This window comes from Propionispora sp. 2/2-37 (genome assembly GCF_001298735.1).
In the GTDB taxonomy this organism is placed as follows: Bacteria; Bacillota; Negativicutes; order Propionisporales; family Propionisporaceae; genus Propionispora.
In genome coordinates this window covers 1-230,686 of the sequence record NZ_CYSP01000006.1, presented here as the reverse complement: position 1 = coordinate 230,686, position 230,686 = coordinate 1, and the positions used below count along the sequence as shown (strand labels likewise).

Sequence of the window (230,686 nt, the reverse complement as noted above, 5' to 3'; positions counted from 1 at the left end):
GATCATATTCCTTTGCTCCTGCGTTACAGCCGTCATTCCCCGGAAAAAGATGGCCGCAGCATCAGGTGCCATTTGTTCCATAAGACGCTGTATTTCTTGTTGCAGCATAGACGGCAGGGATTTGAGCAAAGACTCATTGTTTTTTAATGTACTGCCCAATTGTTTTAAAAGCTCGCCGATGGCCCCATTGCCCATCAAGTCTACTTTCAGACTTTTGGTTTCCTGCGTTACCTGTTGTTCACCTTTCGGCTGCAGAGCATCCGTTGGCACTTGCTCTGTCGCTTCCGGAACCGCCTGAGCTTGTCCGGGCAATATATTGTTGATTTTCATAACTATCCTCCCCATGACTTAATGGGTTCAAAACTTTTCCTGTGAATCGGACAAGGACCATATTTTTGTAAGGCTTGAATATGTTCCCTGGTAGCATACCCTTTATGTTTGGCAAACCCATATACCGGATATAATTCATCCATTTCATTCATAATCCGGTCCCGTTCCACCTTTGCGATAATCGAAGCAGCTGCAATGGATGCGCTGGCTGCATCTCCGCCTACGATAGAAAGGGACGGGACTTTCAGCTTCGGCAACGGAACCGCATCAATTAATACTGCCTGCGGCGTAGTCTCCAATTCTTCAAGCACACGATACATGGCGGAAACCGTCGCCTGATAAATATTGAGTTGATCAATAACCTCCCGGTCCATGACGCAATAATGCACAGCAATAGCAATTTCCTTTATTTCTTTATACAGAACCTCTCGCTGTCGGGCTGATAACTGCTTCGAATCATTCAAATGCGGTAAGAAACAATCATGTGGCAGTATCACCGCACCCACTACTACCGGACCGGCTAACGGTCCCCGGCCTGCCTCATCAACACCAGCAATCACCGTAAAACCTTTTTGCCGGTAATTTTCTTCATAACGATACATTTGCAGTAGACGTTTTTTTTCAGCCAGCAGTTCCTGCTGCCGTTTATGCCACTTTGCCACCAATTTAATTATCGAAATCCGCTTATCCGACCTTAAGTCGTCAATCAGTTTAGCCGGAGCATCCATATTATCAAGCAATGCCGCTACCTGTGCTACTGTCATATCAGCCGTTCGCAAATCAATCCCCGCCTATAAATATATTTATTTGTGCTATATTCTTGATTCTGCCGGGAAATCCTTTCAAAATAACAACAAAAAAGCAAAGGTTCCGGAAGTCATCCGGCCTTCGCTTTTTGTATCTAAAACTTTAATTACGTTTTACTGCTGTTTTCTATTCCGCGGTCCAACGTAAAACGCCCTAATTTCCCACCGCGGAATTCATTGAGAATAATTTTTCTGGCCTTATCGTAATCGACAATACCACCAGCACGCAGGCAACCACGCTTAGCGCCAATTAATCCAAGCAATTCCTCATTCTCTTCGGGCAACGGCTCATTCAGCTTATAGCGCTCTACGATCCTTTCACTGTAATGCTCCCGCAACAGGCATAAAAATTTAGACATTACTTGTTCTAAATCATACACCTCGTCATTAATAGCGCCTGTAATCGCCAATTTCAAAGCAACCTCAGAGTCTTCGATTTTGGGCCAGAGAACGCCCGGGGTATCTAAAAGCTCCAGATTTTTAGATATCTTTATCCACTGCTTACCCCGGGTGACACCAGGTTTATCCGCAGTACGAACGGTAGCCGCTCCCAGCAAACGATTGATCAGCGAAGATTTGCCCACATTAGGTATGCCTAAAATCATCGCCCGCACCGCACGCGGCCGGATTCCCTTAGCGGCAAGCCTGGTAATCGTATCACTGGCAGCTTGTTCCACCTTACCAATTAATGCCTTGGTCCCTTTGCCTGTTATAGCCTCCAGCGCAACCACCTGTAATCCCTGGTCACGGAAAACTCCGCTCCAATATTCGTTCCATTCCGCTTCAGCCAAATCCGCCTTATTTAAAGCCACAATGCGCGGCTTGTTTTCAATAATCTCCTTAATTACCGGATTGGCACTGCTTACCGGAATACGGGCGTCTAATAATTCGATGACTACATCCACTAATTTCAAATGCTCACGGATCATCCGCTGAGCTTTGGCCATATGCCCTGGAAACCAATTAATATGTATATTATCCATATGCCATTCATCCCAATCATGCTCGATATCAATTTAAATTCAAAAAGCCGTTGCCAACATAGTTTAGTATCGCCATCGGTACGGAAAAATAACCCGATGCAAACTATCCCAGTCTCGAACGGCTTACCGTTTTCCCTGCATAGCCTATCTTTCTAAGGAAGAGTTTTCAATTGAGCGAACGGCCAAAAGACCATAACGGCCTTTCCCTTAATAAGCTCCAAAGGTACAAAGCCTACATCGCTAAAACGGCTATCCTCAGAATTATTGCGGTTGTCGCCCATAACGAAAACCGTCCCTTCCGGTATAGTGGCTAATGGATACGATCCATTGGTTTTTTCTAAAATATACGGCTCATTTAATAATTGTCCGTTGCGGAACACGCGTCCGTCCTTTATTTCAATTGTATCTCCGGCAACACCGATTACTCGTTTAATAAAATCACGACTGGGATCCTCCGGGTAGCGAAATACCAAAATTTCACCACGTTCCGGTAATTTAAACCGATAGATAAACTTATTGACAACCAGGCGCTCACCATTTACCAGCGTAGGCCGCATGGAAGGCCCCTCAACCATATACAATTCAACAATGAAATACCGAATAAAAAACGCCAGTACAACGGCAATCAGTATCGAGATTACCCAGTCTTTTACTTCTTTTCGAAATGTCGTATTACTCAACATGCTTTCCTCCTGCCGGATAACAACAGTTTATATCATACAAGGCGTAAACCGCCTCCATCAGAAAGTGAGAAAAGGGACTGTCATCAGTCCCTGCTTACCATTAGCGTCTTTCTTTAATACGGGCAGCCTTACCGGTAAGATTACGCAAATAATAAAGTTTTGCCCGGCGCACAATCCCTCTGCGCACGACTTCAATTTTTTCCAGACGAGGAGAATGTACCGGAAAAGTACGTTCTACGCCGACGCCGTAAGACATACGTCTTACCGTAAACGTCTCGCGGATACCGCCGCCCTGTCGTGCAATTACAACACCTTCAAAAACCTGAATACGTTCGCGATTACCCTCGACAACCTTTACGTGAGCCCGCACTGTATCCCCCGGCTTGAAAGCAGGAATGTCCTTACGAAGTTGCTCTTGTTCTAAAGCCTGAATAATATTCATTTTTATGTCCCCCTTATACTAGACGTTCGTACCGCTTATGGCAGAGGACCGCCCGTTTTACACGTGAGCAATTATATCATATTCTTTATAGAGATTCAAGTAATATTATTAACAGCCGGTATGGATTATAACCGCAGCAAGCACCCCCGTTATGAAGCCCACCAGGCCTCACCTAATAACCGGTCTAAAATAATGGCTGCCGCCGCCCGGACCGGCAGATGGTTATAATCGCCTGGCCCATAAATCGGCTCTAGAATATAATCAAACTTTTCCATAACCGATTTTTCCATTCCCCAGCCGGTACCAAACAATAATAAACAGGGCCGCTCATCCCGGTTGATCAAATTTCTTAGACCTTGATAGGATATCATGTTTGAAAACTGCCGCGCATCCGTAGTAACGATCAACGGAGCCACGCCTTCGCTGTCGGTGATGACGTGAACAGCCTCATCTATGGAAGGTATGGTTGTCAAAATCTGAAAAGCCTCGCAACGATCCGGGTTATACTGACTACCATACCCGGTTTGCCAATAATTGATGATATCTTTTACCATGGCAACCTGACTCTGTATCGGATGGATAATAAAATAACGCTTTATGTTATAAGTACGGGCCGTACGTGCGATATCGTGTACATCAAAATTTGTAATTGCCGTTGTGATAACATCACCATTTTTGTTATAAATAGGATAATGAACTAGCCCAAAATAAACAGCTGCCATTTTAGCCTCCCGAACGCTCTTGCCGGATCTCCTCCAACAGAATTTTATCTTCCGCAGTTAGGGGAAAATGTTTCAGCAGTTCCGGCCGGCGCTCCCAGGTATTCTTTAAAGACTCTTTACGCCGCCATCTTGCTATTTTGGCATGATCACCGGATATCAAAACTTCCGGGACCTGCCAGCCGCGAAATTCCCTTGGCCTGGTATATTGCGGATGTTCCAGAAGACCGCTGTAAAAAGAATCCTGTTCTGCCCCCTCACTAGCCCCCAAAACACCGGGCAACATTCTTGCCACGGCATCCACAACCACCATTGCCGGCAATTCTCCACCGGTCAAAACATAGTCTCCGATAGAGATAACTTCGTCAGCCAGATATTGCCGCACTCGTTCATCAAACCCTTCATAGTGACCACAGATAAAAATGAGCTGGTCATACCTTGCCAATTCCTTGGCTTTTTCCTGCGTAAAAACCGTTCCCCCGGGGCAGAACAAAATAATACGGCGACTATCTTTTTCCTGCCGGGAAAGAATATCTTCTACTGCAAGAAAAATCGGCTCAGGTTTCATAACCATTCCTGCTCCCCCACCAAAAGGATAGTCATCAACAATTTGGTGTTTATCGAAAGCAAATTGCCTGGGATTTGTCACTCCAATAGACAACAATCCGGCATCCTGCGCTCTTTTTATGATACTATGGCCAAACGGACCGGTAAACATATCAGGAAATAAAGAAACAATATCAATCTGCATGATTTACTCCGTTTCCCATTCCGGCAATCTTACAATCATTTTTCCACCCGGAATGTCAATTTCCCTGACTACCTTTTTTAGTGCCGGAATTAATATAGGACGTTGGCCCTTTTGTTCGGCTACATACACATCATTACTGCCCGTCTCCAGGATATCGGTAACATCTCCCAGGTACTCCGCCGCTTCATTATATACCCTTAAACCAATAATCTGAAAATGGTAATAGTGTCCTTCCGGAAGAACAACCAGTTCATCCGTAGTTACTTGTATCAATTTTCCCCGCAGCGGTTCGGCATCATTCATGCTTTCAATGCCGCGGAATTTGAGCAAAATAAATTTCTTATGATATTTCATGCCGGTGACAGAAAAGCAGCGACCATCATCCAGCCTGACTTTAGCCAGTTTTTCAAAGCGATCAGGAAAATCAGTCAGCGGCAGTACACGCACGTCACCCCGCACACCGTGCGGGGCAACGATTTTACCTATTGAAATCAATTTTTCACTCATCGATCATCTTCCCTAGCTGCGAAAAGCAATAATCTTTCCGTCTTCCAAAAGAATTTCGGTCCCCATGATTTTGTGCAAATCATCGCCAACCTGTACCGTAACAATGCGTTCCAAATTGCCCTGCACGATTTCAGCCCCAAGTTCCAGTTGTGCCGTTTCTTTCAGTCTTTCCAGCATATGATTTTTAAATTCCAAGCGTTTTTGCTTTTCGGCATCAATTTGCTGGCGAATAGCATTCAAACCTTGAACATCATGTTTTGCCTGCTCGGTCATAACCCGTTTCGCGTGAAATTCGATCTGCTGCAGTTCCATGTCCGCTTTTTTAATATTATCTTGTATTTCTGCTGCCAACTGTTTCTTCAGCGTTTCAGTAACTTTTGCCTTAATTGTCACAGGACATTTCAAGCTCATGTTTTCCATCTTGTTAGTCCACCTTTTCTGAGTTTATTGTAAAAGGCTCATCTGCCAAACTTAAATTGACATCTGAACCTTTTACAAAAACTGAATTTTAAAATTCTAAACAATGTCCACCGTTACTTTTTTATTTTCGCGGGTGGCAGCAGCTTTTACAACGGTCCGTAACGCCTTGGCTATACGTCCTTGTTTACCAATTATCTTTCCCATGTCTTCCGGGGCTACGCGCAATTCATAAACAGTGCCGTTAGCTTCAGCTAGTTCCGTCACATCCACCTGTTCCGGATTTTTCACTAAGGCTTTGGCGATAACTTCTATCAGGTCTTTCATAGTTATCACGCTTCTTTCTTAGCACGCTTTATTTCATCCCATTTTTTCATAATGCCAACTTGTTTGAATAAAGTTTTTACTGTGTCAGTAGGTTGCGCACCTTTTTGCAGCCAGTCAATTGCCTTTTCTTCATCAAGTTTAATCACTGCCGGTTCAACCGTGGAATCATAATGGCCAAGAGTTTCAATAGAACGGCCATCGCGCGGCGAACGGGAATCAGCTACAACGACACGATAAAACGGGCTCTTTTTAGCTCCCATACGTTTAAGACGGATCTTCACTGCCATACATCAATCACCTCCTTTATAGAATATACCAAAATATCAACCTGCCTTAACGCATAAACGGCAGTTTAAATCCCAGCCCTTTTTTGCCGCCCTTTTGCATTTCCTGAAACCGCTTCATCATTTTTCTGGCTTCCGCAAATTGTTTCAACAGCCTGTTGACATCCTGCACCCGTGTACCGCTTCCCATTGCAATCCGTTTACGGCGGCTGCCATTAATGATATCTGGTGATCGGCGTTCCTTCTTGGTCATCGAACGGATAATGGCTTCAACATGTTTTATTTCTTTTTCATCAAAATCCAAGCCCTGCATTTTTTTTAAATTTCCCATGCCAGGCAGCATGCTCAAAATTTGTTCAAACGAACCAAGTTTACGAACCTGCTGTAGCTGATCCAAAAAATCATCCAGCGTAAAGTCTTCTTTACGCAGTTTCTTCTCCATCGCTTTGGCTTGCTCCAGGTCAATGGCACTCTGAGCCTTTTCAATCAGGCTCATCACATCGCCCATACCCAGAATACGAGAAGCCATACGATCAGGATGAAAAGGCTCCAGCGCATCCAGTTTTTCACCCATGCCGGCAAATTTAATCGGACACCCGGTAACAGCCTTGACCGACAAGGCAGCCCCACCACGAGCATCGCCGTCCAGCTTGGTTAAAATAACACCATCGACACCCAGTTCGTTGTTAAATGACTCCGCCACGGTAACCGCATCCTGGCCGGTCATGGCATCAACAACCAGTAATATTTCATGCGGTTTAACCGCCTGTTTGATGTTTTTCAGTTCCTGCATCAGTTCTTCATTAATATGAAGCCGCCCAGCCGTATCAATAATTACGATATCCCGTGTATGGGACAATGCATACTCCACTGATTGCCTGGCAATATCCACCGGACTGGTATTGGGTTCTGCTGCATACACCGATATTTCTAATTGTTCACCCAGCACCTGCAATTGTTTGATTGCCGCCGGACGATAAATATCGGCAGCTACTAATAACGGACGTTTACTTTGTTTTTTTGCCAGTAAGTTAGCCAGCTTTCCTGCCGTTGTCGTCTTACCAGCTCCCTGCAGTCCGACCAGCATAACAATGGTCGGCGGACGGGAAGAAATAGCGATACGGCTTTGGGTCCCACCCATCAGTTCAGTTAACTCGTCATTAACAATCTTTATCACATATTGAACCGGCGTAAGGCTTTCCATGACTTCCTGCCCCACGGCCCGTTCTTTAATTTTCGCAATGAAATCTTTAACTACTTTAAAATTTACGTCAGCCTCGAGCAAGGCCATACGCACTTCGCGCATAGCTTCGTTAACATCAGTCTCCGTTAACTTTCCCCGTCCGCGCAGTTTTTTAAAAGTTTGCTGTAATTTATCGGCTAACCCTTCAAAAACCATGCTATGCCTCCTTATTATAATCTAACAGGAGCTGTAATATCTTGCGTGCCTCACTAATTTGCCCCAGGCCATATACTTCATCGGGCAGGCTGTCTAACAATTCATAGGCCTGTCGTACGGCCTGCTGTTCATGGAGAAAGCGCTCCAGGAGCTTTAACTTAGCTTCATATTCATCCAGCAATTGTTCAGCACGTCTTAAAAGATCATGCACAGCCTGACGGGTTACCCCCATCTGTTCGGCTATTTCTCCCAGGGATAAATCGCTTAAATAATGCATTTCCAAACACTGCTGCTGCTTTTCAGTTAACAAAGCGCCATAGAAATCAAACAAGAGTCCGATGCGTAACACTTTATCAAGCATGTTCAATCCCTCTGCATTTTCTTACTTATATAAGTATACAGATACCACAAATCATTGTCAAGCAAAAAACCTTGTCAGCACTATAAACAATCTTTCTTCAGAATGATAAACCACAGAGATCCCTATCACGATTCCGCAAACAAAGCCTGAGCAAAATCAACAGGATCAAAGGGGCGTAAATCATTTATCCCTTCACCAATCCCAATCCAGCGAACCGGAACCGCAAGTTCCGATTTAATGGCAATCACGACCCCGCCCTTGGCTGTACCATCCAGCTTGGTCAGCACCAAACCTGAAACAGCAGCCGCCTCGCTGAATAATTTGGCCTGATTCACGGCATTTTGCCCGGTTGTAGCATCCAATACCAGCAAGGTTTGATGCGGTGCACCCGGCAGTTCCCGCTGAATGACCCGGTGTATTTTTTTCAACTCCTCCATCAGGTTGGATTTGGTGTGCAATCGTCCGGCCGTATCAATAATCAGCACATCGATTTTTCTGGCCCTGGCTGATTGTACGGCGTCGAAAGCTACGGCTGCCGGATCTGACCCTTCCGTATGTTTGATAACATCGGCGCCAATCCGCCCACCCCAGATTTCCAGCTGTTCAATAGCCGCGGCACGAAAGGTATCCCCCGCCGCCAGCATGACCGATTTCCCCTGTTCGCGGTAATAATTGCCCAGTTTGCCAATCGTGGTGGTTTTTCCCACACCGTTAACGCCGACAACCATAATCACCAGTGGTGGCTGCACTGCGGCTTCCGCCACTTCTCCGGCTGCCAAGATATCACCTATTTTTTCCTGCAAGAACGGTTTTAACTGCTCCGGCGACTGAATTTGTTTACTTTTGATTCCGGTACGGACATCGGCAAGTAATTGTGAAGTCGTTTTCACACCGACATCACTGGTTAGTAATACCGCCTCCAGATCATCGAGAAGCTCGTCATCAATATCGGCATAACCAATAACCAGCTGTTCAATTTTTCCGGTAAACCCCCTCCGGGTTTTTTCCAAACCTGCTTTCAATTTATCAAAAAAGCCCATAATGTCATTCCACCTAGTTTTGTATTCTGTTTACTGTCTTTCCGGATCACCCTGCCACGTCAGAAAATTTTACTGATACCAGACGTGATACACCGGATTCTTCCATCGTAACGCCATGAATAATATCAGCGGCTTCCATGGTTCCTTTACGGTGAGTCACCACAATAAATTGAGTATTACGCGCATAATCCTTCAAAAAACTGCTGAATCGTCCCAAGTTGGCCTCATCCAACGGCGCATCAATTTCATCAACCATAGTGAATGGTGCCGGCCGGTAGGCTAAAAATGCAAACAATAGGGCAATAACCGTGAGCGCCCGTTCTCCCCCGGATAAAAGAGCAAGGTTTTGCTGTTTCTTCCCGGGCGGCTGTACAAAAATGTCGATTCCTGTTTCCAGAAGATTGTCCGGCTCCATTAAAGCCAGATGAGCCTTTCCCCCGCCAAACAGACGTTGGAAGGTCTCGCCAAAATGTTCATTGATCTGCCGGAATGCGGTATTAAATTGTTTGGACATGGTTTTATCAATATCGGCAATAATTGTAGCAAGATATTCTTTTGCCACTTGCAAATCCTGTGACTGTTTCTGTAAAAATTCGTATCGTTCCTGTATCCTGGTATATTCTTCAATGGCAGCAAAATTCACCGGACCTAAGGCCGTTATTTCTTGCTCGAGATCTTGGATTTTGACAGCAAATTCGGCAGCCGGTCCTGGCCGGCACACTGATTTTGCTTCCTCCAGCGACATCTTCCCCTGTTCTTCCAGTTGTTTATGACAGTGCTCAAACTCATATTTGTATTTTGTTGCCATCAACTGTATTTCATGCAGCTTACCTTGAACTTCATTAAGCTGTTTCCTCATATCCCGTACTGTCTTTTCTTGTTTCTGCAGTTCGGCTAACACAGTAAGCTTGTCTGTTTGCCGTGCAGCCCTGACTTCGGTCTGTTCTATCCTTTGCCGTGCTTTATCGGCCCGCGCCGCTTTAATATTTTCCAATTCTTGAGTATAATCGGAGATTTGTGTCCGGATAGCCTCAACTTCTTCTGCCAGTTGATGAATCTTCCGGTGCTGAAGCTCCTGATCGGTTTCCGCCTGACTGCAAGTGATCTGTAGCGTATTTATTTCCTGCTGCAGCCCGGTCATAGCAATTTTAACATCGGTAACCGCATTATTCATGGTTTCCCTAGTCTCATGCAATTGTTTTAACTGCTGCTGCCAGTCCGCTACTTGCTGCTTATGCTCAAAATCGCGATTTTCCAGCATAGTGATTCGTTCAGTACATTCTATTAATCGATTTCCCAACGCTTTTTTCTCTTCATCGGAGGATTTCATATCTGTCTTAAGCGCCTCCATGGCCAAACGCAAACGTTCCTGTTCTCCGTGCAGATTATCGGCATAAACTGCCAGTTCCGCCAGCCGTACTTCACAGGCCTGCCGTTTCTCCCGCATAGCGGTTACCTTACCTGTATTTTGCTCCAATGCAGCGTTGGCGGCGGCTAATTGGGCTTGGGTGTCGGCTAACGCTTGTCTGATCTTCTGAATTTCCTGTTCCAGCCTTTCGATCTCATTGCCACGGCTCAAAAAACTATTTTCCCTGCGTTGTGTGCTCCCTCCGGTTAACGAGCCCCCCGGATTAACCTGCTGTCCATCCAAAGTGACCATTTTAATGCGAAAAGCACATTCTCTGGCAATACGCAATGCTGCATCAATATCCTCAGCAAGTACAGTACGCCCCAGTAAAAATTCAACGACTTTACGGTATTCATCTGAACATGTTACGATTTCGGCAGCAAAGCCTAATCCGCCTGTTTGCTTTGCTGCCTGGATCTCATAGTCGCGCGGACGGCTAGGTTGAATAGTACTCAATGGCAAAAAAGTAGCCCGTCCCAGTTTTTGTGTTTTTAGAAATTCAATGGCTTGTTTCGCTGTTGTCTCATCCTGGGTGACAATGTGCTGCAGAGCGCCCCCAAGAGCGGTTTCAACTGCCGTTATATACTGCTGGGGCACATGGATAATCTGTGCTACAGCACCGCAAAGCCCTGCTTTCCATGGTGCTTCCGCATAAAGGATGCTTTTAATGCCGCGCCCAAAACCTTCAAATTCCCGTTGCATGTTAATAAGAATTTTATGTCTGGAAACGGCCTCTTGCAATTTACTGTGATTCTGTTTATCCTGGCTCATCAATCTGCTAATGGTTTCTTCCAGCTCCAACCGTTCCCGGTTAAGCTGCCCGGCCTCCGTGTGCCAATCGTCTAACCGGGTTTTGATTTCTTCTACTTCTGTTTGATTTTTTTCCGCTTGCTGTTTCACTTGGATAGATTGGATATCATAGTTTTCCAGTTCACGTGCAAAATCACTCTGATAAGTCAGTAATCTGGCCATATCCCGTTCAATGCTGCTTTTTTGGTTACGCTGCCCGGCTAATTCCTGCAAATGGTCCAATGTCTTTTCCTTACCGACTTCTAGTTCGGTTTCCAGCCGCTGGATCTTGTCCAATATGTTCTGGTACTCAGCTTTTTTACGCACTAATTCCGTATCCAAAATAAGCGCCTGCTTTTCCTTTTCCTGCAACAAAGTCCTTGTATGCAGCAGTTTTGCTTCCAATTCCTGCTTTTGTTCTGTAATCTGCAATAATTCTTGGCGAATCCGCTCATCATTTAGTTTTCCCTGATTAATCCTTTCGTCCAACAGAGCCATTTTCCCGTCCAACCGCTCTAATTCGGTCTGGTTTTGCTGAACGATGGCTTCGGCAGAACTGATAGCTTGATCCAGCGAAGCCAGTTGCCCGGTCAGCCGCTCAATTTCTGTTTCGCCCAAAGCCAGTTGAGCACTAAGCCCCACTTCTTCCTCCTGCAACGTCAATTCCTGCAGTGTAGCACTTTCCACCATTTTCTCAGCCTGAGTCAGTTTGTCCACCAGCACGGTAATACGGCAGATCGTAAGCTCACTATACAATTCATTATACCGTGTTGTCTTGGCAGCACTTTCTGCGAGCGGACCCAATTGAGTTTCAATTTCGGCAATAATATCCTGCAGCCGTACAAGATTTTGCTCCGTGTCTGTCAGTTTGCGCAAGGCTTCTTTTTTCCGGTTCTTATACTTCGTTATCCCGGCTGCATCTTCAAAAATCATGCGCCGCTCTTCCGGTTTGCTATTTAATATCTCATCCACCTTGTTTTGTCCGATAACCGGCATGGCTTCACGCCCCAGGCCGGTATCGGCAAGCAGATCATGAATATCCTTTAAACGGCAATGCGCTTTATTGATAAAATATTCACTTTCTCCGGAACGGAAAACCCGGCGGGTAATTGTAACTTCATTAAAATCCAGCGGTAATATTCCATTCGTATTATCAAAAACCAGCGATACTTCGGCCACCCCCAGCGGGCGTCGTGCGGTACTGCCGGAAAAAATAATATCTTCCGCTTTGGCTCCCCGCAAATTCCGAATATTCTGCTCACCTAAAACCCAGCGAATGGCATCCGATATATTGCTCTTTCCACTGCCGTTAGGTCCAACTACTACAGTAATTCCCGGCCCAAAGTCCACTTCCGTTTTATCGGCAAACGATTTAAATCCATATGCTTCCAGCTTACGCAATAGCAACGATCTTCACCACACATTATCATAACTTGTCCTCTATACTACTTTATCTATGAGAAATTTTACCATGCCTTGCAGATACCTGACAACCATAACTACTAAAAACCTGTCTGCAGATAGTGCAAACAGGTTTTTTCAGCATTTTACCGTGGTTCAACGATAAAACGGATAGCAGTGCGTTCTTCCCCCTCAATCGAAATTTCAGCAAAAGCAGGAATGGTTACCAGATCGATTCCATTGGGAGCCACAAAACCTCTGGATATAGCAATGGCCTTGATGGCTTGGTTAACTGCCCCTGCGCCCACGGCTTGCACCTCGGCGGAATGTTTTTCTCTAAGTACGGCAGCCAGAGCACCTGCTACTGATTTAGGATTTGATTGTGCGGATACTTTAAGGATTTCCATAAATATACCCTCCCTGTAATAGTATCGGGGCGTTCTGTAACGTATTGCCAGGTGATACACTTTAAGATATTCAATCTCTTTCCTAAAAATTCCTTTTTTATCATTAAATACAATAGAGCATGCTCTTATTAATACAATAAGACAGTCCCTCATATTGGATGAAGAGTTCGCCGGTTTTTTCTCCATCTGGAAATAACGAAATCTCCTGACAGGCATACTCAGACTTCCATTGCATCAAATTATGATTGCGATTCCCCCGTACTTTTGAATGGTCCTTGGGATGATGACAAATTACAATCTGTTTGTTGGTAAGTTCATTGCCGACGGCAAATTTTTGAAACATAAGCTGGAAGAGATAGGAATCTACCATTTCGCCAAAGGCCGGATGATAAGGGCCGGACAGCACCGTATCCCGGCTGGATAATTCTTCACTGGCCTGCAGGCCAACGCGAATGACCGGAATCTGATTTTGCTCACATATAAGTTTGACAAAAGCTGCGCGTTTTATCGCCTCCGCCAAAGTCAAGGGAATATACTGTTTGCGTTGATATAATACAGCCAGATGGGTATCGGCAATAACCAGGGTAGGATAGATCCTAACCATAGCAGGCTGCAGCCGCAGCAGCCTGCCGGCTGTCCGGGTCAAGCTGCGCCAGTCCTCTCCCGGTAATCCCAGCATAAGCTGCAAGCCACATTGTAAATCGGCGGCGTCAAGCAGGGCAACGGCTTTTTCAATATCCTGATAGGTGTGCCCCCGCGCTGCCTTTTGCAGAATGGAATCTTCCAGGGACTGTGCCCCCAGTTCCACTATGCTTACACCAAAAGCACATAACTGTTCTACTATGCTTCGGTCAATTGCATCCGGACGGGTCGATAAGCGTATGGTGTGAATGCGGCCCTTTTGCAATGCCTTAAAGGCCGGGTTTAGCAATTGACGTTGGTATTCAAGCGGCAGTGCGGTGAAACTGCCTCCATAAAAAGCCAGCTCAATATGCCGTGGCCGGTCAATCCTAAGGATATGCTCATTGATGATCTGCTCAACGTCCTCCCCGCTTATCTCTGTCGTTACCACTCCGCCGGTAATTTTCTTTTGATTGCAAAATATGCACCGGTGCCTGCAGCCATAATGGGGAATAAAAACAGGAATAATATAGTGCTTCATGCGGATCTTCCTTCTCTGCAAATTACATTTCGTGAATCTTACAGCTAAGCAAGGGCGGCCCTCCGGCCGCCCTTTATTCTTGTTTATCATGGATGATATTGAGTTTTACCAATGCCTCTTTAGCCGCAAACTGCTCTGCTTCTTTCTTACTCTTACCCGTACCATTGCCCAACATTTGCTCATTAACACAGACCGCCACCTGGAAAACTTTATCATGATCAGGTCCCTGCTCCCCAATAATCTCATAGACAATCTTGCTGTCATTATGCTTCTGAACGGCCTCCTGCAACAGGGTTTTATAATCCTTACTATATTGTCCCTGCTCAACCAACGTTAATTCATCCTGCAACTGCCGCAACACAAATCGGGAAACTTCAGCAAAACCTCCGTCGAGATAAACCGCACCGATAATAGCTTCAAATGAGTCGGCTAAAATAGAAATACGCTCACGCCCGCCGGAGCTCAGCTCGCCCTTGCCCAGCAGGAGATATCTGCCAATCGACAGCCTGGCCGCATGGCGGGCCAGTGTAGGCTCGCAAACGATAACCGCTCTGGCCTTGGTCAACTCACCCTCAGTCAGTTGAGGAAAACGGTTGAATAAAAACTGGCTAATCACTAAATCCAGTACAGCATCGCCTAAAAATTCCAGCCGTTCATTGTGCATGACACCCGCATGCTTATTTTCATTGGCAAAAGACGTATGGATAAGCGCTTGATTTAACAAGGAAATCTCATTAAAGTGGACCCCTAATGTACCGCTTAATGCAGCCAATGCCTGCATACGGCCTTTATCCAACATACTTTTCATGGATTTATGCCTGATACTTTTTAAGCAATATAGTGGCATTATGCCCGCCAAACCCAAACGAGTTTGATAAGGCTACATTCACAACACGGGAGCGTGCTTCATTAGGGACATAATCCAAATCCAGTTCCGGATCAGGAGTATCATAATTAATGGTTGGCGGAATAATATCATCTGCTATTGTCAGCGCCGTCGCAATGCACTCAATACCACCGGCCGCTCCCAACAGATGCCCGGTCATCGATTTAATGGAGCTTACCGCCATGTCATAAGCATGTTTTCCAAACAATGATTTAATTGCCAACGTTTCATTTTTATCGTTAAGCGGTGTAGATGTGCCGTGGGCATTAATATAATCGGCTTCTTCCGGTTTCAAGCCTGCATCCCTTAAGGCCATTTCCATGCATTTTGCCTGTTGAACTCCTTCCGGAGCAGGAGCGGTAATATGATAGGCATCCGCATTATAACCATAACCGGCTATTTCCGCGTAAATATGCGCGCCTCGGCTCAGCGCATGTTCCAGGGATTCCAAGACGACAATACCGGCACCCTCTCCCATAACAAAACCGTCACGATCCTTCTCAAACGGGCGGGAGGCTTTTTCCGGTTCATCATTCCGTGTAGACATGGCCTTCATCGAACAAAAACCAGCTACCGCGGCCGGTGATATGGCTGCTTCCGTCCCGCCAGCGACCATAACATCGGCATCGCCGCGCTGGATAATTCTAAAAGCATCGCCAACCGCGTTAGTCCCAGTTGCACAGGCAGTGACCACACAGCTGTTAGGTCCCTGCAACCCAAAGGTAATAGACGTCTGTCCGGCAACCATATTTCCGATCATCATCGGTACAAAAAACGGGCTGACCCGGTTGGGCCCTTTTTCAAACAAAATCTTATACTGCTCATGCAATGTCTCAATGCCGCCGATGCCGGTGCCGATTAATGTGCCAACCCGGGTACGGTCCTCAGCTTCCAGATCGATTTTTGCATCTTCAAAAGCCAGTTTAGTTGCCGCAATGGCAAACTGTGTGGCACGATCCATACGTTTGGCTTCTTTTTTATCAATATAGTTAACCGGATCAAAATCTTTCACTTCTCCGGCAATTTGTGTAGAGTATTCAGTCGGATCAAAGCGGGAGATTCGGCCAATACCACATTTACCGGCCAATATAGCATTCCAGAATTCCTCTTTGCCGATACCTACCGGTGATATAGCCCCTAATCCCGTAATTACGACTCGCTTTTTCAAATCCTTCACCTCACTATATTCTCTTCTCACGACTTAATCCAGTTCTGCTACTTCTGCAAGCAGTCTGTTAAAAATTTCTTTAACAGAAAGTATTTCCTCTATTCGATGAATGTACTCGCCAGTAAACACCAGTCCATTTTCCACGTCACCCTGCTGGGCACGAATCAAAGCTTTAATAATACAAAAACTTTTCGAACAGTGCTTAAGGCAGGCATCACAAGTAACGGGAAGAGGCGCAGTACCTTCAATTATTTTCTTTGCAAAAGAATTATTTATCGCTTGCCCGGGCAATCCCACAGGACTCTTAATTAAAACAACATCTTCATGTTTGGCTTTTAGATAAAACTCTTTCAGTGCCGGAGCGGCATTAGATTCCTCACTTGCCGCAAATCGGGTCCCCATTTGTACCCCATCGGCTCCCAGCTTTATAACTTCCACTATATCTTTCCCGCTAATGACGCCACCGGCACCAATAACAGGGATTTTGACTGCTTTTTTTATATCCGGTAATAACACCCGCATCGACTGATTTGTACCAAGATGTCCACCTGCTTCTTTCCCTTCAACCACAACAGCAGCAGCACCTAATCTTTCAGCCAGTCTAGCCGCTTTTACCGATGAAACCATAGCAACAATCGGCGTTCCTGATTCCTTTCCAAAACCGAAAACATCACGTGAAAAACCCGCACCCGCAACAACTAAGTCAATTCCCTCGTCAATGGCAGTCTTTACAATCTGGGCAAACTGCCGCGCAGCAACCATAATATTGATACCAATAATTCCTTTAGTAAGTGACCGGGCTGTACGAATTTCCTGACGCAGTTCGTCAAAACTCATACCTGAAGCAGCAATAAGACCTACACCGCCAGCCTCCGCCACAGCAGCAGCCAACCGTGAAGTCGATATCCGAATTGCCATCCCACCTTGAATAATAGGTACCTTTGCAACCAAGTTGCCAATTTTTAGCTCTGGAAGTTTCAAAGCAATAACTCCTCCATTCACGCATTACCTTTAAGAAAGTCCCGCGAACTGTTTCACGGGACTTCCATTTTGAACAGGTAATACTTTTAACCTTGCTTCTCCTGTTCTATGTACCCCACAGCATCTTTTACTGTTTTGATTTTCTCAGCTATTTCATCAGGAATTTCAACATTAAATTCCTCTTCAAAAGCCATAATCAATTCAACAATGTCCAAAGAATCTGCACCCAAATCATCAATAAAAGTGGAATCCATAGCAACGTCAGCTTCATCAACACCCAGTTGTTCAACCACGATTTCTTTTACTTTATCGAAAGTTGTCATGATAAATTCACCTCCTTCCAAAATTATATACAAGAAGAATAAAAAATACACATCTGTTACATTACCATGCCGCCGTCAACATGTAAAGTTTGACCGGTAATATAATTGGCCGAATCAGAGACTAGGTACAAAACTGCGGAGGCAACATCCTCCGGACTCCCCAATCGTCCTAAGGGGATCCGGCCTGCCAAGCCCTCTTTTACCTGCTCTGATAAAACAGCAGTCATATCCGTGGCGATAAATCCCGGCGCAACAGCGTTGACAGTAATTCCACGCGAAGCCAGTTCTCTAGCCATAGACTTAGTGAAACCCAGGACACCGGCTTTTGCAGCCGCATAATTTGCTTGTCCGGTATTACCTATCAGTCCGACAACAGAACTCATATTAACTATTTTGCCGCTACGCTGTTTCATCATAACACGCGAAATTACTTTTGTACAATTAAAAATTCCCTTCAAATTGGTATTTATAACAGCATCCCAGTCTTCTTCCTTCATTCGCATAAGTAAATTATCCTTGGTGATACCAGCATTGTTTACCAGAATATCAATGCGGCCAAACCGTTCCGTAGTCTGTTCAACCAGCTTTTCAACATCGTTCATTCGGGAAACATCGGCCTGTACAACCAGCGCCTCACCGCCTTGTGCAACAACCTGTTCCTCTACTTCCCGAGCTGCCTTCTCATTGCCAGCGTAATTAATGACAATTTTAGCCCCGGCTCCCGCCAGTGTCAAAGCCACAGCACGACCGATACCACGGGAAGCTCCGGTAATAATTGCCACTTTATGATCTAAAAGCATTTTAACGAACCTCCCTGAAATAATCAAGGGTTTTTTCTAAAGAGGCAAGGTCTTCTATATTTAAGTTAGTGACCTCTTTGGCGATTTTTTTAGTAAATCCTGTCAGTACCTTGCCCGGACCGGCTTCTACAAACTCCGTCGCACCAAAAGCCACCATCTGAGCCACGCAATCTTCCCACTTCACAGGACTTGCCGCCTGTTTAACCAGTAATTCTTTAATCCGATTGCCCTGCGTGACAATCTGTCCGTCAACATTGGCAACAAGAGGGACGAACGCATCCCGCACAGTGACTTTATCCAGTTCTGCCGCCAATTTTTCTGCTGCCGGCTGCATCAATGTACTATGGAACGGAGCGCTTACCGGCAGCATAACTGCACGTTTTGCCCCTTTTTCTTTTAACTGCTCGGCGGCTTTTTCCACTGCCCCCACTGTACCGGCAATAACAATCTGCCCGGGACAATTAAAGTTAACTGCCTGGACGGCTCCCCCAGCCTCTTGAATCCGGCTGCAAACTTCAACTACCGACGCACGGTCAAGGCCTAATATGGCCGCCATTGCACCTTTTCCCAGAGGAACGGCTTCCTGCATATACTGCCCGCGTTTGCGGACCAATCTTACGGCATCGCTAAACGACAGCGAACCGGCCGCCACCAGTGCTGAATACTCACCCAGACTATGACCGGCAACAATATCAGCTTGAAGGCCATGCTCTTTTAGAACCTCATAACAAGCCACACTAACCGTCAAAATGGCAGGTTGTGTATTAAAGGTTTTGCGCAATTCCTCCTCCGGTCCGTCGAAGCACATTCCGGTTATGGAAAACCCTAACGCCTCATCAGCTGCTGTAAAAACCTTTTTAGCAGCATCAAAACGATTGTAAAGTTCCTGCCCCATGCCAACGGTTTGCGATCCCTGACCGGGAAATACAAATGCAATTTTACCCATCAATGCTTCCCCCCGTCCTATGCCTGTGTAAAGGCTTGCACAGCAGCTACCACTTTGGGTATCTCACTGACAATTTCATCAATAATGGCTGCAACCGGTTTTACCTCACGCACCATACCGGCAATTTGTCCAATCATGACAGATCCCCGTTCCACATCACCATCACGTACGGCCGCTCTTAGCTTTCCTGCACCCAAATTTTCCAACTCTTCCGGTAAAGCCCCGCCTCTTTCCAATTCAAGATATTCCCGCGTAAGCTTATTAGAAATAACCCGGACCGGGTGTCCTGTCGATACTCCTGTAACAACCGTAGAGCGTTCTTTCGCTTTTACGACAGCCTGTTTGTAATTCTCATGTGCCGTACATTCCGTTGAAACGACAAATCTTGTACCGATTTGCACTCCCTGCGCCCCTAGGGCTAATGCAGCAACCACGCCACGGGCATCACCAATACCGCCAGCAGCAATAACCGGAATTTGAATGGCGTCGACAATTTGCGGCACCAAAGCCATTGTCGTAACTTCCCCAATATGACCGCCGCTTTCCATGCCTTCAGCGATAACAGCATCCACACCGGTCCGTTCCAGCCTTTTGGCCAGGGCTACCGATGCCACAACCGGAATCACCTTGCTGCCGATTTCTTTTAAGGCTGGAATATATTCTCCGGGATTGCCCGCACCGGTTGTTATCACCGGCACACGTTCTTCAAGCACCACATTCATAACTTCTTTAACAAAGGGTGACATGAGCATAATATTAACACCAAAAGGTTTACTTGTTAGCGACTTCGCTTTAACAATTTCTGCACGCAGGGCGTCCGGCGGCATATGTCCGGCTCCAATAACCCCCAAGCCGCCGGCGTTGGATACCGCAGCGGCCAATTCGGCAGTTGCGACCCACGCCATACCGCCTTGTAAAATTGGATATTTAATGTTTAATAATTGGCAAAGTTTACTGTTAAACAATAGTATTTTCCTCCTTACACCATTTTATAACACAGGAGCCCCAGGTTAATCCTGCACCAAAACCAACAAGTACCACTATGTCATTATGTTGTATTCGACCTTTTTCCAGTGCTTCCTCCAAGGCTAACGGAATAGAGGCAGCAGATGTATTACCGTATTTATCAACATTCACCATTACCTTATCCATAGGCAGCTTGAGGCGTTTGGCAGCAGACTGGATAATCCGTATATTAGCCTGATGCGGTATCAGGCAGTCAATGCTATGATAATCCATACCGGCATTGTCTAATGCCTTAACAGCCGCTTCCCCCATGACCTTGATGGCAAATTTAAATACCTCATTTCCATTCATGCTCAAATAATGCAGCCGCCCGGCCACAGTCTGTTCCGTTGCCGGAATACGCGAACCGCCTGCCGGCACTTTTAAATGATCGCCCCCCGAACCATCGGCACCAAGATCAATGCCCAAAATGCCGTAACCGCTCCTGACTTCACTTAATACAACAGCTCCGGCTCCGTCACCAAACAGCACGCAGGTATTGCGGTCTGTCCAGTCAACTATTTTCGACAGTGTTTCCGCACCGATGACCAGTACCTTTTTATATAATCCTGATTTGATAAACTGACTGCCGGTCGCCACGCCATAGACAAAGCCCGTGCACCCCGCAGCCAAATCAAATGCAGCGGCATTTACAGCTTGCAATCTGTCTTGCACTAAACACGCCACAGAAGGAAAAAACATATCCGGAGTAGCCGTAGCCACAATAATAAGATCCAATTCATCAGCCGAAACATGGGCATTTACCAAAGCTTTCTGTGCAGCATATACCGCCAGATCGGATGTGGCCACTTCAGGTTCAACAATATGTCTCTTTTTGATTCCGGTACGCTCAACAATCCAGTTATCTGATGTATCCACCATGTTCTCCAAATCATGATTGGTAAGGATTCTATCCGGAACGTAAGTTCCGATACCGATAATACCTACCGATACGCCTTGTTCACTCATTGGCGCTGCCCCCTTCCTTCGCAATGTTCTCACTGATATGTTCAACCACTTTTTGCTCGGAAAATTCGCGAGCAACGCGTATCGCATTTTTTATGGCCTTTGCCTTGGAACTTCCGTGACAAATAATAAAGCCCCCATTTACTCCTAACAGCGGAGCCCCGCCATACTCAGCGTAATCCAATTTTTTCTTTAATTTTTTAACTCTGGGCAAAATCAACAATGCAGCCAGCTTGGCCATCCAGCCGCTGCTGGCGATGGTTTCTTTGATTAAGGTTGTAAAGAAACTAACTAAACCTTCGCCGGTCTTTAACACTACATTACCCACAAATCCATCGCAAACCACTACGTCCACCATGCCGTTAAAAATGTCTCTTCCTTCGACATTGCCAATAAAATGAATGGTTTGCAATTGTTTTAAAAGAGGAAAAGTCGCTAAAACCTGCTCATTGCCCTTACTGTCTTCTTCGCCAATATTCAGCAGACCTACCCGCGGCTGACTGACTCCCAAAACATATTCTGCATAGATGGACCCCATAATCGCACTTTGCACCAGATTTTTCGGTTTACTGTCAACATTGGCACCGGAATCCAGCAGTATAGTAGTACCTACCAAATTGGGGATATGCGTGGCAATACTCGGCCGTTCAATTCCCTTAATCCGTCCCAGGCCAAACAACGCCGAGGCTACCGCCGCTCCGGTACTTCCTGCCGAAACAACAGCATCACAGATTCCTTCTTTAACCAGTCTTGTGGCCACTACTACCGAAGCATCTTTCTTTTTCCGCACCGCTGCCCCTGGATGTTCATGCATTTCAATCACTTCTGAGGCATGCTGAATGCTAATCCCGATACTTTGCCAATCGCCGTATGTATTTAAAACCTGAGCAATTTGCTCCTGGTCACCTACCAAAACTACCTCACATTGATACTCCTCTGCAGCCGCTATTGCTCCCAAAACTATTTCTCGAGGTGCATAATCGCTACCCATGGCATCAACGGCAATCCTCATCAGAAATCTCCCTTCATATCCCCAATCACGTGTTCTTGATTCTCTAAAGAAACTATAATAAATTTCGCACGAAAAACTTCCTGTTTGTTGTTTCTAGTTTTAACCCATACAAAGTATTTATTTCCTCTTTTTTTCATAACTTCAGCTTTAGCAATTAGTTTTTCACCGATATGAATAGGCACTTTATATTTTATGTTGGCAACCCCGGTGACAGCCACCGGAGCATCAATAACCGCCAAAGCCAGCGAATTGGCCTGCGAAAACACATAATGCCCACGAGCTACCTTGGTTTTTTCAAAAACCATATCCGACGTTATCTTTAATATTGAAATTCCGGCACGCCCCAACTCAAGATCAATCAGTTCTCCTACAATTTCACCGCTGTCCAATGTCTTTAACTTGCTTTGTACGTTTTCGGCCATTTGTTTCGTCCGTTCACGGACCTCCGGTATGCCAAGTTCCAAACGATCCAGTCTAATAGTAGGTATGCTGACACCCAAAAGACCGGCAAGCTCCTCATCGGTCAAAAACGGGCTGGCTTCCAATTTTTCCTGTAATAATCCCTGCCTGATTTTTTTGTGGATACGTGCCATACCATCACCTGATTTTATCAGTAAGTAATAATACCAATTACTATCAACCATTATAGCCACTAACTAATGAAATTGCAAGCAAAAAAAATAATGGGCAAGATAAATCAACTACTTTATCTTACCCATTTTCAGCCTTTTATTCTGCTACCTGCACAACTACCTTACCATTATAATGACCGCATTCCGGACATACATGATGAGGCATTTTCTTTTCATGACATTGAGGGCATTCAACTAAGCCAGGAACAGTAAGTTTCCAATTAGCGCGGCGCTTGTCACGGCGTGCTTTAGACATTTTACGCTTTGGTACTGCCATTTATTACACCTCCTTAATAAAACTAACAGCATCCAGCCCCATATAAAATGACCCCTATGGGTTATTTTTGAGCAATTGTTGCAATTTTGCTAAACGAGGATCAATTTCAGTCCGGTCGCACATACATGCCGCAACATTTAAGTTCGTGCCACATTTAGGGCATAACCCGCGGCAATCCGGTGAACATACTGTTTGCAGCGGTTCGGCCAATGCAATGTTGTCCTCTACTAAACCGTTTAGCTCAATTTCATCGCCCTGATAGGTGGATACTTCCGCTAATTCATCCGTTGCTTGCATTGCGGACTCCTGAAATTCCTCTTGGAAAACTATGTCCAGCGGAAACTGGAATTCTGCCAGGCAGCGGTCACAAAAGCTAACCGCATCCGCATGGATTATCCCCGCAACTTCCAAAACGCGTCCTTTATTAACTACGTCTCCTGTAACGGTCACCTCACTAATCATGGTAAAACTCAACTGCTCCAGTTGAAGGCTGTTTACAGGAAGAGTAAATACAAATGGTTGCCGGCTGCCAATCTCCTTTTTTGCCTGAGAAATGTTAATTTTCATTGATTTTCCACCTCAACCTTCATTAATTATAGCGATACCCATATGGTTTGTCAAGGAAGGAAAATCATAAAGAAGGAAAACGGCAGCAAGGCTGCCGTAGGCAAATTTTGCAGGTTATATCCGGTCCCTGCCGCTCACACAAATTTCTTTTGTGTCACGGGCAATAACCAGTTCTTCATTGGTCGGTATAATAAATACTTTTACTTTGGAATCTTCGGTGCTGATTTCCCGTAGTTGACTGCGGACATTATTTTTCTCATCATCCAGTTTCACACCTAAATAACTTAGATTCTTACAAACGTCTGCACGGGTTTCTTTAGATTTTTCCCCTAAACCGGCGGTAAATACAATTACATCGACCCCGTTCATTGCCGCCGCATAAGCACCAATATCTTTAATTACTTTATAGGCAAAAATATCGAGAGCCAGTTGTGCCCGCTGATTGCCTTCCTTCCATGCTGCCACTTCTATATCGCGGAAATCACTGGATACACCTGATATGCCGAGAACACCGGACTTTTTATTGATATAGGTGTCAATCTCATCGGCATTCATTCCTGTTTTTTTCATTAAATAAGGAATAATTGCCGGGTCCAGGTCACCGCTGCGCGTTCCCATGACCAAACCTTCCAGCGGAGTAAAGCCCATACTGGTATCTATACTTTGTCCGTATTCAATGGCAGCAATACTAGATCCATTGCCCAAATGACAGGTAATAATCTTCAATTCTTTAATATCGCGACCGAGAACTTCCGCAACGCGGCCTGATACAAAACGATGCGAGGTTCCATGGAATCCATAACGGCGGACGCCATATTTTTCATATGCCTCATATGGCAAACCATAGATATAGGCTTTGGGAGGCATCGTCTGATGAAAAGCAGTATCAAAAACGCCTACCTGCGGCACTTGAGGCATTAACTCTTCACAGGCATTAATACCTGAAATATTCGGCGGATTATGGAGCGGGGCCATTTCCGAACATTCCTCCAGTGCCTGCATGACTTCCGGAGTAATCCGTACGGATCCGGCAAATTTTTCGGCACCATGCACTACACGGTGCCCAACAGCATAAATTTCCTGCATGGTTTTGATAACACCATAATCCTTATGAGTCAAGGCATCCACTACCAGTTTAATAGCAGCAGTATGATTATCCACTTCTGCAGTAATCTTCACCTTTTCCCTTCCCTCCGGCTCGTGCGTCAAAACCGATCCGGCAAGACCGATCCTCTCGATCAACCCCTTAGCTAAAACCGATTCGTCTGTCATATCAAACAATTGATATTTAAGCGACGAACTACCGCAATTAATAACTAAAATTTTCACAAACATCCTCCTTAACATGATATCATTATTTTCTATTCAAATTGGACAATTGTTCATCCAAATCCGCAAAACTAAAAGCTACTGTAAGCATGGGTAATTACTTCTACGTCAATCGAGATTTACCTGCTAAAATTCTCTATTATACGCTAATTTGCATGTAAATCCGATCTATATGCTATAATAAAAGGTATTGATTAGGCAAACGGAGGCGAAATATATTGCAAGCAGTCGGTATTATTGCGGAATATAATCCCTTTCACAGCGGCCATCAGTGGCACATAGGCAAAGCAAAAGAAATATCCGGATGCCCATTTGCCATTGTAGTCATGAGCGGTAATTTCGTACAGCGCGGCGAACCCGCCATTTTTGATAAATGGCTTCGAGCCGAAATGGCGGTATCGTCCGGAGCCGACCTTGTCATCGAATTGCCTGTCGTTTTCAGTCTGCGTAGCGCCCAATACTTCGCCGCCGGTGGAATTAGACTGTTAAAATCGCTGGGGCTTGTCAGTCACGTTTCATTCGGCACCGAAACGGATGATTTGCCAAGGCTGAAACATCTGGCGGAAATAATCGACAGACCACAAACCGGCCATTTGCTGCGAAAGCTGCTAAAGAATGGGACTACCTATGCAGCCGCATTGAGCCGTGCATTGCAGCTAGTGCAAAATGGCACTCCCTACGAACTTAAATCTCCCAATGATATACTGGCTGTTGAATACCTCCGCTCCCTACGGCATTTTGCTCCCGACATGATTCCCTGTCCAGTCAAGAGGCAATATGCCCAATACCACGATACCAAAATTCATTCCCCCTTCGCCAGTGCAACCGCAGTTCGTCTGGCCATTCTGGAACAGCCCCAAAATCCGGACGCCAATCTGAAAACCGTTCTGCCAAAATCCAGCCAGATGCTGATCCACCGGGCAGTAACAGAAGGAAAAGGTCCGGTGACGCTCGCCGGCTTTGACTCTATATTACTGGCCAAATTACGTCTATTCTCACTAACCCAACTGGAAGAATTGCCGGATATCACAGAGGGACTCCATAACAAAATCGCTGAATGTGCTTTGCATGCCCTTTCTCTTGATGATTTATTGCATCAATTAAAAAGCAGGCGTTATCCCCGCAGCCGGCTGCAGCGGATTTTAATGCACGCGCTAATCGGCACAAATAAACAGCTGCTGTCTGATTTTGATACCACTGGCCCGCTGTACGCCCGGATACTAGCCTTCAATCACAATGGCCGGCAGATGTTAAAATCGCTGTCTTCCTGCACTGCTATTCCACTCGTCACCAAAACAACTCATTTTTTAAACAGCAAACAGCGGTCCAGAGGTCCATTAAGTCCATTGCAAAACATGCTGGCAATCGACACCTATGCCAGTGATATCTACCCGCTGGCAATGCCTAATCGTAAGTGGTGGTTTGGCGGTCGTGACTTTTGTGTATCCCCGGTCTATCTCCCTGATTAGTCAATAGTTTTTTTATTTCGGGAAGTACTGTTTCCGCAGCCGCTTGCCCGATTTGAAAACACTCTTCAATAGACTCAAACGAACTGGGTGAAATGTGGGAAACATCCGGACGTATCAATACATCACAATGCAGCTGCCGGTGTTTGCTCAATTCACGTTCCATAATATCAATGGACTGAATGATGACATCAAACATGTTGGTTATGCCGGATACCGTGGCTGCATGCGCAAGATCGACCCCGATAACAACATCGGCTCCCATTTTTCGGACAATATCAATCGGCGTAGGATTGAGTACAGCACCATCGACCAGCATCATATCTTCAAACTGATACGGAACAAAAATTCCCGGGACGGAAATACTGGCCCGGACGGCTTTTGCCAGATCGCCTTCCGTAAAGATCACTTCTTTGCCTTGATTAATTTCTGTTGCTACAACCGCCAGCGGTATTTTCAAATCGGCAAATGTCTTTTTTTGTGTTAACAGCCTCATGATATTAAGTATTTTATCCCCGGATACAATTCCCATTTTGGGAACGATAAAATCCAGCCAGTAATTTCTTTTCAAACGACGGGCCAGCTTTACTATATTCTCAGGTTGTTGTCCGGCACAGTATAACGCGCCGATCATACTGCCTATACTACAGCCCGCAATATAATCAACCGGGATATGCTCTCTTTCCAATACGTGAAGCACTCCTGCATGGGCCAAGCCGCGCAAGCCACCCGCCCCCAACGCCAATCCTATTTTCGGACGCATAGTTATCCTCCTCCTGCTATTTTCATATCGATGTGTGATATTCCCCCTACCTTCTCAATATATATTACAAAGACCCAGACGGTAGAGGAGGAGATTATTGATTATGAAAATTCGAAGCAACAAACGCTATAGTTCCCGTCTTTTTACCTATCTTATGGCATTTTGTGCAGTATTTATAACCTTGTATATGGTTCAATATCCTAAAGATGCATTTGATTCCGCTATCATGGGGCTCAATTTATGGTGGAATGTAGTGTTTCCTGCGCTACTGCCTTTTTTTATCCTATCGGAAATTCTAATGGGACTGGGAGTTGTACATTTTATCGGAGTATTACTTGAACCCCTTATGCGCCCCATCTTTAACGTCCCGGGAGTAGGCGCTTTTGCCTTGTCGATGGGTCTGGCCTCCGGTTATCCGATGGATGCTGTGATTACCTGCAAATTCCGCAAAAGCAATCTTTGCAACGCCGTAGAAGCCGAACGCTTATTGTCATTCACCAACACAGCCGACCCTTTATTTATGTTTGGAGCAGTGGCTGTTGGCATGTTTGGCATGCCGGAATTAGGGATTATTTTTGCTCTGGCACATTATCTCTCCAGCTTTCTGGTGGGCATCATTTTCCGTTTTCACGGAATGAGCCGTGATGTAGCACAAAATCCGTCAACATCAAATAACGGCAATATTTTGTTCCGGGCGTTTCGTGCTCTTAATCAGGCTAGACAGGAAGATAAGCGTCAAATCGGTCAGCTTTTGGGTGATGCCGTAAAAACCTCTATGAACACAGCTTTGCTGATTGGCGGCTTTATTATACTATTTTCTGTTTTTTTGAGAATGCTGTCAATTATTGGTATAACCGACATCTTAACCACAATATTTGCCGGCTTATTACAGTTATTAAACCTAAGCCCCAATCTGGCAAATTCAATGGTAAGCGGTCTGTTTGAAATCGATTTGGGTACACTGGCAGCCAGCCAGGCCGATGTTCCTCTTTGGCAAAAAGCGATTATGACCAGCGCTATCATCGCCTGGAGCGGCCTATCCGTCCATGGACAGGTGGCTAGTATTGTCATTGAGTCGGGAATCCGCATGGGGCCGTATATGATTGCCAGATTGCTGCATGCTTTTCTTGCCGGAATCCTAACATTATTTTTTATGGGTCATATGGAAACGGTAAGCCGTCTGTTTATCGCATCGGTTTTCTTTATCCCTTCCAATAATTATACCCTGCAGTTTTGGCTGGCTCGCCTGGAACAGGTCTCTTATCAGTTATTATTTTTTTTAATGATATTAATTGCTTTTTCCTTCCTGGTCCATATGCTGCGTGAACTATATTTTTACGCAAAAAAATAAGGAGCTGCTGCTCCCTATCCGGCTTTGGACTGATCATTTTTTGATTGTTGCAGTTCACTATGACCCTGACGGATTACTTCCAATGCTTTAGTCAAATTGGACTCCAAATGTCCAAAAACCTGATCGGCATAAGTAATCGCATCCCCCTGCAGTTCCCGCGCTCCCTTGCGTGCCTGGAGAATGATTTCATTGGCCTGCTCCTGAGCTTGTTTGGTAATTGCATTGTCGTCCGTTAATTTGGCAATGTAGTTTTTAGCCTGATCAACAATATGCTGGGCTTCTCTCTGCGCTTCGTCCAAAATCCGCTGCCGTTCTTTAACAATACGGCCAGCCTCCGCAATTTCTCCCGGCAACATCTCCCGTAATTCATCCAGCAACCGTGCCAGTTCATCTTCTTCCAATACACGCTTGTTCGTAAAAGGCACGCGCGAGGCATCCAATAGCAGTGTTTCCAGTTCATCCAATATTTGCTCAATACTCATGTATCCATCTCCCACCTAAAAATACTCTTAGATTTGGGCCATTCGCCTGACAATTTCCTTCTCAACGGATTCAGGTACCATACCGGCAATAGGACCGCCAAATTTAGCCAGTTCTTTAATACCGCTGGAACTTACAAAAGAATACTCACTACTGGTCATCATAAAAACAGTTTCGATCACCGGATCGACTTTTTTTATTAAAAGCGCTCGCTGAAACTCATATTCAAAATCGCTCAATGCCCGCAATCCACGGACAATAACATTACTGTCCTGCTGACGCACATAAACATTTAGCAGACCTGAAAACGAATCAATCCGGATATTGGGGATATGACCGGTAGCTGCCGCCAGCAATTTCACCCTTTCTTCCATAGTGAACAGAGGCTTTTTGTTGGGATTATGAAAAACTGCCACAATCAACTCGTCAAATAACCGGCTGGCTCTCTCGAAAATATCAATATGACCGTTGGTTACCGGATCAAAACTTCCCGGACAAACGGCAATCCGCCTTTCAAAATTCCTGCAAGTCATGTTCCAGACGTCCTCCACCTATCGTGCCGCATTGGTTTTGAAAATAAAATCTCATCTATTAGGCAACTCCTTATTCATTAGAAAACTGATTAGGGTTTCCCCATAGCGTTCACAGCGTGCTACACGAAGCGACAACCAGTTATCGCTGTCAGGCAGCTGCTCATGCCTTGAATGTTCAAGGACCAAAATACCTGCCGGAGCCAGTATATTTCCACCGTCTATTCTTTGAGCCGCCCCGACTGCCAGCCCCCTGTTATAAGGAGGATCGCAAAAAACCACATCGAACATACGCCGGTCTTGAATTACTTTCTCTAAGGCTTTATATACATCTCTACGGTATATTTCAGTCCGGTCAGACAATTTTGTTTGCCGGGCATTCTCCCTAATGGCTGTAACGCTATGAATACTGTAATCTACAAAAACAGCACTTTGAGCGCCCCGGCTAAGCGACTCCAGCCCCAGATTCCCGGTACCGGCGAATAAATCCAATACCCTGGCATCAATTACCGCCGAACCTAGGATGTTAAAGACAGACTCTTTCACCCGGTCAGCAGTTGGACGGGTATCCATCCCTCTTGGAGCCTTTAATCTGGTGCCTCTGGCACTCCCGGTAATAATTCGCATACCCATACCTCTACATTTTATATTTTAACACACTTTACCTTGAAATGCTCGAATATACTACAAATTATGTCATAAAAATAATGAAAATGCAAAAAGATCATGAACCGATTGATACCTTTTGTTCATGATCCCGTAACGAACTCAATTATTTACAAGTAACCAGCATGACTTCTCCACCGGTATTACTAATATTTTTCTCGATTTGCTCCACTTTCGCGTCGTTGTTTGTAATAACGAGCGCTGTAATCAGAGATTTCCCCTGACTTTCTAAAAATTCCCGGTCGAAACCAATCAGGCGCTCTCCTATGCATACCATCTCCCCCGTACCGACATAACTGACAAACCCTTCACCGCCAAGGTCTACCGTATCCAGCCCAATATGAATCAGCAGTTCTAAATCCCCCCGACATCTCATCGCTATCGCATGCTTGGTTTGTGCCAATAACACGATCTGACCATCACAGGGAGCAACAATTTCATCGTTTATCGGATCTATTGCAATCCCGTCCCCCATCATTTTCTGTGAAAAAACATCGTCAGGAACATCAGAAATATCCATAATCCGTCCCTTTGCCGGCGCAAATAAGGCTACTTTTTGTTTCTTTTTTCCTAATAAATTAAACATCGTATCTCCCATCCGTCCAACGTTATATCCGCATTGCCATTCGCCGATAGGTATGTCTTCTGCCTCTTATTGTAATCGAATACGTCATTACATTTTCCGGAACAGCAACCCCCGTATAGCCGCTGTCACCCAGATGATGCATATCGGCACCTGCCATTTTGCAATGCAAAGCAATATTTTTTATCGTATATTCATCAGCGCCCTCTTGAGAAGTACCAATACTGGTCATAACCATGGCACCCAGCTTATGCGCCTGGAGACAAACAGAATGTACAAACTCTATGGTAATACCCGGAACAGTTCCTGGTGCCGGTACCATAATAACATCGGCTCCGGCCTCGATAAAGCGGATTACCTCCTGCCCGGAAAGAATGCGTTCAGACATTTCGCTTTGTATTCCGGCTCCATGCATTTTACCGGCAATAAGCACCATGTCCCCGCCTAATTCGTTGCGTATCTCCCTGACAGAGCGGACAATCTGTTCATTGGTTACACCAGTATCAGGGTTACCTGTCAAAGTGATAAAATCAGCACCCTGCTGCCAGGCTAACCGGGCAGTCTCTCGTGAAGCTACTCTTCCCGGCGGCACTGCATCCATAACTTCCTGCTGAAACGCAGTTACATCAATTGCTTCCAGATTAATACCAATATTTCTGCCCGTCAAGCGTTTTAACGCCCGAATGACGCTTTCACCTTCCAGTGGCGTTACGCCGAAGACTGTCGGATTAAATACATCATATAAATTTAACAGCAATAAATCCGCGCCAAATCCGGCGACCAACTCAGCATTCGTCACATCATAGCATAACGGCATAACCGGGCAAAGGACTTCACAAACAATAGTCCTTCCTTCAGCCGTCCGGATGCTCTGCAACAGTTCCCGCCCTTTTATCCTGGCAAGCTCACTCGGTCGCAAATCCAGCAAGCGTCCTGCCATAGCACATACCTCCTTTATGTCGAGCATCGCACCGCCCGTCATGAGGCCAAGAGCCAAATAATGCATTTTCTGGCAAACTATCAGGCAGAAAATCAGCCGCACCAGCTTCAACAATCACGGTTACATCCGGATGCAACTGTAAAACCGAAGCCGGGATATTAGGAGTAATCTCTCCGCAGAGAGCCTGATATACGGCTTGCGCCTTATTATTGCCGTTGGCTAAAAGCAAAATCCGCCTAGCCTGCATAATGTTTTTAATTCCCATGCTGACGGCATGTCTTGGCACTTCCTGTACGGTACTGAAAAATCTTGAATTAGCTTTAATTGTCTCCTGATTGAGCCGTACCTGATGCGTACCGGCATCAAATTTTACGCCCGGCTCGTTAAAGCCAATATGACCGTTTTGCCCTATACCTAATACTTGCAAATCAATACCGCCGCATTGTTGAATCCGTTGGTCGTACTCCCGGCATTCTTCTTCAATGTCCGCTGCCATCCCATTGGGGATATGAATATTATCCGGCCTGATATCAATAAAATTAAATAGATGATTGTACATATAATAATAGTAACTGTTTTCATCCGTCTTTCTCAGCCCCACATATTCATCCAGATTGAAGGTGGTAACTCGTGAAAAACTCACCCCTGCTTCACGGCAAAGGTCAATCAGATACCGATACATTAACAACGGTGTACTTCCTGTGGCCAAACCTAAAACACTGTCCGGTTTGGCAGCTACCTGTTCTGCAACAAATCTCGCTGCCTGCCTGCTCATATCTTCATAATCTTTCACAACAAATACACGCACACCATTACCCCCGATATACGAAATTGCCACGCACTATCGTGGCAGAAACATTAATCTTCTCATCAAACATCACAAGATCGGCATCTTTCCCTACAGCAATACTGCCTTTAAAGCTGTCGACGCCGATCCTCCGGGCTGGATTAACCGTAGCCGTTTTAATACTTTCAACCAGACTTAAACCCGTATTGGTCATAAAATTATACACCGCTTTATTAAGCGTCAGGGTACTGCCGGCTATAACACCACTGGCTAATCTGGCCTCATGATTTTTCACGGTTACCATTTGCCCGCCCAGATCGTAGTCCCCCTCACCAAGCAGGCTGGCCCGCATTGCGTCTGTTATCAATATAATCCCATGAATACCCTTGCTGGCTAGCAGTATTCTCTGAATAACCGGATGTACATGAAGATTATCGGCAATTAATTCGCAGGTTATCTGTCGATTATCCAAAGCTGCTCCTAAAATCCCTGGTTTACGGTGATTCAGCGGCGGCATGGCATTACAAATGTGGGCAATATGGGATGCACCGGCTGCTATGGCCGCATTTGCTTCCTCATAGGTTGCCGCACTATGCCCTATGGCAGCTACAATCTGGTGCTCCCTGCATTTAGCGATAAACGTTTCACTTTCCCCCAGTTCCGGAGCCAAGGTAATAATCTTAAGGACATCCAAAAACGGCTGCAGCATCGTAAAATCAGGATTTAATATATACGTTGCATCCTGTGCTCCCTTATAAGCGGAGTTTATAAAAGGGCCTTCCAGGTGACACCCCAGAACCTGAGCACCGGACCGCGGATAGTTGTTCATAAAATAACGGATCGACCTAAGGGCACTTTTTATTCTATCAAAGTGCATCGTCATCGTTGTCGGTAAGAACGAGGTGACACCGGTTTTGACCAAATTTTGACTGATCTTTTCGATACCTTCCGGATCCTTATCCATTGTGTCTATCCCCGAGCAGCCGTGTATATGGATATCAATAAATCCCGGGGCTAAGAATTTGCCACGGGCATCAATTTTTTCAACACCGTTTTCAAAGGCAAGTTCTCTTTCCGGTAAAATGTTAATGATTTTATCATCAAATAAGACTGCATAGCGGTCCAATAAAACATTTTCCATTATCACCCTGGCATTAACAATTGCTTTCATCTTTATCCCTCACCGCTTTTTTTAAAAAACCTCCGTTTTGGTCCAATACGGTTCGTGCCTCAACAGCGTCAATTCCCAGCAGCAGCATTAAAATGGCCACTTTTGTACTTCCACCGGCCTTTTCCAAAGCTGCCACAACTTCCTGTTCTTCCTTTGCAGTAGCTATTTTAACAATATCAAGCACTCGTCTGCGCAACTTATTATTGATGGGAATCACATCCACCATCAGATTCCCATAGGTTTTCCCCAGCTTAATCATCGAACCGGAGGAAAGCATGTTGAGGATCATCTTCTGTGCCGTACCCGCTTTTAGACGGGTCGACCCCATAATCACTTCCGGACCAACATCCACCGATATGCACAAATCGGTTATATTCTCTAAATTTCCTCCCGGTGAACAACATAAACCGATTGTTCTTGCCCCCACCTGTTTCGCATATTGTACCGCCGATAAAACATAAGGAGTATTTCCACTGGCACTAATCGCTACAACAATATCGCTGGAAGAAAGGCTTCGTTGTTTCAGATCGGTTACAGCAAGTTCCTGGTCATCTTCGGTTTCCTCACGCCATCCGCTTAACGCCTCTAACCCTCCGGAAATAATACCAATGACAGTTTCATCCTGCACTCCAAAAGTCGGAGGGCATTCTGTCGCATCCAAAATGCCTATTTTCCCGCCACTTCCTGATCCGATATAAATCAAACGCCCATTCAAGCGCAGCGTTTCGCCGATCAAGTCAATAGCCTCGGCAATTCTATCCAGACATTTTTCTACCGCAACAGCAACTTTTTTATCTTCATTATTGAACATTCTCACCATATCAACCGTGGAAACTTCATCAATATATATTGTATCTTTATTTCGCTCCTTCATATTGCCTCCTGTACGGCTGTACATTGTTTTCTGAACAGGCAGGGTTTACCGTCTAACTCCAGCGCCAATAGAATAAACTGACGGTAAACCGCGCTCTAGCCTGTTGAATAATAAGGATCAACCGATTTACTTGAGCAGTTTTTTCATTTCTTCTGCGATAAGTTCTGCCTGCGTACCGACAACGACTTGAACACTGTCACCGCGTTTAACAATACCGCGAACTCCCAGCTCTTTCAGCCTTTTTTCATCTATAATACTGGCATTTTTCATATCCAAGCGTAAACGAGTAATACAGGAATCCAAGGCTGCTACATTTTCCTTGCCGCCAAGAATTTCCAGCATTTGCACGGAAAAATTGCTGATATTAACGCCGGCTATTGCCACATTATCTGCTTCATCTTCATATCTGCCGGGTGTAGGAATATCAAAATGACGGATTGCCCAGACAAAGGTTACATAGTATATCGCCGCAAATGCCAACCCCAGTGGAATGAGCATTCCGGGATTTGTAGCCAGTTTCCAGTTTAACAAATAGTCAATTAAACCTGCCGAAAAACCAAACCCGTGCAAAATTCCGAAAGAATAGGAAACCGCCATGGCCAGGCCCGTCAAAATGGCATGAAATAAATACAAACCCGGAGCTAAAAACATAAACATAAATTCAATCGGTTCTGTTATCCCGGTCAGAAACGCTGTAAAAGCAACGGAAAAAAGCATACCGGCTATCTTGGTCCGATTCTCCGGTTTGGCTGTTGTATAGATAGCAAAAGCTACTGCCGGCAAAGCAAACATAAAGATAATATAAAAACCGGCCATAAAGTTCCCGGCAGTAGGATCACCGGCAAAGAAACGATTTAAATCACCTGTAACCACTTTTCCGGCACTATCGGTATAATTGCCGAATACGAACCATATAAAGCTATTAAGGATATGATGACAGCCGAAAGGTATTAATAATCGATTGAAAAAGCCAAAGATAAATACACCGACAGCGCCTGCACCAATAATCCACTCACCAACAGCATGAATGATACTCTGAATAGGAGCCCAGACAACGCCAAAGATACCCGCCAGGACCACGGATGCCGCTGCCGTAGCAATGGGTACAAACCGTCTCCCGCCAAAGAAACCTAAAAACTCCGGTAGTTTAATATTGTAGTAGCGATTATAAATAGCTCCTGCAACCAAACCACTGATAATACCGGCTAACACACTCATGTTCAGATCGGCGTTAATTGTTTTCAATCCATTCGTAAGAACAAAATATCCCACCGCTCCGGCTAAACCCGCCGCGCCGCCACTATCATGCGAAAACCCCACGGCAATCCCAATGGCAAACAACAATGCCAGGTTGTCAAAAATAGCGGCGCCGGCCTTCATAATAAAAGGAATATCCAAAACATCCGGCGCACCAAACCGCAACAATAGCGCCGCAGCCGGCAATACCGCCACCGGCAGCATCAAAGCCTTGCCTATTTTTTGTACACTTTTAAACCAATTACCCATCCTTTCAACCCCCTATGTATTTTTACACGTCCCCGACGTGCCGATCAACGATTTAAAGTAATCTCAAACTTATAGCGATCACTCCGGTAAATGGCTTTGGTTACTTCCATAGGTATATTTCCTTTTAAATACGTTCTGCGCGAAAGCAGAAAAGCTAATTTATTTTTTTTCATCTCCAACAAGTTACTTTCATATTCATTAGCCAGGACTGGTTCAATCGTCTGGTAAGCATGTTCTATCTGTAAACCATAGCTACCGGCAAGCAAATCATAAAGCGAATGATTCTCCAGCATTCCGGCAGTTAAGCTTTCACATAAATAGACAGGTATATAGGCTGTTTCCAAGGCATAAGGGTCTTCCTGCACGTAACGAAGTCTCGTGATTTCAAATACAGACTGACCTTCCGTCAATTTTAAGTTATTCTGTAATTTTTTAGTAACATCTTTTTTTTCAAACGAAATTAATTTTGTACGAACTGTCAATCCCCGGCGCTGCATATCTTCCGTCAAGCCAAACAGCCCGGACAGTGTATATTTTTCTTTATGAGCCGCCACGAAAGTGCCTTTCCCTTGCTCCCGGTATAAAACTCCCTGATTTACTAAACTTATAATCGCTTTATTCACCGTCATACGGCTGACGGCGTGATACTCACATAATTCTCTTTCGGGTGGTATGGGATCATTTGGCTGCAACTCTTCATTTTCAATCAATTCCACAATAATATCTTTTAGTTGGTAATACAGTGGTATGGGTGAGTTTTTATCTACTTTTTTCATGATTGCCTCCCAGCAGCTGTTCAATATACAACATATCAACATGTTGTATATACCAATTATAACATACTCCTTTCCTTATTCAAGTACTTTATTATAAGCTGGACTCCAAAATATATCGTCTAAATCCATTTGTTTTATCGGTGGTTTGGAGCACCCGCGATTCCACAACTATCACACCAGCTCCTATATTGAGCCTGCCAAATCCATTATGAACATTTTAAAAGGCAGTAGTCTGGCTACTGCCCTGGAATATTCTTCGTAAAATTTTACTCCTTGCATTCATCAAAGCACACGACGTGCACCTAAATATCTGGATTGGTAATAATCGCTGTACAGCGATGTGCGTATCACCCGCCCGGCACCCGAACTGGCATGGATGAACTGACCATTGCCAATATAAATTCCGACATGCGAAGGGCCTGGTTCATATGTACTAAAAAACACCAAATCACCCATCTGTAAATCAGACCTGTCAATCCAAACTCCCACTTTGAATTGTTCATCCGCCATCCGAGGTATGCTGACCCCCTGCTGCCCAAAAACGTAAAAGACGAAGCCGGAACAATCAAAACCGCTGGGCGAACGTCCCGCCCAAACGTAAGGTACACCGTAATACTGCTGGGCTAAAGCAGCAATACGCCAGCCGTTATTACTGTGAATCCCTTGCCCACGGCTGGCGTCACTGAACTTGAAATTGCGTAAAGCCAGCCAAGTTTCCCTGCCAACAATTCCATCCGGCACCAAACCATAGTTCAACTGAAAATTGATAACGGCACTCCGCAGTTCAGAACCAAAGGTACTGTCCAAATCCCCCTGGTAATACCCCATTTCCTGCAACTTTACCTGAAGCAGGTAAACGTCGTTTCCCGTACTCCCCTGTTTAAGAAGTACCTGAGCCGAAACTGCCGGAACCACACCGGCCAGGAATACTAGAATAAAAAAATAAATTTTCAAGATTTTTTTTGTCTTATCCATAATGCCCCCTTTTATTATGTTTTGCTAATATTTTTTCTCCATTTATTTTCAAAATCCTTCCATTTTTCGTATATTATGCATTTTTCTTCATCTTATTTTATTCTTTTCATCCTTATGTTGACAGGTAGCCTATAGTTGTGTATAATTTATAAATGTGAGTACGGGGCGTAGCGCAGTTTGGTAGCGCGCTTGGTTCGGGACCAAGAGGCCGCAGGTTCAAGTCCTGTCGCCCCGACCATGTAAATTTAGTATCTTCCTGATGTTGATGAGGTTATAATGACCATAACATGAGTTAGCTTCTAACATTCTTCTAACGGATAACTAGAAATTATATATAATAACACATTAAACAAAACTCTTACCTTAATGGTAAGAGTTTTGTTTTTTCTTTACTATAACAAAAACTCTCCGTCCGGCCACGACCGAAACGGGGAGTTTTTATGCTGATTGCTAGCTTTCTTTTTAGATTTCTTAATCTTGTCAATTTTAGCCATACTTGCCTCTAACATGGCCATAAGATCAACAATCTGATTACCTTTCCCTATTCATATTGGTAAAGCTTTTTTATCAGGCCCATTATTTATGTATACTCTTATAAAATCTCATGTTCATTGGCGCTTCAGATCACTGCTCCTCTATTCTCATTAAACCAATGACGTGTCTTATTACAGAAATTACATACTGACAGCATAACAGGTACTTCGACTAATACGCCTACAACTGTTACAAGAGTAGCCCCAGATTTTAGTCCAAACAACGAAATACTAACTGCCACAGCTAATTCAAAAAAATTACTAGCACCGATTAATGCACCTGGCGCAGCAATGTTATGCGGTACTTTAAAATATTTGGCGAGAAAATATGCTAATGATGAGTTAAAATACACCTGTATGGTTATAGGAATAGCCACTAAAATAATGTTTCCCCAATTGGCTAAAATCACTTCACCCTGAAATGCGAAAATGATAATCAAAGTTGCAAGAAGCGCAATGATTGTAACTGGCTTTAATGGAGCAAGAAACTTCGTATTAAACCACTCCTCGCCTTTGAGGGAAAGAAGTAACTTTCTTGTAAGATATCCAGCTCCAAGCGGTATTACGATATATAGAAGTACGGACATGAGTAATACGTCTTTTGGAACTACGATATTTGATACTCCTAATAAAAGCATTACAATGGGTGCGAATAAAACTAGCATAAGCAAATCGTTAATAGCGACTTGGACCAAAGTATATGCCGGGTCACCATCTGTCAGGTAACTCCATACGAATACCATAGCTGTACAAGGTGCAGCGGCTAGAAGAATCACTCCTGCCATATATTCATTTGCCAAATCTTGACCGATAACAGGTAAGAACAGGTTTTTGAAAAACAGCCAGCCTAGCAATGCCATACTAAACGGTTTTACAATCCAATTTACAAATAAGGTAATTAAAAGTCCTTTTGGTTTCTCACCAACCTTTACTATTGCTGAAAAGTCGATCTTTAACATCATGGGGTAAATCATCAGCCAGATTAGTACTGCAATGGATAGATTAACATGACTGACTTCCATCTGGCTAAGGGCATTGATAGCAGAAGGAAAGAGCTTTCCTAGGGAAATTCCCACAACGATGCAAAGAGCTACCCAAATACTTAAATATCTTTCAAAAAAATCCAGCCTTTTTTCTGACATTAAATCAAGCCTCCTATTGGTTATCAAAAGTATCTTCAATCCATTTTTTTATCTCTTCTCTTACGGCAGCAACCCCTTTTAAGATTTTATCTTCAGATCCCGTAAACTTTGACGGATCAGAGAAGCTCTTATGGATGCGTTTTTTCGCATGGGGAAAATACGGGCAAGCCTCCTTGGCATTGTCGCAAACCGTAACAACGTAATCAAATTCGTCCTCAAGAAACTCTTGTAAATGTTTAGATCGATGACTACTAAGATCAATCCCGATCTCAGCCATTGATTTAAAAACATAGGGATTTACTCTTGTAACCTCAGTTCCGGCACTATAAGACCATATCGATCTCCATATAAAGCTCTTAACAATCCTTCCGCCATTTGTGAACGGGCAGAGTTATGCGTACAGAGAAATAAAACCATTTTCTTTTTCATGAAAAATTGCCTCCTAAGATTGCTACTCTTACAAATTAAAGCTATTTACGATTTTGTGAGCAAGGATGTTGCCGTTCATTTTTCCCTAACTGATGATCCATACGCCTAAAAAAACTGCTTACTAATTCAAAGACTTCCGGAGCAAGACTATAATAGATCCACTTTCCATCTCTTACATCTGTTACTAGCCCTGCGTGTTTAAGTATTTTTAGATGGTGAGAAATAACGGGCTGTGTCTTATCGAAAGCCTCTAATATATCGCAAACACACAGCTCTTTACCTAGAAGCATTTCAATTATTTTAAGACGGGTTTCATCTCCAAAAGCTTTAAAAATAACTGATAAAGAGTTCATGATATAACCTCGTTTCTATCTGATAAATGTATTTATAATATACTCTTTGATACTGTCTCTTACAGTTCGGACTTGAGCAAGAATTTCTTCTTCAGACCCTGTAAACTCCAAAGGATCAGGAAAACTCTGTTCATAGGTTCTAGCGCCATAGTAGAAAGAGCAAAGTTCCTTTGATTTATCACATAAAGTTACAACGTGGTTAAAATTAATATCTCGGTATTCCTGAATGAATTTTGAGCGATGATTTGATAAACTGATACCGATTTCTTCCATAGCTTTAACTACGTAGGGATTAATAGACGTCGGTTCTGTTCCCGCACTAAAAACTTCGTATTTGTTCCCGCGTAAGTCACGTAACAAACCTTCTGTCATTTGAGAACGGGCGGCATTATGGGTACAAAGAAAAAGTACTTTTTCTTTCAATGGATGCATTATCTTTCCCCTCTTATATATATATTTATATATGTCTATATATTACAGTCATTATCCTAGCGTATCAAGTGTTCTCATATTAAAAGTTTGTTAACCTTTAGGTAGTACATCGCAAAAAAGAAAGGTAGTGGAAACTTCCCATAGCCACGCCGTGCTAATTCCATGGTACGGCAAGGAAGCGATATCTTGGATTTAATTAAGTGATGTCGAATTAGAGTCAAGCAAAATAAAATAAGCCCGGCAGCAGAAGCTTCCGGATCACCTGGAAATAGCATCTGATCAACACGGAAGCACTTCTTAAATTATAAGCAAAACTCCCCGCCCGGCCTAAACCAAAATGGGGAGTTATATTCTATAAGCTACTCATGATTTTTTCGTTAGCTTCATCCATTGCTTGACTTAAAGCTTTAGTAATTGGATCTTTATAACCTACATCACCAAATACAGTTTTATTTTCCGAAAGTCCGGTCGTTTGGAACGAAATTACTTTATCCTGTTCTACATTGTAAAATTTATAGCGCAACTTGGACTTTGTTACTACTTTTGACTGAAAAAAACTGATATGCCGCGTAGTTATTAATTGTGATATCTCCATAGCGATAACATAATCAGCATTCGTTTCCTTTGCAACAGTTGACAAAACCTCTTTGTCGGGAAGTTCCATATTAGATGCATCATAACCAGCAACATTTAACGCTTTTTGTACATCCACAATAGGAATCATTTTAAATTTATCATTTGAATACTGTTCAGAATATTTATTGTCGATAGTTTCTTTTATATAGCCCTTTGTTTCCTCTGATGAGTTAATGTAAGGAATGATTGCAATTCTATAATCTGGCTTGCTAAATGGTGTTTTAACAGGTTCTTCGGCAAACACAGTACCTATTGAAATTAAAAACAAACATAGAATTGAAAGAATTGTAAACAAAGATAATTTTCTCATATGGACACTCCCATTCTACTATAATCAACTATGTAAATTATATACTTAATCAATTGTCAAAATTTGTCGAATTACAGAACAACAAAAAACCCGGCAGACGAATAGGATACACACTCTGCATAATAACAGGATATTCTTGTGCGCCCTAAAACCGAAACGGGAAGTTTTATGCTGATTCCTGGTTTCTGAATGTATGGCAATAAATTCTGGCCATTTACTACGACAAAAGTCTTATTTAGATCGTCAAAATCTAGATCCGGTAACAAAGCACCGCAAACAAAAATGGTTTTCCGGTTATAACACTCCAAAAAAGTTGAAACTACTGCAATGGCCATTCTAACTGATATGAATCGTGGTGTATGGTTGGCCAAACACCCTATCAGGCAAAAGGTGCGGCCTAAAGATATCAAAGAAAGCCGTACTTAAAGAAAAAGGATGGACAAATCCCGATCAGCTTGTTAATATACAGTTAGCCAATGGTCGTCCTATAGCCCTGATTACGTCGACAGGCGGTTTGCAATTCCTTAAACATAGGCAAAGCCACAGGTCATCTCCCTGAGGCGGAAAGGACACATATGATCTACATCATCACTTATAATATGAAGGTCGACCATCCTAATTACGATAAAGTCTCCACTGCGATTCAATCTCTGGGACAGGCGGTACCTGCTTTAAAATCCGTTTGGCTACTGGACAGTCAATACGATGCCAACCAGGTATTCGAAACGTTGGGCCGTTACTTACAACATGATGATCGACTGTTTGTTGCGGAAATAACCGACAATAGTATGGGGTGGATCGACCAGCCGGCCAGCTTTTGGCTAAGCCAGAAATTTGGCCTATACTAAAAAATCCCAACAACAAAGAGATTAAATGCCTTTGTTGAAGATATTCTCATGATCAGCGTTTTCAAATATTACAGGTTTTTCACATGCGGGATCTAAATTTTTTGATCTTTTCTCACTTGCTGAATAGCGATGCCAGCATAATAACTACCATATATAGCATGATAATCCCCGTAAAAAATACAATTGGATTACTCCATTCACGATTAACTTTCACTTCATAAAAACCCTCTCTCTTTTGCCGCAGCTTGTTCTTAATAATATAACCTTCATCAAACTAATAAGTGTTGCTTTAGAAAATTGTTGATTTAACGGCCAACTCTTTAATTGCTTTTTCTAAAACAACTTTAAACGAGGTATCCGATTTACCTTTTAGAAAGCAGCGCTTCTGTTTATCCTGCCTTTTTAATCCATCCTTGTAAATACTTGTGACCGGAGCTATCATCATCTATGGAGCTCCTTATTTCCATTTTTTTACACATATTCGATAAATGGAAATAAATTCCTTTTTTGCATTGAACAGTAAAACATTATACCCGGTCCCCATTAAAGCATACTTCAGAACTATGACAAAATAATGACCAGCCACAGTTGTCTCTAAACAAAAAGAGGGCATATTAGCCCTCTTTTTTACATCTCATCAACCATTTTATCTTTTTTCGCACCGGCAATCACTGCATCGGCAATCCGCTGCGGAACTTCTTCATAATGTGAAAACTTCATGTCAAAGCAGCCCCGTCCCTGGGTAAGTGAACGCAAATCCAAGGCATAACGGAACACCTCTGCCAGGGGTGCTTGCGCTCTAACCACACCGATCCCGGCCCCCACGTTCTCCATTCCCAGTATCCGGCCCCGCTTGCCGTTCAAGTCACCGATGATATCACCCATCAATTGCTCCGGAATTTCAACCTCTATATTGCAAATCGGTTCTAACAGGACCGGTTTGGCTTGTAGCACTCCCTTGCGCAAAGCTAAACCACTGGCTATTTTAAATGCCATTTCCGATGAATCTACCGTGTGATAAGACCCATCTGTCAACGTAACCTTTACATCAACAATAGGAAAACCGGCCAAAACTCCACCAGCCAGGGCTTCACGCACACCCTTTTCCACTGCCGGAATATACTGGCGTGGCACAGCACCGCCAAAAATTGAATCCTGAAATACAAACCCCGCCCCCGGCTCCAGTGGTTCAATTTGCAGCCAGACATGCCCGTATTGTCCATGTCCGCCACTTTGTTTTTTATGTTTTCCCTCTATCTTAACAGCGCTCCTGATCGTTTCACGGTAAGGGATTTTGGGCTGACTCAGCAATACATCCACACCAAATTTCCGTTTCAGGCGTTCAACCATGATATCAATATGCAGTTCTCCCATACCGCTGATTACAAGCTGGGGCGGCTCTGTCTCCTTATGCATCACCAAGGTGGGATCTTCATCCAAAAGGCGCTGCAAAGCGCTCCCGATTTTGTCTTCATCGTTGCGGTTCCTGGCCTCCAGACGCATGGAGAACATAGGCTTAGGATAATCTATCGGTAAAAAAACAATCGGTCTGTCTTTATCACACAAAGAATCTCCCGTCGCAGTATCCTGCAATTTGGCCACAACACCAATATCTCCCGCCCGCAGGACCGGAACAGTTTCCTGCTGCTTCCCCCGCAAAGTAAACAGGTTACCGATACGTTCTACCTTTCCTTTACTCGCATTATAAACCGAACTGTCCGGTTTTAGCATACCGGAAAATACCCGGATATAGCTAAGCCTTCCGACAAAAGGATCGGCAGTGGTTTTAAAAACCATGGCCGAAAATGCATCATTTGCTTTTCGTTCCAACACCTCCTGCGTTAACGGATGATATCCTATGACGTTTTTTTTAACAGCAGGGGGCAGATAATGGACCGCAGCATCCAGAAGCAGCGGCAAAGCAACGTTTTTATAAGCTGAACCGCACAGTATCGGAAAAAGTTCAGCCCGGGATATTCCGTTCAACAATCCCCCCGCAATTTCCGCCGTACTTAGTTCCTCTCCTTCCAGGTATTTTTCCAATAAATCATCATCGGCTTCAGCTGCCATATCCAGCAGTTCTTGCCGGGCTGCCTCAGCCTGCGGCAGCATGCTCTCCGGGATAGCGCTCTCTACTTCCTGAGTCCCCTGCGTAAGCACCGCTTTCATCGTCAGTAAATTAACCACACCAGAAAACTCCTCCTGAGCACCGATAGGTATTTCAATGGGAATGGCCCGCTTGCCGAATTTTCCCTGTATTTGCTCGACAGTACCGAAAAAATCCGCATTTTCCCTGTCCATTTTATTAACAAACAACATGCGCGGCATTTTCAAATTTTCGGCATACTGCCATACTTTTTCGGTTTCGACTTCCACTCCCGATACGGCACATACAACTACTAGTGCACTGTCAACTGCCCGTAAACCGCCTTTTACTTCAGACACAAAATCGGCATATCCCGGCGTATCTAAAAAATTGATTTTATGGTCTTTCCATTCACACGGCGCCAGCGCAGCACCAATAGTAACTTTACGTTTTATTTCTTCCGGTTCAAAATCAGTTGTTGTACTGCCGTCATCAACACGTCCTAGGCGTTTTACAGCACCTGCAGTGAACAGCAGTGCCTCCAGCAACGACGTCTTTCCGGCGCTGCCGTGAGCAACAATTCCTATATTCCGGATTTTATCACCTGCATACTCCTTCATAACGACCCCCCTTAACAGATTGGCAGTTCCTGAAACAAAAGAAAAATTGATCGAATTTTTTTTTTATTCTCTATTTATAGAAAATTATCCTTCTTTTTAATTTATTCGGGAGGAACAAAATAAATAACCGCCCTATTGATTAAGGCGGTATCGTGGATATAAAAACCTATGAGGGTTTACAAAACAGCCGTACAATTTTACGCAATGGTGCCGGTACGGACATAATATATACTTTCAGCAATTTCACCACACTCGCCTCCTAATTGGTTGCCTACACATCGTTTTTTACATTGTATGATGAATTTGCATACTTTGTGCCACAGCCTGCCGGCATGGCAATAAATTTTCATTTGGATAACCGGGATTCTGCCCTGATAAGTATAAAACATAAGTCAGACAAGCGGTTTAACAATACCGGGACGTGTTCACTAATCCGTTCTTGCCTAGCCAGGCGTAGAACATTGCGCTCCGCGCGCCTGGTAACTGTTCGGGCCATATCCAATGCAGCCGCACCGGGCGTATCCCCCGGGATTAGAAATGCCTTTAACGGCGGCAGTTCTTCCTCCAGCTTGTCAATCGTTTTCTCCATATAGACAATATGATCCAAAGAAACAAAATCGGTCTCTTGAGTACTGGCAAGATCAGCCATAACTGGCATTAAGATTTTCTGCAATTCATACACAACGTCACGCACCTGCTGCTGGCAGCAGGTAGCTCTTGCCAGGCCCAATGCCGAATTCACTTCATCTACGGAACCATAGGCTTCTACCCGCAAGCAGTCTTTTTCTACCCGTTCGCCGGTCAACAAAGCGGTCGTACCTTTATCACCTGTTTTGGTATATACCTTCAAGGCAGCCCACTCCCATTAAAAAATTTCATGTTCCTTAAAAAAAATATTAATTTCCCGTTCCGCATTGACCGGACTATCTGAACCATGAATCACATTATGCGACATAACGGTAGCATAATCACCCCGTATGGTTCCCGGAGCCGAATCTAAAGGATTGGTGGTACCCATCATAGCACGCACCATTTTCACCGCGTTTTCTCCACGTACAATCATAGCTATAACCGGACCGGATGTAATGAAGTCGACCAAGCCTGCAAAAAAAGGTTTATTTTGATGTTCCTCATAATGCGCACCAGCCTGTTCCCGCGAAAGCTTCATCATCTTCATAGCTGCAATTTTCAATCCACGACGCTCGAAACGGGCGATAATTTCGCCAGTGATAGCTCTTTCTACTGCATCCGGTTTTAATAATACTAAACTGTTTTCTACCATATAAATTAGTCCCTCCTGTTATTTTGATTAAAGATAACTCTGTGCTTCTTTGTAATAATCCAGCGCAGACTGGCGGATAGCTGCTACTTCCTCCTCAGTCAGCATACGTACAACTCTGCCGGGTGATCCCAACACCAGCGAATTAGGTGGTATTTTTTTATGCTCAGTAACCAGAGACCCCGCACCAATAATACAATTTTCGCCGATCTCACAATAACTCAGCAAAATTGCCCCCATACCAATAAGACAATTATCAGCAACCGTACAGCCGTGAATAACCGCATTATGTCCCACGGTAACATAATCTCCGATAACGGCCGGATGATCATGCATAACATGTACCGTACAATTGTCCTGAATATTGGTATACTTACCGATACGGATGGGGTGCATGTCTCCCCGCAAAACGGTATTATACCAGATATTTGACTTTTCACCAATACTCACATTCCCGATGACCCAAGCTCCCTGTGCAAGAAATACACTATCGTCCACCTGCGGGGAAACACCCTTAACTGTAATTAACGGACGATTCGCCATTTACATCACCAAATCCCTATATTGTTTGTCATCTAACCGTTTTAGCACAGCAATTAGCAAATCTACGGCCGCTTCATAGTCGTCACGATGAATGATGCTGTGATGGCTGTGTAAATAGCGGGTGGGGATGCTCAATACCAGGCTGGGCACTCCCTGTCCGTGAATATGTATCCGCCCTGCATCCGTACCGCCGCCTTCCGTAAATTCCAACTGATAGGGAATATGATTCTGCTCAGCCGTTTCAATAACAAAATCACGCAGCTTGGTATGAGGAATCATACTTGCATCATAGATACAGATAGCTACTCCCTTGCCAAGCTTACTGGCCGCCTGGTCGGTCGTCACTCCCGGAGTATCTCCGGCAACACAGGTATCGACGGCAAAAGCAATATCCGGATCAATCACTCCCGCGCTGGTTTTTGCTCCCCGTAAGCCAACCTCTTCCTGTACCGTCCCCACGCCATACACTGTATTGGGATGTATTTCCTGCTGCAGTGCCGCCATCACATCGGCAATAATCGCGCAACCGATCCGGTTATCCCACGCTTTTGCCATCAAGAGACGGGGATTTTTCATTACAGTAAATTCACTGTACGGGACAACAGCATCGCCTGGTCGCACGCCAAATTCCCTGGCTTCTTCTTCGCTGGATGCACCAATATCAATATACATTTCTTTTTTGGGTACAATTTTTTTCCGTTCTTCCGGAGTCAATATATGCGGCGGTTTGCTGCCAATTACTCCGGGTATGTCCCCCCTGGAGGTAAGCACGGTAACCCTTTGTCCCAACATGACTTGCTCCCACCAGCCACCCAGTGTGCTAAATTTCAAAAAACCTTCCTTGGTAATGTTTTTAACCATAAAACCAATTTCGTCCATGTGACCGGCCAGCATGATCTTGGGCATATGGTTTGTTCCCTGTTTCTTAAAAATGATACTGCCTATTTTATCATAGGAAACTTCCGCTATACCGTGCAGCCGTTTTTTCAACAATTCTTTAACGCGGTGTTCAAATCCTGAAACGCCTGGAGTCTCTGCCATTTGTTTTAACCAACCTGTTGTGTTATCTTCCAAACGTATCCCTCCTGTCTGTCATAGGATCAGTGTATGCCTTATAAGACTTAATATTCTACTTTATCATTATAGTGGAGATAATAGGCTCTTGTCAAAGATTATCAGCTCAAATCACTTCATACAGTCCTATATCCAAAAAAATGATCATTTTCACCAAAAAGAATCCACTGAAGCTTGTCCAGTGGATTCAACCTAGCATCTCATATTTTCAGCCATCGCCTTCAACCGCTTGACTCGTTCCTGTGTGCCAGGATGTGTACTAAAAAGATTCATGATCCAACTGTCTGTACCACTGATAAACGGATTAACAATAAACATATGCGATGTCGGTGGCGTAGCCTCCGGCATAACCTTTTGCGCTGCGTATCGTTCAATTGTTTCCAGTGCCCTGGCTAGTACTAGCGGCTTGCCGGATATACCCGCACCGGTCTCATCAGCCAGATACTCCCGCGAACGGGAAACTCCCAGTTGAATGATACCTGCCGCTAACGGAGCCAGTATGACCAGGCATACAGCTTCCAGAATTCCTCTGATAGAATTATTTTCATCATTCCCGTGTCCGGTTCTCCAAAATACCGTCCAGCGAACAAGGTGAGCCAGCATCGTAATCACACCGGCTATACTGGCTACCATACCGCTTATCAATGTATCTCTGTTCTTGATATGGGCAAGCTCATGGGCAACTACAGCTTCCAGTTCCTCGCGGTCAACCAGCCGCATCAGCCCGGCCGTAACAGCCACAGCCGCCTGCCGGGGATTGCGCCCGGTGGCAAAAGCATTGGGAACTTCCGTTTGAATAATATATACTTTAGGCATGGCTATCTTGGCTTTTTGCGCCAGCAAAGACACTATGCGGATCAAATCAGGATTTGTTTTAATGCTGGCTTCTTGAGCACCATACATAGTGAGCACAATTTTGTCACTAAACCAATAGCTTACAAAATTAGCCAGCATGGATAGAACAAACATGACCGTCATGCCCTTACTGCCGCCCAAAAGGCTGCCAATTCCCAGTAAAAGGCCTGTCAGACCGGCAAGCAAAACAGTTGTTCTCAGCCTATTCATACTAAACCCCCGAGCGTTAATTTACATGAGACTACTGATACCGTTCGCCATAATCCTACTCCCTGAGGCATGTATTATAATTATATGTAATTTAATAAAAATTAACAATAGCCCAATTTCATATTTTTTCCATTTTTTCCTTAATATGACGCAGCATATTCATACTGTTAGCTTTGACCTTTTTTTTAAGAATAGGATTCAGCAGGCCGGCAATCATCGGTACCCCAAATTCAAAATCAACTGTCAGTTTAATTTCCGTACCGCCACCATCCATTGGAGTCAGAATCCACTCTCCAGCAAATTTCTTTAAATCACCTGTAATTTGCCGGTAAGCAATATGCATATTTTGATCATCAAACGTATCCTTTTCCGTCCACTTAATGATACGCCCGTCCACATTGGACACCCATTGACTAACTGTAGTGTTGCCATCACGTTCCACTATGCTAACACTCTCTAAATCGGGCATAAATTCAGGATATTTTTCCATTTCTTTTAGAATCGGATATATGCTTTTCCGTTCACAATCAACCGCCAGAGCCACTTCTACGTAAGGCATGTTTATCCCTCCTCTATAAATCGTCGATCATACTATGCGCTATTTGTGCCGATTCGCCAATGGCATGAACAATCTGATCAACTGCGACAACAGGAATAGTCAACGGCGGCTCCAGACGAATAACCTTGGGATTATTCAGAGTATAGGCCACTAGAACCCCCCGTGTTATCAGCTCGGACATCATTACCCCGCCAGCACCCTCTTTCGTAAGCGCAATTCCGATCATTAGCCCTCTGCCGCGTACCTCCTCTATAACATCGGGATACGCTTTTCTGACTTGCTCCAGGCAACTGACAAAATACTTGCCTGTCGCCGCTGCCTGCCCCGGCAAATCTTCTTCCTGTATTACCCGGACAGCGGCTAAAGCCGCTGCACAAGCCAATGGGTTGCCGCCAAACGTCGAAGTATGTAAAAAGGGACTGACAATATATTTGTCCCAAACAGCCGGCCTGGCAATAAAGGCTCCCACCGGCATCACGCCTCCGCCCAGGGCTTTAGCCAAAGTCATAATATCCGGGACCACATTAAAATGCTCGACAGCAAACATTTTCCCCGTTCTCCCCAGCCCTGTCTGCACTTCATCACAGATCAGTAGTGACCCATACTGGTCGCACAAGCTCCGTACAGCCGCCAAATATCCCTCCGGCGGTACCACAATGCCTCCCTCACCCTGGATAGGCTCGACAATCACTGCCGCAACCCGCTCGTTCATCGTTTCTTCCATAGCATGGATATCGCCATAGGGCACATGCCTAAATCCGTCCAACAACGGCCTGAAAGGATCGCAGAACAAATCCCGTCCAGTCGCACTTAATGCACCGAAAGTTTTTCCATGAAAAGCATTAACCGTAGAAACAAACTCTTCCCGTCCTGTATGCAGTCTGGCAAGTTTCAATGCACCCTCTACCGCCTCCGTACCACTATTAACCAAAAAGCTGTATTGCAGATTTCCGGGAGTGATCTCACTTAATACAGCAGCCAATTCGCCCATTGTTTGATTAAATAACACCTTGCCGGAAAGTGGCATACGGTCTAACTGCCTCTTAACCGACTCAACTACTTTAGGGTGCCGGTGACCCAAACTAAAAACGCCATACCCCCCCAGACAGTCAATATATTGATGCCCGTCAATATCTTCAATCAGATAACCTTCTGCCCGGTATTCCACAGTTGCTAGCCCCATAAACCGAAATAGCCTGGCAATGGCCGGATTGACAAATTGTTCATAATTGGCGATCGTTTCACTGACTATGGTTTTGGAATCCATAATACACCTCCATGATTGTGGCATATATTTCTATTTATACATAAAAAGACTAAATTTTATGCGTAAAATCCACATCGGATGTATTTATGGCAAGAAAACCTTCCTTTATCGAGAACAGACTAGTAAAACGCAACTAGCCTTGACTTTTAAACAATCCAATAAATAAAAAAAGATTCCCAAGAGAATCCTCGAAAATCTAAATTACGCGATAATGGTGCGGTAGACTGGATTTGAACCAGCACGAGGTTGCCCCCGCTAGCCCCTCAAGCTAGTGCGTCTGCCATTCCGCCACTACCGCTCTTATAGCATTCATATTAGTTTTGGTGCGGTCGAGTGGATTTGAACCACCACGAGGTTGCCCCCACTAGCTCCTGAGGCTAGCGCGTCTGCCGTTCCGCCACGACCGCATTAGCATCTGTAGTCACCAAACCGTCAATTCTTGCAAAAAACTTCCAACATATAAAGAAATCTTCAGGATTATGTCACCGTTTTCAGTTGGCAGCTTGTCAACCACAAGTGATATTTTAGCACACATAACATTAAATAGCAAGTAGTTTTATAAAAATATTTGTAACAGATAATTACAAACTTGATTCTATGATTATAACCTATAATAATACTTAAAATTTATGGATAACCATTCCGTACATAAGGAGGATGCTAGTCGTGCCTTTTCCTGCCCAAAAACAGCAAATTACGGAAGGCATTCATCAACTTATCCGGGCCTATTCAGGCGAGTGACAACAGACGAGCAACTTATTGATTATGTCGGCGGCCGTATGAAAAACTTCGTCGAAACATATGCCAGCAAAACATTTGAGTTCAACTTTGACTTGCTGCTGCCTCCCGGCATATCCAGTACTTTTGACAAATATCACAGAGATGCCGTACTTAACGGTTTATATAACTCCTCCTTGCAGTCAAAAGACGATCCAAATTAAGCCAGCCTGCATGACTTAGTATAAAAACAGTTGTAATCGTCGTTTTCCCTATGTACCGGAAAATGTGATCTCAAATATTGCTTGACATTGGATAAATTTAGTAGGATACTGATATAAAAGGAGAGAGATAAAAGTGTCTGTGACAATTTCAAACAATCAGGCTTATCTAGTCGAAAAACCAAATTTATCGGCTGAACAGCAGCAGCGCATTAATCGAGCCCTTAATGACATCAGCAGGCCGGGGAGCAGAGCGTCAGCTTCAGACAATCCCGCCTATATCCTAGATTTGAGCGATACTGCGACCAGCCAGACAACTGAACGAGTACAGGCATCACAAAATAAGTTGAATGCTGGAACCGTTACGGATAAAGACAACCCTGCTTATATTGTCGAGCTAAGTACCGCTGCCATTGAATTGCAGAAACAGGCCTCCAATCCTTTGCAGGACCGGACAAAACCCACATCGAAAACGTTAATTGCACAATTATAAAGCTGGCATTTTCCTATGCCAGCTTTTATTTATGCTTTCCGAAAGCTATTTAGCACTAAAGCCCCATTCCCAGGCATTCCATAAGCTGCCCGCTAACGTCGGATTGGCTTTGTAATTTTCCAAATTATTTCTGATTACATCAATATTGGTATGATAATATAACGGCACTACAGGGTATTCCTGACTTAATATATCCTGTATGCGAAAATAGGCTTGCTTACGGGTTTCGATATCCAACGTATGCAACGCTTGTCCGGTTAAAGCATCCACTTCCGCATTGCGCCAGCCGGGATAATTTTGCCCCGTATATCCATTGTTTCTGCTCGGAATATATTTGGAATTCCATAAACTGATATTATCCGGATCGTTGCCGCCAAACCATGCGTAAAGAGCGGTTTCAAACCGTCTGTTTTTCAGCATGTCGCTAAAGAACACCCCTTTTTCCACAGGACGCACTTCGACTGCAATGCCAAGTTCCTGCAGTTCTTGTGCTATCATTTGTGCTACCGCTTCCCGTGTTTTATCCTCCAGTGGTACTGCCAAAGAAAAGCGCAACCGTTTTTGACCTTTGGCAAATATTCCTTCCGGACCGGGCTGCCAGCCGGCTTCCGTTAATAATTGTCTCGCCTTATCCACATCACGTCCCGCTGGTACTGCCGCAGGGTTATATGCCCACGAGATAGGTGGTTGATCGCCGGCTGCCGGAACGGCAGTCCCTTTAAGAATTTGAGTTGTAATAGCCTGGCGGTCAATCCCCAATGCAATGGCCTGCCTCACTTTAACATCCTGGAACAATTCATTGTCTAAATTAAAATCCATATGCTCCCAGATCATATTGGGTACAATGACCACCTTTACCCCCTCGATGGCTTTAATTTGGTCCAACTGCAAAAAATCGATATTGCAAGCTATATCAATTTCACCGGACTTAAGTTGAGACAGTAAGAGATTAAACTCCGGTATGACTTTGTATTCAATTTCATCCAACAGAGGTTTACCACGAAAAAACTGAGGATTTGCTTCCAAAAAAATGGCTTCCGCCATACGCCATTCTTTTAGTTTAAAAGGTCCTGTACCAATCGGTGCACGATTAAATTCCGCTTTGTTGATATCAGGTACATTTTCCAGAATATGTTTGGGCAAAATAAACGGAAATAAATTCAAGTAAGACGCATACGCTTCCTTAAATCTGACAATAACAGTTGAAGCATCCGGAGTGTCAATAGCAGCTATTTTATTATAACCTTCACGCGAAACCACATTAACCTTGGGATTCATAATCATTTGCCAGGTAAATTTAACATCCTCTGCGGTGAATGGGGCACCGTCGTGCCAGGTTACTCCTTCCCTAAGCTTGTAAGTAATCGTTAGTCCATCCCGGCTAACTCCGCCGTTTTGCACACTGGGAACCGCAACTGCCAGATCAGGTAACCATTCTCCCTTTTCATTGGTAATTAGCAAACCATTAAAAATCAAACTGCTCACTTCGGATACGGAAAGCAGATCGGACAACAGGGGGTTTAAGGTGTTAGGTTCTTGAAGGCTGCCATATGTCAACTGCCCTCCGGCCTTGATTTTTCCCTGCATAGCTCCTGGTTTTTGTTGTGCTCCAGGTTCTTCCGGCTTAGCACAGCCAGTGGTAAATAGTGCTGCTACCATGATACTGACCAAAATTAGTTTATAGAAATACCGCAAAAGTACACCTCATTTCCCAACAGCATGCCTGCCCTTATTTCCTATTCGGCTTGATATAATTCCTGATAGCGTGCCTTACTCGCAAGCACCTTCTTTACATACTCACGCGTTTCCCGAAAGGGAATCCCCTCTATTCCCGCAAAATCAAATGACCATTGATACTGCTCCATCCAGTGCTTAACATTGCCCCGGCCGCCATTATAAGCAGCGAGCATCAATATCTCGTTACTGTTAAACTCCTTCTTCAGAGAAGATAAATACCATGCACCCAGTCTGATGCTCACTTCCGGATCGTCAAGCTGTTTTATGGAAAAATCAGTAAATTCCAGCTGTGTCGCAACCCACTCCGCCGTTTCCGGCATCATCTGCATAAGACCCATAGCACCTTTAGGCGAACGTGCTTTCACCAAAAACTTGCTTTCTGCCCTGATAACACTGGCAACAAGAAAAGGGTCCAGATCATTTTCCAGGGCATATTTAAAAATAATAGCTTCATATGGCAAAGGATAAACATACTTTTTCTGAAACCAACCGCTACAATATACGGCATAGGCGCCAACAACTAGAATCAGCACACCGGCAACCAGGATTCTCATCCGGGTTATTATACACAAGACCATCACTCCGTTACTGTTATCCTATATAATTACAAATTATGCGGCGTGCAACAAAAACATACTTCTTTTACAGACTTTTTCCCGTATTCTTCTGCAGATTACGCCAGGCTGCCAGTACGTATTGCTTCATAGTTTCTTTATCCGTATTATTGTCAATGAGGACATCCGCATAATTCCGTTTTTCCTCCAGGCTCATCTGTGCATCAATTCGCTGCAATGCCTGTTCACGAGTTAGACCACTCCGAGCCATTAACCGTCTAATCTGATTTTCGCGGTTAACATATACAACCCATAGTTCATCAACCGCTTCCTGCCATCCTGCTTCAATTAACAGTGGGATATCCAGAACAACAACGCTACACCCCTCCTGCCCGGCTTTTGCTATCTGCCGGTTAATCTCCTCCCGAATAGCAGGATGGGTAACATGATTCAGCCATGTCCGCAAAGCGGAATCATTAAATACGGCATCCCCCAGTTTTTTTCTGTTGATGCTCCGGTCAGCAAGCAAAATCTCACTCCCAAAGCGCTCGACAATTTTCTGCCATACAGGTTTTCCCTCTTCCATAACTTGATGTGCAATACGGTCAGCATCAATAATGCGACAGCCATTTTCTTTCAAAATGGTACTGACCGTACTTTTCCCGCTGGCAATCCCACCGGTTAATCCAATGATATACATACTTCCTCCCAACTGCTGCAAAGGTTTCTACTGCTGGCAATACGGGCAGTAATGAGTCCCACGGCCAGCCACAACCGTTTTAACGATGGGGGTACCGCAAATACGGCAAGGTTGTGCCTGCCGGCCATACACCTGCAAATGCTCCTGATGGCTGCCACGCCTTCCCGCACCGTCACGATAATCGCGGAAACTTGTCCCACCATTATCTATCCCGGCCTGGATAACTTGATTGACAGCATAATATAGTCTTTCTATTTCTTTATCCAGCAGACAGTCAGCCCTTCGCTCCGGATGGATTCCAGCCTGTGCCAGGCTTTCATCTACATATATATTGCCCAAACCGCTAACAAGCGCCTGATTCAGCAATACGGCTTTGATTTTCCCCGGACGTTTTTTGAGCATAGCACTAAAATACACAAGAGAAAACTCCAGAGTTAAAGGTTCCGGTCCTAGGTGCTGCAAGCCGGAAATGCGCCACAGCTCATTTTCTTCCATTAAATATAGTGTTCCCAAAGTACGGGTATCCGCATACAATAACACATCGCCATTATCCAGAGTAAAAAGAATGCGCATATATTTATCCCGCGCCTCATCCTTGTGCTGAAAATACAGACGTCCTGTCATCCGTAAGTGGACAACCATCACCATGTTTTCATCTAAATGAAACAGTAAATATTTGCCGCGCCGTGTTAACTGCCTGATCCGTTTCCCGGTAATCATGGCTTGAAACTCTCCGGGACCCGGCCATTTTATCAGGCGTGGCAGCAATAACTCTACTTTCTTTATTACACGTTGGGAAACTTTATCCGCCAGCGTTCGGCGGATGGTCTCCACTTCCGGCAATTCCGGCATAGTAACTCCTCCATATCGGACAGGAATATCATTTTGCACTTGCCCAGTTTTTACCTATTTTCACATCGGCAACCATCGGTACGGCCAGCATTACAGCCCGTTCCATAGACCGCTTCACCAATTCACTAACCCTATCAACTTCGGCGGCCGGCACTTCTAAAAGTAATTCATCATGGACCTGCAATAATATCCGGCTGCGGAATTTTTTTTCGGCCAATTCACTATATACATCAATCATTGCCTTCTTGATGATATCTGCAGCCGTTCCCTGGATGGGAGTATTCATAGCCGTCCGTTCGGCAAATGACCGTTGGTTAAAGTTACTGCTGTTAATCTCGGGCAAATAACGCCGCCGTTCAAACATCGTCGTGACATAACCATGTGTATGAGCATACTGAACCACTGCATCAATAAATTCTTTTACACCGTGGTAGCGCGCAAAATAACTTTCAATATATTGACCGGCCTCCCTGCGGGTGACGCCGATATCCCGAGACAGCCCGTAATCACTGATGCCGTATACAATACCGAAATTGACCGCTTTCGCTCTGGAACGCATTTCCGGCGTCACTGCAGACATAGGGATGCCAAAAACTTCCGCGGCAGTACGGGTATGAATATCCTGACTATGTTTAAAAGCATCAATTAGTCCGTCGTCTTGAGACATATGAGCTAATATTCTAAGTTCAATCTGTGAATAATCGGCAGACATAATATAGTCAAAACCCGCCCCGGGAATGAATAACTCGCGAATTTTCCGTCCAATATCCGTACGAATAGGGATATTCTGCAAATTCGGCTCGGAACTGCTTAATCGTCCGGTTGCTGTAACCGTTTGGTTAAAAGTAGTATGTATCCGTTTGGTCCCGCTATGAACCAAGCCGGCCAAACCATCCAGATAAGTAGATTTTAACTTTGTCAACATTCGGTATTCCAACAAGCAATCAATAATCGGATGCGTACCGGAAAGTTTTTCCAAAACCTCGGCATCTGTCGAATAACCGGTTTTCGTCTTTTTTATAACGGGAAGCTGAAATTTATCAAATAGAAGTACTCCCAGTTGTTTCGTAGAATTAACATTAAATTGTTCACCGGCAAGGCTATAAATTTCCTGCAATAGTTCACTGATTCTTGCCGCAATTTCCTCAGACATAACTTGTAATCGCTCTTCATCAATAGTAATCCCACAGCTTTCCATTGCCGACAAAACATCCACCAGCGGCAATTCAATCTTCCGGTACAGGGTTTCCAGTTTCCATTCCTTAAGCAGTGTAATGATTTTTGGATACAAGCGGGCGACCGCGGTAACTGCCCAGCAAGCTATGGCCTGCGCGTCTTGTTCCTGCTCCGGTCGGAGGGAGGGGAAGCCGTTTAAATACTTTGCCGTCAACATACGTAAAGGATACTCTGCCGCGGTAGGATCAAGCAGATAGGCGCCCAATAAAACGTCAAATTCCAGCCCCCTAAGCAAAATACCCTCATGGCGGCAAGCATTGTACACAGGTTTTGCATCATAGGTAATTTTTCGGACGGCATCATCGTTCAGAAGTTGAACAACCTGGCTCCAGCCCTTGCTTTGCGCCGAAATATATACCACTTCGTCTTCATTTCCATCCCATACCGCCATGCCCATAAATGACAGCTCCGGTATGCCTCCCTGCAGTACAGGATAAAACAGTAGAACGGCGCGATGCCGGATATCCGCAACTATTTCGGCAATCCGTTCTTCATCCGCCGCAACAGTGCATTGGTCAAAAAATTCATCATCGCCGGTTTTAGCGGTTCCATTTCCGGGAAATATCTCACCCATTCTAAGCAATAAACTTTTGAATTCAAATTGGTTAAACAGTTCCCTAAGCCGGGCACTGTCCGGAGCATACTTAAACTCATCCAGCATAAATTCAAATGGCATATCGCAGGCAATAGTCGCCAGTTTTTTCGACAAAATTGCCATATCCTGATGAGTACGCAAATTATCCTGCAGTTTTTTCCCCGAAATGCGGTCAATATTATCTAAAATGTTTTCTACCGAGCCAAATTCAGCGACCAATTTTGTTGCCGTCTTTTCTCCAATTCCCGGAACCCCCGGTATATTATCCGAAGTATCGCCCATTAACCCTTTTACATCAATAAGCTGGTTTGAATCAATTTTGTATTTATTCCGAAAAGCTTCTGCATCAAATATTTCCAGCTCGGAAATACCTTTTTTGGTTAAAAGTACTTTTGTCTTAGGTCCGATTAACTGAAGCGCATCCCGGTCACCTGTTACAATAATAACATCACAATCAGCCTGCACGGCCTTTACCGACAAAGTACCAATAATGTCATCCCCTTCATAGCCAGCTTCCTCCAAAACACGGATATGAAAGGCCTGAAGAATTTCCTTGACCAGCGGAAACTGTTCCGACAATTCGGTCGGAGTCGGCTTACGATGCGCCTTATACTCAGAATAGGTATTATTGCGGAAAGTGATGCGCCCTTTATCAAAGGCCACCGCTACCGCGTCCGGTTTAATATCGGCCAGTAATTTAACCAGCATGGTGGTAAAACCGTAAGCGGCATTCGTATACTGCCCGCTGGCAGTCGTAAGCAGCGGCAGGGCATAAAACGCACGATGCACCAGACTGCTGCCGTCAATAATAACAAATTTTGGAGACATGTTTATCCCCTCACCATCATTTAATTTAGTATTCTCGCTAAGAAGAATAATCATGTTAAAAAACCCCTACTAGTAAAATACCAGCAGGAGTTATTACTAACAAAATTATACAGCAACCATCTTTATCCGTCAACCATGCTGCAATTTCCTTTTACAGGGAAATTCCAAGAATATACCAAACAGTTGTTGTATATGTTCAGTGGTTGCATATAAAATATCTCCCCGTGCCATGCCCGGAACACTGTGATCATCCGCATAAATGATGCCCCTGGCAGCATTCCAGGTTATGTCCGTTTTTAATGCGATTGCCACAGGCCATACCGGTACCCAAAGTGTGCCGTTCAGCTCAATCGCTTTTTCTTTAAGCTCGCTGCCATGTAGAACAATACTGCAAACCCGGCCTAATGCCATATGTTGTTCTTCATTATTTTGCAGCGCCCGATCAACTTGTTCTGCATCTACCAGCCCATTGATTCCATATTGTGCCAGCTTTAAGTAAACTGTAGCAACATCGAGCGGCTGGCTGTTATAGATATCAGGATAAATATGCAAAGAGGCATAACCATCGTTATCAATATATACCCTGATGCGTTCATAAATAATATGAACTGGTGTACCTATGAAAACTGTATCAAATAGTTCTTCTGCATCACTCTCATTCATGCGGATGCAGCCATTCGATATCACGGAACCGATACTCCACGGAGCGTTGGTTCCATGTATTCCATAAGTTGAGTATAACCCCATCCAGCGATATCCCAAAGGATTAAGGGGCCCCGACGGGACAACAGCATCTCCGTTCGGAGGTATCCAGTCAGGATTGACTTCTTTGGTAGAAATATAAAAATCTCCAGTCGGTGTCGGTGTGGAAGGTTTACCTACGGCGACGGCATATTCTCTCCACAGAGTATTATCGCGATACAAATCCAACGTACGACTGGGGATATTAATTATAATTTCAAGTCCCGATTTACCTTCGGCAAAAGCATTATTATCCCAAAAGAGCAATGCTGCAGTAAGCAAAATCAGTATTGTTCTCAAACTAAACACAATCATCCCTTCTTCATCCGAAAATTACAAACGATATACTACTATGTATTACATCACCTGAATATGATAAGAGATTTCTGTATTCGCCCCACTGAGAACAACCTTCATTCTTTATACAGCAGCGTTTACATTAAGGTACACAACCTATTTCTATAAAGAAATAGTATAGAATCCTATTCCTCAATTATCCTCTTGCTGTCAGACTTTTTACCACTAAGCCAATTATCTCGCACCCCCGTTCAATATCTTTCGCGTTAGTCCGGGAAATACTGATTCTTATACCTTTTTCATAAAAGGATCGGTCAAGATAATACAACGTTCCCCGGGATATAAAAATCCCCTTTTTGCGCAATTCGTGCGCAAGCCGTTCTTCATCAACAATATTAGGAAACCTAAGGTAGGTGTAAAATCCACTCGTTATTCCCGGATGCTCTATCCCATATTCCCGTAAATCCTCCAGGCATTTTTGCAGTCTTGCCAGACGGATATTCAACTCCTTCCCGATCTCATACGCATGTTTCGCCAATAGCTTACTTCGTATGTACATGTCCAGCGTTGCCTGCGACACCAGTGAGGCAGAAAAATATGACTGGTAATACGAATACCAGGTCTCTTTCTCAAAAACCGGTAACAAATGCGTGGGAATAACGGCAATCCCAATCCGGAACCAAGGAATGATTTTAGAAAAACTTTTTAAATAGATGTGATGGTAATGGTCACCATAGGCATATATCGGATCATAGCGGGCGTCATTAACAACATCACCAAAATAATCGTCTTCTACAATATAGACGTGATGCCTGGCAGCCAATTCTGCAATACTCTTCCTTTGCACAGCCGGATATGTCGTGCCCAGTGGATTATGATTGCGCGGAACAGTATAAAAAAACTTGATCTTTTTGGTTTTAAAAAGAAATTCAAGTTCATCCAGATCTAATCCGTGACAAGTTCTTTTTATCCCCAGCACGGAGCTGCCGGAACGCTTTAAAGATTCCATAAAAAACCGATAGGTGGGTTGTTCAATAAGAACTGTCTTATTTCCATTCGGAAAAGGCATATGTGTCAACAGATTTAACATTTGTTGAATACCAAGAGTAATAAATACATTTTTGACAGAAGTAAAAACCTGAAAGGTTTGCAGATAATGCGGCAATAGTTTCCGTAAAGAACCGGTTCCATGCAGATCACGACGTATGGAGTAATTATTACTTAAATCAACCGCCCGGTCCAAACAGTGTTTGAGGTCCGGAATATGGACAGCCCCAATAAGCGGATTTCCAGTAGAAAAATCGACAACCGAATGATCAATTTCTTCATTTCTGAGTGATTGCTCAACAATATAATAGCCGCTTTGCGGCACAGAATAGACCATATGCTTATTTTTTAAAGTATCATAGGCTTTCACCGCCGTGGTTTTCGAGCAATGATATTTCTCACAAAGCTCACGAATCGATGGTAGTTTTCGTCCGCCCTGATAGTTTTTCTGTATTATTTGATTTTCGATGGCAAAGGCAATTCGTTTATATAGATTTCTCATAATGCCTCCTAACTGTATCGGTACACTTCAATTATAACACCATTGTTAGCCTCCCGGCGCCAACTTATAATCAAACCAGAAAGACACACCAAGCGATTAAGGAGGATTTAACCATGAAAGGCTTAAAGATCGTAACTATTGGCGGAGGATCAAGCTACACACCGGAAATTATCGAGGGGTTTATTAAACGCTACGATGAACTTCCGGTAAAAGAACTGTGGTTGGTAGACATTGCGGAAGGAAAAGAAAAGCTTGCTATTGTCGGCAACCTCGCAAAGAGAATGGTCAAAAAGGCCAATCTCCCGATAGAAATCCATACAACACTGGATCGCCGAGAAGCACTTTCCGGTGCTGATTTTGTAACAACCCAATTACGTGTCGGGTTACTGGATGCCAGGATCAGAGATGAACGTATTCCGCTAAGCCATGGTTATATAGGCCAGGAAACCAATGGAGCCGGCGGACTGTTAAAAGCGCTGAGAACCATTCCGGTTATCCTGGACATTGACAAAGATATGGCGGAATTGTGCCCTAATGCCTGGCTGATTAATTTTACCAACCCTTCAGGAATGGTAACGGAAGCCATTTTACGCTATGGGAAAAATAAAAAAGTGATTGGGCTGTGTAATGTCCCGATCGGAATGGAAATGGCGATTGCCAATCTTTTGCAAATTGATCCTTCCAGGGTGAGAATTGATTTTGCCGGTCTCAATCACATGATTTTCGGTCTGCATGTCTATGCCGACGGAGAGGAAGTCACTCAGCGGGTTTTAAAGGATATCGCTGCGGGCAATCTGGGAGAAGTAGTAAAGAACATCATTAATATAAATTGGGTCCCGGAATTCGTGACCGGTCTAGGCATTATTCCCTGTCCTTATCATCGGTATTATTTTAAAAAGGACGAAATGCTGGAAAAGGAATTGGAAGAGTTTAGGAAAGGAGAAACCCGGGCTGAACTTGTAAAAAATCTGGAAAAAGAATTGTTTGAACTGTACCAAGACCCTAACCTGGATAGTAAGCCTCCACAATTGGAAAAACGCGGCGGTGCCTATTATAGTGATGCAGCCTGCCGATTAATTACTTCAATATATAATGATAAGAGGGACATCCAGCCGGTAGATACCAGAAACAATGGTGCGATTAACGGAATACCGGCCGACTCAGTCGTTGAAGTCAGCTGCTTAATCACTAAAGACGGCCCCAAGCCACTCCAGGTTGGCGAACTTCCCGTTCAGGTGAACGGTTTAGTGCAACAAATCAAATCCTTTGAACGGATAACAATCGATGCTGCTGTAACAGGCGACTACAATCTGGCGCTGCTCGCCTTAACGATTAACCCACTGGTTGCCTCGGACAAATCGGCTAAGCTTTTACTGGACGAAATGTTGGAAGCGAATCGGACTTATCTCCCGCAGTTTAAGGAGTATTTTTCCAGGAAATAAATAAATCAACAATAAGAAGCCATCTAGCATGACAAACAGCTGGATGGCTTCTTATCATCAGACTAGCATGATTCCCATGGTACTGCTTAAAAGAATACTTGGACCTGAGTCCAGAACATGTTAGTCATACTCTCGTGATTGACTCTGCACTGCTTCCAGATCTTTAATGGTCTAAAATTCCCCCAAGCAATCGGCTACGGCCCAGCAAATAGCCCTACAAAAAACAACAACCCACTATCTGCCGCACCAACCAGCGATACAAGGGCTTTCATAATTGCTTCCGGAATAAGTACATTAAAATTGCTTTTCCCTTTTTATTTCTTTGCATGCTGCGCTTCAAGCATCAAGATCATTTCCTCAATTAAGTCTTTAGCCAGTATAGCTGTCATTAAATGATCCTGCGCGTGAACAAGCAATAAACTGATGTCTTGTTTTTTCCCGTCCGCTTCCGACTGTAACAGATTGGTCTGAATATGATGGGCGGCAATTAATTCGGCCTTCGCTTCAGCCATGCTTGCTGCTGCCTCGGTAAACTTTTGTTCACGGGCATACCGTAACGCTTCCAAAGCATGGCTGCGGGCATCTCCCGCATGAAGAATTATATTAAAAGCAACTTCTTCCATTATCTTGTATCCCCTTATCCTAGTATCGTCTTTATCGCTTCAAACTGTATGCCTGTTCAAGAACCTTTGCTCCGTCAACCCTGCCATAATTCATCGAATCAATGACACCAAATCCCTTGCCCTTGCGTCCAACCATTTCACCAATGGCCTTCGCTTTATACCGGATTTGAGGTCCTAGCAAAATAACTTCATATTGATCAATATGCTCTTCCAGTTCATCAACAGAACAGGCAAAAATAGTATCATTGCTGCCGAGTAATTCGCTTTCTTTCTGCATTTTTGTTACCAATAAACTAGTAGACATACCAGCCGCACAAACCAATAAAATTTTCATCCTTATCCCTCCGATTGTTTTTCAATAGTCAAGCTTACCGGGCTATCGTTGCTCCGACTGGCTTACCGGTTTTTGCTGTCTCTTCAACAGCTTCTTCTTTACTTTTAGCTATATCCCACATTTTTAGAAATGGATAGTACACCAACCCGGTTATCAAAAAACATATAAACTGCAATATGGCTGCTTTTATATCCCCGGTATCCAAAAAAGCATTAATAAACGGCGGTGTTGTCCATGGAGCCATGGCAAACGCCTTATCCACCAAGCCAAGATCCATAACAAAATAGGCGATTGTAACCGAGACAACCGGAGCAATAATAAAAGGAATCATCAATACAGGATTCATGACAATCGGCATACCGAAAATAATAGGTTCATTAATATTAAACAAACCTGGCCAAAGGGCTGATTTGCCAATTGCCTTTAACTGTTTCGATTTTACAATGGTAATCAGCATGATAGCCATTGCGAAGGTTGAGCCTGATCCGCCAATAGTGCAAAACATCTCCCAAAATTGTTGACAGATAACATTGGGCACTGCTTCGCCGGCGGCTTTGGCAACAGCATTTTGCTGGGACAGTGAATACCACACGGGACTCATCATACCGGTAACTAAACTAGCACCGTGGATGCCTACACTCCAAAGCAACTGGCAGAAGATTACAGCAAGCAAAAATGCCGGCAAAGAACCGCCAAGACTTAAAAGCGGAACGCCGAGAATTGTATAAATGATATCCTGAATATTAGACTGGGCATTCAGTAAAAGGAGATTAAGCCCTAAAACAACCGCTAAAGCAACAAAACCGGGAATTAAGGCAACGAATGAACGTGCTACCGTAGGCGGCACTCCGTCAGGCATCTTGACGACAATATTCTTTTTAATCATAAAGCGCTGCAATTCTACAATGAATATTGCCGATAGCATGGCAACAAATAATCCTTTGCTTCCCATCCAGGCAGACATAATATTACCGTCTTTAGCGAAGGGGGTTGCCAGCATAAACGCCGCTACACTGAAAAGAGAACTGCCCAAAGGGTCCATCTTATACGAGTTCGCCAGGGAATAAGCGATAGATAGGGAAGCCATAAGCCCCATTAGTCCCATGGTAGTGTTATTGACGGAGACCAAAGTAGGAACATAGGGCTCAACCATTTTGGCTAATGCAGGAATGGGAGGAAAAGCGATAATTAAAAAAAAGGATCCAATAAGCATTAAGGGAATTAATGATACTACGCCATCCCTGATTGCCTTTAAATGCCGCTGCTCCCCCACCCTGCCGGCTAAAGGTGCATAATACTCGTCAAGCCATCTAATAAGGCTTTCCATAATAACAACTCCTTTTTTCTTCTGTAAATGCCCATATATATTGCAAGGATCGTGCCAATACACAAGCTGACCAAAATTCCTCTGAAAATCTAAAAACTCCCTGATATCCAGGGAGTTTTTTTATTCGTATTCTTCTGTATATAAATGTGTATCGCTTTTAAAGCCAAGAAACAGCGGTTTATATAAAGTGTATTAATTTTATAATGTTATAGATTTCATTTTCAGGTAACGTAACGGAAAAACTCTTCTCCAAAGGCTCCAGTGCTTTTTCTATAAGGGCATAACTTTTTTCATAGCCTTCCATTTCAGCCGTCTCACACCGGTCACAGACAGTCAGGGTTTCTCCCTGAATTATCCTTTCAATAATGCAGGCCAAATGCAGGACTAAACCTATAGCCGTATCCTCTTGCATCAGCAGACCATTGTCCGACAATTGATGATAAAAAAGCTTAAACATTCTCATAAATGCGTCGCCATCAATACGGAGATTCTCATTAATAATATCCGCCATAAATTGTATTTTTTCAAACACTTCTTTAGTGTCCAGCGGATGGATTTCCGGTAAAATTTTGTCCAGCCTTCCCTCAATCAGTTCTTTCATCGAGAGATAAGGTACGTTTGATTCCTGAGGTTTTATACTGCTAACCACTGCAATTATATTTTTTTCCCGTTTAATTTTATCCAGTTTGCGCTTATAGTCTTCCATATTACTAATCTCTATCGGCAATATATCCATCTGTTTTCCATAAACGGCCAATGATTTCTCGACCATATTTTTGAGTTTAATCGCCGTTCCCTTTCCCGTTATGCAAGCCGTAACAATCACGTTATCTTTCAGTTGATTGTTAAAATCCAGGTTACTCCAGTACAAACGGCCAAGATAAGGGCTAAGATTTGTCACGGCATGATACACCTCTTCTAAGGATGTCATCATTAATGCTTTACGGGCTGCTTCCAGTACCATGGGAGTACTGACCATTTCTATGGTTTTTATGGGAATCCCGGTACATTCATAAATCATATCACCAAACATAACCAGCGAACCCATATCCACCAGCAACAAAATTCCCTGTCCTTCATTATGCTCCCGTACCAGCCTGCTAATTTCATCCAATGCAACTTCCGTTTTTTGCTCCAAAGGAATATCATATCCTATGGCATGCTTTTCACCCAACAGACGGTTAACCACATCGACCATCGAAGTGGCCGTACTGTTACCATGCATGGCTACAATAATTCCAACCCGCCCTGCCGCCGATTCTTTCATATAGTCATCCAGCACCAGGAACATGGTAATAAAACCGATCTCGTCCGAAGGGATATCAACGGCAAATTCACGCTTTAGCAATGCGCCGAAATATTGTGCCAGCAGAAACTCCTGATGATAGGTTTCTTGTATTTCGTTAATATGCGGATTCCGGATTGTTTTGCCGTCTTTTATCCTTTCTATAGCCTTGGCAATATGAATGGACATGCCAAACAGTACTTTCTCTTCCAGCTTCTTGCCTGTTTGTTCCATGACATATTGCAGAAAGTCCTGCGTGACCTTCACGATGTTACGGTCGACAATTTTATACAGTTCTTCTAAATTATCCTTGCGAAAATTAGCCATATATTGCCTGATATGGGCATCAATGTCCAGGCTCATAACAAGCTGAATATCGGCTTCACTTAAACCCTTGGCCTTGAGAGTTTTAAACTTTTGCTCCAGGGTATCGTAAATACTCTCCACTTCACCTTTTTTTACTGACAAATCCGCTTCCTGGGATGCCGAAAAGATAATATTCCCATTTAAACCAATCTTGGCAATCTCCTCACGGTAGTCTTTATAATGAACAAATCCGCTTCTAATGTATTCCGGTAAATCCTCACTGCATACTTTAAGAATTCCTTCTTTATTGCTGACGTATTCTAAAAAAGCCCGCGCACAACTGAGCTTAATATCACTTTTTAATTGCCCAATGTTGTTAGGGCAGTCATATAGTAAAAATGCTTTCAAAGAATTTTGTGAAACACTGATAGGGACTTTAAGACAATTAGCTTCATTTTTAAAAAAACTTTTCACTAGTTCCCAGCGTTCTTCCAGCGTTCTTTCTTTTATCGAAGGGAGTTTTATTATCATGGGGATACGGCGGGTAAAAGTACGTAAAAGAGTAGAATCGGTACTTTCTGTTGTGGCACAGATAATTAATACTTTCACTTTTTTTTCTTCTGCAACCTCTCCCAGCGAACGATAAAATCCTCTATCAATCAAATAAAACAGCATTTCCTGGCCTTCCGGCGGTAAACGGTGTACTTCATCTAGGAACAAAATACCCCGGTTGGCTTTTTCCACTATCCCGGCAGTATCCCGTTCAGCTCCGGTATAGCTTCCTTTTTTCACCCCAAAAAGCTGCGCCAGCAAAAGCTGCGGATTGTGGGCATAGTCTGCACAATTAAAGGTCACAAAGGGTGCATTAGGCTCTAATCGCTTAATATCCTGTGCATAACGAAAAACTGCTTCTGCAAACATGGATTTACCAACTCCGGTTTCGCCCAACAATAAAATATGCAAACCAAAAGGAGGGTACATAACCGCAGCTTTCGCCTGCTGCAGAGGAGTTTTAAGACTTTGTTCCGCACCAATGATTTGGTCCAATACAGAAAGACTAGTTGCTGTTTCCGGGTACAATATCCCAGCTTCTGCTGTTTTATACAAAACAGGCTTGCCCTCTACCTTCTCCAGTCGCCCCAGCTTAACAAGACTGTTTAAATCGCAGGAAGCGTTAGATCGCTGAATCGCCAGGTTACGTGCCACCTCTTCTGTGGTTACACCGGATACCTGCCGTTTCTTATTATATTGAATCTCACATTCTGCCTGAACAAATTGAAATACCTGTTCGATTCTCTTCATGTGCATCCTCCGGCTACATAATAGACAACGACAGAGATTTCTACAGGAATTTTGTAAAATCCTCCAGTTCATACTCGTTTTAACTTTTTCTTGATTTTGGAGGATTTCGACTGTGAACGTAGAATCATTGCTTTAAATGGAAATATTTTCAATGACTAAAGGAGGTTGGAATAATGAATCTTATTGTTTTATCACCAAATGTCGCACCCAACTATCATCATTTCTATGAAGCTTTGCGTGCATTAGGTGCAAAGGTTCTGGCGATCGGTGATGAACCTTTTGATCAGCTAAGTTCTCATCTGACCGGCTCTTTAGAAGAATACTATAAAGTAGAAAATATGTGCAATTATGAAGAATTAGTACGGGCTGTTGGTTATTTTACCCATCGTTATGGAAGAATTAATGCTATTGAAAATTTCACCCCCCATTTACTATTAACCGAAGCCCGGCTGCGTAGTGATTTTAATGTGGCCGGTATTAACCAGGCAACGGTAACCGCTTATGCCACTTACTCTTCCCTGAGAAAGATATTTAAAAGAGCCCGGGTAAATCCGGCTTATAGTGAAAGGGTTACAACTCTGGAAGAAACCAGGCAATATATAAATGAAGTAAACTACCCGGTGTTAATCAGACCCGATTCTGTATTTTCCAGAGAGTCCTGCCAGGTCATTGACAATGAAACAGCTTTAAACTCTTTTTGGACGGATAAGACCACAGAAGCATTTGTGCTGAAACCTTATACACCGGCCCCCTGTATTTCCCTGGATGGCCTAGTTGATAACCGGGGACAAATCGTATTTTGTGCTTCCCACATCATCCATGCTGCCGAGCCTAATAATCTCTTTATTTACTCGGAAAGAGAGATACCCGCCGATTTGGAAAAAGCCGGACACAAAATCATTTTGTCCGGCAATCTGACAAAGCGTTTTTTTCATATTTGTTTTTACCGTAACACCAAAAATAAGCTGCTGGCAGAAAATCTCAATCTTTTCCCGTCAAACAACGCCATGGTGGATATGTTTAACTTTGCCAATGATATTAATATGTATCAGGAATGGGCCAACATTCTGACGGATAAACCTTTTACCGCCGAATATAAAAGGCCCTATCACTGTGCATACATCCATACCGCTGCTCATACTACACCGGAAGAAAAATATCATCCTCTGATTGTCGCACAGCATGCCCTGTCAATACAGTCTTCTTCACACGTGATGGACACTACTGCTTATATTGCCCGCTCAGCCAATCTGAATGAAATCCTGGAACTAAACCGTTCTCTACAAATTTAATATCAACCGCCTATTCCGGTACGCTAATATATACAAAGCCGCCGCCCCACCTAGTGGTTGCCAGCCAGAGGCCTAAATCAAACGTAATTTTACGGCCCCCATCATAACCGGTGACCATATAACACTTCTGTTTTGCATCATAGGATACCCCCAAAAGCACAATCCAGTGCCAGCTTTCTATAATTGTTATCCGCCCTCGATGCAAATTTAAAAAAGCAACGGGACAATCTTCCGCAATTCCCTGTTCTACAAACTCTACTACCTGGGAAAGCGATGGCCGTTTGGGCCGGAATGCAGCAACGCTCAGTTTTCGGCACTGCCAAGTCAGCCCATAATAGGCTAGGAGTCTTTGTACGCCCGTACAAAATTTTTTTGTGCTGTTGAGGCCTAATAACCAGCCGGGAGTCACAAAGTCCCATACATTCTCCAGCACTTTCGTAGCCGAGGCGATGCTGTCATCCTGATATGGCAGCACTTCTGTTTCCCGTTTGTTAAGATACACTAGCTGCATAGCGGCAGCCGTCGGTCCGCACCCTCTGGTTCTTTTAAAATAAGTTGTATACCATTCCTGATTGTATCCGTATATATTCAATCCGTCTGTTTTCATTTGCAGCCACTCCGGATGCTTTATTTCCATCTGCTTCTTCCCCCTGATTGCTTAACACGCTCTACTCTCGCTAACCTTTCGCATCCTAAAACTAAAATCCTGCCATCATCAGAGATAACCATGGCAGGATTTTGCTTTTTGTTAATTTTGTGAATGACGCATCGTTCAACTTCACAGTTTTATTTTTAGCTTCGTTTAATATTTTCATACCTTCGTGATAATCTTATGAATAATGTACCATTCACTTAAAACTGACAAATATATCGATCTTGCAAAATAAAAGCATCTAACAGACTATGGCAGTCTCCAAATGCCTTTGTTTAGCATTGCCAACTATCAGCGTTTCTCAAGTTTCCTCCTGGTCAGGCATTATTCCGGAATTTTGCCTCTGTTTCCCCACTTGTTTAATCCCTCTATGCCGGCCCGCTGCCGCCGAATGGAATTCTCCCTTATACAGGCGTTGCATCAATTCATCCCAGGGAAACAGTTTTCCCGGACATGATGTTCCCTCCGTCACATCCCGATGAGGGACGACACGGTCAAGCGGGATATGATACTTTTCCATTAATTCCAGTACTAGCTTTACAAGACTGTTCATTTGCGCGGCTGTCGGAGGCTTAGTTTCAAAATTGCCATCGACCCCGATACCGATACTGTGCGGATTAACTCCCAAAGCATGGGCGCCCACCATTTGTTCCGGCCGTCATGAATACTGCCATCCGCAAATAATATCCGTCTTGTATCGTCTTGTATGAAGTAAGCAGGACCATATTGCATTTCTATTGTCCTTTTACTGTCACCAATAGCCGCAAAAACAGCACCGGACAATACACTCCATAAAAATAGCACCAACACCATCAGCCTTCTCATCAACCGACCAGCCTTCTTCCCTTGATTCACACTTCATCTCTTCGGATACATTATTGTTGCTTTATAATTGCCTCGCTCTGCCACTCCTATAGTACTAGTATATCATTTTCCGCTAACAGCAACCATGCCTTCAAAGATAACTGGCACAATACTCTTTCAACTTTCGAAAATCTGAATGCATTTCTTCATCGCAGCAACAAACCCCGCACAAAAACATACGTTTTCCCAGTTATAGTATAATGTTTTATAATTCTAGCTAAGCAGCTTGTTTGCGGAACAAGGGATGTTTTTGGGTGATATATTCAAGAATAGGTATCATTGGCGAATTTGATTCGACAGTACCCCATGGAGAAGCTGCCTTACTAGTAAAAATTACCTTTTTGCTTAAGGAGTTATATACATGTCGTTCCTGACAACGTATTTTTTGGGATTTTGCATCGAATACCATTTTGGAAAATACCATTTCATGCTTTCGGGATCGCTCGGCTTTTAGCCAAAAACTAAGTATATTCTGTGTGACAGACGGACTATTCATATCGACATAATAGGTAACCTCAACCTGTGTCAGTACATACTGCCAGTCTGATTGATATTGACTTTCCGCCTTGCCTGCCAAAGCAGTACTTGGAATAAGAAAAATAACCAGTGCCATTAACCATACTTTTTTCATGCGAATACACTCACACTCCCTTTTTAACAATAATCTCTCCTTGTACTAATGATGTCGTATGATTGTATTGGTATTGTATTGGTATTTTATTTCTTTCTGCACATGCAAAAGACTAAACCCGAGATTTCAGGTTTAGCCTTAAAAAAATATTAGCGGATGGGAATGGTTTTAGTACCGGGTGCTGTAATCTCCCTTTTGGGAAGTGATATCGTAAGCACTCCATCTGTAAATTCAGCATCAATATTTTCATCGCGAACATTTCTAATATAAAAGCTTCTGTTAAATTCACCATAGCGCCGTTCGCGCCGTAAGTAACTATCTTCCCTTGTTTCCGTTTCTTCATCTAGTTTGGCAGCAATTGTTAAATAGTCATTAGCAAACCGGATTGTAATGTCTTCCTTTTTGATTCCCGGCAAATCAGCTTTTATCACATACGAATCGGCGGTTTCTTTCAAATCTACCCGGAAGTTGTTTCCCGCCGCAGTAAAAGGAGCAAAGAAATCTTCCCGGAAGAATTGGTTAAAAACCTGGTTAAAGAAATCCTCTCTGGACACCACCTCATTCTTTCTGTTAAAGGGAATCAGATTGAACATAACACTCACTCCTTATTTTATATTACCAGCCCTTTACCAGGATTGGTTCCTTTATTTGTCTTTATTATAGCAAAAGGTCAATAAAGATCAAAAAGTCAAAAGATCAAATTATTAGTGATTGTCCGTAAAATATTCTTTTCTATGCAGATCACCTTTGAATTACATATATTTTTCTTATTTTCTTCAGTTTTTTACCCCTAACAGCATACTTCCCAGTAGATTAACCTATTGTATACTTTCCAAAAAACAACGTACAACTCCCTCGGCACACTCCGCTGAAAGAGTTGTACGCTTATATACCGAAAATAAATCGGCTCATATTTTAGCTAATTGTGAATTTTTTTTAAAAGGTATTGCCTAAAAGTTGTTGAATACGTTACAAATTATGTTATCATTTTTTTAAAAGTGTAAAATTCACTAAAAAGGAAGTGCATTTGTGTTCGGATATGTGAATGGAGCCATGCAGTATATATTAACTTTTTTTTATCATCTTACCAGTAAATTAGGGTTCCCAAATTACGGAGCAGCCATCATACTGCTGACAGTTGCAATTAAGGCTTTATTTTTCCCATTGTCGCTGAAGCAGATAGAATCCATGCGAAAAATGCGTGAACTCGGTCCTCAGCTAAAGGCCCTGCGGGCAAAATACAAAAATGACCTCCATAAACAACAGCAGGAAATCACTCTTTTGTATAAAAAATCCGGTGTTAATCCTCTGTCCGGGTGTTTGCCGTTATTGATTCAAATGCCCTTTTTAACTGGAATCTTTTATACAATAAAAAATTTCAGCTATGCCAGTCAACCTAGTTTTCTGTGGATAAAAAACCTGGCCGGTACGGATCCCTTCTATATCCTGCCGTTTCTCGCAGCGCTAACTACGTATATTTCTTCACAGCAATCAATGACCGATTCCAGCCAAAATCGGGCTATGTTAATAATTGTGCCTTTTATCATCGGCTTTATGACCTTGCGGTTTCCTGCCGGTCTTGGTTTATACTGGGTAGTAAGCAATTTGATTCAAATCATGCAACAATGGTTTTTATACCGCAAACCAGTCTCTGGTCAACGTGCACCGATTTAAAAAGACCAGATCTTTTTTTCACAATTGTCTGAATACATCGAGTCCCCGATCGGTTTTTGCCGCCGTATCGGGGATTATTTCTTTGAAAAGGCCAGCTAATTTCTGTATAACGCTTCTATGAATAAAAAACATTACAATTAAGAACTTCGAATAATTTTACGATAGTATATAATAGGTTTATAGGGATTGCAACCTTATAAAAATAATGTCGCAATGAAGCTAAATTTATACACAACTTATAATGTCAGTATTCCAGGGAGGGAAATAGTCATTAATAGTTGTCTTACAATTCCAGGGAGGGAAGTATATTATGAATCAGTTTGGAAAATTGCTTAAAAGCTTACGACACGAAAAAAAAATCAGCCAAAGAAAACTAGCAGAGTTAGTCGGGATAGACTATACCTATATTAGTAAAATTGAGAACGGAGTACAAGAACCGCCATCTGAAGATAAAATTATTAAGATAGCGAAAGTGCTGGGTAAAGACGCAAATGCCATGTTAATTTCAGCCAATAAAGTTCCTAGTAACTTCCAAAAAATAATTACCGAAAATAAGGATGTCCCATTGTTTCTGCAAAAAGCAAACAGCTTGTCACCCAAACAATGGGACAGCATTCATCGTATTATCAATGAAAAGCAATAGGACTTTAGACTCATTTTTACATTAACGATTAAATTTAAATAAAATTACAATATAGCAATGGTATATTCAAAAAGAGTTGTGCAGGCAGATGGCTTTTAGCGCTGCCTTTATTTGCAACAATATTGTTGAGTTGATTATCAACGCAATATTGTTATGTTTTATAAAATCAACAAAGAAAATCATTAAAGAAGGTGGAAAACAATTGAATACTATTGTTCCTAACGCAAACGATCCGACCTCTGTTTTTCAACATTATATCTTCAATGACGAATTATCACCAATTGGCAGCGAAACAGATATATGGCTCTTGGATGATGATATTTGTTTTCCTCGAAAATGCCAAATCCAGGGTTATGAAATTTGCTCCTCCCACAGAACTGTATGCTTAAATGGGGCCAAAATTCATTTAACCGCTCAAGAATTCGACTTAATTTATTTATTGGCAAAAAATCCACGAAAAGTTTTTTCAAGAGAGCAATTAATAGCACATATATGGGGGAAAAATTACTATGGTTCTAAGCGCATAGTTGATAACCTGGTTTGGCGTATTCGTAGTAAATTAAAATCATTAAAAATTGATACAATTTATGGTTATGGCTATAGAGCAAACTAATATAATGTGCTTGTGACTTTAACTGATATTGTTTTTAAACAATACCAGTTATTTTTTTACTAAAGTTACTAAATTTAAATACTTTTTCGGAAGTTATTCGTAAATTCCGGGATATAATTTATTTGTTCCCATAATTCTACATTTTGTTTAAATATTTCCTTTAAAACGACACTGTTTGACCTGGATGGTGTAGAGAAAAATGAAACTGCTAATTTTTATTTTTTCAATTATTTGTTGGACGTTACCCCCAGGATTAGTTTGGGCCAGTAGTGAAGTGGATTCAAAGTTTGTTTATTTTAACTCATATAAATATAACATGAATAGCTTCAACTGGAATAAACAATATTTTGTGGATCAAAGCAATATCGTTTTTTTTATGGAAATTGGCAGAATAAATTCAAACTCAATCAATGTTGTTTATAAATATCAGCCCCATATTATATCCAAGTCTCTAAATGGGTTTTATTTAGCCGTTTCAAGGGAACATACTTTTGAAGTAGAGATATTGTTTTAAAAACTTTTCAATTTAAGATATTTCGATGAGCAGAGGTGTAAAACTATGCATAGTACGGACTATAAAATCTACCTTGTAGGAAGCAAACCAAAATTGAATTGTATTTTGACTACATATCTTCAAACTTACGGCTGGACTGTTGAGTCTTTTCTTGATTGCAACAAAGCATTTCAACATATAGATGATAATCCTGATTTATGGGTTATTGATGTTATCCATCCTTCAAACAACGATAATAATATTGTTAAACAAATAAAAACTCACAATAACGTTACACCTGTTATACTAATCTTTGATCCTAAAATTGCTTTTGAAAAATTGCTTGAATCAACAGAATACGATGATTATGTTATTAAACCATTTTCTCCTCTTGAATTGATTATGCGAGCGCAAAAATTAATCGAGAATAAGCTCAATAAAAGGCCTGATCATTCTAAAATAATATATTATAACGGCTATGAGATTAATAGTTTGGAAAGGCTGGTTAGCTTCAAAGGAAAAACAATTAACCTGACAACAAAAGAATTTGAATTGGTCTATTTACTAGTAAGCAATCTTAGGCGAACCTTCTCCAAAGAACAATTAATTAAAAACATATGGGTCGACGATTATTCTGTTTCTGACCGCGCTGTATATGATTTGATCAGCCGAGCCCGAGCAAAACTTAAAGCGCTCAAAATAACAACTGTTTATGGTTATGGATATAAAGCTAATTAAGTTTAAAGGAGACTTAAGGTATGTTAGCAAAGATTTTCTACTCTGTTTTGTTCGTCATTTCCCTGAGTATAACAAATGTTGACATTTGCTTAGCAAGTATCAATGCTTCAGAGCTATCACAGGAAGCAGCCTGGATAAGTTTAGACTTGCCAGTAGAACAACGTAAGCAGATTGACAATATCATTGTCCAGACAGTTAAAGAGGCACAAATAAAACATATTTCTCCGAAAATTGCAAGTTTGGATTATGCACAAATTTTTACCCTTACAAATTATCTAAATGAAATCAGCGATATTCGCGAAACTATAAACAATCAAATTATGCAAGTTTTACCTCCACAACAAAGACAGTTATTTGAAGCACAATTAGAAAAGAAACAACACTTTTCAGAACAAACTACAGCTTTGATATTATCATTAAATCTTTCAGATAAGCAGCAAATAGCAATTATTAATTCTTTATTACGATGCCAAAATCAGGCTTTATCAATTGTCTCCAATCAATCGCTTTCCTGGGAAGAACGAAGAAAGAAATTAAAAAAAGCCAATCCCCTTAGACTGATTAGCCGTAATTTAACAAAAGCACAACTAGCAGATTTAATGCTGTGGTCAAAATCACATTAGCACTTTTACGACTATAATTTTTAGCGAGGTGTTCATCAGATGATACGGAATCGTAAAACAAAGATTACTAAGATTCATGCTACCGCTGTAATTTCTCCACATGCCAAGCTAGGAAAAAATGTGGAAGTGGGCCCGTATGCCATTATTGGCAAAAATGTCACCATCGGTGACGGTACGAAAATAGGAGCACATACAGTAATTGACGGCTGGACAAGTATTGGGGATAATTGTACTATTTACTCCGAAGTTTCTATTGGCAGTCAACCACAAGATAAAAAATTTAAGGGTGAAAAAAGTTATGTAACCATCGGAAATAATACACATATCCGCGAATTTGTTACTATTAATAGAGCGACCGGTGAAGAAAACGAAACAAGAATCGGAACAAACTGCCTATTATTAGCTTACAGCCACGTAGCCCACAATTGTATCATCGGCAGTCACGTCGTCATATCTAACGCTACTAATCTGGCCGGACACGTTGAACTCGAAGACAGAGTAACCATAGGGGGATTAACAGGGATTCATCAGTTTGTAAAAATCGGGCGTAATGCCATGATCGGCGGTGCTTCAAAAGTCGTACAAGATATACCGCCGTTTATAACTGCCGATGGCAATCCTGCACAGCCGGCCGGCCTTAATACAATCGGCATGATCCGTTCGGGGATTGATGAAGAAACACGCAGAATAGTAAAAAGAGCTTATAAAATTTTATATTTATCAGGATTACGTCTGCCCCAAGCTATAGAGGCAATAGAGAAAACCCTTCCTTCCTCCGCGGAACTATTTGATTTTATTAAATTCTTACGCAGTAGCGAAAGAGGAATTTGCAGAATGACCTATCACCCAAGATATTTAAAAAATCAATGAACGAATAGTCCATTATTATTCCTTCTTAAATGCACGGAATCTTATATACGGAGGTATTTACATGAAACCACTAATTCTAACCGGCTTTTTGTTATATTTTATTGGTTTTAATATTAACAATGGCTTCGCTGCTCCAGTTCCCGTCACTGATGATTTAAACGAGTTAAATTCAGCTTATGGTTTTATGATAGGTAACCACAGCAATACCTATTATATAGCCAACAAAACTACCGACACATTAACCCTGGGTCTACAGTCGACCTCATGGAAAAACAAACATACTGTCACTGATCTCTTCGGAGAACTTGACGGTACTGATGAAAGCAAGTTTCTCGTTGGTGTCAGAAATTTCGATTCCAGGACAAGAGCTTTTATAGGTATGACAAAGTTGATGCCGGCGACCTTAGAATGGAATACATATATGTCGGCACTTATCGGCAAAGGATTTCACGAACTGGAAGTTGGTGCCATATATTCAGTGACAGAAAATACGGACCTTAATTTCAGCTATGATTATTATAGGTATCAGGGAAGCAGAACTAGCTTTAATATTGGTTTAACCTACAAGGCTTGGTGACAATCGCATGAATAAAATAATGTTACCTTTATGCACAATAGTAATCCTCTTTTCATCTACCGTAACGGCAGCTCCCTCGACCTCCGGCCCTACAGGACTAATCAACACACCATCCTCTGAGATCCTTTCGGAAGGTCAGCTCTCTCTCGGGTACTATCATCTAAAAAATCAGGACATAAAAATACTCAATATCGGCATCTCACCCAACATGGAAATTGGCGTGGCACAGTATAATTATGACCAAGAACCAACTGACACTGTTTTAAATATTAAATATAATATACTAAAAGAGAATCTGTTAACACCGGGGCTTTCTGCGGGCCTAGAGGACATAGCCGCTTGTTCGGAACGTTCCGGCTATGTAGTTATGAGTAAACAGCTGCCGTTAGGAATTAAAATAAACGCCGGAATAGGCAATGGAAGATTTGACGGTGCATTTGCCGGAATTGAAGCAACCTTTAGCCCGCTTCCACTGCTACCTACTGATGGTGATTTTTTCCCAACGACCACATTAATGGCCGAACGTGTTGGGCATACCACCAACTGGGGATTAAGGATGGCCATTGTTCCAGGTGTAAAAGCTGAGGCTGGCCGAAGAGATCATAAATATTACTTGGGAGCAAATTTCACTATATAAGGTTAATTAGCCACCCGTAGCAATCCTGCTTATATAAAAAACTCACAAGAAATTACTGTATAACAAAACAGAAGCACCATGTTGATGGTGCTTCTGTTTTGTTTATAGCGTAGCCTACTAGCGAAGAAGTCGCATCAGGCGCATTCCATTTAAAGTTACCAATATTGACGAGCCCATGTCAGCAAAGACCGCAAGCCATAAATTCACATAGCCGGCAAAGGTGAGGATAATAAACACAAGCTTTATGGCAATCGAAAAAACAATATTCTGCTTGATTATGGCAACTGTCTTGCGGCTGAGATGGACCAGATAGGAGAGTTTTCCAAGGTTATCCGACATAAGCGCAATATCCGCAGTTTCAAGAGCGCTATCGGCCCCTGCTACGCCCATTGCGATTCCTACATTGGCAACAGCCAGTGCCGGAGCATCATTAACCCCGTCCCCAACCATGGCTACACTCCCGTATTGACTCATCAGGCATTTTACCGTTTTGACTTTGTCTTCCGGCAACAGTTCACTATAAAAAGCATCCAGCTTCAATTGTCCGGCGATAGAAGCGGCCACGCAGTCATTATCACCGGTCAGCATGGCTACATGCTGCATACCAGTTTGATGCAGTGCCTGAATGGCCTCAATACTATTAGCGCGTAAAGTGTCGGCAACTGCAATCAGTCCGCAAATCTGCTCAGCATTTCCCATCAACATAACGGTTTTTCCCTGCCGCTGAAGATTTTCCAAATCATTGTGATAAGAAGATAAATCAAATCCCAGCTCTTCAAACAATCGGGGATTACCAATATAGATTGTTTTCCCCTCAAATTCGGCCTGTGCGCCCCGGCCAACCAAGGCCTTAAAATTCGTTACCGTTTTTAAAGCCAACCCCTTTGCCTTCTCTACAATGGCTATCGCCAGGGGATGCTCAGACAAACGTTCTACGGAAGCGGCCATGGTTAAAAATTCTGCTTCCGTTATTCCATCGGTTGGAACGATGTCTGTAACCGACGGGCGCCCGTGGGTTAATGTGCCAGTCTTATCAAAGGCAATGGATTGCATAGCCCCCATCTGTTCCAGATAGGCTCCCCCTTTAATTAAAACGCCGTTTCTGGAAGCATTACCGATAGCGGACACGATAGAAACCGGGGTGGAAATAACCAGCGCACACGGGCAAGAAATAACTAAGAGAACAAGCCCCCTATAAAACCACTCCGTGAAAGGCAACCCAAAGAATAACCAGGGTATAACCATAATCCCGGCTGCAGCAAGCAATACTGCCGGAGAATAATAGCGGGAAAACTTATCAACAAACTGTTGCGACGGCGCCTTCTGAGCCTGAGCCTCTTCAACCAAATGCATAATCTTGGCTAGGGTAGAATCCGCGGCAATTTTAGTTACTTCAACTTCCAAAACTCCATGTTCATTTACCGTCCCGGCATAAACAAAATCACCGTTATGTTTTTCCACAGGAACCGATTCGCCGGTAATGGTTGCCTGATTTACCGCCGACATACCATCTCTGACAATACCGTCCATCGCAATCCGTTCCCCTGGTTTTACAATGATGATATCCCCGACCACGATCTCTTCCACCGGCAGTTTTTCTTCCTGCCCATTCCTGCGGACCAGCGCTTCCGGCGGAGCCAATTCCATGAGCGCCCGGATGGATTGGCGGGTTTTATCCATTGTATACGTTTGCAGTGTATTTCCAAAGGAGAAAAGAAAAGCCACCGTAGCGGCCTCACTCCATTCACCAATACAAAGTGCGCCAATTACTGCCATGGTCATAAGAGTATTCATATCAAAACTTAAAGACCTGAACCCATAAAATGCACTTTTAGCTGAGGAATAACCGCCAACCAAAGCAGTTGCAACATACAAGGGAACAATCACGTTATCACTGACACCAAGCCATTCCATAGCAACCGCTAGAATTAATAAGATACCGGCAACTGCAGTTGTCTGCGTACGTCTATTTTTCCACCATTCGGGCCTGCTATCCGGTGACTTGCTGTCCCCCTCCCTCTTAGCATCGTAACCCGCTTGTCGCACTACCTTAACAATATCTGCTTCACTGGCTGTGTGCTCTACGATTAATTTACTTGTGGCAAAATTAATCTGTGCTGAGTATATACCGGTCAATGAAAGGATTTTTTTCTCCAGTGTAGCTGCACAATCAGCACAATCAAGGCCCGATACCATAAAGATTGTTTTATGAATACCTGCCTGACCTGCAGAAATAACAGCCGGAACAGCCGAATAGCCAAGCCTGCCAGCCTTTTCTATGATGGCGGCGGCGTCTACTATTCCCGGATCATAAGTTACTTTCATTTTTGCGGTTGCGAAATTCACCTGAACACGGATGATCCCTTTCATTCTGCCGATCCCCTTTTCCAACTTGACCGCACAGTCGCCACAATCCAATCCTTTAACAGCAAAATTACTGGTAGTTTCCCGTGCTTCAGGCGTTGCCTCTATCTGTTCCACAGGTTCTCCATCAATACAACAACCGCAAGCTGCCGCCCCGGCCTGTTCATTAACCACTTCCGCCTTTTCTGCGCAACAGCCGCAGGTCAATGCTGCAGCCGCATTTTTAATCTCAGAGCAGCAACCGCTCTGGCAGTTACTTTGCTTTTTTATTCCTTTATGGAAAGAATATTTTCCTGCCATTGTACATCCTCCTATCTGTGCTGAATATGCTCTACACACTGCGAGAGCAGCAATCGGATATGTTCATCATCCAATGAATACCATGCCATTTTTCCTTCTTTACGGTATTTTACCAAACGAGCATTTCTCAATAAGCGCAGCTGATGCGAAACCGCCGACTGTCCCATCTCCACAACTGCGGATAAGTCACAGACACAGAGCTCCCTCTTGGCTAACGCATCCAGAATCTTCACGCGAGTCGTGTCGCCCAATAATTTAAAGGTATCCGCAACCTGCTGGGCATCTATTTCGGGAATGGCTTCCTTTTTGGCCACACAGATAGTTTGGGGGTGTTCACAAAGCTGTTCGCAGGTATCAATGGTACATTCGGAATTCCACATAGTATATACCTCCAACAAATGAATATGTGTTCATATATTATTATATGCGATTTTACAAAAAAAGTACACCAATAATATGTAATGTAAAAATAAGCAAAAAAAATCGCCGGCATTGCCAGCGACTGAACTATTAATAAATATCCTGGTGGTTAAATTCGGCTGATTCGAACCAATCATTCACAACATATCAATGATATTCTCAAGACTTCCACATGCTTCTCTTCTTCTTGCATTAGCTTCAAGCAAACAGCTTTTTCTGTCTGTTCCTTCATCAATTTGTTCACTTTTTAGTTTTGCAAGCAATTCCGGATTGTCCATTGCAGGTTTTGTATTCACGGTAAAAACATTCTGTACCGTACTTAAAAGCGGATTGGTCTGAACCTTTTCGACAGATTCTCTTTGGATCAACCGAATAATTTCATAATGACGTTGTTCGTCTTCCGCAAGGCCCTGAAATATTTTTTTCAAATTCTCATATTTTACTTGTCTGGTAATTCTCCGTAGTACTTTTCACCGTCTAACTCTATTTTTAATGCATAATCATAAAATATTCATGCGAATTACACCTTTCGAGTAATTTCTTTACCTATTTTTAATATAATACCGGCAAAATTTATGATCAAGCAATTTACCGAAAATGTTTTGTTAATAATCAAGGCATAAAGACAATAGTAAACCGCATCCGGCCGGATGCGGTTTTACTATTGTCTCACCTGAATTTAATCTTATTTTTTATACATAGCATCTTGTTCTTTGCGCAACTTGTAGATCAAGGTAGACTGATCCAGTTCGACCATATCCAACGTTAAAAGCTGTCCTTTTTTTGCCTCTTTTAACATCCGGGTTTTCTTCGTTACCAAGCCGTAAGGAACATAACCCTTGGCGTCGGATTCAGCGGCAGTTGCAATCGATCCGTAAGTTGTGTAACCGCCGATGCCGTCAATATACTGACCGGCTTTAAGATCCGTTTTGGCAACCGTGATACACTCACTTACAAGACCGTCAATCGGTACAATGGTGGATTCACCGTCAATAACTGCTTTGGCAACTGTTAATGGGGTTTCCAGATTGCACAAATGATACGGACGGTATAAAATCCACAACGGACCGTTACCCATGCTATGATAACGCATTTGATAGGCGATTTCCTCGTTTTCCGTTGAAACTGCCACAAATACACCAGGTGCAATACCGTTTACATATTCAACAACACCATGCTGGTTTAGAATACCGCCATCTTTTTTCAATTTATACAGTTCGGGCAACTCTTTTAATCCGGCGGCAATACCATGACCACCGATGACATCCGGAATCAGTCCGGTAGCGTTGGACATCGCAGTCATTTCCACCATGGTTTTGGTACCGTCTTTAAAAGCACAAAGCATTTTAGGGCTCATTTTACGACGGGTAGCCTCTTCTAAAACCGTATCGGGGTTGCAATCATAGTCCAGCTTGTTATTTTTCCCTTTGCCCATTACTTTTACATCCATACCCATGGCTTTGGCAAAGCAGTATAATTCCATAACTGCACCAGGTTCGTCACCAGCCGAACCGGTGTAAATAACCCCCTGTTTTTCCGCCATTTTTTTCAAATAAGGACCAATAACTACGTCGGTCTCTACATTCAGCATGACCACATGCTTACCGTTTTTCATGGCATCAGTTGCAATCTTTGCCCCAACATCAGGTACACCGGTCGCATCAATTGCGCATTCTACCAGGTTAACCTGGGAGATTAAATCCGCATCGGCAGTAGCCACATATTTTCCGGCTTCAATCGACTTATTGGCATCAGCCAGATTATCCACAATAGCAATTTGATCATCTTTTACGCCGGCATAATGAAAAGCATGTACGGCATTTTCTACGTTAATATCGGATACAATGGCCGGCATGATCCCCTGCATTAATACCATCTGGGTTACCATCCCACGTCCCATCTGTCCGGCGCCGACGATACCCGTACGAATCAGCTTGCCTTCCTGCTGACGTTTAATTAGCTTTTGATTCATGTTTAACATACTAAGACTCCCTTTTAGTGTAATTATTTTAAACTTCACAACAAGTCGATATCCAGCTTCCTGTAAAATTTAATAACTAAAAAATCTCAATAGTGGCCCCAGCGACAATATCCTCTGGAGTCAACTCGTCCCCTTCCAGCATAATGCAGCCCGGCCGTTCCGGTTCCGGCCCTCCTTTGAAGTTTAATGTGCAATGCCCTAACTCTTTCAGCGTATTCACTACTTCAGAACCAACGGCACTGATCGTAAAGACTTTGCCGCAAATACTCAGAGTATCCCCTACAACCGGTTCGGCAAGCAGCGGAGCCGGCTTATGCAAAACAGCCATCTCCGCCAGTTCCGGCGGCACACCTTCATTAAAGATAATAATACTGTTCAAATCCGGTTCAGTAAGAAACTGGACGGCTTCCGGCCCCCAGCCCGTAATTTCACAATGAAATTTCATATTTATTCTTCTCCATTAAAAAAAATTTATTATTGATACAGACCAAAGCTAAAGAGATAAGCGATGAGCACTGCTAACGGCCCGGTGATTAAACGTGAATACAGCACCGCCGGTACTCCAAGTTCAATGGTTTCGGAATCGGCTTCGCCAAGACTTAATCCAACAGGGACAAAATCACCACCAACTTGAGCATTGATCGCAAACAGCGCCGGCAAAGCATATTGAACAGGAATATGCCCTAAACCGATCTCTACACCAAGCAAAGTTCCAACAACCTGGGCGATAACCGCGCCAGGGCCGATTACCGGAGCAACAAACGGTAACGAACAAATTAATGAGATTAGCAGCATGCCCGGCAACGTGCTGGCCCAAGGTGAAACGGTCTGGGCGATCAGGTTGCCGATACCGGATACCTGAATAACCCCGATAATCATACTCACAAAAGCCATAAATGGTAAAATACTTTTCATAACCATATCAATAGTTTCACGACCGGCCTGATAAAACTTATTCACAACGCCGCCAACTGCTATGCCAAGACGGGTAATCACGTTTTTCTTTTTTCCGGAATTCATGGCGGCAATTTCCGCTCTGGCCTGTGCCTTGGTCTTAGGTTCAGTAACGGCAAGAGCAACCGTGCCTTGTACGGTTTGCGCAGCGGAACCGTCTTTACTTGTCAAGGCAGCACCTTCTACTGCAAAGCTGATACAAGTTTCCGTAACATCAGACACATATAAGTTTTCAACAATGAATTTAGCAAGCGGTCCAACTTTTCCAACCGGAGTGACATTTACCGTAAACACTTTCTTTTTAGGGTAAACGCCGCACCGGGCACTACCGGCGCAATCCACAACAGCAACAAACATTTCTTCATCAGGGACAGCTGTTTTAAACCCGTCAACGAGCTCGCCCCCGGTCATTTCCGCTATTTTTACCGCGATTGGATGAATTCCCCCGCCGGTAAGACTGACTACTTTATTGCAAACCTCTGTCGGCATAATGGTTAAAGGACCACCCCAGCCGCTGTTTCCCTTCACTATGGTAATCGCTCGATACATCTAATCATACCTCCCGTTTTTATTGCTGGTGCGTGTCTTTACTGTTCTCTTGCTTTCAGTGCGGCATAGATTTTTTCCGTAACCAAACCGCGTATAAAAATAACCACTATCCCGACCAGAAAATATCTGACCGCTAATTCACCTAACGGAAAACCTAACGTAGTAACACCGGCGGCGATACCCATATAAACGAACAATTCACCGCCGTTGGCATGCGGGAACAAACCTGTTACCGGATGCAAGAAACTGACCGTTGCATCATAATAAGCCGGTTTATGTTTATTTTCAACAAAACGTCCAAAACTATAGCACATTGGATTTCCCAAAAATAAGACAGCCAGAATAGGTAAAATAGTATAACGGGTGATGATATTCCCTGTTGCTTTTTGCGCTAATCTATGAATCCGCTCTTCACCAATTAATTTAATAACCGCACTCACGGCAGTCATTAAAATAACGATAAGCGGAATAATTCCGGTTACCCAGCTTGAAAATACCGCAGCGCCCGCTTTAAAAAGATTCATAAACCCATTGGCAAAATTAGCTATTAAATCCATATTGTTTTCCTCCATTTTTCATTGTCATTTTTTCAGCTTTTATACATTTTATATTAACGTTATTTAGATGAGATAATCATATTGCCAACACCTGACCGGGCCCTGATCAGTGAAAACAAATTATACCTCAGTTGGATTCAGTCTCATATCCAATGCATCCAATGCCTGCATATGCGCTTTATAAGCTTTTTGTTTTTTTACCGGTAAAGCCAGATATTCTGACCGTAATTCATAAATAGTCTTGCCAATGATGCCTCTTACTTCCCTAAAACCGTTAAAAACCGTATACCCCTCCAGCACTTCACCGCCGGTAATCACACCGGCACTGTTACAGGCAATGACTACTATGTTGCCCGGCGTCAGCCTGCCTTTTTTGCTGCCAATGCCGACATTGCCTAATTTGCGCAGCCTGCGCACTGCTTGTTTATATTGTTGAATCTGTATATAGGTGGCAATAGCCTGTAATAACAAAATGACGAGTAAAGCTATAAAAATCATGGTTGTAATCTCTCCCTTGTTTAAAGTTCAAGCAAGGCCACTGCACAATCATAATCGGTGATTAATATATTGATAAATTCCCCGCGTATTGCACCCCGGACGGCTCTGGCCTTATGGACACCTCCGGCAATGCCAATCCGTTTTTGCACTTTTTTCAGTTGTTCTATCGGCATCCCCGCCACACGGCGGTTAAAACTCGTAAACTTGTCCAGATGGCCGTCCTGGTCAAAAAACTGCAGTAAGATATCGCCAACCGTACCCTCTTCAACGAATTTATCCAAAGTTTCTCCACTGACATAACCGGTTTCCATTAACGTCGACCCACCGCGCTGCGGTATACCGATTCCCATAATGACGGTACTTACACTGTGGTATAGTTTCAAAACACTTTGCACAGATTCTTCTTTAAGAAAACCTTCTAATACATTGACATCCGAGAAAATGGCCGGAGAGAAAAACTGCACACATTCCCCGCCAAATAACTTGGCGAACTCACCGGCAATGTAGTTCGAGTGAATATCCAGCCTGCTTGCACCAATGCCGCCGAGAATGGGTACAAATTTGCAGCGAATCGGCTCTTCCAACTGCCGGGTTGCCCGGATTACATTTTGCAAGGTCATTCCCATGGAAACGCCTACTACATCTCCATCCTCCAACGTTCTTACCAGGAAATTTACGGTTTCCTTACCCAAATTGGAACTGATTCTCTCTACGCCTGTTTCTATCGGGCTTGAATCTGCTACAACAGCTTCTCTTAAGCCAAACTTTTTTTCCAGCTTCCTTTCCAATTTTCCGAATTTTATGTTATAAGGATTAGTAACCTCAATTTTCACAAAGCCCTGTTCTTTGCCCAGCTTAAGCATTCGGGAAACGGAAGGCCTGGAAACGGCAAGATATTCACTAATATCCTGTTGGCTCATTTCATCATCATAATAAAGACTACAACATTTAAAAATCAGCCTGGCATCATCAATAAACTTCTTCATTGCAGCCTCCCTAATCTAATTCTTGCGATTAAAAAAGTATCCTACAAAAACAATATGGTCAAATTATTTCATCATTATTATCTGTTCAGAACATTTGTAAAATATTCATATTGATATTATTTTTATATTTCAAGAAAAACAAGATTCATTATTGCTTGAAAATTCAGCCGTTAGCAAAAAATCAGTTGTAATAATAACTTCTCTCTTATGATTCATAATTATATCTCAGAGACATTATTTTATCAATATTTTATACATAGAACATTTGTAATAATTCAGTCCATCTTTTTTGAATGTTTACATTTTTTCTATGTTTAGATTTATGCAACATGTCTCACGGGTCACCATTATACAAAACAAAAAAAACAACCCGGCAGATCGTGTGTCCGACCGAGTTGCTTCCTTATCTTCATTCCGGATGTTTTATATATCGCCGAACCAAGGCATCCAAGCCGCTTTCGCCATGGTCCTCTAGTTCTACGCTTTCAAACAGGCTCCATATTTCTTTATGTTCCAGCATGGCTTCAGGCTGCAGAAGTGTCAAGGGCGATAGGGTCTCCATTTCCAGCATGGCATCATTGGTATAGGTCTCATACGAAACACCGAAATCCGGATATTGGGCTTTCTCATGATGGCAATACTGCTTGACAAACAAATGTCCCCGGTTAAAATAAGCCGCCCAGCCATCTTGATTGTCAATGCCGAATTTAAACGCAGCTTTCATCGCCGGATTCTGCCGCACAGTAATATACCGTTCTCCCCAACATACTCTTGGATCGTTCATTTTAGTATAAGGCCATAACGCCAACCTTCGGTTTGCCAGCAGCCCGGTATCATGAGCCGGCTGGGGTATAATTTCCATTCCTCCCGGCGCCATAACGGTCAGCCCCCATACAGCGAGTTCAACGGGCCAGGCATTTTGATTGACCAGTCTATGAACTATCGTTAACTGATTGCTTTCGGTTAGCCGTACTTCCATCTCTTTCTGAATTTGCACCCATGGTTCCACCGGCTGTGTAAAGATAAAGCCGTCGGCAAGACTTTGGCAAGTTAACGGATCATTATCGGCAATATAGGTGCGGGGCATCTGCTCCGGACTGTGCCACAAACGATGACCGCCACGGACCTGCCAGCGCTGGCCACCATATGTGCTGATACTGCCTTCCTGTTCACAAAATTCGTTGTGCTTTCCGGCAAATCCGAACCGGATAATGCGCGGCCCACAATTAACCGTGGCAACAAATTCAATTTGTCCGTTCCCCACTTGTACACATCTTCCAACATTACCATAAGAAATTTCTTGTACCTTGATTTGCTCCTCAGGCATAAACTCCCTCCCAAGACTATGCAGTTTTTTGTATACCGTTTTACTTTTCCTTAATCTCATTTTGATTATAAAAAAAATAAGGAGTGTTGTATTTACAATAATCGGCTATTTTATATAAAAATTTATACACATACGCTGGACTTACGCAGTTCAGGGAAAGCGGAAGAGTTTAAAAATCAACGGTTATAAATAACTGCTGTTCCACTCTGCTATAAAGGGGATTTAATAGTGATATTTCTTTGGTCCAAAAAACTGCCGAAAGTTAGACAATTGTGGTATCTTAAAGAAAAGGGTCTAAAGGGGGGAATACCGATGATTTACACCCGTACAGGCGATCAAGGCACAACCAGTTTATTAGACGGAACCAGGGTGCGTAAAAACAGCATCCGGGTGGAAAGTTATGGTACCATCGATGAGTTGAATTCAGTATTGGGATTTGGCAAACATTTTGTACAAGACAGGAATATTGTGGAAAGAATTCATCTTATCCAGAAAGAATTGTTTGCGGTAGCAGCAGAACTCGCCGATCCACAGGGCACAGTTTTCAAATCTCCGTTAAGCGAAGCAGAAATTCTGCGTTTTGAGTCCTGGATTGACGAATATGTAAAAAAAATGGATCCCGCTCCCAAGTTTATCGTTCCCGGAAGCAGCCAAGCCTCAGGAATTTTGCACGTAGCCCGCACAGTCTGCCGGCGTGCCGAACGGATTATGATGGCTCTGGACGAGCAGGAACCGCTCAATCCGCTTGTGATCAAATATGTCAACCGTCTTTCCGACGTGTTGTATACGTTTGCCCGTTATGTGGAAGAAAAACAAGAATTAGTAAATACCTGAGTTTCCAAAATGATAAAGAGGCCAATACCTCAAACGGTTTTGGCCTCTTGTCTGTTAATAGCCTCCGGGCTCAGTCCGTAGCCTTAATCAGGCGTGCCGGATCCATATAATACTTGTAATCGGCTTCAGTTACATAACCTGTCGACAACGCCGCTTCTTTAAGCGTGATAGCTTCCTTCGCCGCTTTTTTGGCAATTTCCGCCGCTTTATCATAACCTATCAACGGCACTAGACCGGTGATCAAAATCAAAGACTGATTCAAATTATGCTCGATCTTCTTACGATTAGGCTCCAGCCCCACTGCGCATTTTTCATTAAAGGAATTCATGCCGTCACTTAATAGCCGTACTGTCTGAATAAAGTTATAAGCAATAACCGGCATAAATACATTGAGTTGAAAATTACCCTGGCTGGCGGCAAAACCTATGGTGGTATCATTGCCAAAAACCTGCGTCACAATCATAGTCAGTGCCTCGGCCTGAGTGGGATTGACTTTAGAAGGCATAATCGAACTGCCCGGTTCGTTAGCCGGTATTGTTAATTCCCCGATCCCGCAACGCGGACCGCTGGCCAGCCAGCGAACGTCATTGGCAATCTTCATCAAATCGGCTGCCAGTGCCCTTAACATGCCATGAACCACTACCAGTTCATCTTTACTGGTTAAGGAATGAAACTTGTTAGGAGCAGTTTTGAATTCTTCACCGGTAAGGCGGCTGATTTCGTCCGCGACTCTAACGCCAAAATCAGGATGTGAGTTAATACCGGTTCCCACGGCCGTTCCACCCATGGCTAAATTTCTCAGGAAATCCATACCTGTTGTCAGCATCATTTTGTTTCTTTCCAGCATACCTGCCCAACCGCTTATTTCCTGTCCCAGAGTCAAAGGAGTGGCATCCATAAGATGAGTCCGGCCGATCTTTACGATATCATTAAATTCAGCCAATTTTGCCTGCAGCGTTTGCAGCAGATTCTCCAATGCGGGAAACAACTGTTTGCGGATTAATGTCAACCCTACAACATGTAATGACGTGGGAAAAATATCATTGGAACTTTGCGAGCGGTTGACATGATCATTCGGGTGTACCGCTATATCCCGCCCCTGTGCTTTCAGTATGGCTTGGGCGCGATGCGCCAAAACTTCATTCACATTCATATTGAACTGCGTACCGCTGCCGGTTTGCCAAACGGATAACGGGAAGTTGCCTTCCAGTTTGTCATCAAGCAGTTCGTCGCAAGCGGCAATAATGGCATCCGCTCTGGTTTCGTCCAAAACGCCAAGGGCTTTATTCACAGTTGCTGCCGCCCGTTTTAACAAGCCAAAAACAGTTACCATTTCTGCAGGAATTTTCTCACTGCCAATCCGGAAATTCTCATAGCTGCGCTGCGTTTGCGCTCCCCACAGTTTATCTGCCGGAACTTTCACTTCCCCCAGGGAATCTTTTTCGATACGATATTCCATCTGCCACACATCCTTTCTTTTTCCTATGTAGATTTAGAAGGGAAAGTACGGCATTGTTACAAAATAGCACCGGTAATCCTTTCCCCCTCTTAGAATATATTCATTAAATAGATCCGTTAACTTTATTAAACACAACTCTTGTACAAAATGCAATCCCTACTTTTTTACTTGGCAATAGAAGGCGTGTCTGTTATAATAACACAAAATAGCTATCTGCATACCAGACTCTCTTTAATCTCTGCAAAAATAAGCTTGGCTGTATTTATGCCGGCTGATGATGAGGTTATAATAATGAAACTGTTATCATGGAATGTAAATGGTCTTAGGGCCTGCTTAACCAAAGGATTTATGAATTTTTTTACCGCTATGGACGCAGATATTTTCTGCATTCAGGAAACAAAAATGCAGCCAGACCAGTTGGAACTGCAGCTTCCCGGCTACGAACAATATTGGAATAGTGCCGTAAAAAAAGGATATTCCGGTACGGCAGTCTTTACTAAAAGGTCCCCATTGTCGGTAACCTGCGGAATGGCAAAAGAAGAGCATGATCAAGAAGGACGCCTGTTAACCGCCGAATTTAACGATTTTTATCTGGTTAATGTCTATACTCCCAATTCTAAGCGGGAACTGCTGCGGCTGGATTACCGCATGCAGTGGGAAGACGATTTCCGTGCCTATCTGTTGCAGCTTAATGAAAAGAAGCCGGTCATTGTCTGTGGCGACCTCAACGTGGCCCATCAGGAAATCGATATTAAAAATCCCCAGTCTAACCGCCGCAACGCCGGTTTCACCGACGAAGAAAGAAACAAAATGACAATCCTGCTACAATCCGGTTTTAACGATTCTTTCCGCTATTTATACCCGGACAAAACCGAGGCTTATACCTGGTGGTCCTATATGATGAATGCCAGGGCGCGTAATGTGGGCTGGCGTATTGATTATTTTCTGATTTCCAAGTCGTTATGCTCGCAGGTGAAAGATTCTGTCATTTATCAGGACATCCTAGGCAGTGACCACTGCCCTGTGGGGCTGGATATATTCTAAAAGGAGAAGGGAACTTGACCTTTCTCTTTTTCTTTGTTTTTTCACACTTTTCGTGGAGGAGAGAGGAGGACTTTACACCTCTGTCATAGAATACACACCCTTAATTAGTTGGCTGCATATTCTATACACCCTATTGGGAGCATATCTCTATCAGACAAACAGCCCGTTGGACAAAGAGGTATACAGCGAGTATACCTCTTTCATGCTTAGGAAGGGAGTGTCCCATTTGCTGCGTTATATATTAAACCGCATAATCAGTTCTTTTTTCGTTTTATTCGCTATTATAACTATCACTTTCCTGTTAATGCATACCATACCGGGTGGTCCCTTTACCAGTGAAAAAAACCTTCCGCCAGCCATAAAAAAAAACATTGAGGAACGTTATCACCTGAATGACCCGCTCTGGAAACAGTATGGTGATTACCTGGCTGACTTAGCCCGTTTTGACTTAGGTCCGTCTTTTAAATATGAAGGCCGGACGGTAAACAGTATTATCCGTGAAAGTTTCCCCGCATCACTAGAGCTGGGCATAATAAGTATCGGGCTTGCCCTTCTCTTTGGCATTCCTGCCGGAACGATTGCCTCACTGCGCCAAAACCGCTGGCAGGATTATACGATTATGCTGGTCGCAACCCTAGGCGTGTCGGTACCCAGTTTTGTACTTGCCACTTTGCTGATTTATGTTTTTGCTATTAAACTACAATGGCTGCCGGCAGCCATGTGGAACGGGCCGGCTTATATGATTTTGCCGGCTCTGGCTCTGGCAAGCTATCCGACTGCTTTTATTGCCCGGCTGACCCGTGCCAGCTTGCTGGAAGTTCTGTCCCAGGATTATATTCGAACCGCAAAAGCCAAAGGCTTATCGCAAACCGTTATTATCTACCGGCATGCATTAAAAAACGCTTTGATTCCCGTTATCACTTATATAGGGCCAATGACGGCTTCCATTCTTACCGGCAGCTTTATCATTGAAAATATTTTCGCCATTCCCGGACTGGGCCGGCATTTCGTTACCAGCATCTACAATCGTGATTATACCGTAATCTTAGGGGTAACGGTTTTCTACAGCGTATTAGTCATCACACTAAACTTGCTGGTCGATCTGATTTATCCATTACTCAACCCCCGTATTTCTTTACACGACCGACAGGAGGGCTAGGAACATGTTTCTTCCAGGTGAAGCATTTCAGCCGATAGAACGTAAAACCATTTCCGTCGCGGATGATAATTCCTTTTCCAGCCCCGGAGAAAGTGCGTGGCAGCGCTTTAAAAAGAACAAACCGGCAATAGCCGGTCTCTATTTCCTGCTTTTTATTATTTGTATCGCCGTATTCGGCCCCATGGTATCCGACCTCTCCTACTCCGCCCAAAACCTCCAGGAGGTTAATCAGCCGCCAAGTTCAATGCATTGGTTTGGGACGGACAGTCTTGGACGCGACTTGTTCATTCGCGTATTATACGGAGCGCGCATTTCTTTAACTATTGGTCTTGTTGCCAGCTTGATCAACCTTACCCTCGGCGTCATTTACGGTGGCATCGCCGGCTTTCTAGGCGGCAAGGTTGACCGGCTTATGATGAATATCGTCGATATTCTGTATGGGATTCCGTTATTGCTGTATGTCATCTTGCTGATGGTTATCTTAAAACCGGGACTGACTAATATTTTTATCGCTTTGGGTATTGCCTATTGGCTGGGTATGGCCCGTATTGTCCGTGGCCAGATTCTCAGTTTAAAAGAACAGGAATTTATCCTTGCTGCCCGCACCCTCGGCGCGGGCAGATGGCGTATCCTCTTTCGCCATCTGCTGCCCAACAGTCTCGGGCCGATTATTATTACCATGACCCTTTCCATTCCGGAAGCCATCTTTACCGAGGCTTTCCTCAGTTTTATCGGTCTGGGAGTGGCAGCACCCATGGCCAGTTGGGGTGTGCTGGCTTCCGAAGGGTTAACCAGCCTGCGTTCCTATCCATTTCAGTTGTTTTTTCCGGCGCTTGCAATCAGTATTACCATGCTGGCTTTTAATTTTCTCGGCGATGGGCTGCGCGACGCGTTGGACCCTCGCAGTCGGCGTTAAGGAGGTATCCCATGAAACCACTACTTTCTGTTCAAAATCTAACTATGTCTTTTGATACCTTCAGTGGTGAAGTGCAAGCCGTTAACGGCATAAATTTTGAAGTTTTTCCCGGCGAGGCTGTCGGAATAGTCGGTGAGTCAGGCTGCGGTAAAAGCGCCACCGCCCATGCCATCATGCGGCTCATTCCCACTCCGCCCGGCCGCTATAAAAACGGGAAAATACTGTTTAACGGTACCGATTTATTGCAAAAGACCGAAAAAGAAATGACGAAAATCCGGGGCAATACAATTAGTATGATTTTTCAGGATCCCATGACTTCATTAAACCCGGTATTAACGATTGGCAGGCAAATTGCCGAATCATTAGAACTCCACCAGCAAATGACCAAGCAGCAGGCATATGACCGGGCGGTTGAGTTATTAAATCTTGTAGGCATTCCACAGCCCCGGAAGCGCTTGAAAAATTATCCCCATCAGTTCAGCGGCGGTATGCGGCAGCGGGTTATGGTTGCTATGGCGCTTGCCTGCAATCCCAAGCTATTGCTGGCCGATGAACCAACAACAGCACTCGACGTAACTATCCAGGCTCAAATTATTGATTTACTTAAGGATCTGCAAGCCACTTTAGAAACTTCAATCATATTCATTTCTCATGATCTTGGCGCGGTTGCCCAATTCTGTAACCGGGTCATGGTCATGTATGCCGGAAAGATCGTTGAAACCGGAACCGTCACCGACATGTTTCACAGCCCTGGCCATCCTTATACCCGGGGGTTGCTCCAATCGCTGCCTCGCCTGGATAACGGCGAGAAAAAACGTCTGACGGTTATTGACGGACAACCGCCAAACCTGCTGGACGTCCCCTCCGGCTGTTCTTTTCATCCCCGCTGTCCTCATGCCATGCAGATCTGCTGCCAGGAACAACCTGAACCTACCCTGCTCTCGCCGCAACATACCGTAACCTGCTGGCTGCAGCACTCCGACGCACCTAAACCGCAGCGGGAGGTGGGAAAGTAATGAAAGAAACCATTCTGGAAGTTCACAATCTAAAGAAATATTTTCCTGTCCATACTAATGCTTTCGGCCGCCCCATCTCTTTTCTCAAAGCAGTGGACAATGTCAGTTTTTCCATCGCCAGAGGGGAAACACTGGGCCTGGTGGGAGAGAGCGGCTGCGGCAAATCCACTACCGGCCGGACTATCATCCATTTGTATAAACCGACAAGCGGCGAGATTCTTTTTAATGGCATGAATACCAGCACTCCTGCAGCACAAAAAAAACTGCGCCGTCGTATGCAGATGATCTTTCAGGACCCCTATGCCTCGCTCAATCCGCGCATGACGGTCAGGGACATTATCGGTGAGCCGCTGGATATCCATAGCCTGGCAACCGGCCAGGAACGCAGTGACCGCATCCGGGATTTATTGCAATTGGTTGGGTTAAGCCCTGAACATAGTAAACGCTATCCGCATGAATTCAGTGGCGGACAGCGTCAGCGGATTGGTATCGCCCGTGCTTTGGCAGTGGAACCAAGTTTCATTATATGTGACGAGCCGATTTCGGCATTGGATGTATCCATCCAGGCACAAATCGTAAATTTACTGGAACATTTGCAGGAAACACTGTCGCTAACGTACTTATTTATCGCCCATGATTTAGCTATGGTAAAACACATCAGTAACCGCATTGCGGTCATGTACCTCGGCAAAATTGTCGAACTGGCGGATAGCAGCGAATTATATTCCCAGCCCCTGCATCCTTATACGCAGGCACTCTTATCAGCCATTCCCAGTCTTGATCCGGCATGGCGACAGCGGGAACGGATCCGTTTATCCGGCGATGTTCCCAGCCCGGTAGCCCCTCCTTCCGGCTGCGGGTTTCGGACCCGCTGCCGCTATGCCCTGTCACTCTGCGCCGAACAGGAGCCAATACTGCTTGATACCGGTAGCGGGCATCTCGCCGCCTGCCATTTATTAAGAACAAGCTGATCTTCTATGACATGATAGCGGGCGGAAATTGCAAAGGAGGAACTCATGGAAGCATTACGAAAAAAAATAGAGCAAATGACAGCTCCTTATACCGGAAATTGGGGAATACTAGTAAAAAACATCAATACAGGAGAAAGCCTGTCCATAGAACCGGACAGGGTTTTCCCTTCCGCCAGCATGATTAAGCTCCCAATTATGTTTGAAGTCATGCGCCAGGCGGCTGCCGGTGCACTGTCGCTTGACGACACCCTGCTGGTTACCGCTGCTGCCCGCGTTGGCGGAGCCGGTATTTTGCATGAACTGCGGCCGGGTATAGCTATGACCATCCGAGAACTGGTTACACTGATGATTATCATCAGTGACAATACCGCAACAAACCTTCTGATTGACCTAGTCGGCATGGAAGCCGTAAACCGGACCAGCACCAATCTGGGGCTGTGTTCTACCTTCCTGCGCAGACATATGATGGATTTTGCCGCTGCAAAGGCCGGCAATGAAAATGAAACGACGGCTGCAGATATGGCCTTGATGCTTGAAGCCGTCTACCAGGGCCGTGGTTTACCGCAAGGTTATGCCGACATAATGCTGGGCATCCTAAAACGCCAGCAAGTGCGTGATAAACTGCCCTTTTATCTGCCGGAAGAGTTCGAAATTGCCAATAAGACCGGAACGTTACATGGTGTCGAGCACGATGCCGGCATACTGTATTTTCCAGACGGACCTTACATCGTTTGTGTTTTAACAGGCAATCTGACCGCCAATTATGAAGGAATTCAGTTAGCTGCCGGTATCGGCAAAGCCATTTATGAACATCTTGTCGGAATGTAAAATTCGATGAATCTAGGAGGAATTCATGATGTCCTACAAAAATCTCTTGCTGCTCCTGTTGACTGCTGCTATGCTGTTAACATTAGCCTCCGGCTGTGGCCAGACAACCGGCAGCAGTGAACAAATACTCAAATATGCCCTTGAAGCCGAACCGTCTTCCCTGGATCCGGCCAAATCTACGGCTATCCCGGAATCTTTAGTCGAACTGCAGATTTTTGAGGGACTGGCCCGTTTGGATGCTAAGGATCAACCGGTTCCGGGTGTGGCAGAGAGCTGGGATATTTCTTCCGACGGACTGAAATATATCTTTCATTTACGCTCTAATGCCAAATGGTCGAATGGCGAACCGGTCACTGCCCGCGATTTCGAATTTGCCTGGAAACGGGCCTTAAATCCCGACTTCGCCTCGGAAAACGCCTATATGCTGTTCCCTCTGAAAAATGCACAAGCCTATAACGAAAGAAAAGTTACTGCTAATGCGGTGGGTGTAAAAGCGATTGATGAGCATACACTGGAAGTAACCCTGGAAAAACCAACCGCTTACTTTTTGAACTTAACAGCCTTCCATGCCTTCTACCCGGTCCCGGAAAAAACCGTAACAGCCAATCCGGATGGCTGGGCAGCAGACGTAGCCACACTCATTGGTAATGGCCCCTTCAAAATTAGCAACTGGGTGCATAACGGACAGATCGACTTTGCGAAAAGTGATACGTATTGGGATGCTGCCGCCGTTAAACTGGCCAAAATGGAATGGCCCATCAGCGATTCCCAGTCAACCAGGTTGTCCATGGTGGAAAATAATCAGGCCGATATGATGGTCGAACCGCCGGTAGTGGAACATGACCGCCTGCAGCAAGAAGGTCTTCTCACCATCTCTCCGTTTCTCGGCAGTTACTACTATGTATTTAACACACAGGCAGCCCCTTTTGACAATCCCAAAGTACGCCAGGCTTTCGCAATGGCCATCAACCGGGAAGAACTGATAAAGAATGTGGTCAAGGGCGGCAAGCAACCGGCGTATTCCTGGGTTGCACCGGGACTGATCAATCCGGTAAGCGGTAAGGATTTTCGCGAAGAAGGCGGCAATTTCGCTGTGGAAAACGCCGAGCAGGCCAAAAAACTGCTGACGGAAGCAGGTTTCCCCGACGGCAGGGGACTGCCGCCGATAACCATTTTGTTCAATACCAGCGAATTACATAAATCCATTGCCGAAGCCATTCAGGAAATGTGGAAGCAAAACCTGGGCGTAACCGTAAACCTGGCAAACCAGGAGTCCAAGGTATTTTTAACAGCACGCAATCAAGGCCAGTTTCAGGTGGCCAGAGCCTCCTGGACCGGCGATTATGCTGATCCTATGACCTTTCTGGACGTATTTAAGGACCCTGATAATGATGCAAACTACAATAATCCGGCTTATAACAAGCTATTGGAACAGGCCCAATCCACCAATGATCAAAAAATCCGGATGCAGACCATGCACGATGCTGAAAAAATCTTGTTTGACGATGCCGTGCTCATTCCGATTTACTATACTACACAGCCTTATGTCGCCAAGCCTTATGTGAAGGGATTTTTCTGGTCCGTCCTGGGATTGGCTGACTTTAAAACAGCGTATATAGAAAAATAATATTTATCGATTGCACAAATTTTCTAAGGGGTATGACGTTCTTATGTACGCATATCCCTTTGGTTATACAAGGAGTGGTTATCATCATGAATTTAGCCCCAATTAAACCCAAACGGCTTTCCTCCGGAGCCACGATCGGTGTTATTGCTCCTGCCAGCCCTGGCGATACCGATCAGGCGGCCGCGGGAATTGCCTGGCTGGAAGAACGTGGGTTTACAGTAAAAACCGGTATATCGGTTAACCAAACCGCAGGGTATTTATCCGGTGCGGATGCTCTTCGCGCCAGAGACATCAATGACATGTTTGCTTCCCCTGCTATCGACGGCATCATCTGCCTGCGTGGCGGCTATGGAACCATGCGTCTCTTAGAAAAAATCGATTATGAATTAATTCGCTCCCATCCCAAGGTCTTTATCGGCTACAGTGACATAACAGCACTGCATATCAATATCGGACAGCGGACAGGGCTTGTCACCTTTCATGGCCCGATGGTTTCCTCCGATATGAGTAAGGGGCTGTCTGAATATACCTGGGATTATTTTTCACGGGCTATACTGCAAAATACACCCTTAGGACCGGTAAAAAATCCGGTTTCAGCCCTGTCGAGCGTTTGCATTTCTCCCGGGCAGGCCTCCGGGCGTCTAACCGGCGGTAACCTAACCTTAGTTGCCGCGACTTTGGGGACTCCTTATGAAATCGATACGTACGGCAAGATCCTTTGTCTGGAAGAAGTCTCTGAAGCCCCCTACCGTATTGACCGTCTGTTGACTCAACTCTTGCTGGCCGGAAAACTTCAGCAGGCTGCCGGCATTGTCTTCGACGTATGCGCTCACTGCGACAGCGAAGCCACTCCGCCCAGTTTTACCGTGGAAGAAGTACTGAGAGACCGACTGTCCGGCCTTAATCTTCCGGTCCTTTATCAATTATATTTCGGCCATACGGAAGATAAAGTGACTCTTCCGCTGGGAGTCAGCGCTATACTGGATACGGAACAAAACGGGCTGATAGTAACGGAAACAGGCACAAGTGATTGAAGGAAAGGGGGACATCTAATGAATAAACAACTGTTAAAACAGCAAGTGATCTCCATTATTGATCAACTGGCACCAACGCTCAGCGGCATCAGCCTGTTTTTACACCAAAATCCGGAACTGGGACAGCAGGAATACCTGGCGTCCGGCCGTCTGATCAACGCGATCAAACAACATGGCTTCACAGTAAGCCAAAACATCAGCGGTTATGAAACGGCTTTTATTGCCAGGAAGGGAAGCAACGGTCCTAAAATTGCCTTTTTAGCCGAATACGACGCTCTACCGGAACTAGGGCACGCCTGCGGCCACAATTTAATTGCCGCCATGAGTTTCGGAGCAGCAGTTGCTTTTGCCGCCGTCGCTCAAGAGAATGCCGTTTCTTATCTGATTGGCTGCCCGGCGGAAGAAACAAGCGGCGCCAAAGTCAGCATGGCACAAGACGGCGTGTTTAACGAATTAACCGCAGCACTGATCGTCCATCCGGCAGACAGGAATACACTGGGCGGCTCCTCCTATGCCACTCACCCGTTAAAGGTAACTTTTCACGGCCGTCCGGCGCACGTTGCCAGTAAAACCGATAAAGGAAATAATGCGTTGGATGCCTTGCTGATGTTTTATAACGGCATGAAGCTGCTGGGCCAGACCTTTACTCAGGAAACCATTCTGGCAGGAATCATCACCAAAGGGGGAACTGTACCCAACATAGTCCCTGCCGAAGCCGAAGCGAAATTTACCATCCGGGCCTTATCTGCTCAATATCTAGAGGAAACAGTCCTGCCGGCTGTCCGCCGCTTGGCCGAGGGGGTCGCCCTATCCACCGGTACCAGAGTGGCTACCATTCATTATGAACCGCTGTTTAAAGAGTTAATTAATGATAAAAAGCTTATGCGGTTTTTTCAAAATAATATGGCTCTTCTCCAGGAACCGGTTACGTTGTTAAAGAACAACGATGCTGACGGTTCTACGGATGTCGGCAATGTCAGCCACGCTACCCCCACGCTCCATCCGGACATCGCCATCGGCAGTCAGCTTTCCGCGCACACGCCGGAATTTGCCGCGGCTGCCGGTTCTCCCTATGCTCAGGAGCGCATCCTGGTCGGCGCCAAAGCCATGGCCATGACAGCTATTGATCTTCTAGAATAAAGTGACATAAGTTATCGTCTCTAAAAAGATGATAGAAGCTACATATCTGTCGACTTTCCTCTCCATTTGTGATACACTATTCCAAGCGTTGGACAAATAGAAAATTCTATACTATTTTCTATTAATTAATTTGTATTTTAGGAGATAGGTTTAAAATGCCCAAATACTCCATACTAAGTGCGAATCAATTCCGCTTAACCTCTTATCAGATTCTGGTTTCCGGTTTTTTCGGACTGATTTTGCTCGGCGCCTTTCTTTTAATGCTTCCGGTTGCTTCTACCGGTCAGCCGTTAAGCTTTCTGGATGCACTTTTCACCGCCACTTCGGCTGTATGTGTTACTGGTTTGGTTGTTGTCGATACCGGTACACATTTTACCTTGTTTGGCCAAATCATCATTTTATTGCTCATCCAGCTCGGGGCCCTCGGCATTATGACGGTAACCACCCTGCTTTCCTTATTAATTGGAAAGAAGATCCATCTCAAAGAACGTATTATCATGCAGGAAGCCTTAAATCAACTTTCTCTTGCCGGTGTCGTTCGCCTGACACTCTACGTAGTAAAAATTACATTATTAATTGAATTTATCGGCGGCACCTTGCTAGCCATTAACTGGTATCCGGAATTTGGCCTACAGGGCATCTACTACGGCTACTGGCATGCCATCTCCGCTTTTTGCAATGCCGGCTTTGACCTGTTTGGCAATTTTCGAAGTCTTACAGGCTACGTGGACGATGTAACGGTTAATATCACCATTATGCTCTTAATTCTGCTGGGCGGGCTGGGTTTTGGTGTTTTAGCTGATTTGTGGCGCTTCCAATCTTTTTATAAACTGCAATTTCATACTAAAATCGTGTTAGTGACCAATGCGGCTCTCTTAGTTACAGGCTTTCTGTCTATCTTGCTGCTGGAATTTAACAATCCGGTTACGCTGGGAGAGTTAAGTACAGGCAATAAACTATTAGCCAGCCTGTTTCAATCCATCACTCCCCGAACAGCGGGTTATAACACGATAGATATTGCCGGCATGACTCATGCGTCCCTGTTTGTCACCATTATACTCATGTTTGTCGGAGCCTCTCCCGGATCAACAGGCGGCGGCATCAAAACCACAACATTCGGTGTGGTTATTGTCGCCGTTTGGTCCTTACTAACCGGCAAGGAGCAGACAGTTGCTTTTGAACGCCAAATTCCGCCCTCCGTTATCTATAAAGCCTTTGCTATTATTTTTATCTCCGGCATTTTCATTGTTTGCATTACTATGCTCCTCAGTATCAGCGAATCCGTTCCTTTTCTTCACATCCTGTTTGAAGTGGTCTCAGCCTTTGGCACAGTGGGCTTGACAACTGGAATCACACCATCATTGACCGTAACCGGAAAACTTGGTCTTATGATAGCTATGTTTGCCGGCAGGGTTGGTCCTGTCACTTTGGCGCTGGCCATAGTACTCCGTTCAAAAAACCACTTGATCAAATATCCTAATGGAAAAATCATCATAGGTTAGGTGATATATATGAGCCAAATCAGACAATTCGCAGTAATCGGCCTGGGGCGTTTTGGCACCAGCCTGGCGTCCACTCTGGAAAAATTAGGGCATGAAGTCCTGGCATTGGACAAAGATGAAAGTAAAGTGCAAAAATACAGTGATTCGTTTACCCATGTAATCCAAGGGGATTCCACCGACGAAAGTGTCCTAAAAGCAATTGGTATACGAAATTTTGACTGTGTTATCATCGCGATTGGCGGTGATCTGCAAGATAATGTAATGACAACCCTATTAGTAAAAGAATTAGGGATTAAATATGTTGTTGCCAAAGCGCAAAACCATTTACACGGCCGCATGCTGGAAAAAATCGGGGCAGACCGCGTGGTCTATCCCGAACGGGAAATGGGACAGCGTGTTGCGCACAGTCTTGTATCCACTACCATTCTGGATTTTATCGAACTTTCACCGGAAATCAGCATCCTGGAAATTACCGCCCCTGCTAAAGTTATCAACAAAACTCTGCTGGAAGCTAACCTTCGCGCCAAATATAGAATTAATGTATTGGCCATTAAGCGCAACAATAAAATTATTGCTACTCCAATGGCCAATGATATGATCCTGGAAAAAGACATCCTTATTGTCATGGGTGATAATAAGGATATCCATGAATTGGAAAATCAATAAACCAACACAGCTGTTAATGCAAGGCCCTTCCCGGCTATGCTGAAATCGGGAAGGGCCTTGTTATATCTGACCGCAATGCTTACAGATTACCGCTTTGATGGTAGTATAATCAATCTCGTCCGGAAGTGCTTCTTTGAGCGGTTTTAGCCTGTCTGTGCCCAATTGTTGAATGGCCTTCAATACTAATTCTTCTTGCTGCGAAGGAATCAAGGGATCCCAGTTTACAACATGCCCCTCCCGGCTGCAGCGTACAAGATGGTCCTGCACTGTTATGACTTTTAAATTCCGTTCTTGAGCAATTTCCTCCAACGAACACCCTCTTTGATACAATTGCAGCGTGATTTCATGGCTGGGTATTTCTTTCTTCGGTATTGCCGCCACAGGCTGTATTGCCGAAGAAGCTTGCAACGGCAGCCCATGTTCGTCGGCATATTCCCGTATTACCTGCAAAAATGCTTGTCCATAACGTTCCAGCTTGGTTTCTCCGACTCCTTTAATCGCCCGTAATCCTGCTTCATCAAGCGGAATCTTCGCACTCATCTCCCTGAGCGTACTATCGGCAAATACTACATATGGCGGTACTTTATCCTGATCGGCTAGCTTTTTGCGTAATTTACGCAGAGCTGTAAACAGTGCATCTTCCACAATTTTCTCCCTCGATTGACGGGGAACCTTTTGCCATACTTCTTCCCGGTGTTGCAAAACAGTTAAACCTTTACCCGTCATTTTAACCACAGGATACTGACTCTCCGTCAAATACAGATATTCAGTAGCAATAAGCCGGTTGATCATGTCCTTGATATCCTGCAGAGAATATTCCTTCATAATCCCGTAGACGGAAAGAGTATCGCCCCGCTGCTGTATGACCTTTTTATTTTTAGCGCCTTTCAGCACATCGGCAATCAAGGATATTCCAAAACGTTCTTTAACCCTTAACACACAAGAAAATATCTTTTGCGCTTCAATGGTAATATTCGTCATTTCCATATCGCTGTTGCAGTTCCCGCAATGGCCGCATTCCGCTCCAACGGGTTTATCGCCAAAATACTTCAAAATATAGCCGCGCAGGCATTCCGGGGTATGGCAATAGTCTACCATGGATTGCAGCTTGCCAAATTCCGCATGTTTTCGCTCCTGATCCTCAACGGATTGTTCAATTAAATATTTTTGCAAAAGAGGGTCCTGAGCCCCAAACAACAAAACGCACTCTGCCTCGTCGCCGTCCCGTCCGGCCCTGCCGGCTTCCTGATAATAAGATTCCATGTTTTTCGGCATATTATAGTGGATTACATAACGTACATCCGGTTTGTCAATTCCCATACCAAACGCATTGGTTGCAACCATAATGCGGATATCATCATGAATAAACAATTCCTGACTGCGTTTTCGCTCTTCATCCGGTAAACCGGCATGGTATTTTCCGGCGTGATAACCGCTTTTATTAAGAAAATCACAGATATTCTCCACTTCATTACGCGTAGCCGCATAAATAATGCCCGACTGTCCGGGGTGCTGCGCAATATATCGGCTGATAAACTGCTGCTTATTTTCTCCTTTTAGCACAGTAAATGAAAGGTTTGGCCGGTCAAAGCCCGTAAAAAATAAAGCGGGACTTTGTAATTCCATCAGATCGACAATATCTCTTTTTACCTGCTCCGTAGCCGTAGCCGTAAAGGCACCGACAACTGGACGGTTAGGCAACCCGGAAATAAAACTGCTGATCATGCGGTAGCTGGGACGAAAATCATGCCCCCACTGAGAAACACAATGTGCCTCATCAACGGCAATCAGCGAGATGGGCAAAGAGTAAAGCGTCTTCTGAAAAGACTCGGACGCCAAGCGTTCCGGTGCGATATACAGTATCTTATACCTTTTTTGCCTAACCTGATATAGTCGCTCATTCACCTCTCCTGCCGACAACGAACTGTTAATAAAAGCAGCCGCGATGCCCAGGGAGGAAAGAGAATCCACCTGATCTTTCATTAAGGAAATCAATGGGGAAATGACCACTGTAATTCCCGAAAATAATAAAGCCGGAATTTGAAAACATAGCGATTTTCCTGCACCTGTCGGCATAATCGCCAAGGTATCCCTCCCGCGCAATAAGCTGTCAATGATATCGGCCTGTCCCGGACGAAACTCCGGATATCCGTAATACTGTTGCAATATATTCCGTGCCTGAGTTAACATATTGCTCTCCTCTGTCAAATTATACTACTATATTACATTCGAAATGCGATTATTAAAATCCTGCAGCTTCCCCATCTTCGAAGGTGCCTTTCCGCATTGCGCTTTTTGTGTGGTGAATACAAGATACTTGATTTTTTTCAGCTCTACCTGTTGCCTGAATTTCGTTAAGTCGCGTATAATGGAAAAGGATAAAAAGGAGCGCGATGTAAAATGACCCAATTGGAAATGATGGCTGATGCCGAACTGCAAGAACATTATGCCACATTATCCCAAAACTACCGGAATTTTCAGGATAAAAAATTAAAACTGGATATGTCACGGGGAAAACCCTGTGCTGAACAATTAGATCTGTCTTCCGGCCTAATTGACTGTTTACAACCAACTGATTACCGGTCGGCCGACGGTATTGACTGCCGTAATTATGGCGGTGTTGACGGTATCCCTGAAGCTAAAGAATTATGTTCCCGGATATTAGAAACCACAACCAGTGAAATCATTGTCAGCGGCAACTCCAGTTTGGCATTAATGCACGACTTGATCGTCCGCGCCATCTTGCACGGGTTCCCGGATAGCCAAACTGCCTGGAAAAACTATCCTAAAATAAAATTTCTCTGTCCCAGCCCTGGTTATGACCGCCATTTTGGTATCTGTGAATATCTTGGAATTGAAATGATCACCATCCATTATCAATCCGCTGGTCCGGACATGGACCAGGTAGAAAAATTGGTAGCACAAGATGAAAGCATCAAAGGGATCTGGTGTGTTCCCAAATACAGCAATCCCACCGGAATAACTTATTCTGACAGCGTTGTGAAGCGCTTGGCTGCCATGCCGGCAAAAGCCGGTGATTTTCGAATCTTCTGGGATAATGCCTATGCCATACACCATCTCACTGATACTCCGGATCATTTGCTGAATATCCTGACAGCCTGTAAACAAGCCGGTCATCCCGACCGGGTGTTTATGTTTGCTTCAACCTCTAAAGTCAGCTTCCCTGGCGCGGGAATTGCTATGGTTGGCGCCAGTGAAGCCAATATCAACTGGCTGAAAAAACAAATGCTGCAGCAGACCATCGGACCCGATAAACTTAATCAATTGCGTCACATCCGTTTCTTTAAAGATCTGGCGGGAGTAGAAAGTCAAATGCGCCGTCATGCTGCCATCATTAAGCCAAAATTCGATTTGGTATTTTCTCTGCTAGAAACTCATCTGGGAAGCAAACATATCGCTCGCTGGAGTAAACCCAACGGTGGCTATTTTATCAGTTTTGATACCCTTCCCGGCTGTGCTCGGAAGGTAGTGGCCAAAGCAGCCCAAGCTGGTGTCACCCTTACTGCTGCCGGCTCAACTTATCCTTACGGCAGGGATCCTGAAGACAAAAATATCCGTATTGCACCTACACTGCCACCTCTGCCGGAATTACAACAAGCCATGGAGTTATTCGTTCTCTGTGTCCAGCTGGTCAGTACCGAACAGGAATTACAAAGAAGAGGACTTCTTCCTTGAGGGATATAAAGAGAACCTGCCAAAATGCAGGATCTCTTTATATCCCTTCCGTTGCGGCTCCACGGTATTATAAACACGCTGCCTTTCACTACCAATCAATTGTCCGGAAAAACTTGTAAAGCTAATCCTTCTTCGTAATATAATATATTAATATAAAAATAGCAAAGGAGTATAATAAATTACGTAGGCAGGGGCATATGCTGGCAGCGGCTAAGAATGAAATCAATATATGTTTACGTCCAAAACTAATCTACCGGGTTTCACTAATATCTCTTCACTACAAATGTGAAAAAAGGTGATACTGTGCAGGTATGAGTCGTTATCTAGAAATCAGTAAATGCTTAAAAGCAATTGCGCGCAGCTTTGCATTGTAAGCTTATTGGATAAGCAGGATAATTTGAAAAGCATGCAGGATTATCTGAAATTATCACATTCACTGTCTCCTATCATCTGCAAAATGAAAAAACGGCCGTATTTTATTGCCGGTGAACGAAAAGTTTTGCTAATCCGCTAGGGCATCAGAGCAAAAAATATGATATTTTCTTTTGAATGAGAAATATGTAAAAAGGATTTTATATCCATGCTGTGAAATATATACATATAAGCTATGTCCATAGTTTGGCGGTTTGCTTTTTAACGGCAATACCGAAAAATGTGATATGCATCACATTATAAGTTTATCTTTTAGTTATAATGTAAGTGAGCTATAAGGAGGTGACATCATGTATAAAATTAACAGTGAATGTATTAAATGCGGCGCATGCGCTTCCACCTGCCCGGTCAATGCAATTTCCGAAGGAGACACTCAATACAATATCGACGAAAACTGTATTGACTGCGGCTCCTGTGCTTCAGTTTGTCCGGTTGGAGCCATCAGCCCCGGTGAATAAGAAACTCAAAGCAACACGGTATGAAGCAGCTATTACCTCGGTGATAGCTGCCTTGTTATATAGCTAATAAGTAGACTAACGCCCTACTCTCTGATACAATAATAACGAAACTTACCCAAGTTTATCCTAGCTAAAGAAAGGGACAGATTATGGAACACTGGCTTTCCTATATCCAACGTTTACAATCCATTGCGCAAAACGGCTTAACCTATTCCCAAAATAAATATGATCTGGAACGTTTTGAGGAATTAAAAGAAATCAGTGAAAAAATGCTGGCTGATTTAATCGGCAAAAGCATTACACAGATTCAAAATATTTTTATCCATGAGCATGGTTATGCCACTCCTAAGGTAGATGTTCGGGGCGTTATTTTTAAAGAAAATAAAATCTTATTAGTTAAAGAAACCATCGACGGTTGCTGGTCGTTGCCCGGTGGCTGGGCCGATATCGGTTTTACTCCAAGCGAGGTCGTAGTGAAAGAAGTACGTGAGGAGGCCGGTCTCCACGTTAGAGCTGCCAAACTGCTGGCCGTATTGGATAAGCAGCGGCATGCGCACCCGCCGGATATTCATTATATTTATAAAATGTTTTTTCTTTGTGAGCCGGTCAGCGGCACACTGACTCCAGGCATGGAAACAAGTGCCGTTGATTATTTCCCGCTTGACCAACTGCCGAAATTATCAGTCAGCCGCAATACGGAGGACCAAATTAAAATGTTATTTGCCTTCCGGGAGAATAAAGATAAAGAAATCGTGTTTGATTAGGTAGAAAAAAGGAAACCGCTATATGAAGTGGTTTCCTTTTCCGTTTCTAAATTCCGAGTTCCTGTCGTTTTTTTTCAATATGATCAATATAAATTTGAACGGTCTTGTCCGCACTGGTTTCCACAGTCAGTTTTCCTAATCCGAGAGTTTCTGTTGTTTCTGTCAGCGTTTTGATTACAACATCACTGCCTGTAACGGAAGGAACCGGCGCCACATGCACCAGCCACCCCAGAGCGATGGCCGTGCAGGCATCGGCAACCGCTTTCTGCTCCAGATATTCTGGTGCCCCGATAACCAAGGGCAATTGATTGGTATCCACTTCTAAGGCCTCAGCTATTTCTTTGGCAGTCTGCGTCATTTTCCCAATATCCACGCAAGCACCATACGATAGTACCGGTGGAATACCCAATGCTTTACATATTTCTTTCAGTCCGGGACCACATTCTTCCGCCGCTTTAGGATCAGCCAGCCCGGTATACTGCATAACCGATGAAGTGCACCCGCCTGATAAAATTAAAATATCGTTTTTAATCAAACCCTTGGTTATCCGGAAAATATTGCTGCCACCCTGTCCATATCTGGCGGTAGTGCACCCGACAATGGTAGCAATGCCACGGATTTTCCCCGCCACAAGGGCATCAATCAAAGGTTTCCATGAACCTCCCAAAGCCGCTTTAACCGATTCTGTGCTAAAACCAACCATACAGTCCGAAATATGCGGCGGGATATACACTTCTCTGCTTTCTTGCCGCCGCTTTCTATAGGCAGCAATGGCCATATCCAGAATGGTATCAGCTTGCTTGCGCATTTCTTGCGGATTAAATTCAATCACAGCCGTATCCGGCATGCGAATGACTTCATGCGTGCTGACCATTGTGGTTCCAAAACGTTTTGCATACAACGGCAAGGTAGGTATGGTGCAGTTATAGTCAAACATAAAGAGGTCAACCGCTCCGGTAGCCAGTAAATATTCTTCCGACAGCCACTCCCCCTCCTGACCGGCATAGGCGCTCATTTCACCGGTATGCTGGTAGTTTAGGAGCTGCTGTCCCTCACAAACGTGACCCAAAACCTGTATCCCTTCTGCTCCGGCCTGTTTGGCCTTTTCCTGCCACTCCGTTCTGGAGGCCTGCTCAATTACCACATGAGCGGTTAATGGCATATGGCCATTTGTAATGATATTGACCATATTTTTTTTTAACAGCCCCATGTTCTGCCTGGCAGTCCGGATTTTTTGCGTTCCCATCAAAATCTCCTGCAAGATATCTAAGGCAAACAACCCCTGGTATTCATTAGCAATGCCCAGCCGGACCGCAGTCAGTAAAAAGTCGACCGGATCGGCATTCAGATTGGTCATGCATTTGGTTTGTGCCAGTGCCACTTCACTAAACCCTCCGCCGGGGAAAAGATTAAGTTTACGCCACAATTGCTGCCGTTTGGCCGGGGCAAAGACCTGTGTCATTTTTGATTCTTCCCAGTAAGGGCGTCCCATATCTTCCAGCACCCAGGTTGCAAACGCAACAGCAACCTGATTATCATCGCCATGGCTGGACAAACCGGCCAGATTAGCATAGTGCAGAAGTTTTTCTCGATCGCGTATTTTTAAACCGCTTTGCGGGTGCTCAGCAGCCGCCTTGAGAGTACGGGCCGCCTGCTGGGCGTGAAAAATATTTGCTGAGGTGCCAATCGTCACATGACGGTAAACAAAGTTGCGGGCCACCATGACATGAGCATCTACACCACAATTTCCCCGCGGCACTTTGGCATTGATACGGCAGGGTCCATTGGCACATAACTGACAGGATAAGCCCTGCTGACAAAAATTACAACGAATCTTTTCCTGTTGTTCAAACCGATCAAAGACATTGGTTAAGCCTTGTGCATGCACATGCTGATACATCTCCCGCATGGCCGGGTCTACAATTACGTTTAACGGGAAACCATCCTTACTCTGGTCATGCACCTGAATATGTTCGCGCTGCCATTTATGTACCGCTTCTATCGAAGAAGGTGACTTTTGTATATCAAAATATTTTTTGCTGTTGTGATGAATATCAAAATGTTCACCTGGGTGATTGGTACCGCTGGCATCACCCCGGCTTGCAATTGATTCTACATCGCTGCCACTGACAGGATCGGAACTCTTGATCAGCTTGTTGTCTTCCTTCATCTAGCTTTTCCTCCTATAAAGTAAATAGTCGCTTTCTCTATATATTGTGAGACTATCCGGCTATTTTTATAAGTTGAATGCCAAAATCATCATTTTTTCGTTCTTCTCTGCCTTAAAACAAAAAACAGCCGGTCCGCATACCGGCTGCACTCAGTTATTTCCCCGATGATATTCGCTGATCCATATAGGCCAGCAGGCGCTGACCTGCAGCTTCAATTTCCTGATTTTTCGGCAAATAGGACAATATCTCCTCGACATAGCTCTTCTCCCTGATCGCTCTTAACGTCCAGCAATAATTGACATCATAAACCCAATTCAACCGTACCAACTTACTGTCATCCGGTGTCCTGATATTGGCAAAGCTGGACTGCTTCCCGTTCAGCAAATCCTCGATAAACAACTTGGTATATCCCTCGGGCGTAGGTGGTTGTAAAAAAGGAGATAATACATAATAAATATCCAGTTTGTCAGCATCACGAATCAATTTAGCAAATATTTCATATTGCGTATCGGGTACCGGGGCTATTTGCATGGCATTATGATTGCGAATGGCAAAATCGAAAATTTCCCGTTCTTCGCTTGACAATACCGTTAACTCCGGTAGGCCGGAAATCTCTGCCAACCCTAATTCTGCATGATTTACGGACTTTCTGTCATCAAAGGTTTGATATTCTGTGTACTGCTTAAAACGCCCGACATCATGAAACAAACCTACCAGCTCTGCCAACGTTCGCTGCCGTCCATTCAGTTGCAGATATTGAGCCAGTTTACGGCAGTAATCCACCACACGTAAGGTATGTTCTTCCTTTTGCCGGATATGAAACTGAATATCCGGGTCCTGATTATAGTAGGAATGTACATATTGAGAAAACCAGGCGTATAGCGCTTGCACGTCAATCATCATTATTTCACTTCCCGTCAAAAAGCTACTGCAATTCCCGTTGGTGCAGTGCTTAAAAGCTGTGTCTCACTCCAAAATAAGTATTGTCCTCCGGATTTCTATTTAAACTCTCGGTCTGCCCCACCAGAAAAGTATCCGGAGCAATCTGATACTGTGTTCTGAGTTTAACCCGTACATCATTGGGATCATACACATCCAGCGACATCCGCATTTGGCTGTTAATTTTGGCATCCAAGCCTACCCCGACTTTGCCTTCCACAATACCGGCCCTCCCGGCAAAAGACTCATTGCCTTTTCCTATCTGAAAATTCCCTTTATTCTCTTCACCAATACCATGAACTCCAATGACGGCAAAATCAGTCGGTGAAGTGTTGATCTTAATATCGGCATTACTCTGGTAATTCGAGGTATCTGGATTATATAACACTTCAAAACCGGTTTCCGCATTCAAAGAATCGACTTTGCTAAGCATCTTATTCGCCTTTTCACTGGCTTCCCGGGTATTTTTTAATGTTTGTTTAAGGTTTTCACCAGTTTGCGGATCGGTGACAACCCCCTCCAGTGAAGCAGCCATATTTTCAATGCGTGCACTGGTGCTTTTAATATTGGCCAGTGTCTCCCGCAGATCGCCTGCCGTTTGTCCGTTATTATCGATGTCGGCAACCAGGCCATCCACACGGGCGGCAACCATATTCAAACTCCCGGACATATCCTTCAGGTTGGTAACCATAGTATGCACATCTGCTGCATTATTCTCTGCCATCCGGGCCAGCGTGGCACTCAAGGCATTTAAATTAGCCGTTATTTCCCGGGCGTTCAGCATGCTTTCTTTTAACGAAGCTTTTACCTTTTCATCGCCAAGAATATCATTTAAGGATTGCACCAGCTTTTGCACATCGCCTAACACCTTATCGGCATTGGCAATTAAGTTGTCCAATCCCTTGGGCTCCTCGCCGCGTACAATGGAATTGGGCTCCAGGGCCCTGGGGCTGGCACTGGGGTATATTTCAATAAATTTTTCTCCCATTAAACCGTCTGCCCCGATGACAAAGCTGGACCCTTCCGGGATAATCACCCCCGAATGGATCAATAGCTGCACCTGTACTCCTTCGGGGCTAACTCTGATATCTTTAACTTTACCCACTTCCACTCCGGCATAGCGCACTGCATTGCCCTGCTTTAAACCACTTACTTGACTAAAAACCGCCTGCAGCGGATACCCATCTTCCCTCAGGGAAAAATTCCCTAAATGAAGAATCATATATACTAACAAAGCCATCCCGAGTAATGTCACTGCCCCTACTTTTGCCTCTGTACTCAAATTCACGACTGTATCCTCCTTCTGGCAGTGGTTCCAGGCGTTCTGAAACCGTAAACAAATTGCTGGACCAACGGATTATTCGATTGTTTGATTTCTTCTACGGTACCTACCTCAATAATGCGCCCGCCGTAAATCATGGCAATACGGTCAGCGATGTTAAATGCACTGCTCATGTGATGTGTAACCACTACAGAAGTAACTCCCATGATGCGCTTTGTACTGGAAATTAAGCGGTCAATCTTGCTGGACATAATCGGGTCCAAGCCCGCTGTCGGCTCATCATAAAGAATAATATCCGGATTCACGGCAATCGCCCGGGCCAGACTGACACGTTTTTTCATACCGCCGGAAAGTTCATTCGGCATAACATTTTCTTTGCCGAATAGCCCTACCATGCGCAGCCTGCGGCGCACAGCTTTTGTAATTTCTTCTTCGGACAAATTGGTGTGCTCACGTAATCCGAAAGCGACATTTTCTCCCACTGTCATGGAATCAAACAGGGCGGAATACTGAAACACCATCCCCATCCGCAACCGGATCTGATTTAATTCATTTTCGGAAAGCCCGGTAATCTCAGTTCCGTTTATCCAGATTTCACCCGACGTCGGCCTTAACAAGCCGACAATCAGCCTTAACAAAGTGCTTTTTCCGGAACCGCTGGGCCCAATAATAACCATCGTTTCACCGGTAGAAATTTCAAGGTTTATATCCTGCAATATCTTATTCCCCTGAATTGACATATCAACAGCAGTTAACTGGATCACTTTTTCACCTCTCATCATGCTCCGGCTTAACGAAATAATATCATGGATAAGAAATAATTGCTGATAAAAATTAAAATAATTGACGTCACTACGGAAGCGGTGGTGGCCCGTCCGACCCCTTCAGCACCCGGCGCGGTAGTCAGTCCCTTATAGCAGCCAACAATGGCAATAATCATGCCAAATGCCATAGCTTTTACCAAACCGCCGGTGATATCATTGACAACCGCAAATACTTTTATGGAGTGCAAATAAGTCACCGAGCCAATCCCCGAATGCAGCGTTGCGACCAAATAACCGCCAATCGTTCCAATAACATCGGCAAATATAACCAGCACCGGCGTCATAATCACACAGGCAACTAACCTCGGCACCACAAGATAGGCCACCGGATTAACCGCCATAACGCGCAACGCATCAATTTGTTCAGTTACTTTCATAGAGCCGATTTCCGCCGTAATGGCCGCCCCTACGCGTCCGGCCAAAACAACCCCGGTCAGTACCGGCGCCAGTTCCCGTCCCATTGCAATGGCAACCACACCGCCAACGGAAGACTGGGCGCCATACTTAATGAACTCATTGGCACTTTGCAATGTCATGACCATTCCTGTAAACAATATGGTTAATAATACAATAGGCAGCGAGTCTACGCCCAGATGCGACATTTGACGAAATACATGAACCGGCTTAGGCCGCCTGCGCAAATGATATATGCTTTCTCCCAACAACAAAACGATTTTGCCGACGCTTTCCATTCCGGCAATAACGTTTCGTCCGATGTCTTCTAACAATGCCTTCATGTGTAATCCCTCACCAAAGTCATATCCATTTCCCCGCTGGACAGGTATATTTCAAATGCGTCATTTAGACAAAAACAGCTTTATTTCTATCTATAAATAGTATTCTATACAAGAAGTCACTTCCCTGCCGGAAACTCTTTCTTCCCCTAGCATTATATGCCTTCTTGCCGTTTAAATAAGCGGAATGCACCTTGTGCCAAGGTGCATTCTGCTTATTTCTTGGTATCTTTCGCTTCTACATTCAGCAAAACCTGTGTGTCATTATCGACAATGTAATCGGTAGTGATAAAAGCCTTGTATTTTGCCTGAGCAGTAGCGACTTCACCCTTATTTTCAATTGTCAATTCCCTTTTTTTCTTCACTTTCAGCGATGTATCATCGTCCTGAGATTGTGGCAAAACTTCTGTATCGACCGCCTTGTTCTCCGCCGTTTTTTCTTCCCCGCCTGCTCCTGCCGGCATCTGGGTATCGAGGATCTCTACGACAACCGTATTATTGCGGTCACGCGAAACAAAATTATTAAGCGTATCCTCAAAGGATTTGGTTTTTGTTTTTGCCTTAATTCCCTTTAAGAGCGCCTCATCAACTCCCTGCTGGCTTAATAATAGCTGCGTCAGCGGAACCATTCCGCCGCCGCGGACTTCCAGCAGCAGCGGGCCTGGTGCTTGTTCCTGCGGAACAGTAAAGTTAACCGTTCTGGTGATTGGTTCACCACGGAAAGGTTTCAGTTGAACGTTAATAGCAACGGTATCCCCTGGTTTTGCTGTTGTGGCCTGGGCCTTCGCGCTGACTATCGAAGCAGTTTTCCGTTCCTTGTCGACCTCCACCTTTACTTTTACATCCATAATATCCACCGGATTAAACTGGTTGTTCATAAGGAGATTTAACGCTTCAAAGAACTCTCCAACAGCTGTTTCACCAATATTGGCCGGACTATAAAACATATTTTCCCGCTGTAAGGTTTGTCCGGGCATATTACGTGCTGTTATCGTAAAACTTACATTAGCCGTGCCTGCCCCGACCCGGTCCATCGCCTTTTCAATAACATTATACGCGGTAGTTGCCGATAATATGGGTGCTAATTCTTCATTTTGCACCACCTGGACAGCATCATCCTGGATCTTATTCGTATTGACGTCGTTAACTGTTATCCGTATCGGAATAACGGATGGATATTGACCTATCACACCGGCAATACCGGCTTTGCGGTCCTGAGTAACCATACCGACCAGGTCACCGGTCGTACCTACTTTAAAGCCGCTTTCTAAACCATTAACTACCGTAAAGATAGAAGCATTGGTCATAAAATAGGATACACCTCCCTTTTGCAGGAAGGGATGGCCAAAAGCCAGGACTTTATTGCCTTCCGTATAGGTTACCGTACCAATGGCACCAATGCTGACATCCCCCCGGACCAATTCGATACCTGCAGCACTGCCCGGCTCAAAAGCCGCATTAGGAGCCACCTCACTTTGCGGCACATTGCCGACGGCATACGGCATTAATTGAAAAGGACTCAATTTTTCTTTCAGCATGCTTAAAGCCGACTCACCGAAACCGGAAACCATCAACGGAGTAACCATAGGCTTTGGCTGTAAGGTACTGTTATTTTGCAATTTAGTTTCCATAGATGGTTTGGTATCGGATATATCCCATAATTTCAACATATCGGCAATAGGCGTAACCATTCCGATAGTATGATCGGTAAGCGGCCAGCCATAGGCAATCGCACCTACCAGTTTACCGTCTATATAGACCGGGCTTCCGCTCATTCCCTGCACAATTCCACCTGTACGTTCAATAACATCTCCGGATGTCTTTACCAGAATCAAATTACCGGAAGCCCCCGGCTGAGCCATAATGCCCAAAACTTCTACATTGAAATCCTCAATTGTCGTACCGGACACTACCGTTTTCGCGATGCCCCTCATACCCTTTTGAATTTGGTCTATCGGCATGGTCGAAGGGTAAGCTTGTGCTGTAAATGGCAAAAAAATCATAATGATGAAAAGAAGCAAGCACCGCTTCCATGTATTTAGCAAAAAAATCATCCCTCCTGTTTACTTGCGTACTGATTCAATACGAACCAGCACTTCTCCGGCACGAATACTTTCTCCCGGTTTTACCAGCACCTCCCGGACTACACCGTCCGTAGTAGAACGGACAGCCGGAACGGGACCGGTAATGCTGTCAACCATAACCAGGATATCACCTTCACGGACTGCAGTCCCGGCAACGACTAAATGATTAGCCAATACTTTTCCGGATAATACACTTTTTTGATCAATTAAACGGTTAGCTGCCGATACCCAGACAGCAAAAGCGAGCAATAGCATGACCGTAGCCAAGATGACTTTTCTTTTGTAAAGCATACTACTCTCCCCCTGTTCTCAGCATAATACTTGTACTCACAAAAATATTTCTCTGATTTTTACAAGAATGTAAACAGGTACTCTATTTATGTATGTATTATCATTATACAGCATTATGGTTAATTAGCAAACTACCGGGAAATAATACCCAGTCCGGCACCGATAGAACGCTCACGTCCGTCGGAAGGTTTATTGACTACTTCACCCCGGACAATCATTTCACTGGACCCGCCGCCATCAAAATTCATGGCCTGTACTGCCCCCATTTCCTGCATAAACGCACTTAACTCCAATAGGGAAAATCCGATACTATGTTGTTGACGTCCATCCACAACCACCAATAAAACATGCCCGTTCTTCGTTATACCGACTGCTGTCCGCGGTGCTCTGCCCGCAGTCACGTCACTTTCAAATGCCTCCATTTTACTGGTTATGGAAATACTGTTATCCTTAACCAACCGCGGCCCGGCTCCGATGACATGGATTGCCTGATCCCATTCTGTTCCTAGAGTTTGCATGACTTTTACCTTATCACCCACATTCAGTTTTGACAGCGCCTGCGCAGCAGCACCATGAGCCGACAAGACAAAACCGCCCTTGGGAATAGTCGAATTATTGCTGGTATTGATTGCTGTAACCGTATCTCCTTCCACAATATACTCCGTGCCAAAGGGATTGGTATCGGTTGTCACATCGTAATATTCATTATATAATACCAGTGCATCAGTCCCCCGCTCACAGTTCACACCGGTAATCGGCAGTGTTTGTCCATCAGGCAATTCAACTTTGCCCTGATATTGGACCTCGCCGATGAGCAGTTTACCATCCGGGAAGATACCGAATGCAGTACGGGAAATAGCAAGACTGCTCACAATCGTATTGTCAATTTTAGTAACACCCAAAATGGTTCCGTCCAAGGCAAAATAAGGTGCATTTACGGCAGCCAGCACTCCGGCCCGGCTACTCATGGCTGAGAGTCTTTCCAAACCGGCTACCTTTTCATTAGATAACAAAGGCTGAAGCTGTAAGCCTTCCTGCAGATTGATATCCAGAATATGCGCTAAAACCGGTCCTGCCGCCGTGCCACGCAGTATTGACGTATATAATAAACCCGGGGCTATTTGTTTTTGTATTTTATGGTCATACTCCTTGATGATGTCAATAACCAGACGGTTAGGACCTTTCAAAGTAAAGACTTTATAGACAGCAGACTTCTTTAGATCAATAATCGCAGTCAGTTTCCCTCCTGTATTCGTAAGCCGCAGGCTTTTAAAAACCGGATCACTTTGCGGTAAAGCAGGCAGTTGACTTTTATTTACTGTACCTGGCATATTGATCAGAATATGCGATGCAACATCTGTTGCCTTCTGATTTTCGTTGACTAACTGAACGCTGTATTCAGGAAGGTTGTCCACTTCTAAAACGATACGTACTTTTTCCGTTGATTGGCTAACCCGCATGTTTTGTATGACAGCAGCCGTTGAAGCCGCATATAAACTACCGGAATACAGGCAAATATACATGTACACCAACAAACAAACTACAATTCGAAACAGCTGTTTCATGATTTTTCTCCAATACCTCCAGATTATACAATAAGTGGGAAAGCCAGGCGCCATTATGGCGTCTGGCTTTCCCCATTTGCTTCCCTGTCTTGGGACAACTGACGATATAACAAATCCGCTAATCCTATGCCGCCTGCCTGCGACATATTTTTCGTTAGTTCCGTATCCAGCATGGAAGTCATAATCACTTGCGCATTACTTTCTTTTAATAAGCCATCTTTAGGAACGGTTTCCCGCATCTTGCTCATCATAAAGTTCAAAAAAACAGCTTCCATATCCTGGCAAACCTTTTTTAACTTAGCTGCGTCCTGAGTCTTATTAATACTGCGTTCCGCTTGCTCCAGCTTTTCAGCAAAACTGCCGCTGGTATCGGCCTGCAAAGCTCCGGCTTTACCCGAAAAGCTATTTGCAGTGCCGACATTGCTGATGCCACTGACACTGTTGATATTCATAGCCTCACCCGACCATTTCTTCTTTGTTGTCAATCATTACATCATCTGCAAGTCAGCATGCAATGCTCCGGCTGCCTTAATGGCCTGCAAAATAGATATAATATCACGCGGTGTGGCACCGGCCGAATTCAAGGCTTTAACCACGTCGCCGACATTGGCCGTAGAAGGCAATACAATGGTATGGGCTTCGTCTTCCTGAACATTGACATTAGTATTTGTCGTCGTTGTCGTGCTGCCGCCGGAAAAAGGCGGAGGCTGCGAAACATCCGTAGTCTGGCTGATTTTAACAGTTAAACCACCCTGAGTTACCGCTACGGAATCAACGGCAATATTGGCTCCCATAACCACCGTACCGGTCCGTTCATTAATAACAATTTTGGCTATATTATCAGCTATGATTGGCAGTTCTTCCACCGAAGCCACAAAACCGACGACATTATCCTGGTACCCCATAGGGACGGAGATGACCACTGTCCCCGGATCACGGGCCATAGCAATGGAGCCAAAGCGGTAATTAACCGCTTCGCTAATCCGATTGGCGGTAGTAAAATCAGGCTGGGTCAGAGAGAGAGAAATACTACCGCTGTTGCTGAACTGCATCGGAACATCACGTTCCACAATAGCACCACTAGGCAGGTTGGCAACAGTAGGAAAATTTTTCTGCTGACTATTCCCGCCATTACCGGCGACAAAACCGCCGGTTGAAATCGGCCCCTGTCCTACCGCATACACCAAGCCGTTAGCTGCCCGCAAGGGAGTCTGTAATAAAACTCCTCCCTGCAGGTTTTTAGCATCACCAATGGACGACACTGTAACATCAATCGTGTCACCGGGTTTGGCAAAAGGCGGCAGCTGGGCCGTCACAATGACGGCGGCAACATTCTTGGATTTTAATTCGGAACTGGCCACGGTAACGCCATAAGTTTTTAACATGTTGGCAATGGACTGCATAGTCTGAATACTTTTCGTATCCGAATCTCCTGTATTAGCCAAACCAACCACCAGACCATACCCCTGCAACTGATTGGCACGAACACCCTGCACCTTGGCCACATCTTTAATCCGGGTAACCGCCCCCATAGTTTCAGCCATAATGGGCGTCATTATACCGAAAACCATAAGGGCAGTAACCGATGCAACTATCAATTTACGCATAGGCATAAAATCCTTTCTTAAGCACAGACGGCCTGTTCGCCTGCTTCCTGTCACAATTAGAATAAGATATTTAAAAGCTGAGTGATAATACCCTGACGCTGCTTTCCGGCAATTGGTCCTTTTCCATCAACATAAAGCTGGGCATTGGCAACCAGATTAGAGGAAATTGTATTATCAGCTGCTACATCATCGGTCCGGACAACACCGGATATAGTAATTTTCTGTTGTTCGCCATTTTGCTTAATCGTCTGAGTACCCGAAACAACCAAATTTCCATTGGGCTGGACCTCGATCACCTGAACGGTGATCTTGCCCGTAACTTTATTACTGTTGGTTATCGACCCCTTAGAGGAAAAGGAATCGGAGCTTCCGGCACTGGCATCATTTAGAAAAGTAAATAGTCCAACTCCGGCACTTACCTTAGTGCTCGCCGATTTTGAATTGCTGGAACTGCCGGACCGGCTGGCACTGGAACTTTCATTAATCAAAATGGTAATAATATCCCCAACTACATGCGCCTTACGGTCACTGTATAGCGACATAGCCTGACTGTTATCGCTCCATAACGATTCTGCCCGTACAGCCGTCGCCACCGGTAACAGCAGGAAAAAGAAAACCAAAACGGAAACTGCCATCCTGTGTATCCTATGTATTCTCACGACCGTGTCACCTCACTTTCTTTCACTTACCAGATCACTGGTGAACAGGTACTAATACTGATTTCTCATCAAGTATCCGGGCAGCAACCACTCTTTTGGAAGTGCTGTTGCGAACCCGGATCAGGTCCCCCACGCTGCCGCTTTGCAAAGCTTCTCCTTCTGTTGTAACTTCCAGATCACCAATACGGACAATGATGGTAACCAATCCGCCACGCCGGATGGCTAACGGCTCGTCCAGCATATACTTATTGATCGGCGTTCCCGGCGAAATCACTCGGCGGGCCAGCATACCCGTAACCTCGTCCGTTGCAGTAATATACCCCTGCGCCATCCGTCCGATATCCACGCGTTCATATTTTATGCTTTCCGGTGCAATGACCTCATTAATGGCAATACTGCGGGCGGCCACAACTACATCCTGAAACATACGTACATCAAATTTGAGATTGGCTTTGGCGTATACCCGCCCGTCCAGTTTAATCACCGCATAGGCAGTTGTCGGTATATTGAAGCGAATACCATAGGGAAATTCAATGTAAAAGTCGGCCCTTCCCGCCGGAAGTACGACATCCCCCGGTGAATTGAGCGGCGCAATCGTCAGCCGGTTATCCTCATATGCCAGACCTGTCCGGTTTTTAATTTCCGCAATGGCCGCCCGTTGCAAACTGTCCGCGCTAATCACCTGCGGTGTTCCTGAACTTGCCATGCTTTGACGATACTGCGAAATATGTCCATGGTTTGGCTGTCCTTGAATATGCAGCGTATCTTTCCACACCGTCTGAGCAGCTGTATTATTTTTATCCGCAGTTAACCCTTGACCGGAAAAGGTAATCATCAGCAGCCAAAGAACCCACCAAACTTTTCGCGCCATGACCTCAATCACCTATCGTTTAAGATTATTGGCCGTCTCCAGCATTTCATCGCTCGTTGTTACCGCCTTGGAATTCACCTCATAAGCCCGCTGCGCAACAATCATATTTACCATTTCTTCTACCACCTGGACATTGGACATTTCCACATACTTTTGAAGGATAGTTCCCGATCCTTCTTCTCCCGGAACGACTACCACCGGGTCACCGGATGCCTCGGTTTCCTTAAGTAAATTGCCTCCGATGCTTTCCAACCCCGCAGCATTAATGAACTGGGCTATTTCCAACTGTCCCAAATCCTCTATATCCCCGTCTGCATTCGTTACGGTGACCGTACCGTCAGCAGCCACAGCAAGATCTGTACTTCCCTCCGGAATGGTAATCTGAGGTTCCACCAGATACCCTTCCGAAGTGACCAGTCGACCCTGGTTGTCTTTTTTGAAAGAGCCATCACGGGTATAAGCAAGCGTACCGTCCGGCATGGTAATCTGGAAAAAGCCATCTCCCCGAAGTGCCATATCCAAATCGTTACCAGTCGATTGCAAATTACCCGTCGTATAAACCTTCTGAATGGCAGCCTCCCGTACTCCCAAACCGACCTGCAGCCCGGTAGGCAACTGTGTATCCGCCCCCGACGTAGCACCGGCCTGACGAACGGTCTGATACATCAAATCCTGAAAATCAATCCGGCTTTTTTTAAACCCCGTAGTACTTACGTTAGCCAGGTTATTAGAGATATTATCAATATTAGTCTGTTGAGCAATCATACCCGTACCGGCGGTCCAAAGCGCACGCATCATAACACAACATTCCTCCCGTCATCATTCATCAAATTTTCAACTCACTCTGCCAACTTCATTTACCGCTTTATCCAATAACTGATCCTGTGCCTGCACCGCCTTAGAATTTGCCTCATAAGCACGATAGCCGGCAATCATGTTTACCATCTCGGACACAGTATTTACATTGGATTGTTCTAGATAACCCTGCGAGACAAGCCCACCGGCCGCTCTCGCCTGCACTCCATCAGGAGCGATATACAGCGTAGCGCCCTCTTTAACCAGTTGGTTCTCATTATCAAACGCCGCCACTTGCAAAGCGCCGACATTAATTCCATCCACTGCCACCTGACCATCGCCCGAAATAACCACTTTTTGTCCGTCAACACGAATTGTTCCGCCATTTTGTCCCATTACCGGATAACCTTCCTGCGTTACCAATATCCCCTGGGCATTTCTCGTGAACGAACCATTACGTGTATAGCGTACACCGTTGGGCGTCGCCACTGTAAAATAGCCTTCTCCGCTTATCGCCAGATCAAAATGATTCCCCGAATGGAGCATCGGTCCGGCCGTATGAATGGTGGCGATTTCTTCAATCAGCGCACCCACGCCGATATTTCCAATGATCGGCGTTTCCGGGCCATCATTAATACGCTCAATATACATACTGCGAAAATCCTGGCTGACCGCCACATCCTTTTTATAGCCGGCCGTATTGACATTTGCCAGATTGTTCGCGATCGTATCCGTACGAAGCGACTCAGCCAGCATTCCGGACGCAGCCGTGTAAATTCCCCGAATCATAAAACATCTCTCCCATTTTTTTATCGGCAGGATAGCACCTTAAACAATATCAACCAGAATGTACCACTATTATAATTCTACATTTATGCAATACTTCCTTTTTTTAGAGTCGTTAAACTATCTTCTATTGCTTCGAGTGAATCAAGCGCCTTACCCGTACCCAGGGCCACACAGGACAATGGATCTTCAGCCAGATAGGTCGGAATGCCGGTTTCCTGAATAATCAGCCGTTCCAGTCCATTCAGCAGGGCTCCGCCCCCGGTCATCACAATCCCCCTGTCCATAATATCGGAAGAAAGCTCCGGCGGTGTATTTTCTAAAACCGATTTAACGGTTTGTATAATTAAAGAAACTGGTTCCGAAAGGGCTTCCCTGGTTTCTGAGGAACTGATTCTTACGGTTTTGGGCAGACCCGAGACCAAATCCCGTCCGCGTACCTCAATATATTCATCCCGTTCATTAGGAAATGCGGTGCCAATTTTCACTTTAATTTCTTCTGCGGTACGTTCCCCAATCATAATGTTATATTCTCTCTTTACGTAGCGAACCAGCGCTTCATCAAATTTATCACCGCCGATACGCAAGGATTCGCTTAGCACAATGCCGCCCAAGCTCAATACAGCCACATCGGTAGTTCCACCACCGATATCAACAACCATGGCGCCGCAGGGTTCCGAAATATCCACGCCCGCTCCCAGCGCAGCCGCCATGGGTTCTTCAATTAAATACGGCCTTCGGGCACCAGCCTGCATGGTGGCTTCCAGAACCGCTCTTTTCTCTACCGTCGTCACACCCGACGGTATGCATACCATAATGCGCGGCTTAAAAAAGTAGTTTTTACCGGCAACCTTCTGGATAAAATGCCGCAGCATACTTTCTGTCGTATCATAATCCGCAATTACACCTTCCCTTAACGGACGGATAGCAATGATATTCCCCGGCGTTCTCCCCAGCATTCGGCGGGCCTCTTCCCCAATCGCCAGAATTTGATTGGTATCCCGGTCAATAGCAACTACGGACGGTTCCCGCAACACAATCCCCTTACCTTTTATGTACACCAAAACATTTGCCGTACCTAAGTCAACGCCAATATCCATCGAACCAAACATTAAAAATCCCCTTTCGAAACTGCCAGTTAAGCTTGTCTCCTGTTATCATATAAAAAAGCAAGCGGCATACGGCAACCTATCTGTCAGCAATTTGTAAAACATCCTCCGATGCACGATAGCGCCCATATGTCAGCTTCCTATTTATGGATGATAATCAGAAATGCATATATTTTTTTAGCTTCTACAATTACTTTTAAAATCCTCTAATTTTCTTCATGTTCTTTTGTTTCTTGATATTTTTTTCTAGTTGCTTCCCCTCCCCGGATATGGCGCTCCGCTTTATTAATCTCCAGTACCTTCCGCACCTTATTGGACAGCCTTTTATTTATCGTCGGCAAGCGTTCAATCATGTCTTTGTGCACCGTACTTTTGCTAACACCAAATACAGCAGCCGCCTGCCGCACAGTATGTTTGCTTTCCAGAATATGATTACAAATATCCAACACCCTTTTGCGAATATAGTCTTTCATCTTTGTCGCTTCCCCCTCACCTACTACTTGCTAAATGTATATGCGGACAAATACAAATCATGCGCGAAAAGAAAATTCGCGCATGATTTGTATTGATTCCGGATGAGGAAGGAAAAGTACTATCAGCCGGCAACGATTTTCGCTGAAAATAAGGTATCATTGCAAAGGAAAATAAATCAACAACCTGATGGTGCTATTTCAAAAACTCCCGGGGATTTACCGAATTCCCCCCTCGTTTTACGGCAAAATGGAGATGAACAAAGGGTTCACTGGGACAAGTTCCGGCCGTTCCGATCACCTGTCCGGCAGTTAATAGTTCACCTTTCTGCACTTTGACTTCTGCTAAAGAACCGTAGTAAACCGTATCTTTTCCATGTGCTGCGGACACTGTCAGCCCGGTATGACGGTCTTCATAAATATCAATGACTTTTCCAGGAAAAGCAGACCGCACAGTACCGGCCACGCCTTCCTGCCCAACAATGTCAACACCGGCATGAAAACGCCATTCGCCATAAAGCGGATATTCCTGCCAGCCAAAATCGGTTTTAATTTGACCTTGTAGGGGCCATACAGCTTCGCCTGCGGAGTTCTCAACAACGGCCTGGCTGGCGGATTGTTCCACTATGACTGCGGCCGGGGCAGGCTGCGGCAGCACATAATCTTCCTTGACCGGCTGCAGTTCACCGGGATCTTCCGGCGTATTAACCGTACTAATTGCCAAAGACTGCCGCGATACCTCGGGACTCGGCTTACTGCCCGTATTGCTTATACTTGCCGCAACAACCAGCATCAATATAACAGCCGTTACCAACATGCCGGTTGCAGCATACAGCGAATGTATAAAATCAAGTTTGCCAAGCACGGACAAGCGTTCTTTCACCATGCTTAGGATTTTTATTACTTGTTTTGGCATACCGGTATCACCTCATTAGCAGTATGCCCTTTTTGACCTTATTCCAGACATTTTCTTCCTATGATTCCAGAATGTTTTTAAAATCAATCCCGGTATAGTAGTATCGGAGAATATATTTATAATCTTTTCCTTCTTTAGCCATGCCATCGGCTCCATACTGGCACAGGCCAACTCCATGACCGTAACCGATAGTTTTAAAAATCATTTTATCGCCGGCCAGTTGTACTTGGAAATTGGTTGACCGCAACTCCAGCTTATCCCGTACTACCGAACCGGATAATACCTTACTGCCAATACGGACCTGGCTGACCCGCCCCGAATCGGTCATTTCGGTTATTTCTGCAACTTGACCGTTTGGATTCTGCGCGGCTGTTATAATTTCCGTATCTTCTCCCAGCCGGGCCGCAATATCTGACAAGGCAAAGGTCTTGGCATCACTATAACGCGGCGATTGTTTATCCCACTGGCAGGGTACACTTTTCAGGTAAGGATAATCAAATCCCCATACTTCCTGCGCACTGGCCGTCCGTTCGCCGCTCGTCGAATGAAAAACGGCGTGTATCGGCTCCCCTTGATAAGTGATAATAATTCCACGTGTCTCTTCAACCGCTTTGCTGATTTTGTTCCAGTACACTGTGTAGCTTAACGGCCCCCAGCGTGTCACAAGCTCCTTCTCATCCAGCCACGCCTGTCCTTCTTTATGATCGGTGCTGATATCCGCTCCCGGATGCCCTGTCACGCCTTTACCGCCAAAGGCAATCATATTTTTTACCGCATAGGTTCTGGCCGCCACCGCCTGCGCTTTCAATGCTTCCGGTTCAAATTGCGCCGGCATCTCCGCCGCTACTACTCCTTTTATATATTCTTCCAGATTCAGTTCCATAATCTTGTCCTGATCAGGCAAATACACTCTTATCACAATATCTTCCCCCTTGTATAGGGCACGTTCCGATTTGTTAGGCGGCACAAATACAAATAAACTGTGTATTACCACCGCCGGAACCACCAACACTAATAAAACAACGAGGGCAATAGTGCCTGCCAGCACTTTTTTCATGGTTGAATTCTCCTCTTATCTTCTATTTTCAATGATTCTAAAACATAGCTGATACAAATGACGGGCTGTTACATAATCACTATATCCTATGCAACCGTCGCGGTTACTATGACATAAAAAGGCAGTCAAGCCTATCGGCCTGACTGCCCTTCATCTTTTATTGCTACTGCTTTTTTTATTTATTAATCCGCTGAATATCTGCGCCAATTCCACGCAGCTTTTCCACAATACCGTCATATCCACGGTCAATATGATGAATGTAACCCACTTCTGTCTGACCTTCCGCAACTAGGCCGGCCAGCACCATAGCTGCTCCCGCCCGCAAATCAGTAGCTTTGACCTGGCAGCCGGTAAGCTTAGGGACACCCTCAACAATGGCACTGCGGCCCTCGATTTTTATATTGGCACCCATGCGTTTCAGTTCATCAACATGCATAAATCTGTTTTCAAACACGGTTTCCGTATAAACGCTGGTTCCTTGAGCCACCGTCGACAATGCCATGAACTGCGCCTGCATGTCGGTAGGAAATCCCGGATACGGCAAGGTTTTAATATCAATAGACCGTAACCTTCCGGAACTATACACCCGGAGTCCGCTGACATCTTCCTCTATGCTTGCTCCTGCTTCCTTAAGTTTGGCTATGACAGGTTTTAAATGTTCGGTTAGCGCATTCTCTATCCAGACATCCCCCCCGGTCATAGCTGCAGCCACCATATATGTTCCTGCCTCAATACGATCCGGTATGACCGTATAAGAGGTTCCTCTGAGTTCACTGACTCCTTCTATCTTAATTACATTGGTCCCGGCACCGCGTACTCGTGCGCCCATCACATTAAGATAGTTTGCCAAATCCACAATCTCCGGCTCATGGGCCGGATTTTCCAAAATAGTGACGCCTTTTGCCAAACTAGCTGCCATAATGATATTTTCCGTTGCTCCTACACTGGGAAAGTCTAAATAAATTCTGGCACCGTGTAGCCCGTTTGGCGCTTTGGCCTCAATATAGCCATGTCCGATATCAATTTCCGCTCCCAGCGCCTCAAACCCTTTTAAATGCAGATCGATAGGACGCGTGCCGATGGCACAGCCGCCAGGCAGAGAAATTTTAGCCGAGCCACGCCTCGCCAGCAGCGGCCCCATGACCAGAAAAGATGCCCGCATTTTACGCACAAGTTCATAAGGAGCGTCACAACTGGTAATATTTGAACTATCTATGAATAGCGAGTCTGCTTCGCGCTGCGTTTCCACGCCCAAATGTTCCAGCACGTGTGTAAACGTACGGACATCTTCCAGATCGGGGATTTCTTCCAGTGTACTGGGCGAAGTCCCTAAAAGCGAGGCAGCAATAATAGGTAACACCGCATTTTTGGCCCCGCTTATCTTTACAGTCCCGGTCAACCGATTGCCCCCTGTAATAATTAATTTTTCCATATCCTATGGTCCCCCCACTAACTCTTCTGACCGCTTTTTCTTTTCCGTGTATACAGATGTTATCATAAGCTTAATATTCTCTATTAATAACTGGAGAGCCAATAATAAAATAAGTGCGATTCTCAAATTCGCTGTACCGGACGGCTACATTAACATTAACCGGTTGATGATTCGAATCCACGGATTCAGGTATCCCTGCCGTATAGCCTATACCGCTGGCAAAATTCTCACCATATATGATTCGGCATTGGGTAGCATGAACCGCCTGGAAAGCCTTATTTATACGCTCTGCCCATTCTTCCTTACCTAGTTTACCATCAAGATAACCGACCAGGCAAGTGGTAATCCGAGGCGTTTCTCCAAAATTCGCGATAATGTCCGAAACTTTTTGACGATATTTATCCAGTATAGACTTATTTAGCCCATATTCCGTCACATGCACAACCAGGTAATGTTGGGAAACTTCCTTATCCCTGCCTTTGTCCGGAAAAGTGACGGATTCAACCAGCACACGTATTGTTACATTTTCTAAAACTGCTTCTGCTGTCATAAAACGCTGACGTCCATTATGAACTGCCCCGATCCGGTATTGTTCCGGCCCGATTTCCAGCTTTTTCATTGTTTCAGCTACTATAGAACTGCACTCTTCTTCGCTGATTTTCCCCCAGGGCAGCTCCGTCCAACTGCTGACTGACGCTTCTTTCTCTTTCAACTCTAGGGCGGCCATAGCCTGTCGCAGCACTTCCGTTGTAGCTGCGGCCTGAACATAGGAAAGACACAAAAGGCAAACACCAAGTATACCAAAACCAATAATACCATAAGAAAACCAACGCATTCTGCACATCCCTGCAAATATAATCTTTACTATCATGTTTGCCATTTTTTAGGGATTCTATGCAAGGAAATGGTTGTCATTCATCTATCGGGGTACAGGTAATACAAAGGCAGGCAATGCAGCCTGCCTTTGTATTACATTTTATGCCCCTTTTCTGCTATCTTCAATCTAAGGAGAGCCCGTTTCAAGGCAAGCTCCGCTCTGGCAACATCAATTCCGCCTTGCTGCGGCGCCTGCAGGCGTTTTTCAGCTCGCGTTTTGGCGGCCTCGGCCCGTATAACATCAATTTCTTCCGGCTTTTCCGCACAACTTGCCAAAATAGTGACCTTATCCGGCTTTACTTCAATCATGCCCCCACATAGGGCCAGTTGCTGCTCCCCGTCATCTCGCAGTAAGCGAAGTATCCAGATATCCAGTCCGGCAATCAACGGGGCATGTCCCGGTAAAACACCGATATCACCGCCCGTGGTACGGGCAATAACCATATTCACATCATCAGTAAGAAAAATTTTTTCCGGGGTCACAATTTCCAGTCTAATTGTCTTGGCCATGGGCTACTCCCCTTTCATGGTTTTCGCCTTTTCCACCACTTCATCGATTGAACCTACCATATAGAACGCACCTTCCGGCAGGTCGTCATGCTTCCCGCTCAAGATTTCTTTAAAGCCGCGGATTGTTTCCTTCAGGGGAACATACTTGCCGGGTGTTCCGGTAAAGGTTTCGGCAACAAAGAAAGGCTGACTCAAAAAACGCTGAATTTTACGTGCCCTGGCGACCATTAGCTTATCCTCATCCGATAATTCTTCCATACCCAGTATGGCAATAATGTCCTGCAACTCTTTATACCGCTGCAATACTTCCTGTACTCCACGAGCCACTTGATAATGCTCGTCACCAATAACATTAGGATCGAGAATCCGTGATGTCGATTCAAGCGGGTCCACTGCCGGATAGATGCCGAGTTCGACAATCTGTCTTGATAGTACCGTAGTGGCATCCAAATGGGCAAAGGTGGCTGCCGGAGCCGGGTCGGTTAAATCGTCCGCCGGCACATACACGGCCTGTACTGATGTAATGGAGCCTTGTTTGGTCGATGTAATTCGTTCCTGCAACGCACCAACGTCAGTAGTTAATGTAGGCTGATAACCTACCGCCGATGGCATACGCCCCAATAGCGCCGACACTTCCGAACCCGCCTGTATAAACCGGAATATGTTATCAATAAATAATAACACATCCTGTCCGCCAATATCACGGAAATATTCCGCCATGGTAAGTCCTGTCAGCCCCACCCGCATCCGGGCTCCCGGCGGTTCGTTCATTTGGCCGTATACCAGTGCGGTCTTTTCAATTACGCCCGATTCGCGCATTTCCATCCATAAGTCATTACCCTCGCGGGTTCTTTCGCCCACACCGGCGAAAACGGAATAGCCACCATGTTCGGTTGCCACATTGCGGATTAGCTCCATAATCAAAACAGTCTTCCCCACGCCGGCACCGCCGAATAAACCGATTTTACCGCCTCGTGAATACGGGGCGATTAAATCAACCACCTTAATTCCCGTTTCCAGGATTTGGGTTGCAGTTTCCTGCTGTTCAAAATCCGGAGCTGGCCGGTGAATCGGCCAATAGTCCTCCGCCTGTACCACCTCTTCGTTTTTATCCACCGGTTCACCCAATACATTAAATATTCTGCCCAGCGTGCCCTTGCCTACCGGAATTCTAATCGGAGAGCCGGTATTTTCCGCTGCCATTCCCCGAGTCAAACCATCTGTGGACGACATAGCCACGCAACGTACAATATTGTCACCAAGATGCTGCATGACTTCTACCGTCAAATCAATTTTTACCTCGCCGGCTTCACCCTTGATTTTAACTGCATTATAAATTTCAGGTAATTGTTCCGGGGGAAATTCAATATCAACAACCGGACCAATTACTTGTATTACTTTGCCTAAAGTATTCAGGGGATTTCCCTCCTTTTTGAAACTCACTTCATTTTCAATGAGTCTTATTTTAATGCTTCCGCCCCACCGACAATTTCCGTAATTTCACGGGTGATGTTAGCCTGACGCACCTTGTTATAATGCAAGGTCAGCTTAGCTATGAGTTCTGTGGCATTTTCCGTGGCCGAACTCATAGCCGTCATTCTGGCGCCAAGTTCACTGGCGGCGGATTGCAGCAATGCATTATAAACCGTAGTTTCCAGATATTGCGGCAGCAATGCTGCCAACACTTCGGATGCCGAAGGTTCAAATAGGTACTCCTGCTGTCCATCAGCTTCCCTACCGTGTTCCGAACTGTCAACCGGTAATAGTTTAATCGTAACCGGCTTATGGTTAATCGGCGAATGGAACTGGGTGTGCACTAAATAAATTTCATCATACTGACCGGTAATAAATGCCTGCGTTGCATGTTTTACAATATCCACTGCATGTAAATAGGTCGGTTTTTCTGAAAACCCGGTATATTCCTGATCTATTTTAAACGCCCGGCGTTTAAAATAGTCCCGGGCTTTACGGCCAACCGTAATCAGTCCGGCATCCTTTTTTGACTGAATTTGCTGCGCTGCTTCTTTAATTACATTGGCCGAATAAGCTCCGGCCAAGCCCTTATCAGAACTTAAAATGATAAAACCGGTTCGGTTTACCTCCCGGACCTCCAGCAGCGGTAAAGACACATCCCTTGTTTTTCCCGCTACACTGGCAAGAACCTCTTTGATCTTTTCTGTGTACGGAGTACTTGCAAGCGCCCGCTCCTGCGCCCGTCTCAATCGCGCGGCAGCAACCATTTTCATGGCCTTGGTAATCTGCCCGATGTTTTTAACACTTTTTATCCGCCGGCGTATATCCTGTGCGCTAGGCATATCTTATCACCCCGCAGCACCTTGTGATTTATCATAGGACATAAAGGTATCCTTAAATTCGGTGATCGCTTTTTTCAAAGCCGTTTCAATATCCGCATCCAGGACTTTCTTTTCATAAATTCCTTTACCAATTTCAGCATAATTCAGCCGCATAAACTTCAAAAATTCCTTTTCAAATTTGGCAACTTCCTCGGTGGCCACATCGTCAATATAACCGTTTACTACGGTATAAATGACCATGACCTGCTCCTCAACGGGCAGTGGACTGTACTGGGATTGCTTTAGAACCTCCATTGTCCGCTCTCCGCGGTCCAACAGCGCCTTAGTCGCCTTATCAAGATCGGAACCGAACTGCGCAAAAGCCGCCAATTCTCGATACTGCGCCAAATCCAGGCGCAGACGGCCAGCAACCTGACGCATAGCTTTAATTTGAGCAGAACCGCCAACACGTGATACCGACAGACCGGCATTAATGGCCGGACGAACCCCCGAATAGAACAGTTCGCTCTCCAGGAATATTTGTCCATCGGTGATCGAAATGACATTGGTCGGGATATAGGCGGACACATCTCCTGCCAGTGTTTCGATAATCGGCAGGGCGGTAATGGATCCCCCTCCCAGTTCTGTCGATAATTTTGCCGCCCGTTCCAGCAGGCGCGAATGTAAATAAAATACATCACCGGGATAGGCTTCACGTCCTGGCGGGCGACGCAGTAAGAGCGACATGGCCCGATAGGCCATAGCATGCTTGGACAAATCGTCATACACACACAGAACATGGTCGCCTTTGTACATAAAATATTCACCCATGGCTACGCCGGAATAGGGTGCCAGATATTGCAGCGGCGCATTATCGGAAGCGGTTGCCGTCACGACAACGGTATACTCCATTGCGCCGTGTTCTTCCAGCGATTTTACGACACGCGCCACCGTGGACGCTTTTTGGCCAATGGCGACATAAATACAAATAACGCCCTGTCCCTTCTGATTAATAATGGTATCCACCGCAATGGCCGTTTTGCCAGTCCCGCGGTCCCCAATGATCAGTTCACGCTGCCCGCGGCCGATGGGCACCATGGAATCCAGCGCCTTTAATCCTGTTTGTAGCGGTTCTTTTACCGACTGCCTGTCCGCAATACCCGGTGCCTGGTATTCTACCGGCCGGAATTCTGTAGTGGCAATCGGTCCTTTGCCGTCAATAGGCTGGCCCAATGCATTCACAACCCGGCCTACCATGGCTTCCCCAACGGGTACCTGCATAATACGGCCGGTACGCCGTACCGTATCTCCTTCTTTAATCTGGGTTTCTCCGCCCAACAGTACCCCACCGACATTGTCTTCTTCCAAATTAAGCACCATACCGTAAATACCGTTGGGAAATTCTAATAATTCCCCGGCCATGGCTTTTTCCAGTCCATGGATTCGGGCTATACCGTCGCCTACTTCGATGACAGTTCCCACATCATCAATATTAAGATCCACCTGATAATGTTCTATTTGCTGTTTGATGATCGCTGTTATTTCCTCTGGCCTCATTTTCATACCTGGTTTGTCACCCCAATCTTAGCTTCATTGCTCAACAGTGAATTTTTAAGTACCTGAAGCTGCCGTACAACACTGCCATCAATCAACTTGTCACCCATCTTTACGATGATGCCGCCAATAATCGCCTGATCTATCGTTGTTCTTAAAATCACTTTTTTCCCGGTTACCCGGCTCAATTTAGCAGACAATGCCGCCTCTTCCGAAGCGGCAAGCGGCATGGCCGTCGTAACCATCGCTTCCATAACATGATTGGTTTCATTAACGAACTTGGTATATTCTTCCTCAATAGCCGGCAATATGGCCTCGCGATGTTTATCTATCAGCAGCATTAGAAAGCGATATACACTTTCCGTCAATTCCTGGGAAAAAATTTTGCTGATTGTTTCTTTCTTAGCTGTCGCTGGTATTCGTGGATGATATAGCAAGGTAGCCAATTCCTGATGTTCTGTAACCGTTTCCACTACCATATGCAACTGGGCGGCTACCTCATCCGGCCGCTGTTGTTCACTGGCCAACTCAAAAAGGGCCTGCGCGTACTTAACTGCTAACTGATTAGCTAACATGGCAGGCCACCTATCTTCTTATCGTCCAGTTTATCAATAAATTCGGAAACCAACTGGGAATTTACTTCGGCATCAATGTTTTTTTCAATAACCTTGGTCGCCGCAGCAATCGAAAGTCCTACAACCTCAGCACGAAGCTCAACTAAAGCCAATTGCCGTTCACGGGCAATTTCCTCCTGCGCCGTCTCCAATAAACGGGCCCGTTCTGCTTTGGCCTCCTCTAAAATATCTTCCTTATTTTTTTCCGCCAGTTTTTCAGCCTTTTCCACAATAACCTGGGCCTGGGCACGTGCCTCGGCAAGCTGTTTTTGGTATTCGTGTTTCATTTCCTCGGCTGCCTGTCTGTCGCTTTCCGCCGCTGCCACACTATTGGCTATGCTGGTCTGACGATCTTCCAAAGTTTTCATTAAAGGCTTATACGCCACTTTGGTTAAAATGAAGACCAAAATTAAAAAATTTATAATTTGCGCCACCAAGGTCGCATTTATCTCGATCACAAAGGCCATCCTCCTCATAAGGCATATAACAGGACGTCGGCAGAGCAAAAGTGCTCTAATCCAGACGTCCTACACTGATTCCGGAGTTATTAATAAAAGAGACAAATGAGTACTGAACTTCCAAGTTGATCATAAGCATCCCTTGACGGTCAAGGTACTACATACATCCTTTATAGATTTCCCGGAACAAGTTCACAGCCTTTCAAGATACTTTTCCTACTAAAAGCAGTTAAATAAACGGATTAGCAAAAACTAAAGAAATGGCAATAACTGCGGCAATAATCGGAATTGATTCAATTAAGCCTACAGAAATAAACATATTTACCAAAATAGTGTTTTTCGCCTCAGGCTGTCTGGCGATCCCTTCAATTGCTTTCGCTGTGACATTGCCGTCAGCTACAGCAGCGCCAAATGCAGCCAGACCAATAGCTAAAGCTGCCGCAATAACAGAAGCGGCGACAATAATAGCATGTTCCATATGGTTTCCTCCTTTCACCCTGTAATAAAGCTAATAACAAATAAAATGAGATTGTTGTTTTTAATGGTGCTCATCTTTTAGTGAACTGGACAGATAAGACATGGCAAGCATTGTAAAAATAAATGCCTGAATAATACCTACCACCACACTAAATGCTAACCAGAGAGTAGGAACAAAATAAGGCACCAGCATCCCTAAAATAAGAAGTAAAATCTCGCCTGCCATAATGTTACCGAAAAGACGGAAAGACAACGTTACCGGTTTTGCAATCTCTTCAACAAGATTAATTGGCAGAAAAAAAGGATTAGGTTCAATAAAATGCTTTAGGTGTTTTATAATTCCTTTGTTTATTATTCCTGTTGCATGAACAAGAATGACTATCATTAATGCCAATCCCAACGCAGTGTTTAAATCATTGGTCGGCGACGTAAATCCGGGAATCAAGCCAAGCCAGTTGGAAAAAAGCAAAAATAAAAACAAGGTAATTATCAGCGGAGCCAGCTTTAACCCTTTAGGACCGACAGTACTTTCCAATTGGTCCAGCAAGGCGGTTATCGTCATTTCCAATACATTCTGCCAGCCTCGCGGTATCATAGACCGTTTCCTTACGGCCAATACCGCAATCAAAATAATAAATGCCATGGTCAACCAAGTCATATATAAAGTATCCATATTGAATGTTAAACCAGCAATATGTGCTAATTTGTGCGCTCCAATTTCATGACCGCCACCATGCTCCATTTTCTCACTCCTTCCTTATAAACAATTTCCTGTTGTCTTTGGTGCGCATCACTATTTTAACAACATGAAAAAAAACAATAATATAAAGTAAAAATAATCCAAACAACATCCCAACAATGTCTACATTAGGCATATTAACAGCCCATGATGCCACCAAGGCAATAAAGCCCAATCGGATTATCCAGCCTGTCCGCATATAGGCTATTGCCTGTTGAAGCGGCAAGTCTGCAGCTTTTTTCACCCGGAAAGACATCATCATCAAATACGCCACACCGCTCACAGAGCCAGTTAGAATGCCATAAGCAAATTCGATCTCTTCCATCAGATATGAGCCGAAAGAAATTAAGAAACTCCACAAACACACCTGGTTTAAAATTCTTTTGCCTTCTAAAACAAGTGATTGCATTTTTTCCCTTTCTATACGACATACTTTTGTTCAGAACCGGTCAGTTACTTTTTTGTATATAGACCATAATCCTGAAATCATACCAATAATAATTCCAGAAACAGCCAACCACGGAGAGGTTCCCAGCCAGGCATCCGCCATATGCCCGATAAACAAGGCAACCGCAACATTACCAGCCATAGTAAAACCAATTGTCAATGCTATGCCAAAAGAATAATAAGCTTGCTTTTCCTCATCCTTGCGCATAAAAATACCTCTTACAGCACGTTTCAGAACTATTATTTCCTGCTGAGGAAGATTATATCAAACACATAATAGAAGATTTCGCCAAGCACTAAGAAAATCCTTCAACAAAATAGTTTCCTAACAAAAAATTAACGTCCTGTCATTTAAAACAAGCATCCATCCGGAATACATCCGGCCGCTTACTGATAAATCCATATTTAAACAAAATAGTCTCTACAATACGTCTGGAAGCTTGTCCGTCGCCATAAGGATTGCAGGCATCCGACATACATCCATACGCCGCTTCATCTGTCAGCAGGCGGCGGGTTTCCTCATATACACACTGCTGTTCCGTGCCAATTAGGCGAACCGTCCCGGCTTTAACTGCTTCAGGACGCTCCGTTGTATCACGCAGCACCAAAACCGGTTTTCCTAAAGACGGTGCTTCTTCCTGAATTCCTCCTGAATCAGTAAGTACCAAATAAGCCCGGGCAATTAAATTGGCAAAAGGCTGGTAATCTAACGGGTCTATTAAATGCACCCGATCCAGTCCTCCCAGTTCGGCCTGCACCACTTCCCGGACTTTTGGGTTTTTATGTACAGGAAAAACAACTTCCACGTCGGTAAATTCCGTTACAATATCTCTTAAAGCCTGATATACATGCCGCATCGGTTCCCCTAAGTTTTCCCGCCGGTGTGTTGTCACCAGAATAATCCGTCTGTTATGATAGTCAATTCCGGCCAGCAGCTTGTCACTAAAGACATATTGATCATCCACCGTCATTCTTAAAGCATCAATGACTGTATTGCCGGTAACAATAATCTGATCATCGGGCACTACTTCCGCCAATAGATTCTGGCGGGAAACCTCGGTCGGCGCAAAGTGCAGATCAGCTAAAGCACCGGTTAATTTACGGTTGATTTCTTCAGGGAAAGGTGAATATTTATTATGAGTCCTCAGCCCCGCCTCTACATGGCCGACCGCCGTCTGATGATAATACGCGGCCAGCGCACCGGCAAAGGTAGTCGTGGTATCACCATGCACCAGCACAATATCCGGTTTTTCTTTTGCCACTACTTCATTAAGTCCGTTCATTGCCCGGCAGGTAATGTCGAAAAGAGTTTGTCCCTGTGACATAATATCCAGATCATAATCCGGTGTAATGGCAAATAACGAAAGAACCTGGTCCAACATTTCCCGGTGCTGTGCCGTAACAACAACTACCGGTACAATAAACTCCGGATACCGGGCCAGTTCCAGAACAACCGGTGCCATTTTGATGGCCTCCGGACGGGTACCAAAGATTGTCATAACTTTAAGTTTAGGCTTCTCCCTACATTGCTGCATGTATACACTCCCCCATTATCGCTTATTTATCAGAAATGGGCAGGCACTATGCCTACCCATCAGTCTTTGCATATGCAACTTCACGATTAAATCAATGACTGCCAACTGATTTATCCGATTTCAAAACGCCGATTTTTTTCGCACCTAAGAAAGCGATAATCAGCACAACAGCGATGATAATCGCGCCCAATCCCTTATTCACTTCCGTCAGGGCAATAGCACTCAGTCCCAGACAACCGCTGATGACATACATAAGCAATACCGCCTGTTTTTGTGTCAGACCCAAGTCCAGCAGCCGGTGATGCAAGTGACCACGATCCGGTTTGAAAATCGGACGCCCGCCATTATAGCGGCGTATAATGGCAAACAAGGTATCCATGATCGGCAGTCCCAATGCCAAGATAGGAACAATTAGCGCAATTGTCGCCGCACTTTTGACCATACCGAGTACGGAAATCCCCGCGAGCATATAGCCTAAGAACATACTGCCGGTGTCGCCCATAAAAATCTTTGCCGGATTGAAGTTATGCTGCAAAAAGCCGAGCGCACTGCCCGCTAAAGCAGCCATCATAATGGCAACTGTCCAAAAATTCTGCTGCAAGGCAACCAGCAATATCGTAATAGAAGCAATGGTGGAAACTCCTGCGGCCAAACCATCCAGGCCGTCAATCAGGTTCACGGTATTTGTAAGCCCGACCACCCATAGAATGGTCAGCGGGATGGACAAATATTCAACGTAGATCATATCACCAAACGGATTCGTCAGCCACTCAATCCGCACATCAAATAATACCAGCACCGCAGCCGCTACGATCTGTCCAAATAATTTGACCCTGGCCGACAGCTGTTTCAAATCATCAATGATGCCGACAATTAAAATCACCGTACCACCAACCAGCAAACCAAAAATATCATGTGTAATTTGCATGCTGGATAACACCGCCAGAATAAAACCTGCATAAATTGCCAGTCCTCCCATGCGGGGAATCGGGCTGGTATGAACTTTCCGGGCATCCGGTGCATCCATGGCCCCAGCTTTAACAGCTAGTTTTTTTATATACGGGGTAGCAAAATAGGCCACAGCCAACGCTACGATAAATGCAACAAAATATGCCTGCATAAACGTAAACACCTCTTTCCTAAACCAACGTTTTCATTGTAACTTACGTATCAGTACTTGTCAAACTATACCGGTTTCTCTATACAGTCCGTTTTTCTAGTATTTTCATTCCCTGTAGCTATATTCATAATCAGCATGATAAATACCATCCATTTTGCCCTTTTACTGTCTTTTTATAAAAAATAATCTGTCAAAACCATCGAGTCTTCTTGATTTTGACAGAAACCGACCTTCAACGCACGCTGATTTATCCGGGTCTCCCGGATTACCGGGTACAATATCCTTTACGTCTCAGCTTTTCTATATGTCTTTCTACCAATATGCCGATATCGGCACCGTAGCGCTCTGCTAAAATGTACATCATAGTAAAGCAGCACTGTGCAACATCGAGCAGTTCCTCAGCACAGCCCTGTAACGCTTCATCCCGGGGCAATCTGGAAGTTTCCCCCGACGCTCCCAGACGTTTGCCCAAAAACTGAGTCAACTCGCCCAATTCTTCTTGTATCTTGCAGACCGTTGTCAATAGCGTAACTTCTTCCAATAATAATCTGGGCAGGACTAAATATTTATAATTTCCCTCTGTCGTAATACTGTAGGCAGGCGTATGGTCAAACCGGTAGCCTTTTGCTTCCAGCTTGCTTAAGTGAGTGTTTATCAATTCTTCTGTTGAAACGCCGGCAAACTCCGGCATATCTTCCATTACAAAAATCATAGTGACACAAGTCTGCGCCACATCCAGCAGTTCGCCGGCTACATCGTCCAGCAAAACAGCAGCAGCAGCATTTTGTAGAACAAGATCCCGCTGCAAACTTTCGAACGGCAAAAATTTCAAGACCGCCCGTGCCAGTTCTCCAGCCTCCTCCATGATCTTCAACAGCGTTGAATCCAAAGTGGGGACAAGGTGATTTAATTTTGGCAAATAGATGGATTCCAGCATAGATAGCCGCTCCGTTTGCTTATTTACGTAAAATTTTAACATATTGCTTTAACTTTGTACAGGAATTTTAGCGGAAACTTCCTTACTTTTCAGCTTTAATCCATTCACAGCAAATACCGGCTTCCTCCAGCATGGCAACGGCCAGAGTGTCGGGATAAGCATTTTCATAGATAATACGTTTTATTCCGGCGTTAATAATCATTTTTGTACAAACTGAACACGGCTGATGCGTACAATATAAAGTTGCTCCTTCGATTTGCACACCATGAAAAGCCGCCTGTACAATGGCATTTTGCTCCGCATGAGTACCTCTGCATAATTCGTGTCTTTCACCGGAAGGAATGCCAGCAGCTTCCCTAAGACAGCCGGTCTCGCTACAATGCCGTATTCCCTGCGGCGCGCCATTATAACCTGTAGTTAAAATCCGTTTATCTTTCACTATGACAGCTCCCACCTGCCGGCGTAAGCAAGTGGAACGGGTGGCGGCCACCCGTGCCATTTTCATAAAATATTCGTCCCAGGACGGTCGAATCACGGTCAACAACTCCCTTTGCCCTGTTGCTTTTATTTATTGCATATTGAGTGTTCTTATCTCCATTATTATATATTACTGCAGGCCAGGTCGCCAGATATAAATTTTCCCTTAGCAGCGTTTGTTTGCTTCCTGCAAAAAAAAGAGAACCTCTAAAACGGATTCTCTATCGTCTGTAAGTTTATTTCGTCCCGAAAATTCGGTCGCCGGCATCACCCAGTCCAGGCACAATATAGCCATGATCATTCAGGCACTCATCCACTGCGGCTGTATATACTCCCACGTCCGGATGCTGCTTGTTGACAAACAGTACACCTTCCGGTGCCGCTACCAGACACATCAGCTTGATATGTTTGGCGCCTTTTTGTTTGAGAATGTCAATAGTCGCTGATGATGATCCTCCGGTAGCCAGCATGGGGTCAATTACCACAAAGTCCCTTTCAGCCACATCAGAAGGAAGTTTACAATAATATTCAACCGGCTGCAGCGTATCCGGGTCACGGTATAACCCGACATGCCCGACTTTTGCTGCCGGTATCAGCCGCAATACCCCATTGACCATACCCAAACCGGCCCGCAGTATAGGAACAACTCCTATTTTTTTACCTGTCAGCATCCTGCACTGGCATTTGGCCACCGGGGTCTCAATTTCCGTGACCTCAAGCGGCAGATCGCGGGTAATTTCATACGCCATTAACATGGCTACTTCATCCAGCAATTCCCTGAACTCTTTCGGTCCTGTTTTCACATCGCGGATCAACGATAATTTATGCTGTATTAAAGGGTGGTCAATTATCTTTACTTGCATCTGTTCATCTCCTAAGCATATAACGGATATTTTTTACACAACTGTTCGACCATAGTAGCCGCTGTTGCCCTAGCTTCATTATCTTCCGGACGGTTAAGCACCATACTGATAATCTCACCAATAACCGCCATATCTTCTTCTTTCATCCCGCGTGAAGTCAGTGCGGGAGTACCGATACGAATGCCGCTGGTTACAAACGGACTGGCCGGATCAAACGGTATTGTATTTTTATTAACGGTAACGCCGACTTCATCCAATAATTTTTCTGCCTGTTTACCGGTCAGATTTTGCCCCCGCACATCCACCAGCATCAGATGATTATCGGTCCCACCCGAAACCAGATTAAACCCGGCTACAGTCAGTTTATCGGCCAAAGCACGCGCATTTTTAACCACTTGTTCCTGATACAGGCGGAATTCATCTGTCATAGCTTCTTTAAATGCAACAGCCTTAGCAGCGATTACATGCATCAACGGTCCACCCTGGATGCCCGGGAATATGGCTTTATCTACAGCAGCCGCATATTCCTGACGGCATAAAATAACCCCGCCCCGCGGGCCACGTAAGGTTTTATGGGTTGTCGTTGTTACAATATCCGCGTAAGGCACAGGATTCGGATGCAGACCGGCTGCCACCAACCCGGCTATATGGGCCATATCCACAAACAGCATAGCACCGGATTTTCGGGCAATTTCACTCAATCTTGCAAAATCAATAATCCGTGGATACGCACTGGCGCCGGCAACCAGCATTTTAGGCTTATGGGTCATAGCCAGATCTTCAAGCTCCTCATAATTGATCCGGTGCGTGACAGAATCGACACCATAAGCAATTACCTGATAATATTTACCGGAAATATTAACCGGACTGCCGTGGGTCAAATGACCGCCGTGCGACAGGTTCATACCCAATATGGTATCCCCGGGTTGTAAAAAAGCAAAATAAACCGCCGTATTGGCCTGGGCACCGGAGTGCGGCTGTACGTTTGCATGGTCGGCGCCAAACAAAGCTTTAACCCGGTCAATAGCCAGCTGTTCCACCATATCCACATACTCACAGCCGCCATAGTAGCGGCGTCCCGGATATCCTTCGGCATATTTATTCGTCAAAACCGATCCCTGTGCTTCCATAACCGCCCTGCTGACAAAATTTTCCGATGCAATCAATTCCAATTTGTTTTGTTGACGTTGGCATTCCAGCTCAATAACACGGGCGATCTCAGGGTCAAAACCACGTAGTGTACTCATTTGTTTCTTCTCCTCCAAACTCTTCTATTATTGATATTATGCTTCATACACGGCTCGTGCGCCACCGATTAATTTAGGCCGGGTGCGGGCAGCAACAAGTAAAGCAGCGCCAATTTGTTGCTGCTGCAGACGAACTGGTACAGCCACGCGTTTTAAGTGCATGCCAATCAAAGTATGGCCAATGTCCATGCCCGCATGTGCCTGAATGGATTCCACAATAACCGGATTGCTGAAGGCACGCATGGCATAAGCCGCCAGCGAACCACCAGCCTTAGCCACAGGAACGACACTGACCTCTTCCAGATTAAATTTTTCCATTACCCATCGCTCCACAACCAACGCACGGTTTAAATGCTCACAGCATTGTATCGCCAGAGCGATGTCATACTGGCCGGCAACCTGCAAAAGGCCTGTCAGCAGAGCCTGTGCCACTTCTGCCGAACCGGCTGATCCGATATGTTTTCCCCGTACCTCACTGGTGCTGCAACCAATCACCAAAATCTGTCCAGGTTGCATGGAAGCAACCTGGACCAGCTCGGATGCAGCTGCTATTGTCTGCCGGGTGAGTTGCCGGATGTCCGGGGCAGTTTCTTGATTCAGGCTTTCAAAATGCTCTTTGTTTTTGTCCATACCACAGATTCTCCGTTTCACTATTTTATTCCTGCTAAAGCGACAATTTTTTTCCATGCCTGTGCCAGCAACTGCTCCAGGATTGCAGCAGTCTGCACATATACCCGGCAGTCACCGCCAAAAGGATCAGCTATATCACCGCCGGCAGATGTATATTCGCCCAAAGTATATACTTTTCCTCTTGCTTCCGGGAACATACTGATAATCCGTTCCTTATGTGACTTTGACATGGTCAGGACCAGGTCGGCTCCATGAATACTATCCACCGTCAACTGCCGGGAGCGATGCCCTTTCAAATCAATTCCCTGCATACGCATAGCTTTACAGGCCTGCTCCGTTGCCGGATATTGTTCCCCGGCCATAATGCCGGCAGAAGATACGGCAATAGCATGCTCCAAGCCGGCCTGTCCGATTTTTTTACGCAATAAAGCCTCAGCCATAGGACTGCGGCAGGTATTGCCGGTACAAACAAATAAAACTCTTACCATAAGGCAAAACTCCTCCTTACCAAATAATAGTATGTCCAGACCTTAGCATATTACTTGGTGAAGCTCGCTGTTCCTTACCATTATAATGCCGTCCACAATATATGCAGGCCTAATCCCACCAGTACGGCCCCCCCCGCCAATTCCGCCCTGGAACCAATGCATTTTCCCAAACGCCGCCCCAAAGTCAGACCTACCAGCGCAATAACAAAAATCACCACACCCAAGGTAACACTTAATTTGATCAGATCCACATCGATCATCCCCATGCTAAATCCTGCTGCCAAAGCGTCAATACTGACACTGATACCCAGCATGGCCAATGCCCAGCCCTGCAGCATCTTGCCGGAAGAAGTATTTTCCTCTCCTCCCGTCAAGTTTTCCCTCATCATGTAAATACCCAATCCGGCTAAAACAAGAGCGCCAAAAGCATTTGCCCAGTTTTGCATAACCAGTGACGAACATTCCACATGATAGGTTTCAACATGCTCAACCGCCATTCCCAGCCAATGGCCAAAATGATAACCGGTTAAAATCATAACAATATGAAAAACAGCAAAAAGCAAGGCTGCCCGCAGAATAAAATTCCACCTGATCCGGTTCATGCCAATCGGAATTGCCACCGAAAACAAATCCGTACCCAGTGCCATACTCAGGATAAGCACTTCCAAACTACTCACCATCCCACCTCCGCGCTTATATATATATGTGCGCGGACAGGATGATAGTATAGCAATTTAGTTCTTTATGCTCCGATACCCGCTGGCCTTGCGCAGCCGGTTCATAACCGCCAGACCCAGACCTTTTTCGGTGATTCCCTCAGCATAGATCATATCAACCGGTTTATCATCAAAATAGCGCAAGACGGTATACAAAGCAGCTGCAGCCGCGGCTGTATCCTCACGTTTCCCCCATACAGCCAATATCACATTGTCCGGCAGAATAGCCGCCGTTTCTTCGGATACTACAGCGCCCACTCGCTTGTTACAAGTCAAAGCCCTGTTAATTTCCCGTAATAAAATTTGCGGGGTCTGTGTTGCCCCCTCCACCAGTGTCATCGGCGCCAATGGTGCATAATGTGTATATTTCATACCCGGAGCTTTGGGGATTTCATCTTCTTTTACCAAAGCCGGGTCTACTTCAACCTCACCCAGGGTCTCAAACAGCATTTCCAAAGTAATGCCGCCCGGCCGAAGCAGGGTCGGCACCGGCGTAGTACAGTCCACAATCGTGGATTCCACCCCAATATTGCAATCTCCGGCATCCACCACCGCCGCTATTTTCCCATTCATATCCGCCAGGACGTCGCCGGCATTGGTCGGACTGGGTCGTCCGGAAATATTGGCACTCGGAGCGGCTACCGGCACACCGGCAAGGCGGATAAGGGCCCGTGCCACAACCGAATCCGGCAGCCGGATAGCGACTGTATCCAGTCCGCCGGTAACCATATCGGGAACGACCGGCTGACGGGGTAAAATAACAGTGAGCGGTCCCGGCCAATACGTATCCATCAGAAGCGCCGCATTGGCGGAAATAGCTGCCGCCAGTTTTCCTACTTCGTCCCGTTCGGCAATATGTAAAATGAGAGGATTATCTCCCGGCCGTCCCTTGGCCTTAAATATATTGGCAACCGCTTCCCGGTCCAGGCCATTCGCCCCCAGCCCGTACACCGTTTCTGTGGGAAAAGCGACCAAACCGCCCTGCCGTAAATACTGTGCTGCCCTGCGCAGGCAATGTTTATCCGGGTGCTTCCTATTGACAATGATATGTTCCGTATTCACGAATAGCTCTCCTTCCTATATTCGTCGCAGCATCACAACGCGGTCAATCCCTGCGTAATCTTTTATAATTTCTTCTACCACCATACTGTTTGCAGCCGCCATTTGCGCCACTGCCGCCGCCTGCCCTTCTCCCACTTCCAAAGCTCCGAAGCCCTCCGGTTTCAGATGCAGCGCCATGCCGCCGATAATCCGCCGGTAAAAAATCAGTCCGTCCGGGCCGCCGGACAAAGCGCCATGTGGTTCATATTTAACCTCCGGCTCTAGACGAACCAGATCTTCATCCAAAATATAGGGCGGATTGGATACAATAACGTCAAACACGCTCTTTTCAAGTAGCTCGAAAAGGTCTCCCCTCTTTAATTCCAGTCGCTCCATTACCTGATGCGTGACCGCATTTTGTTTAGCAACTGTCAGGGCCTGATCGGAAATGTCCACTGCCACTCCGGCGGCGAGCGGAACTTTGCTTAACAGACTGACAATAATCGCTCCACTGCCGGTTCCGAGATCTAAAATACTGGGATTGCCCCTTCCCTGCAAGCGCTTCAATACAGCCTCCACCAGAATTTCGGTGTCCGGCCGCGGAATAAGTACCGACCGGTTCACCGCAAAAGAAAGTCCCATAAACTCTTTGCTGCCAGTAATATAAGCTACCGGTTCACGCCGGGCCCGCCTTTTGACCGTTTCCCGGAAGGCAGCCAGTTCTGCCTGCTCCAGCGGCTGATCAAAATGCACATATAAATACAGGCGGTCTTTACCTAAGATATGGGAAAGCAGTACTTCGGCGTCCAGGCGCGGATTATCCACGCCTTTTTCTCCAAAATACTGCTTAGTCCATGTTAACAATGTCCCTATCGTCCATACACATTTCTTATCCATATCATTCAGCCTGCTTCAAGCGTTCGCCCTGATCCGCGGTAATTAAGGCCTGAATCAGTTCGTCAAGATCGCCGTTTAACACAAAATCCAGTTTATGCAGTGTTAAGCCGATGCGATGATCGGTAACACGCCCTTGTGGGAAGTTATAGGTCCGGATACGTTCACTGCGGTCACCGGTACCTACCTGGCTTTTACGAGCTTCTGCTACGTCAGCCTTCTGTTCGGCCTCTGCCGCCTCCAACAGCTTTGCCCGCAAAACCCTCATGGCTTTATCCCGGTTTTTCAGTTGTGATTTTTCATCCTGACAAGTCACTACAATGCCTGATGGCAAATGGGTAATTCTGACCGCCGATTCCGTCTTATTGACATGCTGCCCGCCTGCACCGCTGGCACAATAGGTATCTATTTTTAAATCGTTGGGATTGATGCTAACATCCACTTCCTCCGCTTCAGGTAATACGGCAACCGTAACGGTTGACGTGTGTATCCGCCCGCTTGATTCAGTTGTCGGTACACGCTGCACACGATGCACTCCGCTTTCGTACTTCAGACGGCTATAGGCGCCATCACCATCAACCACAAATATGACTTCCTTGAAACCGCCTAAATCCGGTGCATTGGCTTCCAGCAGTTCAGTCCGCCAACCGCGATTTTCAGCATAACGGGTATACATGCGAAACAAATCCCCGGCAAATAAAGCCGCCTCATCACCGCCGGCACCACCGCGTATCTCCACAATGACGCTTTTATCATCATTAGGGTCTCTGGGCAGCAACAAAATGCGCAATTCCTGAGTCAACGTTTCCTCCCGCTGCTTAAGGTCAACTAATTCCAGTTCCGCCATTTCCCGTAAATCATCGTCCAATTTTTCCTGCAGCAGTTCTTGTGTGTCTTGTAAAGATTGCAGCACTTCCTTATATTCCCGGAATTTGGTGATCAGCGGCGTTAGTTTTGAATGGGCTTTCGTATGTTTTTGCCATTCCGCCATATTGGCAATAACGGTAGGATCACTAATTAAATTTTCCAATTCACTGTATCTGTCTTCAATGGCCTGGAGTTTGTCAAGCACCAACATTCACCTCATCAGCATATCTTTTGCAATCAAACTACCTTAGACAATCTCTCTGTCGTTACGGGCATTGACCGCAAAGTTCCTCCGTATTTCCGTCTGTCTCTTCATTTGGCCGCACGGCTTCAAACGCCTGAATGGCTACTTCGATCTGATCATCACTCGGTTCACGGGTGGTTAATTTTTGCAGCCAAAGTCCCGGCATAATGGCATACCTTACCCATGCCTTCGAACTACGTCCGGCAAACCGGATAACTTCATACGCAATTCCTGCCACCAGCGGCATAAGAATAATGCGTGATGTAATGCGTTCCCACAGCGATGGCCACCCCAAAAAAGCAAACATAACAATACTCACAACCATAACAATTAATAAAAAATTGGTACCGCAGCGCGGGTGAAGGGTGCTAAACTTACGGACATTTTCCACCTCCAGCGGCACTCCGGCCTCATAAGCATGAATGGTTTTGTGTTCGGCACCGTGATATTGGAAAACCCGTTGGATATCTTTCATGGAAGAAATAGCTACAATATAAAGCAAAAAGATAGCCAGCCGCAATCCTCCCTCGAAAAGGTTTAACAAAATAGGATCGGAAACGGTACTATGAATATATTTCGCGCCATAAGTGGGAACGGCAACAAATAAGACTACCGCCAGTCCCAGAGAAAACAGCATGGTCAACGCGATTTCTTTATTAGTCAGTTCTTCCCCTTCTTCACCGGCCGCCTGTGCGGAAAACGATAAAGCCCTAAGGCCGATAACCAGCGATTCAAAAAGCGCTACCACCCCGCGGATCATTGGTTTTTTCAAAACCGGATATTTATCGGCAACGGACACAAGCGGTTCTTTTTTAATGGTAATTCCACCTGAAGGCTCGCGCACTGCTGTCGCAACAGAAGCCGGACCGCGCATCATGACACCCTCGATAACCGCCTGACCGCCTATATAAATCTTAGGTTTCACAATACTCATCCTTTCTAATCAAACCTACTCTTTGATCGACACTCCATAGTTCGTTGCGTATGTTCAAAGATACATAATATTTCATACGGTACTGGATATAAATGAAGCAGAGCGTTTCTGCTCTGCTCCGTCCGTCTCTTAGGCTTTTTGACCGTAACGCTTATTGAATTTTTCAATCCGTCCGCCCGCTGTAATATTACGCTGTTGTCCGGTGAAAAACGGATGGCACTTAGAGCACACATCAACGCGAAGTTCCTTTTTTACAGAACCGGTCATAAAAGTGTTGCCACAACCACAAATAACTTTAGCCTCGCCAAAATTGGGATGGATTTTTTCTTTCATTCTATCTTGCACCTCACTTCGTGTAACACTTAAAATTCATACTAAACAATTATAGCATACCACTATATGTTATGCAATCATTCCGCAAAGGTATTGTACTTTTATTTATACTTTTCTATTTTATTTTTCAAAAAAGTGGCTGAAACTTCCCAGTAAAAGATTGGGGTACCGGTTTTGTAAATGAGTCAGGAATACTTTTACACCTAGACTTTTTCCCGGCTGCAACGGCACAAAATCAAGGAACAAATCGGGATCGAAATTCAAATTGCGCAGTTGGACCATAGCAACACGGGTTTCATCAAGAAAGGCAATCCATGCCTTCAATTCCTCTTCCCTATCGTTTAATCCCGGAAAAAAAAGCATATTTAACGATACCCGCACACCTTTTTCCCGGGCATAGAAGATTGATTGTTTTACATCTTCCAAATCATAATCCGAACGGTAATACGCTTGATAGGTCTTAGGAATCGCGCTAATCATACTGACCCGCATACTATCCAGTCCGGCATCAACAATGGCACGGATGCCTCCAGTAAATCCGGCATTGGTATTGATATTAATTAGGCCTTTATTGGTTTGCCTCCGGATCAATTGAATTCCCCCGGCAATATTGTTAAAAGCCAAAGAAGGTTCTCCCTCACAGCCTTGTCCAAAACTGACGATCGCTTCCGGCGCGCTGCTCAGATGATACGTTCCGACCGCCGCAATTTCCTCCGGTGTAGGCGAAAAGGAAATGCGGCTTTGCGGTGAAGGGCAGCACTCCGAAGACTGCAGGGAAATGCAGCCGATGCAATTGGCATTGCAAGCCGGCGACACAGGAATCCCCGCTTCCCAGCGATGATAAAACAAATTTTGCGCTGTACAACAATGCCATTTGAGTGAACAATGAGCCAATTGCTCAACTATCCGGTTGCCACGCAGCTGTTTTTTGACTTTAGAAACTCTTTTTTTAAAGTCAGACGTATTATAACGGGACGGACACCATTTATCATTATCGTCGCTCTTTACCGCGGCGACATAAATGGTGTCCCGGTAAAGAGCCGCTGCCGTATAGCCGTATAAAGGCAAAACGGGGGCATCAGCCTTTTTCTTAAAAGCCGGCAAATGAGTACGGGTATATCCTGCAGGCAATAATGCTGCCACCGCCAGCGCGTTGCAGCGAATGACCGCTTCCCGCTGCCCCCTGCCGCCCACCGCTGTCCGTCCCGGCAAATAAACCAGAGTTGCCCCTTCCGGCAACGGAATCATATCATCAAGATTCAAAACCATGTCATCGCGCCCGATTCTGCCCATAGCCCGGAAATCCGGAGCGTCGAAAATCTCCCCATTTTCATCTGCAAACAACGCTGCTAACAACACCTATCAGCTCCTACTCCATACTGACCGTTACCTGTTCTCTATTAATCTATTAATTATAACGATTCATCGCCTTATTTATGCCCTGTTCTAACAGGCATTCCACTGCCGCTGCCGCCCGTTTAATGCCATCGGTTGCAAGCGGTTCTTCCTCAGCCGTAAAACGGCTGAGCACATGGTCAACCACCTGCCACCCGGCAGGCGGACGGCCAATCCCTACGCGCACCCGAAAAAAATCAGCAGACGGCAGGTGAACCAATAACGACTCAACTCCCCGGTGACCGCCTGAACTGCCGGTGGTGCGTAAACGCAAACGGCCTGTGGCTAAATCCATGTCATCAAAAACCACAATAATATCAGTAACAGCTATTTTGTACCAACGCGCCAGTTCTCCCACGGCTACGCCACTTAAATTCATATAAGTTAACGGTTTGACCAATAATATCTGTTCCGCCTGACGCTTTTCCGCAACCGACGCTTCATTGCGTGTACGCCAGGAAGCAATGCCCCACCGTTTTGCTAATTCGTCTATCACCATAAAACCAACATTATGGCGGGTGGCTTCATATTTCTGTCCGGGATTGCCCAGACCCACAATCATTTTCACCCTGTATTCCTCCATAGTAAATCAATAGGCACGGTAATCAAAAAGATTATATCACAAATGAGCAAAGGACGCGATACCGCGTCCTCGCTCCCAAGCAGAAAGCAGGCAGAATGTAGATCAATATCCTGCCAGCCCTGTTTTATGCTTAATCGAACAATATACTCACCGGAAGTTCATTATGAATATTGGCAATAACCCCGCTTAACAGTTTAGCTACCGACAGAATCTTAATTTTCGGCGAGCATTTATCCGGAGAAAGTTTTATCGTATTGGTAACGATTAATTCCTTTATATTGGAATTGTTAATTCGTTCAACAGCGGGATGACTAAGAACAGGATGCGTACAGCAGGCATATACCTCTTTTGCTCCCAGTTTTTCCAGTGCCTTTGCGCCTTCGACCAAAGAACCGGCTGTATCTACCATATCATCGACAATAATTGCCGTTTTTCCCTCTACACTGCCAATGGTATTCATCACTTCAGCCACGCCGGGCGCCGGGCGTCTTTTTTCAATAATAGCGATAGGTGCGCCCAAGCGGTCAGCCAGTTGTCTGGCCCGTGTTACCCCGCCAAGATCAGGGGAAACCACAACGATATCCTGTAAGTTTTTCGAGGCAATGTACTCCGCCAAAATAGGCACGCCCGGCATATGATCCACCGGGATATCAAAAAATCCCTGAATCTGCCCGGCATGCAAGTCCATTGTAATCACACGGCTCACACCTGCAGTCGTCAACAGATTGGCCATTAATTTGGCCGAGATAGGTTCCCGTCCGCGTGTTTTACGGTCTTGTCTAGCATAAGCATAATAGGGAATAATTGCCGTCACATGGCGAGCCGAGGCCCTTCTAAAAGCATCCACCATGATCAATAATTCCATAACATGCTCATTAGCGGGATTGCTGGTAGGCTGAACGACAAAAATTTCCTTGCCGCGTACACTTTCATCAATAATAACCTGAGTTTCTCCGTTATTAAACTGACCTACAAAGGCTTTTCCCAAAGGAATTCCCAAATGGTCCGCCATCTCCTGCGCTAATTCGGGATTGGCGTTTCCGCTAAAAAGACATAACCGCTGTTTGTTTTTCAATTCCATTTCAATACATTACCTCCATAGCCTGTTGCCAAACTATTTTTATAACACTAGCGTCTGTTTCGCAACGGCCTTGTTAAAATAGTATGATCCAACCGATAAGTCCGTCCGGCAACTCACTCTCCCTTTTCTTTTATTTTCTTTTTGTTTACCCATTCCTCAATATTGGCCTGACGTGCCCTGCCTACTCCCAGAGCAGCCGGCGGCACATCTTTTGTAATGGTAGAACCGGCAGCGACATAAGAATCCTGTCCAATGGTTACCGGCGCTACCAGATTCGAATTGCACCCAACAAAGGCACCATCCTCAATGGTAGTCCGATGTTTATCTTTCCCGTCATAATTTACAGTAATCGTTCCGGAGCCGATGTTAACCCGCGCACCCATATCCGTATCTCCGATATAGCTTAAATGAGGAATTTTGCTATTTTCACCGATATTGGAATTTTTCACTTCCACAAAATTACCGATTTTTACACCGTTATCCAGTTTGGTATTGGGACGTAAATGAACATAAGGACCAACTGTCACGCCATCACCAATTTCACAATCATGGGCATAAACAAAATGCAGTGTCACATCCCTGCCGATTTTTGTATTTTGAATACGTGTATTCGGTCCAATGACACAGCCACTGCCAATGACCGTCCGGCCTTCCAGCCAGGTAAAAGGGTAAATGACGGTATCCTGAGCCACTTTGACAGACTCATCAATGAAAGTACTGTCCGGGTCCATGATGGTTACGCCCTGTTCCATCAATGACATATTTTTTCTTTGCCGGATAATTTTTTCCGCTTGTGCCAATTGCAGCCTTGAGTTGATTCCCATGGTATCATGATAATTTTCTGCAGTAACTGCCCATATTTTTGCCTGTTTCTGCACCAAAACACCGATGACATCCGTCAAATAATATTCTCCCTGTGCATTGGCACAGTTAATTTGCTTCAATGCTTCAAATAATAATTGACTTTCAAAACAATAAATCCCTGTATTAATTTCCCGTACAGCTAATTCACCGGCAGAGGCATCTTTCTGCTCAACGATCTTATGCACTTCGCCGGCAGTATTTCTGATCACCCGGCCATAACCCGAAGGGTCTGGCATGACGGCGGTTAAGACCGTCGCTGCCGCATTAACAGCACGGTGCTCAGCATAAAGTTTTGCCAATAATTCTCCCTGCAACAGAGGAGTGTCACCACATAATACCATGACCGTTCCGTTAAAATCTTTTAACAGGCTTTCCGTCTGCATTACCGCATGCCCTGTCCCCAGCTGCTTTTCCTGCAATGCGAAATCCGCCCGTCCGGTAAGCTCGTTCTGTACTCTTTCCGCACCAAAACCAACAACAACAATATTTTGACGCGCCCCGGCAAAATTAGCGGCATCCACTACGTGTTCCACCATGGATTTGCCACCAATGCGGTGTAAAACTTTCGGCAAGGCTGACTTCATGCGTGTCCCTTTGCCTGCCGCCAGGATCACCGTTACCAATTCAGACATTACCACAACTCCCCCTGTTACTTTTGTAAGTATTTTCGACAATACCCAAACCTTAAACGACTTCTACATATGCGGTAAGAATCCTGCACCCAAAAATAAATTACAATCTTTCACAGGAATTTTATCTATATAACTAATTAAAGAGTATATTATTTTATTTGGATGCCGTTTAAACAATATTTCGTTAAATAGAAATATTGCCTGTACTGGATCAATTGCCAACACGATTCAGCTTATATATTTTATTCAGTATATCCAAAAAGCAGTCTCCAAGCTATAATGCCGGCCGGATATCAATCGTTTTCCGTTCCTGGTCCACCTCATGCAAAACTAATAGCGGCAAATAATCCCTTACCAATTTTACTCTAGGCTCGGCTGTCCCAACCAGAACACCGGTCCCCACAATATCAACTCCGACTTCCTGTGCCAAGTCAAGAATACCACGTGCCGTCCCACCGGCTTTCATAAAATCATCAATGACCAGAACCCGGGACCCGGCTGGAATGGCCCGGCGCGGCAGGGACATGGACTGGATGCGCTTCGCCGAGCCGGTTACATAACTAATACTGACTGACGGACCTTCCGTCACCTTATTCCCCTGCCGCACAATGACCAATGGCAAATCAAAGGCCCGGGCTGTCATAAACGCCAGTGGGATTCCCTTGGTCTCAACGGTCATGACATAATCCGGCGTTAAATGGGCAAACTTTGTAAAAAAAATCTCCCCTACCCGCACCATTAATTCAGGAGTAAAAAGAATATCGGTCATATATAAAAATCCGCCGGGAATAATCCTGTCCGGCGTTGCCAATTTTCCAGCCAATTCATACAAGAAATCACCAATGACCTGCTCTGGCTGAAACGGCCGAAACCTCACTCCGCCTGCAGCGCCGGAAACTGTCTCTAAGTTGCCAAGTCCAAATTCTAACATAACTTGCCGGATTGTCAGGACGTCTTCACTAAGTGTTGATTTAGCCGCTCCAAATAGTTCACAAAAATAATTCAAAGAAAATAAATGCCCCGGAGAATCAACCAATACTTTGGTCAATGCAATAATTCGTTCCGTTCTTCGTAGTTTACTCATTTACTAGCCTCCACTGTCAGGAATTTAGCGAACATTATCCCGGCAAACAACTTTTTTATTCAGATTCTCTGTTCACCTGACAAATCCTGCTGGAAGTATATTTCATACCCACAAACTTATTCCATCCGTTCGAAGATCAAAATATAAACGCGCTTATCTGCGCGTTTATATTCTAGCTGCCATTTTACTGCGTGCCAAGGTAAGCTCACCGGGCTTGTCCACATCCATTCCAATCTCAGCATATCGAGAGTAAATCACTGCACCTTGTATGCCCAAAATTTCCGATGCCCGGCGTTGAATAATATCTAAGCTTAAGTTACCGCAAAGAAACCTAAAAACAAATGTCCAACCGAGAAGTCCGCATAACCGCAGCGGATTCTTCCGGCGGGCAATAATATGGTTGGCTTTTTTCAGACACTGTGGAACAATGCGGGGATTGACCAAAAAAACATTTCCCCCGGTAAAGGTTCCTTCCTGTAAACGCACGTATGTCCTTCGGGCTTTAGGATAGCTTTGACTACTGATTTCACGAGATATAATGGGATAATAAAAATCAGCTTCCTGACCAGCACATTTTCCCAGAAAATCCTCAATCGCAGCCGCCGTCAGAAAAGGAATATCAGCCGTAACGACCAATACTTTGTCAGTATGGTCCAACAGGCTCATCCCATTGGCAATGGTATCCATAATTGACTGTCCTGCTGCTGCAATCACCGGCTGCACTGGAAATTTACAATGGGACAACTCCTCAACCGGCCCTAAAAGAAAAATCCGGCCAATATCCCGGCAGCCTGCCAGTGCATTGACAATATAATAAATCATCGGTTTACCGGCAATTTCAATCAACGCCTCATATGTCTCTGACGACATTTCCCTCAAGGCCCGGCAGGTTTTCCCCCCTGCCAAGACAATTGCGTCATACATACTATGGCCTCCCTATGTAACAATGCGTATGCCGTATTACTCTTTTGTCTGGTTCCGACGTTCGTTCAGATCCGTCAACAATGTCTGCTCGGCATTTTCCATATGTTCAACCGCTCTTTGTTGGGCTAGCTCCGGATCGCGCTGAGCAATCGCTTCCACCAACCGGCTGTGTTCCTCTAAAGTATTTTTCAGTCTTCCCGGATAGGACATGGACATCGAACGAAAACGTGTCAACTGTTCACGTAAATTATTGATAATTCCTACCAGACGGTCATTACGGCTGGCACGGTATAAAATATCGTGAAATAAACTATCCGCCTCTACTATTTTATCCATATCATTATTATCTATATACTCACCAATTTGTACGAGCAGGCGTTCCATCTGTTCCAGTTCGTCTTCCGTAATGCGTTCCGCAGCCAGTCCGGCAGCCAAAACGTCCAGCGACGTACGTACCTCATACACTTCATTAATATCCTTTATCGAAAGATCAGCCACATAGGTACCCCGCCGTGGGATCATAACCACAAAGCCTTCCAGTTCCAGTTTGCGTATTGCTTCACGGACCGGAGTACGGCTGACACCAAGTTCTTCGGCCAGTTGTATTTCCATTAACCGTTCCCCTGGTTTTAAAATTCCATTTACAATCGCATTACGCAATGTTTCACATACCACTTCTCTAAGCGGTTGATAGCTATCCAAACGAATTGGCAGTAATCGGCGTTCCATCTTCTCACTCCACCCCTGCAAGTGTTTTTGCCACAATAATATTTGTTTTATCCCCAAACTGTTTAGCCAGTTCAGAAGCAACATACGTTGCCCGTTCGGCATCAGCAGTCAAACCAAACACCGTAGGACCGCTGCCTGACATCAAACTGTTCATAACCCCGCAGCGACGCATAGCTTGTTTTATCTCGTCAATCACCGGATAATCAAATACCGTTACACTTTCCAGCACATTGCATAAACGATCAGCTACTCCCTGAATATCCTGCCGTTCCAGACTTCTTAACATACCCTGGGTATCAGGGTGTTTTATTACTCTGGCACCACTGTACGCACCATACACTTTAGCAGTTGAAACACAAATATCCGGTTTCGCCAAAACCACATAACACACCGGCAATTGCGGCAAGGGAGTCAAAATCTCTCCCCGACCTGTGGACAGCATCGTACCGCCCCGCAGACAAAATGGAATGTCTGATCCCAGTAAAGCACCCAACTCTTCCAGTTCTGACTGGGTTAGCCCAAGCTGCCAGAGACTATTCAATCCTTTAAGTACAGCTGCTGCATTTGCACTGCCGCCAGCCAATCCCGCAGCCAGCGGAATATTTTTCTGCAATGAAATATGAACACCCTCGTTAATATCACATCTGTCTTTAAGCAAAGCAGCGGCCTTGTAAGCCAGGTTGCTACCATCACAAGCAAGAGCGGGAATATTAGCCTCAAGGGTAATATCCCCGTTCTGTTTTTGTAGCTGAACCGTATCAAAAAGATCAATCGCTTGCATGACCATGGCTACTTCATGATATCCGTCACTGCGTTTATGCAGTACATCTAACGTTAAGTTAATCTTTGCATAAGCCCTTACCTTCAGCACATTAGCCCTCACTTATTATCTATTAATTTCTCTTAACTCGATATCTTCCTGGCTGGTTAAAATATTGTCTATATTCAGCAGTATCAAGAGACGTCCGCCTACCTTCCCCACGCCGTGAATATACTGCGCATCAAGTACGAAAGACGGCGGCGGCGGTTCCACCTCAGACTGACTCATGCGAACCACTTCCGTGACGGCATCTACAATAATCCCAACTGTTTGCCCGTTCAATTCAATAACAATAATTCTGGAATCATCGCTGTGCTCATTCACAGCTAATTGAAAGCGTTTTCGCAAATCAATAACAGGGATAATCCGTCCCCGCAAATTGATAATTCCCTCCATAAACAAAGGAGTCTGAGGCAGCTTGGTAATCGGTACCAACCGGTTAATTTCCTGAACTTTCGTAATATGCAAGGCATACTCCTCTTTCGCCAGACGAAAAACCACCAATTGCAATTCCAGGCTGTTTGTTACTTCTTCTACACTGTTATCCTCCATTGTCGGATCCCTCCATATGCGGATTCGAGGATTATATATTCGACATCAATGAAGGTATGCCTGCAATAAACGATATTTTTTTTAAGATACTCCTCTCATGATTTAGCTTAAAATACATTTCTGTAAAAATATGGTTATCGTTATTTGGCATCAGCTAACACCAAATGTTCAAATGTAGCAGGTAGCAACATTTGTTTCTCTTCCAGTTCCTGATTTTGCTTAATATCACAATATTCTCCAATTACCTGCAACACTCCATCATACTGCTCATAAAAAATCACAATAAGGTCTCCGGGGTTGGCTTGCATGATTGCGCTTCTGACGGCCTCTTTTTCTGAAAAAATCATTCTAATGTTTTCTGGTAAAAATCCGGACTCCAGAATCCCCTGTTTCAACAATGCGGCGGTTTCTCCCTGCTGACGGCCACGCAAATCGGAATCCTCTTTTATATACAGATAATCAAATCCTCTGCCGGCAATCCGCCCGATATCAAGAATCACATCATCGCGCCGATCACCGGGAGCCGCGATAACACCCACCAGCCGTTTGGCATTCAAACAGCGTACTGTATTGATCACTGCCTGATAACCAGCAGGATTATGCCCGTAGTCCACACAAACGCGAAAATCATGGATGGACTGAATATGTAACCGGCCCGGATTAACTTCAAAGCTGCTTAATCCCTGGCGTATATAGGCAATGGGCACTTTCATGCAATAACAAGCCGCAGCAGCGATTACTGCATTTTGCAGATTATGTACGGCAACACCATTTAAGGTTGCCGGGATATCGCTAACCCGCATAATGGCTTTTGCCAGATCACCACTTGCCGCATAGAGAGTCTCCTCTTTGACAAAAAGAGCTTTGCCGCCGGTTCCCAGATGTCTCCTGACAACAATATTGTTGGCTTCGGTACTAAAGTACACAATCTCGCTTTTAACCCTGGCAGCAATATTGGCTACAAACGGATCATCCGCATTTAACAATGCAACTCCATCCGGTTTGACTGTCTCCACAACCAAAGATTTAACAAAAGCAAGATCCTCCAGCGTTTCAATACCGTCTTGTCCCAGATGATCCTCCGTTATATTGGTAACAATCCCCACATCACATTGATCAAAAGCCAACCCGCCGCGGATGATCCCCCCCCTGGCAGTTTCCAGCACCGCCACTTCGACGGAGGGATCGGCCAATACCAGGCGGGCACTTGCCGGTCCGGTGGTATCCCCCCGCATGGCACAATACTGATCAATATATATACCATCCGTTGTTGTCATGCCCACACAAAATCCGGCTTGTTTCCATATATGTCCAATCATCCGCGTAACCGTGGTCTTGCCATTGGTACCGGTAATGGCAAGTACCGGAATGCGGCCGTTATCGCCATTGGGAAATAGTCTCTCAATAATACATTCCGCAACGTTCCTGGCTTTTCCACCCGAAGGATAGTGATGCATCCGAATTCCCGGCGCCGCATTCACCTCTATAACGGCACCATGCCCATCCTGAATGGCCTCCGTAATATTATCCACGATAATGTCGATGCCGGCTACATCCAAACCAATCAATCTGGCTGCCCGCTCGGCCAGCTTTGCATTATCCGGATGTACGCTGTCGGTAACATCTACCGCCGTTCCTCCTGTGCTTAAATTGGCATTTTCCCGGATGCGGACTACCTGCTTGTCTGCAGGAATCGCCTGTAATGAAAGATTTTGACGGAAAAGAACGTCAACTGCCGTGGCATCAATTTTAATTTTCGTTAACCGTTTTTCGTGTCCATGGCCACGATCCGAATTTGCATTGACTTGACGAACCAGTTCTTCAACCGTATGCACCCCGTCCCCAATTACATAAGCCGGGATGCGTTCAGCGGCAGCCACCAGCTTACCGCCCACTACACATAACCGGTACTCATGTCCGGCAATATACTCTTCGATTAAGATTTCCCTGCCATATTCCTGGGCCAGCATAAAAGCACGCTCCATTTCCGCTGCCCGCCGGACATGGAGTGTAACTCCCTTGCCTTGATTTCCTGACAACGGTTTCACAACTACCGGTCCACCGCCAAACCGGACTAAAGCCTGCTGTGCTTCCGTAATGCTGGTAACCACAATCCCATCCGGCACCGGAATTCCGGAGGCCGCCAGTATCTGTTTAGTAAGCTGTTTATCACAGGCTAAATCCGAAGCTAACGCACTGGTATGATCGGTAAGCGTAGCCCATACCCGTCTGCGTTTATATCCATAACCTAAAAACAACAGACTGCTCTCACCCATTCGGATTACCGGAATATTACGTTTTCGGGCTTCCTCATACAAAGCGGCTGTACTGGGCCCGAAACACCCTTCGGCACCGGCCTCTTTAATTGACTTGACTGCAGCCACAATATCAAAATTTTGTTCAGCAAGTATAGCCTGTAACAGGTTATGTGCCACATATAGTGCCTTTACAACCAGTGCCGCTGTCCGATATCCGACAACCACATGATATCTTCCCTTGCCTCCGGCATCACGGGTTTTACCAAAGTTGACGTCTTCCCCCGCCATACACTGCAATTCCAGAACAACATGTTCAAAAATATGGGCTAAATAGGTTCCTTCATGTAACCGTTCCACAAAACCTCCCTGCCGTCCGCGTGAGCAATGATGACTATAAAGACCGGGCAGCAGCTTTAGCAAACGGTTGTTAAATCCTTTGATTTCTGCACTCGAAATATCTTCATATTTCCCGATATCAATTGTTGTTTTGATGACAGGACGATAACTGTATATATTCGGCCCTTCGATGGTACGGATAGCAATGATTTGCATGAAAATGCTCCTCCTGTTTCAAGTACGGCAAATAAACGGCAGCCGCCGTTTCAGATTAAATCCGAAACCTGCAGGTAGAATGTGTAATATTACATTAGTAATCGCTAAAGGGTCATTCCGCTTTGACTCCGATATGTTGGAATGAATGATATTTTTGCCGTCAACAATGGTTACAGTCTGAGAGCCAGTTACCTCGCAACGGCCATCGGGTGATACCACTAAAGCCGTATCCTCATCAATCCCTATGCCCAAAACGTGAGGATTTTGTGATACAGCGGCAAGCAGGCGGTTAATACGCCCACGCTGAGCAAAATGCTGGTCAATGACTACCCCTTCAATCAAACTCATGCCGTGGGCCATACTCAGACTGGATTTTTTAGGAGTGTCACTTGAGTCTCCGCCAACAATCATCGTGTCGCTCATCACGGAAGCCCCTGCACTCGTACCGGCAATCACCGTTCCCTTTTCAATAGCACACCGAATAGCAGCATCCACCTTAGATCCTCCTAAGATACTGGTTAGCCGCAATTGATCTCCTCCCGTAAAAAAAATTCCGGAAGCATTCTCTATTTCACTGGCATGATGCTGATCATTTGCCGCATCGCGGTCTTTAATATATAAAATGACTACGGAGGCGGCCCCTAACTCGTTAAACAACGAACGATATTCCACTCCTACCTCCTGAGGATATTCAGTAGCTGTAGTAATCAAAGCGATACGGGCTTCTTCCCTGCCCGCCAGGGCAATGAATTTTCGCAAAATCTGACAATCACCTTGTTTATCTTCGCCTCCGCCGATAATTAACAATTGTCCGGCTACTTTTTTCTGCATGGCGGCCTCCGACAGCAAGTATTATCCATAAAAACAATCCCTTTCTGGCAGGTCATGGTTTAATTGAAGAACATATTTCTTCTATTTCCACCATAGCATTATTGTTGCCACCTTCATGATTTTTTTATACCAGTATTCGCATTAAAACACAAAATTCAGCACCGCCTCATATAATAGCAAAAAAACAAAAGGAGATATTTCCGTGAATATACGAAAACTTTATCCCCATTATTCATTACTTCTTTTACAAAAAATAAATAGCAATTATACGCACCCGATAGTCGGGCAGATACAAAAGCTATTGTCGGTACGTGGGTTATATACTGGTTCCTTTCACAGCACGTATGATGAGGATACCGCTGCTGCCGTTCGTTCATTTCAATTATCGGAAAACCTGCCTGCAACCGGCAGGATTGATCCCGTCACCTACTGCCGCCTGGAAAAAGCTATTAGCACTTCACTCATCCCTCCCGATCGCTCCGTGCAGCGCAACCATCCTTCCCTGTCCCTGCCCCGTGCCAACATTCGTATTGCCCGGCAGCCCCGTCAGCTTACTTTATTTGACGGTAATTCCCCCTTACGGCAGTATCCTATAGGAATTGGCAAATCTGCTACCCCTACGCCTTTAGGAAATTTTTCGATCGCCTTAAAAGTCATGAATCCCGGAGGCGTACTGGGCACAAGATGGCTGGGACTTAATTTTGACGCTTACGGCATACACGGCACCAACCGCCCCTGGCTGATCGGCCAGATGGTCTCCAACGGCTGCATCCGTATGCATAACGCTAATGTGGAGGAATTATATGCTCTGGTTCATATCGGCACTCCGGTTTTTATCCGGGATTAGTGAAAAAATACGCTCGGCTATCTTATCAACCATATCCCGCCGCCTTAATAAAAACCGAAGCAAAACCTCACGTTCACTTGGCAGCGGCAACCATTCTTCCGGAATGGAACCGACCAGATCGTTCCAATACCCGTCATCCAGCGTACGCATACTTTTAACATACTTGCTGAAATGCTCAGGCTTTAGAAAATATTTGAGCAACGTCCCGTAAGTACGCTGTTTGTTAATAACGATTCTATCCATCAGACGAACCAGTAAACGCGAATCCCATCGTCCTTTACCAAACAAATGGGAATTATCAATGGCATATATTCGAAAATGTTCTTGTTCCTGACATAACAATAAATTTTTGTGATTTCCTGTTCGATCAAAATTATGAAACAAATGATCAAATAAAACCACACCCGCCATATCGCTTATGTTACCGGCCTTCGCTAAATTTGTCCTGCTGACATATCGATTCTGTTTTATGTATTTGCTGGCAAAATGAATTCCCACCGGCACCCGTGTTCTCCATAAACGGCGATTTTCTTTTATGATCTTTTCATCCAAAAAAATGATATCGCTTGGCGGGAATGTTAATGCCAGGCTTTTGCCAATCTGTGCGGCTAACAGTTCATTAGCCAGTATCTTAGGACCCAACCGGTTGTTCTGCAGTTTTACTATATATACACAATGATCATCAGCCAGAAAAAGTTGCGGCGACGTCACTCCCATGCCAACCGGTCCAAGATATTTGACGGCTGACAACATCTCCCCTTCCTCCCTTCTGCGTACATACCTACATATGGTAATATATGATGCACTTTATGATTCATGCCAAAACAAACACCACTCGGTACCCGACCGAAGTGGTGTTTGTTTTATTTTTTGTTTCACTTTACTACAATTACCCAAGTAGCCAGCTGGCAATCCAGCCAATGGTGGCATTATCCGACAGTACCACCCGGTACCAACCGAAGGCCTGCTCTCGAATGGTAACTACATCGCCTTGCCTTACTTTGGTTACAATAGGGAAGTTCGTCCCCGGACCACTGCGCACATTAACTACAGAACCGGTCACAGTAGCTGTGCCGCTGACTGTCGGCTGAGTACCCACCGTCGGCGTAACCCCGGAAACATATACATTCTCTTCTCCATATCCCTCAAACTGAGAAGCTGTTGCCATTTCACTCGTAAAGGCACTGGCCGCCCCTGATGCCAATGTTGTTTCACCGCTAGACGCAGTGGCCGCACTACCGGAAGTTGCCGTAACAGAACTTGCCGATGTTGAGTCGCTGCTTGCCGTAGTAGCTGAAACAGCTTCACTCTGTCCTACCTGATCAATTGGAGTTAAAGCATATACATCCATTTGTGTAGTGTCTACAACTCGGACCCAGAATTTCAATACGATCGTAATATGCACTTTACGTGGTTCATGGCAGCAGAAGTCATAGTCAATGTATTCAACCTGCACGTCGGCTTTAGCCGTCATTTCCGGTAAAGCCCCGGGAATTTGGACATCTCTTGTAAACCGCACATGAGAACGTTCAAAAGCATGCACCGGCTGATCGGGCAGATCGGCCACATACATAACTTTTACCTCAAGATCGCCGCGAACAATCACTTTATCCGGAATAATATCCACCGTATTAATTTCCAAGTCCTTGACATAAACGTCAATTACTTGTTCAATATCCGGTTTTTGCGACGGTACAAACATATCAAGCTCAACAACTCTTTGCTCCATCTCGGCGCCAAGAACCTGTTCGACTTCTATCGTTTCCAGGCCAGGTTCCGGGCACCCGCAGATGACCTGCGCATTATCTGACGTACCTGTTCCACTGACGGATACAGCCGTAGTGGATGTAGAACCTGTAGAACCTGAACTTTGTCTTAGATCATCAGCCATTCTCTTCCCCCCTTTTCATCTTGCAGATGATAGCGCACAAGTTCTTATCCTTTTGGTGCTGAAGGCATTTCACCAGCAGCAGCAGCAACTTGTACTTCCCGATCAACCATAACCTTAGCTGTAATTTTCAGCACAACGGAAACGTCGAATTCCCGGCAATCATGATGATGATGGTGATGATGCCCGCAATGACTGTCATCGGTATCGCAGTCATCATGATGATGATGCCCGCAATGACTGTCGTCGGTATCGCAGTCATCATGATGGTGATGATGCCCACAGTGGTCATCGTCGGTATCGCAGTCGTCAAAATGGGGATCCGTGTCGCAGTCATCATATTCATAGTTCTTATGCTTGTAAGCACGTGTCCATTCATCCAGGTCATAATCCACAAACTCAATAATAACGCTGGCGTCAGCATCCATACCTTTGCGAACACCCGGCATGTGAAGATCCTGCGTCCATTTAAAGTGCCTAATTTCTACTGCATGCACCGGCTGATCAGGAAGTGCAGCCACATAGATACCTTTAACATCAAACTCTCCTCGTACAATTACCTTGTCAGTGATAACATCAACACAATCAATTTCTACATCTTTAACTAAAACATCGACAATTTGCTCAATAGACGGTTTTCTTTCCGGAACAACAACATGAATATCGAGTACTTTCTGCTCTTCCTTTTCGGCAATAACCTGACGTACTATAATAGTCTGTGGCCCGGCTTGCGTACCTAATGTACATTGATTGTAATAATTCATCCCAGCGGATGCACTTACCGTTTGGCGGAGATCTTTATCGTCCACATATATTCCCCCCTTTGTATGTTCTATTTATATATATGCCTGCTAATTTTTTTGTGTGACTAAAAACATGAATGCTGGCGGCAGGAAGTTAAATTTAAAATTATCAGCAGTTAAATAGACATAACACTTTCTTGTTAAATAACATAGTATGTAACAGAAGCCGTTTCCGGCTGAATAAATATAATTAGGAGGTTGTGCTGGAATGTATTCAAAAGGCACCTATTATCCCAAATACGACTGTGATGATACCAAAGACGATTATTGTCACCACCATTATATGAAGGACGATTGTTATAAAGAACATCCAGGAAAATATCACTGTTACGAACCGATGTATTGCGACATCCCTAAAATGCCTAAAATGGAAAAAGAATGTGTTAAAACGTTCAAATGTGTTTACAAGTTATACAGGATATGTCAGTACAAAGTATTCAAAGTATGTCCGACCTGTGGCCATGAGTTTGATTCCGCCTATCATCACGGTGTCTGTCCCAAATGCATGATGTACAAGTAAAAATCGCTGCATTTACCAAGTAAATGTAGCTTTTTTGCCTGTAGCGGTAGCGCAATCAAGAAAAAGAAAACCTGCCCGAAAAAATCAGGCAGGCTTTTTTTCTGGGAGGATCGGTTTAAGCAAATTAACCCCCCTTTGAAAAAAAGAAATCGATTTTGTCCGAAGCAAAAGAACCGTCCCTTCGTTTTGCTAAGGTTTTATAAATTCTTGAACTACATATACAGAGCCATTAGCCGCATGGCGAACACCAAGACCAACCTCGGTAAAGTTCGTGCTCAAAATATTGGCCCGATGTCCCGAACTATTCATGAACGCAGTTTCTGCGGCCGCAACGCTGGTGTTGGTCGCCAGGTTTTCTCCGGCATAGGTATAACTAATTCCGGCTTCCTGCATACGATCGAACGGTGACTGGCCTTCCGGATTGTAGTGGGAGAAGTAATTGCGGCTGATCATATCTGCCGCATAAGCATCTGCCAAATCAGACAATTGGCTATTCAGCTTTAATGCCGGCAAACCGTTCTTGGCACGGTCCTGGTTTAACAGGGTAAAGGCCTGTTGTACTTCACTGCTGCTTCCTGGTGTAGACGAATTGGATCCTGTGGTTTGGGAATCCCCTGTCGAAGTATTTCCTGTCGAACTATTGCTGGCAGCCGCTTTGTCATCATCATGTCCGCCTCCTGCAAGAATAGCCAGCAATCCGACTGCCAGCAAACCGGTAATTAGATCCTTGCTTTTTTGATTACTAGTTTCCGTCACCTCTTGCTCTGCAGCCGCGGCCTGAGCCGCAGAAGCAAACGCACCAACAAAAGACGTTGAAAGTATGGACACAACTAAAAAGCCAAACATGAGATTATTTCTAAATTTCTTTAGTCTCATTGAAAACCTACCTTTCTGTTTGTTTACATAATTTTGATAACCAAGTTGATATATTCGTTAAAAACAGAGAAAATCCTTCAATAATCCAGTGCCAATGTTTACATAATCATATATTTTGTTTTTCTACTTCAATCTTTTCTTCATATTCCTGATTTAATAATCCGACAGCTTCCTCGGCCGGCAGTTCCTGTACCGTTTTTAGTTTTCTTTCGATAGTGCGTGACTTACGAGCCGCTGTATCAATAGAATTACTCGCTTCCTGGAGTTTTTTTTGGGTTTTCTCCAATAAGTCGCCAAATTTACCGAACTCGGTTTTCACCGCTCCTAACATGGCCCACACTTCCGAGCTGCGTTTTTCGATAGCTAGTGTACGGAACCCCATTTGCAGACTGTTCAAAAGTGCCGCTAAAGTCGTCGGACCGGTGATAATGACTTTATAGCGCTGCATCAACTGATCGCATAATCCGGGCCGGCGTAACACCTCGGCATACAGACCTTCAATCGGCAAAAACAAAATAGCAAACTCCGTGGTATGCGGCACACTGATATACTTTTCCGCAATCTCTTTGGCTTCGCCTTTTATCCGGTTCTCAAGGGCTTTTCCGGCCTCTTCAACCAGCGGCAGATTAGCCTCGTCTTGCGCATCCAGTAAACGCTGATAATCCTCTTGCGGGAATTTGGCATCAATCGGCAGCCAGACCGTCGTTCCTTCTTTATCACGGCCGGGAAGTTTAATGGCAAACTCAACCCGCTCATTGCTGCCGGGCTTGGTTGCCACGTTTTTCTCATATTGCTCCATGGTCAGAATTTGTTCCAGCAAATTTCCCAAATGGATTTCTCCCCAGATCCCCCGGGTTTTAACATTTGTCAAAACCCGTTTCAGATCCCCTACTCCCGTAGCCAGTATTTGCATTTCACCTAATCCTTTATGCACCAGTTCTAAACGCTCGCTAACCAGCCGAAAACTTTCTCCCAGTCTTCTTTCCAAAGTTGCATTCAGTTTCTCATCGACTGTTTTACGCATTTCCTCCAATTTCTGAGTATTATCCTGGCGCAGTTCTGATAATTTTTTCTCAACCGTATTCCGCATATTTTCCAGCCTGTCTTCATTTGATTGTGTCAAAACCCGTAATTGGGCCGAAAAAGTTTCCAGCTGCATCATTTGCGTCTGCAAATTGTCGCTTAACCGGCGCAAAACGGATTCATTCACTTTACTTAAGGTATTATGCACCTCCTCGCGCAATGCTCTGGAATAAACGGTCATTTCTTCGCGGTTGCGCCTGATCTCATCTTTAAAAGTCATCTCTATCCGTGCACTATACTTCTCCAGAATATTGAAAGCATTTTGTGCTTCCTCCCGTTTATTCACCTGCCTGGCCAATATAACAAGGAGAAAAAACGTGGCTATGTTTATCCCCAGCAAAACATAAAGTACAGTTTCCCTCATATCATCACTCCCTCTGTTTTATAATTTGACATAATGATGAAAAAATCCTATTACCGGTCTCTATGCATAAACGCAAAACAACCATTGTTTATCACAACGGTTGTTTTGCATATGTTTATTTTTCACTATTTGTAGGGGGTTTTAGGAAGACCCAGCCTAAATTTTCCTCTGGTTTCTAAGCCACCAACCCCTTCAATGCCGGTAACGGAAGCACTAATTGCATCTCCAACATCAACAGTGCGGTTGATCGGAGTAAAAGCAACTTTCTCGGCAATAAACACCGGGTCATAAGCATGAATAAAAATTCTTGTAGGCGAGCTGGCAAAATTGGCACCAGCACCCAAAATGGCTTCAAAGTACGACTGGCAAGCACCGGCAAAAATGACTAAATCATCCCGGTCAGGTTCAAATGTCCGTACTTTTTTGACAGCTTCTACATAATAGCGGGAGTTGCGGTAATTATTCATGTCTTTAAAACTCTTCTTGCCACTGCCGATCAAAGCATCATGGCCGGTTAAAACCAAGATGTCCGGCCGGAATTCATTTATTAATCCGATCACTGCATCGGGCTGCTTCGTTTCCTCAATGCACCGGCCTACCGCCTCAATATTAAGCTGTCCATACGTTTTCAAACACATTCTAAGATATTCTTCATCACCATCGATGTGTAAAACCCTCCCGGGCAGATCAAAAAAATCATATTTTTTGGAAGACTCCGAACGGTGCAATTCAAAATTTTCCCGTTCCAGGCTTCTGCGCATCATGACCCTTTTTAAACTTTCGTTGTGCATTCCTTCCATTCTGACAATTTCATTCCGTAAATGTTCGGCATCAATTCTTTCCAGGTCCTCCACCGGTGCATCAGCCAGCAGTCTGAGATGCATTCCCTTGAGTACCGTAAGCGGCTTTCCTCCCGCCGGATCCATATATATATCAGCAACTTTAAATATCACGTCGCCACCATGAGACTTGCGAATGACCAAATCACCGATCTGAATCGAAGACATTTCTGTCCCCTCCCATCTGCTCAGCATCTATCTACTACATACTATGTAGAACAGATTTTATTGGTCACACCGTATGACGGATAACGGCGGGGATTCCAATCGTTCAGCTATTTCTCCCACAGCGGTGGCATTTATCGCTAGCCTTCAATATACTATACTGAATAAATTCTGTTGTGACCCTATCCGTGTCATACCTAATTTGGCACCAGTTCTTTCGAGCTAGGTCACAATGCACCGCACTCCCATTTTACGAGGTGATGGCGCATGATTACTATGGTAGTTCCGGCACGAAATGAAGCAGGCCGTATCACAACCGTTTTGCAAAACCTGGCCACCTTACCGATTGACCACATCATTCTGATTGCCAACGGATCCATTGACGCAACCATGCACGAAGTTTTGCAGTTGCGAATCCCCAAATTGCAGATTATCTATTTTCATGAATGTCTGGGAATTGACATTCCACGTTCCATTGGAGCCAAAGTAGCGTTATCCTTGGGCAGTGATGTCGTTGTCTTTGTAGACGGCGATATGGTGGGAACTTTCAACGAAAATTTATCTGAACTTATTGACGGAGTATTATTAGGGCATCTGGACATTGCACTAACCAATTGTTATCCATCTCCACCCCGCCATTTAGAACGTTATAATCCGACTTTTCAATGGCGTCTCAACCTCAATAAAGAACTAGGGTTGGAAAAAAAGATCAATTTGGCCACACCGGCCCATGGACCACATGCCGTATCCAAACGTTTGCTGGAGTTAATTCCCCTCCGGGAGCTGGCTATTCCTCCGGTTCCTATGGCACTTGCCCGGTTGAATAAACTTAAAATTGATATTGCAACCACTATTCCTCATTACCAACTGGGTTCTTCCATAAAAAATCAAATTCATACCAATCAGATTATTGACACTATTGTCGGAGACTGCCTGGAAGCCATTGCAGTTTTCCGCAATGAACCGCGTACCCGCCAATATCAGTCCAAAACCTACCAAGGATATAACAGCGAGCGCCGTTTTGACCTGCTGGACCTTTTTTTAAAAAATAGTTAGCTTAAAATTTTGCTACTGACCCTGGAATAAGAAACGATCTGGTCCTTCATGAAGAACCAGATCGTTTCTTATTCCAGGGTATTGGCAATAGCGGCAAATTCCGACAGACCTAAGGTTTCACCGCGCCGCCTACCGTCAATATCGGCTTTAAGCAGGCATGCTTTTATTTCGTCTGCCGGCCTGCCCATGGTTTTTAAAGCATTCAGCAATGTTTTCCGCCGCTGGGAAAAAGCTGCTTTTACCACCCGGAAGAATAAGTTTTCGTTATATACACTAACCGGAGGCTGGTTCCTTACCGTACAGCGGATAACGGCAGAATCGACCGCCGGCGGCGGAATAAAAGAAGACGGTGGCACCATAAACATGATTTGCGGTTCCGTATAATACTGAACGGCCACCGATAAAGCGCCATATTCCTTACTGCCCGGGCAAGCTACCATCCGCTCCGCCACCTCTTTTTGTACCATAGTTACCAAGAGCTTCAATGGTAAGCGTTGTTCCAGCAATCCCATAATAATCGGCGTTGTAATGTAGTAGGGCAAATTAGCCACTACTTTATATCCTTCCGTCTTCATTTCCCGGGCAATATCCAACCGTAAAATATCGCCATGCACCACCCGGACATTATCGTATCCTGCGAGTGTTTTTGCCAGTACATCCAGCAAATGACGGTCAATTTCCACCGCCGTAACCGACGCACCGGCCTCAGCCAGTCCCTGGGTAAGTGTCCCGATGCCCGGACCGATTTCCAGTACCGCTTCACCGCTGATAATATCAGCGGCCTGGACAATTCCCCTTACTATCTGTTCATTAATTAAGAAATTCTGCCCAAGTTTCTTACTCATGTGTATACCAAAGCTTCTTAAAATATGTAAAGTAACCTCTTTTTTAGCTATTGTCGGCTGAATCATTGTCCATCTCCTCTATCGCTTGCGTAAAATCGGCTCTGGTAACACCATAATGATTTAATCGATATAAAAAACTTTTTGCATTGGCATAACCAATTCCAAGTTTCTTACCCAATATAGCCCGTCTGGCGGCAGCATTAGGATGACCGCTTAATCCGGAACGCAGCATATCTTGCCCGGAAAATTCCTCTTGGGGCTGCCATTCCAGATACCGGGTTTTTCTCAAAGCTTCCCGGATGGCTTCACAGGAAGCCTGTTCAATTCCAATATCCCCGTTGGCTGTAGCTTCCGAAAGAGCTACAAATGCATGCTTGGCCTCGGGAAAACGCCTACTCAAAAAACTGCGTATCCGCTCACCGGCACTATCCGGATCGGTAAGAATAATGATCCCACGCTTGGCATATGCTTGTTCGATTTTTTGCATCGTATACGGTGACATGGCAAAACCGCCGGTAGCAATACATTCCGCTTCTACCGCCCGCTTTACAGCCTGAATGTCTTGTTTTCCCTCTACAATAATAATCTCTTTAATCAACTTCCCTATCTCCTAATCCAATGTCAGGCTTTATCCCACACCTACCTGCTGTTTCTTTATTGTAACATGTCTCTAATGTTTAGTAAAAAGAATAACAGGGCAAGCCCTGTTATTCCAGCACGTATACTTTTACCGTCCTTCTGCCGAACGCTATGGCTTCCGAATAGGCATCCATGCATAAATCAATGCGATTTCCCACGATAGCGCCTCCGGTGTCGGCCGCTAAAGCCAGACCATAACCCGGTATAAAAACTCTCGAGCCCAGCGGAATGACATCCGGGTCTACCGCCACAATACCGTGACGTGCCCGTATTCCGGTCGCAGTAATGCCTGCCCCTGATCCATCCCAGGGATTATAGGCTGTAGCCTCCATAACTTCCGTACGGCGGAAACGCATTGCGCCGCGCGAAGTCTCAACGGTGTCGCGTGTGCCAACACGAATAATTTTAGGTGTGGACGGTTCAATTATTTTCTCCGCCATTACCTCTTCCGCGACTTGATTCCCATCTGCATAATGCTGTTTTACAACAACCGTTTTTATTCCATCCCGGCCTTCTTGTTCTACTACCTCAGCACCCTTTTCCAGGGATGAATCAGGCCGGCGTGTGACAGTAAACAAATCCGCTTCCTGTCGCTCAACTACTTTTTCGGACAAAATGGTTGCCTTAATTTGCATTCCACTTTGAACCGGCGTATCTGCAGCCGGTTCCAGCCGGATGTTCTCCTGGGAAACCCCTAGACTGGCTGCCACTTCACCAACGGTTGGTTTGGCAGTGACAATCGACTGTGTTTTCCCCTGGTAGATAAATGATACCGGAATAGCCCTGTAAATTGTGATTACAGTATCATTATCCAGTTTTGGGGTAGACATACGATATTCATCTTGAGGTCCTACTGTTACTTTTGCTTGAACTAACACATCTTCTGGTTTATTATATAATGTATTTACAGTCATTTGTTTACCGTCTGCAATAATCTCTACCTTCTTATACGCCCAGGCAAAACCAGCCGCAAGCACTGCCGCAACAAGCAGCACACTGATCATTACTATTGTTTTTCGGCTCAATTTTAACTGAGTGATTTGAAAGTCGGTCATTCAATTCCTCCTTTTTTTGGCACTTGTGGAATATACCATAAATATCCTGGGTTGTCAACCGCGCTAAAGACATTATGCAGTATAATTATATGTAAATATTATCCTTTTTATGCAAAACTACGGCAATTTCCCCGGGGAAATGCCGTAGTTCAGCGAGCATGCCGTATGTTAGTTACCCACGGGAGGAATCCTGAATAACTTCCGGACATTGTCGGAGGTTATTCGGGCCAATTCTGTTAAATCCATATTCCTTAACCGGGCAATTTCCTCTGCCACAATCCGTACATAAGCTGGCTCATTTCGTTTACCCCGATAAGGATGCGGCGTTAGATAAGGAGAATCCGTCTCCACCAACAACCGGTCCAGCGGAACCTGACAGGCAATCTCCTTAAGTTTCACCGAATTCTTGAAAGTAATCGGCCCGCCGAAAGAAATATAAAAACCCATTTTCATAAGCTCTTTAGCCATTTCCAGGCTGCCGGAAAAACAATGCAAGACACCACAAACACCCTTACCTTCATGTTTCAAAATATGCATCGTATCCTGATGTGCATCCCGGTCATGAATGATGACTGGCTTATTACACTGCCTGGCTACCTCCAACTGACGTACAAAAACTACTTCCTGCACATCCCGGGGGGAGAAATCATAATAGTAATCCAGCCCAATCTCACCGATGGCAACCACTTTAGGCTCTGCCGCCCATAAAGCCAATTGTTCATAATCCTTCCTTTTCGCCTCTTTGGCATCATGAGGATGAATGCCAACTGCAGCATAAACCTGAGGGTATTTCCTGCTCAGTTCCAGAGAGCGCCGTGAGGATTCCATACAAGCCCCTACATTGATTATCCCGGTAACCTCATTCGCCAACGCTCTGGCTACGATATTATCCTGCTCCATAGCAAACTTTTCGTCATCAATGTGCGCATGCGAATCAAATAACATAGCGGCACCTACTTTACTTTACTTCCCGGCAACATATCCTTAGCCGTTACCAATGTTAATTTATCATCAGAGGACGCAGCCAGAACCATGCCGCGTGACTCAATGCCACGTATCTTAGCCGGTTTCAGATTAACAATCATCACTACATGTTGCCCGACTAGTTCCTCCGGCGCATAGTGCTTGGCAATACCGGATACGATGGAACGCTGCTCCGTACCTAAATCAACCGTAAGCAGCAACAGCTTATCCGCGTTTTTAACCTTCTCTGCTGCCAAAACTTTGGCCACCCGGAGATCCATCTTAGCAAATTCATCAATAGTAATCTCCGGAACGGCAGGTACAGATTTCTCCGTTTTGTCTTCTGCCGCTGCAGCCGGTTCCCCTTTGTCTTCTATCCGCGGGAAAATTGGTTCCGGTTTCGCCACTTTTGTTCCGGCAGGTAAACCTCCCCAGCTTTGTCCGTCTTGCAAAGTAACCTTCCCAAAATCAGACCGGATGCCCAGCTGCTGCCAAATTTTCGGAGAAGTAAACGGCATAAAAGGCGATATCAAAATGGCAACAATACGCAGTGTCTCAGCCAGATTGTACAGCACAGTCTGTAACCGTTCCTTTTTTGCCGGGTCCTTAGCCAGCGCCCACGGGCCTGTCTCATCAATGTATTTATTGGTGCGGCTGATCAACGCCCATACCTCTTTAATGGCACCATTAATATCCATGTTTTCCATTAAAATCTCATAGTCGGCCGCCGTACGCTGTGCCAAATCAATTAACGCTGTGTCCACTTCTTCAACTGCGCCGGGAGTTTCAATCAAACCGCCGTTAAAACGATTGATCATATTTAGCGTACGATGCAGCAAATTTCCCAGATCATTAGCTAAATCGGCGTTAATCCGGTTAATTAACGCTTCTCGCGAAAAATTTCCGTCCATCCCTAAAGTAATTTCACGCAATAGGAAATAACGGATGGAGTCCGCGCCAAATTCATCAATCAATTCCAAAGGATCAATTACATTGCCCTTGGATTTGGACATTTTATCCCCTTCCACCACCAGCCAGCCATGGCCATACACTTTTTTCGGCAATTCCACTCCCAGCGCCATCAGGATAATCGGCCAGATAATGGAATGAAAACGGACAATTTCCTTACCCACCAAATGAATATCTGCCGGCCAGTATTTTGCAAACTTCTCTTTGTCATGCAAATAACCGGCTGCAGTGATATAGTTTGTCAACGCGTCAAACCAAACATATACAACATGCTTAGTATCAAAAGGCACCGGAATACCCCAGTCAAAGGTGGTTCGGGAAACGCACAAATCTTCCAGACCGCTTTTGATAAAATTGATCATCTCGTTGCGCCTGGAAACCGGCTGAATAAAATCAGGATTGTCTTCAATAAATGTAAGCAAGCGGTCCTGATATTTGGACATGCGGAAGAAATAGCTTTCCTCGCCTAAAAGTTCTACGGGACGGCCGCAATCAGGACATTTTCCATCAACCAGCTGACGTTCCGTCCAGAATGTTTCACAGGGTGTACAGTACCAGCCTTCATAAGAGGCTTTGTAAATATCGCCCTGATCATAGATTTTCTGAAAAATAGCCTGCACGACTTCATGATGCCGCTGATCGGTCGTGCGGATAAAATCGTCATGAGAAATATTAAGCTTCGTCCAGAGTTTTTTGAACGATGCCACAATATGATCGACATACTCAAGAGGGGTAATATTATTTTGCTGTGCTTTACGCTGGATTTTTTGTCCATGTTCATCCGATCCGGTCAAGAAGAATACATCAAAACCTGCCAGGCGCTTGTAGCGGGCAACGGCATCGGCTATCGTGGTACAATACGCATGGCCGATATGCAGCCGGTCACTGGGGTAGTAAATGGGTGTAGAAATGTAAAACGTCTTTTTATCCATGGAAATCCTCCTTTATAACTATGCAAAAAGTAGCCGGAAAACTCCTTTTCTTTTATACCATTTTTTCGACAAATAAGCCAAGTTTCTTTTTCCAATTATAGACAATGGAGAATCGTTTGTCAAACCTCTTATTCGTCATAATATGTGTTTATTCGACAAAAACAGCTGTCCACTATAAACAATATATATACTTTTTTGGAAAAAATATTTCCTTATGGAAAAATAAGGTTGACAAGTATTGTAACATTTGGTATCATTTAGTTAGACAGATTTTGTCGAATAATGTTGTAATTGAGAGGAGAGCTCACATTATGAAATCAACTGGTATTGTACGAAAAGTGGACGAGCTGGGAAGAGTTGTTATTCCCATCGAATTAAGACGCACGCTGGATATAGAAGAAAAAGACGCTTTAGAAATTTACGTGGACAACGATCGGATTATCCTGCGGAAATATGAACCTTCCTGCGCTTGCGTATTTTGCGGTAACGCTGACGAGGTAACCATATTTAAAAATAAAAACATTTGCAAAGAATGTCTGGATGCTATGACTGCAAAAGCAATTTAATCTTCCGGTTGACCGGCTTCATGCCCGACAACCGCTTGGTATACCTCTCGCTTAGGCAAACCAAGTTCAGATGCCACCTTACGGATGGCATCTTTTTTGTTATCTCCATTATCAATCGACTGCATAACCAATTGATAAACCGATACATCATTGCTGTTTTGCATTACAGGCACATTTTCCTGTTGGCCTGTGATAATCAGTGTAAACTCACCCCGCGGCGGGTTTTGTGTAAAATGTTCCTGTAAACTGCTCAGGGAACCGCGAATAAATTCTTCATATTTTTTGGTAAGTTCCCGGGCAGCCACCGCCCGACGGTCTCCCCAGCACTCCTGCAATTCAGCCAGTGTCTCTTGCAGACGGTACGGTGTTTCATACAAAACCAGCGTGTGGCGATGGTTAGACCAAGCTGTTATCAGATCATGCCGTTTCTTTTTTGTCTTCGGTAAAAATCCCAGAAAAGAAAAAATGGTTGCGTCAATCCCGGAACAGACCAAACCGGACAAAGCAGCATTAGCGCCCGGTACCGGTACGACAGGAATTGAAGCCGCAACCGCCAGTTTCACCAGATCCACTCCCGGGTCGGAAATCCCTGGCATACCGGCATCGCTAACCACAGCAACATCATCGCCCCGGAGCAGACGCGTAATCAGTTCCGGGCCACGGTTAAGCTTATTATGTTCATGATAGCTGACCAACGGTGTATGAATGTCAAAATGGCTTAATAGCCTGCGCGTATGCCGGGTATCTTCCGCAGCAATAACGGCTGCCTCTTTAAGTATGCGCACTGCCCGGAAGGTCATGTCTTCCAAATTACCAATCGGTGTCGCACATAAATAAACCGTTCCCGGTTTCTGTCCCATATCCTCACCTGCCCAACATGGCACTATAATATGTCAAAAATTCCTCACTATAACCACCGTCGTCCCGGTATACAATAAACGGCGGTAATACCTTAAGCCCCGGCCTTGCTCCCCGTATCCCCTCGACTAACAGCATATTGGGGCTTTTCCTGCAGCTTGGATATACCAATTGCAGGCGTTTCGGTTCAATTCCCGCATCGCTCATAACTTTCAATATTTCCGGCATCCGTTCAGGTAAATGAACCATGGCAAACCGGCCCCGATATTTTACCAAATAGCGGGCTGCCAAAATCACATCCATTAACGTGGCCGTAATTTCGTGGCGTGCCATGGCCATACTGTCCCGCGGGTTAAGATACCCGCCGCCAACCGGGCGATAGGGAGGATTGGAAACTACCAATCCGTATCCCCCCGCTGGCAATACTCCTTTTAATGTCCGTAAATCAGCCTGCAGAATGCTGATCTTCTCTTCCAGCCTGTTTAACTGAACGCTGCGTACGGCCCGGTCAGCCATTAAGCCGTTAAGTTCAACACCTGTTATCGAGTTAATACCCCGCGCAGTCAACAGTAATGCAATAACACCGGTTCCCGTTCCCAAATCAACTGCCCTGTCGTCCGGACGTACAGTGGCAAAATGAGCCAATAACACAGCATCTAAGGAAAAACAAAATTCTTCTCGATGTTGAATAACTTTTAGATTATTAATCTGCAAATCATCTATCCGCTCACCGGGATAAAGCCTTTCAGCATTCATTTTCTTTTTCCACTACTTCTTCCCATGCTATATCTACCGTTTTACCATCCACCAGAACCACAGTTGCCATTTTTTTATTGTTGTTAATTGCTATGACCTTACCTTCTCCCTCGATGGTAACAACCTCAACCCCTATAGCCGGGGGGACAATTTTTTTACTGGAAGAACCATAACGGTCGCTTTCATATTTCAGACAACACATTAAACGCCCGCAAATGCCGGAAATTTTTGTAGGATTAAGCGACAGATTCTGATCTTTTGCCATACGAATGGACACCGGTTCAAAATCTCCCAAAAAGGTCGCACAGCATAGTGGCCGCCCGCAACAACCAATCCCCCCCATCATTTTGGCCTCATCCCTTACACCAATCTGGCGAAGCTCAATACGCGTACGGAAAACAGCGGCCAGATCCTTTACCAGTTCACGAAAATCAATCCGGCCATCGGCCGTAAAATAAAAAATAATTTTATTCACATCAAATGTATATTCCACATCCACAAGGTTCATTGGTAAACCATGGGCTGCGATTTTTTGCGCACACAGCGTAAACGCCTCTTCCTCTTTTGCCCGGTTGTCCTTTACCTTTTCCGTGTCCGCAGCCGTTGCCTTGCGCTGTACCGTTTTCAGCGGTGCAACGATGTCTTTTTCAGCGACTTCTCGGGCACCGATAACAATTTCGCCAAATTCCAGACCTCTGGCAGTTTCTACTATCACATGATCCCCAGGAGCCAGCTTAAAGTCGCCCGGATCAAAATAATAAATTTTACCCGCTTTTTTAAATCGTACTCCAACTACTACCTGCAACATGCATTCCTCCTTTCGCCAGCTCCCTCAATTTAATTAGCAATGCTTCTATAATTAATCGTATATTTCCATTAGCATAAACTGCTTTTTCAGCTATGGTTATCTCTTTAAAAGCAGACAATAATGAAGTTTGCCGCCAATATGCAGCCTGTTCCGCCAACTGCCGGGACAAATCGAGATTAAACACGACTGCCGTATCCAATACCAGGCTATAAACCAACATGTCCCGCAGCAATAAACTGCAATGCCGGAGTATGGCTATGATCTCCGGCCGGTTGAATTTCTCCCACTCGGCCGGTGCTGTCCATAACAGATTTTCAGAACTATGCAAAGCTGTCAGAAACTCGAAAGCCTTATCACGCAAGCGCATTCCATCCGGCTCCAGCAAATGCAGTGCTGTCCCCATACGGCCATTTCCCAGTCGCGCGGCCACTTCCGCCTGTTCTTGCGGATATCCTCTGTCAACCAGTGCAACAGCTAATTGTTGCCAGGGAACGGGATAAAAAGGCACTACCAGACACCGTGACAGGACGGTATCCAGCAGCATCTGCTTTCCGGCCGCAATAAGGATGAATACGGCATGCTCCGGCGGTTCTTCCAAAATTTTCAGCAAACTGTTAGCTGCTTGCGCCGTCATCTTTTCTGAATTTTCAATAATAATAACCCGCCGACCGGCGAGATACGGCACCAGCGAAACCTGATGCTGCAAAGCCCGGATCTGTTCAATACGGATACTGGCACCATCAGGCTGTACAAGGGTAAAGTCCGGGTGAACACCTTGAATCATTTGCCGGCAGGAAAGACAGCTTCCACACGGCCTGATACTGTCGCTGCATAACAAGGCCGCCGACAGAATGTTGGCTACGAGGGTTTTACCAATGCCTTCAGGACCTGCAAATAAAAGCGCATGCGGCATGCGCCCTGCGCCTAACATGGCCTTAAGATTTTGTATTGTATCCGTATGGCCAATCACAATATCCCAGTTCACGTAAACTCCATCCTTACATGTACAAATCTACCAGCATACCACGGATAGCATCCTGCTTGGCCATAATCTCCAATTGGCGTTTCTGTCCGTGGCGGACATCTTCAGCTAACGCTTCCAATGCCGTATCGACTTTTTTTATAACGGTATATACTTTTTGACGGCCGTACCTGTCCCATCCGGGCTGAGATTTAAGATTATACATGCGGCCTACTGCCTCACCGATAAAATTCCGGACAAGTTCCCGGTAAGTCTTCAGTTCGGAATAAGTTGGAACTTGTGCCAGCTTTTTTCCCTGTTCGGTAATTTGTTCAAGTAACGAATTCAGCCGTTCCGTAGACTGCCCATCCTGTATATTCAATAGATCAGAAGCAAAATGGCCATCCGTTTTTTCCGTCTTTCCGCTGTTGTCACGCTCAGTGACCGGAAGCGAACTGCCTGTTCCCATCTTATTAATTTTCACAAAAGAGCCTGCCTTTCTATTGATATTGACTGAATAACCATACCGAATATATAGTAGTACTCATTTCATTATAATTGTTTTAAGCAAAATAAGCAAATCCCACCATACTGTCCATTATGCTAGTACCGTGCGTCACCTAAAAGCATGGATTATTTTACAGTCTTTTTCCGCTCTGCTTCGTTGTCGTCGCCTTATATATGTCCGATATGCGGTTCGCTCCTCCGCCTTGCAGGGCGAAAAAATCCCTGCAATCTCTAATCTAATGTTTTACATGACACACGGTACTAACTTCCCAATATAAGCGTTGCTGCACGGTATACGTCCTGATGAATGTTATCGACACTTTGCAATATACCGTTTTTTACACAATTGACAATATGCCAGTGATACCTTTGGGCTATTTGCCGGTAACAGCGGTAGCAGGTTTCTAAATACTCCTGATCGCGTTCATGAATGTCCTGCGTGGAAAATCCGGCCTTACTGTGACGTTTTTCTAATAAACTCCGGCTGTACGCAGGCGGCATATCTAAAAAAATAACGCCATCCGGAACCGGCAATCCCATTTTCTTAAACTCAAAATCCCATAACCAGTCCAAAAAATTGCTCCTTGCTTCCTGAGTGTCAATTTTCACCGCCTGATGTACCATATTAGATGTTGTATACCGGTCACAGATTACAATACCGCCCTGCTGATAAAACGTCTCCCAGTCGGTTTTGTAGGAAGCGAAACGGTCGACCGCATAAAAAGCGGACGCAGCATAAGGATTAACCGCATCCGGCGTACTGCCGAACTTCCCCTGCAAGTACATTTTTATCAGTGCTGCCGACTGGCTTTGATAGTTAGGATATTCCACCTTTTTAACAGCATGCTGTTCATTTTCCAGCCGCTGACAAAGTTTCGCAGTTTGCGTTGCTTTGCCGCTCCCGTCGCCGGCTTCTAAAATAATTAACTTTCCTTTCATTTAGTCCACCACTTTAATTGTTTTTAGTGTATAATCCTCCGGCCCGGAAATATGCAGCCCGGCGGCCTGAAGCTGTGTACAATAGTCTATGATTTCCTGAGTAATCCGTTCTCCAGGACACAGCAGTGGTATGCCAGGCGGATAAAAGGTGACAATTTCGGCACAAATGAATCCGGCCGATTCACTAAAAGGAACCATGCACGTATTGCCAAAAAGAGCTTCGCGCGGTGATAAAACGCCTTCAGGCGGCTCCGGATAACTTGTGCTGCTGTACACATCATCCATAACCGCAAAATTACTCTGTCCGGAATAATGCGCTGCCATATCACTAAGTGCTTTCACCAAAGCGCGTGCTTCCTCCTCATGATCGCCTAACGTAATCAGAAATAAAATATTATACATATCGGATAGTTCTACCTGAATGTTATATTTGTGGCGCAAGATCCGTTCTGCTTCCGCTCCCTTTAGACCGATTCCTTTCACTGTAACCGTTACTTTCGTGGGGTCTATGCTGTATACACCGGGATTGCCGATTTTTTCGGCACCAAAACAATATAGTCCCGGAATGGTATTGATTTCTTGGCGGGTCCATTCCGCCAGGTGGACAGCCCGGTCGATCAGCTCATACCCCTGCGTGGCCATTTGCATACGTGCCACATCCAGCGATGCCAGCAAAATATAGTTAGGGCTGGTAGATTGCACCAACTGCATCATGGATTTTAAATGAGGTACCCGTATACGCCCTTCCCGGCAATGAACCATTGAACACTGCGTCATAGCACCAATAATTTTATGTGTGCTCTGGGCACATATATCCGCTCCGGCATCCAGTGCCTGGACCGGCAGCCCCTTGCCGAATTTCAGGTGCGGACCATGGGCCTCATCCACCATAACCACCATGCCCGCCTGGTGTACAATATCCACAATTCGCTTCAAATCCGTGGCCACACCGTAATATGTCGGATTAATAACTAAAACGCCCTTGGCTTCCGGATGTAAGCGCACGGCTGCGGCTACCGTCTCCGGAGTCACTCCCATGGCCAATCCAAGTTCATGATCCACTTCCGGCTGCATGAAGACCGGTATTGCACCGCTGAGGATAATGCCGCCAATAATAGAACGATGGGCATTACGCGGAACAATGATGGTATCCCCCGGACCGGCTACTGCCAAAATCATGGCATAAATCCCACCGGTTGTACCGTTGACAACAAAAAAACTATGATCCGCCCCATACAATTGGGCCGCTAAATCCTGTGCTTCTTTTATACAGCCATGAGGTTCATGCAAGTCATCCATTTCTTCCATCAGCGCCAGGTCCAACGCCAGTGTGTCACGCCCCAGTACTGTCCCCAGTACCGGGTGCATACCTTTGCCCATTTTATGCCCCGGAGTATGGAACGGCATAACCCTGTCATTTACATATTTTTGCATTGCTTTCAGTAATGGTGTATCCGTCTGTCTGGAGTGCATAGTATCCCTCCAATGGTTGTTAAAATTTGGCTGATCTTCTTTCCTCGACTATTATATCCTATTTTATCGTCATAATGATAGAAAAAGTTAATTGTCAGCTAAAATTCTTTCCTATTAAAAATCATCAATTAATCATGCCGGCAACACCAGAAGGGCGTGCTCCTTTTGGAACACGCCCGCATTAACAACTTACTATCTTGCTATTGAACAAGAATTCGATATGCCAACCCAAAATCAAGAACGAGTCTGGTGTGGTTCACCCCAATTAGTAAAGATGAAGCATTGCGGCTAATCACCCGAACAGCCGTACCATTAACAAGCCCCATGTCCAATAAACGCCTGCGGATATCACCGCAATCTCTGATATCAACAACTTTAACTTCTTTTCCGGGACTAGCCATAGTCAGCGGCATAATGATCCTCCTTTGTTAAGCCCCTTCCAGCTGAATCATCGCTGCTTCTGTTTTTCTTAATGAAAGGTTAAAACCTTTTACCTTAATTTCAATAGGGTCACCCAATGGTGCAAATTTCAATACGGTAATATCTGCACCCGGCACAATGCCCATATCTACCATACGGCGATAAACCGGTCCGTTCCCCTTAACTTTCGCCACGACTCCCTTCTCACCGGGTTTTAATTCATTTAAATGTTTAGACATGCAGCATACCCCCTAAACGTTTCAAGCACACAGTAAATATTGATACTCATTATCAAATATTCATATTTATTATACTGACTGTATTGGCTGCCTGTCAACAGGCAAATGATAAAAACAAAAAAATACAGCCGAATCCTGGCTGGATTTGACTGTATTTTTCTGTATGACAATGTATCTATTTGATGACGTCGGTTCCCATATACGGACGCAATGCTTCCGGAACCGCCACCGAACCGTCTGCCTGCTGATAATTTTCCAGAATGGCCGCCACTGTTCTGCCAATTGCCAGGCCGGAGCCGTTTAATGTATGTACAAATTCCGGTTTTTCTTTTGGTCCGCGGCGGAATTTGATATCGGCCCGCCGTGCCTGAAAATCCTCAAAATTAGAGCAGGAGGAAATTTCACGGTAAGCTTGAAAGCTGGGCAGCCATACCTCAATATCATATGTCTTGGCTGAAGAAAATCCCATGTCCCCCGTACTAAGCAACACAACCCGGTACGGCAAATTCAAAAGTTGAAGTACATGTTCGGCATTGGCCGTCAGTTTTTCCAACTCATTATACGATTCTTCCGGCAGACTGTATTTCACTAGTTCCACTTTATTAAATTGATGCTGGCGGATCAACCCTCTGGTGTCCCTGCCGGCAGCACCGGCCTCCGCCCTAAAACAGGCACTGTACGCCGTATAATAAAAAGGCAAATCTTTAGCGTCCAGTATCTCACCACGATGCAGATTGGTAATCGGAACCTCCGCCGTAGGAATCAAATAATAATCCAGACCTTCCAGCTTAAACATATCTTGCGCAAACTTGGGCAGTTGTCCTGTTCCGGTCATGCTGTCCTTATTAGCTATAAACGGCGGAAAAAATTCCGTATACCCGTGTTCACGGGTATGTAAATCCAGCATAAAGTTAATTAGCGAACGTTCCAGACGGGCTCCCAGTCCGCGATAAAAAGTAAACCGCGCACCGGTTACCTTGCCCCCGCGTTCAAAATCCAGTATGCCCAGTTTTTCACCAATTTCCCAATGAGCTCTGGGTTCTTCTGCAAACTCCCGGGGTGTTCCCCAGCGGCGCATTTCCTTGTTGGCGGTCTCGTCCTTCCCAACCACAACCGAAGGATGCGGTACATTGGGAATATTCATGACAATATCGTGGATTTTGGCTTCCACTTCCCGGATGTTGGCATCCAGAAAGGCAATGCGGCCACCTACGCTTCTCATCTCAGCAACTAACTCATCGGCATTTTCTTTGGCTTTTTTCAACTTACTGATTTCCTGTGATACGACATTCCGTTTATTCTTAAGGCCTTCCACTTCACTTAACAATTCACGTCGCTGTTTTTCCAGCCTAATGAACTCATCCAAATTCTGGGAAGCAGAACGATTTTCCAGCGCCTGACGTACTTTCTCCGTATTATCGCGAATAAATTTAATATCCAGCATATCCTTTATCCTCCTAAAACAAAAACTCTCGCCTATGATCGAGGGACGAGAGCATATTCCCGCAAACGGGCGTTACCGTTCAACATCATGCTAACAGTTTTTAAGAACCGCTTACAATTCACGAATATTCTATCCTAATATATTTTACAATATACGCCAAATATTGTAAAGCGTAAACAAATTGCATGTTGTTTTTTTAACTGCAACATACCTCTGCGATAATTTGTAAAAATACCGGCATAAACCTCAGCTATAAAAAGTATTGTTTATATAAACGACCATGGTTTCTCATCCGAATCGTACGGGTAAAGGAGGTATTGGCTATGCGCAGCCAAAACCTACTGGATGTAATAAAGATTGCATCGGCATATGCCGGCACCATTATTGGCGCAGGTTTTGCTTCAGGACAGGAATTACTGCAATTTTTTGTCGTATATGGAACTGTTGGCTTCGGGGGAATTATTCTGGCCGGAATCCTCTTTGCCTGGTTGGGCTACAGAATTTTGGAACTGGGACATCGCCTGAACGCTACTGGCTATCACCAGTTACTGTATTATGCCTGCGGAAAAAAAGCAGCTTTATTTCTCGACAGCATCATCACCGTTTTTTTATTTAGCGTACTGACGATCATGCTGTCCGGAACCGGAACCATGTTCCAGGACCACTTTCATCTTCCCTATTCACTGGGAACAGGCGTCATCGGGATACTGGCCTTTTGTACCGTATTATACGGCATTCGGGGAATTACCGTAATGAATATGGGCATGCTGCCACTACTGACTTTATCCACATTGTCCGTCGGCATATATTCCCTCGCCTATCATGGACTCTCTACGGATATGCTGGTCAATGTAGTTCCGTACGATCCCCAAAACGGCAGCCATTGGCTGATCGCCAGTATATTATATGTATCCTATAACCTAATTATAGGTTCCACCGTACTGGCGCCCCTGGGTCCCCACATCCGCAGTCGCAAGCTGCGTTTTTGGGGAAGTATTGCCGGCGGCTTTCTCATTACTATCCTTGCCGGCTTTATTGCCATCATCGTCATGATCCATTGTCCGGATATCCTCAATTATGAAATCCCTATGCTCCACATTGCCGGCATGCAGCACAAAATAAATTCCACTTCCTATGTATGTATGTTTTTGATCGCTATGTATACAACCGCAGCTACCACCCTGTACGCTTGTGCCGGTCAATTGAGTCATGTCACTAAATTAAGCTTTCCTCTATGTAGCCTGATTATTATTGCAACCGGCATGCTCTGCAGCCAATTGGGATTTTCAGTGTTAATTTCCTGGGTTTTTCCGGCAGTCGGTTATCTGGCGTTATATTTCATTGTCAGACTTGGTTATTTGGCTTTTTTATCTAAATAATTGATTGCGCTCAGCACCGCCACCAGTCCCTCTCCAGTAGCCTTGGCAATCTGCCAGGGCTTGCCGGTACAGTCGCCGGCGGCATAAACTCCCGGTATATTGGTAGACATATCCCGGTTGACTTTAATTACTTCTCCCTCCAGTTCAAGGCCAGGCAAAATATTTTCGACCGGGTCGGACTGACGCATGATAAAGATCCCGTTTACTTTATATTCCCCCTGGTCCACAATCAGTTTTTCCACCTGAGTATCCCCTTCAATGGAGCATGGACGCGCTGTAATAATGGATACTCCGGAACGCATAGCGGTAGGCTGCGGCTTATACTGAGGAAAATAGAAAACATTCCGGCATATTTCTCCTAAATACTCCGCTTCCTGCTCCCCTTCACTGGTATAGGAAATAACCGCCACATCCTTTTCCCTATAAAACATACCGTCACAGGTGGCACAATAGCTGACACCACGCCCTAAAAAGGCTTTTTCTCCTTTGAACAGCGTTGTGCTAACCACGCCTGTCGTTAAAATAACTGTCCGTGCTTCATAAGTATTAACCGGAGTCAGTAAGGTAAACATATCCTCGCCCGGAAATACGGTAACCACCTTTTCTTTAATTAAGGTAGGTTGATGCGCCATGCAGTGTGCAACAAATTGCTGCATCATTCCCGGCCCTGTGATTTTAGGCATCCCCAGATAGTTATCAATAATATGTGCTTTTTGCAGCTTCTCACTATGATTCATATGTTCAAACAACGCGATTTGTTTATTACGAACCCGGCCGGTAAGTGCTGCCGATAAACCGGCCGGTCCGCCGCCAATAACAGCAATATCAAATTTTTGATCTTCCATAATGACCTCCAAATAAAAAATAAGGGGTGAATGATTTTGTCTGACTACAATCATAACATTACCCGCGTATCCTGCATTCCAGTCTTTTTACTTTTATTTACCGCCGGAACCGTACTAGGCGGTTTACTGGGATTAATTCTAGCGGTCATGAACTACGAAACCGTTGGACTGAGCGGCGGTGCCTTTATTGGTTTAGCCGTCGGCCTGACCTCCGGGATAATAGGATTGGCAATTATTCTGACCTTTAATATCCTGGCACCCTATACCGGCGGTATTCCCGTTACCATTCAACCTATTGAGTCACAGCATAGCATAGAAGATATATCCAGCGGGCAAAAAACCTCCTAGTACAAAGCATACTAAGGATATGCAGGAATTCAGCGTATTATATATTACGTCGTCTCTGCTATGTATTTTACATGTTCCACCAAAAATCCTTCTTAAATGATATTTATTATCAATTATTTTGCCGGACATAAAAAACCCGGAAACATCGCCTCCGGGTTTCACTGCTTTATTACTATTTAGGTTTAGGAGTTACATGGATTACCATGGCATCACGCAGTTTGGGTTCAAACCAGGTGGATTTTGGCGGCATAATCTGTCCGGCATCGGCAATCGCCATAAGTTCTTCGATAGATGTAGCAAATAAAGAAAACGCTACGGCAAAATTTCCGCTGTCTACCAATCTTTCCAGTTCACCCGTTCCCCGAATGCCGCCGACAAAATGGATCCGTTTGTCGCTGCGTGGATCCCGGATAGCAAGAAGCGGCTGCAAAAGGTTCTCCTGCAGAATACTCACATCCAGACTTTTTACCGGATTATTCGCATCAATAAGCTCCGCATGGGCGGTCAGCTTATACCACTTCCCCTGCAAATACATGCCGAATTCATGCGTCCGTTGTGGTTTATAAGCCCCGTCAGTGTATTCCTCCACTGTAAACTTATGCTTTACGGCGGCAAGAAACTCCACGCACGACAGACCATTTAAATCCGCAACTACACGGTTATAATCCATAATATACATCATATCATGGGGAAAAATCACGGCCAGGAAACGGTTAAACTCCTCTTGGGGACTATCGTTTATTTTCCGCCAGTTGTCGCACACCCTGCTCGCCGCTGCCGAGCGGTGATGCCCGTCGGCAATATACATAACCGGAATTTTACTAAACGCCTGTTCAATAGCGGCAATTTCAGCAGCATCCGAGACCACATACAATGTATGGCTGATTCCATCCTCAGACGTAAAATCATATACTGGAGGCTGTTCCATGCATTTGGCAATCAGCGTATTAATCAGCGGATCAGCTTTATAGGTGAGAAATACAGCCCCGGTTTGCGCTTCTGTTACCGTAATATGGTTAACCCGGTCGTGCTCCTTATCATGCCTGGTCAGTTCATGTCTTTTGATGATATTGGTTTGGTATTCCGCCACAGACGCACCGGCAACCAATCCAATCTGGATATGTTCACCCATACGCTGTTTATATATATAGAAGCAAGGCTTTTCATCCTGTTTGAGAATACCTTCTTTAATGAACCTTTGCAGGTTTTGCGCCGCCTGTTGATACACAGCTTCAGAATGAATATCCACAGCTCTATCCAAATCAACTTCCGACTTGGTCACCCGTAAAAAACTATATGGATTTTGACTGGTTATCAGCCGTGCCTCTTCCGAATCCATTACATCATAAGGAAGCGAGGCAACTTTAACCGCTAATTCCGGCGCCGGTCTCAGTCCGCAAAAAGGTTTAATTACTGCCATAATTGTTCCTCCTGTCTATTAACCAGCATTAAAATTCACCAGCTTAGCGCCAAAGATACCATCTACCGCTTTAATCTTTGCCAATACCTCAGGCGGAATATCGGCATCCACGCCCAAAGCCATGATATTCGTCCCTTCAATAGAGGTCCTGCCAACCTGCATGCTGGCAATATTGATGTTTTCCTGCCCTAAGATCGTACCGACCTTGCCGATAATGCCCGGACGGTTGATATGCGGACTGATCATCAGCCAGCCCCGCGGATCAACATCCACCCGGTGTCCGTCGATAGCAACAATACGGCCTTCCTGACCGAACAATGTCCCGCCGATCGTATGCTGCCCTTTATCACTATTAATTTTCAGCGTAATCAAATCGGCAAAATCGGCTGTATGCTTATTTTTGATTTCTGTTACTTTAATTCCGCGCATTTTGGCAATTCCCGGTGCATTGACATAATTTACGGTTTCCTGCAGTACCGGATTGAGTACACCTTTGACCATGGCAGTGGTCAGCATTTTGGTATCCACTTCGGTTATTTCGCCGTGATATTCTACCTGGATTGAATCAATTCGCCCGTCAGCCAGATAGACTGCCAGGCAGCCCATTTTTTCCGCCAGGTTAAAGAAAGGTTTAATTCTCTCCAAAACGTGGGTCGGAATGGGAGCCATATTGACCGCCGTCGCTACCGGTTCACCTTTTAAGGCTGCGATAATTCCGTGAGCAACATCTACCGCAACACCGACTTGTGCTTCTTTGGTTGATGCTCCTAAATGCGGTGTAACTACAATTTTATCGGATTTTAAAAGCGGATTATCCGGGCTGACCGGTTCTTTTTCAAATACGTCAACGGCAGCCCCGGCCACAATCCCGGCATCTATGGCCGCAGCCAGGTCACGCTCATTAATGACTCCGCCGCGGGCACAGTTAATAATCCGGACACCCTTTTTCATTCTAGCAAACGCATCTTTATTTACCAGATTTTTGGTTTCCGGTGTTAGCGGTAAATGCAATGTTATAAAATCAGCCTGTGCAAACACATCATCCAGGTCTTTAAGCTCAATTCCTAATGCCTTTGCCCGTTCCGTAGTAATAAACGGATCATAAGCCACAATATTCATTTCCATGGCAATAGCCCGCTTGGCTACACCGCTACCAATCCTGCCTAAACCAACAATTCCCAGTGTTTTGCCACGAACCTCTACGCCGATAAACTTGCTGCGCTGCCATTCCCCCTGTTTCATAGAAGAATAAGCCTGAGGAATATTGCGTGTCATAGCCATCATCATCGCAACGGTATGTTCGGTAGCCGCAACAGTGTTACCCTCCGGTGCGTTCATGACAATAATCCCCTTTTGTGTGGCAGCTTCCACATCAATATTGTCAACTCCCACGCCCGCCCGGCCGATCGCCTTCAATTTGACGGCGGCTTCGATTACTTCTTTAGTCACTTTGGTTTCGCTGCGAACTACCAGCGCATCATATTCAGGAATAATTCGAATCAGTTCTTCCGGAGGAAGCTTGGTTTTGACATCCACCGTAAACTCTTTTTGCAGAATTTCAATTCCCTGGGGCGACACCGGATCACTAACTAAAACTTTCATACTCGACCTCCCTAACTGCTTAAAATGAAATACCGGGCAATTTCTACCAAGTCCCCCGGTATAAACCAAAAAAGCCCCGCCCCAATGCCACAATTGGGGCGAGACTAAATTCCCGCGGTACCACCCAGCTTGCTGTATTCACAGCCTACTTTGACCGCTGTATCGGGCGGAACCCGTCATAATTCGTCACCAGCCACTCCGGAGCGGAACCATCCGGCCGGCACACCGGTTTACACCTTCCACCGGCTCTCTGCAGCACCCAAACCTCTGGCTTCTCCTTCATTGTGTTTACCCTCAAAAGCAAAAAACTATACACTTCATGAGTACATTCACTTTTCAATTCAATTATAGTGTATCCACTTACTAAAGTCAAGTGTGTGTTCAAAAAAAACATTTCACTCACAAAATTGCCGAAAATCTTAATTTTCTCTTTGCAAACCTTGGTGAATAGTGATATGATTTATTATCATAATTGCCACCGGCAAAAAATTGCATCAATTATATGCTTAAGACAGATTCGCCGCTCAGGAAATTTTTAGGAGGGTATTGTTTTGTCAAACCGAATTATCAATTTTAATGCCGGCCCGGCTGTACTGCCGGTAGATGTGCTGGAACAGGCACAAAGCGAACTATTAAATTTTAATGACACCGGAATGTCTATTTTAGAAATCAGCCATCGCTCTAAGCCTTATGAAGCCGTTAACAACGAAGCAGAGGCTAATTTAAAAGAATTGCTCGGCCTTGGTGAGGATTACCAGGTGCTGTTTGTACAGGGAGGTGCCAGCACGCAGTTTGCCATGGTCCCGCTTAATTTCCTCACACCCAGGCGTACGGCCGACTACATTTTAACCGGAGTCTGGTCGGAAAAAGCTTTAAAAGAAGCAAAACTAGTCGGTCAAACCCATATAGCCGCCACAACTGCAAAAGACAATTACCGTCGCATTCCCGAATTGGCAGAAATTCAACTTAGCGATAATCCCGCCTATATCCATATAACGTCCAATAATACCATATTTGGTACTCAATGGAGGGAACTGCCCAATTTCAGCGGCAACATCCCCTTAATCGCCGACATGTCTTCCGATATTTTATGCCGGCCCTTTGATGCTTCCAAATTTGCGCTTATTTATGCCGGGGCGCAGAAAAACCTCGGCCCTTCCGGGGTTACCGCCGTAATCATCCGCAGAGATCTGGCGGAAAACAATCCTAAAACTATTCCGACCATGTTGCGTTATGAAACACATGCCGCCAACCATTCCTTGTACAACACGCCGCCGACTTTCGGGGTCTATTTACTGAATCTGGTCCTGCGCTGGATCAAGGCACAGGGTGGTCTGGCAAGCTTAGAGCAACGCAATCTTGCCAAAGCGAAGCTAATCTATGACGTGATCGATGACAGTCATGGTTTTTACCGTGGTCACGCCGATAAAAGCAGCCGCTCCATAATGAATATTACTTTTCGTTTACCAAATGAAGAACTGGAAAAACTATTCGTTGCCGAATCAATTGCTGCCGGAATGGCCGGTCTCAAGGGACACCGCTCGGTAGGAGGTTTGAGAGCTTCCATTTATAATGCAATGCCTGTTGACGGCTGCCGGGCTTTGCGGGATTTCATGAAGGAATTCTGCCGCAAACACGGTTAATCCGGGGAAACAACAGCCGTTGTCCCCCGTGCTACAACAACAGGAAATACGGCCTGAACACCGAATATACTCTGGTGCCCATGGCCAATATATTTTGACAAATAGGGAGGATGAAAAATGAGCAGGGATGTTACCTACAATGAATTGTCGGCCAAAGCACTGGAAATATTGCGTAAGGGTGCTTTCTTAACTACAGCCGGCAACAACAAAATCAACACCATGACTATTGGCTGGGGAAACATCGGCATTGCCTGGCAAAAACCGGTTTTTATGGTCATGGTAAGGCCTTCGCGCTATACTTACGAGCTGATTGAAAAAAGCAATGAATTCACCGTAAGCATTCCTTTTAAGGATATGGGAAGGGCTTTAGGCATTTGCGGCTCCAAGTCCGGACGCGAATTGGATAAATTTGCTGCTGCCGGACTAAAAACCGTTGCCGCAAAAAAAATAAGCACTCCGGTCATTGCCGATTGCGGATTGCATTATGAGTGCAAAGTCATCTATAAACAGGAAATGATACCGGAACAATTAGCCGCTGCCGACCAGTCCGCCTGTTATCCTAGCGGTGATTATCATACATTATATTTTGGTGAAATCGTAGCTTCCTATATTGACTATTGACGAATGATTTCAGGAATAAAAGCTTCCGGCGTCGGTGCCGGAAGCTTTTTTATTCCTGGGACTTTGCTTCTTCCCGTTTCTTTTTTAATTCTCGCGTTTCTTGCCAGGCATCACGGGCCAGTTCTAAAATTCTTTTCTCCATCTTGGCCTGAGGATTGGCAACCACCCGGTTATAAAACAGCAGAGCTTCCTCTAGTTTACCGGTACGCCGGAACAATTCGCCTAATAAATACATAAGCGCAACTTCTGACATACCGCCAATCGGCATACGTTCATACGTCATCGCCCGTTCATAATATTCGGCCGCCTTAGCCAAGGCAGCTTTTTCTTCTTCCAACTGTTCACCTTCACGATACAGCCAGCCCAGCCGCAGATATAATCCACCTAACTTACTGGCCTGTATGCCGGCCATATCGCCGTAAAAAATGGCCAGCCGGTAGGCGTTATAAGCTTGCTCACGCGTACGGATACCGGAAAAATTTATATTCACTTTTTTCCCCTGTAAAAATGTTTTCACTTTATCATGAACCAATCCGCCAAAATCTGCTTCCGACGCGGCAAAACCACAATGAGGGCACACCCAGACCGTATAGTAATAAGGATTAACCCCCTGATAATAAGTACAAAAATCGGTATCCTGCTTTACCATGGTCAAACGGCTCCGCACCTTGGTTACCATTACCTTTTCTTCGCATACCGGGCAGTTTTTTTCCACTTCATATAAAAAACCAGTCATGTCTTCCCCTCCTCCTATACCTTACCACAAATCTTCGGGAGGTCCAAGACATAATTGTTCTATTTTTTTCAAAATACAGCAATTTTTTACCGATAGTTGCCGGCAGCACCAGACCCCTGAAAGGCAAACCGCTCTAACTGTTTGGCAGTAACCCGGCAATCCGCCATTGTCCCCGGTCCGTTTACACAACCTCCTTGACAGGCCATACCCTCCAGTAGTTCGGCTTTTACCTTGCCGCGTTTCAACTGAGCCAGCATAGTTTTGCAATTGTCCAGGCCGTCACAACGTTCGGTGGTTATGAAACTATCCAATCCCAGATCGGCAGCCGCACTGACTACGGCTTTGGCAACCCCGCCGGCACATGCGAACAAATTGCCGCTATAGGAAGCCTGGCTTACATATTGATCGTCCGGCATATCCGCTAAACAAACCCCCGCTCCGGCCAATAAAGCATCAATTTCTTCAAAGGTTAATGCATAGTCAACGATGCCGGATTTTTTCGCTTCTTCTTTCTTGGCCGTGCAAGGACCAATAAATACAATAATGGCTTCCGGGTCTTCCTGTTTGATCATTTTTCCGAGCATAACCATCGGCGAAGGTGTCTGAGATACATGTTTCCTTAAGTCCGGCATATGCTTTTCCACCAAATTGACGAAGGCCGGACAACAGGATGTCGTCATAAAGCTTTTTTCCTCCGGCACCGTATTATGAAACTCTCTGGCTTCAGCCGCCGCCACGGCATCCGCCCCGACCGCTACTTCACGTACAGCATAAAAACCGGCCTGTTTTAATGCATTACTGATTTGTCCCGGTTTTATTTTTACACCGAACTGTCCTACAAAAGACGGAGCCAGCATAGCATAAACCCTTGCAGATGATTTAAGAGCGTCTATAATCTGCACAATAAAAGACTGGTCGTCAATAGCGCCAAAAGGGCAGGCAAGCTTGCAACTGCCGCAGGCCACGCAATTATCATAATTAATGCTTACCCGGCGGTCATGCCCTGCAGTAATGGCTCCCAGGGAACAGGCTCTTTCACAGGGACGCCCGATCTCAATAATAGCGCCATACCGGCAGGAACGCTTACATAAACCACATTCTACACAGATCGTTTTGTCAATATAAGCCCGGTTTTGTATTACTTTAATCGCCTTCTTCGGACAACTGGCAATGCAATTATGGGCCAAACAATTACGGCAGGCATCGGTAACAATAAATTTATCAATTGGACACTGATCACATGCCTCCGGAATGACATTAACAACCGGCATGTCCGGATTATAACCGGAGCGGGCCTGGCGCACCGCTTCCGTTAAAGGCAGGGACATCGGCTGACTTAATGCCAAATTGATTCGTTCTTTGAGAACCGCCCGTTCCTTATGAATGCAGCAGCGATAACGGGAGCCGTTTTCCGTAACAACCGTTTCTAAAATCTCCTGCACATGATCCTCCAAGCGATTAGTAAAGGTTAATTTCGACAGTGCACATAATACTTTCCGTCTGATTTGAGTAATTTCGGTTTCATGCAACATGAGCCACATCCTCCGTCATCTCTTTTATGGCAGGAAGTATTTTGTATACAGAATTTTGTACGAAAAACATTGTATTCTTAATCATGGCAAAGAGACTCCCTGCTGTACATTTGTTCCATCACCAAATGAAGTATAAGCAAAAAGCCATCTTCTGTCAAGGAAGCTCTGCGCACATTTTTTCACTAAAAGCGGCTGTTTTTATCATAATTCCCTCAATCACTGGCTGTGTATCAGTTGTCCACTGGCAAAAAACAGGCAAGGCAAACTGTGGTTGGAAGCTACAGCCTGCCTTGCCCTTATCGATTATTGCCTGTTGCCATTTCAGCCAGTTTTCTTGCCAGTTCCCGGGTAAAGAAAGACTTACGGCAGCGCCATTGCCAGTTTCCGCCAAGGCTACCCGGCAAATTCATCCTGGACTCACTACCCAGACATAATAAATCCTGCATGGGAATAATCACCGTATTAGCATTGCTTTGATAAGCATATTCAATAAAGCGCCAGCAGAATTCTTCAGGCGTCGGTACATACGAAAAGCCTAAACACTCCAACAGAAACTGAATCATGTCCGGCTCTTCCTGCAATGCCTGCTGATACCAGCCAACAGAAGTATTGTTATCATGGGTCCCGGTATAAACCACACTATTACGGGAAATAACAGGCGGCAGCCGGGCAGCAAGAATATCCCGGTAAAAAGAAAATTGCAAAACCTGCATTCCCGGAAAGGCAAAGGCATGTTTTAAGTCCTCCACCTTGGCCGTAATTACCCCCAAATCTTCCGCTATAATCGGCTGTGTGCCAAGATATTTCTCTATCGTTTTAAAAAACCGGGCGCCGGGGCCCGGTACCCATGTCCCCCCGGCAGCTGTTTTTTCTCCGTAGGGGATTGCATAATAATTTTCAAAACTCAGAAAATGATCAATCCGTAACCGGTCTACCTGCCTGGCAAGAAACCGGAAACGTTCGCGCCACCACAAATAGTCATCTTCAGCCATTTGCTCCCAATGGTAATGCGGGTTACCCCACAATTGTCCGTCAGCGCTAAACCGGTCCGGCGGTACTCCGGCAATGGTTATCGGGCGCCGTTCGCTGTCCAGATAAAATAACTGCTGATTAGCCCAGACATCACAACTGTCATAGGCCACAAAAATCGGCATATCGCCGATAATATAAATTTGCCGCTTATTGGTATACTTCTTTAGCGCTGCCCATTGTTTAAAAAAAACAAACTGCAAAAAACAATGGTAAGCAATTCTTGATGCCAGCAGAGACTGATAATATCGCATAGCCTGAGGCTTGCGCAGGACAATCCCCTCGTCCCACTCATTCCATACAGCCTGCTGGAAATGATCTTTCAGTGCCATAAACAAGGCATAATCCTTTAACCAAACCGCGTGTTCCGCCACAAACTTTTGATAGTCTTCCGGCGCAGCCTGTGAACTAAAGCTGATAAAAGCTTTTTGAAAAAGCTTTTCTTTATATTCTTTCACCGCCGCATAATCAACCTTATCCGGCCTGAAACCGGTATCCGTTACTATATCCTTAGCAGTTAGCCAGCCTTCCTCCTGCATTTTTTCCGGAGAAATCAACAGTGGATTACCGGCAAAAGCCGACAGGCACTGGTAAGGAGATTCCCCGTAGCCAACCGGGTTTAACGGCAGTACCTGCCAGTTTTTTTGTCCGGCATCAGCCAAAAAATCAATAAACCGGTAGGCCTCCTCTCCCAAATCCCCAATGCCATGCGGCGAAGGAAGCGAAGTTGGGTGCAACAGCACCCCACATTCGCGGGGGAATCCTGTTTCTTCCCGCCGCAATAAAATTTTGACTTCCAAAGGCTTAAGGGCAAGCTGTATTTTCCCTTCCCGGACGGCTGTATATTCAGAAGCGGATAATAAATTGGTAAAACTCCCGTAAAAATTAGCTGGAAGGATCAATTCCACGGAAAGATGCCGGTGTGAATTACGGTTGAATACCACAATGGCAGCTGCATCATCCCGGGAAGTGCCAAAAACATCGCGGCCATTTTCTATACGCCGCAGATATGCATACACGTCGCCCACAGCATATAAGGTTTCCCAGCTTCCGGTCTTAAACACACAGTGTTGATGCCGTATGGTAATCAGTTGTTTATGCCAGTTCAGCAATTCCTTATTTTCTTTGTCCCAGGGAAAGGTTGCCCTGTTAAACGGATCTTTATAGCCTTCCATACCAGCTTCATCACCGTAATAAACGCAAGGCACTCCCGGAAAGGTCATCTGCCATGCCACCAGTAATTTCATACGTGAGACAGCCAATTTCCGCTGCGTTCTGCTCAAACGGAAACGGGCCTGTTGTACAATGGTCAGTTTCTCTTCGGCCGGCGCCTCCCCCAGCAAGGTTAAAATCCGCGGTACATCATGGCTGCCAATAAGATTCATTAATGCATAAAAATTTTCTTTGGGGTAATTTTCATACAAGCTCATGAAAGCTGCCTGCGTTGCCTGCGCATCTTTCTGCCCCAGAATAAAAGCAAGCAAGATGCTGCGAAAAGGATAGTTCATAACCGAATCCAGTTCATCCCCCCACAAATACTCCCGTAACTGCCCATAAGAACTTTTATGCGAAGCATCCTCCCATACCTCGCCAATCACCACACTTTCCGGATTGTTTTGCTTCATATGTTTGCGCAGCCGTTTAATAAATTCATCCGGCAGTTCATCGGCAACATCCAGGCGCCAGCCCTTGGCCCCTTGTTTCAGCCAATAAGTAACCACACTGTCTTCTCCCTCAATCATAAAATCGAGATATGCAGGATCCATTTCTTCCACATTGGGCAGAGTATCAATACCCCACCAGCATTCATATTGTTCAGGGTAGCGTGTAAAACGGTACCATGTATAGTATAAAGAGTCTGTTGACTGGCAGGCTCCCACGGACGGATAATGCCCATACTTGTTGAAATAAAGGCTGTCACTGCCGGTATGGCTAAAAACACCGTCTAAAATAAAAGATATTCCATATGCTTCCGCTTCCCGGCATAGTGCGGAAAACTCCTCATTTGTTCCCAGCATCGGATCAACCGTCTTATAATCGCCGGTATCATACCGGTGATTGCTGTTGGAGCGGAAAATGGGATTCAAATATACCACGTTGATCCCCAAACTTTTCAGGTAAGAAAGCTTTTTCCTAATACCAAGAAGATTGCCGCCAAAAAAGTCATAATATACAATTTCCCTGGTATCTACATCCCGGATATAATACGGAGTATTATCCCAGTGAGCATGAAGGACGCTATCCCTGGGAGCATGTAAAATCCTTTTGTCTTCATAACCGTTAAAAAAACGGTCGGGAAAAATCTGGTACATTACACTCTCTTTGAACCACTCCGGCGTTTTAGCCCCCCTCTTAAAAACAGTAATCTGGTAAGAGGGAGGAGCCTCCTGGTACAGCTGGCCCACTCCCCCCTGATTAGCAGGGTTGTTGCCATAATAATAACTGCGTTGACCGGACTTGATAATGAAATAATACCACACCAGCCCCGGCTGCGCCCCTGTAGTAAAGACTCCCTGATAGCAGTCGCTGTTTTCACGCCGGACCAGCAGCTGCATCGGTACAATCGTCTCACCCTTCCCATCCTGCCATAACCTCAGCAATACTGCTGTCGGCTGCAGCCAGTTGCCGACCTCCAGACGCAGTTTTACGGGGGTTTTACAGGCAACAGCACCAAATGGGTTCCGGAATTCCAGCCCATGTGAATTATGCAGCATCCATTCTTGGTTCATTGGAGAAAACCTCGCTTTTACCATACTGTTTAATCGAAAACCTACCGGTACTTACAAATTACATATACTATTTTATGCTCATCCGGGCTTTCTATCACACTGCTCGCTGCAGTAAACCTCAGCTCGCCGGCAAAGCTCGGTAAACTGAGGTTCTAAGCCTATCCGGCAACAAGGTCCTGATAGATTCTTATGTACGGCTGAGCCGACTGACTCCAGCTAAAATCGCAGGACATGGCATTTTGTACAATCTTACGCCAGTGAGTCTTATCCTCAAAATAGCCTATAGCCCGGCGTATGGTATATAACAAATCATGGGCGTTATAATTGGCAAAGGAAAACCCGTTCCCCTCACCGGTATGTTTATTATATGACAATACCGTATCTTTAAGCCCTCCGGTTTCCCTAACAATAGGCAGCACCCCGTAACGCATGGCAATCAACTGTCCTATGCCGCAAGGTTCAAACAAAGAAGGCATCAGGAAAAGGTCGGCTCCGGCATAAATTTGACGGGCCAGTATTTCATCAAAGAAAATATTGGCCGAAACCCGATCAGGATATTGCCAGGCCGCATGTTTGAAAAGCTGTTCATACTTTGCTTCCCCCGTACCCAAAACGACCAGTTGAACCTCTTCCGATGCCAGGAGTTCAAACAGCGTATAGCCAATCAGATCCAATCCTTTCGGCCCCACCAGACGTGAAACAATAGCAATAAGCGGGATATCCTCCGCCATCGGCAATCCCAGTCTTTCCTGCAGCTTCGTCTTATTCTGGACCTTAAAATCCAGGGTATTTGCATCGTAATTGACATAAACCTTATCATCGGTTTTAGGGTTGTATTCCTGGTAGTCAATCCCGTTAATAACACCGAACAACCGTTCCCGCCGGTTCCTGAGCAGTCCATCCAATCCTTCCCCGAAGAAAGGATACTGGATTTCCTGCGCATAAGTACGGCTAACTGTGGAAACAGCATCAGCAAAAACCAGCCCGCCCTTCATAAAATTGACGCAGTCATGATATTCAATGCTGCCGTTATTGAAGTATTTCCAGTCAATTCCCAGCACATCAGGAACAATTTCTTTGGGGAAACGCCCTTGATACCGCAAATTATGAATGGTAAACAACGTCCTGATTTGCTGATAAAACGGATCCTTTCGGTATTGATCCTCCAAAAATACCGGAATCATCCCGGTATGCCAGTCGTGGCAATGCAGAACATCGGGCTGGAAGCCGATCATGGGCAAACTTTCCAATACTGCCCGGCAAAAATAGGTATAACACTCGGCTTCATCATAATGACCGTATGGTGCGTTACGTTTGCCAAAATAATATTCATTATCGATAAAATAATAGGTAACTCCCTCGTATTCCAGTTCTTCGATACCGCAATATTGTTTCCGCCAGCTGACAGCAACCTCCCTGGTTTGTTTTAGTATCATTTTTTGTTTAAACCTTTCGGAGATAACACCATGCTTGGGAATCATCACTCGCACATCAAGTCCCTGTTTTTTTAGTTCGCGCGGTAACGTGCCAATGACATCGCCTAAACCGCCCGTTTTAACAAACGGTACTGCTTCTGAAGCGGCAAACAATATTTTCAACACGTTTAAATCACCATCCCTTTCTTTATTACAAACGGATAATGGGCATTTCCCTGCAAATGCTTCCCGGCTGCGATTTGAACATCCTTGTCGCAAATGACATTTTCCAAAACCGAGCCTCCGGCAATTTCACATTTTTGCATAACAATACTGTTTTTTATATAGGCCCCTTCATGGACAGTCACCCCGCGGAACAGCACGCTGTTCTCCACCCTGCCGGCAATCCTGCAGCCACCGGCCACCAGAGAATTAACGGTCTTGGCATAATTCAAGTAATGAGAAGGCGGCTCGTCTTTTACTTTTGTATAAATATATCCCTCACGAAAAAACAATTCCTGCCACACTTCGGGTTTTAACAAATCCATACTGTGGCGGAAATAACTTTGTACGGAATGAATGCGTGCGGCATATCCTTTATAAGGATAGCCATAAATATCTAGCTTTCCGATGTGTTTAATGATGCAATGCTTGATAAAATCATAATCACCATGAGAAGCACAATCGCGAATCAGGCTTATAAGCAATTTTTTTTCCATGACAAAGCTTTCCATGCATAACCTTCTCTGCTGAAATACCCGCGGTTTCACCTGCATATCGGAGATACGGCCTTCGGCATCCACATCCACCATAACGGCATGACTGCCGTCATCCGGGTGACAATCTTTTTCACTGTAAATTACGGTAATATCCGCACCCTTTTTTTCATGATAATCCAGCACCTGCCGGTAGTTAAGATTGCATACTGTAATCGCGCCGGAAATCACTACATATTTTTGTCGGTTACGCAGAAGATAATCCATGTTACTGATAAAATTGTCTACATCACCCCGGTGTACTTCGCCGGGATAATTGGAGGTGGCCGGCGGCAGCAAAAACAGACCGTCCCGCTTGCGGGCAAGATCCCACTCCTTGCCGGAACGCAAATGGTCCATGAGAGAACGGTATTTGTGCTGTATGAGAATACCTACATTGGTAATGCCGGAATTGACCATATTCGATAATGGAAAATCAATCAGCCGGTATCTGCCGCCAAAAGGGACTCCTGCGGGAGGGCGGTATTGGGTCAGTTCATGAATATATCCGTCCGGATCGTTAAGATTGATAATGCCCATTGCGTCCATACTCATCGCTCCCTTTCTTGTTCGCTGGAAAGAGCAGTGTTACCGGGTATCACTTCATCGCCGCCCACCAGTACGATCTCTTGTGTAGCGCCACCAACCTTGCTGCCTTCTTTGAGAATGGCCTTTTGTCCGATAATTGCTTTATTAACGGTGACATTGGCTTCAACCTGACATTGCGACATGACGACAGAATCTTTTATTTTGGCACCGGATCCAATGTAAACTCCCGGAAAAAGGATGGAATGTTCCACTTCGCCAAAAACCATGCAGCCTTCACATATCATCGATTGTCTGATTTGAGCATTAGGGGCGATATACTGCGGGGGATAGGTCGGATTGACCGAATAAATACGCCAGTCCGGGTCGTAGATATTCAGCTCCGGCTCCGGTTCCAGAAGATCCATATTTGCTTCCCAAAAACTATCTACCGTCCCCACGTCCTTCCAATAACCACTAAAGGAGTAGGCAAACATTTTCTGCCCGCCGGCCAGCATTTTGGGGATAATGTCTTTGCCAAAATCGCGGCTGGACTTTTCGTCTTTGCCATCTTCCAGCAGATACTGCCGTAAAATGTTCCAGTTAAAAATATAGATACCCATGGATGCCAGATTGCTTTTGGGCTTTTGGGGCTTTTCCTCAAATTCCGTAATGCGCCCGCCGTCAGCCGTATTCATAATACCAAAACGGCTGGCCTCCTCCCAGGGCACCTCAATAACAGCTATCGTGGCGTCGGCCTCCTGTTCTTTATGATGTTTTAGCATCAGGGAATAATTCATTTTATAAATGTGATCGCCGGATAAGATTAATACATAGGATGGATGAAACATATCTAAAAAATTGATATTTTGATAGATGGCATCTGCGGTGCCTCTATACCATTCCGCTTCCTTTTCCTTGGCATACGGTGGAAGAACAAACACGCCTCCGTCTTTACGGTCCAAATCCCAGGCACTGCCAATCCCGATATAACTGTTCAAGGCCAACGGTTTGTACTGGGTAAGCACACCTACAGTATCAATTCCTGAATTATTGCAATTGCTTAAGGCAAAATCAATAATGCGGTACTTGCCGCCAAACGGCACGGCCGGCTTAGCCAGCTTCTGCGTCAAAATTCCCAGCCTGCTGCCCTGTCCGCCCGCCAGCAGCATGGCTACACACTCTTTTCTCATACGCTCGCCCCCTCCTAATACTAAACAGCACTCAATCCACTTTCCTGTTCTCCTTTCCCGATCAGCTTCAAGTATACCGTAGCTAGCGGAGGAATCCGCAGTAACAACGAGTATGGCTGGTGATTCCAGGCAACCGGCTCGGCTTCTACCGGTACCTGATTTTTCTGGCCCGATCCTCCATAAACTTCATTGTCACTGTTAAATACCTCCCGATAAAAACCGGCTTCCGGAACCCCAATGCGATACTCTTCCCTCACCACAGGTGTAAAATTGCATATCACAATCACAAACTGCCCCGGATCATGCCCCCGGCGAATAAAGCTGAGAATACTTTGCATATAATCATTGCATTCAATCCACTGAAATCCGTTCCACTTAAAATCAATTTCCCACAGGGCCGCCTCATTCCGGTAGAAACGATTCAAATCCCGTACATACTGCTGCAAATTCCGATGCATGTCATAATTGAGCAAATGCCAGTCCAAACTGTATTGATACTGCCATTCGCTAAACTGGCCAAACTCTCCGCCCATGAACAATAACTTTTTACCCGGATGTGTCATCCAGTATCCATAAAAAGCTCTTAGGTTGGCAAATTTCTGCCAATAATCTCCCGGCATTTTATCCAATAATGATTTTTTCAGATGAACTACTTCATCATGAGACAAGGGTAAGATGAAATTTTCGGAAAAAGCATACATTAACGAAAAAGTAATCAGATTATGGTTCTCCTTGCGGTAAAGCGGGTCTACAGCCATATAGCGCAGCATGTCATTCATCCACCCCATATTCCATTTAAAATTGAAGCCCATGCCGCCAACATGGGTTGGCCAGGATATCATCGGCCAGGAGGTAGACTCTTCTGCAATCATCATGACACCGGGATGATGCTGAAAAATCACCTCATTTGCCCGTTTAAGCAAATGCATGGCATCCAGGTTGCCGTTTTCCCCGTATTGATTCGGCGACCACTCCCCTTCCTTCTTGCCATAATTGAGATACAACATGTTGGCAACGGCATCAACCCGCAGGCCGTCAATATGATATACATCCAGCCAGAACAATGCATTGGATATCAGAAAGCTTCTTACTTCCGGCCGGCCGAAATCAAAGTTACAAGTCCCCCATTCCTCATTTTCACGGCGTTGCGGATTATCCGATTCATACAGATAGGTACCGTCAAAAAGGCGCAGTCCATGAGCGTCCTTGCAAAAATGACCGGGAACCCAGTCCAAGATAACACCGATGCCCTGCTGATGGCACAAGTCCACCAAGTACATAAAATCCTGCGGTGTACCGTAGCGGCTGGTAACCGAGAAGTAGCCGGTGGACTGATAGCCCCAGGATGCATCCAGCGGATGTTCGGCAAGCGGCAACAGTTCAATATGGGTATAGCCCATTTCAAGGACATACTCAACCAATTGCCCGGCAAATTCCCGGTAGTTCATCCATTTATTGTCCGCTTTACACCGCCATGAGCCCAGGTGAACTTCATAAATTAAAACCGGTTTTTCCAAAATGTTTTGCTCACGCTTGTCAGCCTGCCAGACACCGTCCTGCCAGGCATAATCAGACAAGTCCCAAACAACGGAAGCTGTATCCGGCCGTAACTGCGAATAAAAGCCATAAGGATCTGCTTTTAAAAATTTGCTGCCGTCAAGACTATGTACTTCATATTTGTATAAATCACCAACAGTTAGTTCCGGAATAAATAACTCCCATATTCCGGATTCCCCGACGCGCCGCATGCTATGGGCCTGCCCGTCCCAAACATTAAAATCGCCAACTACATGCACTTCCCTGGCATTTGGCGCCCAGACCGCAAATCTTACGCCGGCCGCCCCGTCACATGTAAGCACATGTGCCCCCAGCATTTGATAACTGCGAAAATTACTTCCCTCATGAAATAAATACAAATCTTCTTCCGATAGCATGGAGATGTCCATTTTTAGCCCTCCTCACCAGATGTTGCGGTGTACCGGCTGCCGCTTTAACGAAAATGCCCGGCAGAAAACAAACAAGGAGACACGACGGCAATTGGCTTGCAGCTATATCTCCTTGACAGTGTTCCATCTTGCATACCCTGTTAGATTATTTTAAACAATTTCTACCGGTTTAATATTCCAGATTCCAATGGCGTATTCAGCTATGCTGCGGTCACTGGAAAATATCCCGGCATGGGCAATATTATGGATGCTCATCTTCGCCCATTGCCGCTGATTCCGAAACGTCCTGTCCAGACGCTCCTGCGTATCGGCATAATCAGCAAAATCTTTCAAAACAAAAAATTCATCATTATCCCGGATTAACGAGTCATGAATAACCCGGAACTCATCCCTGCCGCCGGGAAGGAACCCGCTGAGCATTTGATCCAGCACGGTTTTGAGGCGGATGTCGTTATTATAAACTTCATAGGCCCTATAACCGCCATAACGCTGCCAGTCAATCACCTGATCGGAGCTCAGCCCAAAAATAAACATATTGTCATCACCCACCGCCTGATGAATTTCCACATTAGCACCGTCCATCGTTCCAACGGTAACGGCACCATTGAGCATAAACTTCATGTTTCCCGTTCCGGACGCTTCCTTGCTGGCCGTTGATATTTGCTCACTGACATCAGCGGCGGGAAAAATCATTTCTCCCAGAGAAACACTATAGTTTTCTAAAAATACCACCTTGATTTTTTCCTTGATCCGTTCATCCCTGTTAATCTGGTTGGCCAGCACATTAATTAATTTTATAATTTGCTTGGCCAGATAATACCCCGGCGCAGCCTTGCCGGCAAAAATGAAGGTACGCGGCATGATATCGAGATCCGGATTCTCCCTAAGACGGTTATATAAATCCATAATGCGCAAAACATTCAGCAACTGCCGTTTATAGGCGTGGATGCGCTTAATCTGCACATCAAATATGGAAGACTCCTCTACGGCAATGCCATAATGAGCTTTAATGAACTTTGCCAGATTTTCTTTATTGGCCATTTTCACTTGTCTAAGCCGTTCCTGAAAACCCGCATCGCCGTCATACTTCAACAGGTTAACCAGATCTTCCGGATGTTCGATCCAGCTCTTTCCGATCGTCTCCGTCAGCAATGCGGACAAGCCCGGATTAGCGCTGAGCAGCCAACGGCGATGAGTAATACCATTGGTTTTATTATTAAATTTATGCGGGGTATGGTCATAGTAATGCTGGAACAAATGTTTTTTTATGATTTCCGTATGCAAAGCGGCCACACCATTGACGCTGAAACTGCCAACCACGGCCAGTCGGGCCATATGCACCTGTCCGTCGGCCACAATGGCCATTTGGGCAATTTTACCCCACTGGCCCGGATACTTTATCCAAAGCTGCCGGCAATACCGCTCGTTGATCTCTTCCACAATCATATAAATACGTGGCAGCAGTTCTCTGAACATATCAACAGGCCATGTTTCGAGGGCTTCCGGCAGGATGGTATGATTAGTATAGGAAACGGTATGTGTGGTAATTTTCCAGGCATCATCCCAGCCCATCCTTTCTTCATCCATCAGAATTCGCATAAGTTCCGGGATAGCCACCGCCGGATGTGTATCATTAATATGAACGGTGATCTTATCGGCCAAATTCCGAATAGAACGCCTGTTTTTCTTAAAACGGCGGATAATGCTTTGCAGCCCTGCCGATACAAAAAAATACTGTTGTTTTAGCCTTAATACCCGCCCCTCATAAAAATTATCCTCCGGATATAGTATTTTAGATATCCGCTCAACAGAATGTTTGTATTCCACAGCCTTTAGGTAATCGCCGCGGTTAAATGTCGGCAGGTCAAACTCTTCTTCAACCGGTTCGGCATTCCACAGCCGTAACGTATTGACCGTATGATTTTCATGCCCAATAAGGGGAATATCATAAGGCACCGCCAGCACCGTTTCATAGTTTTCGTGAATAACGGACAGTTTATTATTATACCCAGGTTCCAAACGAACCATGCCCCCGAATCGCACCTCTACAGCCCGGTCCCCCCGGCGGTACTCCCAGGCATAACCATCTTTCAGCCAATTATCGGGAAGTTCCACTTGGTTGCCGTCAACAATTTTCTGTTCAAACAGACCATAGCGATACCGGATGCCGTTACCATGTCCGGGTAGCTTTAACGCGGCAACCGAATCCATAAAACAAGCTGCTAACCGGCCTAAGCCGCCATTCCCCAGCCCGGCATCCGGCTCTTCCTGTTCAAGTTCTTTTAGTTCAATTCCCAGTTCCGACAAAGCCTCGCGGCAAATATCATAAAGTCCCATGTTGATCAAATACACCGGCAACAGTTTGCCCAGTAAAAATTCCATCGAAAAATAATAGACCTGCTTGCGCCCTCGTGTACTGTAGTCATGATTGGTAGCAACCCAATTCCGACTAATACGGTCTTTGAGAACCCCAACAAGGGCGGCATACTTATCATTTAGGCTTGATTCGTCAAGTTCTTTGCCGTGGAGAGTTTGCAGTTTATATAAAAAATCCACCTTGAACTTTTCCACTTCCCCCATGGGCGTTCGATCCACTTTGGCCATATTTGACCCTCCAGCGCTGTAGGATATCCTCTATAAACTCAACTAGGTTATATGCTAGTCATTCGCTGGAAATTAAGAAAATTCCTGCTATTCTCCCTGGATTTTCTACAAATGTAAAGAGCTGCCCACTACAGCAGCCCGACTTCTTTCTCTTTGTTTATGTTTTTTTAATTGACCGGTCCGGTACTCCGGTTCCCGTTTCCGTTCCCGAGCCGCTGCGGTCTCACACCCCAGATTTCTGCAGCATATTCTGAAAACGTCCTGTCACTGGAAAAAGCTCCGGAGTGAGCAATGTTACAGGCGCACATTTTCAGCCATCTTGCTTTATTTCTAAATCGTTCTTCCAAAATATTTTGCGCCTGTACATAGGAAGCAAAATCCTTTAATACAAAAAAATGATCACCCTGATGCAACAAACTGTCATAATGATCCCGGAATACCTCTTTGCCCGCAGGTAAAAATCCGTTAATCAGTTGTTCCACAACAGTCCTAACCCGCTGATCACTATTATATACATCCCAGGGGTTATACCCCCCATACCGGTAATATTGGAGCACTTCATCGGCCGTCAGACCAAATACAATGATATTTTCTTCACCTACCGCATTTTTTATTTCAATATTGGCCCCATCCAGCGTACCAATGGTAACGGCACCGTTCATCATAAATTTCATATTGCCGGTTCCAGATGCTTCATAGCTGGCCGTGGGAATTTGTTCACTGACATCGGACGCCGGAATAATCAGTTCGGCCAGCGATACATTATAGTTTTCCATAAAGATTATTTTAATTTTGTCATGAATACTTTTGTCATTATTCACCGTTTGCGCCAGACTGTTGATCAATTTAATGGTCGCTTTGGCAATATGGTAATTGCTGGCCGCTTTACCGCCAAAAATAAACGTACGGGGAGTGATATCCAGCAGGGGATTATCTTTCAGCCGGTTATACAGATCCATAATATGCAGGATATTAAGCGTTTGGCGCTTATAGGCATGAATGCGTTTGATATGGGCATCAAAAATGGAATTTATGTCAAGCGAAATATCATATTTCCCTTTAATGTATTTGGCCAGCATGACCTTATTTTGCAATTTAGCTCTGGACAGATATTGTTGAAAACCGGAATCCTCCACATACTGTTTTAATTTGATTAAATGTTGTGGTGACTCGATCCATTCCGCACCGATCGTATCCGTTATGAGCGCTGCCACCGGCGGGTTGCACTGAGCCAGCCAGCGGCGCTGCGTCACGCCATTGGTCTTATTATTAAATTTTTCAGGGGAAAACTCATAAAAGAGCCGCATCACTTTATGTTTCAATATCTCTGTATGCAGCGCAGCCACTCCATTTACACTATGGCTCCCGGCGATCGCCAAGTGCGCCATATGCACCTGCCCATAGGAAATAACCGCCATGGCACTGATCCTGTCCCACTCTCCCGGATACCGTTCCCACAAAGAACGGCAAAAGCCCTCGTTAATTTCCTCTACAATCATATAAATTCGCGGCAATACCTGTTTAAACAAATCAACCGGCCATTTTTCCAACGCTTCCGGCAAAATAGTATGATTAGTATAAGAGATGGTTTCCACCGTTATCTTCCATGCCTCATCCCACTCCAGCTTTTCCTCATCTATCAATATACGCATCAGTTCGGGTATGGTTAACACCGGATGCGTGTCATTGATATGAATGGCTATTTTTTGCGGCAATTCTTTAAGATGTCCGTTCTGCTCTTTATAGTTGCGCAAAATACTTTGCAATCCGGCTGATACCAGAAAATACTGTTGTTTTAAGCGCAATACTTTTCCCTCATAAGTGGTATCGTCCGGATACAGGATGTTCGATATCTCTTCCACGGCATGATTAAACTCCACTGCCTTTTGACAATCCTTGCTTTCGTCAGAATGGCAGGCTATATCACTAAGCTTGGCTTCTGCGCTCCATAAACGCAGCGTATTAACCAGTCCGTTGCGATAACCGGCAACCGGGACATCATAAGGGACCGCCAGCACCGTTTCATAGTTTTCATGAATATACTGCGTTTTGCCGTTGCTCTTGATTCTTACCCTGCCGCCAAACCTAACCTCCACCGCCTCGGCAGGTTTGCGTATATCCCAGTAAAAGCCATCCATCAGCCAGTCATCGGTAAATTCCCGCTGGTATCCGTCAATAATCCGCTGTTCAAACAATCCATAACGATAACGGATTCCCATCCCATGTCCGGGCAGATTTTTTGCGGCCATAGAATCCAGATAACAGGCAGCCAGCCGTCCCAGACCGCCATTTCCCAGCCCGGGATCCTCTTCAATTTTTTCCAGTTCATGTAAATCAATGTTAAGTTCCGCCAAAGCCTCTCGACATATTTCCGTTAAACCCAAATTAAATAGATTTGCTCCCAGTAATCGCCCTAACAAAAATTCTATGGAAAAATAATAGACCTGTTTTGTACCGGTACGGCGATAGTGCGCCCGCGTCTTTTTCCACTGCTGTGCCAAATAATCCCTGACCAATGAAACTAATGCATTATATTTTTCCAAACTCGAAGTATGCCCTGCATCATCACCGTACATCAATTCCAGTTTGGTTATATACTCCTGCCGGAAACGTTCCTTAGTAACCGGCATAGCGGAAAAGGGCGGAATATCTACCGGTCTTTCGCTTATCGGTTCAGAATGATTCATGCTGAAAGAACGCGTTTTTTTTAAGATTTCCTTACTAAAATTCATGATAATCCTCCTTAACTGACCTCTATAGACCCTCAACCTTTATTTTATCTGGCACAGCAATAATTTATACCGTTCTACTTTCATCCGCCTAAAACAACAACAAAAGAAGGAGTGCCAGCGAGCGGCACTCCTTCTTTTGTTTAGCCTGTAATAATATGCGGCTTAATTTTCCAAATACCTACGGAGTATTCTGAAGCCATCCGGTCACTGGAAAATATGCCGGAATGAGCAATATTAGCAAGAGCCATACTGCACCATCCCTGCTTGTTGCGAAATTTGTTGTCCACTATCCGCTGCGCTTCACTATAACCGGAAAAATCCTTTAAAACAAAGTATTCATCATTATTAGGCAACAGATCGTTATATAAAGGCCGGAACTCTTCTTTTTCGTTAGGAAAAAATCCATTGATCAATTCATCCAATACCCTTTTGATGCGGCTGTCATTATGATATATATCCCAGGCATTATAGCCGCCAAAAGCATAGTAATCAAACACCTGCTGGGCAGTCAGTCCAAAAATGACAATATCAGAATCGCCAACTGCATTTTTTATGTCAATATTGGCTCCATCCATTGTACCGATTGTAACGGCACCATTCATCATAAATTTCATATTTCCCGTACCAGAAGCTTCTTTGCTGGCTGTGGATATCTGTTCACTGACATCAGCGGCAGGTACCACCAACTCGGCAAGAGACACACTATAGTTTTCCAGAAACACGACCTTCAGCTTCCCCTGAATACTGTTGTCATGATTGATAATTTCTGCCAAAACATTAATCAATTTAATGGTTTGTTTAGCAATATAATACCCCGGTGCCGCTTTGCCGCCAAAAATAAAAGTCCGTGGTACTATATCCCAATCCGGATTTTCCTTAAGTTGATTATATAAATGCATAATGTGCAGCACATTTAAAATTTGCCGTTTATAAGCATGAATCCGCTTGACATGCACATCAAAAATGGAGTCGGTACTAACGGCAATCTGATATTTATTTTTGATAAATTTTGCCAGAGCCTCTTTATTCCTTCTTTTAATCTCACAAAAACGCTGCTGCACTTCTTCATCATCGGTATAGCGTAACAGTTGAATCAGATCCCAAGGATATTTTATCCAGCTGCCGTCAATTGTATCGGTAATCAGCTTCGCCAGCAGCGGATTGGATTTAATCAGCCAGCGCCGATGGGTAATGCCGTTGGTTTTATTATTAAATTTATACGGCTGCCAGCTGTGAAAACCGGCAAAAATGTTTTTTCTCAGAATATCGGTATGGAGTTGCGCCACCCCGTTGACGCTATAACTGCCTGTCACAGCCAACCTGGCCATATGGATCTCGCCATCAGCAATAATAGAAATTTCCCGCAATAAATCCCAGTTTTTCGTCTGTTCCCATATCGTATAGCATAGCCGTTCGTGAATTTCACAAATAATCATGTAGATGCGCGGCAACAAACTTTTTACCATATCAACCGGCCAGCGTTCCAGTGCTTCCGGCAGAGTGGTATGGTTGGTATAAGAAACCGTGCTGGTAGTAATTGTCCAGGCCTCATCCCAGCCCAGCCCCTCCTCATCCATCAACAGACGCATCAATTCAGGTATAGCCAGCGCCGGATGCGTGTCATTAATATGGACGGAAATTTTATCCGGTAAGCCCTGCCATAGGCGGTTTTTTCGCTTATAGTCGCTCAGGATACTTTGCAGTCCGGCAGAAACAAAAAAATACTGCTGTTTTAACCGCAAAAGCCGTCCCTCATAGTGCGTGTCATCCGGATAGAGAATTTTAGAAATACGTTCCACCGAATGCCGGTACTCCACTGCCCGGATATAATCCCCCCGGTTAAAAGAGGACAGGTCAAAATCTAACTGAGCCGGTTCAGCGCTCCATAACCGCAACGTATTTACCGTATTATTGTGATAACCGACCATAGGGATATCATAAGGAACCGCCAGAACAGGTTCATAATCTTCGTGAATAAACAGCCATTTATCCGGTTGCACAATCTGCGTTACACGACCCCAGAACCGGACTTCCACACTTTTCTCCGGTCTGCGGTACTCCCAGACATAACCGTCTTTTAACCAGTTGTCCGGCAATTCAACCTGATGATGATCCACAATTTTCTGCTCGAATAAACCGTATTTATAACGGATACCGCACCCATGTCCCGGAAGATGCATGGCAGCCATAGAATCCAGCAAGCAGGCCGCCAGCCTTCCTAAACCTCCGTTGCCCAGTCCGGCATCCGGTTCTGCTTCAATCAACAGTGACAGATCAATCCCTAATTCCTGCAGTGCCGCCCGGCATTCTTCTCTAATGCCCATATTAATCAAATTCATATCCAGCAATTTTCCCAACAAAAATTCCATGGAAAAATAATAAATTTGTTTATCGTTTTTTTCCTGATATTGTCTTTTGGTTTGAATCCACTTGCGACTGATATAATCCCGAATAGTGGCACCTAAAGCCAGATATTGATCATTCACGCTGGCTTCCTCCAGACTCATCCCTTGCATGGACTGCAATTTTTGAATAAATTCTTCTTTGAATCTTTCTTTATCAAAATACAAACCGGCTCTCCCCTTCCCTCCTGTAAATTTCAGGAAACAAGTCGGACTATATACTGGTAATAGTCTCCACAAACAATGGTTTTTGTTGCGATCCTTGCAACTGTCTGCCCTGGCCGACATGCACATTCTGGTCACAAATCACATTTTCCAAACGTACATTTTCCTCGATCCTGCATCCCGGCATAATAATGCTGTTTTTCACTACAGCGCCCTTATTAACACAAACTCCGGAAAACAAAATACTATTTTCTACTTTTCCCTCAACAACACAACCATTGGCAATCAGGGCATTGGCAACAACAGCTTCCGTCAAATAAGAGGCCGGAGGTTCATCCTGCGCTTTGGTGTATACGTTTTTTCCACTAAGATAAAGCTGCTGGCAGGCATCTACTGCCAGCAGTTGCATTTGGTGCCGGTAATAGGATTTTAAGGAGTTAATCCTTGCTATCGGGCCGACATGCTGCCAGCCATAAATCCGCAGCCTGTCAGCATATTTCCAAAAACAATCCCAGCCTAGATCCAAGCCGCCTTCCCGGTAACAGGAACATAGCAGATCAACAAATAAGCTTTTTCTGATGAAATACATATCCATAGATACGCTCTGTTCTCCCTGGTTATAGGAAACACAGCTTACCTTCCGTACTCTATTATCTTTCGCAACATCAAATACTGCCTCCTTACCCTGATTATCGCCCGTCCGGCTCTCTTTGCTGTACAAAACGGTGATATCTGCCTGTCTATCCAGGTGCAGGGATGCAACTTCCCGATAGTCGACACTGCAAACAATGGTACTGCCCGTAATAAATAGATACTCCTGTTGACACTGTTCAATCGAATCCAAATTATGATAAAAATTCACTACACTATGATTACTGCCGGAAAATGGCGGTAAAAAAAACAAACCTCCCTGTTTACCTGCCAAGTACCACTCTTTACCCGAACGCAAATATTCTATTACTGTTCGATACGGCCCCTGCAGCAATATACCAACACGGCAGATTCCTGAATTCACCATATTCGACAACAGATAATCAATAATACAATACTCCCCGCCAAAAGGTAAAACTGCCATATGCCTTTTCCTGGTCATATCCGATAGTCTTTCTTCGCTTCCATCCAGTGCAATAATTGCCATTATGTTTTCCAAAACGTATCACCCCAAATCTTTTAGCAAACTCACTCTATACCACTTGCCGATGCGACAATATCTCCGTACCGCTGCCGGTATAGTCACGGACTATCCGTTGAGCCTCACCAACCATGACAATTTCCTGACTATCGGCGCCTACTTTGATTGATCTTTCTACCATTGCCTGACTGCCTATTACTGCCCGGTTAACTTCTGCCAACGCTTCAATCCGTACATCAGGTAAAATCACTGAATCCTTGACTATAGCACCTTCTCCGATATATACTCCGGAAAAGATAACCGAACGCTCCACCTGACCTAAAATGATGCTGCCCTGATTCACTAGAGAATCCTTTATCCTGGCACTATCGGCAATAAAATGCGGCGGACTGTTTTTAACCGCTGTATAGATGGGCCATTTTTTATCATACAGGTTTACTTTGAGATTCTTGCCAATAAGATCCATATTCGCTTCCCAAAAACTTTCCACCGTCCCTACATCTTTCCAGTACCCGTTAAATGGATAGGACATCAGCCTATTTCCTCCGGCCAGCATAGCAGGAATGATATTTTTACCAAAATCGTGGACCGAATCCGGATTACAGGCATCCTGCTGCAAATGATGCTTTAATACCTCCCAATTAAAAATATAGATGCCCATGGATGCTAAATTGCTTTTAGGATATTCCGGCTTTTCCTGAAATTCATAGATTTTTCCATCCTGCTGAACATTCATAATACCAAACCTGCCGGTTTCCTCCCAGGGAACCCGGATAACGCCAATCGTGGCTTCCGCTTTGTGCCGTTTATGATATTCCAGCATTTTTGAATAATCCATGGTATAGATATGATCACCGGAAAGCACTATGACATAACAAGGCTGGTGAGTATCAATAAAATCGGTATTCTGCCAGACTGCATCCGCAGTTCCTGCATACCACTGCGCACTCTGGTTCCGCATATACGGAGGCAATATAAACACTCCGCCGTCTTTCCGTTCCAAATCCCACGCACTTCCCGTACCGATATAATTATTAAGTGTTAAGTGCTGGTATTGCGTTAATACTCCGACCTTATATATCCCGGAATTGCGGCAGTTACTCAATGTAAAGTCAATAATCCGGTATCTCGCGCCGAACGGCACTGCCGGTTTAGCTACTTTTTGTGTCAAGGTTCCTAGACGGCTCCCCTGACCACCGGCCAAAATCATCGCTATGCACTCTTGTCTTTGCATCCTGATTGCTCCTCTCAGCATTTCACTTATAACAATTCGCCAACAAGTTTGATGAATTGATATCTCCTTACCAGCAAAAAAAAATAAGGTTCAGCCGCTGGACCGCCTTTTGTCCATACATATAACGTATATGTCTCCCGTACGCCCAATATGTCTTGGTTTTGAAAACAAAAAAAGACCAAAAACACCTAATTCGGTATATTGATCTTATTAATTCAAAGACAAAAGTTATCAGGAATATTGCTTCGATTGTTTCTTACACAATTCGCTCCACATCGATACTTTGGTGGAATACGAACGACTAAGCAGCGTGAAACCTTGATAGTCATCTGGAAATATCCGGAATGTTAGCCCCTGCCACCTGCTCCCAAAAGATCCTGACTATATAATGCCATCAAAGGCACCTCAAATGAAACAAAGGGAATGTCTCAAATGGTTTTAATCCATCTTGAGACATTCCCCTAATTTATTGCTTACGCCACTCTTTGAGTTTTTTCAGATATTCAGTTGATAATTCCATCACCGTCATATTTTTTGCAGCCGCGTCCTGCGGTGTTAACGTGATGATCGCACGGTCATCATAGTAAACGGTAACGCCGTCGCCATCATAATCAAGTACATAATGATCCGGATTATAGTCTGCCGACTGGCCAATACGGTATAGATTGCCCGCCACAAAATAGGCCCGGTATATTGGTTTATAGCCCGCATATTCAGCCGATATCGGCGGCAACACCCAGTTGCCGTCGGTCACCTGGGCACCTGCGCCGCCGGCAAGTTCCACCACCGTAGGCCGTATATGCTTCTCCTCGGCATACATCTGCACATTCTTAATTCTTGCCTGACTTTCCGGATGATCGGAAAACAAATCACTACGGTACTTCTGATCCAGTTCCGATAACTTTTTTAAACCCATAACCATGCTATACGGATTATATCCGGCCCGGTAGCTATGTAAAAACCCCAGATAGTCCGCTTCATTTTCATCCGATCGGCTATATCCGGCCATGATGGCATTGTAAGCTAAATTTTGCAGTAATACACCCCGGTCCCCAAATAATACACCAAATAAAATTCCCATGCCCAGGCTTTTTTCGATTTGTCGGACACTATGCCGTTTCACTACATGACCGATTTCATGACCGATAACCCCGGCCAGTTCATCATCAGAAGGCATAAGATCAATCAATCCTTTATATACATAAATAAAACCGCCCGGTACGGCAAAGGCATTAACTTCCTTAGAGTTTAGCACTTTAAAGGTATACGGCAAATCCGGTCTGTCACACACCGCAACCATGCTTTTACCAATACGGTCAACCCTGTCCTGCAGCTCCTGATCGTCCACCAGGCCATACTGCTTTTCCACTTGTTTTGCAACATTGCGTCCCAGCTCAATCTCATCTTGCGTACCAATCAATGCCGCCTGGGCAACCGGCAAATAGAAAGCATTCAGCCAAACTACCATGCCGAATAGCCAACTGAAAACCAGACGCATTCCTAACTTGCTCATACAACCTCCTGGGGAACTGAATTGCATTGTTAAAACAACTTATTCTTCATTATAAAGAATAGTAACCATGAATTTGTCTACATTATCCTTATTGAATATATTCACGCCAAAACAACAAAATCCTGCCAAACCATACTTTTTCCCGTATTTTACCGGAAAAACCGCGCAAAAATTACAGCGCAACAAAACAATAAAGTATTCATGTATTCCTAAAGAAAAAAGGTAAAACATTTATATTATTGTACGTTTTAAATATTTATGGTACTATTATTATTGTTATTTCCATAAATATAATACTATAATTAAGAAAAGGAGGCTGAAATGCTATCAACTTAACATCAAGGCAATCCAGTATCTTAGAAATAGTGAAACAATCCGGACCAATTACCGGAAAGCACATTGCTGAACAGCTTGGCTTAAGCCGTGCGGCTTTGCGCTCCGATTTAGCCATATTGACAATGTCCGGTCTCCTAGGAGCCAGACCGCGGGTAGGATATTATTACACGCATAAGAGCCCCGGCGATTATATTGCCACTACACTGGGCAGCATCACGGTGGAAGATGCCAATTCCTTGCCTGTCGTCGTAAGAGAAACCTGTTCTGTCTATGACGCCATTGTAACCATGTTTACGGAAGACGTCAGCACTCTCATGATTGTTTCCGAGGGCGGTTTTTTGGAGGGAGTGGTGTCGCGTAAAGATTTACTAAAGGCCAGCATGGGTAGTAAAGACTTGACCGATTTGCCGGTAAAAATACCTATGACCCGTATGCCGAATATTGTTGTTACCAGGCCGGAAGAATCGGTACTGCGCGCAGCTCAGAAACTGTTGAATCATCAGGTGGATTCCCTGCCGGTAGTCAAAGTTGTCACAGTAGAAAAAACTGAAAGGCTGCAAGTAGTAGGACGTTTTACCAAAACCAATATTACCCGGCTTTTTGTCCAGTTAGCTGATACCGACGGTGTCCAAGGAGGCATATTTTAAAAATGAATGTAGTACCTATTGTATATATACTTTCCGACTCAATCGGAGAAACAGGAGAAATCGTAGTAAAAGCCGCCGCCAGCCAATTTGATACACGGGTTGATATTCGCCGAGTGCCTTTCTTGGCATCAGAGCAACAAATCGAAGAAACCCTGCTGGAAGCCAAAGAGGCCGGTGGCATTATTGTCTATACTCTCGTAAGCCCGGCTTTAAAAGAATTTTTAGAAAACAAGTTACATCAGATGGAACTGGCTCACGTAGATATTATGGGCCCTATGCTGGAAGCACTCGGCACAGTTACTGATCTAAAACCAAAATATGAGCCCGGACTGCTGCGTAAAATTGATAAAGCTTACTTTAACAAAGTCGCCGCCATTGAGTTTGCTGTTAAATTCGACGACGGAAAGGATCCTCGCGGGCTTTTACGGGCTGATCTCGTTTTAATCGGTATCTCGCGCACTTCAAAAACGCCTTTATGCATGTACCTGGCCCATAAAGGCATTAAAGCGGCTAATGTTCCGCTGGTCCCCGATGTAGTTCCGCCGAATGAACTTTACCAAATCCTACCAAAAAAAATAGTCGGTCTTACGCTGCGCCCATCGCTTTTGCTGGAGATACGCCGGGAACGCTTAAAAACGATGGGCTTGTCACCGACAGCTGATTATGCCAATCCGGAACGGATATTTTATGAGATTGACTATGCGCTGGCTATCATGAAAAAACTGGGTTGTCCGATTATTGATGTGACCAACAAAGCTATGGAGGAAACCGCAGCTAAACTGCTGGATTATTATCGTAAAGGGGCGATGTAAAGTGTCAAATTTTGTTTACATGTTTAACGAAGGGCGCGCTGATATGCGGTCATTGTTGGGCGGCAAGGGAGCTAATTTAGCGGAAATGACGAACATTGGACTTCCTGTGCCGTTTGGCATGACCATCACGACCCAAGCCTGCAAGGAATACTATCAGTCTCAGAGAAGCTTCCCTGCCGGTCTGAAAGAAGAAATACTGGAAAAACTTGCTTTTGTCGAAGCAAAAACCGGGAAAAAACTGGGTGACATAGCCAATCCTCTTTTGGTTTCCGTACGTTCGGGTGCCGTCTTCTCCATGCCGGGCATGATGGACACCATACTCAACCTGGGACTCAATGAACAGACAGTGCAAAGCTTGGCCAGAAATACCAGCAATCTTCGTTTTGCATACGACTCTTACCGCCGGTTTATCCAAATGTTTTCCGATGTAGTATTGGAAATTCCCAAACATGAATTTGAATACCTGTTAAATGAACAAAAGGAAGATATCGGCGTAGTCTATGACCAGGAACTAACCGTTGAAGCCTTGCGCTCATTAATTGATAAGTATAAAGAACTGGTACGGTCACAAATTGAGCGGCCTTTCCCGGAGGACCCTATCGAACAGCTCTTCATGGCAATCGAAGCCGTTTTCAGATCCTGGAATAATCATCGTGCAATCGTCTACCGCAATTTGAATAAAATCAACCACGACCTGGGGACAGCCGTAAACATTCAGTCCATGGTATTCGGCAATATGGGCAATGACTCCGGAACAGGCGTTGCCTTCAGCCGCAATCCCTCCACGGGAGAAAACATCATTTATGGTGAATACCTGATGAATGCCCAGGGCGAAGATGTGGTGGCCGGTATCCGAACCCCGCAGCCTATTGCTCAGCTACAGGAGGATATGCCCGATATCTATGATCAGTTCGTTCGTACGGTACATATTCTGGAAAACCATTACCGCAACATGCAGGATATTGAGTTTACTATTGAAAAGGGGAAACTGTACCTGCTGCAATGCCGTAACGGCAAACGTACCGCCCAGGCGGCCGTAAAAATTGCGCATGACATGGTTTCCGAAAATTTGATCAGTAAACAGGAAGCCCTCCTGATGGTTGAACCCGGGCAACTGGACCAGCTGCTGCACCGCCAAATCGACAGTTCGGCCAAACTGTCGGTCATCGCCAAGGGGCTGCCGGCTTCTCCGGGTGCGGCATCCGGTCAGGTTGTGTTTGATGCCGACTCTGCCGAACGGATTGCCAAAACCGGATGCAAAGTACTGATGGTGCGGATGGAAACCACTCCGGACGACATCCACGGCATTATTGCCGCCCAGGGTGTTCTTACCAGCCGTGGCGGCATGACCAGCCACGCCGCCGTGGTAGCACGCGGTATGGGAAAACCTTGTGTCTGCGGCTGCGAAACCATAAAGATTGATTATACCAATCAAGAATTTACCATCGGCAGCACAACGGTAAAGGTCGGCGATCTTATTTCCATTGACGGCTCGACAGGTCGGGTAATTCTGGGTGAGGTACCGATGAAAGATCCTGAACTCTCCACCGAATACACCCATCTTCTCTCTTGGGCTGATGAATTTAAAACGCTTGCCGTCAGAGCCAACGCCGATACTCCGGAAGATGCCGCCAAAGCCCGTGCCTTTGGCGCCACCGGTATTGGCTTAACCCGTACTGAGCATATGTTTATGGGTTCCGACCGTCTTCCCCATGTACAGCAGATGATTCTTGCCGAAACACAGGAAGAACGCCAGCAGGCTCTTGCCTGCCTCTTACCCATCCAGGAAAATGATTTCTACGGTATTTTAAAAGAAATGGAAGGGTTACCGGTATGCATTCGTCTCCTTGACCCTCCCTTACATGAATTTTTACCTAATCTGGAAGGGCTGGTCGTGGAAACAACCAAACTGCGTACAAGCGGTGAAAATCCCGCACAGCTCGCAGAGCAGGAATCTTTATTAAAAAAGGTACGTCAACTGCACGAATTTAATCCCATGCTGGGACACCGGGGCTGCCGTCTGGGTATCACCTTCCCGGAAATTTACGAAATGCAGATCCGGGCCATCTTTAATGCCACCGCTCATTTAACTAAAGAGGGCTATACCATTCTGCCCGAAGTGGAAATACCTCTGACCATTGATAAAGAAGAGCTAGCCTTTTTCCAGAAACGTATTGCCGCTATAGCCGAAGAGGTTACTAAAGATTTCGGGGTGGAATTCCACTACTGCATCGGTACTATGATCGAAACACCACGGGCAGCGCTGTTAGCCGATGAATTGGCCGAGTTTTCCGATTTCTTCAGCTTTGGCACCAATGATTTAACACAAACTTGTATGGGCTTTAGCCGCGACGATGCCGAAGGCAAGTTCCTGCCGCCGTATCTGGAATATAAGATTCTAAAAGAAAATCCTTTCATCGCTTTAGACCGTAAAGGAGTTGGCGAATTGATGAAAATCGCCGTTGAACGGGGAAGAAAAACCAAACCTAATCTAATTACCGGTATCTGCGGTGAACATGGCGGCGAACCAAGTTCAATCGACTTTTGCCATCATCTGGGTCTGGATTTCGTCAGTTGTTCCCCCTACCGCGTTCCCATTGCCCGTTTAGCCGCTGCCCAGGCTGCTGTCAGTCAGGGTGAAAGTTTAGGTACCCGTTAAAAGCCCAAAAGCCATCATCCTAATTAAAAGGCTGATGGCTTTTCTCTTTTATTATTTATAGCTTATTAATCATACTGGCACAATAACCGGCACCGAAACCATTATCAATATTAACTACGCTAATCCCGCTGGCACAGCTGTTCAGCATAGTCAGCAGTGCCGCAATGCCGCCAAAACTGCTTCCATAGCCCACACTGGTCGGAACAGCAATAATCGGTTTGTCCACCAGTCCACCAACCACACTGGCCAGTGCTCCTTCCATTCCCGCTACGACAATAACAACTTTGGCTTTTCTAATAGTCTCCAGCCTGGCAAACAGACGGTGAATTCCCGCAACTCCCACATCAATCACTTTTTCCACCCGGTTACCGAGCATCATAGCCGTTTCAGCCGCTTCCTCCACCACCGGCAGGTCCGAAGTACCTGCCGCTACAATGGCAATGTAAGTTTCGCTCAAGCTAATCGCCGTTCTTTTGATAGTGATAACCCGCCCCAGTTCATTATAACAGGCATCCGGACAGATTTCCTTTACCGCCTGGTACATCATGTCACTGGCCCTGGTGGCTAAAATATGATTTTCCCGAGTCAGCATAAATTGAATAATTTCCCTTACTTGGTCAACCGTTTTTCCGGCACAGTAAATGACCTCCGGGTAGCCTACGCGTATTTCCCGATGATTATCAATAGCGGCAAACCCTAAATCTTTAAATGGCAGGTCCTCTAATTTTTGTACAGCTTCATCTATTTCTATTTTCCGGCTTTGTACCTCTTGCAGCAGTGTTATTAACTCCCTCTTGTTCATACTCTCCCTCCCTTAAAGCAGCCTCTGCCAATATTTTTAGCTTCAGCGTGGATATCTTATAGCAGTCCTTCAGCGCCTGTAAGCCCGGCCGGTAATCGCCTGCATCGCCACTGCATTTTACGTTCTTCCTTATCTGAACCTTTCATATTATTTCGTAACAATATCCGGCAATCCCTGCTTGGTTATTCCTGTCAGCTTTAAAGAAAAACCGCATTTCCGTAGGAATGCAGCTTCAAGTTTACCACTATAACAGTTTTGCCCACAATTCCAGCAGCATGGCCATCTCCGGTTTTATATCCCGGCCGCTCCGGTAGGAAAAAACCGAACAAACATCCAGCAACTCGTAACTATGTTGCAACAGTTTATTCTGCAATTGAGAACCCGGCAGCAGCCAAAGCTCTCCAGGCTCCGCCAGCCCGGCCAGTAGCAGAGCACGATAGTATTTACTGCGCGGCTCTACAATAAGTGGAAACTGCCGGATTAGTTCAGCTCCCATCTGCAAAACAGCTGCCGGATGACCAGACTTTAATTCCAGTTCCAGCTCCAAAATCGGTTCTTTTTTCCCTCCGGCAGTCATTTCACCCTCATCGGCAGCCAATTCAATAACCGTTTCATTATCTCCATGCAGTAAGAGAGTATGCCTTTCAAAAGTCATGCTGAATAAAGGTACTAGCCGGTCGTCGTTTTCAGCCGTCTGCCGCAACACAGGACCAATCTCCGTATGATCAAAGAAAGCAATATTCGGCGTAACCGAATCACTAACCGGGACATTCCATTCCAAACGCCGGTGCAGTCCGCCAGATGATAAACCGCCACCCTTGACAGTTGCCACATAATGACCGTTTTCCCGGCGAATCCGATAGGTTAATCCCCTGTCTCTAAGTTTCCCGTCCACTGTATCAAAATAAAAAGCGGACAGAGTATCCACATGCGGGTGCTGTCCGCCGGACAACTGCCTTATATAGGCTGAAGAAAAAATCCTATCAAAGACAGCTCTATCGTTTAGCGCCAGCTTTAGCTCCAGTTCAGTATGTTCTGCCATAATAACACCCCATTTTAGGCCTCGGTGATCGAAGTTTCCGGCTCCATTGCATCATTTTCCGTTAGACTTTCCTCAAGCGGCTGCTGTTGATATACTTTGTCGGCAGCTATTTTTTTAAAGTCCTTAAAACTCAGATTATACAAGGTATCCAAAAACCGGGTAGCAAAGCTGCCTGGGCCCTTGCTGTTCTCAGCTGCTTTTTGAGCCGCCGCACCATAAAAGGCCAGCGCCGCCAACACCCCCAGCTTGCGGTCCTCGGCTACGGCAAGAAAAGCACCGGCCAGCGAGCTTAAAGCGCAGCCTGTCCCGGTAACCAGTTGCAGCAGCGGGTGGCCGGTACGATTAACATGAACCTGTCGTCCGTCAAGCAGATAATCCACCGCCCCGGTAGCTGCCACCAGAGCAGAATATTCTCCCGACATCTTTTGTATCGCCGGCAAATCAATGGCTGTCCCCGTATTGTCCACACCCCTGACTTGAGCGTCGACCCCGGCGATAAAGCTGATTTCGCCGTAATTGCCACGAACCAAATCCACCCGTACATCCTGGAGAATTTGCCCGGCAATAATGTTACGATAAGCAGTAGCTCCCACACCCACCGGATCCAAAACTACCGGTTTTTGATATTTATTGGCATATTCGCCGGCTTTCAGGCAATAATTGATTTGACGGGTATGCAGCGTTCCGATATTAAGTACCAGCGCACTGCATATTCTCGCCAAATCCTCCGCTTCAGCCGCTCCTTCCGACATAATCGGGGAAGCTCCGGCTGCCAGAAGAACATTGGCCGTAAAGTTGGTTACCACGGTATTGGTGATATTATAGACTAACGGGTTACGATCTCGAACCTCTTCCCTAATGGCCCATAATTCTTTCAGCATGATACCGCTCTCCTCTGCTTTGTTTTTTCTGACGGATTAAATACTGCGTGAATCTTCCGGTACGGTCAGAAATTTGATGTTGGGATTACGCTCTACAATCCAGTTTAAGGACCACTCATTACTGACAAGCGCTACCGGACGATCTTTAATATCCTGAACCAGCATGCCGCTGTCCATGCTTTTAATGGCCTTGATATCTGCCTCCTCACCTACCAGCCAGCGGGCTACGCCGAAAGGCAGTCTGTCCATGAGAATAGTAACGCCATACTCATTTTTTAGACGGTACTCCAAAACTTCAAATTGCAGGCTGCCAATCGTCCCGATAATAAACGCCTCCACCGCACTGTCCGGCTGGCGAAAAACCTGTACCGCCCCCTCCTGGGTTAGCTGCGTCATACCTTTAAGAAACTGTTTGCGCTTCATCGTATCTTTGGCCTGTACCCGGGCAAACTGTTCCGGTGGGAAGACCGGGAAATCCTGAAAAGTAAAGTCCTGCCCCAGTTCGCATAACGTGTCGCCAATACCAAAAATACCTGGATCAAATAAACCAACAATGTCCCCCGGGAACGCCTCATCAATAATAGCCCGCTCCTGGGCTAGAAACTGTTGTGGCTGAGCCAATTTAATGGGCTTGCCTGACTGTACATGCAACACTTCCATTCCCCGCTTAAACCGCCCGGAACAAATACGGATAAAGGCCAGACGATCACGGTGGGCCGGATTCATGTTTGCCTGTATTTTAAAAACAAAAGCCGAAAACCCCTCGTTTTTAGGATCAATCTTTCCCCTGGACGACATACGGGGAGCCGGCTCGGGAGCCAATTGCAAAAATTCCTCCAAAAAAGATTGTACGCCAAAATTGGTCATGGCACTACCAAAAAACATCGGTGTCAGTTCCCCTGCTTTTACTTTGTCCAAGTCAAACTGGTCCCCGGCCATATCCAAAAGTTCAATATCTTCACACAAACTATGATGTACCGCTTCACCTAATATAGCTTTAAATTCCGGATCATGCACATCACCTGCTTTTGCAGCCATCGCCTTACTGCCATGGCTGCCGCTGCTCTCAAATAACTCAATTTGGGCAAGCTTCCGGTTGTAAACCCCCTGATAACTTCCATCCACACCAATGGGCCAGTTCATGGGATAAGCTCGTATCCCCAGCACATTTTCGATTTCCTCCATTAAATCAAATGGATTTTTCCCGTAGCGGTCCAATTTATTAACAAAAGTAAAAACCGGTATTCCACGCTGCTTACACACATAAAATAACTTTTTTGTCTGTTCTTCCACGCCCTTTGCCACGTCAATCAGCATAACCGCACTGTCGGCAGCCATCAGAGTCCGGTAGGTATCCTCACTAAAGTCCTGATGGCCGGGAGTGTCCAGGATATTGATACGGTACCCGTTATAATCGAACTGCAGTACGCTTGAAGTAACCGATATCCCTCTCTGTTTTTCAATCTCCATCCAGTCCGATACGGCATGTTTTTGTGCTTTGCGGGCTTTTACCGAGCCGGCAAGACGAATGGCTCCTCCATATAACAACAGCTTTTCCGTTAGCGTCGTTTTACCGGCATCCGGATGCGAAATTATAGCATAGGTTCGCCGTTTACTTGTTTCTTCCATCAATTCACTCATTATATACAAAAAATCCTCCCAAATTGAATTGCTACATAATTACTATAGTAATAGCCAGGAAAATTGTCAAATAAATATATTTCTATCCTGAGCAGTGCTGTATTGGAAAGCCGCCAATGAGAAAAGGATGCCTCCCTGCGGGAAACATCCTCTCCTATATTTGTGCTTACATTTGTTTTGCCAGTTCTTGCAGTTTAGCAACCCGCTGTGCCGTCGAAGGATGGGTGCTGAACAGGCTTACCATCCAGGAACCCGCGCCGCTGAAAGGATTGATGATGAACAGATGCGATGTCGACGGAGTAGCTGCCGGCATGGCCGCATGCTTGGCGTAATACTCAATTTTTTGCAACGCACTGGCCAGGGCCAGCGGATTGCCGGACATCAAGCCGCCGGTTTTATCGGCCTGATACTCCCTGGTTCGCGATACCCCCAACTGGATAAGTGTTGCCGCCAAAGGTGCCAGCACCACCAGAAATACAAACTCAATAATACCGCCGATTCCGTTGCCTTCTTCGTCACTGCGCCCGCCGCCAAAAATAGCTGCCCATTGTGCCATATTGGCAATCATGGAAATAACACCGGCTACTGTTGCAACAACGGTACTGATTAATGTATCACGATTTTTAATATGCGCCAGTTCATGCGCTATAACGCCTTCCAATTCATCCCGGTTAAGGGCTTGCATAATGCCTGTCGTTACCGCTACTGCACCATGTTCCGGATTACGCCCAGTGGCAAATGCATTGGGTACGTTGGTTTCAATGATATAAACCTTAGGCATCGGCAGCTTGGCTTTTCGCGCCAAACCGGACACCAGGCGTAGTAAATCCGGAGCATTTTGGGCATTGACTTCCCGGGCATTATACATTCTTAAAACTATGGTATCACTAAACCAATAGCTGCCGAAATTCATAAGTATCGAAAACAAGAACATAATAAACATGCCTTGTGTACCGCCAAACAGATTGCCGATGGCCAGCAGCAGACCGGTTAACGCCGCTAATAGGATTGTTGTTTTTAACGAATTCATATGCTTACCCCCATTTGTTTAAAATAGATCGGTATAAAAATAGACCTTTGGCATGATAGCTATCATACCAAAGGTCTTGCTTTATTGGTCATCCCAACGAACAGCACCAGATGCAAAGCATCGGTTGTTGATGTTGTTCTATCAAGCTACTCCCCTTAGGTTTTTATATGATTTGCTTTCATTATAGCAAAGTTGCAGCGGATTGTAAAGAAGCCGCTTATTAAAATTCGATTAAATGGAAACTCAATCTATTACGCCAGCCTATGAATTCCATTAACTATAAGGTCGTCCCTGGCCTATAATGGACTGCATGTTGCAGAGAGTGGCAACTTATAATATGATACAAAAGAGATTTACATATCTTTACCTTATTGGAAAAGGAAGTGATTTTGATATGTCCTGGGAAAATCTTCCCTTACTTATCATTTTAGTGCTCGCTGTAGTGGGCCAAAATCAATCGGTAGCACTGGCTGCAGCGATTTTACTTGTTGTAAAGCTTATAGGCCTGGATACCTGGTTTCCCATGCTAGAAAGCAAGGGCCTCAACTGGGGAATCACCCTGCTCACAATTGGTATTTTAGCACCGGTAGCTTCCGGCAAGGTAAGCCTGCGCGATCTGCAGCAATCGTTCAGCAGTCCGGTGGGCATTACCGCCACAATCATTGGTATCTTTGTGGCCTGGGTAGCCGGACGCGGCATCGTAATCATTAAAGAAACGCCGGAGACCGTAACTTCCCTGGTTTTAGGAACCGTTGTCGGTGTGACGTTTCTACAAGGAGTCGCTGTCGGACCGTTAATTGCTGCCGGACTCTTATCTTTGCTTGTAAGCATTACCAATCTTTTTAAATAGAAGACAGGCCACCGCCAGCCCAGCACCTATAAATCTTTACGATACATGGGTTTGAGCCGCTGCGCCAGCGAGATTTCCGGTACATTTGCTGCCTGACTGGCAAGTTCCATTAACCAGCTTTGGCTATTAATGCCTTTCCCCCTTCTGTCCACCCTGCGATAACCGCCGTCTCTTTTCATGACGTAAGCCTTGCGATTATCTTTTAGCAGTAATTCCAGTATCCCTTTAATGCGCTCCGTATGCCGTTCGTCATCCACCGGGAAAAACAATTCCACCCGTTCGTTTAGATTGCGTGGCATCCAGTCCGCACTGGAAAGAAAAATTTTTTCATCTCCGCCGTTACTGAAATAAAAAATACGGCTATGTTCAAGAAATCGTCCGACAATGCTGCGCACCGTAATATTTTCGCTCACTCCAGGTATTCCCGGACGCAGCGCGCAGATCCCGCGAATAATCAGATCAATTTTTACGCCGCAATGGGAGGCCTCATAAAGCTTCATGATGATCTCCTTGTCCAGCAGGGCATTCATTTTCACTATGATCCTCGCCGGACGTCCCTCTTGGGCAAATGTAATTTCACGATCAATCAAAGACTCTATTTTTTCCCTCAGCCCCAATGGCGCCACTACGATCTTATTCCAGACCGGCGGATCGGAATAACCGGACAGCACATTGAAAAAGCCTGACGCATCAGCACCAAATTGATCATTGGCCGTAAAAATCCCCATGTCGGTGTAAATTTTAGCAGTAGTATCGTTGTAATTTCCTGTTCCCATATGAACATAGCGCTTAATACCGCTTTCTTCCTGACGGACAACCAAAATCATTTTGGCATGAGTTTTTAGTCCTACCAAGCCGTAAATTACATGACATCCGGCTTCCTCCAGGCGTTTTGCCCATAAAATATTGTTTTCCTCGTCAAAGCGGGCCTTCAGTTCCACCAGTACGGTAACCTGTTTGCCATTTTCTGCCGCCTGGGCCAAAGCACGTACAATGGGCGAATTGCCGCTGACCCGGTACAGCGTCTGTTTGATGGCCAGCACTTTCGGGTCGGTGGCGGCCTGACGTACAAAATCAATGACCGGCCGGAAACTTTCAAAAGGATGATGCAACAAAATATCCCGCTGGCGGATAACTGCAAATAGATCCTCTTCACCAACAAGATCGGCCGGCATCTGAGGTACTAACGGAATATACCGCAACTGATCACAGCCCGGCAGGTCCACAAACTTCATCATGCAGGTAAGATCAATCGGCCCGGAAATTTCATACACATCCGGTTCCACAATTTTAAGAGCCTGGATTAAAAATTCTTTAATGTCCGGCTTAGTACTTTTGGCAATTTCCAGCCGCACCGCCTGTCCGCGCTTACGCTGGCGCAGGGATTTTTCCACCTCCGCCAGCAAGTCCTTAACATCCTCTTCATCAATGGACAAATCGGCATTGCGCGTAATCCGGAAGGCAGCCATATCCTGAATTTTATAGCCATAAAATAATTTTTGGGCAAAAGTCATAATAATTTGTTCCAAAAAAACAAACCGTTTCTTCTTGGCATTTCCCGGAATCGCTACAATACGTGGCAGCCCTCCGGGAACCGGAATGACCGCCATGCTGATTTCATTGTCCCGTCTGAGCGTAACTGCCAGATTCAGAGTTCTGTTGGCTAAAAAGGGAAAAGGATGACTGGCGTCAACAGCCATAGGTGTAATTACCGGATAAACGGTATGGTGAAAATAATTGTCCAGCCATTCTTTATCCTTCCCCTTAATTTCTTGAACATCACAAAAATAGATTTCATCCTGTTCCAGGTTTCTCAGAATACTGCGCAAATGACGGTATTGCTCCTTAACCATGGCATGAGCCGCTTCGCTGATTTGCATAATCTGCTGTTCAACGGTTAACCCGGCAGCATCGATTTTATTAACACCGCTTTCCAACTGATGCTTAAGACCGGCCAGGCGAATCATAAAAAATTCATCAAGATTTGAACTGGTGATAGCCAGAAAGCGCAGACGCTCTAAAAGCGGTTTTTGCTGGTCATTCGCTTCACCCAGTACCCGGGAATTAAATTTGAGCCAACTCAGTTCCCGGTTTATAAAATTCTCATGTTTGGCAAACATGTTATCAACCTACCTGTCTTTTTAAAATTGCCCGGATGCCAAAAACATTTTCAAAAAATTGTGCTTTCCCTTCAAAAGTCCACTCTTCCAGCGAAATGTCCTCCTGCGCCTGTACGGCGACAACCAATTCATCCTCCCGGACAGCTACCTGACATTCTGAAATTTTTTGGCGGTGCGTACAGTCAAGAGAGTTCGCCAGCCTGAGAATGGCTGCCAGCTTGGCTACCGTTACTTTTTGTTCTCTGGTTAGGCTGCTAAACGCGATGTCGAAATCCACCGGTGTTCCTTTAGAATGATAATATGCAACACTGGCCATAATAATCTTCTCTTCCTCGCTAAACCCTAAAATATCAGAAGAGAGGATTAGGCGGTACGAATATAAATAATGGCGGCGCATGTTAATAAATTTACCGATGTCGTGCAAAATAGCAGCTACCTTAAGCAGCAGACGCTCCCGTTCACCCAGACCATGTAGCCTGGTCATCCGGTCAAAGATTTTCAAAGCAATATGCTCAACATGCTCCGCATGGCTTTCATTATAATGATATTTGCGGGCTACACTGCGAGCCAGACTAATCATCTGATCTTCAACGGTATGTAGCCATTTGTCCTTCACTTTATCCGCAATATGCAGCGTTGTCATCCCATCGATAAATTGATCATTGGCAATGACAATTTTTTCTACATCCGTTAACGCCATGATCTGCTGATATAGTATAATAGTAGGCAGAACCATGTCCGCCTTATTCTCCGGCAAGTTAAAGGTATCCATAATTTGGGGTAAATTGAGATTAACGACTTGTTTATATAGTTGCTTGAAATCCTGCAGCCCCATGAAGGACAAATTCCCGTCCTGTTCACGCCCTAAAATATTCAATAACAAATTTGTTTCCACACCGGACAAAACCAAATATTTGATCTGATGCTGTCCCAGTTCCTGTTGAACCGGGGCAATAACACTATAAATATATTCTTCCAATGCTTTTTGAAAATGCATATCTTCACGCTGATGCTTTTCAAAACTTTCTTTAATGCGCAATATACCGATATGAAGATTTTGCTGATAAAGCAATGCTCCGTTTTTATATAAAGTGATACCCAGTCCGCCTGATGAGATGTCGACAAACAAAATAGCGTCTTTTTCATTAACCAAACCCGCTTCTGCTATCCGTTTAAACAGCGACGCATATTTATAAAAAATTTCCTGTATCATATCCACTACTTCAACGGCAAACCCCGTTTTTACTTTGATCTGATCGATAATATACTGTTGATTATCGGCTTCACGAATGGCTGTAGTAGCAGCCAGCCGGTAATCATTGACGCCTAACTCGGCCAGTATGCGCCGGTAGCCTTTTAACAGCTCACAAAGTTCACCGACGGCACTGAAACTAATCTGCCCGGTCTTGAAGGTTTCTTCTCCCAGAGTCACCTGGCAATGAGCCTTTTCAATCACTTTTACATCATCTAAACTTCTATATTCCGCCACCTGCATACTAATTTGCTCTGATCCGATGTGCACAGCGGCAAACAACTCAGGAGCCTTGCCTGCCATGGAATCACCTCCGCTAGTCCTATCATTCGACAGGTTTATAGTGTAAATCCTTCCCGGATACCCCGGGTTCCTTTGTTAAAATTCCGTAAATTTTATCAGAAAATAGCAAAAAACCAAAGACAGCAGCCGATTAGGAGATGATCAAAATGACCGAGCGCGTAGCTATTATCGACCTGGGTTCCAACTCCGCACGACTTATCGTCATGCATATTTATGAAACAGGGGCCTACAACCTTGTGTATAACCAGAAAGAAACCGTAAGGTTAAGTGAGGGAATGAACGCCACATTTTTTTTGCAGCCCGAAGCCATTTCCCGCGCGCTGTCCACTTTAAAAACTTTTGCCCACATGTGCCAGTTGTTTCAGGTTGACAAAATTATCGGAGTGGCTACGGCCGCCGTTCGTAATGCTAAAAACGGCTCAGAATTTATTGCGCTCGTCCAAAAGGAAACAAACATTTCGTTAGAAATAATCAGTGGAGAAAGAGAAGCCGAGTTAGGTTACATCGGTGTTATGAACACCATTGATCTAACCGACGGCCTGCTCTTTGACCTAGGCGGCGGCAGTACCGAGCTCACCCTCATTCACAACCGGAAAATAAAAAAAGCTGTCAGCCTTCCTTTTGGCGCTGTAACACTAACCGAACGATTTAACCTGCAAAATAAAGTCAGTGATGCCAAGCTGGCTGAATTACACACGTTCATCCTGACCGAACTGTATAAATTATCCTGGCTAAAACGATCTTTCGCGCCATTGATTGGCATTGGGGGAACAGCCCGTAACATTGCCAAAATGGATCAAAAGTGCAAAAATTATCCATTTTCCAAAGTACACAATTATCGCTTAGGTCCCATGTCCTTTGATGAATTATGGAAAATCATCTGTAAAACAACGCTGGCCCAACGTAAAAAACTGCCCGGCCTCAGCAGCGAACGCGCCGATATCATTGTGGCCGGTGTTGCCATTGTAAAGTGTCTGCTGGACGTCACTCAGGCTTCCCAACTCATCATTAGCGGCTGCGGCGTACGGGAAGGTCTTTTTTTACAATATTATCAGGCCAAACTCCATCAGGACCCTGTAATTGCAGACATACTGCAGCACAGTACGTATAATATGCTGCTGGCTTACGAGGGTGACGTGCACCATGCCTATCATGTAACAACACTGGCCGAATCCATATTTGACGGCTGGCGCGAAGAGATGGATCTGCGCCTTGCCGATAAAAAACTGCTGCGGGTAGCCGCACTGCTGCACGATATTGGTATCACCATTAATTACTATGATCATCCCCGCCATAGTTCATACCTGGTGGAAAATGCCCGTTTATTCGGCCTGACCCACCGTGAGCAAATGATTGCCGCCGTCATTGCCGGCTGGCATAACGGGCCTTCTCTGAAATACTACCGCAATAGAATCTACAGTGAGTTTTTAGATGAACGTGACTGGCATACTGCCCGTAAACTGTCTTTGCTGTTGGCCATTGCCGAAATTCTGGATACCACCCAAATCGGACTGGTAAAAAAAGTTAAAGCAGCCATTGCCAATGGCAAAGCTTATCTCAAATTGTTTGTCAGTGAACCGGTTCCTATTGAACTGCATGGCCTCGAAAAATGCAGTAAATGGGTAAAAAAAGATTTAGGTTTGGATTTATTGGTAGAAGAGCAAAATCTGTAACATAAGCTTGATTCCAGCTATAACTAAAAAAGAAACCGGCAAGCCAGTTGC

224 protein-coding genes and 3 tRNA genes (1 of these 227 cut by a window edge) are annotated in these 230,686 nt (G+C 45.0%); 42 read left to right on the top strand and 185 right to left on the bottom strand.

Going from position 1 to position 230,686, the window contains the following annotated elements; translation table 11 throughout:
- The 30 genes from P22_RS08495 to P22_RS08350 form a co-directional block, all read right to left on the bottom strand.
- Positions 1-330, bottom strand: partial view of a flagellar hook-length control protein FliK gene (locus tag P22_RS08495; RefSeq protein WP_054259794.1) — the beginning only. 1,530 nt of this gene lie to the left of the window's left edge; the window shows 330 of its 1,860 coding nt (coding positions 1-330); it begins with the start codon at positions 328-330; the stop codon falls past the left edge of the window.
- A gap of 2 nt (positions 331-332) precedes the next feature.
- Positions 333-1,109: a ribonuclease HII gene (locus tag P22_RS08490; protein WP_373432668.1), complete on the bottom strand. Its 777-nt coding sequence runs from the start codon at positions 1,107-1,109 to the stop codon at positions 333-335.
- A gap of 134 nt (positions 1,110-1,243) precedes the next feature.
- Positions 1,244-2,119, bottom strand: a complete 876-nt coding sequence (ylqF, locus tag P22_RS08485; protein ID WP_054259793.1) for a ribosome biogenesis GTPase YlqF — start codon at positions 2,117-2,119, stop codon at positions 1,244-1,246.
- A 152-nt stretch (positions 2,120-2,271) separates the two neighbouring features.
- Positions 2,272-2,802: a signal peptidase I gene (gene lepB / locus P22_RS08480; protein ID WP_054259792.1), complete on the bottom strand. Its 531-nt coding sequence runs from the start codon at positions 2,800-2,802 to the stop codon at positions 2,272-2,274.
- A gap of 100 nt (positions 2,803-2,902) precedes the next feature.
- Positions 2,903-3,244, bottom strand: coding sequence for a 50S ribosomal protein L19 (rplS, locus tag P22_RS08475; protein ID WP_054259791.1), 342 nt, complete (start codon positions 3,242-3,244; stop codon positions 2,903-2,905).
- A 149-nt stretch (positions 3,245-3,393) separates the two neighbouring features.
- Positions 3,394-3,966, bottom strand: a complete 573-nt coding sequence (locus tag P22_RS08470; protein WP_054259790.1) for an RNA methyltransferase — start codon at positions 3,964-3,966, stop codon at positions 3,394-3,396.
- 1 nt (position 3,967) lies between these two features.
- Positions 3,968-4,714, bottom strand: a complete 747-nt coding sequence (trmD, locus tag P22_RS08465; protein ID WP_054259789.1) for a tRNA (guanosine(37)-N1)-methyltransferase TrmD — start codon at positions 4,712-4,714, stop codon at positions 3,968-3,970.
- A 3-nt stretch (positions 4,715-4,717) separates the two neighbouring features.
- A complete protein-coding gene (gene rimM, locus P22_RS08460) occupies positions 4,718-5,221 on the bottom strand; it encodes a ribosome maturation factor RimM (RefSeq protein ID WP_054259788.1) in 504 nt (167 codons plus the stop codon).
- 12 nt (positions 5,222-5,233) lie between these two features.
- Positions 5,234-5,641, bottom strand: a complete 408-nt coding sequence (locus P22_RS08455; protein WP_054259787.1) for a YlqD family protein — start codon at positions 5,639-5,641, stop codon at positions 5,234-5,236.
- Positions 5,642-5,737: 96 nt separating this feature from the next.
- On the bottom strand, positions 5,738-5,965 hold the full coding sequence (locus P22_RS08450; protein ID WP_054259786.1) for a KH domain-containing protein: 228 nt from the start codon (positions 5,963-5,965) through the stop codon (positions 5,738-5,740).
- 5 nt (positions 5,966-5,970) lie between these two features.
- Positions 5,971-6,252 (bottom strand): 30S ribosomal protein S16, encoded by a 282-nt coding sequence (gene rpsP / locus P22_RS08445; protein ID WP_054259785.1) that lies wholly within the window; start codon positions 6,250-6,252, stop codon positions 5,971-5,973.
- A 46-nt stretch (positions 6,253-6,298) separates the two neighbouring features.
- Complete coding sequence (gene ffh / locus P22_RS08440) at positions 6,299-7,648, bottom strand: signal recognition particle protein (protein ID WP_054259784.1); 1,350 nt, start codon at positions 7,646-7,648, stop codon at positions 6,299-6,301.
- A gap of 1 nt (position 7,649) precedes the next feature.
- Positions 7,650-8,009 (bottom strand): YlxM family DNA-binding protein, encoded by a 360-nt coding sequence (gene ylxM / locus P22_RS08435; protein WP_054259783.1) that lies wholly within the window; start codon positions 8,007-8,009, stop codon positions 7,650-7,652.
- 125 nt (positions 8,010-8,134) lie between these two features.
- Positions 8,135-9,049 carry a signal recognition particle-docking protein FtsY gene (gene ftsY / locus P22_RS08430; protein WP_054259782.1) on the bottom strand — a complete coding sequence of 305 codons (915 nt, stop codon included), beginning with the start codon at positions 9,047-9,049 and terminating at the stop codon, positions 8,135-8,137.
- 46 nt (positions 9,050-9,095) lie between these two features.
- Positions 9,096-12,653 (bottom strand): chromosome segregation protein SMC, encoded by a 3,558-nt coding sequence (gene smc / locus P22_RS08425; RefSeq protein WP_054259781.1) that lies wholly within the window; start codon positions 12,651-12,653, stop codon positions 9,096-9,098.
- A gap of 140 nt (positions 12,654-12,793) precedes the next feature.
- Positions 12,794-13,054 carry a stage V sporulation protein S gene (locus tag P22_RS08420; protein ID WP_054259780.1) on the bottom strand — a complete coding sequence of 87 codons (261 nt, stop codon included), beginning with the start codon at positions 13,052-13,054 and terminating at the stop codon, positions 12,794-12,796.
- Between the two features lie 103 nt (positions 13,055-13,157).
- The gene (locus P22_RS08415; RefSeq protein ID WP_054259779.1) at positions 13,158-14,216 is read right to left on the bottom strand and encodes an elongator complex protein 3; all 1,059 of its coding nucleotides are present in this window, start codon (positions 14,214-14,216) and stop codon (positions 13,158-13,160) included.
- Positions 14,217-14,289: 73 nt separating this feature from the next.
- The gene (rnc, locus tag P22_RS08410) at positions 14,290-15,024 is read right to left on the bottom strand and encodes a ribonuclease III (RefSeq protein WP_054259778.1); all 735 of its coding nucleotides are present in this window, start codon (positions 15,022-15,024) and stop codon (positions 14,290-14,292) included.
- Positions 15,025-15,028: 4 nt separating this feature from the next.
- On the bottom strand, positions 15,029-16,270 hold the full coding sequence (fabF, locus tag P22_RS08405) for a beta-ketoacyl-ACP synthase II (RefSeq protein WP_054259832.1): 1,242 nt from the start codon (positions 16,268-16,270) through the stop codon (positions 15,029-15,031).
- A gap of 33 nt (positions 16,271-16,303) precedes the next feature.
- On the bottom strand, positions 16,304-17,251 hold the full coding sequence (locus P22_RS08400) for an NAD(P)H-dependent flavin oxidoreductase (RefSeq protein WP_054259777.1): 948 nt from the start codon (positions 17,249-17,251) through the stop codon (positions 16,304-16,306).
- Between the two features lie 86 nt (positions 17,252-17,337).
- Positions 17,338-17,574, bottom strand: a complete 237-nt coding sequence (locus tag P22_RS08395; RefSeq protein WP_054259776.1) for an acyl carrier protein — start codon at positions 17,572-17,574, stop codon at positions 17,338-17,340.
- 56 nt (positions 17,575-17,630) lie between these two features.
- Complete coding sequence (fabG, locus tag P22_RS08390; protein ID WP_054259775.1) at positions 17,631-18,374, bottom strand: 3-oxoacyl-[acyl-carrier-protein] reductase; 744 nt, start codon at positions 18,372-18,374, stop codon at positions 17,631-17,633.
- 1 nt (position 18,375) lies between these two features.
- Positions 18,376-19,320, bottom strand: coding sequence for an ACP S-malonyltransferase (gene fabD / locus P22_RS08385; protein ID WP_054259774.1), 945 nt, complete (start codon positions 19,318-19,320; stop codon positions 18,376-18,378).
- Between the two features lie 17 nt (positions 19,321-19,337).
- Complete coding sequence (gene fabK / locus P22_RS08380; protein ID WP_054259773.1) at positions 19,338-20,285, bottom strand: enoyl-[acyl-carrier-protein] reductase FabK; 948 nt, start codon at positions 20,283-20,285, stop codon at positions 19,338-19,340.
- Positions 20,278-21,294 carry a beta-ketoacyl-ACP synthase III gene (locus P22_RS08375; RefSeq protein WP_054259772.1) on the bottom strand — a complete coding sequence of 339 codons (1,017 nt, stop codon included), beginning with the start codon at positions 21,292-21,294 and terminating at the stop codon, positions 20,278-20,280. Before P22_RS08375 ends, fabK begins: the two co-directional genes overlap by 8 nt.
- Positions 21,287-22,303, bottom strand: a complete 1,017-nt coding sequence (gene plsX, locus P22_RS08370; RefSeq protein WP_054259771.1) for a phosphate acyltransferase PlsX — start codon at positions 22,301-22,303, stop codon at positions 21,287-21,289. The genes P22_RS08375 and plsX overlap by 8 nt, the downstream gene beginning before the upstream one ends.
- Positions 22,303-22,896 carry a transcription factor FapR gene (gene fapR, locus P22_RS08365; RefSeq protein WP_054259770.1) on the bottom strand — a complete coding sequence of 198 codons (594 nt, stop codon included), beginning with the start codon at positions 22,894-22,896 and terminating at the stop codon, positions 22,303-22,305. Before fapR ends, plsX begins: the two co-directional genes overlap by 1 nt.
- Positions 22,897-23,032: 136 nt before the next feature.
- Positions 23,033-23,212 (bottom strand): 50S ribosomal protein L32, encoded by a 180-nt coding sequence (rpmF, locus tag P22_RS08360; protein WP_054259769.1) that lies wholly within the window; start codon positions 23,210-23,212, stop codon positions 23,033-23,035.
- 54 nt (positions 23,213-23,266) lie between these two features.
- Complete coding sequence (locus tag P22_RS08355) at positions 23,267-23,779, bottom strand: YceD family protein (protein WP_054259768.1); 513 nt, start codon at positions 23,777-23,779, stop codon at positions 23,267-23,269.
- 114 nt (positions 23,780-23,893) lie between these two features.
- Positions 23,894-25,108: an acetate/propionate family kinase gene (locus P22_RS08350; protein ID WP_054259767.1), complete on the bottom strand. Its 1,215-nt coding sequence runs from the start codon at positions 25,106-25,108 to the stop codon at positions 23,894-23,896.
- A 218-nt stretch (positions 25,109-25,326) separates the two neighbouring features.
- On the opposite strand from P22_RS08350, the gene P22_RS08345 reads away from it, so the two are divergent.
- Positions 25,327-26,577 carry a nucleotidyltransferase gene (locus tag P22_RS08345; protein WP_054259766.1) on the top strand — a complete coding sequence of 417 codons (1,251 nt, stop codon included), beginning with the start codon at positions 25,327-25,329 and terminating at the stop codon, positions 26,575-26,577.
- On the opposite strand, the gene P22_RS08340 is transcribed toward P22_RS08345, so the two are convergent.
- Entirely contained in the window at positions 26,513-27,337 is an 825-nt protein-coding gene (locus P22_RS08340; protein WP_054259765.1) for a patatin-like phospholipase family protein, read from the bottom strand. The two genes, P22_RS08345 and P22_RS08340, sit on opposite strands and share 65 nt — an antisense overlap.
- A 103-nt stretch (positions 27,338-27,440) precedes the next feature.
- Between P22_RS08340 and ylbJ the strand changes: the two genes are divergently transcribed.
- Positions 27,441-28,688, top strand: a complete 1,248-nt coding sequence (gene ylbJ, locus P22_RS08335; RefSeq protein ID WP_054259831.1) for a sporulation integral membrane protein YlbJ — start codon at positions 27,441-27,443, stop codon at positions 28,686-28,688.
- Between the two features lie 14 nt (positions 28,689-28,702).
- Here ylbJ and P22_RS08330 read toward each other — a convergent pair whose 3' ends face one another.
- From P22_RS08330 to P22_RS08280, 11 genes are all read right to left on the bottom strand, one after another.
- Entirely contained in the window at positions 28,703-29,170 is a 468-nt protein-coding gene (locus P22_RS08330) for an ATP synthase subunit B family protein (RefSeq protein ID WP_054259764.1), read from the bottom strand.
- Positions 29,171-29,197: 27 nt separating this feature from the next.
- Entirely contained in the window at positions 29,198-29,701 is a 504-nt protein-coding gene (gene coaD / locus P22_RS08325; RefSeq protein ID WP_054259763.1) for a pantetheine-phosphate adenylyltransferase, read from the bottom strand.
- A 51-nt stretch (positions 29,702-29,752) separates the two neighbouring features.
- Positions 29,753-30,325: a 16S rRNA (guanine(966)-N(2))-methyltransferase RsmD gene (gene rsmD, locus P22_RS08320; RefSeq protein ID WP_054259762.1), complete on the bottom strand. Its 573-nt coding sequence runs from the start codon at positions 30,323-30,325 to the stop codon at positions 29,753-29,755.
- A gap of 145 nt (positions 30,326-30,470) precedes the next feature.
- A complete protein-coding gene (locus P22_RS08315) occupies positions 30,471-30,950 on the bottom strand; it encodes a PTS sugar transporter subunit IIA (RefSeq protein ID WP_054259761.1) in 480 nt (159 codons plus the stop codon).
- Between the two features lie 22 nt (positions 30,951-30,972).
- Positions 30,973-31,887, bottom strand: coding sequence for a DUF7916 family protein (locus P22_RS08310; RefSeq protein ID WP_054259760.1), 915 nt, complete (start codon positions 31,885-31,887; stop codon positions 30,973-30,975).
- Positions 31,853-32,695 (bottom strand): glucosamine-6-phosphate deaminase, encoded by an 843-nt coding sequence (gene nagB, locus P22_RS08305; protein WP_069972789.1) that lies wholly within the window; start codon positions 32,693-32,695, stop codon positions 31,853-31,855. Before nagB ends, P22_RS08310 begins: the two co-directional genes overlap by 35 nt.
- A 4-nt stretch (positions 32,696-32,699) precedes the next feature.
- The gene (gene nagA, locus P22_RS08300; RefSeq protein WP_054259759.1) at positions 32,700-33,845 is read right to left on the bottom strand and encodes an N-acetylglucosamine-6-phosphate deacetylase; all 1,146 of its coding nucleotides are present in this window, start codon (positions 33,843-33,845) and stop codon (positions 32,700-32,702) included.
- The gene (gene murQ, locus P22_RS08295; protein ID WP_054259758.1) at positions 33,829-34,719 is read right to left on the bottom strand and encodes an N-acetylmuramic acid 6-phosphate etherase; all 891 of its coding nucleotides are present in this window, start codon (positions 34,717-34,719) and stop codon (positions 33,829-33,831) included. Before murQ ends, nagA begins: the two co-directional genes overlap by 17 nt.
- A 126-nt stretch (positions 34,720-34,845) precedes the next feature.
- Positions 34,846-36,225 (bottom strand): N-acetylglucosamine-specific PTS transporter subunit IIBC, encoded by a 1,380-nt coding sequence (nagE, locus tag P22_RS08290; RefSeq protein ID WP_054259757.1) that lies wholly within the window; start codon positions 36,223-36,225, stop codon positions 34,846-34,848.
- A 44-nt stretch (positions 36,226-36,269) separates the two neighbouring features.
- Positions 36,270-37,001: a GntR family transcriptional regulator gene (locus P22_RS08285; protein ID WP_054259756.1), complete on the bottom strand. Its 732-nt coding sequence runs from the start codon at positions 36,999-37,001 to the stop codon at positions 36,270-36,272.
- Positions 37,002-37,283: 282 nt separating this feature from the next.
- Entirely contained in the window at positions 37,284-37,976 is a 693-nt protein-coding gene (locus tag P22_RS08280) for a C40 family peptidase (RefSeq protein ID WP_156318889.1), read from the bottom strand.
- Between the two features lie 161 nt (positions 37,977-38,137).
- Here P22_RS08280 and P22_RS08275 point away from each other — a divergent pair.
- A tRNA-Pro gene (locus P22_RS08275) sits at positions 38,138-38,214 on the top strand.
- 381 nt (positions 38,215-38,595) lie between these two features.
- Here P22_RS08275 and arsB read toward each other — a convergent pair.
- The 6 genes from arsB to P22_RS08250 form a co-directional block, all read right to left on the bottom strand.
- Positions 38,596-39,651 carry an ACR3 family arsenite efflux transporter gene (gene arsB, locus P22_RS08270; protein ID WP_054259754.1) on the bottom strand — a complete coding sequence of 352 codons (1,056 nt, stop codon included), beginning with the start codon at positions 39,649-39,651 and terminating at the stop codon, positions 38,596-38,598.
- A gap of 13 nt (positions 39,652-39,664) precedes the next feature.
- Positions 39,665-39,928: an arsenate reductase ArsC gene (locus P22_RS08265; RefSeq protein WP_255351794.1), complete on the bottom strand. Its 264-nt coding sequence runs from the start codon at positions 39,926-39,928 to the stop codon at positions 39,665-39,667.
- Between the two features lie 20 nt (positions 39,929-39,948).
- Positions 39,949-40,080, bottom strand: a complete 132-nt coding sequence (locus P22_RS21370) for an arsenate reductase/protein-tyrosine-phosphatase family protein (protein WP_255351793.1) — start codon at positions 40,078-40,080, stop codon at positions 39,949-39,951.
- Between the two features lie 41 nt (positions 40,081-40,121).
- A complete protein-coding gene (locus P22_RS08260; protein WP_054259753.1) occupies positions 40,122-40,433 on the bottom strand; it encodes an ArsR/SmtB family transcription factor in 312 nt (103 codons plus the stop codon).
- 15 nt (positions 40,434-40,448) lie between these two features.
- Positions 40,449-40,865 (bottom strand): arsenate reductase ArsC, encoded by a 417-nt coding sequence (locus P22_RS08255; protein ID WP_054259752.1) that lies wholly within the window; start codon positions 40,863-40,865, stop codon positions 40,449-40,451.
- 352 nt (positions 40,866-41,217) lie between these two features.
- Complete coding sequence (locus tag P22_RS08250) at positions 41,218-41,811, bottom strand: hypothetical protein (protein ID WP_054259751.1); 594 nt, start codon at positions 41,809-41,811, stop codon at positions 41,218-41,220.
- A gap of 575 nt (positions 41,812-42,386) precedes the next feature.
- On the opposite strand from P22_RS08250, the gene P22_RS08240 reads away from it, so the two are divergent.
- Entirely contained in the window at positions 42,387-42,659 is a 273-nt protein-coding gene (locus P22_RS08240; protein WP_054259749.1) for a hypothetical protein, read from the top strand.
- Positions 42,660-43,286: 627 nt separating this feature from the next.
- On the opposite strand, the gene fusA is transcribed toward P22_RS08240, so the two are convergent.
- The 10 genes from fusA to P22_RS08190 all read right to left on the bottom strand — a co-directional run bounded on the left by fusA (position 43,287) and on the right by P22_RS08190 (position 51,559).
- The gene (fusA, locus tag P22_RS08235; protein WP_054259748.1) at positions 43,287-45,365 is read right to left on the bottom strand and encodes an elongation factor G; all 2,079 of its coding nucleotides are present in this window, start codon (positions 45,363-45,365) and stop codon (positions 43,287-43,289) included.
- A 346-nt stretch (positions 45,366-45,711) separates the two neighbouring features.
- Positions 45,712-46,215, bottom strand: a complete 504-nt coding sequence (locus P22_RS08230) for a cob(I)yrinic acid a,c-diamide adenosyltransferase (RefSeq protein WP_054259747.1) — start codon at positions 46,213-46,215, stop codon at positions 45,712-45,714.
- Positions 46,216-46,230: 15 nt separating this feature from the next.
- Positions 46,231-46,647, bottom strand: coding sequence for a nucleoside-diphosphate kinase (gene ndk, locus P22_RS08225; RefSeq protein ID WP_054259746.1), 417 nt, complete (start codon positions 46,645-46,647; stop codon positions 46,231-46,233).
- Between the two features lie 27 nt (positions 46,648-46,674).
- Positions 46,675-47,187, bottom strand: a complete 513-nt coding sequence (locus P22_RS08220; RefSeq protein WP_054259745.1) for a gamma carbonic anhydrase family protein — start codon at positions 47,185-47,187, stop codon at positions 46,675-46,677.
- The gene (locus tag P22_RS08215) at positions 47,188-48,261 is read right to left on the bottom strand and encodes a M42 family metallopeptidase (RefSeq protein ID WP_255351792.1); all 1,074 of its coding nucleotides are present in this window, start codon (positions 48,259-48,261) and stop codon (positions 47,188-47,190) included.
- Positions 48,262-48,453: 192 nt separating this feature from the next.
- Positions 48,454-49,326, bottom strand: a complete 873-nt coding sequence (locus P22_RS08210) for a zinc metalloprotease HtpX (RefSeq protein WP_054259744.1) — start codon at positions 49,324-49,326, stop codon at positions 48,454-48,456.
- 118 nt (positions 49,327-49,444) lie between these two features.
- On the bottom strand, positions 49,445-49,885 hold the full coding sequence (locus tag P22_RS08205; protein WP_054259743.1) for a type II toxin-antitoxin system RatA family toxin: 441 nt from the start codon (positions 49,883-49,885) through the stop codon (positions 49,445-49,447).
- A 13-nt stretch (positions 49,886-49,898) separates the two neighbouring features.
- Positions 49,899-51,152 (bottom strand): aminotransferase class III-fold pyridoxal phosphate-dependent enzyme, encoded by a 1,254-nt coding sequence (locus P22_RS08200; RefSeq protein WP_082378438.1) that lies wholly within the window; start codon positions 51,150-51,152, stop codon positions 49,899-49,901.
- A 212-nt stretch (positions 51,153-51,364) separates the two neighbouring features.
- A tRNA-Leu gene (locus tag P22_RS08195) sits at positions 51,365-51,450 on the bottom strand.
- Positions 51,451-51,473: 23 nt separating this feature from the next.
- A tRNA-Leu gene (locus P22_RS08190) sits at positions 51,474-51,559 on the bottom strand.
- A 667-nt stretch (positions 51,560-52,226) separates the two neighbouring features.
- On the opposite strand from P22_RS08190, the gene P22_RS08180 reads away from it, so the two are divergent.
- A complete protein-coding gene (locus P22_RS08180) occupies positions 52,227-52,583 on the top strand; it encodes a hypothetical protein (protein WP_054259740.1) in 357 nt (118 codons plus the stop codon).
- A 45-nt stretch (positions 52,584-52,628) separates the two neighbouring features.
- Here P22_RS08180 and P22_RS08175 read toward each other — a convergent pair whose 3' ends face one another.
- From P22_RS08175 to P22_RS08145, 7 genes are all read right to left on the bottom strand, one after another.
- Entirely contained in the window at positions 52,629-54,278 is a 1,650-nt protein-coding gene (locus tag P22_RS08175) for a peptide ABC transporter substrate-binding protein (RefSeq protein WP_235814591.1), read from the bottom strand.
- Between the two features lie 41 nt (positions 54,279-54,319).
- A complete protein-coding gene (locus P22_RS08170; RefSeq protein ID WP_235814593.1) occupies positions 54,320-54,898 on the bottom strand; it encodes a lytic transglycosylase domain-containing protein in 579 nt (192 codons plus the stop codon).
- A 64-nt stretch (positions 54,899-54,962) separates the two neighbouring features.
- Positions 54,963-55,574: a dephospho-CoA kinase gene (coaE, locus tag P22_RS08165; RefSeq protein ID WP_054259738.1), complete on the bottom strand. Its 612-nt coding sequence runs from the start codon at positions 55,572-55,574 to the stop codon at positions 54,963-54,965.
- A gap of 27 nt (positions 55,575-55,601) precedes the next feature.
- Positions 55,602-56,426 (bottom strand): DNA-formamidopyrimidine glycosylase, encoded by an 825-nt coding sequence (gene mutM, locus P22_RS08160; protein WP_054259737.1) that lies wholly within the window; start codon positions 56,424-56,426, stop codon positions 55,602-55,604.
- Positions 56,427-56,454: 28 nt separating this feature from the next.
- On the bottom strand, positions 56,455-59,085 hold the full coding sequence (polA, locus tag P22_RS08155) for a DNA polymerase I (protein WP_054259828.1): 2,631 nt from the start codon (positions 59,083-59,085) through the stop codon (positions 56,455-56,457).
- Positions 59,086-59,214: 129 nt separating this feature from the next.
- Positions 59,215-60,135, bottom strand: a complete 921-nt coding sequence (locus tag P22_RS08150) for a L,D-transpeptidase (protein ID WP_172675820.1) — start codon at positions 60,133-60,135, stop codon at positions 59,215-59,217.
- Positions 60,136-60,319: 184 nt separating this feature from the next.
- Complete coding sequence (locus P22_RS08145) at positions 60,320-61,672, bottom strand: aminotransferase-like domain-containing protein (protein WP_054259735.1); 1,353 nt, start codon at positions 61,670-61,672, stop codon at positions 60,320-60,322.
- A 113-nt stretch (positions 61,673-61,785) separates the two neighbouring features.
- Here P22_RS08145 and P22_RS08140 point away from each other — a divergent pair, with 113 nt between their 5' ends.
- Complete coding sequence (locus P22_RS08140) at positions 61,786-63,114, top strand: 6-phospho-beta-glucosidase (RefSeq protein ID WP_054259734.1); 1,329 nt, start codon at positions 61,786-61,788, stop codon at positions 63,112-63,114.
- Between the two features lie 314 nt (positions 63,115-63,428).
- Here P22_RS08140 and P22_RS08135 read toward each other — a convergent pair whose 3' ends face one another.
- The 4 genes from P22_RS08135 to P22_RS08120 all read right to left on the bottom strand — a co-directional run bounded on the left by P22_RS08135 (position 63,429) and on the right by P22_RS08120 (position 68,291).
- On the bottom strand, positions 63,429-63,737 hold the full coding sequence (locus tag P22_RS08135) for a PTS lactose/cellobiose transporter subunit IIA (protein WP_054259733.1): 309 nt from the start codon (positions 63,735-63,737) through the stop codon (positions 63,429-63,431).
- Positions 63,738-63,768: 31 nt separating this feature from the next.
- Positions 63,769-64,071 (bottom strand): PTS sugar transporter subunit IIB, encoded by a 303-nt coding sequence (locus tag P22_RS08130; protein WP_054259732.1) that lies wholly within the window; start codon positions 64,069-64,071, stop codon positions 63,769-63,771.
- A 34-nt stretch (positions 64,072-64,105) separates the two neighbouring features.
- Positions 64,106-65,398, bottom strand: coding sequence for a PTS sugar transporter subunit IIC (locus P22_RS08125; protein ID WP_054259731.1), 1,293 nt, complete (start codon positions 65,396-65,398; stop codon positions 64,106-64,108).
- A 178-nt stretch (positions 65,399-65,576) separates the two neighbouring features.
- Positions 65,577-68,291 carry a sigma 54-interacting transcriptional regulator gene (locus P22_RS08120; RefSeq protein WP_054259730.1) on the bottom strand — a complete coding sequence of 905 codons (2,715 nt, stop codon included), beginning with the start codon at positions 68,289-68,291 and terminating at the stop codon, positions 65,577-65,579.
- Positions 68,292-68,464: 173 nt separating this feature from the next.
- Between P22_RS08120 and P22_RS08115 the strand changes: the two genes are divergently transcribed.
- Positions 68,465-69,583 (top strand): hypothetical protein, encoded by a 1,119-nt coding sequence (locus tag P22_RS08115; RefSeq protein WP_054259729.1) that lies wholly within the window; start codon positions 68,465-68,467, stop codon positions 69,581-69,583.
- A gap of 10 nt (positions 69,584-69,593) precedes the next feature.
- On the opposite strand, the gene P22_RS08110 is transcribed toward P22_RS08115, so the two are convergent.
- From P22_RS08110 to hsp18, 4 genes are all read right to left on the bottom strand, one after another.
- Entirely contained in the window at positions 69,594-70,220 is a 627-nt protein-coding gene (locus P22_RS08110) for a cysteine peptidase family C39 domain-containing protein (RefSeq protein WP_054259728.1), read from the bottom strand.
- Positions 70,221-70,536: 316 nt separating this feature from the next.
- Positions 70,537-70,881, bottom strand: a complete 345-nt coding sequence (locus P22_RS08105; protein ID WP_054259727.1) for a peptidoglycan recognition protein family protein — start codon at positions 70,879-70,881, stop codon at positions 70,537-70,539.
- Between the two features lie 435 nt (positions 70,882-71,316).
- Positions 71,317-71,730 (bottom strand): hypothetical protein, encoded by a 414-nt coding sequence (locus P22_RS08100; RefSeq protein WP_156318887.1) that lies wholly within the window; start codon positions 71,728-71,730, stop codon positions 71,317-71,319.
- A 149-nt stretch (positions 71,731-71,879) separates the two neighbouring features.
- Positions 71,880-72,323, bottom strand: a complete 444-nt coding sequence (gene hsp18 / locus P22_RS08095) for a heat shock protein Hsp18 (RefSeq protein ID WP_054259725.1) — start codon at positions 72,321-72,323, stop codon at positions 71,880-71,882.
- 436 nt (positions 72,324-72,759) lie between these two features.
- Between hsp18 and P22_RS08090 the strand changes: the two genes are divergently transcribed.
- From P22_RS08090 to P22_RS08050, 8 genes are all read left to right on the top strand, one after another.
- Positions 72,760-73,404, top strand: coding sequence for a YidC/Oxa1 family membrane protein insertase (locus P22_RS08090; protein ID WP_235814590.1), 645 nt, complete (start codon positions 72,760-72,762; stop codon positions 73,402-73,404).
- A gap of 310 nt (positions 73,405-73,714) precedes the next feature.
- Positions 73,715-74,047 carry a helix-turn-helix domain-containing protein gene (locus P22_RS08085; protein ID WP_054259724.1) on the top strand — a complete coding sequence of 111 codons (333 nt, stop codon included), beginning with the start codon at positions 73,715-73,717 and terminating at the stop codon, positions 74,045-74,047.
- 88 nt (positions 74,048-74,135) lie between these two features.
- The gene (locus tag P22_RS08080) at positions 74,136-74,660 is read left to right on the top strand and encodes a winged helix-turn-helix domain-containing protein (RefSeq protein WP_054259723.1); all 525 of its coding nucleotides are present in this window, start codon (positions 74,136-74,138) and stop codon (positions 74,658-74,660) included.
- 559 nt (positions 74,661-75,219) lie between these two features.
- Positions 75,220-75,891 (top strand): response regulator transcription factor, encoded by a 672-nt coding sequence (locus tag P22_RS08070; protein WP_054259721.1) that lies wholly within the window; start codon positions 75,220-75,222, stop codon positions 75,889-75,891.
- A 20-nt stretch (positions 75,892-75,911) separates the two neighbouring features.
- Complete coding sequence (locus P22_RS08065; protein WP_054259720.1) at positions 75,912-76,514, top strand: hypothetical protein; 603 nt, start codon at positions 75,912-75,914, stop codon at positions 76,512-76,514.
- Between the two features lie 39 nt (positions 76,515-76,553).
- Complete coding sequence (lpxA, locus tag P22_RS08060; RefSeq protein ID WP_054259719.1) at positions 76,554-77,384, top strand: acyl-ACP--UDP-N-acetylglucosamine O-acyltransferase; 831 nt, start codon at positions 76,554-76,556, stop codon at positions 77,382-77,384.
- Between the two features lie 61 nt (positions 77,385-77,445).
- Positions 77,446-77,961: a hypothetical protein gene (locus P22_RS08055; RefSeq protein WP_054259718.1), complete on the top strand. Its 516-nt coding sequence runs from the start codon at positions 77,446-77,448 to the stop codon at positions 77,959-77,961.
- A 7-nt stretch (positions 77,962-77,968) separates the two neighbouring features.
- Entirely contained in the window at positions 77,969-78,598 is a 630-nt protein-coding gene (locus tag P22_RS08050) for a YjbH domain-containing protein (RefSeq protein ID WP_054259717.1), read from the top strand.
- 117 nt (positions 78,599-78,715) lie between these two features.
- Here the strand turns inward: P22_RS08050 and P22_RS08045 are convergent, their stop codons facing one another.
- The 10 genes from P22_RS08045 to P22_RS08000 all read right to left on the bottom strand — a co-directional run bounded on the left by P22_RS08045 (position 78,716) and on the right by P22_RS08000 (position 88,534).
- Entirely contained in the window at positions 78,716-81,262 is a 2,547-nt protein-coding gene (locus P22_RS08045; protein ID WP_082378437.1) for a heavy metal translocating P-type ATPase, read from the bottom strand.
- An 11-nt stretch (positions 81,263-81,273) separates the two neighbouring features.
- Positions 81,274-81,642, bottom strand: a complete 369-nt coding sequence (locus P22_RS08040) for an ArsR/SmtB family transcription factor (RefSeq protein WP_054259716.1) — start codon at positions 81,640-81,642, stop codon at positions 81,274-81,276.
- 177 nt (positions 81,643-81,819) lie between these two features.
- Entirely contained in the window at positions 81,820-82,110 is a 291-nt protein-coding gene (locus P22_RS08035; RefSeq protein WP_054259715.1) for a hypothetical protein, read from the bottom strand.
- A 257-nt stretch (positions 82,111-82,367) separates the two neighbouring features.
- Entirely contained in the window at positions 82,368-83,663 is a 1,296-nt protein-coding gene (locus P22_RS08030; RefSeq protein ID WP_054259714.1) for an NAD(P)H-dependent oxidoreductase, read from the bottom strand.
- A 76-nt stretch (positions 83,664-83,739) separates the two neighbouring features.
- Positions 83,740-84,108, bottom strand: coding sequence for a PTS glucitol/sorbitol transporter subunit IIA (locus P22_RS08025; RefSeq protein WP_054259713.1), 369 nt, complete (start codon positions 84,106-84,108; stop codon positions 83,740-83,742).
- Between the two features lie 29 nt (positions 84,109-84,137).
- Positions 84,138-85,166 (bottom strand): PTS glucitol/sorbitol transporter subunit IIB, encoded by a 1,029-nt coding sequence (locus tag P22_RS08020; RefSeq protein ID WP_054259712.1) that lies wholly within the window; start codon positions 85,164-85,166, stop codon positions 84,138-84,140.
- A gap of 38 nt (positions 85,167-85,204) precedes the next feature.
- Positions 85,205-85,723 carry a PTS glucitol/sorbitol transporter subunit IIC gene (locus P22_RS08015; RefSeq protein WP_054259711.1) on the bottom strand — a complete coding sequence of 173 codons (519 nt, stop codon included), beginning with the start codon at positions 85,721-85,723 and terminating at the stop codon, positions 85,205-85,207.
- Between the two features lie 120 nt (positions 85,724-85,843).
- Positions 85,844-86,221 carry a transcriptional regulator GutM gene (locus P22_RS08010; protein ID WP_054259710.1) on the bottom strand — a complete coding sequence of 126 codons (378 nt, stop codon included), beginning with the start codon at positions 86,219-86,221 and terminating at the stop codon, positions 85,844-85,846.
- Between the two features lie 20 nt (positions 86,222-86,241).
- A complete protein-coding gene (locus tag P22_RS08005; protein WP_054259709.1) occupies positions 86,242-87,207 on the bottom strand; it encodes a sugar-binding transcriptional regulator in 966 nt (321 codons plus the stop codon).
- A 409-nt stretch (positions 87,208-87,616) separates the two neighbouring features.
- A complete protein-coding gene (locus P22_RS08000) occupies positions 87,617-88,534 on the bottom strand; it encodes a hypothetical protein (RefSeq protein WP_054259708.1) in 918 nt (305 codons plus the stop codon).
- A 312-nt stretch (positions 88,535-88,846) separates the two neighbouring features.
- Between P22_RS08000 and P22_RS07995 the strand changes: the two genes are divergently transcribed.
- Positions 88,847-89,368, top strand: coding sequence for a cob(I)yrinic acid a,c-diamide adenosyltransferase (locus P22_RS07995; RefSeq protein ID WP_054259707.1), 522 nt, complete (start codon positions 88,847-88,849; stop codon positions 89,366-89,368).
- Between the two features lie 70 nt (positions 89,369-89,438).
- On the opposite strand, the gene fumC is transcribed toward P22_RS07995, so the two are convergent.
- Positions 89,439-90,827, bottom strand: coding sequence for a class II fumarate hydratase (gene fumC, locus P22_RS07990; protein WP_054259706.1), 1,389 nt, complete (start codon positions 90,825-90,827; stop codon positions 89,439-89,441).
- 291 nt (positions 90,828-91,118) lie between these two features.
- On the opposite strand from fumC, the gene P22_RS07985 reads away from it, so the two are divergent.
- The 11 genes from P22_RS07985 to P22_RS07935 all read left to right on the top strand — a co-directional run bounded on the left by P22_RS07985 (position 91,119) and on the right by P22_RS07935 (position 102,730).
- Positions 91,119-91,871 (top strand): exodeoxyribonuclease III, encoded by a 753-nt coding sequence (locus tag P22_RS07985; protein WP_054259705.1) that lies wholly within the window; start codon positions 91,119-91,121, stop codon positions 91,869-91,871.
- Between the two features lie 226 nt (positions 91,872-92,097).
- Positions 92,098-93,030 (top strand): ABC transporter permease, encoded by a 933-nt coding sequence (locus tag P22_RS07980; RefSeq protein ID WP_054259704.1) that lies wholly within the window; start codon positions 92,098-92,100, stop codon positions 93,028-93,030.
- Positions 93,031-93,034: 4 nt separating this feature from the next.
- Positions 93,035-93,946: an ABC transporter permease gene (locus P22_RS07975; RefSeq protein ID WP_054259703.1), complete on the top strand. Its 912-nt coding sequence runs from the start codon at positions 93,035-93,037 to the stop codon at positions 93,944-93,946.
- An 11-nt stretch (positions 93,947-93,957) separates the two neighbouring features.
- The gene (locus tag P22_RS07970) at positions 93,958-94,962 is read left to right on the top strand and encodes an ABC transporter ATP-binding protein (protein WP_054259702.1); all 1,005 of its coding nucleotides are present in this window, start codon (positions 93,958-93,960) and stop codon (positions 94,960-94,962) included.
- Positions 94,962-95,933 (top strand): ABC transporter ATP-binding protein, encoded by a 972-nt coding sequence (locus P22_RS07965; RefSeq protein WP_054259701.1) that lies wholly within the window; start codon positions 94,962-94,964, stop codon positions 95,931-95,933. The genes P22_RS07970 and P22_RS07965 overlap by 1 nt, the downstream gene beginning before the upstream one ends.
- A 45-nt stretch (positions 95,934-95,978) precedes the next feature.
- On the top strand, positions 95,979-96,761 hold the full coding sequence (locus P22_RS07960; RefSeq protein ID WP_054259700.1) for a serine hydrolase: 783 nt from the start codon (positions 95,979-95,981) through the stop codon (positions 96,759-96,761).
- Positions 96,762-96,789: 28 nt separating this feature from the next.
- A complete protein-coding gene (locus P22_RS07955; RefSeq protein WP_216598054.1) occupies positions 96,790-98,388 on the top strand; it encodes a peptide ABC transporter substrate-binding protein in 1,599 nt (532 codons plus the stop codon).
- Between the two features lie 86 nt (positions 98,389-98,474).
- Positions 98,475-99,422, top strand: a complete 948-nt coding sequence (locus tag P22_RS07950) for a S66 peptidase family protein (protein WP_235814589.1) — start codon at positions 98,475-98,477, stop codon at positions 99,420-99,422.
- A gap of 18 nt (positions 99,423-99,440) precedes the next feature.
- Positions 99,441-100,562, top strand: a complete 1,122-nt coding sequence (locus P22_RS07945; RefSeq protein WP_054259697.1) for an amidohydrolase — start codon at positions 99,441-99,443, stop codon at positions 100,560-100,562.
- A gap of 155 nt (positions 100,563-100,717) precedes the next feature.
- Positions 100,718-102,064: a TrkH family potassium uptake protein gene (locus P22_RS07940; RefSeq protein ID WP_054259696.1), complete on the top strand. Its 1,347-nt coding sequence runs from the start codon at positions 100,718-100,720 to the stop codon at positions 102,062-102,064.
- Between the two features lie 9 nt (positions 102,065-102,073).
- Complete coding sequence (locus P22_RS07935; RefSeq protein WP_054259695.1) at positions 102,074-102,730, top strand: potassium channel family protein; 657 nt, start codon at positions 102,074-102,076, stop codon at positions 102,728-102,730.
- 60 nt (positions 102,731-102,790) lie between these two features.
- Here the strand turns inward: P22_RS07935 and recQ are convergent, their stop codons facing one another.
- Complete coding sequence (gene recQ, locus P22_RS07930) at positions 102,791-104,920, bottom strand: DNA helicase RecQ (RefSeq protein WP_054259694.1); 2,130 nt, start codon at positions 104,918-104,920, stop codon at positions 102,791-102,793.
- A 210-nt stretch (positions 104,921-105,130) separates the two neighbouring features.
- Between recQ and P22_RS07925 the strand changes: the two genes are divergently transcribed.
- From P22_RS07925 to P22_RS07915, 3 genes are all read left to right on the top strand, one after another.
- Positions 105,131-106,426, top strand: a complete 1,296-nt coding sequence (locus tag P22_RS07925) for an aspartate aminotransferase type Ic (RefSeq protein WP_054259693.1) — start codon at positions 105,131-105,133, stop codon at positions 106,424-106,426.
- 722 nt (positions 106,427-107,148) lie between these two features.
- Positions 107,149-107,316 (top strand): DUF362 domain-containing protein, encoded by a 168-nt coding sequence (locus P22_RS07920; RefSeq protein WP_054259692.1) that lies wholly within the window; start codon positions 107,149-107,151, stop codon positions 107,314-107,316.
- A gap of 149 nt (positions 107,317-107,465) precedes the next feature.
- Positions 107,466-108,080, top strand: a complete 615-nt coding sequence (locus P22_RS07915; protein ID WP_054259691.1) for an NUDIX hydrolase — start codon at positions 107,466-107,468, stop codon at positions 108,078-108,080.
- A gap of 46 nt (positions 108,081-108,126) precedes the next feature.
- Here P22_RS07915 and cooS read toward each other — a convergent pair whose 3' ends face one another.
- From cooS to P22_RS07640, 55 genes are all read right to left on the bottom strand, one after another.
- On the bottom strand, positions 108,127-110,250 hold the full coding sequence (gene cooS / locus P22_RS07910) for an anaerobic carbon-monoxide dehydrogenase catalytic subunit (protein ID WP_082378435.1): 2,124 nt from the start codon (positions 110,248-110,250) through the stop codon (positions 108,127-108,129).
- A 154-nt stretch (positions 110,251-110,404) separates the two neighbouring features.
- On the bottom strand, positions 110,405-111,154 hold the full coding sequence (locus P22_RS07905) for an HD domain-containing protein (RefSeq protein WP_054259690.1): 750 nt from the start codon (positions 111,152-111,154) through the stop codon (positions 110,405-110,407).
- Positions 111,155-111,203: 49 nt separating this feature from the next.
- Positions 111,204-112,478, bottom strand: a complete 1,275-nt coding sequence (locus P22_RS07900; protein ID WP_054259689.1) for an MlaD family protein — start codon at positions 112,476-112,478, stop codon at positions 111,204-111,206.
- A complete protein-coding gene (locus P22_RS07895) occupies positions 112,475-113,236 on the bottom strand; it encodes an ABC transporter ATP-binding protein (protein WP_054259688.1) in 762 nt (253 codons plus the stop codon). Before P22_RS07895 ends, P22_RS07900 begins: the two co-directional genes overlap by 4 nt.
- A 26-nt stretch (positions 113,237-113,262) precedes the next feature.
- Positions 113,263-114,033, bottom strand: a complete 771-nt coding sequence (locus P22_RS07890) for an MlaE family ABC transporter permease (protein ID WP_054259687.1) — start codon at positions 114,031-114,033, stop codon at positions 113,263-113,265.
- Between the two features lie 212 nt (positions 114,034-114,245).
- The gene (locus P22_RS07885) at positions 114,246-116,084 is read right to left on the bottom strand and encodes a SpoIVB peptidase S55 domain-containing protein (protein ID WP_054259686.1); all 1,839 of its coding nucleotides are present in this window, start codon (positions 116,082-116,084) and stop codon (positions 114,246-114,248) included.
- A 9-nt stretch (positions 116,085-116,093) separates the two neighbouring features.
- Positions 116,094-116,405 (bottom strand): biotin/lipoyl-containing protein, encoded by a 312-nt coding sequence (locus P22_RS07880; protein WP_054259685.1) that lies wholly within the window; start codon positions 116,403-116,405, stop codon positions 116,094-116,096.
- Positions 116,406-116,536: 131 nt separating this feature from the next.
- Positions 116,537-117,970 carry a phosphodiester glycosidase family protein gene (locus P22_RS07875; RefSeq protein ID WP_054259684.1) on the bottom strand — a complete coding sequence of 478 codons (1,434 nt, stop codon included), beginning with the start codon at positions 117,968-117,970 and terminating at the stop codon, positions 116,537-116,539.
- Positions 117,971-118,023: 53 nt separating this feature from the next.
- Positions 118,024-118,455: a rod-binding protein gene (locus P22_RS07870; RefSeq protein WP_235814588.1), complete on the bottom strand. Its 432-nt coding sequence runs from the start codon at positions 118,453-118,455 to the stop codon at positions 118,024-118,026.
- 3 nt (positions 118,456-118,458) lie between these two features.
- Positions 118,459-119,577, bottom strand: a complete 1,119-nt coding sequence (locus P22_RS07865; RefSeq protein ID WP_054259682.1) for a flagellar basal body P-ring protein FlgI — start codon at positions 119,575-119,577, stop codon at positions 118,459-118,461.
- Positions 119,578-119,633: 56 nt separating this feature from the next.
- Positions 119,634-120,212 (bottom strand): flagellar basal body L-ring protein FlgH, encoded by a 579-nt coding sequence (locus tag P22_RS07860; RefSeq protein ID WP_054259681.1) that lies wholly within the window; start codon positions 120,210-120,212, stop codon positions 119,634-119,636.
- 58 nt (positions 120,213-120,270) lie between these two features.
- Positions 120,271-121,107: a flagellar basal body P-ring formation chaperone FlgA gene (gene flgA / locus P22_RS07855; protein WP_054259680.1), complete on the bottom strand. Its 837-nt coding sequence runs from the start codon at positions 121,105-121,107 to the stop codon at positions 120,271-120,273.
- A gap of 12 nt (positions 121,108-121,119) precedes the next feature.
- Entirely contained in the window at positions 121,120-121,905 is a 786-nt protein-coding gene (flgG, locus tag P22_RS07850; protein ID WP_054259679.1) for a flagellar basal-body rod protein FlgG, read from the bottom strand.
- Between the two features lie 36 nt (positions 121,906-121,941).
- Positions 121,942-122,691: a flagellar basal-body rod protein FlgF gene (gene flgF, locus P22_RS07845; RefSeq protein WP_054259678.1), complete on the bottom strand. Its 750-nt coding sequence runs from the start codon at positions 122,689-122,691 to the stop codon at positions 121,942-121,944.
- Positions 122,692-122,774: 83 nt separating this feature from the next.
- A complete protein-coding gene (locus P22_RS07840; protein WP_054259677.1) occupies positions 122,775-123,800 on the bottom strand; it encodes a rod shape-determining protein in 1,026 nt (341 codons plus the stop codon).
- A 203-nt stretch (positions 123,801-124,003) separates the two neighbouring features.
- Positions 124,004-124,270, bottom strand: coding sequence for a sporulation transcriptional regulator SpoIIID (spoIIID, locus tag P22_RS07835; protein WP_054259676.1), 267 nt, complete (start codon positions 124,268-124,270; stop codon positions 124,004-124,006).
- Positions 124,271-124,463: 193 nt separating this feature from the next.
- Positions 124,464-125,183: a M23 family metallopeptidase gene (locus P22_RS07830; protein WP_054259675.1), complete on the bottom strand. Its 720-nt coding sequence runs from the start codon at positions 125,181-125,183 to the stop codon at positions 124,464-124,466.
- A gap of 58 nt (positions 125,184-125,241) precedes the next feature.
- Complete coding sequence (gene spoIID / locus P22_RS07825; RefSeq protein WP_054259674.1) at positions 125,242-126,240, bottom strand: stage II sporulation protein D; 999 nt, start codon at positions 126,238-126,240, stop codon at positions 125,242-125,244.
- A 175-nt stretch (positions 126,241-126,415) separates the two neighbouring features.
- Positions 126,416-127,672, bottom strand: a complete 1,257-nt coding sequence (gene murA / locus P22_RS07820; protein ID WP_054259673.1) for a UDP-N-acetylglucosamine 1-carboxyvinyltransferase — start codon at positions 127,670-127,672, stop codon at positions 126,416-126,418.
- 70 nt (positions 127,673-127,742) lie between these two features.
- On the bottom strand, positions 127,743-128,507 hold the full coding sequence (locus P22_RS07815) for a YwmB family TATA-box binding protein (RefSeq protein ID WP_054259672.1): 765 nt from the start codon (positions 128,505-128,507) through the stop codon (positions 127,743-127,745).
- 134 nt (positions 128,508-128,641) lie between these two features.
- Positions 128,642-129,058 carry a F0F1 ATP synthase subunit epsilon gene (locus P22_RS07810; RefSeq protein WP_054259671.1) on the bottom strand — a complete coding sequence of 139 codons (417 nt, stop codon included), beginning with the start codon at positions 129,056-129,058 and terminating at the stop codon, positions 128,642-128,644.
- A gap of 3 nt (positions 129,059-129,061) precedes the next feature.
- Positions 129,062-130,474 (bottom strand): F0F1 ATP synthase subunit beta, encoded by a 1,413-nt coding sequence (gene atpD, locus P22_RS07805; RefSeq protein WP_054259824.1) that lies wholly within the window; start codon positions 130,472-130,474, stop codon positions 129,062-129,064.
- Positions 130,475-130,518: 44 nt separating this feature from the next.
- Complete coding sequence (atpG, locus tag P22_RS07800) at positions 130,519-131,373, bottom strand: ATP synthase F1 subunit gamma (RefSeq protein ID WP_054259670.1); 855 nt, start codon at positions 131,371-131,373, stop codon at positions 130,519-130,521.
- Between the two features lie 6 nt (positions 131,374-131,379).
- On the bottom strand, positions 131,380-132,915 hold the full coding sequence (atpA, locus tag P22_RS07795) for a F0F1 ATP synthase subunit alpha (protein ID WP_054259669.1): 1,536 nt from the start codon (positions 132,913-132,915) through the stop codon (positions 131,380-131,382).
- The gene (locus P22_RS07790) at positions 132,912-133,481 is read right to left on the bottom strand and encodes a F0F1 ATP synthase subunit delta (protein ID WP_054259668.1); all 570 of its coding nucleotides are present in this window, start codon (positions 133,479-133,481) and stop codon (positions 132,912-132,914) included. Before P22_RS07790 ends, atpA begins: the two co-directional genes overlap by 4 nt.
- Positions 133,475-133,978, bottom strand: coding sequence for a F0F1 ATP synthase subunit B (gene atpF, locus P22_RS07785; protein WP_054259667.1), 504 nt, complete (start codon positions 133,976-133,978; stop codon positions 133,475-133,477). The genes P22_RS07790 and atpF overlap by 7 nt, the downstream gene beginning before the upstream one ends.
- Before the next feature lie 229 nt (positions 133,979-134,207).
- Entirely contained in the window at positions 134,208-134,456 is a 249-nt protein-coding gene (gene atpE, locus P22_RS07780) for a F0F1 ATP synthase subunit C (protein WP_054259666.1), read from the bottom strand.
- A 60-nt stretch (positions 134,457-134,516) separates the two neighbouring features.
- Complete coding sequence (gene atpB / locus P22_RS07775) at positions 134,517-135,197, bottom strand: F0F1 ATP synthase subunit A (protein WP_054259665.1); 681 nt, start codon at positions 135,195-135,197, stop codon at positions 134,517-134,519.
- Positions 135,198-135,201: 4 nt separating this feature from the next.
- The gene (locus tag P22_RS07770) at positions 135,202-135,603 is read right to left on the bottom strand and encodes an ATP synthase subunit I (RefSeq protein WP_054259664.1); all 402 of its coding nucleotides are present in this window, start codon (positions 135,601-135,603) and stop codon (positions 135,202-135,204) included.
- A 30-nt stretch (positions 135,604-135,633) separates the two neighbouring features.
- Positions 135,634-135,849 carry an AtpZ/AtpI family protein gene (locus P22_RS07765; RefSeq protein ID WP_054259663.1) on the bottom strand — a complete coding sequence of 72 codons (216 nt, stop codon included), beginning with the start codon at positions 135,847-135,849 and terminating at the stop codon, positions 135,634-135,636.
- A 139-nt stretch (positions 135,850-135,988) separates the two neighbouring features.
- Positions 135,989-137,176, bottom strand: a complete 1,188-nt coding sequence (gene wecB / locus P22_RS07760) for a non-hydrolyzing UDP-N-acetylglucosamine 2-epimerase (protein ID WP_054259662.1) — start codon at positions 137,174-137,176, stop codon at positions 135,989-135,991.
- 91 nt (positions 137,177-137,267) lie between these two features.
- Positions 137,268-138,296: a glycosyltransferase family 4 protein gene (locus P22_RS07755; RefSeq protein ID WP_054259661.1), complete on the bottom strand. Its 1,029-nt coding sequence runs from the start codon at positions 138,294-138,296 to the stop codon at positions 137,268-137,270.
- Positions 138,297-138,561: 265 nt separating this feature from the next.
- Complete coding sequence (locus P22_RS07750; protein ID WP_054259660.1) at positions 138,562-139,233, bottom strand: nucleoside triphosphate pyrophosphohydrolase family protein; 672 nt, start codon at positions 139,231-139,233, stop codon at positions 138,562-138,564.
- Positions 139,234-139,315: 82 nt separating this feature from the next.
- Positions 139,316-139,768, bottom strand: coding sequence for a deoxycytidylate deaminase (locus tag P22_RS07745; RefSeq protein ID WP_216598050.1), 453 nt, complete (start codon positions 139,766-139,768; stop codon positions 139,316-139,318).
- Positions 139,769-139,946: 178 nt separating this feature from the next.
- A complete protein-coding gene (gene upp / locus P22_RS07740; RefSeq protein ID WP_054259659.1) occupies positions 139,947-140,573 on the bottom strand; it encodes a uracil phosphoribosyltransferase in 627 nt (208 codons plus the stop codon).
- 11 nt (positions 140,574-140,584) lie between these two features.
- A complete protein-coding gene (gene glyA, locus P22_RS07735) occupies positions 140,585-141,820 on the bottom strand; it encodes a serine hydroxymethyltransferase (protein ID WP_054259658.1) in 1,236 nt (411 codons plus the stop codon).
- Between the two features lie 36 nt (positions 141,821-141,856).
- A complete protein-coding gene (locus tag P22_RS07730) occupies positions 141,857-142,450 on the bottom strand; it encodes a TIGR01440 family protein (RefSeq protein ID WP_082378433.1) in 594 nt (197 codons plus the stop codon).
- Positions 142,451-142,470: 20 nt separating this feature from the next.
- Positions 142,471-142,938 (bottom strand): low molecular weight protein arginine phosphatase, encoded by a 468-nt coding sequence (locus P22_RS07725; RefSeq protein WP_054259657.1) that lies wholly within the window; start codon positions 142,936-142,938, stop codon positions 142,471-142,473.
- Positions 142,939-143,018: 80 nt separating this feature from the next.
- Entirely contained in the window at positions 143,019-143,618 is a 600-nt protein-coding gene (locus tag P22_RS07720) for a manganese efflux pump MntP (protein ID WP_235814586.1), read from the bottom strand.
- Positions 143,619-143,672: 54 nt separating this feature from the next.
- A complete protein-coding gene (locus P22_RS07715) occupies positions 143,673-144,716 on the bottom strand; it encodes an L-threonylcarbamoyladenylate synthase (RefSeq protein ID WP_054259655.1) in 1,044 nt (347 codons plus the stop codon).
- A gap of 15 nt (positions 144,717-144,731) precedes the next feature.
- Complete coding sequence (gene prmC / locus P22_RS07710; protein ID WP_054259654.1) at positions 144,732-145,592, bottom strand: peptide chain release factor N(5)-glutamine methyltransferase; 861 nt, start codon at positions 145,590-145,592, stop codon at positions 144,732-144,734.
- 1 nt (position 145,593) lies between these two features.
- Positions 145,594-146,661 carry a peptide chain release factor 1 gene (prfA, locus tag P22_RS07705; protein ID WP_054259821.1) on the bottom strand — a complete coding sequence of 356 codons (1,068 nt, stop codon included), beginning with the start codon at positions 146,659-146,661 and terminating at the stop codon, positions 145,594-145,596.
- Positions 146,662-146,722: 61 nt separating this feature from the next.
- Positions 146,723-147,625 (bottom strand): DUF1385 domain-containing protein, encoded by a 903-nt coding sequence (locus P22_RS07700; RefSeq protein ID WP_054259653.1) that lies wholly within the window; start codon positions 147,623-147,625, stop codon positions 146,723-146,725.
- Positions 147,626-147,763: 138 nt separating this feature from the next.
- Positions 147,764-147,967: a 50S ribosomal protein L31 gene (rpmE, locus tag P22_RS07695; RefSeq protein WP_054259652.1), complete on the bottom strand. Its 204-nt coding sequence runs from the start codon at positions 147,965-147,967 to the stop codon at positions 147,764-147,766.
- A 120-nt stretch (positions 147,968-148,087) separates the two neighbouring features.
- The gene (locus P22_RS07690) at positions 148,088-149,323 is read right to left on the bottom strand and encodes a radical SAM family protein (protein WP_054259820.1); all 1,236 of its coding nucleotides are present in this window, start codon (positions 149,321-149,323) and stop codon (positions 148,088-148,090) included.
- Positions 149,324-149,375: 52 nt separating this feature from the next.
- Positions 149,376-149,930 (bottom strand): aminoacyl-tRNA hydrolase, encoded by a 555-nt coding sequence (pth, locus tag P22_RS07685; protein ID WP_054259651.1) that lies wholly within the window; start codon positions 149,928-149,930, stop codon positions 149,376-149,378.
- Between the two features lie 145 nt (positions 149,931-150,075).
- Positions 150,076-151,026, bottom strand: coding sequence for a ribose-phosphate diphosphokinase (locus tag P22_RS07680; protein WP_069972788.1), 951 nt, complete (start codon positions 151,024-151,026; stop codon positions 150,076-150,078).
- A 113-nt stretch (positions 151,027-151,139) separates the two neighbouring features.
- Positions 151,140-152,522 (bottom strand): bifunctional UDP-N-acetylglucosamine diphosphorylase/glucosamine-1-phosphate N-acetyltransferase GlmU, encoded by a 1,383-nt coding sequence (gene glmU, locus P22_RS07675; protein ID WP_054259650.1) that lies wholly within the window; start codon positions 152,520-152,522, stop codon positions 151,140-151,142.
- A gap of 274 nt (positions 152,523-152,796) precedes the next feature.
- Positions 152,797-153,606, bottom strand: coding sequence for a pur operon repressor (gene purR, locus P22_RS07670; RefSeq protein WP_054259649.1), 810 nt, complete (start codon positions 153,604-153,606; stop codon positions 152,797-152,799).
- A gap of 165 nt (positions 153,607-153,771) precedes the next feature.
- Positions 153,772-154,530 carry a nucleotidyltransferase family protein gene (locus P22_RS07665; protein WP_054259648.1) on the bottom strand — a complete coding sequence of 253 codons (759 nt, stop codon included), beginning with the start codon at positions 154,528-154,530 and terminating at the stop codon, positions 153,772-153,774.
- Positions 154,531-154,566: 36 nt separating this feature from the next.
- Positions 154,567-155,259 carry a GntR family transcriptional regulator gene (locus P22_RS07660; RefSeq protein ID WP_054259647.1) on the bottom strand — a complete coding sequence of 231 codons (693 nt, stop codon included), beginning with the start codon at positions 155,257-155,259 and terminating at the stop codon, positions 154,567-154,569.
- Between the two features lie 4 nt (positions 155,260-155,263).
- Complete coding sequence (gene ispE, locus P22_RS07655; RefSeq protein ID WP_054259646.1) at positions 155,264-156,130, bottom strand: 4-(cytidine 5'-diphospho)-2-C-methyl-D-erythritol kinase; 867 nt, start codon at positions 156,128-156,130, stop codon at positions 155,264-155,266.
- A gap of 15 nt (positions 156,131-156,145) precedes the next feature.
- Positions 156,146-156,631 carry a chemotaxis protein CheW gene (locus tag P22_RS07650; protein ID WP_054259645.1) on the bottom strand — a complete coding sequence of 162 codons (486 nt, stop codon included), beginning with the start codon at positions 156,629-156,631 and terminating at the stop codon, positions 156,146-156,148.
- A gap of 140 nt (positions 156,632-156,771) precedes the next feature.
- Positions 156,772-159,441, bottom strand: coding sequence for a cyanophycin synthetase (cphA, locus tag P22_RS07645; RefSeq protein WP_054259644.1), 2,670 nt, complete (start codon positions 159,439-159,441; stop codon positions 156,772-156,774).
- Between the two features lie 18 nt (positions 159,442-159,459).
- Complete coding sequence (locus P22_RS07640; RefSeq protein ID WP_054259643.1) at positions 159,460-160,272, bottom strand: cyanophycinase; 813 nt, start codon at positions 160,270-160,272, stop codon at positions 159,460-159,462.
- A gap of 202 nt (positions 160,273-160,474) precedes the next feature.
- Between P22_RS07640 and P22_RS20035 the strand changes: the two genes are divergently transcribed.
- A complete protein-coding gene (locus P22_RS20035) occupies positions 160,475-161,119 on the top strand; it encodes a L,D-transpeptidase family protein (protein ID WP_072169785.1) in 645 nt (214 codons plus the stop codon).
- On the opposite strand, the gene P22_RS07630 is transcribed toward P22_RS20035, so the two are convergent.
- From P22_RS07630 to yabG, 6 genes are all read right to left on the bottom strand, one after another.
- Positions 161,072-161,872 (bottom strand): HipA family kinase, encoded by an 801-nt coding sequence (locus P22_RS07630; RefSeq protein WP_054259642.1) that lies wholly within the window; start codon positions 161,870-161,872, stop codon positions 161,072-161,074. The two genes, P22_RS20035 and P22_RS07630, sit on opposite strands and share 48 nt — an antisense overlap.
- Before the next feature lie 136 nt (positions 161,873-162,008).
- Positions 162,009-163,010, bottom strand: coding sequence for an SPOCS domain-containing protein (locus P22_RS07625; protein ID WP_054259641.1), 1,002 nt, complete (start codon positions 163,008-163,010; stop codon positions 162,009-162,011).
- A 44-nt stretch (positions 163,011-163,054) separates the two neighbouring features.
- On the bottom strand, positions 163,055-163,816 hold the full coding sequence (locus P22_RS07620) for a DUF3794 domain-containing protein (RefSeq protein ID WP_054259640.1): 762 nt from the start codon (positions 163,814-163,816) through the stop codon (positions 163,055-163,057).
- A 703-nt stretch (positions 163,817-164,519) separates the two neighbouring features.
- A complete protein-coding gene (locus P22_RS07610; RefSeq protein WP_054259638.1) occupies positions 164,520-165,206 on the bottom strand; it encodes a CAP domain-containing protein in 687 nt (228 codons plus the stop codon).
- Between the two features lie 106 nt (positions 165,207-165,312).
- A complete protein-coding gene (locus P22_RS07605) occupies positions 165,313-166,653 on the bottom strand; it encodes a DNA recombination protein RmuC (RefSeq protein WP_054259637.1) in 1,341 nt (446 codons plus the stop codon).
- A gap of 125 nt (positions 166,654-166,778) precedes the next feature.
- Positions 166,779-167,660 carry a sporulation peptidase YabG gene (yabG, locus tag P22_RS07600; RefSeq protein ID WP_054259636.1) on the bottom strand — a complete coding sequence of 294 codons (882 nt, stop codon included), beginning with the start codon at positions 167,658-167,660 and terminating at the stop codon, positions 166,779-166,781.
- A gap of 264 nt (positions 167,661-167,924) precedes the next feature.
- On the opposite strand from yabG, the gene P22_RS07595 reads away from it, so the two are divergent.
- Positions 167,925-168,713 (top strand): glycosyltransferase family 2 protein, encoded by a 789-nt coding sequence (locus tag P22_RS07595; RefSeq protein ID WP_054259635.1) that lies wholly within the window; start codon positions 167,925-167,927, stop codon positions 168,711-168,713.
- Between the two features lie 68 nt (positions 168,714-168,781).
- Here the strand turns inward: P22_RS07595 and rsmA are convergent, their stop codons facing one another.
- The 5 genes from rsmA to metG form a co-directional block, all read right to left on the bottom strand.
- Positions 168,782-169,624 (bottom strand): 16S rRNA (adenine(1518)-N(6)/adenine(1519)-N(6))-dimethyltransferase RsmA, encoded by an 843-nt coding sequence (rsmA, locus tag P22_RS07590; RefSeq protein ID WP_054259634.1) that lies wholly within the window; start codon positions 169,622-169,624, stop codon positions 168,782-168,784.
- A complete protein-coding gene (gene rnmV / locus P22_RS07585) occupies positions 169,602-170,156 on the bottom strand; it encodes a ribonuclease M5 (protein WP_054259633.1) in 555 nt (184 codons plus the stop codon). The genes rsmA and rnmV overlap by 23 nt, the downstream gene beginning before the upstream one ends.
- Before the next feature lie 109 nt (positions 170,157-170,265).
- Positions 170,266-171,252 carry a 3D domain-containing protein gene (locus tag P22_RS07580; protein ID WP_054259632.1) on the bottom strand — a complete coding sequence of 329 codons (987 nt, stop codon included), beginning with the start codon at positions 171,250-171,252 and terminating at the stop codon, positions 170,266-170,268.
- Between the two features lie 168 nt (positions 171,253-171,420).
- A complete protein-coding gene (locus P22_RS07575) occupies positions 171,421-172,197 on the bottom strand; it encodes a TatD family hydrolase (RefSeq protein ID WP_054259631.1) in 777 nt (258 codons plus the stop codon).
- 8 nt (positions 172,198-172,205) lie between these two features.
- Positions 172,206-174,116: a methionine--tRNA ligase gene (metG, locus tag P22_RS07570; protein WP_054259630.1), complete on the bottom strand. Its 1,911-nt coding sequence runs from the start codon at positions 174,114-174,116 to the stop codon at positions 172,206-172,208.
- Between the two features lie 311 nt (positions 174,117-174,427).
- Between metG and P22_RS07565 the strand changes: the two genes are divergently transcribed.
- The gene (locus P22_RS07565) at positions 174,428-174,682 is read left to right on the top strand and encodes an AbrB/MazE/SpoVT family DNA-binding domain-containing protein (protein ID WP_054259629.1); all 255 of its coding nucleotides are present in this window, start codon (positions 174,428-174,430) and stop codon (positions 174,680-174,682) included.
- On the opposite strand, the gene rsmI is transcribed toward P22_RS07565, so the two are convergent.
- The 10 genes from rsmI to serS all read right to left on the bottom strand — a co-directional run bounded on the left by rsmI (position 174,679) and on the right by serS (position 183,087).
- A complete protein-coding gene (gene rsmI, locus P22_RS07560; protein ID WP_054259628.1) occupies positions 174,679-175,542 on the bottom strand; it encodes a 16S rRNA (cytidine(1402)-2'-O)-methyltransferase in 864 nt (287 codons plus the stop codon). The two genes, P22_RS07565 and rsmI, sit on opposite strands and share 4 nt — an antisense overlap.
- 4 nt (positions 175,543-175,546) lie before the next feature.
- On the bottom strand, positions 175,547-176,296 hold the full coding sequence (locus P22_RS07555) for a tRNA1(Val) (adenine(37)-N6)-methyltransferase (protein ID WP_054259627.1): 750 nt from the start codon (positions 176,294-176,296) through the stop codon (positions 175,547-175,549).
- Positions 176,286-177,101: a PSP1 domain-containing protein gene (locus P22_RS07550; RefSeq protein WP_054259817.1), complete on the bottom strand. Its 816-nt coding sequence runs from the start codon at positions 177,099-177,101 to the stop codon at positions 176,286-176,288. Before P22_RS07550 ends, P22_RS07555 begins: the two co-directional genes overlap by 11 nt.
- Positions 177,073-178,089: a DNA polymerase III subunit delta' gene (gene holB, locus P22_RS07545; RefSeq protein WP_054259626.1), complete on the bottom strand. Its 1,017-nt coding sequence runs from the start codon at positions 178,087-178,089 to the stop codon at positions 177,073-177,075. Before holB ends, P22_RS07550 begins: the two co-directional genes overlap by 29 nt.
- Positions 178,090-178,102: 13 nt before the next feature.
- Positions 178,103-178,549 (bottom strand): YaaR family protein, encoded by a 447-nt coding sequence (locus P22_RS07540; protein WP_054259625.1) that lies wholly within the window; start codon positions 178,547-178,549, stop codon positions 178,103-178,105.
- Positions 178,550-178,833: 284 nt separating this feature from the next.
- Positions 178,834-179,511, bottom strand: a complete 678-nt coding sequence (locus P22_RS07535; RefSeq protein ID WP_054259624.1) for a dTMP kinase — start codon at positions 179,509-179,511, stop codon at positions 178,834-178,836.
- Positions 179,512-180,984 (bottom strand): aminotransferase class I/II-fold pyridoxal phosphate-dependent enzyme, encoded by a 1,473-nt coding sequence (locus P22_RS07530; RefSeq protein WP_054259623.1) that lies wholly within the window; start codon positions 180,982-180,984, stop codon positions 179,512-179,514.
- 200 nt (positions 180,985-181,184) lie between these two features.
- Complete coding sequence (locus tag P22_RS07525; RefSeq protein ID WP_054259622.1) at positions 181,185-181,397, bottom strand: FeoA family protein; 213 nt, start codon at positions 181,395-181,397, stop codon at positions 181,185-181,187.
- A 15-nt stretch (positions 181,398-181,412) separates the two neighbouring features.
- Complete coding sequence (locus P22_RS07520; protein WP_054259621.1) at positions 181,413-181,643, bottom strand: FeoA family protein; 231 nt, start codon at positions 181,641-181,643, stop codon at positions 181,413-181,415.
- 175 nt (positions 181,644-181,818) lie between these two features.
- On the bottom strand, positions 181,819-183,087 hold the full coding sequence (gene serS / locus P22_RS07515; RefSeq protein ID WP_054259620.1) for a serine--tRNA ligase: 1,269 nt from the start codon (positions 183,085-183,087) through the stop codon (positions 181,819-181,821).
- Between the two features lie 323 nt (positions 183,088-183,410).
- On the opposite strand from serS, the gene P22_RS07510 reads away from it, so the two are divergent.
- The gene (locus tag P22_RS07510) at positions 183,411-184,466 is read left to right on the top strand and encodes a YkvI family membrane protein (RefSeq protein ID WP_054259619.1); all 1,056 of its coding nucleotides are present in this window, start codon (positions 183,411-183,413) and stop codon (positions 184,464-184,466) included.
- Here the strand turns inward: P22_RS07510 and P22_RS07505 are convergent.
- Positions 184,442-185,311 carry an NAD(P)/FAD-dependent oxidoreductase gene (locus P22_RS07505; protein ID WP_054259618.1) on the bottom strand — a complete coding sequence of 290 codons (870 nt, stop codon included), beginning with the start codon at positions 185,309-185,311 and terminating at the stop codon, positions 184,442-184,444. The two genes, P22_RS07510 and P22_RS07505, sit on opposite strands and share 25 nt — an antisense overlap.
- Positions 185,312-185,347: 36 nt before the next feature.
- On the opposite strand from P22_RS07505, the gene P22_RS07500 reads away from it, so the two are divergent.
- Positions 185,348-185,659 (top strand): hypothetical protein, encoded by a 312-nt coding sequence (locus tag P22_RS07500; RefSeq protein WP_156318884.1) that lies wholly within the window; start codon positions 185,348-185,350, stop codon positions 185,657-185,659.
- A 172-nt stretch (positions 185,660-185,831) separates the two neighbouring features.
- Here P22_RS07500 and P22_RS07495 read toward each other — a convergent pair whose 3' ends face one another.
- The 3 genes from P22_RS07495 to P22_RS20435 form a co-directional block, all read right to left on the bottom strand.
- Complete coding sequence (locus tag P22_RS07495; RefSeq protein ID WP_054259616.1) at positions 185,832-187,079, bottom strand: DUF1015 domain-containing protein; 1,248 nt, start codon at positions 187,077-187,079, stop codon at positions 185,832-185,834.
- A gap of 18 nt (positions 187,080-187,097) precedes the next feature.
- Positions 187,098-188,681 carry a phosphoglycerate dehydrogenase gene (gene serA / locus P22_RS07490; RefSeq protein ID WP_054259615.1) on the bottom strand — a complete coding sequence of 528 codons (1,584 nt, stop codon included), beginning with the start codon at positions 188,679-188,681 and terminating at the stop codon, positions 187,098-187,100.
- A 145-nt stretch (positions 188,682-188,826) separates the two neighbouring features.
- The gene (locus P22_RS20435) at positions 188,827-188,964 is read right to left on the bottom strand and encodes a hypothetical protein (protein WP_156318883.1); all 138 of its coding nucleotides are present in this window, start codon (positions 188,962-188,964) and stop codon (positions 188,827-188,829) included.
- 268 nt (positions 188,965-189,232) lie between these two features.
- Between P22_RS20435 and serC the strand changes: the two genes are divergently transcribed.
- Entirely contained in the window at positions 189,233-190,324 is a 1,092-nt protein-coding gene (serC, locus tag P22_RS07485) for a 3-phosphoserine/phosphohydroxythreonine transaminase (protein ID WP_054259614.1), read from the top strand.
- Between the two features lie 117 nt (positions 190,325-190,441).
- The gene (locus P22_RS07480; protein ID WP_054259613.1) at positions 190,442-190,945 is read left to right on the top strand and encodes a flavin reductase family protein; all 504 of its coding nucleotides are present in this window, start codon (positions 190,442-190,444) and stop codon (positions 190,943-190,945) included.
- A gap of 49 nt (positions 190,946-190,994) precedes the next feature.
- Here P22_RS07480 and P22_RS07475 read toward each other — a convergent pair whose 3' ends face one another.
- From P22_RS07475 to P22_RS07415, 13 genes are all read right to left on the bottom strand, one after another.
- Positions 190,995-191,681 (bottom strand): DUF2225 domain-containing protein, encoded by a 687-nt coding sequence (locus tag P22_RS07475; RefSeq protein WP_054259612.1) that lies wholly within the window; start codon positions 191,679-191,681, stop codon positions 190,995-190,997.
- Between the two features lie 86 nt (positions 191,682-191,767).
- On the bottom strand, positions 191,768-193,213 hold the full coding sequence (locus P22_RS07470) for a monomeric [FeFe] hydrogenase (protein WP_235814585.1): 1,446 nt from the start codon (positions 193,211-193,213) through the stop codon (positions 191,768-191,770).
- A gap of 296 nt (positions 193,214-193,509) precedes the next feature.
- Positions 193,510-196,971, bottom strand: a complete 3,462-nt coding sequence (locus P22_RS07465) for a bifunctional glycogen debranching protein GlgX/4-alpha-glucanotransferase (RefSeq protein ID WP_054259611.1) — start codon at positions 196,969-196,971, stop codon at positions 193,510-193,512.
- Positions 196,972-197,129: 158 nt separating this feature from the next.
- Positions 197,130-198,572, bottom strand: a complete 1,443-nt coding sequence (gene glgA, locus P22_RS07460; RefSeq protein WP_054259610.1) for a glycogen synthase GlgA — start codon at positions 198,570-198,572, stop codon at positions 197,130-197,132.
- Between the two features lie 2 nt (positions 198,573-198,574).
- Positions 198,575-199,690 carry a glucose-1-phosphate adenylyltransferase subunit GlgD gene (gene glgD, locus P22_RS07455; RefSeq protein WP_054259609.1) on the bottom strand — a complete coding sequence of 372 codons (1,116 nt, stop codon included), beginning with the start codon at positions 199,688-199,690 and terminating at the stop codon, positions 198,575-198,577.
- Positions 199,691-199,692: 2 nt separating this feature from the next.
- A complete protein-coding gene (locus tag P22_RS07450; protein WP_054259608.1) occupies positions 199,693-200,859 on the bottom strand; it encodes a glucose-1-phosphate adenylyltransferase in 1,167 nt (388 codons plus the stop codon).
- 20 nt (positions 200,860-200,879) lie between these two features.
- Positions 200,880-202,805 (bottom strand): 1,4-alpha-glucan branching protein GlgB, encoded by a 1,926-nt coding sequence (gene glgB / locus P22_RS07445; RefSeq protein ID WP_054259607.1) that lies wholly within the window; start codon positions 202,803-202,805, stop codon positions 200,880-200,882.
- Positions 202,806-202,955: 150 nt separating this feature from the next.
- The gene (locus tag P22_RS07440) at positions 202,956-205,409 is read right to left on the bottom strand and encodes a glycogen/starch/alpha-glucan phosphorylase (RefSeq protein WP_054259606.1); all 2,454 of its coding nucleotides are present in this window, start codon (positions 205,407-205,409) and stop codon (positions 202,956-202,958) included.
- A 167-nt stretch (positions 205,410-205,576) separates the two neighbouring features.
- On the bottom strand, positions 205,577-208,039 hold the full coding sequence (locus P22_RS07435; RefSeq protein WP_054259816.1) for a glycogen/starch/alpha-glucan phosphorylase: 2,463 nt from the start codon (positions 208,037-208,039) through the stop codon (positions 205,577-205,579).
- A gap of 242 nt (positions 208,040-208,281) precedes the next feature.
- Complete coding sequence (locus tag P22_RS07430) at positions 208,282-210,711, bottom strand: glycogen/starch/alpha-glucan phosphorylase (protein ID WP_072169784.1); 2,430 nt, start codon at positions 210,709-210,711, stop codon at positions 208,282-208,284.
- Positions 210,712-210,757: 46 nt separating this feature from the next.
- On the bottom strand, positions 210,758-211,858 hold the full coding sequence (gene glgD / locus P22_RS07425) for a glucose-1-phosphate adenylyltransferase subunit GlgD (protein ID WP_054259605.1): 1,101 nt from the start codon (positions 211,856-211,858) through the stop codon (positions 210,758-210,760).
- A gap of 34 nt (positions 211,859-211,892) precedes the next feature.
- Positions 211,893-213,074 carry a glucose-1-phosphate adenylyltransferase gene (locus P22_RS07420; protein ID WP_054259604.1) on the bottom strand — a complete coding sequence of 394 codons (1,182 nt, stop codon included), beginning with the start codon at positions 213,072-213,074 and terminating at the stop codon, positions 211,893-211,895.
- Positions 213,075-213,540: 466 nt separating this feature from the next.
- Positions 213,541-214,587: a M48 family metallopeptidase gene (locus tag P22_RS07415; protein WP_082378432.1), complete on the bottom strand. Its 1,047-nt coding sequence runs from the start codon at positions 214,585-214,587 to the stop codon at positions 213,541-213,543.
- A 326-nt stretch (positions 214,588-214,913) separates the two neighbouring features.
- Between P22_RS07415 and P22_RS07410 the strand changes: the two genes are divergently transcribed.
- The 3 genes from P22_RS07410 to ppdK are packed head-to-tail and all read left to right on the top strand — an operon-like array spanning position 214,914 to position 219,041.
- Complete coding sequence (locus P22_RS07410) at positions 214,914-215,570, top strand: helix-turn-helix transcriptional regulator (RefSeq protein ID WP_054259603.1); 657 nt, start codon at positions 214,914-214,916, stop codon at positions 215,568-215,570.
- A gap of 2 nt (positions 215,571-215,572) precedes the next feature.
- Complete coding sequence (locus P22_RS07405) at positions 215,573-216,382, top strand: pyruvate, water dikinase regulatory protein (protein ID WP_054259602.1); 810 nt, start codon at positions 215,573-215,575, stop codon at positions 216,380-216,382.
- A gap of 1 nt (position 216,383) precedes the next feature.
- The gene (gene ppdK / locus P22_RS07400; RefSeq protein WP_072169783.1) at positions 216,384-219,041 is read left to right on the top strand and encodes a pyruvate, phosphate dikinase; all 2,658 of its coding nucleotides are present in this window, start codon (positions 216,384-216,386) and stop codon (positions 219,039-219,041) included.
- A gap of 55 nt (positions 219,042-219,096) precedes the next feature.
- On the opposite strand, the gene larB is transcribed toward ppdK, so the two are convergent.
- The 5 genes from larB to htpX form a co-directional block, all read right to left on the bottom strand.
- On the bottom strand, positions 219,097-219,843 hold the full coding sequence (gene larB, locus P22_RS07395) for a nickel pincer cofactor biosynthesis protein LarB (RefSeq protein WP_054259601.1): 747 nt from the start codon (positions 219,841-219,843) through the stop codon (positions 219,097-219,099).
- Between the two features lie 244 nt (positions 219,844-220,087).
- Complete coding sequence (locus P22_RS07390; protein WP_054259600.1) at positions 220,088-220,885, bottom strand: CYTH domain-containing protein; 798 nt, start codon at positions 220,883-220,885, stop codon at positions 220,088-220,090.
- 14 nt (positions 220,886-220,899) lie between these two features.
- Complete coding sequence (gene thiM, locus P22_RS07385; protein ID WP_082378431.1) at positions 220,900-221,766, bottom strand: hydroxyethylthiazole kinase; 867 nt, start codon at positions 221,764-221,766, stop codon at positions 220,900-220,902.
- 36 nt (positions 221,767-221,802) lie between these two features.
- Entirely contained in the window at positions 221,803-223,407 is a 1,605-nt protein-coding gene (locus P22_RS07380) for a peptide chain release factor 3 (protein ID WP_054259599.1), read from the bottom strand.
- Positions 223,408-223,573: 166 nt separating this feature from the next.
- Positions 223,574-224,437, bottom strand: a complete 864-nt coding sequence (gene htpX, locus P22_RS07375) for a zinc metalloprotease HtpX (protein ID WP_054259598.1) — start codon at positions 224,435-224,437, stop codon at positions 223,574-223,576.
- A gap of 394 nt (positions 224,438-224,831) precedes the next feature.
- On the opposite strand from htpX, the gene P22_RS07370 reads away from it, so the two are divergent.
- On the top strand, positions 224,832-225,287 hold the full coding sequence (locus P22_RS07370) for a DUF441 domain-containing protein (protein ID WP_054259597.1): 456 nt from the start codon (positions 224,832-224,834) through the stop codon (positions 225,285-225,287).
- Positions 225,288-225,313: 26 nt separating this feature from the next.
- Here the strand turns inward: P22_RS07370 and P22_RS07365 are convergent, their stop codons facing one another.
- Both P22_RS07365 and P22_RS07360 read right to left on the bottom strand, forming a co-directional pair.
- Positions 225,314-227,407: an RNA degradosome polyphosphate kinase gene (locus tag P22_RS07365; RefSeq protein WP_054259596.1), complete on the bottom strand. Its 2,094-nt coding sequence runs from the start codon at positions 227,405-227,407 to the stop codon at positions 225,314-225,316.
- Between the two features lie 4 nt (positions 227,408-227,411).
- A complete protein-coding gene (locus P22_RS07360) occupies positions 227,412-228,962 on the bottom strand; it encodes a Ppx/GppA phosphatase family protein (RefSeq protein WP_054259595.1) in 1,551 nt (516 codons plus the stop codon).
- A gap of 146 nt (positions 228,963-229,108) precedes the next feature.
- Here P22_RS07360 and ppx point away from each other — a divergent pair, with 146 nt between their 5' ends.
- Positions 229,109-230,635, top strand: coding sequence for an exopolyphosphatase (ppx, locus tag P22_RS07355; RefSeq protein WP_054259594.1), 1,527 nt, complete (start codon positions 229,109-229,111; stop codon positions 230,633-230,635).
- The last annotated feature ends 51 nt before the right edge of the window (positions 230,636-230,686 follow it).

Coding starts and splice junctions, on each gene's coding strand:
- ylqF (WP_054259793.1), bottom strand. CDS start 2,119: ATGGATAATATACATATTAATTGGTTTCCAGGGCATATGGCCAAAGCT.
- lepB (WP_054259792.1), bottom strand. CDS start 2,802: ATGTTGAGTAATACGACATTTCGAAAAGAAGTAAAAGACTGGGTAATC.
- rplS (WP_054259791.1), bottom strand. CDS start 3,244: ATGAATATTATTCAGGCTTTAGAACAAGAGCAACTTCGTAAGGACATT.
- P22_RS08470 (WP_054259790.1), bottom strand. CDS start 3,966: ATGGCAGCTGTTTATTTTGGGCTAGTTCATTATCCTATTTATAACAAA.
- trmD (WP_054259789.1), bottom strand. CDS start 4,714: ATGCAGATTGATATTGTTTCTTTATTTCCTGATATGTTTACCGGTCCG.
- rimM (WP_054259788.1), bottom strand. CDS start 5,221: ATGAGTGAAAAATTGATTTCAATAGGTAAAATCGTTGCCCCGCACGGT.
- P22_RS08455 (WP_054259787.1), bottom strand. CDS start 5,641: ATGGAAAACATGAGCTTGAAATGTCCTGTGACAATTAAGGCAAAAGTT.
- P22_RS08450 (WP_054259786.1), bottom strand. CDS start 5,965: ATGAAAGACCTGATAGAAGTTATCGCCAAAGCCTTAGTGAAAAATCCG.
- rpsP (WP_054259785.1), bottom strand. CDS start 6,252: ATGGCAGTGAAGATCCGTCTTAAACGTATGGGAGCTAAAAAGAGCCCG.
- ffh (WP_054259784.1), bottom strand. CDS start 7,648: ATGGTTTTTGAAGGGTTAGCCGATAAATTACAGCAAACTTTTAAAAAA.
- ylxM (WP_054259783.1), bottom strand. CDS start 8,009: ATGCTTGATAAAGTGTTACGCATCGGACTCTTGTTTGATTTCTATGGC.
- ftsY (WP_054259782.1), bottom strand. CDS start 9,049: ATGGGCTTTTTTGATAAATTGAAAGCAGGTTTGGAAAAAACCCGGAGG.
- P22_RS08420 (WP_054259780.1), bottom strand. CDS start 13,054: ATGGAAATCCTTAAAGTATCCGCACAATCAAATCCTAAATCAGTAGCA.
- P22_RS08415 (WP_054259779.1), bottom strand. CDS start 14,216: ATGAAGCACTATATTATTCCTGTTTTTATTCCCCATTATGGCTGCAGG.
- rnc (WP_054259778.1), bottom strand. CDS start 15,024: ATGAAAAGTATGTTGGATAAAGGCCGTATGCAGGCATTGGCTGCATTA.
- P22_RS08395 (WP_054259776.1), bottom strand. CDS start 17,574: ATGACAACTTTCGATAAAGTAAAAGAAATCGTGGTTGAACAACTGGGT.
- fabG (WP_054259775.1), bottom strand. CDS start 18,374: ATGCTTTTAGATCATAAAGTGGCAATTATTACCGGAGCTTCCCGTGGT.
- fabD (WP_054259774.1), bottom strand. CDS start 19,320: ATGGGTAAAATTGCATTTGTATTTCCCGGTCAGGGATCGCAAACCGTT.
- P22_RS08375 (WP_054259772.1), bottom strand. CDS start 21,294: ATGAGTGAACAAGGCGTATCGGTAGGTATTATCGGTATCGGAACTTAC.
- plsX (WP_054259771.1), bottom strand. CDS start 22,303: ATGAGGATTGCCGTTGATGCCATGGGTAGCGATTATGCACCTCGAGAA.
- fapR (WP_054259770.1), bottom strand. CDS start 22,896: ATGGCACGTATCCACAAAAAAATCAGGCAGGGATTATTACAGGAAAAA.
- rpmF (WP_054259769.1), bottom strand. CDS start 23,212: ATGGCAGTACCAAAGCGTAAAATGTCTAAAGCACGCCGTGACAAGCGC.
- P22_RS08355 (WP_054259768.1), bottom strand. CDS start 23,779: ATGAAAATTAACATTTCTCAGGCAAAAAAGGAGATTGGCAGCCGGCAA.
- P22_RS08340 (WP_054259765.1), bottom strand. CDS start 27,337: ATGCGTCCGAAAATAGGATTGGCGTTGGGGGCGGGTGGCTTGCGCGGC.
- ylbJ (WP_054259831.1), top strand. CDS start 27,441: ATGAAAATTCGAAGCAACAAACGCTATAGTTCCCGTCTTTTTACCTAT.
- P22_RS08330 (WP_054259764.1), bottom strand. CDS start 29,170: ATGAGTATTGAGCAAATATTGGATGAACTGGAAACACTGCTATTGGAT.
- coaD (WP_054259763.1), bottom strand. CDS start 29,701: ATGACTTGCAGGAATTTTGAAAGGCGGATTGCCGTTTGTCCGGGAAGT.
- rsmD (WP_054259762.1), bottom strand. CDS start 30,325: ATGCGAATTATTACCGGGAGTGCCAGAGGCACCAGATTAAAGGCTCCA.
- P22_RS08315 (WP_054259761.1), bottom strand. CDS start 30,950: ATGTTTAATTTATTAGGAAAAAAGAAACAAAAAGTAGCCTTATTTGCG.
- P22_RS08310 (WP_054259760.1), bottom strand. CDS start 31,887: ATGGCAGGACGCTTGCTGGATTTGCGACCGAGTGAGCTTGCCAGGATA.
- nagA (WP_054259759.1), bottom strand. CDS start 33,845: ATGAAAGCAATTGTTAATGCCAGGGTGATAATGGAAAATGTTTTATTG.
- murQ (WP_054259758.1), bottom strand. CDS start 34,719: ATGAAGGAGCGAAATAAAGATACAATATATATTGATGAAGTTTCCACG.
- nagE (WP_054259757.1), bottom strand. CDS start 36,225: ATGGGTAATTGGTTTAAAAGTGTACAAAAAATAGGCAAGGCTTTGATG.
- P22_RS08285 (WP_054259756.1), bottom strand. CDS start 37,001: ATGAAAAAAGTAGATAAAAACTCACCCATACCACTGTATTACCAACTA.
- P22_RS08280 (WP_156318889.1), bottom strand. CDS start 37,976: ATGGATAAGACAAAAAAAATCTTGAAAATTTATTTTTTTATTCTAGTA.
- arsB (WP_054259754.1), bottom strand. CDS start 39,651: ATGTCAGAAAAAAGGCTGGATTTTTTTGAAAGATATTTAAGTATTTGG.
- P22_RS08265 (WP_255351794.1), bottom strand. CDS start 39,928: ATGGCTGAGATCGGGATTGATCTTAGTAGTCATCGATCTAAACATTTA.
- P22_RS21370 (WP_255351793.1), bottom strand. CDS start 40,080: ATGAAAAAGAAAATGGTTTTATTTCTCTGTACGCATAACTCTGCCCGT.
- P22_RS08260 (WP_054259753.1), bottom strand. CDS start 40,433: ATGAACTCTTTATCAGTTATTTTTAAAGCTTTTGGAGATGAAACCCGT.
- P22_RS08255 (WP_054259752.1), bottom strand. CDS start 40,865: ATGCATCCATTGAAAGAAAAAGTACTTTTTCTTTGTACCCATAATGCC.
- P22_RS08250 (WP_054259751.1), bottom strand. CDS start 41,811: ATGAGAAAATTATCTTTGTTTACAATTCTTTCAATTCTATGTTTGTTT.
- P22_RS08240 (WP_054259749.1), top strand. CDS start 42,387: ATGATCTACATCATCACTTATAATATGAAGGTCGACCATCCTAATTAC.
- fusA (WP_054259748.1), bottom strand. CDS start 45,365: ATGAAGGAGTATGCAGGTGATAAAATCCGGAATATAGGAATTGTTGCT.
- ndk (WP_054259746.1), bottom strand. CDS start 46,647: ATGGTAGAAAACAGTTTAGTATTATTAAAACCGGATGCAGTAGAAAGA.
- P22_RS08220 (WP_054259745.1), bottom strand. CDS start 47,187: ATGGCGAATCGTCCGTTAATTACAGTTAAGGGTGTTTCCCCGCAGGTG.
- P22_RS08210 (WP_054259744.1), bottom strand. CDS start 49,326: ATGAATAGGCTGAGAACAACTGTTTTGCTTGCCGGTCTGACAGGCCTT.
- P22_RS08205 (WP_054259743.1), bottom strand. CDS start 49,885: ATGCCTTACGTAGAAGTGGCTCTGGCGGTTGATTGTGAACGGAAAAGC.
- P22_RS08200 (WP_082378438.1), bottom strand. CDS start 51,152: ATGGATTCCAAAACCATAGTCAGTGAAACGATCGCCAATTATGAACAA.
- P22_RS08170 (WP_235814593.1), bottom strand. CDS start 54,898: ATGGTCTTGTGTATAATAACCCGGATGAGAATCCTGGTTGCCGGTGTG.
- coaE (WP_054259738.1), bottom strand. CDS start 55,574: ATGTATATCATTGGATTAACCGGTGGGATTGCCAGCGGGAAAAGTACG.
- mutM (WP_054259737.1), bottom strand. CDS start 56,426: ATGCCGGAATTGCCGGAAGTGGAGACCATCCGCCGAACGCTGGCGGAT.
- polA (WP_054259828.1), bottom strand. CDS start 59,085: ATGTCTCCAAAATTTGTTATTATTGACGGCAGCAGTCTGGTGCATCGT.
- P22_RS08145 (WP_054259735.1), bottom strand. CDS start 61,672: ATGAGAAATCTATATAAACGAATTGCCTTTGCCATCGAAAATCAAATA.
- P22_RS08140 (WP_054259734.1), top strand. CDS start 61,786: ATGAAAGGCTTAAAGATCGTAACTATTGGCGGAGGATCAAGCTACACA.
- P22_RS08135 (WP_054259733.1), bottom strand. CDS start 63,737: ATGGAAGAAGTTGCTTTTAATATAATTCTTCATGCGGGAGATGCCCGC.
- P22_RS08130 (WP_054259732.1), bottom strand. CDS start 64,071: ATGAAAATTTTATTGGTTTGTGCGGCTGGTATGTCTACTAGTTTATTG.
- P22_RS08125 (WP_054259731.1), bottom strand. CDS start 65,398: ATGGAAAGCCTTATTAGATGGCTTGACGAGTATTATGCACCTTTAGCC.
- P22_RS08120 (WP_054259730.1), bottom strand. CDS start 68,291: ATGAAGAGAATCGAACAGGTATTTCAATTTGTTCAGGCAGAATGTGAG.
- P22_RS08115 (WP_054259729.1), top strand. CDS start 68,465: ATGAATCTTATTGTTTTATCACCAAATGTCGCACCCAACTATCATCAT.
- P22_RS08110 (WP_054259728.1), bottom strand. CDS start 70,220: ATGGAAATAAAGCATCCGGAGTGGCTGCAAATGAAAACAGACGGATTG.
- P22_RS08105 (WP_054259727.1), bottom strand. CDS start 70,881: ATGGTGGGCGCCCATGCTTTGGGAGTTAATCCGCACAGTATCGGTATC.
- P22_RS08100 (WP_156318887.1), bottom strand. CDS start 71,730: ATGAAAAAAGTATGGTTAATGGCACTGGTTATTTTTCTTATTCCAAGT.
- hsp18 (WP_054259725.1), bottom strand. CDS start 72,323: ATGTTCAATCTGATTCCCTTTAACAGAAAGAATGAGGTGGTGTCCAGA.
- P22_RS08085 (WP_054259724.1), top strand. CDS start 73,715: ATGAATCAGTTTGGAAAATTGCTTAAAAGCTTACGACACGAAAAAAAA.
- P22_RS08080 (WP_054259723.1), top strand. CDS start 74,136: ATGGCTTTTAGCGCTGCCTTTATTTGCAACAATATTGTTGAGTTGATT.
- P22_RS08070 (WP_054259721.1), top strand. CDS start 75,220: ATGCATAGTACGGACTATAAAATCTACCTTGTAGGAAGCAAACCAAAA.
- P22_RS08065 (WP_054259720.1), top strand. CDS start 75,912: ATGTTAGCAAAGATTTTCTACTCTGTTTTGTTCGTCATTTCCCTGAGT.
- lpxA (WP_054259719.1), top strand. CDS start 76,554: ATGATACGGAATCGTAAAACAAAGATTACTAAGATTCATGCTACCGCT.
- P22_RS08055 (WP_054259718.1), top strand. CDS start 77,446: ATGAAACCACTAATTCTAACCGGCTTTTTGTTATATTTTATTGGTTTT.
- P22_RS08050 (WP_054259717.1), top strand. CDS start 77,969: ATGAATAAAATAATGTTACCTTTATGCACAATAGTAATCCTCTTTTCA.
- P22_RS08045 (WP_082378437.1), bottom strand. CDS start 81,262: ATGGCAGGAAAATATTCTTTCCATAAAGGAATAAAAAAGCAAAGTAAC.
- P22_RS08040 (WP_054259716.1), bottom strand. CDS start 81,642: ATGTGGAATTCCGAATGTACCATTGATACCTGCGAACAGCTTTGTGAA.
- P22_RS08030 (WP_054259714.1), bottom strand. CDS start 83,663: ATGTTAAACATGAATCAAAAGCTAATTAAACGTCAGCAGGAAGGCAAG.
- P22_RS08025 (WP_054259713.1), bottom strand. CDS start 84,108: ATGAAATTTCATTGTGAAATTACGGGCTGGGGGCCGGAAGCCGTCCAG.
- P22_RS08020 (WP_054259712.1), bottom strand. CDS start 85,166: ATGTATCGAGCGATTACCATAGTGAAGGGAAACAGCGGCTGGGGTGGT.
- P22_RS08015 (WP_054259711.1), bottom strand. CDS start 85,723: ATGGATTTAATAGCTAATTTTGCCAATGGGTTTATGAATCTTTTTAAA.
- P22_RS08010 (WP_054259710.1), bottom strand. CDS start 86,221: ATGATTTTTATAGCTTTACTCGTCATTTTGTTATTACAGGCTATTGCC.
- P22_RS08005 (WP_054259709.1), bottom strand. CDS start 87,207: ATGAAGAAGTTTATTGATGATGCCAGGCTGATTTTTAAATGTTGTAGT.
- P22_RS08000 (WP_054259708.1), bottom strand. CDS start 88,534: ATGCCTGAGGAGCAAATCAAGGTACAAGAAATTTCTTATGGTAATGTT.
- P22_RS07995 (WP_054259707.1), top strand. CDS start 88,847: ATGATTTACACCCGTACAGGCGATCAAGGCACAACCAGTTTATTAGAC.
- fumC (WP_054259706.1), bottom strand. CDS start 90,827: ATGGAATATCGTATCGAAAAAGATTCCCTGGGGGAAGTGAAAGTTCCG.
- P22_RS07985 (WP_054259705.1), top strand. CDS start 91,119: ATGAAACTGTTATCATGGAATGTAAATGGTCTTAGGGCCTGCTTAACC.
- P22_RS07975 (WP_054259703.1), top strand. CDS start 93,035: ATGTTTCTTCCAGGTGAAGCATTTCAGCCGATAGAACGTAAAACCATT.
- P22_RS07970 (WP_054259702.1), top strand. CDS start 93,958: ATGAAACCACTACTTTCTGTTCAAAATCTAACTATGTCTTTTGATACC.
- P22_RS07965 (WP_054259701.1), top strand. CDS start 94,962: ATGAAAGAAACCATTCTGGAAGTTCACAATCTAAAGAAATATTTTCCT.
- P22_RS07960 (WP_054259700.1), top strand. CDS start 95,979: ATGGAAGCATTACGAAAAAAAATAGAGCAAATGACAGCTCCTTATACC.
- P22_RS07955 (WP_216598054.1), top strand. CDS start 96,790: ATGTCCTACAAAAATCTCTTGCTGCTCCTGTTGACTGCTGCTATGCTG.
- P22_RS07950 (WP_235814589.1), top strand. CDS start 98,475: ATGAATTTAGCCCCAATTAAACCCAAACGGCTTTCCTCCGGAGCCACG.
- P22_RS07945 (WP_054259697.1), top strand. CDS start 99,441: ATGAATAAACAACTGTTAAAACAGCAAGTGATCTCCATTATTGATCAA.
- P22_RS07940 (WP_054259696.1), top strand. CDS start 100,718: ATGCCCAAATACTCCATACTAAGTGCGAATCAATTCCGCTTAACCTCT.
- P22_RS07935 (WP_054259695.1), top strand. CDS start 102,074: ATGAGCCAAATCAGACAATTCGCAGTAATCGGCCTGGGGCGTTTTGGC.
- recQ (WP_054259694.1), bottom strand. CDS start 104,920: ATGTTAACTCAGGCACGGAATATATTGCAACAGTATTACGGATATCCG.
- P22_RS07925 (WP_054259693.1), top strand. CDS start 105,131: ATGACCCAATTGGAAATGATGGCTGATGCCGAACTGCAAGAACATTAT.
- P22_RS07920 (WP_054259692.1), top strand. CDS start 107,149: ATGTATAAAATTAACAGTGAATGTATTAAATGCGGCGCATGCGCTTCC.
- P22_RS07915 (WP_054259691.1), top strand. CDS start 107,466: ATGGAACACTGGCTTTCCTATATCCAACGTTTACAATCCATTGCGCAA.
- cooS (WP_082378435.1), bottom strand. CDS start 110,250: ATGAAGGAAGACAACAAGCTGATCAAGAGTTCCGATCCTGTCAGTGGC.
- P22_RS07905 (WP_054259690.1), bottom strand. CDS start 111,154: ATGATGATTGACGTGCAAGCGCTATACGCCTGGTTTTCTCAATATGTA.
- P22_RS07890 (WP_054259687.1), bottom strand. CDS start 114,033: ATGAAGGCATTGTTAGAAGACATCGGACGAAACGTTATTGCCGGAATG.
- P22_RS07885 (WP_054259686.1), bottom strand. CDS start 116,084: ATGATTTTTTTGCTAAATACATGGAAGCGGTGCTTGCTTCTTTTCATC.
- P22_RS07880 (WP_054259685.1), bottom strand. CDS start 116,405: ATGCTTTACAAAAGAAAAGTCATCTTGGCTACGGTCATGCTATTGCTC.
- P22_RS07875 (WP_054259684.1), bottom strand. CDS start 117,970: ATGAAACAGCTGTTTCGAATTGTAGTTTGTTTGTTGGTGTACATGTAT.
- P22_RS07865 (WP_054259682.1), bottom strand. CDS start 119,577: ATGCGTAAATTGATAGTTGCATCGGTTACTGCCCTTATGGTTTTCGGT.
- P22_RS07860 (WP_054259681.1), bottom strand. CDS start 120,212: ATGGCAGTTTCCGTTTTGGTTTTCTTTTTCCTGCTGTTACCGGTGGCG.
- flgA (WP_054259680.1), bottom strand. CDS start 121,107: ATGGCGCGAAAAGTTTGGTGGGTTCTTTGGCTGCTGATGATTACCTTT.
- flgG (WP_054259679.1), bottom strand. CDS start 121,905: ATGATGCGTGCGCTTTGGACCGCCGGTACGGGTATGATTGCTCAACAG.
- flgF (WP_054259678.1), bottom strand. CDS start 122,691: ATGATTCGGGGAATTTACACGGCTGCGTCCGGAATGCTGGCTGAGTCG.
- P22_RS07840 (WP_054259677.1), bottom strand. CDS start 123,800: ATGTTTGGTTCGATGGATATTGGCGTTGACTTAGGTACGGCAAATGTT.
- spoIIID (WP_054259676.1), bottom strand. CDS start 124,270: ATGAAAGACTATATTCGCAAAAGGGTGTTGGATATTTGTAATCATATT.
- P22_RS07830 (WP_054259675.1), bottom strand. CDS start 125,183: ATGCCAAAACAAGTAATAAAAATCCTAAGCATGGTGAAAGAACGCTTG.
- spoIID (WP_054259674.1), bottom strand. CDS start 126,240: ATGAAAAAAGTGCTGGCAGGCACTATTGCCCTCGTTGTTTTATTAGTG.
- murA (WP_054259673.1), bottom strand. CDS start 127,672: ATGGAAAAATTAATTATTACAGGGGGCAATCGGTTGACCGGGACTGTA.
- P22_RS07815 (WP_054259672.1), bottom strand. CDS start 128,507: ATGCGTTGGTTTTCTTATGGTATTATTGGTTTTGGTATACTTGGTGTT.
- P22_RS07810 (WP_054259671.1), bottom strand. CDS start 129,058: ATGGCCAAGACAATTAGACTGGAAATTGTGACCCCGGAAAAAATTTTT.
- atpG (WP_054259670.1), bottom strand. CDS start 131,373: ATGCCTAGCGCACAGGATATACGCCGGCGGATAAAAAGTGTTAAAAAC.
- atpA (WP_054259669.1), bottom strand. CDS start 132,915: ATGAAAATGAGGCCAGAGGAAATAACAGCGATCATCAAACAGCAAATA.
- P22_RS07790 (WP_054259668.1), bottom strand. CDS start 133,481: ATGTTAGCTAATCAGTTAGCAGTTAAGTACGCGCAGGCCCTTTTTGAG.
- atpE (WP_054259666.1), bottom strand. CDS start 134,456: ATGGAACATGCTATTATTGTCGCCGCTTCTGTTATTGCGGCAGCTTTA.
- atpB (WP_054259665.1), bottom strand. CDS start 135,197: ATGGAGCATGGTGGCGGTCATGAAATTGGAGCGCACAAATTAGCACAT.
- P22_RS07770 (WP_054259664.1), bottom strand. CDS start 135,603: ATGCAATCACTTGTTTTAGAAGGCAAAAGAATTTTAAACCAGGTGTGT.
- P22_RS07765 (WP_054259663.1), bottom strand. CDS start 135,849: ATGCGCAAGGATGAGGAAAAGCAAGCTTATTATTCTTTTGGCATAGCA.
- wecB (WP_054259662.1), bottom strand. CDS start 137,176: ATGCAGCAATGTAGGGAGAAGCCTAAACTTAAAGTTATGACAATCTTT.
- P22_RS07755 (WP_054259661.1), bottom strand. CDS start 138,296: ATGCAGGCATATTTTGTTGCATTTATCGTAGCGTTGGCTGTGGCCTAT.
- P22_RS07750 (WP_054259660.1), bottom strand. CDS start 139,233: ATGCTGGAATCCATCTATTTGCCAAAATTAAATCACCTTGTCCCCACT.
- upp (WP_054259659.1), bottom strand. CDS start 140,573: ATGCAAGTAAAGATAATTGACCACCCTTTAATACAGCATAAATTATCG.
- glyA (WP_054259658.1), bottom strand. CDS start 141,820: ATGAGTACACTACGTGGTTTTGACCCTGAGATCGCCCGTGTTATTGAG.
- P22_RS07730 (WP_082378433.1), bottom strand. CDS start 142,450: ATGGACAAAAACAAAGAGCATTTTGAAAGCCTGAATCAAGAAACTGCC.
- P22_RS07725 (WP_054259657.1), bottom strand. CDS start 142,938: ATGGTAAGAGTTTTATTTGTTTGTACCGGCAATACCTGCCGCAGTCCT.
- P22_RS07720 (WP_235814586.1), bottom strand. CDS start 143,618: ATGGTGAGTAGTTTGGAAGTGCTTATCCTGAGTATGGCACTGGGTACG.
- prmC (WP_054259654.1), bottom strand. CDS start 145,592: ATGGATAAGAAATGTGTATGGACGATAGGGACATTGTTAACATGGACT.
- rpmE (WP_054259652.1), bottom strand. CDS start 147,967: ATGAAAGAAAAAATCCATCCCAATTTTGGCGAGGCTAAAGTTATTTGT.
- P22_RS07680 (WP_069972788.1), bottom strand. CDS start 151,026: ATGGAATTGAAAAACAAACAGCGGTTATGTCTTTTTAGCGGAAACGCC.
- glmU (WP_054259650.1), bottom strand. CDS start 152,522: ATGTCTGAATTGGTAACGGTGATCCTGGCGGCAGGCAAAGGGACACGC.
- purR (WP_054259649.1), bottom strand. CDS start 153,606: ATGAGTAAACTACGAAGAACGGAACGAATTATTGCATTGACCAAAGTA.
- P22_RS07665 (WP_054259648.1), bottom strand. CDS start 154,530: ATGTATGACGCAATTGTCTTGGCAGGGGGGAAAACCTGCCGGGCCTTG.
- P22_RS07660 (WP_054259647.1), bottom strand. CDS start 155,259: ATGGAACGCCGATTACTGCCAATTCGTTTGGATAGCTATCAACCGCTT.
- P22_RS07650 (WP_054259645.1), bottom strand. CDS start 156,631: ATGGAGGATAACAGTGTAGAAGAAGTAACAAACAGCCTGGAATTGCAA.
- cphA (WP_054259644.1), bottom strand. CDS start 159,441: ATGCAAATCATTGCTATCCGTACCATCGAAGGGCCGAATATATACAGT.
- P22_RS07640 (WP_054259643.1), bottom strand. CDS start 160,272: ATGCAGAAAAAAGTAGCCGGACAATTGTTAATTATCGGCGGAGGCGAA.
- P22_RS07630 (WP_054259642.1), bottom strand. CDS start 161,872: ATGTTGTCAGCCGTCAAATATCTTGGACCGGTTGGCATGGGAGTGACG.
- P22_RS07625 (WP_054259641.1), bottom strand. CDS start 163,010: ATGGCTGATGATCTAAGACAAAGTTCAGGTTCTACAGGTTCTACATCC.
- P22_RS07610 (WP_054259638.1), bottom strand. CDS start 165,206: ATGAGACTAAAGAAATTTAGAAATAATCTCATGTTTGGCTTTTTAGTT.
- P22_RS07605 (WP_054259637.1), bottom strand. CDS start 166,653: ATGAGGGAAACTGTACTTTATGTTTTGCTGGGGATAAACATAGCCACG.
- yabG (WP_054259636.1), bottom strand. CDS start 167,660: ATGTCTTCGATTCAGATCGGTGATTTGGTCATTCGCAAGTCTCATGGT.
- P22_RS07595 (WP_054259635.1), top strand. CDS start 167,925: ATGATTACTATGGTAGTTCCGGCACGAAATGAAGCAGGCCGTATCACA.
- rsmA (WP_054259634.1), bottom strand. CDS start 169,624: ATGATTCAGCCGACAATAGCTAAAAAAGAGGTTACTTTACATATTTTA.
- P22_RS07580 (WP_054259632.1), bottom strand. CDS start 171,252: ATGACCGACTTTCAAATCACTCAGTTAAAATTGAGCCGAAAAACAATA.
- P22_RS07575 (WP_054259631.1), bottom strand. CDS start 172,197: ATGTTATTTGATTCGCATGCGCACATTGATGACGAAAAGTTTGCTATG.
- metG (WP_054259630.1), bottom strand. CDS start 174,116: ATGGATAAAAAGACGTTTTACATTTCTACACCCATTTACTACCCCAGT.
- P22_RS07565 (WP_054259629.1), top strand. CDS start 174,428: ATGAAATCAACTGGTATTGTACGAAAAGTGGACGAGCTGGGAAGAGTT.
- rsmI (WP_054259628.1), bottom strand. CDS start 175,542: ATGGGACAGAAACCGGGAACGGTTTATTTATGTGCGACACCGATTGGT.
- P22_RS07555 (WP_054259627.1), bottom strand. CDS start 176,296: ATGAATGCTGAAAGGCTTTATCCCGGTGAGCGGATAGATGATTTGCAG.
- P22_RS07535 (WP_054259624.1), bottom strand. CDS start 179,511: ATGAAAGGAAAGTTAATTATTTTAGAAGCCGGCGACGGGAGCGGCAAA.
- P22_RS07530 (WP_054259623.1), bottom strand. CDS start 180,984: ATGCACTCCAGACAGACGGATACACCATTACTGAAAGCAATGCAAAAA.
- P22_RS07525 (WP_054259622.1), bottom strand. CDS start 181,397: ATGCCGCTGACTATGGCTAGTCCCGGAAAAGAAGTTAAAGTTGTTGAT.
- P22_RS07520 (WP_054259621.1), bottom strand. CDS start 181,643: ATGTCTAAACATTTAAATGAATTAAAACCCGGTGAGAAGGGAGTCGTG.
- serS (WP_054259620.1), bottom strand. CDS start 183,087: ATGCTGGATATTAAATTTATTCGCGATAATACGGAGAAAGTACGTCAG.
- P22_RS07510 (WP_054259619.1), top strand. CDS start 183,411: ATGCGCAGCCAAAACCTACTGGATGTAATAAAGATTGCATCGGCATAT.
- P22_RS07505 (WP_054259618.1), bottom strand. CDS start 185,311: ATGGAAGATCAAAAATTTGATATTGCTGTTATTGGCGGCGGACCGGCC.
- P22_RS07495 (WP_054259616.1), bottom strand. CDS start 187,079: ATGGCAGTAATTAAACCTTTTTGCGGACTGAGACCGGCGCCGGAATTA.
- serA (WP_054259615.1), bottom strand. CDS start 188,681: ATGAAAGTTTTAGTTAGTGATCCGGTGTCGCCCCAGGGAATTGAAATT.
- P22_RS20435 (WP_156318883.1), bottom strand. CDS start 188,964: ATGAAGGAGAAGCCAGAGGTTTGGGTGCTGCAGAGAGCCGGTGGAAGG.
- P22_RS07480 (WP_054259613.1), top strand. CDS start 190,442: ATGAGCAGGGATGTTACCTACAATGAATTGTCGGCCAAAGCACTGGAA.
- P22_RS07475 (WP_054259612.1), bottom strand. CDS start 191,681: ATGACTGGTTTTTTATATGAAGTGGAAAAAAACTGCCCGGTATGCGAA.
- P22_RS07470 (WP_235814585.1), bottom strand. CDS start 193,213: ATGTTGCATGAAACCGAAATTACTCAAATCAGACGGAAAGTATTATGT.
- P22_RS07465 (WP_054259611.1), bottom strand. CDS start 196,971: ATGAACCAAGAATGGATGCTGCATAATTCACATGGGCTGGAATTCCGG.
- glgD (WP_054259609.1), bottom strand. CDS start 199,690: ATGGACGCAATGGGCATTATCAATCTTAACGATCCGGACGGATATATT.
- P22_RS07450 (WP_054259608.1), bottom strand. CDS start 200,859: ATGAGAAAAGAGTGTGTAGCCATGCTGCTGGCGGGCGGACAGGGCAGC.
- glgB (WP_054259607.1), bottom strand. CDS start 202,805: ATGGACATCTCCATGCTATCGGAAGAAGATTTGTATTTATTTCATGAG.
- P22_RS07440 (WP_054259606.1), bottom strand. CDS start 205,409: ATGGCCAAAGTGGATCGAACGCCCATGGGGGAAGTGGAAAAGTTCAAG.
- P22_RS07435 (WP_054259816.1), bottom strand. CDS start 208,039: ATGCCGGTTACTAAGGAACGTTTCCGGCAGGAGTATATAACCAAACTG.
- P22_RS07420 (WP_054259604.1), bottom strand. CDS start 213,074: ATGCAAAGACAAGAGTGCATAGCGATGATTTTGGCCGGTGGTCAGGGG.
- P22_RS07415 (WP_082378432.1), bottom strand. CDS start 214,587: ATGAGCAAGTTAGGAATGCGTCTGGTTTTCAGTTGGCTATTCGGCATG.
- P22_RS07405 (WP_054259602.1), top strand. CDS start 215,573: ATGAATGTAGTACCTATTGTATATATACTTTCCGACTCAATCGGAGAA.
- larB (WP_054259601.1), bottom strand. CDS start 219,843: ATGAACAAGAGGGAGTTAATAACACTGCTGCAAGAGGTACAAAGCCGG.
- P22_RS07390 (WP_054259600.1), bottom strand. CDS start 220,885: ATGGCAGAACATACTGAACTGGAGCTAAAGCTGGCGCTAAACGATAGA.
- thiM (WP_082378431.1), bottom strand. CDS start 221,766: ATGCTGAAAGAATTATGGGCCATTAGGGAAGAGGTTCGAGATCGTAAC.
- P22_RS07380 (WP_054259599.1), bottom strand. CDS start 223,407: ATGAGTGAATTGATGGAAGAAACAAGTAAACGGCGAACCTATGCTATA.
- htpX (WP_054259598.1), bottom strand. CDS start 224,437: ATGAATTCGTTAAAAACAACAATCCTATTAGCGGCGTTAACCGGTCTG.
- P22_RS07370 (WP_054259597.1), top strand. CDS start 224,832: ATGTCCTGGGAAAATCTTCCCTTACTTATCATTTTAGTGCTCGCTGTA.
- P22_RS07365 (WP_054259596.1), bottom strand. CDS start 227,407: ATGTTTGCCAAACATGAGAATTTTATAAACCGGGAACTGAGTTGGCTC.
- P22_RS07360 (WP_054259595.1), bottom strand. CDS start 228,962: ATGGCAGGCAAGGCTCCTGAGTTGTTTGCCGCTGTGCACATCGGATCA.
- ppx (WP_054259594.1), top strand. CDS start 229,109: ATGACCGAGCGCGTAGCTATTATCGACCTGGGTTCCAACTCCGCACGA.